The organism is Lentimonas sp. CC4, assembly GCF_902728235.1.
GTDB lineage: Bacteria > Verrucomicrobiota > Verrucomicrobiia > Opitutales > Coraliomargaritaceae > Lentimonas.
Genome location: NZ_CACVBO010000001.1, coordinates 2,525,301 through 2,754,219 on the forward strand (window position 1 = coordinate 2,525,301; position 228,919 = coordinate 2,754,219).

Annotated in this window: 211 protein-coding genes and 2 tRNA genes (2 of these 213 only partly in view); 117 read left to right on the top strand and 96 right to left on the bottom strand. The window is 51.5% G+C overall.

Annotated features, from left to right (window positions below; genetic code table 11):
• Positions 1–899, bottom strand: partial view of a DUF1080 domain-containing protein gene (locus tag GZZ87_RS10815; RefSeq protein ID WP_162026745.1) — the 5' portion only. Its footprint begins 340 nt before the window's first position; the window shows 899 of its 1,239 coding nt (coding positions 1–899); its start codon is at positions 897–899; its stop codon lies off the left edge, out of view.
• A gap of 65 nt (positions 900–964) precedes the next feature.
• Complete coding sequence (locus GZZ87_RS10820) at positions 965–2,419, bottom strand: Gfo/Idh/MocA family oxidoreductase (RefSeq protein ID WP_162026746.1); 1,455 nt, start codon at positions 2,417–2,419, stop codon at positions 965–967.
• A gap of 122 nt (positions 2,420–2,541) precedes the next feature.
• Here GZZ87_RS10820 and GZZ87_RS10825 point away from each other — a divergent pair, with 122 nt between their 5' ends.
• The 12 genes from GZZ87_RS10825 (at position 2,542) to GZZ87_RS10880 (ending at position 15,275) form a co-directional block, all read left to right on the top strand.
• Complete coding sequence (locus GZZ87_RS10825; protein WP_162026747.1) at positions 2,542–3,744, top strand: ROK family protein; 1,203 nt, start codon at positions 2,542–2,544, stop codon at positions 3,742–3,744.
• Positions 3,745–4,009: 265 nt separating this feature from the next.
• On the top strand, positions 4,010–4,831 hold the full coding sequence (locus GZZ87_RS10830; RefSeq protein WP_162026748.1) for an AraC family transcriptional regulator: 822 nt from the start codon (positions 4,010–4,012) through the stop codon (positions 4,829–4,831).
• Positions 4,832–4,865: 34 nt separating this feature from the next.
• Positions 4,866–6,419 (top strand): MFS transporter, encoded by a 1,554-nt coding sequence (locus tag GZZ87_RS10835; RefSeq protein ID WP_244648190.1) that lies wholly within the window; start codon positions 4,866–4,868, stop codon positions 6,417–6,419.
• 23 nt (positions 6,420–6,442) lie between these two features.
• Positions 6,443–7,630, top strand: coding sequence for a Gfo/Idh/MocA family oxidoreductase (locus GZZ87_RS10840; RefSeq protein ID WP_162026749.1), 1,188 nt, complete (start codon positions 6,443–6,445; stop codon positions 7,628–7,630).
• A 17-nt stretch (positions 7,631–7,647) separates the two neighbouring features.
• Positions 7,648–8,301 carry an ankyrin repeat domain-containing protein gene (locus tag GZZ87_RS10845; protein WP_162026750.1) on the top strand — a complete coding sequence of 218 codons (654 nt, stop codon included), beginning with the start codon at positions 7,648–7,650 and terminating at the stop codon, positions 8,299–8,301.
• 33 nt (positions 8,302–8,334) lie between these two features.
• Positions 8,335–9,369 carry a sugar phosphate isomerase/epimerase family protein gene (locus tag GZZ87_RS10850; RefSeq protein ID WP_162026751.1) on the top strand — a complete coding sequence of 345 codons (1,035 nt, stop codon included), beginning with the start codon at positions 8,335–8,337 and terminating at the stop codon, positions 9,367–9,369.
• A 20-nt stretch (positions 9,370–9,389) separates the two neighbouring features.
• Positions 9,390–9,632, top strand: a complete 243-nt coding sequence (locus GZZ87_RS10855; RefSeq protein WP_162026809.1) for a twin-arginine translocase TatA/TatE family subunit — start codon at positions 9,390–9,392, stop codon at positions 9,630–9,632.
• A 68-nt stretch (positions 9,633–9,700) separates the two neighbouring features.
• Positions 9,701–10,651, top strand: coding sequence for a ThuA domain-containing protein (locus GZZ87_RS10860; protein WP_162026752.1), 951 nt, complete (start codon positions 9,701–9,703; stop codon positions 10,649–10,651).
• 20 nt (positions 10,652–10,671) lie between these two features.
• Positions 10,672–10,833, top strand: coding sequence for a hypothetical protein (locus tag GZZ87_RS10865; RefSeq protein WP_178092123.1), 162 nt, complete (start codon positions 10,672–10,674; stop codon positions 10,831–10,833).
• Between the two features lie 22 nt (positions 10,834–10,855).
• The gene (locus GZZ87_RS10870) at positions 10,856–12,142 is read left to right on the top strand and encodes a Gfo/Idh/MocA family oxidoreductase (RefSeq protein WP_162026753.1); all 1,287 of its coding nucleotides are present in this window, start codon (positions 10,856–10,858) and stop codon (positions 12,140–12,142) included.
• Between the two features lie 50 nt (positions 12,143–12,192).
• Entirely contained in the window at positions 12,193–14,067 is a 1,875-nt protein-coding gene (locus GZZ87_RS10875) for a HEAT repeat domain-containing protein (RefSeq protein ID WP_162026754.1), read from the top strand.
• Between the two features lie 35 nt (positions 14,068–14,102).
• Positions 14,103–15,275 carry a DUF1080 domain-containing protein gene (locus tag GZZ87_RS10880; protein ID WP_162026755.1) on the top strand — a complete coding sequence of 391 codons (1,173 nt, stop codon included), beginning with the start codon at positions 14,103–14,105 and terminating at the stop codon, positions 15,273–15,275.
• Positions 15,276–15,416: 141 nt separating this feature from the next.
• On the opposite strand, the gene ligA is transcribed toward GZZ87_RS10880, so the two are convergent.
• From ligA to hemF, 7 genes are all read right to left on the bottom strand, one after another.
• Positions 15,417–17,411: an NAD-dependent DNA ligase LigA gene (gene ligA, locus GZZ87_RS10885; RefSeq protein WP_162026756.1), complete on the bottom strand. Its 1,995-nt coding sequence runs from the start codon at positions 17,409–17,411 to the stop codon at positions 15,417–15,419.
• 359 nt (positions 17,412–17,770) lie between these two features.
• Positions 17,771–18,154 (bottom strand): GxxExxY protein, encoded by a 384-nt coding sequence (locus GZZ87_RS10890; protein WP_162026757.1) that lies wholly within the window; start codon positions 18,152–18,154, stop codon positions 17,771–17,773.
• Positions 18,155–18,310: 156 nt separating this feature from the next.
• Entirely contained in the window at positions 18,311–18,751 is a 441-nt protein-coding gene (locus GZZ87_RS10895; protein WP_162026758.1) for an alpha/beta hydrolase, read from the bottom strand.
• A gap of 177 nt (positions 18,752–18,928) precedes the next feature.
• Positions 18,929–20,002, bottom strand: a complete 1,074-nt coding sequence (locus GZZ87_RS10900; RefSeq protein WP_162026759.1) for a virulence RhuM family protein — start codon at positions 20,000–20,002, stop codon at positions 18,929–18,931.
• 26 nt (positions 20,003–20,028) lie between these two features.
• A complete protein-coding gene (hemG, locus tag GZZ87_RS10905; protein ID WP_162026760.1) occupies positions 20,029–21,396 on the bottom strand; it encodes a protoporphyrinogen oxidase in 1,368 nt (455 codons plus the stop codon).
• A gap of 68 nt (positions 21,397–21,464) precedes the next feature.
• Positions 21,465–22,496 carry a uroporphyrinogen decarboxylase gene (gene hemE / locus GZZ87_RS10910; protein WP_178092122.1) on the bottom strand — a complete coding sequence of 344 codons (1,032 nt, stop codon included), beginning with the start codon at positions 22,494–22,496 and terminating at the stop codon, positions 21,465–21,467.
• Positions 22,497–22,639: 143 nt separating this feature from the next.
• Entirely contained in the window at positions 22,640–23,563 is a 924-nt protein-coding gene (hemF, locus tag GZZ87_RS10915; RefSeq protein ID WP_162026761.1) for an oxygen-dependent coproporphyrinogen oxidase, read from the bottom strand.
• Positions 23,564–23,615: 52 nt separating this feature from the next.
• Here hemF and GZZ87_RS10920 point away from each other — a divergent pair, with 52 nt between their 5' ends.
• From GZZ87_RS10920 to GZZ87_RS10945, 6 genes are all read left to right on the top strand, one after another.
• Positions 23,616–24,542 (top strand): NAD-dependent epimerase/dehydratase family protein, encoded by a 927-nt coding sequence (locus GZZ87_RS10920; protein WP_162026762.1) that lies wholly within the window; start codon positions 23,616–23,618, stop codon positions 24,540–24,542.
• Between the two features lie 217 nt (positions 24,543–24,759).
• Positions 24,760–25,212: a CBS domain-containing protein gene (locus tag GZZ87_RS10925; RefSeq protein WP_162026763.1), complete on the top strand. Its 453-nt coding sequence runs from the start codon at positions 24,760–24,762 to the stop codon at positions 25,210–25,212.
• A gap of 227 nt (positions 25,213–25,439) precedes the next feature.
• Positions 25,440–25,751, top strand: coding sequence for a YbaB/EbfC family nucleoid-associated protein (locus GZZ87_RS10930; RefSeq protein WP_162026764.1), 312 nt, complete (start codon positions 25,440–25,442; stop codon positions 25,749–25,751).
• A 12-nt stretch (positions 25,752–25,763) separates the two neighbouring features.
• Complete coding sequence (recR, locus tag GZZ87_RS10935) at positions 25,764–26,360, top strand: recombination mediator RecR (RefSeq protein ID WP_162026765.1); 597 nt, start codon at positions 25,764–25,766, stop codon at positions 26,358–26,360.
• A 293-nt stretch (positions 26,361–26,653) separates the two neighbouring features.
• On the top strand, positions 26,654–27,088 hold the full coding sequence (locus tag GZZ87_RS10940) for a hypothetical protein (RefSeq protein ID WP_162051271.1): 435 nt from the start codon (positions 26,654–26,656) through the stop codon (positions 27,086–27,088).
• Positions 27,089–27,150: 62 nt separating this feature from the next.
• Complete coding sequence (locus GZZ87_RS10945; protein ID WP_162026767.1) at positions 27,151–28,398, top strand: hypothetical protein; 1,248 nt, start codon at positions 27,151–27,153, stop codon at positions 28,396–28,398.
• Between the two features lie 262 nt (positions 28,399–28,660).
• Here GZZ87_RS10945 and GZZ87_RS10950 read toward each other — a convergent pair whose 3' ends face one another.
• Both GZZ87_RS10950 and GZZ87_RS10955 read right to left on the bottom strand, forming a co-directional pair.
• Positions 28,661–29,254 (bottom strand): DUF4136 domain-containing protein, encoded by a 594-nt coding sequence (locus tag GZZ87_RS10950; RefSeq protein ID WP_162026768.1) that lies wholly within the window; start codon positions 29,252–29,254, stop codon positions 28,661–28,663.
• Entirely contained in the window at positions 29,251–29,772 is a 522-nt protein-coding gene (locus GZZ87_RS10955) for a DUF3568 family protein (RefSeq protein WP_162051237.1), read from the bottom strand. The genes GZZ87_RS10950 and GZZ87_RS10955 overlap by 4 nt, the downstream gene beginning before the upstream one ends.
• Positions 29,773–30,054: 282 nt before the next feature.
• Between GZZ87_RS10955 and GZZ87_RS10960 the strand changes: the two genes are divergently transcribed.
• Positions 30,055–31,131 (top strand): amidohydrolase family protein, encoded by a 1,077-nt coding sequence (locus GZZ87_RS10960; RefSeq protein ID WP_244648191.1) that lies wholly within the window; start codon positions 30,055–30,057, stop codon positions 31,129–31,131.
• Positions 31,132–31,580: 449 nt separating this feature from the next.
• On the opposite strand, the gene rbsC is transcribed toward GZZ87_RS10960, so the two are convergent.
• From rbsC to rbsK, 4 genes are read right to left on the bottom strand one after another with little or no spacing between them, the layout of a single operon-like run.
• Entirely contained in the window at positions 31,581–33,416 is a 1,836-nt protein-coding gene (rbsC, locus tag GZZ87_RS10965) for a ribose ABC transporter permease (RefSeq protein WP_162026770.1), read from the bottom strand.
• Entirely contained in the window at positions 33,409–34,908 is a 1,500-nt protein-coding gene (gene rbsA / locus GZZ87_RS10970) for a ribose ABC transporter ATP-binding protein RbsA (RefSeq protein ID WP_162026771.1), read from the bottom strand. Before rbsA ends, rbsC begins: the two co-directional genes overlap by 8 nt.
• Before the next feature lie 11 nt (positions 34,909–34,919).
• Entirely contained in the window at positions 34,920–35,327 is a 408-nt protein-coding gene (rbsD, locus tag GZZ87_RS10975; RefSeq protein ID WP_162026772.1) for a D-ribose pyranase, read from the bottom strand.
• Complete coding sequence (gene rbsK, locus GZZ87_RS10980) at positions 35,324–36,241, bottom strand: ribokinase (protein ID WP_162026773.1); 918 nt, start codon at positions 36,239–36,241, stop codon at positions 35,324–35,326. Before rbsK ends, rbsD begins: the two co-directional genes overlap by 4 nt.
• 621 nt (positions 36,242–36,862) lie before the next feature.
• Between rbsK and GZZ87_RS10985 the strand changes: the two genes are divergently transcribed.
• Positions 36,863–37,345: a DNA starvation/stationary phase protection protein gene (locus GZZ87_RS10985; RefSeq protein WP_162026774.1), complete on the top strand. Its 483-nt coding sequence runs from the start codon at positions 36,863–36,865 to the stop codon at positions 37,343–37,345.
• Positions 37,346–37,490: 145 nt separating this feature from the next.
• Here the strand turns inward: GZZ87_RS10985 and GZZ87_RS10990 are convergent, their stop codons facing one another.
• From GZZ87_RS10990 to GZZ87_RS11015, 6 genes are all read right to left on the bottom strand, one after another.
• A complete protein-coding gene (locus GZZ87_RS10990) occupies positions 37,491–38,357 on the bottom strand; it encodes a glycerophosphodiester phosphodiesterase (RefSeq protein ID WP_162026775.1) in 867 nt (288 codons plus the stop codon).
• Between the two features lie 40 nt (positions 38,358–38,397).
• On the bottom strand, positions 38,398–40,449 hold the full coding sequence (ispG, locus tag GZZ87_RS10995) for a (E)-4-hydroxy-3-methylbut-2-enyl-diphosphate synthase (RefSeq protein WP_162026776.1): 2,052 nt from the start codon (positions 40,447–40,449) through the stop codon (positions 38,398–38,400).
• 218 nt (positions 40,450–40,667) lie between these two features.
• On the bottom strand, positions 40,668–42,161 hold the full coding sequence (gene rseP / locus GZZ87_RS11000; protein WP_162071447.1) for an RIP metalloprotease RseP: 1,494 nt from the start codon (positions 42,159–42,161) through the stop codon (positions 40,668–40,670).
• A 115-nt stretch (positions 42,162–42,276) separates the two neighbouring features.
• Positions 42,277–43,458 carry a 1-deoxy-D-xylulose-5-phosphate reductoisomerase gene (locus GZZ87_RS11005; protein ID WP_162026778.1) on the bottom strand — a complete coding sequence of 394 codons (1,182 nt, stop codon included), beginning with the start codon at positions 43,456–43,458 and terminating at the stop codon, positions 42,277–42,279.
• On the bottom strand, positions 43,459–44,289 hold the full coding sequence (locus GZZ87_RS11010; RefSeq protein ID WP_162026779.1) for a phosphatidate cytidylyltransferase: 831 nt from the start codon (positions 44,287–44,289) through the stop codon (positions 43,459–43,461).
• A 117-nt stretch (positions 44,290–44,406) separates the two neighbouring features.
• The gene (locus tag GZZ87_RS11015) at positions 44,407–45,150 is read right to left on the bottom strand and encodes an isoprenyl transferase (protein WP_244648187.1); all 744 of its coding nucleotides are present in this window, start codon (positions 45,148–45,150) and stop codon (positions 44,407–44,409) included.
• 263 nt (positions 45,151–45,413) lie between these two features.
• Between GZZ87_RS11015 and GZZ87_RS11020 the strand changes: the two genes are divergently transcribed.
• On the top strand, positions 45,414–45,626 hold the full coding sequence (locus tag GZZ87_RS11020; RefSeq protein ID WP_162026813.1) for a zinc ribbon domain-containing protein: 213 nt from the start codon (positions 45,414–45,416) through the stop codon (positions 45,624–45,626).
• Here GZZ87_RS11020 and GZZ87_RS11025 read toward each other — a convergent pair.
• From GZZ87_RS11025 to galE, 4 genes are all read right to left on the bottom strand, one after another.
• Entirely contained in the window at positions 45,623–46,348 is a 726-nt protein-coding gene (locus GZZ87_RS11025; RefSeq protein WP_162026780.1) for a phosphoadenylyl-sulfate reductase, read from the bottom strand. The two genes, GZZ87_RS11020 and GZZ87_RS11025, sit on opposite strands and share 4 nt — an antisense overlap.
• A 149-nt stretch (positions 46,349–46,497) precedes the next feature.
• On the bottom strand, positions 46,498–47,922 hold the full coding sequence (pyk, locus tag GZZ87_RS11030; protein ID WP_162026781.1) for a pyruvate kinase: 1,425 nt from the start codon (positions 47,920–47,922) through the stop codon (positions 46,498–46,500).
• A gap of 128 nt (positions 47,923–48,050) precedes the next feature.
• Positions 48,051–49,271: a hypothetical protein gene (locus GZZ87_RS11035; protein ID WP_162026782.1), complete on the bottom strand. Its 1,221-nt coding sequence runs from the start codon at positions 49,269–49,271 to the stop codon at positions 48,051–48,053.
• Positions 49,272–49,303: 32 nt separating this feature from the next.
• Complete coding sequence (gene galE, locus GZZ87_RS11040; RefSeq protein ID WP_162026783.1) at positions 49,304–50,284, bottom strand: UDP-glucose 4-epimerase GalE; 981 nt, start codon at positions 50,282–50,284, stop codon at positions 49,304–49,306.
• Between the two features lie 160 nt (positions 50,285–50,444).
• Here galE and GZZ87_RS11045 point away from each other — a divergent pair, with 160 nt between their 5' ends.
• The 6 genes from GZZ87_RS11045 (at position 50,445) to GZZ87_RS11070 (ending at position 57,053) form a co-directional block, all read left to right on the top strand.
• Positions 50,445–51,581 (top strand): XylR family transcriptional regulator, encoded by a 1,137-nt coding sequence (locus GZZ87_RS11045; protein WP_162026784.1) that lies wholly within the window; start codon positions 50,445–50,447, stop codon positions 51,579–51,581.
• Positions 51,582–51,684: 103 nt separating this feature from the next.
• Complete coding sequence (locus GZZ87_RS11050; RefSeq protein WP_162026785.1) at positions 51,685–52,284, top strand: SET domain-containing protein; 600 nt, start codon at positions 51,685–51,687, stop codon at positions 52,282–52,284.
• A 42-nt stretch (positions 52,285–52,326) separates the two neighbouring features.
• On the top strand, positions 52,327–53,130 hold the full coding sequence (locus GZZ87_RS11055) for a class I SAM-dependent methyltransferase (protein ID WP_162026786.1): 804 nt from the start codon (positions 52,327–52,329) through the stop codon (positions 53,128–53,130).
• Positions 53,131–53,220: 90 nt separating this feature from the next.
• On the top strand, positions 53,221–54,468 hold the full coding sequence (locus tag GZZ87_RS11060) for a sugar-transfer associated ATP-grasp domain-containing protein (RefSeq protein WP_162026787.1): 1,248 nt from the start codon (positions 53,221–53,223) through the stop codon (positions 54,466–54,468).
• A 162-nt stretch (positions 54,469–54,630) separates the two neighbouring features.
• Positions 54,631–55,767: an ATP-grasp domain-containing protein gene (locus tag GZZ87_RS11065; RefSeq protein ID WP_162026788.1), complete on the top strand. Its 1,137-nt coding sequence runs from the start codon at positions 54,631–54,633 to the stop codon at positions 55,765–55,767.
• A 101-nt stretch (positions 55,768–55,868) separates the two neighbouring features.
• Positions 55,869–57,053, top strand: coding sequence for an ATP-grasp domain-containing protein (locus tag GZZ87_RS11070; protein WP_162026789.1), 1,185 nt, complete (start codon positions 55,869–55,871; stop codon positions 57,051–57,053).
• A 213-nt stretch (positions 57,054–57,266) separates the two neighbouring features.
• On the opposite strand, the gene GZZ87_RS11075 is transcribed toward GZZ87_RS11070, so the two are convergent.
• Entirely contained in the window at positions 57,267–59,267 is a 2,001-nt protein-coding gene (locus GZZ87_RS11075) for a hypothetical protein (RefSeq protein ID WP_162026790.1), read from the bottom strand.
• Positions 59,268–59,461: 194 nt separating this feature from the next.
• Between GZZ87_RS11075 and GZZ87_RS11080 the strand changes: the two genes are divergently transcribed.
• Both GZZ87_RS11080 and GZZ87_RS11085 read left to right on the top strand, forming a co-directional pair.
• The gene (locus tag GZZ87_RS11080) at positions 59,462–60,379 is read left to right on the top strand and encodes a hypothetical protein (RefSeq protein ID WP_162026791.1); all 918 of its coding nucleotides are present in this window, start codon (positions 59,462–59,464) and stop codon (positions 60,377–60,379) included.
• A gap of 40 nt (positions 60,380–60,419) precedes the next feature.
• Positions 60,420–61,721 (top strand): hypothetical protein, encoded by a 1,302-nt coding sequence (locus tag GZZ87_RS11085; RefSeq protein ID WP_162026792.1) that lies wholly within the window; start codon positions 60,420–60,422, stop codon positions 61,719–61,721.
• Positions 61,722–61,726: 5 nt separating this feature from the next.
• On the opposite strand, the gene GZZ87_RS11090 is transcribed toward GZZ87_RS11085, so the two are convergent.
• The 9 genes from GZZ87_RS11090 to GZZ87_RS11130 form a co-directional block, all read right to left on the bottom strand.
• Positions 61,727–62,521 (bottom strand): hypothetical protein, encoded by a 795-nt coding sequence (locus GZZ87_RS11090; protein ID WP_162051235.1) that lies wholly within the window; start codon positions 62,519–62,521, stop codon positions 61,727–61,729.
• 221 nt (positions 62,522–62,742) lie between these two features.
• Positions 62,743–63,096, bottom strand: a complete 354-nt coding sequence (locus GZZ87_RS11095; protein ID WP_162026794.1) for a putative colanic acid biosynthesis acetyltransferase — start codon at positions 63,094–63,096, stop codon at positions 62,743–62,745.
• A gap of 199 nt (positions 63,097–63,295) precedes the next feature.
• Positions 63,296–64,459, bottom strand: coding sequence for a glycosyltransferase (locus GZZ87_RS11100; protein WP_162026795.1), 1,164 nt, complete (start codon positions 64,457–64,459; stop codon positions 63,296–63,298).
• A complete protein-coding gene (locus tag GZZ87_RS11105; protein ID WP_162026796.1) occupies positions 64,456–65,649 on the bottom strand; it encodes a glycosyltransferase family 1 protein in 1,194 nt (397 codons plus the stop codon). The genes GZZ87_RS11100 and GZZ87_RS11105 overlap by 4 nt, the downstream gene beginning before the upstream one ends.
• Entirely contained in the window at positions 65,639–67,012 is a 1,374-nt protein-coding gene (locus GZZ87_RS11110) for a hypothetical protein (protein WP_162026797.1), read from the bottom strand. The genes GZZ87_RS11105 and GZZ87_RS11110 overlap by 11 nt, the downstream gene beginning before the upstream one ends.
• Before the next feature lie 13 nt (positions 67,013–67,025).
• Complete coding sequence (locus tag GZZ87_RS11115; protein WP_162026798.1) at positions 67,026–68,138, bottom strand: glycosyltransferase family 4 protein; 1,113 nt, start codon at positions 68,136–68,138, stop codon at positions 67,026–67,028.
• Positions 68,135–69,379, bottom strand: coding sequence for a glycosyltransferase family 4 protein (locus tag GZZ87_RS11120; RefSeq protein ID WP_162026799.1), 1,245 nt, complete (start codon positions 69,377–69,379; stop codon positions 68,135–68,137). Before GZZ87_RS11120 ends, GZZ87_RS11115 begins: the two co-directional genes overlap by 4 nt.
• Positions 69,376–70,131, bottom strand: a complete 756-nt coding sequence (locus GZZ87_RS11125) for a WecB/TagA/CpsF family glycosyltransferase (RefSeq protein ID WP_162026800.1) — start codon at positions 70,129–70,131, stop codon at positions 69,376–69,378. Before GZZ87_RS11125 ends, GZZ87_RS11120 begins: the two co-directional genes overlap by 4 nt.
• 23 nt (positions 70,132–70,154) lie before the next feature.
• Entirely contained in the window at positions 70,155–70,697 is a 543-nt protein-coding gene (locus GZZ87_RS11130) for a transcription termination/antitermination NusG family protein (protein WP_162026801.1), read from the bottom strand.
• 149 nt (positions 70,698–70,846) lie between these two features.
• Between GZZ87_RS11130 and GZZ87_RS11135 the strand changes: the two genes are divergently transcribed.
• A complete protein-coding gene (locus tag GZZ87_RS11135) occupies positions 70,847–72,259 on the top strand; it encodes an exopolysaccharide biosynthesis polyprenyl glycosylphosphotransferase (protein WP_162051089.1) in 1,413 nt (470 codons plus the stop codon).
• A 141-nt stretch (positions 72,260–72,400) separates the two neighbouring features.
• Here the strand turns inward: GZZ87_RS11135 and GZZ87_RS11140 are convergent, their stop codons facing one another.
• Positions 72,401–73,699, bottom strand: coding sequence for a hypothetical protein (locus GZZ87_RS11140; protein ID WP_162026803.1), 1,299 nt, complete (start codon positions 73,697–73,699; stop codon positions 72,401–72,403).
• 98 nt (positions 73,700–73,797) lie between these two features.
• On the bottom strand, positions 73,798–74,289 hold the full coding sequence (locus tag GZZ87_RS11145; RefSeq protein ID WP_244654001.1) for a L,D-transpeptidase: 492 nt from the start codon (positions 74,287–74,289) through the stop codon (positions 73,798–73,800).
• 47 nt (positions 74,290–74,336) lie between these two features.
• Here GZZ87_RS11145 and GZZ87_RS11150 point away from each other — a divergent pair, with 47 nt between their 5' ends.
• Complete coding sequence (locus GZZ87_RS11150) at positions 74,337–75,350, top strand: aspartate-semialdehyde dehydrogenase (RefSeq protein ID WP_162026805.1); 1,014 nt, start codon at positions 74,337–74,339, stop codon at positions 75,348–75,350.
• 110 nt (positions 75,351–75,460) lie between these two features.
• Entirely contained in the window at positions 75,461–75,589 is a 129-nt protein-coding gene (locus GZZ87_RS19905; RefSeq protein WP_280516048.1) for a hypothetical protein, read from the top strand.
• A 64-nt stretch (positions 75,590–75,653) separates the two neighbouring features.
• Here the strand turns inward: GZZ87_RS19905 and GZZ87_RS11155 are convergent, their stop codons facing one another.
• Positions 75,654–75,974 carry a hypothetical protein gene (locus GZZ87_RS11155; protein WP_162028338.1) on the bottom strand — a complete coding sequence of 107 codons (321 nt, stop codon included), beginning with the start codon at positions 75,972–75,974 and terminating at the stop codon, positions 75,654–75,656.
• A 318-nt stretch (positions 75,975–76,292) separates the two neighbouring features.
• Positions 76,293–77,264 (bottom strand): transposase, encoded by a 972-nt coding sequence (locus tag GZZ87_RS11160; RefSeq protein WP_162071448.1) that lies wholly within the window; start codon positions 77,262–77,264, stop codon positions 76,293–76,295.
• Positions 77,265–77,568: 304 nt separating this feature from the next.
• On the opposite strand from GZZ87_RS11160, the gene GZZ87_RS19910 reads away from it, so the two are divergent.
• Positions 77,569–77,697 (top strand): hypothetical protein, encoded by a 129-nt coding sequence (locus GZZ87_RS19910; protein ID WP_280516048.1) that lies wholly within the window; start codon positions 77,569–77,571, stop codon positions 77,695–77,697.
• Positions 77,698–77,809: 112 nt separating this feature from the next.
• On the opposite strand, the gene GZZ87_RS11170 is transcribed toward GZZ87_RS19910, so the two are convergent.
• From GZZ87_RS11170 to GZZ87_RS11220, 10 genes are all read right to left on the bottom strand, one after another.
• Entirely contained in the window at positions 77,810–78,472 is a 663-nt protein-coding gene (locus GZZ87_RS11170) for a hypothetical protein (protein WP_162028337.1), read from the bottom strand.
• 36 nt (positions 78,473–78,508) lie between these two features.
• Positions 78,509–79,480 carry a transposase gene (locus tag GZZ87_RS11175; RefSeq protein WP_162071449.1) on the bottom strand — a complete coding sequence of 324 codons (972 nt, stop codon included), beginning with the start codon at positions 79,478–79,480 and terminating at the stop codon, positions 78,509–78,511.
• 480 nt (positions 79,481–79,960) lie between these two features.
• Positions 79,961–80,467, bottom strand: coding sequence for a hypothetical protein (locus GZZ87_RS11185; RefSeq protein ID WP_162028291.1), 507 nt, complete (start codon positions 80,465–80,467; stop codon positions 79,961–79,963).
• 59 nt (positions 80,468–80,526) lie between these two features.
• Positions 80,527–80,922 (bottom strand): hypothetical protein, encoded by a 396-nt coding sequence (locus GZZ87_RS11190; protein ID WP_162028290.1) that lies wholly within the window; start codon positions 80,920–80,922, stop codon positions 80,527–80,529.
• 67 nt (positions 80,923–80,989) lie between these two features.
• Positions 80,990–81,619, bottom strand: a complete 630-nt coding sequence (locus tag GZZ87_RS11195; RefSeq protein WP_162028289.1) for a hypothetical protein — start codon at positions 81,617–81,619, stop codon at positions 80,990–80,992.
• A gap of 44 nt (positions 81,620–81,663) precedes the next feature.
• On the bottom strand, positions 81,664–82,119 hold the full coding sequence (locus tag GZZ87_RS11200) for a hypothetical protein (protein WP_162028288.1): 456 nt from the start codon (positions 82,117–82,119) through the stop codon (positions 81,664–81,666).
• A 44-nt stretch (positions 82,120–82,163) separates the two neighbouring features.
• Entirely contained in the window at positions 82,164–82,562 is a 399-nt protein-coding gene (locus GZZ87_RS11205) for a hypothetical protein (RefSeq protein WP_162028287.1), read from the bottom strand.
• A gap of 48 nt (positions 82,563–82,610) precedes the next feature.
• Positions 82,611–83,381: a hypothetical protein gene (locus GZZ87_RS11210; RefSeq protein WP_162028286.1), complete on the bottom strand. Its 771-nt coding sequence runs from the start codon at positions 83,379–83,381 to the stop codon at positions 82,611–82,613.
• A gap of 64 nt (positions 83,382–83,445) precedes the next feature.
• Positions 83,446–83,913, bottom strand: coding sequence for a hypothetical protein (locus tag GZZ87_RS11215; protein ID WP_162028285.1), 468 nt, complete (start codon positions 83,911–83,913; stop codon positions 83,446–83,448).
• Between the two features lie 58 nt (positions 83,914–83,971).
• Positions 83,972–84,322, bottom strand: a complete 351-nt coding sequence (locus GZZ87_RS11220; RefSeq protein WP_162028284.1) for a hypothetical protein — start codon at positions 84,320–84,322, stop codon at positions 83,972–83,974.
• Positions 84,323–84,460: 138 nt separating this feature from the next.
• Between GZZ87_RS11220 and GZZ87_RS11225 the strand changes: the two genes are divergently transcribed.
• On the top strand, positions 84,461–85,846 hold the full coding sequence (locus GZZ87_RS11225) for an integron integrase (RefSeq protein WP_162028283.1): 1,386 nt from the start codon (positions 84,461–84,463) through the stop codon (positions 85,844–85,846).
• 467 nt (positions 85,847–86,313) lie between these two features.
• On the opposite strand, the gene GZZ87_RS11230 is transcribed toward GZZ87_RS11225, so the two are convergent.
• The 3 genes from GZZ87_RS11230 to GZZ87_RS11240 all read right to left on the bottom strand — a co-directional run bounded on the left by GZZ87_RS11230 (position 86,314) and on the right by GZZ87_RS11240 (position 89,121).
• Positions 86,314–86,826, bottom strand: a complete 513-nt coding sequence (locus GZZ87_RS11230) for a DUF1643 domain-containing protein (protein ID WP_162028282.1) — start codon at positions 86,824–86,826, stop codon at positions 86,314–86,316.
• A gap of 5 nt (positions 86,827–86,831) precedes the next feature.
• Positions 86,832–88,373: a sialate O-acetylesterase gene (locus GZZ87_RS11235; protein ID WP_162028281.1), complete on the bottom strand. Its 1,542-nt coding sequence runs from the start codon at positions 88,371–88,373 to the stop codon at positions 86,832–86,834.
• 85 nt (positions 88,374–88,458) lie between these two features.
• Positions 88,459–89,121 carry a hypothetical protein gene (locus GZZ87_RS11240; RefSeq protein WP_162028280.1) on the bottom strand — a complete coding sequence of 221 codons (663 nt, stop codon included), beginning with the start codon at positions 89,119–89,121 and terminating at the stop codon, positions 88,459–88,461.
• A gap of 84 nt (positions 89,122–89,205) precedes the next feature.
• On the opposite strand from GZZ87_RS11240, the gene GZZ87_RS11245 reads away from it, so the two are divergent.
• On the top strand, positions 89,206–92,214 hold the full coding sequence (locus GZZ87_RS11245) for a DEAD/DEAH box helicase (RefSeq protein WP_162028279.1): 3,009 nt from the start codon (positions 89,206–89,208) through the stop codon (positions 92,212–92,214).
• Between the two features lie 1,270 nt (positions 92,215–93,484).
• On the opposite strand, the gene GZZ87_RS11250 is transcribed toward GZZ87_RS11245, so the two are convergent.
• Positions 93,485–95,050, bottom strand: coding sequence for a sulfatase (locus GZZ87_RS11250; RefSeq protein WP_162028302.1), 1,566 nt, complete (start codon positions 95,048–95,050; stop codon positions 93,485–93,487).
• A 327-nt stretch (positions 95,051–95,377) separates the two neighbouring features.
• Here GZZ87_RS11250 and GZZ87_RS19750 point away from each other — a divergent pair, with 327 nt between their 5' ends.
• A complete protein-coding gene (locus GZZ87_RS19750) occupies positions 95,378–97,354 on the top strand; it encodes a sodium/solute symporter (RefSeq protein ID WP_244648208.1) in 1,977 nt (658 codons plus the stop codon).
• 803 nt (positions 97,355–98,157) lie between these two features.
• Here the strand turns inward: GZZ87_RS19750 and GZZ87_RS11265 are convergent.
• Positions 98,158–98,910 (bottom strand): hypothetical protein, encoded by a 753-nt coding sequence (locus tag GZZ87_RS11265; RefSeq protein WP_162025248.1) that lies wholly within the window; start codon positions 98,908–98,910, stop codon positions 98,158–98,160.
• Between the two features lie 213 nt (positions 98,911–99,123).
• On the opposite strand from GZZ87_RS11265, the gene GZZ87_RS11270 reads away from it, so the two are divergent.
• The 4 genes from GZZ87_RS11270 (at position 99,124) to GZZ87_RS11285 (ending at position 106,715) form a co-directional block, all read left to right on the top strand.
• Entirely contained in the window at positions 99,124–100,188 is a 1,065-nt protein-coding gene (locus GZZ87_RS11270) for a quinone-dependent dihydroorotate dehydrogenase (RefSeq protein ID WP_162025247.1), read from the top strand.
• A 79-nt stretch (positions 100,189–100,267) separates the two neighbouring features.
• The gene (locus GZZ87_RS11275) at positions 100,268–101,239 is read left to right on the top strand and encodes an MBL fold metallo-hydrolase (protein ID WP_162025246.1); all 972 of its coding nucleotides are present in this window, start codon (positions 100,268–100,270) and stop codon (positions 101,237–101,239) included.
• 48 nt (positions 101,240–101,287) lie between these two features.
• Entirely contained in the window at positions 101,288–102,238 is a 951-nt protein-coding gene (gene pfkB, locus GZZ87_RS11280) for a 1-phosphofructokinase (protein WP_162025245.1), read from the top strand.
• Between the two features lie 556 nt (positions 102,239–102,794).
• Positions 102,795–106,715, top strand: a complete 3,921-nt coding sequence (locus GZZ87_RS11285) for a LamG domain-containing protein (RefSeq protein WP_162025244.1) — start codon at positions 102,795–102,797, stop codon at positions 106,713–106,715.
• Between the two features lie 102 nt (positions 106,716–106,817).
• On the opposite strand, the gene rho is transcribed toward GZZ87_RS11285, so the two are convergent.
• The 3 genes from rho to GZZ87_RS11300 form a co-directional block, all read right to left on the bottom strand.
• The gene (gene rho, locus GZZ87_RS11290; protein ID WP_162025243.1) at positions 106,818–107,963 is read right to left on the bottom strand and encodes a transcription termination factor Rho; all 1,146 of its coding nucleotides are present in this window, start codon (positions 107,961–107,963) and stop codon (positions 106,818–106,820) included.
• Between the two features lie 855 nt (positions 107,964–108,818).
• On the bottom strand, positions 108,819–110,144 hold the full coding sequence (locus GZZ87_RS11295) for a Glu/Leu/Phe/Val dehydrogenase (protein WP_162025242.1): 1,326 nt from the start codon (positions 110,142–110,144) through the stop codon (positions 108,819–108,821).
• A 72-nt stretch (positions 110,145–110,216) separates the two neighbouring features.
• Positions 110,217–111,530 (bottom strand): ATP-binding protein, encoded by a 1,314-nt coding sequence (locus tag GZZ87_RS11300; RefSeq protein ID WP_162071450.1) that lies wholly within the window; start codon positions 111,528–111,530, stop codon positions 110,217–110,219.
• 321 nt (positions 111,531–111,851) lie between these two features.
• Between GZZ87_RS11300 and nuoB the strand changes: the two genes are divergently transcribed.
• The 17 genes from nuoB to GZZ87_RS11385 all read left to right on the top strand — a co-directional run bounded on the left by nuoB (position 111,852) and on the right by GZZ87_RS11385 (position 128,934).
• Positions 111,852–112,397, top strand: coding sequence for an NADH-quinone oxidoreductase subunit NuoB (gene nuoB, locus GZZ87_RS11305; protein WP_162025240.1), 546 nt, complete (start codon positions 111,852–111,854; stop codon positions 112,395–112,397).
• 3 nt (positions 112,398–112,400) lie between these two features.
• Positions 112,401–113,018, top strand: a complete 618-nt coding sequence (locus tag GZZ87_RS11310; protein ID WP_162025239.1) for an NADH-quinone oxidoreductase subunit C — start codon at positions 112,401–112,403, stop codon at positions 113,016–113,018.
• A gap of 13 nt (positions 113,019–113,031) precedes the next feature.
• Entirely contained in the window at positions 113,032–114,270 is a 1,239-nt protein-coding gene (gene nuoD / locus GZZ87_RS11315) for an NADH dehydrogenase (quinone) subunit D (RefSeq protein WP_162025238.1), read from the top strand.
• A gap of 122 nt (positions 114,271–114,392) precedes the next feature.
• Positions 114,393–114,872: an NAD(P)H-dependent oxidoreductase subunit E gene (locus GZZ87_RS11320; protein WP_162025237.1), complete on the top strand. Its 480-nt coding sequence runs from the start codon at positions 114,393–114,395 to the stop codon at positions 114,870–114,872.
• A 57-nt stretch (positions 114,873–114,929) separates the two neighbouring features.
• On the top strand, positions 114,930–116,294 hold the full coding sequence (gene nuoF, locus GZZ87_RS11325; RefSeq protein ID WP_162025236.1) for an NADH-quinone oxidoreductase subunit NuoF: 1,365 nt from the start codon (positions 114,930–114,932) through the stop codon (positions 116,292–116,294).
• A gap of 4 nt (positions 116,295–116,298) precedes the next feature.
• A complete protein-coding gene (locus GZZ87_RS11330; protein ID WP_162025235.1) occupies positions 116,299–118,020 on the top strand; it encodes a 2Fe-2S iron-sulfur cluster-binding protein in 1,722 nt (573 codons plus the stop codon).
• A 15-nt stretch (positions 118,021–118,035) separates the two neighbouring features.
• A complete protein-coding gene (locus GZZ87_RS11335; RefSeq protein ID WP_162025234.1) occupies positions 118,036–119,148 on the top strand; it encodes a complex I subunit 1 family protein in 1,113 nt (370 codons plus the stop codon).
• Between the two features lie 12 nt (positions 119,149–119,160).
• Entirely contained in the window at positions 119,161–119,709 is a 549-nt protein-coding gene (locus tag GZZ87_RS11340) for an NADH-quinone oxidoreductase subunit I (protein ID WP_162025233.1), read from the top strand.
• 93 nt (positions 119,710–119,802) lie between these two features.
• Positions 119,803–120,357 (top strand): NADH-quinone oxidoreductase subunit J, encoded by a 555-nt coding sequence (locus tag GZZ87_RS11345; RefSeq protein WP_244648128.1) that lies wholly within the window; start codon positions 119,803–119,805, stop codon positions 120,355–120,357.
• Positions 120,358–120,377: 20 nt separating this feature from the next.
• Positions 120,378–120,746, top strand: a complete 369-nt coding sequence (locus tag GZZ87_RS11350; RefSeq protein ID WP_162025232.1) for a four helix bundle protein — start codon at positions 120,378–120,380, stop codon at positions 120,744–120,746.
• Between the two features lie 40 nt (positions 120,747–120,786).
• Positions 120,787–121,092 (top strand): NADH-quinone oxidoreductase subunit NuoK, encoded by a 306-nt coding sequence (gene nuoK / locus GZZ87_RS11355; RefSeq protein WP_162025231.1) that lies wholly within the window; start codon positions 120,787–120,789, stop codon positions 121,090–121,092.
• Between the two features lie 4 nt (positions 121,093–121,096).
• On the top strand, positions 121,097–122,950 hold the full coding sequence (gene nuoL, locus GZZ87_RS11360; protein ID WP_162025230.1) for an NADH-quinone oxidoreductase subunit L: 1,854 nt from the start codon (positions 121,097–121,099) through the stop codon (positions 122,948–122,950).
• A 30-nt stretch (positions 122,951–122,980) separates the two neighbouring features.
• Complete coding sequence (locus tag GZZ87_RS11365) at positions 122,981–124,570, top strand: NADH-quinone oxidoreductase subunit M (RefSeq protein ID WP_162025229.1); 1,590 nt, start codon at positions 122,981–122,983, stop codon at positions 124,568–124,570.
• Positions 124,570–126,072 (top strand): NADH-quinone oxidoreductase subunit N, encoded by a 1,503-nt coding sequence (locus GZZ87_RS11370; RefSeq protein ID WP_162025228.1) that lies wholly within the window; start codon positions 124,570–124,572, stop codon positions 126,070–126,072. Before GZZ87_RS11365 ends, GZZ87_RS11370 begins: the two co-directional genes overlap by 1 nt.
• 211 nt (positions 126,073–126,283) lie before the next feature.
• Positions 126,284–126,454: a hypothetical protein gene (locus GZZ87_RS11375; protein WP_162025227.1), complete on the top strand. Its 171-nt coding sequence runs from the start codon at positions 126,284–126,286 to the stop codon at positions 126,452–126,454.
• 453 nt (positions 126,455–126,907) lie between these two features.
• Complete coding sequence (locus tag GZZ87_RS11380; RefSeq protein ID WP_162025226.1) at positions 126,908–128,359, top strand: DEAD/DEAH box helicase; 1,452 nt, start codon at positions 126,908–126,910, stop codon at positions 128,357–128,359.
• Between the two features lie 206 nt (positions 128,360–128,565).
• On the top strand, positions 128,566–128,934 hold the full coding sequence (locus GZZ87_RS11385) for a DoxX family protein (RefSeq protein ID WP_162025225.1): 369 nt from the start codon (positions 128,566–128,568) through the stop codon (positions 128,932–128,934).
• Here the strand turns inward: GZZ87_RS11385 and GZZ87_RS11390 are convergent.
• A complete protein-coding gene (locus tag GZZ87_RS11390; protein ID WP_162025224.1) occupies positions 128,931–129,266 on the bottom strand; it encodes a DoxX family protein in 336 nt (111 codons plus the stop codon). The two genes, GZZ87_RS11385 and GZZ87_RS11390, sit on opposite strands and share 4 nt — an antisense overlap.
• Positions 129,263–129,475 (bottom strand): hypothetical protein, encoded by a 213-nt coding sequence (locus tag GZZ87_RS11395; RefSeq protein ID WP_162025223.1) that lies wholly within the window; start codon positions 129,473–129,475, stop codon positions 129,263–129,265. Before GZZ87_RS11395 ends, GZZ87_RS11390 begins: the two co-directional genes overlap by 4 nt.
• Positions 129,476–129,844: 369 nt before the next feature.
• Between GZZ87_RS11395 and GZZ87_RS11400 the strand changes: the two genes are divergently transcribed.
• From GZZ87_RS11400 to GZZ87_RS11415, 4 genes are all read left to right on the top strand, one after another.
• Positions 129,845–130,267, top strand: coding sequence for a thioesterase family protein (locus GZZ87_RS11400; protein WP_162025222.1), 423 nt, complete (start codon positions 129,845–129,847; stop codon positions 130,265–130,267).
• The gene (locus tag GZZ87_RS11405; RefSeq protein ID WP_162025221.1) at positions 130,260–131,258 is read left to right on the top strand and encodes an ADP-ribosylglycohydrolase family protein; all 999 of its coding nucleotides are present in this window, start codon (positions 130,260–130,262) and stop codon (positions 131,256–131,258) included. Before GZZ87_RS11400 ends, GZZ87_RS11405 begins: the two co-directional genes overlap by 8 nt.
• A gap of 9 nt (positions 131,259–131,267) precedes the next feature.
• Positions 131,268–131,708: a DUF4174 domain-containing protein gene (locus tag GZZ87_RS11410; RefSeq protein ID WP_162025220.1), complete on the top strand. Its 441-nt coding sequence runs from the start codon at positions 131,268–131,270 to the stop codon at positions 131,706–131,708.
• A 62-nt stretch (positions 131,709–131,770) separates the two neighbouring features.
• Positions 131,771–132,583 carry a TIM barrel protein gene (locus GZZ87_RS11415; RefSeq protein ID WP_162025219.1) on the top strand — a complete coding sequence of 271 codons (813 nt, stop codon included), beginning with the start codon at positions 131,771–131,773 and terminating at the stop codon, positions 132,581–132,583.
• Here GZZ87_RS11415 and GZZ87_RS11420 read toward each other — a convergent pair.
• Positions 132,580–133,500, bottom strand: a complete 921-nt coding sequence (locus tag GZZ87_RS11420; RefSeq protein ID WP_162025218.1) for a DUF6268 family outer membrane beta-barrel protein — start codon at positions 133,498–133,500, stop codon at positions 132,580–132,582. The genes GZZ87_RS11415 and GZZ87_RS11420 overlap by 4 nt on opposite strands.
• A 184-nt stretch (positions 133,501–133,684) precedes the next feature.
• Positions 133,685–134,152, bottom strand: a complete 468-nt coding sequence (locus GZZ87_RS11425) for an ATP-binding protein (protein WP_162025217.1) — start codon at positions 134,150–134,152, stop codon at positions 133,685–133,687.
• A 161-nt stretch (positions 134,153–134,313) separates the two neighbouring features.
• On the opposite strand from GZZ87_RS11425, the gene GZZ87_RS11430 reads away from it, so the two are divergent.
• Complete coding sequence (locus GZZ87_RS11430; protein ID WP_162025216.1) at positions 134,314–134,979, top strand: MazG family protein; 666 nt, start codon at positions 134,314–134,316, stop codon at positions 134,977–134,979.
• Between the two features lie 133 nt (positions 134,980–135,112).
• Positions 135,113–135,844 (top strand): YgjP-like metallopeptidase domain-containing protein, encoded by a 732-nt coding sequence (locus GZZ87_RS11435; protein WP_162025215.1) that lies wholly within the window; start codon positions 135,113–135,115, stop codon positions 135,842–135,844.
• 82 nt (positions 135,845–135,926) lie between these two features.
• Here the strand turns inward: GZZ87_RS11435 and GZZ87_RS11440 are convergent, their stop codons facing one another.
• Positions 135,927–136,409, bottom strand: a complete 483-nt coding sequence (locus tag GZZ87_RS11440; protein WP_162025214.1) for a hypothetical protein — start codon at positions 136,407–136,409, stop codon at positions 135,927–135,929.
• A gap of 705 nt (positions 136,410–137,114) precedes the next feature.
• Here GZZ87_RS11440 and GZZ87_RS11445 point away from each other — a divergent pair.
• From GZZ87_RS11445 to GZZ87_RS11490, 10 genes are all read left to right on the top strand, one after another.
• A complete protein-coding gene (locus GZZ87_RS11445; RefSeq protein WP_162025213.1) occupies positions 137,115–137,768 on the top strand; it encodes a cytochrome c3 family protein in 654 nt (217 codons plus the stop codon).
• Positions 137,769–137,786: 18 nt separating this feature from the next.
• Positions 137,787–141,263 carry a TAT-variant-translocated molybdopterin oxidoreductase gene (locus GZZ87_RS11450; protein WP_162051284.1) on the top strand — a complete coding sequence of 1,159 codons (3,477 nt, stop codon included), beginning with the start codon at positions 137,787–137,789 and terminating at the stop codon, positions 141,261–141,263.
• A 24-nt stretch (positions 141,264–141,287) separates the two neighbouring features.
• Positions 141,288–142,799, top strand: a complete 1,512-nt coding sequence (nrfD, locus tag GZZ87_RS11455) for an NrfD/PsrC family molybdoenzyme membrane anchor subunit (protein ID WP_162025212.1) — start codon at positions 141,288–141,290, stop codon at positions 142,797–142,799.
• Positions 142,799–143,335, top strand: a complete 537-nt coding sequence (locus GZZ87_RS11460) for a DUF3341 domain-containing protein (RefSeq protein WP_162025211.1) — start codon at positions 142,799–142,801, stop codon at positions 143,333–143,335. Before nrfD ends, GZZ87_RS11460 begins: the two co-directional genes overlap by 1 nt.
• A 9-nt stretch (positions 143,336–143,344) precedes the next feature.
• Positions 143,345–144,001 carry a cytochrome c gene (locus GZZ87_RS11465; protein WP_162025210.1) on the top strand — a complete coding sequence of 219 codons (657 nt, stop codon included), beginning with the start codon at positions 143,345–143,347 and terminating at the stop codon, positions 143,999–144,001.
• A gap of 1 nt (position 144,002) precedes the next feature.
• Positions 144,003–145,277: a hypothetical protein gene (locus tag GZZ87_RS11470; RefSeq protein ID WP_162025209.1), complete on the top strand. Its 1,275-nt coding sequence runs from the start codon at positions 144,003–144,005 to the stop codon at positions 145,275–145,277.
• 6 nt (positions 145,278–145,283) lie between these two features.
• Positions 145,284–145,571, top strand: coding sequence for a hypothetical protein (locus GZZ87_RS11475; protein ID WP_162025208.1), 288 nt, complete (start codon positions 145,284–145,286; stop codon positions 145,569–145,571).
• 99 nt (positions 145,572–145,670) lie between these two features.
• Positions 145,671–147,140, top strand: coding sequence for a cbb3-type cytochrome c oxidase subunit I (locus tag GZZ87_RS11480; protein ID WP_244648184.1), 1,470 nt, complete (start codon positions 145,671–145,673; stop codon positions 147,138–147,140).
• Positions 147,140–147,796: a cbb3-type cytochrome c oxidase subunit II gene (locus GZZ87_RS11485; RefSeq protein ID WP_162025207.1), complete on the top strand. Its 657-nt coding sequence runs from the start codon at positions 147,140–147,142 to the stop codon at positions 147,794–147,796. The genes GZZ87_RS11480 and GZZ87_RS11485 overlap by 1 nt, the downstream gene beginning before the upstream one ends.
• Positions 147,793–148,506: a cytochrome c gene (locus GZZ87_RS11490; protein WP_162025206.1), complete on the top strand. Its 714-nt coding sequence runs from the start codon at positions 147,793–147,795 to the stop codon at positions 148,504–148,506. Before GZZ87_RS11485 ends, GZZ87_RS11490 begins: the two co-directional genes overlap by 4 nt.
• Positions 148,507–148,825: 319 nt before the next feature.
• On the opposite strand, the gene GZZ87_RS11495 is transcribed toward GZZ87_RS11490, so the two are convergent.
• Positions 148,826–155,005 (bottom strand): tetratricopeptide repeat protein, encoded by a 6,180-nt coding sequence (locus GZZ87_RS11495; RefSeq protein ID WP_162025205.1) that lies wholly within the window; start codon positions 155,003–155,005, stop codon positions 148,826–148,828.
• Between the two features lie 231 nt (positions 155,006–155,236).
• Here GZZ87_RS11495 and GZZ87_RS11500 point away from each other — a divergent pair, with 231 nt between their 5' ends.
• The 14 genes from GZZ87_RS11500 to GZZ87_RS11565 all read left to right on the top strand — a co-directional run bounded on the left by GZZ87_RS11500 (position 155,237) and on the right by GZZ87_RS11565 (position 164,880).
• Positions 155,237–155,596, top strand: coding sequence for a hypothetical protein (locus tag GZZ87_RS11500; protein ID WP_162025204.1), 360 nt, complete (start codon positions 155,237–155,239; stop codon positions 155,594–155,596).
• Between the two features lie 47 nt (positions 155,597–155,643).
• A complete protein-coding gene (locus tag GZZ87_RS11505) occupies positions 155,644–156,741 on the top strand; it encodes a hypothetical protein (RefSeq protein WP_162025203.1) in 1,098 nt (365 codons plus the stop codon).
• Positions 156,742–157,157: 416 nt separating this feature from the next.
• Entirely contained in the window at positions 157,158–157,646 is a 489-nt protein-coding gene (locus GZZ87_RS11510; protein ID WP_162025202.1) for a hypothetical protein, read from the top strand.
• Between the two features lie 24 nt (positions 157,647–157,670).
• Complete coding sequence (locus tag GZZ87_RS11515) at positions 157,671–157,988, top strand: hypothetical protein (RefSeq protein ID WP_162025201.1); 318 nt, start codon at positions 157,671–157,673, stop codon at positions 157,986–157,988.
• A gap of 8 nt (positions 157,989–157,996) precedes the next feature.
• Positions 157,997–158,707: a L,D-transpeptidase family protein gene (locus GZZ87_RS11520; RefSeq protein ID WP_162025200.1), complete on the top strand. Its 711-nt coding sequence runs from the start codon at positions 157,997–157,999 to the stop codon at positions 158,705–158,707.
• 241 nt (positions 158,708–158,948) lie between these two features.
• Positions 158,949–159,410, top strand: a complete 462-nt coding sequence (locus tag GZZ87_RS11525; protein ID WP_244648185.1) for a hypothetical protein — start codon at positions 158,949–158,951, stop codon at positions 159,408–159,410.
• Between the two features lie 176 nt (positions 159,411–159,586).
• On the top strand, positions 159,587–160,525 hold the full coding sequence (locus GZZ87_RS11530; protein WP_162025199.1) for a hypothetical protein: 939 nt from the start codon (positions 159,587–159,589) through the stop codon (positions 160,523–160,525).
• Between the two features lie 75 nt (positions 160,526–160,600).
• Positions 160,601–160,954, top strand: a complete 354-nt coding sequence (locus tag GZZ87_RS11535) for a hypothetical protein (RefSeq protein ID WP_162025198.1) — start codon at positions 160,601–160,603, stop codon at positions 160,952–160,954.
• Positions 160,951–161,319 (top strand): hypothetical protein, encoded by a 369-nt coding sequence (locus GZZ87_RS11540; protein WP_162025197.1) that lies wholly within the window; start codon positions 160,951–160,953, stop codon positions 161,317–161,319. Before GZZ87_RS11535 ends, GZZ87_RS11540 begins: the two co-directional genes overlap by 4 nt.
• 160 nt (positions 161,320–161,479) lie before the next feature.
• Positions 161,480–162,895, top strand: a complete 1,416-nt coding sequence (leuC, locus tag GZZ87_RS11545) for a 3-isopropylmalate dehydratase large subunit (protein WP_162025196.1) — start codon at positions 161,480–161,482, stop codon at positions 162,893–162,895.
• A 48-nt stretch (positions 162,896–162,943) separates the two neighbouring features.
• Complete coding sequence (gene leuD / locus GZZ87_RS11550) at positions 162,944–163,549, top strand: 3-isopropylmalate dehydratase small subunit (protein WP_162025195.1); 606 nt, start codon at positions 162,944–162,946, stop codon at positions 163,547–163,549.
• A gap of 78 nt (positions 163,550–163,627) precedes the next feature.
• The gene (locus GZZ87_RS11555) at positions 163,628–163,786 is read left to right on the top strand and encodes a YqaE/Pmp3 family membrane protein (protein WP_162025194.1); all 159 of its coding nucleotides are present in this window, start codon (positions 163,628–163,630) and stop codon (positions 163,784–163,786) included.
• Between the two features lie 87 nt (positions 163,787–163,873).
• On the top strand, positions 163,874–164,449 hold the full coding sequence (locus GZZ87_RS11560) for a MotA/TolQ/ExbB proton channel family protein (RefSeq protein ID WP_162025193.1): 576 nt from the start codon (positions 163,874–163,876) through the stop codon (positions 164,447–164,449).
• 35 nt (positions 164,450–164,484) lie between these two features.
• Positions 164,485–164,880, top strand: coding sequence for a biopolymer transporter ExbD (locus GZZ87_RS11565; protein WP_162025192.1), 396 nt, complete (start codon positions 164,485–164,487; stop codon positions 164,878–164,880).
• A 569-nt stretch (positions 164,881–165,449) separates the two neighbouring features.
• On the opposite strand, the gene GZZ87_RS11570 is transcribed toward GZZ87_RS11565, so the two are convergent.
• From GZZ87_RS11570 to GZZ87_RS11580, 3 genes are all read right to left on the bottom strand, one after another.
• A complete protein-coding gene (locus GZZ87_RS11570; RefSeq protein WP_162025191.1) occupies positions 165,450–166,400 on the bottom strand; it encodes an AEC family transporter in 951 nt (316 codons plus the stop codon).
• A 17-nt stretch (positions 166,401–166,417) separates the two neighbouring features.
• Positions 166,418–167,941 (bottom strand): threonine ammonia-lyase, biosynthetic, encoded by a 1,524-nt coding sequence (ilvA, locus tag GZZ87_RS11575; RefSeq protein ID WP_162025190.1) that lies wholly within the window; start codon positions 167,939–167,941, stop codon positions 166,418–166,420.
• A 96-nt stretch (positions 167,942–168,037) separates the two neighbouring features.
• Positions 168,038–168,730, bottom strand: a complete 693-nt coding sequence (locus GZZ87_RS11580) for a YoaK family protein (RefSeq protein ID WP_162025189.1) — start codon at positions 168,728–168,730, stop codon at positions 168,038–168,040.
• A gap of 306 nt (positions 168,731–169,036) precedes the next feature.
• On the opposite strand from GZZ87_RS11580, the gene GZZ87_RS11585 reads away from it, so the two are divergent.
• Positions 169,037–169,621 carry a methyltransferase domain-containing protein gene (locus GZZ87_RS11585; RefSeq protein ID WP_162025188.1) on the top strand — a complete coding sequence of 195 codons (585 nt, stop codon included), beginning with the start codon at positions 169,037–169,039 and terminating at the stop codon, positions 169,619–169,621.
• 335 nt (positions 169,622–169,956) lie between these two features.
• On the opposite strand, the gene GZZ87_RS11590 is transcribed toward GZZ87_RS11585, so the two are convergent.
• The 10 genes from GZZ87_RS11590 to ppdK all read right to left on the bottom strand — a co-directional run bounded on the left by GZZ87_RS11590 (position 169,957) and on the right by ppdK (position 180,691).
• The gene (locus GZZ87_RS11590) at positions 169,957–170,616 is read right to left on the bottom strand and encodes an SOS response-associated peptidase (RefSeq protein WP_162025187.1); all 660 of its coding nucleotides are present in this window, start codon (positions 170,614–170,616) and stop codon (positions 169,957–169,959) included.
• A 104-nt stretch (positions 170,617–170,720) separates the two neighbouring features.
• Positions 170,721–171,071, bottom strand: a complete 351-nt coding sequence (locus GZZ87_RS11595) for a four helix bundle protein (RefSeq protein ID WP_162025186.1) — start codon at positions 171,069–171,071, stop codon at positions 170,721–170,723.
• Between the two features lie 120 nt (positions 171,072–171,191).
• Complete coding sequence (locus tag GZZ87_RS11600) at positions 171,192–172,178, bottom strand: DNA polymerase III subunit gamma/tau (protein ID WP_162025185.1); 987 nt, start codon at positions 172,176–172,178, stop codon at positions 171,192–171,194.
• Between the two features lie 44 nt (positions 172,179–172,222).
• On the bottom strand, positions 172,223–173,602 hold the full coding sequence (locus tag GZZ87_RS11605) for an NAD(P)/FAD-dependent oxidoreductase (protein WP_162025184.1): 1,380 nt from the start codon (positions 173,600–173,602) through the stop codon (positions 172,223–172,225).
• Positions 173,603–173,615: 13 nt separating this feature from the next.
• Positions 173,616–175,073 (bottom strand): hypothetical protein, encoded by a 1,458-nt coding sequence (locus GZZ87_RS11610; protein WP_162025183.1) that lies wholly within the window; start codon positions 175,071–175,073, stop codon positions 173,616–173,618.
• Positions 175,074–175,104: 31 nt separating this feature from the next.
• Positions 175,105–175,650, bottom strand: a complete 546-nt coding sequence (locus GZZ87_RS11615; protein ID WP_162025182.1) for a DJ-1 family glyoxalase III — start codon at positions 175,648–175,650, stop codon at positions 175,105–175,107.
• Positions 175,647–176,477 carry an alpha/beta fold hydrolase gene (locus GZZ87_RS11620; RefSeq protein ID WP_162051203.1) on the bottom strand — a complete coding sequence of 277 codons (831 nt, stop codon included), beginning with the start codon at positions 176,475–176,477 and terminating at the stop codon, positions 175,647–175,649. Before GZZ87_RS11620 ends, GZZ87_RS11615 begins: the two co-directional genes overlap by 4 nt.
• Before the next feature lie 55 nt (positions 176,478–176,532).
• A complete protein-coding gene (locus GZZ87_RS11625) occupies positions 176,533–177,204 on the bottom strand; it encodes a DUF2293 domain-containing protein (RefSeq protein WP_162025180.1) in 672 nt (223 codons plus the stop codon).
• 10 nt (positions 177,205–177,214) lie between these two features.
• Entirely contained in the window at positions 177,215–177,739 is a 525-nt protein-coding gene (locus GZZ87_RS11630; protein ID WP_162025179.1) for a cob(I)yrinic acid a,c-diamide adenosyltransferase, read from the bottom strand.
• 207 nt (positions 177,740–177,946) lie between these two features.
• Positions 177,947–180,691, bottom strand: a complete 2,745-nt coding sequence (ppdK, locus tag GZZ87_RS11635; RefSeq protein WP_162025178.1) for a pyruvate, phosphate dikinase — start codon at positions 180,689–180,691, stop codon at positions 177,947–177,949.
• Between the two features lie 208 nt (positions 180,692–180,899).
• Between ppdK and tatC the strand changes: the two genes are divergently transcribed.
• Positions 180,900–181,760 (top strand): twin-arginine translocase subunit TatC, encoded by an 861-nt coding sequence (gene tatC / locus GZZ87_RS11640; RefSeq protein WP_162025177.1) that lies wholly within the window; start codon positions 180,900–180,902, stop codon positions 181,758–181,760.
• Between the two features lie 786 nt (positions 181,761–182,546).
• On the opposite strand, the gene GZZ87_RS11645 is transcribed toward tatC, so the two are convergent.
• Positions 182,547–182,789, bottom strand: coding sequence for a hypothetical protein (locus GZZ87_RS11645; protein WP_162025176.1), 243 nt, complete (start codon positions 182,787–182,789; stop codon positions 182,547–182,549).
• Between the two features lie 189 nt (positions 182,790–182,978).
• Here GZZ87_RS11645 and secG point away from each other — a divergent pair, with 189 nt between their 5' ends.
• The 3 genes from secG (at position 182,979) to GZZ87_RS11660 (ending at position 185,960) form a co-directional block, all read left to right on the top strand.
• Positions 182,979–183,482 (top strand): preprotein translocase subunit SecG, encoded by a 504-nt coding sequence (gene secG, locus GZZ87_RS11650; RefSeq protein WP_162025175.1) that lies wholly within the window; start codon positions 182,979–182,981, stop codon positions 183,480–183,482.
• A gap of 143 nt (positions 183,483–183,625) precedes the next feature.
• Positions 183,626–184,405 carry a hypothetical protein gene (locus GZZ87_RS11655; protein ID WP_162025174.1) on the top strand — a complete coding sequence of 260 codons (780 nt, stop codon included), beginning with the start codon at positions 183,626–183,628 and terminating at the stop codon, positions 184,403–184,405.
• Between the two features lie 184 nt (positions 184,406–184,589).
• Positions 184,590–185,960: a YiiX/YebB-like N1pC/P60 family cysteine hydrolase gene (locus GZZ87_RS11660; protein ID WP_162025173.1), complete on the top strand. Its 1,371-nt coding sequence runs from the start codon at positions 184,590–184,592 to the stop codon at positions 185,958–185,960.
• A 192-nt stretch (positions 185,961–186,152) separates the two neighbouring features.
• On the opposite strand, the gene GZZ87_RS11665 is transcribed toward GZZ87_RS11660, so the two are convergent.
• Complete coding sequence (locus GZZ87_RS11665; protein WP_162025265.1) at positions 186,153–187,181, bottom strand: glutamine synthetase beta-grasp domain-containing protein; 1,029 nt, start codon at positions 187,179–187,181, stop codon at positions 186,153–186,155.
• 219 nt (positions 187,182–187,400) lie between these two features.
• Here GZZ87_RS11665 and GZZ87_RS11670 point away from each other — a divergent pair, with 219 nt between their 5' ends.
• The 4 genes from GZZ87_RS11670 (at position 187,401) to GZZ87_RS11685 (ending at position 189,746) form a co-directional block, all read left to right on the top strand.
• Positions 187,401–187,835, top strand: coding sequence for a serine/threonine protein phosphatase (locus GZZ87_RS11670; protein WP_162025172.1), 435 nt, complete (start codon positions 187,401–187,403; stop codon positions 187,833–187,835).
• 1 nt (position 187,836) lies between these two features.
• Positions 187,837–188,670 (top strand): protein phosphatase 2C domain-containing protein, encoded by an 834-nt coding sequence (locus tag GZZ87_RS11675; RefSeq protein ID WP_162025171.1) that lies wholly within the window; start codon positions 187,837–187,839, stop codon positions 188,668–188,670.
• A gap of 437 nt (positions 188,671–189,107) precedes the next feature.
• Positions 189,108–189,389, top strand: a complete 282-nt coding sequence (locus GZZ87_RS11680; RefSeq protein ID WP_162025170.1) for a type II toxin-antitoxin system RelE/ParE family toxin — start codon at positions 189,108–189,110, stop codon at positions 189,387–189,389.
• Between the two features lie 15 nt (positions 189,390–189,404).
• Positions 189,405–189,746 carry a HigA family addiction module antitoxin gene (locus tag GZZ87_RS11685; protein WP_162025169.1) on the top strand — a complete coding sequence of 114 codons (342 nt, stop codon included), beginning with the start codon at positions 189,405–189,407 and terminating at the stop codon, positions 189,744–189,746.
• A 23-nt stretch (positions 189,747–189,769) separates the two neighbouring features.
• Here GZZ87_RS11685 and GZZ87_RS11690 read toward each other — a convergent pair whose 3' ends face one another.
• Together GZZ87_RS11690 and GZZ87_RS11695 are read right to left on the bottom strand one after the other, a co-directional pair.
• The gene (locus GZZ87_RS11690) at positions 189,770–192,856 is read right to left on the bottom strand and encodes an efflux RND transporter permease subunit (protein WP_162025168.1); all 3,087 of its coding nucleotides are present in this window, start codon (positions 192,854–192,856) and stop codon (positions 189,770–189,772) included.
• A gap of 40 nt (positions 192,857–192,896) precedes the next feature.
• The gene (locus GZZ87_RS11695; RefSeq protein ID WP_162025167.1) at positions 192,897–194,036 is read right to left on the bottom strand and encodes an efflux RND transporter periplasmic adaptor subunit; all 1,140 of its coding nucleotides are present in this window, start codon (positions 194,034–194,036) and stop codon (positions 192,897–192,899) included.
• A 201-nt stretch (positions 194,037–194,237) separates the two neighbouring features.
• On the opposite strand from GZZ87_RS11695, the gene GZZ87_RS11700 reads away from it, so the two are divergent.
• A tRNA-Phe gene (locus GZZ87_RS11700) sits at positions 194,238–194,313 on the top strand.
• A gap of 297 nt (positions 194,314–194,610) precedes the next feature.
• Here GZZ87_RS11700 and GZZ87_RS11705 read toward each other — a convergent pair.
• Entirely contained in the window at positions 194,611–195,903 is a 1,293-nt protein-coding gene (locus GZZ87_RS11705; RefSeq protein WP_162025166.1) for a Gfo/Idh/MocA family oxidoreductase, read from the bottom strand.
• Between the two features lie 350 nt (positions 195,904–196,253).
• On the opposite strand from GZZ87_RS11705, the gene GZZ87_RS11710 reads away from it, so the two are divergent.
• Positions 196,254–197,615 carry a DEAD/DEAH box helicase gene (locus GZZ87_RS11710; RefSeq protein ID WP_162025165.1) on the top strand — a complete coding sequence of 454 codons (1,362 nt, stop codon included), beginning with the start codon at positions 196,254–196,256 and terminating at the stop codon, positions 197,613–197,615.
• An 8-nt stretch (positions 197,616–197,623) separates the two neighbouring features.
• On the opposite strand, the gene GZZ87_RS11715 is transcribed toward GZZ87_RS11710, so the two are convergent.
• Positions 197,624–199,252 (bottom strand): sulfatase-like hydrolase/transferase, encoded by a 1,629-nt coding sequence (locus GZZ87_RS11715; protein ID WP_162025164.1) that lies wholly within the window; start codon positions 199,250–199,252, stop codon positions 197,624–197,626.
• A gap of 150 nt (positions 199,253–199,402) precedes the next feature.
• Between GZZ87_RS11715 and GZZ87_RS11720 the strand changes: the two genes are divergently transcribed.
• The gene (locus GZZ87_RS11720) at positions 199,403–199,588 is read left to right on the top strand and encodes a DEAD/DEAH box helicase (RefSeq protein ID WP_244648110.1); all 186 of its coding nucleotides are present in this window, start codon (positions 199,403–199,405) and stop codon (positions 199,586–199,588) included.
• A gap of 39 nt (positions 199,589–199,627) precedes the next feature.
• Here the strand turns inward: GZZ87_RS11720 and GZZ87_RS11725 are convergent, their stop codons facing one another.
• The 3 genes from GZZ87_RS11725 to GZZ87_RS11735 form a co-directional block, all read right to left on the bottom strand.
• Positions 199,628–199,954, bottom strand: a complete 327-nt coding sequence (locus GZZ87_RS11725) for a hypothetical protein (RefSeq protein ID WP_162025162.1) — start codon at positions 199,952–199,954, stop codon at positions 199,628–199,630.
• A 33-nt stretch (positions 199,955–199,987) separates the two neighbouring features.
• Positions 199,988–200,914: a DUF3859 domain-containing protein gene (locus GZZ87_RS11730; protein WP_162025161.1), complete on the bottom strand. Its 927-nt coding sequence runs from the start codon at positions 200,912–200,914 to the stop codon at positions 199,988–199,990.
• 93 nt (positions 200,915–201,007) lie between these two features.
• A complete protein-coding gene (locus tag GZZ87_RS11735) occupies positions 201,008–201,229 on the bottom strand; it encodes a hypothetical protein (RefSeq protein ID WP_162025160.1) in 222 nt (73 codons plus the stop codon).
• Between the two features lie 170 nt (positions 201,230–201,399).
• Here GZZ87_RS11735 and GZZ87_RS19915 point away from each other — a divergent pair, with 170 nt between their 5' ends.
• The 4 genes from GZZ87_RS19915 to GZZ87_RS11750 all read left to right on the top strand — a co-directional run bounded on the left by GZZ87_RS19915 (position 201,400) and on the right by GZZ87_RS11750 (position 203,754).
• Entirely contained in the window at positions 201,400–201,936 is a 537-nt protein-coding gene (locus tag GZZ87_RS19915; RefSeq protein WP_280178251.1) for a C-terminal helicase domain-containing protein, read from the top strand.
• Positions 201,937–202,105: 169 nt separating this feature from the next.
• Positions 202,106–202,630 (top strand): hypothetical protein, encoded by a 525-nt coding sequence (locus tag GZZ87_RS11745; protein ID WP_162025159.1) that lies wholly within the window; start codon positions 202,106–202,108, stop codon positions 202,628–202,630.
• A 102-nt stretch (positions 202,631–202,732) separates the two neighbouring features.
• Positions 202,733–202,864: a hypothetical protein gene (locus GZZ87_RS19920; protein WP_280178250.1), complete on the top strand. Its 132-nt coding sequence runs from the start codon at positions 202,733–202,735 to the stop codon at positions 202,862–202,864.
• 56 nt (positions 202,865–202,920) lie between these two features.
• Positions 202,921–203,754, top strand: a complete 834-nt coding sequence (locus tag GZZ87_RS11750; protein ID WP_162051204.1) for an inositol monophosphatase — start codon at positions 202,921–202,923, stop codon at positions 203,752–203,754.
• Positions 203,755–203,888: 134 nt separating this feature from the next.
• On the opposite strand, the gene GZZ87_RS11755 is transcribed toward GZZ87_RS11750, so the two are convergent.
• From GZZ87_RS11755 to GZZ87_RS11765, 3 genes are read right to left on the bottom strand one after another with little or no spacing between them, the layout of a single operon-like run.
• Positions 203,889–204,602: a DUF2071 domain-containing protein gene (locus GZZ87_RS11755; RefSeq protein WP_162025157.1), complete on the bottom strand. Its 714-nt coding sequence runs from the start codon at positions 204,600–204,602 to the stop codon at positions 203,889–203,891.
• A 7-nt stretch (positions 204,603–204,609) separates the two neighbouring features.
• Positions 204,610–206,118, bottom strand: a complete 1,509-nt coding sequence (locus GZZ87_RS11760) for an FAD-binding domain-containing protein (RefSeq protein WP_162025156.1) — start codon at positions 206,116–206,118, stop codon at positions 204,610–204,612.
• Positions 206,119–206,125: 7 nt separating this feature from the next.
• Positions 206,126–207,661, bottom strand: a complete 1,536-nt coding sequence (locus GZZ87_RS11765) for a cryptochrome/photolyase family protein (protein ID WP_162025155.1) — start codon at positions 207,659–207,661, stop codon at positions 206,126–206,128.
• A 139-nt stretch (positions 207,662–207,800) separates the two neighbouring features.
• On the opposite strand from GZZ87_RS11765, the gene GZZ87_RS11770 reads away from it, so the two are divergent.
• A complete protein-coding gene (locus GZZ87_RS11770; RefSeq protein ID WP_162025154.1) occupies positions 207,801–207,998 on the top strand; it encodes a hypothetical protein in 198 nt (65 codons plus the stop codon).
• 48 nt (positions 207,999–208,046) lie between these two features.
• Here the strand turns inward: GZZ87_RS11770 and GZZ87_RS11775 are convergent, their stop codons facing one another.
• Both GZZ87_RS11775 and GZZ87_RS11780 read right to left on the bottom strand, forming a co-directional pair.
• Entirely contained in the window at positions 208,047–208,679 is a 633-nt protein-coding gene (locus tag GZZ87_RS11775; protein WP_162025153.1) for a hypothetical protein, read from the bottom strand.
• Positions 208,680–208,802: 123 nt separating this feature from the next.
• Entirely contained in the window at positions 208,803–209,231 is a 429-nt protein-coding gene (locus GZZ87_RS11780) for a thioesterase family protein (protein ID WP_162025152.1), read from the bottom strand.
• A gap of 153 nt (positions 209,232–209,384) precedes the next feature.
• Between GZZ87_RS11780 and GZZ87_RS11785 the strand changes: the two genes are divergently transcribed.
• The 4 genes from GZZ87_RS11785 (at position 209,385) to clpX (ending at position 213,589) form a co-directional block, all read left to right on the top strand.
• The gene (locus GZZ87_RS11785; RefSeq protein ID WP_162025151.1) at positions 209,385–209,942 is read left to right on the top strand and encodes a hypothetical protein; all 558 of its coding nucleotides are present in this window, start codon (positions 209,385–209,387) and stop codon (positions 209,940–209,942) included.
• Positions 209,943–210,136: 194 nt separating this feature from the next.
• Positions 210,137–211,474 (top strand): trigger factor, encoded by a 1,338-nt coding sequence (tig, locus tag GZZ87_RS11790; RefSeq protein WP_162025150.1) that lies wholly within the window; start codon positions 210,137–210,139, stop codon positions 211,472–211,474.
• Positions 211,475–211,566: 92 nt separating this feature from the next.
• On the top strand, positions 211,567–212,163 hold the full coding sequence (locus GZZ87_RS11795; RefSeq protein WP_162025149.1) for an ATP-dependent Clp protease proteolytic subunit: 597 nt from the start codon (positions 211,567–211,569) through the stop codon (positions 212,161–212,163).
• Between the two features lie 28 nt (positions 212,164–212,191).
• Positions 212,192–213,589, top strand: a complete 1,398-nt coding sequence (gene clpX / locus GZZ87_RS11800) for an ATP-dependent Clp protease ATP-binding subunit ClpX (protein ID WP_162025148.1) — start codon at positions 212,192–212,194, stop codon at positions 213,587–213,589.
• 830 nt (positions 213,590–214,419) lie between these two features.
• Here the strand turns inward: clpX and GZZ87_RS11805 are convergent.
• From GZZ87_RS11805 to GZZ87_RS11815, 3 genes are all read right to left on the bottom strand, one after another.
• Positions 214,420–214,608 (bottom strand): hypothetical protein, encoded by a 189-nt coding sequence (locus GZZ87_RS11805; RefSeq protein ID WP_162025147.1) that lies wholly within the window; start codon positions 214,606–214,608, stop codon positions 214,420–214,422.
• Positions 214,609–214,650: 42 nt separating this feature from the next.
• Positions 214,651–216,795, bottom strand: coding sequence for a HEAT repeat domain-containing protein (locus tag GZZ87_RS11810; protein WP_162025146.1), 2,145 nt, complete (start codon positions 216,793–216,795; stop codon positions 214,651–214,653).
• A gap of 299 nt (positions 216,796–217,094) precedes the next feature.
• A tRNA-Leu gene (locus GZZ87_RS11815) sits at positions 217,095–217,176 on the bottom strand.
• Positions 217,177–217,316: 140 nt separating this feature from the next.
• On the opposite strand from GZZ87_RS11815, the gene GZZ87_RS11820 reads away from it, so the two are divergent.
• Positions 217,317–217,817, top strand: coding sequence for a response regulator (locus GZZ87_RS11820; RefSeq protein WP_162025145.1), 501 nt, complete (start codon positions 217,317–217,319; stop codon positions 217,815–217,817).
• Between the two features lie 94 nt (positions 217,818–217,911).
• Positions 217,912–218,748 carry an MBL fold metallo-hydrolase gene (locus tag GZZ87_RS11825; RefSeq protein ID WP_162025144.1) on the top strand — a complete coding sequence of 279 codons (837 nt, stop codon included), beginning with the start codon at positions 217,912–217,914 and terminating at the stop codon, positions 218,746–218,748.
• Between the two features lie 234 nt (positions 218,749–218,982).
• Here the strand turns inward: GZZ87_RS11825 and GZZ87_RS11830 are convergent, their stop codons facing one another.
• On the bottom strand, positions 218,983–219,882 hold the full coding sequence (locus GZZ87_RS11830) for an IPT/TIG domain-containing protein (protein ID WP_162025143.1): 900 nt from the start codon (positions 219,880–219,882) through the stop codon (positions 218,983–218,985).
• A 30-nt stretch (positions 219,883–219,912) separates the two neighbouring features.
• Between GZZ87_RS11830 and hemW the strand changes: the two genes are divergently transcribed.
• The 5 genes from hemW to GZZ87_RS11855 all read left to right on the top strand — a co-directional run bounded on the left by hemW (position 219,913) and on the right by GZZ87_RS11855 (position 225,541).
• On the top strand, positions 219,913–221,088 hold the full coding sequence (gene hemW, locus GZZ87_RS11835) for a radical SAM family heme chaperone HemW (protein ID WP_162025142.1): 1,176 nt from the start codon (positions 219,913–219,915) through the stop codon (positions 221,086–221,088).
• Between the two features lie 204 nt (positions 221,089–221,292).
• Positions 221,293–221,673 carry a hypothetical protein gene (locus GZZ87_RS11840; RefSeq protein WP_162025141.1) on the top strand — a complete coding sequence of 127 codons (381 nt, stop codon included), beginning with the start codon at positions 221,293–221,295 and terminating at the stop codon, positions 221,671–221,673.
• A gap of 419 nt (positions 221,674–222,092) precedes the next feature.
• Positions 222,093–223,184 carry an AI-2E family transporter gene (locus tag GZZ87_RS11845; RefSeq protein ID WP_162025140.1) on the top strand — a complete coding sequence of 364 codons (1,092 nt, stop codon included), beginning with the start codon at positions 222,093–222,095 and terminating at the stop codon, positions 223,182–223,184.
• A 27-nt stretch (positions 223,185–223,211) separates the two neighbouring features.
• Positions 223,212–223,913, top strand: coding sequence for an oxidoreductase (locus GZZ87_RS11850; RefSeq protein WP_162025139.1), 702 nt, complete (start codon positions 223,212–223,214; stop codon positions 223,911–223,913).
• Between the two features lie 188 nt (positions 223,914–224,101).
• Positions 224,102–225,541 (top strand): nitronate monooxygenase, encoded by a 1,440-nt coding sequence (locus tag GZZ87_RS11855; RefSeq protein ID WP_162025138.1) that lies wholly within the window; start codon positions 224,102–224,104, stop codon positions 225,539–225,541.
• Between the two features lie 321 nt (positions 225,542–225,862).
• Here GZZ87_RS11855 and deoC read toward each other — a convergent pair whose 3' ends face one another.
• Entirely contained in the window at positions 225,863–226,561 is a 699-nt protein-coding gene (gene deoC, locus GZZ87_RS11860; RefSeq protein WP_162025137.1) for a deoxyribose-phosphate aldolase, read from the bottom strand.
• A gap of 95 nt (positions 226,562–226,656) precedes the next feature.
• Between deoC and GZZ87_RS11865 the strand changes: the two genes are divergently transcribed.
• The gene (locus GZZ87_RS11865) at positions 226,657–227,994 is read left to right on the top strand and encodes a thymidine phosphorylase (protein WP_244652054.1); all 1,338 of its coding nucleotides are present in this window, start codon (positions 226,657–226,659) and stop codon (positions 227,992–227,994) included.
• A 12-nt stretch (positions 227,995–228,006) separates the two neighbouring features.
• Positions 228,007–228,843 carry a purine-nucleoside phosphorylase gene (locus tag GZZ87_RS11870; protein WP_162025136.1) on the top strand — a complete coding sequence of 279 codons (837 nt, stop codon included), beginning with the start codon at positions 228,007–228,009 and terminating at the stop codon, positions 228,841–228,843.
• 13 nt (positions 228,844–228,856) lie between these two features.
• Here GZZ87_RS11870 and GZZ87_RS11875 read toward each other — a convergent pair whose 3' ends face one another.
• Positions 228,857–228,919, bottom strand: partial view of an amidase gene (locus tag GZZ87_RS11875; RefSeq protein WP_162025135.1) — the 3' end only. It continues 1,236 nt past the right edge of the window; the window shows 63 of its 1,299 coding nt (coding positions 1,237–1,299); its start codon lies beyond the right edge, outside the window; its stop codon occupies positions 228,857–228,859.

Here is a 228,919-nt window from a genome sequence, read left to right on the forward strand (position 1 = left end):
TTTTCAATGGTGCGATACTTCACGCCAGAGTTGCCGCCTGTGCTGATCTTCCAGTCGAACGTTAGGTCGAAGTCCTTGTAATGTTGCTTTGTAATAATGCTACCAGGGCGCTTCTGTCCTTCTTTGAGTGCCGGGCGTTCGATCACACCATCTTTAATCGTCCAGCCTTCGACGGGGGCACCATTAACGCTTGTCCATTCCGAAAAGTCGCCTGTGGCAAAGAGGTCTTGGTATTCATCAGTGAGCTCCATTATCTTTATGTTACGAAAGCGGTAGATCTGGCCGTCTTCGCCATGGTGCTGAAGGGCGATGTATCCTTTGGCGTCTTCTGTGTCATGGATGTCTGTGGTCATGACGCCATTGACAAAGATCTGAATGTGGTCGCCGCGGCATTCGATGCGGAAATGGTTCCAGTCATGGCGCTTGAAGCTGTCGCCGATACGGCCAACAAATTCATTGATAGACTGTTTCTTTGCCTCTTCGGATGCTGCGTGATCGCGGTTCGGAGAGATGAACCAGCGGCGGCGTCCCTCATCGTAGAGGCCGCCAGACCAGTTTCTGGGAGAGGGGTCTACTTCTGCCTGATAGCCGAACATCTTGTTTTTTGATTTGTGGCTTCGGAATAGGAACCCCGAATTGGAGGGACCCTCGGGCATTTTCACTTCCGCTTCGAAGATGAAATCAGAATATTCGTTTACGGTTGAAAGGAACCACTTTGACTTCTCCGTGGTGAGGTGGAGCTCTCCATCTACGACCGCCGCCTTTCCCCAGTCGTAAGGATTTTCCCAGTTTGTGAGGTCTTTGCCGTTAAAGAGCTCAATCCATTCGCCTGCGATGGATGTGGTGCATGTCACTAGTGCTGCCGTTAGTAGACTGATCCAGTATTTTGTATTTCTCATTGTGTGATGTGGTGTTTAAGTTTGTCGGCCTTAGCTCACAGGAATAAAATTATTCTTGCTGGGGTTTACAGTGCGTAGAATTCTTCCCATCCTTTGCGTGGTGCGGGATCGAGGAGGGCTTGGGCGGTTGGGTTGTTGGTTACCTGCTTGCTTGAGCGATCAAAGGTGAGCTCGCCGCCGAGTCGTTGTGCTAGAATGCCGAGGTTGAAGACTTGAGTGAGTTCGCCGCTGATGTTGAAGGGGGAGCGAGATACTTCTTCGCCCTTACAGGCTAGGAGGAAATTTGTTTGGTGATCGGAGTTCTTCTGTGAGAAGGTCGGTAAGTCGCGACGCATATCCATGTATTTTTGTCTCGGGACGATTTGTAGCGCTGCGGAGTGGCTTCCGCCTTGGAAGACGAGGTCTTTGCTGTAAATGACTTTGCCGGGTTTGTTGAGCTCTAGCGGTTGACCATCATCGGTATATTCGCCTTCGAGGAAGGGTTTGTTATTCACGCCGTCATACCAAGTGACTTCGCAGGCCGGCATCCCTTGGCGCTCTGGGAAATCGAATCGAATGGTGCTGGAATCTGGGTAGATTAGGTCACTCTGATTGATACCGTCGCGGTGAACGGCGGTGACTGTTTCGGGGAGGCCGAGTTTTAAAAAACGGTGGCTGGTGTCGAGGATGTGCGGCCCCCAATCGCCAAAGCAACCGCAGCCATAGTCATACCAACTGCGCCATTCTTGAGGGTGTAGTTTGGTGCTGTAAGGGTGTTTGTGCGCTGAATCGATCCATTGATCCCAGTTGATGCCTTCGGGGAGTGGTTCGCTTGGGTATGCGGTCATTGATTTGCCCCAACCGTGCCAGCGCCGTGGTCTGTTCATATGGGCGGTGATGCGAGTGACGTCTTTGATTAGTCCCGCTTCGCTCCATGCTTTGAATTGAAAGTAGTTGGCTCCAGAGTGCCCTTGGTTGCCCATTTGAGTGACAACGCCGCTGCGTGCGGCCAGATCCATCATGCGCTCGCATTGGCCGAATGTGTGGGCGAGTGGTTTTTCGACATAGACGTGCTTGCCGAGTGACATCGCTAGCATCGTGACGGCGAAGTGGGAGTGGTCGGGTGTGGTGATGACCACTGCGTCGATGTCGTCGCCCATTGCGTCGAACATTTTTCGGAAGTCGGTGAAAAAGCGCGCTTTGATCGGGAAGACTTTGGGTGCGGCTTGGCCTTTTTTGAGCGACGGCGGGGTGGTGATGACGCCGTGCTGGTAGAGCGCTTCTTGTGTGTGTGCGCCATCTGGGTCGATGTCGCAGAGGGCGACGACGTTACACAGGCCTGAGTTGTAAAGAGATTTGCGGTTGCCATTGGCTCGATTGCCGATGCCTACGAGCGCAACGTTTACTTTCTCGCTGGGAGCGAGGCCTGTGGAGGATTTTGCTCCAAGGGCGACATAAGAGGGGAGGATTGTTAGAGCGCCGAGTGCTGCGGATGATTTGAGGAAGTGCCGGCGAGACGTATGGTTTTTGTTATGGTGCATGCTTTAGTGTGTCGGAAGTTGGGCGTGGTTGTTCCTTGGGAGATTTTTTATGTTTATTAAATAAACAAACAAAATTTAAGTTCATGCTTTAGCAATACAAAAAAAGCTATTACTTAAAAAACATGGCAACCAAACAGCGATATGATAGAGGCGATATTCGTCGGATGAATGCAGTGAGCGTATTGAATCAGCTGCGTCTCAAGGGGATGCTGTCGCGTGCGAATATTGCGGGCGAATTGGGTCTGACGCGTGCTACGGTATCTAGCATTGTGGCGGATTTAATTGAGGTGTCGTTGGTTCGTGAGGTTGAATATTTAGAGGGGCGTGCGGGGCGGCCAGGGTTGTTGTTGGATTTGAATCCAGATTATGGGTGTATGATCGCGGTCGAGGTTGACTTGGATCGGATTTCGCTGGTTTTGGCGAATTTGGGGCGTGAAACGCTATGGCGTGTGGATGTGCCGGTCGAATTGGCTGCTGGGTCGCAGGCGGTGTTGGCTCAGGCTGCTGATTTGGTGGAGCAGGCCTTAGTGCGTGGGCGTGATCTCGGGTTGGAATGTTTTGGTATCTGCGTGGCCATGGCTGGATTAGTGGATCATGTCGGCGGTGTGTTAGCTTATGGTCCCACTTCGGGCTGGGAGAATGTGTCGCTGTGTGCGGATTGGGGGGCGCGTTTTGGTGTGCCGGTGGCGGTTGAGAATGAGGCGCATGCGGGAGCGATTGGGGTGCATCACTTTGGTGACCGTCCAGGAGTGAGGAACTTGATCTATCTTAGTCTCGGTGTGGGATTAGCTGCAGGGGTGTTTATGGATGGAGTGTTGGTGCGTGGGAAGCGGGGGTTTGCTGGGCAGGTGGGCCATACACTATTTGCGCACGATGGTGTGGATTGTGGCTGTGGGAAGCGTGGTTGCTGGGTGACGGAGATCGGCGCATCGGCCGTGGTGCGTAAGCTGGCAGACGCAGGTGTTGAGATCTCTAAAAGTTCTGGCGAGGGGGTTGACTGGTTAGAGCTTGTGGCTGCGAAGGCGCAGGCGGGGGATCCTTGTGTGTTGGCGGTCTTGGATGGTGTCGGTCGTCAGGTGGGCTGTGGCTTGGCGCGTTTGGTGCAGACTTTTAATCCTTCGCAGGTCGTCGTTGGTGGTCGTCTTGGTGGGCTGATGAGCTTGGTTGAGCCAGCGATTCGTGAGGCGATGCTTGCTGAGACGCTACCTTATATGGCGAGCTCGCTGCAGTTTGCGGTGCATGCATCTGGTGAAGACCAGTTGCAGGGCTGTCTTGCGACTGTTTTTGATGGGTTGATGAAGAACCCTGCGATTGGTGATCTTTAGTGTGGTGCTTTGCGTATTCATTGAGGGCGTTCTAAGAATTGTCTCAATTCACAAATTTTAGTTTGTTTGGTGCTGCCTGTTGGTTCTTTTAGTTGATGGTATATGTCAATTTCTTAAGGTCATCGTGTTTCGTAAGGTGCTATTGATAAGTGGATAACGTTTTATATTTTATTATTAAACGTTAATACTTTTGATGGTAAGTTGTTATTTTATGAATTAAGTTATTGTCAATTTACGTCAATTCATACTCTAATTCTCATACTTTATGGAATCTTTGCCCCTAGATCATACTGCATCAGATACGATGCAGCGTCGCTTTTTGAGTTCGTTACGACCTGGCCAGTTGTTAGAGTCGCTGTTTGATAATGTCCCGGGGGCGTTCTTTTTTGTTAAAGATATAGAGAGCCGTTTCATGGGCGGAAGCCTTAGCTTTGCGCAGACGCTGGGAGAAGTATCGATCGATGTGATGATCGGTCGGACTGACTATGACTACAGCCCAGACTTCTTGGCGGATGGTTTTTATGCCGATGACCAGCGTGTGATTCGCACGGGGCAGGCGATTACTAATCAAATCGAGTTGGTTCCCTCTGCGGATGGTTCTTTGGATTGGTTATGCACGAGTAAAATTCCGCTCTTTGGTGAGGATGGTTCTGTGGTTGGTTTAGCGGGGGTGACTCGCATCATTCGCGACTCGGATTCGGTGTATGCGGATCATCCGGAAATGCGTAAAATTGTCGATTTTGTGCGTGAGCATTACCGTGAAAAGCTGTCGGTCGCGGATCTTGCAAAGGTGGGCGGTATCTCTGTTAGTTCTCAGGAGCGTTTGTTTAAGAAGACCTTCGAGCTAACCCCATTGATGTATTTGCGCCGGACGCGGTTGAATGCCGCATGTAAAATGCTCCGAGACTCGACCTTAGGCCTCGCTGAGATCGCGGTGCAATGCGGTTTTAATGACCAAACCAATATGACGCGCGCGTTCAGCCAAGAGCTAAAGATCACACCGCTCAAATACCGTCGCAGCTTTAGTGATGCACGATCCTCGCGCAGTGGTCGTTCGGGTCCGATCGTCTTACGCTCTCAAATTTAATTCTGATATACCTCCACCTAACCCACGTTAAATTGTGAAACATAGTAAAAACGATAAAACCGTATTTTGGGGCTCTTTTATTGCCCTGATTACCACTTCAATGGCCTTCATTATCCGAGCCATCTTGATTAATAGTGGCATTTGGCCCGAGCAATTCGGCTTAGATAAAGTGCAGGGCGGAGTTTTGTTCGGCGCCGGCATCTGGCCGTTCGCTATTAGTATTATTCTATTCAGCCTGATCATTGATAGGGTCGGATATAAGTTCGCGATGTTTTTCAGCTTTGTTTGCTATGCGATCTTTGGCGCACTTGCGTTTGCTGCTTATGGTATCGTCAACGGTGAGGTAGCAGATCTTGCGATGGCTCAAGCGAAGGCTTGGAACTATCTGTATTGGGGCTCTGTCATTCTTGGTCTCGGTAATGGCACTGTTGAGGCCTTCATTAACCCTGTTGTAGCAACACTGTTTAAGGACGAGAAATCAAAATGGCTGAACATGCTACACGCAGCGTGGCCCGGTGGTTTGGTGCTTGGCGGTGTATTAGCAATTGGCCTCAGTGGTGCAGTTGCAAATGATTGGCGTATTCTGATCGTCCTTATGTTTATTCCTGCCGTGATCTATTTGATCATGCTCGCGAAGGTTAAATTTCCAGTGAACGAGCGTGTCGCTGCGGGGTCTAGTTATAAAGACATGCTTGCAGAGTTCGGCACGCCAGCTGCCTTTGTTGCATTCTCACTTATTTTTGTCCAACTCGGCGACGTCTTCACATGGAGCACTGTTCTTACTTGGGCGCTGATTGGCCTGACGACTCTCGGGTATGCGGCATATAGCCGCTCCTTTGGTAATCCGTTGTTGTTGGTGCTCATCGTGATCATGATGCCTATGGCAACTACGGAGCTGGGCACCGATGGTTGGATTTCCGCACTGATGGAGAAGCCCATGCATGCTGCTGGCTGGGATCCAACTTGGGTGCTTGTTTACACCTCAGCAATTATGATGGTGCTACGTTTCAATGCGGGCCCTGTGATTCAAAAATTCGGACCTTTGGGACTACTTGCACTTTGCTCGGGTCTAGCGATTGTCGGATTAAACCTGCTATCGTTTGCTAGCAGTGTTGCATTCATCTTCTTTGCGGCGACCATTTATGGTGTCGCTAAGACATACTTCTGGCCAACTGTTTTAGGTGTGGTCGCAGAGCAAACGCCAAAAGGTGGTGCACTCACGCTGAATGCGATTGCAGGTATTGGGATGCTAAGCGTTGGTATTTTGGGCGGGCCTTTCATTGGAGACTTACAGGAAAGCTCGGTCACCTCTGCACTTGAAGAAGCCGTTGAGGCACCCGTTTTTGAAAGTATCACCGAAGAGCGCCACTACGTGCTAGGTAATTACACCGCCTTAGATGTGACTGCGGTTGAGGCGCTACCCGAAGCGCTGCAAGGCGAGATCGGTGAAGTCAAAGAGCGTGAGACACAAGGCGCCTTGGCGAAAATGTCGATGTTCCCTGCATTTATGTTGGTCTGCTTCGTGGGACTCATTCTCTACTTCAAGAGCCAGGGCGGTTATAAGCCAAAAGTCATTGGTTCTCACTAATTCAATTTTAAATATCTAATATTATGGCATCAAAACAACCACTCAAAGTCGGTATGGTTGGCGGCGGAGGCGGCGCTTTCATCGCGAACCCACACCAAAAAGCAATTCACTTCGACGGCACGCGTAAGGTGCACTCGGTCGCACTACATCCTGATCCTAAGATCGCGATGGAAGAGGCAGACGCTTGGGCGTATCCAGTGAAAGGATACGAGAGCTATGATGAAATGATCACTGTGCAGAAGGATCTTCCTGAAGAGGAACGTCTGGATTACATCTTGATTGTTACGCCGAACTTCGTGCACTTCGATCCTGCCATGAAGGCGCTCGAAGCGGGCATCCCTGTCATGTGCGAGAAGCCAATGACGATTGACCTGGCGCAGTCCGATGCATTGGTCGCGAAGGCGAAGGAAAAGAATGTTCCGTTTGCAGTGGCACATACTTATGTCGGCCATTGGAGCAGTTGGTTCAGTCGTTTTATCGTGCAGAGTGGTTTGCTCGGTGAGATCCGCTGGGTGGATAGCTATTACATTCAAGGCTGGTTGGCTGATAAGCTCGAAGACACTGGTCAAACGCAAGCAGCATGGCGCACAGACCCAAAGCGCGCAGGGGCTTCGGGTGCGGGCGGCGATATCGGTATTCACGCCTTGGAGCAACTTCGCTTTGTGACTGGTTTGGATGTGACGGATGTGTCCGCGCACTGTGAGTGTATGGTTCCTGGTCGTCCGATTGACGATCACTTCACTGTTTACGGTAAACTCTCCAATGGTGGGAAGTGCCTCGTGCGTGCGTCACAAATTTGCCATGGTCATCAGAATGATCTCGGCATCGTGATTGCCGGCACAAAGGGCTTGCTCAAGTGGCGTCAAGAGGATGCTGAGGCGGTCACTATTTGTCTGCCAGGTCAACCCGATCGCACTTACTGGCGCGGCGCGGTCTCGGCCAACGACGGCTTCCTCGGAGATGTGCCGCAGGAGCTGCTCGACGAGCCAACGATTCCATCGGGGCATGTTGAAGGTTTGCATGATGCATTTGCGCGTCTTCACCGTGAATTCGAAAAAGACATTCGTGCCTTCCAGAAGGGTGAAGCATGGAACTGCGATGGTAGCAAATATGCCAACGTGCATGACGGTCGTATGGGCCTCGCTTTCATTGACGCAGCTGTTGCCTCGCAGGCGAATGACAATGCGTGGACTCCAGTCGATCTGGGCTAATTCTAGATTCACATCTCATGATCGCCTCACGTATTTATCGCTTCTTGATTTTAGTGTGCTTTGGTATGCTCACGCTCTGCGCGTGTGCTGCTGATGCGAAATATACTACGATTGATGAAGCGATTGCGCGGGGCGATTTGGCAGATGTGACACTACAAATTACCGCGTATCCCGAGCGCTTGAATCAGGGCAAGAACCCGAAGCTCTCCCCGTTGAATCAAGCGATTCTCCGAAAGAAAGAAACGATCGCATTGTTTTTGATTGAGTCGGGTGCAGATGTGAATGCACCGGATGGTAGCAAGCGCACGCCGCTACATCTCTGCGTCGATCGCGATCTGCCCAAAGTTGCGACTGCTTTACTCAAAGCCAAGGCCAAGCCCAATGAATGGGATAAGGCGGGGTGGACACCGTTGCATAATGCGGCGGCGAAAGATCGCGTAGTCATGGCCACAGTTCTTATCAAAGGCGGTGCCGATCCTAAGGCCTTGAGTGAGCGCGGCGGCACGCCACTACACGAAGCCGCCGCAAGTGGTAGTGCCGAAATGGTGCAACTTTTTCTAGATAATGGTGTCGATCCTACCATCGCTTCAACGAGTGGAGATACGGCCCTTTCGGTGGCTCAAGCTAGTAAAAATGAGGCGGCGATCAAGCTGCTCGAAACAACTAAATAACAATTTTCAATTAACACCTAATAACTCCCCATTATGTCACGTCCTGTTACACTTTTCACCGGCCAATGGGCCGATCTTTCACTCGCGGAACTCGCACCTAAAGTAAAAGAAATGGGCTTCGACGGCGTCGAGCTCGCCTGTTGGGGCGATCACTTTGATGTGCAAGCTGCGCTCAACGAGCCAGACTATATCGCCAAAAAGTGGGAGCTGCTTGAAGCCAATGGTCTAACTTGCTACGCGATCAGTAGCCACCTCGTCGGCCAAGCGGTCTGCGACCTCATTGACGAGCGCCATGCGGCGATTCTTTCACCTGAGATCTACGGCGATGGCGAGCCTGAGGGTGTGCGCCAACGTGCTGCTAAGGAAATGGAAGATACTGCCCGTGCGGCGCGTAAGTTCTTCGACGCGAAGCCAGGTGGTGCGCCAGAGCGCGTCGTCGTCAATGGCTTTACTGGTTCTTCGATCTGGCACTTACTGTATTCGTTTCCGCCAATCGTGCCGGGTCAAATTGAAGCAGGGTTCCAGGATTTCGCCGACCGTTGGACGCCGATCCTTGATGTCTTCGAGGAGGAGGATGTTGATTTCGCACTCGAAGTGCACCCGACTGAAATTGCATTTGATATCGCGAGTGCTGCACAAGCGCTTGAAGCGATTAACCATCACCCGCGTTTTGGGTTTAACTATGACCCGAGCCACCTCGGCTACCAAGGTGTGGATTATGTAAAATTCATTCGCGACTTCGGGGCCTACATTTTCCACGCACACGTCAAGGACGCATGGTGGGGACACGGCAATGGCGACGTCGGCGTATTTGGCGGTCACACTGAATTCGGTGATGCCCGTCGCTACTGGGATTTCCGATCTCCAGGTCGTGGTGACGTGAATTTCGAAGAAGTGATCGTCGCGTTGAATGACGTCAATTACCAAGGGCCACTTTCCATCGAGTGGGAAGATAGCCGCATGGATCGTTTCCATGGAGGTGCTGAGGCGTGTGCGTTCACTCGTGCGCTCGACTTCGCGCCGAGCAATGTCGCCTTCGACGCAGCTTTCGACAAAGACAAACAATAATAAGGAGCAGTCCTATGAACATGACACCACTCGCTTTTCTCCAGAATCTGAACACGCCTGAGATCATTATGATCGGTGCGGTCGTGCTACTTTTTTTTGGTGCGAAACGTATGCCGGAACTCTTTAAGTCCTTTGGTAAGTCGGTGCGCGAGTTCAAAAAAGCCACGTCCGGAATCGAGGATGACATTCGCACTGCGATGGATGTCGACGTCGAGTCGAAGCCTGTAAAGCGCAAACCGTTGGGTTCCGATACTGAAGTTTAAGTTAACAATTGAGTCTGCTCGCCTGAACATACGGGCAGACTCGCTTTTCTCTGTTCACCCCACCAAATATGAATAAAATCCTTACAGCTTCCTGCCTAGTGTTGGCGGGCTCACTCAGTGCGGCGTCTAGTTGGGTGCCGACTTTTAAAGATAAGCCAGTCTCTCCGCAGCAGACCAAAGCAATTGAAGCCGCGTTGCCGCAGGAGGCGATTGCGACTCCGAAAGAAGAACGCCGTATTTTGGTTTACAGCGCGACACAAGGCTTTCGCCACAAGTCGATTCCTGTTGGTAAATTTGCGCTTGAAGCCATGGGCACATCCTCCGGCGCCTATACGGCAGTGGTGAGCGACGATCCTGCAAACTTCGAGCCCGAAGCTTTAAAGACATTTGACGCGGTGGTGCTTCTCAGCCCGACGCAGGATTTCTTTATGCCAAATCGGAAGCAGAAAAAGAAGTTTTCGAAGGAAGAGTGGGCGTTCCTACAAGCGCGTCACGAACGACTCGTTGGTAATCTAATTAAATACGTCAATCAGGGCGGAGGCCTCGTTGGAATTCACGCTGCGACTGACTCTTGCTATCATAATGAAGCCTATGGCGACGCAATGGGCGCTTACTTCGAAGGTCACCCGTGGCGTCATACTAATAATGTGACGATTGTGGTCGAAGATCCTGAGCATGGCACCATGAAGCCAGTGTTTGATGGTATGGACGATTTCGCGTTGGTCGAAGAAATCTACCAATTTCGCTCTGAGCCATACTCGCGCGAGAACTTGCGCATTTTACTGCATCTTGATCCCGAGCGCAGTGATAAGGTCAAAGGTATGAGCCGTGAGGACAATGACTATCCCGTTGCTTGGGTGAAGGGCGTAGGCGAGGGACGTATGTTCTATACCAGTATCGGACATAACGATCATATCTTCGCAAATCCACTGATGCTAAAACATTATCTCGCTGGCATTCAGTTTGCATGCGGTGATATCGAAGCGGATACCACACCCAGCGGTAAGCTTACGAAGTAAACTTCGGTTATGCTGCGCCGATGTCTGAAGTCGCTTTACTCGGTGTGCTTGCACAGCGCTTTGGTGGCCGCATTGAGTGGAACTCTAAAAACATGCGCATCACCAACCGCCCAGAATTGAACGTCTTTGTTAAGGAACCAGCCCGCGCGGGTTGGGCAGCTTGCGAGGATCTTTGGACTTAATTGTAACTTAAAATTTATTATAATGAATTATTCATCTAAAAAATCACGTCGCTCATTTCTAAAGCAAAGCGCGGCACTCGGAGCCTCTTTATTTGCGGCACCGATGATTCTTCGCTCGGAAACGCTAGGCATCAATGGGAAGGGCGGTGCCAATAGCCGTATCAACATAGCTTACATCGGTATGGGCTTACAGGTTCGCGCTCTACTTGGTATTACGGGGAGATCTGATGTGCAGCCGACCTATGTCTGTGATGTGAAGCCTGACAGGTTGAAGTTTGGGCAGAATGAAATGGCAAAGCGCGGCTACGCCGACGTGGCTGCCACGCCTGACTACGAAGACATCATCAATGATCCTTCGGTCGATGCAGTCGTTATCGTGACGCCGGATCACTGGCATGCTGCCATCGCCATAGCCGCGATGCGTGCGGGTAAGGATGTGTATGTTGAGAAGCCTATGACGCTCACGATCGACGAAGGCAAAGCCATGGTCGAGGCTGAGGCACGTTACGGCACGGTGCTACAGGTCGGCTCGATGCAACGCTCCGACAATGCGTTTCGCAAAGCAGCTGAGATCGTGCGTAACGGATGGATCGGTGAGATTAAGGAAGCCTATGCACAGCTTGGCGGATTTCCTCCTGCTAAACTGGGAGCCGAACAGCCAATTCCAGAGGGCTTTAATTATGATAAGTGGTTAGGGCCTGCCCCGTATGAACCTTATACCGCAGAGCGTGTAAAAGGCTCCTTCGGTGGTGGTTGGCGCTCCTATTGGGAATACGGTTCCCGCAAAAACGGTGATTGGGGTGCGCACCATTTTGACATCATTCAATGGGCACTGGGTATGGATGATTCAGGGCCAACACTCTATATGCCGAAGGGCTACGAGGGGGAAAGGTATCAGTATCATCAATACGCTGACGGTGTTAAAGTCATTCGCGATCATCCGGATATGAAGGGGCACCAGATTCGTTTCATCGGAACGGAAGGGGAGGTTATGGTCAGTCGAGGTGGTAAGTTGACGACGTCCGTGCCAAGTATGGCTAAACGACCGCTGTCGCCAACTGATACCCGACTCTATGTTTCTCCTGAGCATCGCGGTGCGTGGGTGGATTGCATCAAGACGAGGCGCACGCCAATTTGCCCGGCAACTGTAGGGCACCGAACTGGCACGATCTGCCAGCTTTCAGGTATTGCCGAGCGTATGAAACGTCCCATCCGTTGGGATCCAGCTGCGGAAATGATCCTCGGTGATGCCGATGCCCTCCGCTGGATGGATCGTCCACGTCGTGCTGGTTATGAACTGCCCGCTTAAGGCAATTTTGTGAGCCATCATCCATATTCAAATTTCAATCCTTATATTAAATGATTAAGAGAATTACCTCTTTCACTTCGCTACTTGCGATCGCCTCCGCATCATTTGCGGCCGATCTCAGTGGTTTAATTACGAACCTCAACTCCGATAACTATAAAGAGCGCCAGTCGGCTCGCCTCGAATTGCGACAGGTGCTACTTGATACGCCTGCTACAGAGCGTGCCGCATCGGAGGCGCAGTTGCTGGAAAATATCGGGCCAGGCAAGCCGTTTGCGACTCGTGACTGGTCGATCCGTGTCTTGGCACTAATTGGCGACGAAGCATCGGTGGCGCCCTTGGCGGCATTGCTAAACGATCCGGATGCTCATATCGCGGATTGTGCACGCCGTGCGTTGGCTGCGAATTCCTCGCCCAAAGCAACCGAAGCTCTGGTAGCTGCCCTTAAGCAAGACGCTCAAATCGCTTACCTCGATGCGCTAGCATATCGTGGCGATCCTGCGGCCGTTCCGGCAATCGGTGTCGTATTATCCAACGGTTCCCCCGAGATGGCGGCACCGGCTGCTCTGGCTTTGGGGAAAATCGGCGGGGCAGATGCATCAGCTGCGTTGCTATCTAAATATTCTAAAGCGGATGCTGCGCTGAAAACTTCGATCGAATTGGCCTTGCTGGATCATGGCAATATCAGCTCCGATGCCGCACGCGTCCTAGCGACTACGGCATCAAGTAGCGTCGTGCGTGTCGCAGCCTACGAACAGCAAACGGTGTTGGATGCCAGTGGAGCCATGGATACACTCCAGATCGTTTTGAAGGATGAATCCTTCCCTGAAGGCGAGTCAATGGTTCGCGTTGCAATTGGTTCTCCAATCGCAGGAGATGCGATTGCGCTACTGCCTAGCATGTCCGAGGTGGATCAAACAGTCGTGCTTGCTGCGATCGCAGATCTTAATCTGACACAGTATGAAGACGCGGTATTAGCGTTGTTGCAGTCGCCTTCAGCATCGGTGAAACAAAGTGCAATTCGCACGCTGGGTGTGATCGGCACGATTAAAAGTTATGAGCCGTTGTATGCACTGTATTTAAAGAATAGCAGCGATGCTGTCGTCTCGGAAGCATTGTCGCGCTTGAATGTGCCTTCTGCCGATGCGGCGCTGCTGAGCGCTGCCAAGGATAAGAGCAATCCAGCCGCTCAAGTGGCTGGATTTCAGCTTCTCGAATTGCGTAATACCGACGGCGTGACCGCTGTGGCCAACGAGTTGGCACAACCCGGCAATGACGAGGATGTGCGTAAGGCTGCATTCAAAGCGATGGAATCAATCGGAGACGGAGAGAGCATTCGCACTCTGCTGAACATTATTGTAACTCAGGATAGTATGATGCGTGCTGCACAAGGGAGCCTGAAGAAGCTTTCCGATAATGTCGGCGGAGCTCAGTATCAGTGGACCGAGTATTATTTGCCTGCTCTGCAATCTGCTCCAAGCGATGACGCTCGCAAAGGGGTGCTGGCGATTTTGGATGGTATCTCTTGCGAGCCAGTTGCTCAGTATTTGCAACAGTTGATTGCCACAGATAGCCCACTCCGTGGGGACGCGATCAAATCGCTCTCACGCTGGTCGGATCTTCCCGCTGCTCAGGTGTGGAGCTCACTCTACAACTCGGACGGCGTGTCGGATGCGGATCAGACGGCTGCACTGCGTGGCCTGAAGCGTGTCTTTAGTAAGGATGATATCACTGGTGATAGTCGCGCTAAGGTGGAATTTGCCGTTGAATTGATCCAAGGCGCTTCAACGGTTGAGTTGAAAGATGCGATCGTTAGCGGCTATGAAGGTCGCAAAATCGATCGGACCACAGCTCGCGAAGTTAAAAGGCTCTTCAAGCCCTTGGCTACCGATCCAGATGTCGGGCCGAGGGTCAAAAAGCTTCTTTAATTCGCGTGCGTCCCTTCTGATCCTTTAATTACATTATGAAAATCGCCCTCGATTCTCGTTTCATTGCGGCATTTTTGTGCCTGCCTCTATCTGTCATCGCCGACAATGCTTTCTTCGGCGATGCCCCAGATGCGAATCATCCGTGGGCAGTGCACGATCAAAACCGTCCGCAACCACCACGTGTCGAGCCTGGGGTGAAGATCGGCGATGCGCCTTCCGATGCGCTGGTATTGTTTGATGGCACGACCGAATCGTTTCAGCGTAACTGGCAACACGTGAAGCCGAAGGGCAAACGTAAGTCAGATTGGACTTCACAGGCGGGCTATATGCTTGGTGTCGGTGGTGCAGGTTACATCGAAACACAGGCTGAGTTTGGCGATTGTCAGCTGCACATTGAATGGTCACACGAAAAGCAACTTCCCGGAGATAGTCAGAAACGAGGCAATAGCGGCGTGTTCCTCCCTGGTGGCATCGAAGTGCAGGTGCTTGATAATTACAACAACCCGTCGTATGCCGATGGCATGGCAGGCGCTGTGTATGGTGTCATGCCTCCAGCGGCCAACGCATTACGCGCGCCAGGGCAGTGGCAGAGTTATGATATTATCTTTCGTCGCCCAATCGTTAAAGACGGCGTCGTGTTGGATGAAGGATCGATGACTGTTTTAGTCAATGGAGTCGTCGTGCAAGACAGCACACCGCTCGATGGCGGAGGTGGATTCAAAAAACGTAAACCATTAACCAAGGCCTATCCAGAGCAGGGACGTATACAGCTGCAAGATCACGGCAATCCGGTGCGTTATCGTAATGTTTGGGTGCGCCCACTACGTCCTCGTCCTGCGGATGGTGGCACAGATGGTCGGCTCTCAGCCGAAGCAACAGTGGCAAAGCGTGCCGAAATCGCAGCTGAGGTGCGCGCGAGTGCGGCCGATTTAGATGGATATGATCGCATGATGCGCCTCCTTGAGGCTTACATGTATGATAACGATCCAGCGGCATGGAGCGAATGCGATGCGCTGGTCACCGCTTATGTCTCAGGTTTGCAGAGTTTGTCGTCTGATGATCTAAAGAAGCAACGCAACCCCGTGACAGGGCTGCGCAATGCGCTGACATTTTTGCAACGTTTTTCAATGATCCCAAAGGCGTATGCACCTGAGCAGGAACTCAAAAGCATCGCAGGTAAGCAAGGCTGGTTGAAGAAGAAACGCTAGCGGCGTGCGTCTGAATCGTAGGGGCTCTGCTTGTCGGAGCCCGCGAATGTGGTTGGTGTTTGGAAGGTTCGAGTCGGTTTCGTGGTATCGCGGTCTTCGCGAGCAAAGCCCCTACAGGTGAATTGCAACAGCCTAGACCGTTTAGCCAGCAACAAGACTTTTGAACGCGGCTTCGTCGAGGATCGTGAGTTCCAACTTCACTGCCTTCGCATATTTCGAACCGCTGGCTTCGCCGGCGATCACATAGTCGGTCTTCTTGCTGACGCTGGAGCTGGTGCGTCCGCCGACTTGTTCGATCAACGCGGTGGCCTCGCTGCGGGTGAGGGTAGGCAACGAACCCGTGAGCACGAAGATCTTGCCTGCTAAGGCGCTATCCGAAGTGTCGGTGCGCGCGGATTGAAAGTTCAGCCCGTATTCGCGTAAGCGGTCAATCAGTTCAATGTGGCTTGGTTCGGCGAACCATGCGTGCAAGCTTTGTGCCATGATCGAGCCGATGCCGTCCACTTCTTCGAGTTGTTCTTCGCTGGCTGCGGCGATCGCATCGAGTGACTCAAAGTTGGCTTCGAGATCTTTGGCGGATTGCTTGCCAACGTGCGGAATGCCGAGGCCGTGAATCAATTGCCAGAGTGCGCGCGTCTTACTCGTTTCGAGTGCTGCGATTAAATTGGTTGCCGATTTCTCTGCGAATTTATCGAGCTCGAGTAGTTGATCGGCGTCGAGTGTGTAGAGATCGGCCTGTGTTTTCGCCAGACCACGTGAGACGAGTTGCTCCACCACGGCGGTGCCGAGGTTTTCAATGTCCATGCAGGCGCGGCTGGCGAAGTGTTGCAGCGCGCGTTGTTGACGGATAGGGTCGTCTTGACTCGTGATGCGCCAAACCGCTTCGTTGGGATCGCGCTCGGCAATGATACCGAGTGATTCCAAATGTGTGCCAAAGTCGAATGGTTGGCTGTCAGCAGGGCGCTTGTCTTTGTTGACGCTTAGAATCTGCGGGATGATCTCGCCGGCTTTTTGCACCAGCACGGTGTCGCCGGGGCGAATGTCTTTACGGCGGATCTCATCTTCATTGTGCAGTGTGGCACGTGAGACGGTGGTGCCTGCGAGTTGCACTGGCTCAAGAATTGCGACCGGAGTGACTGCTCCCGTGCGGCCGATCTGCAGGCTGATCTCTTTAAGCAAAGTTTCCGCGCGTTCAGCTTCAAACTTGTAGGAAATCGCCCAGCGCGGCGCTTTGGACGTGAAGCCTGCTTCGTCTTGCAGGCGGAAGTCGTCGAGTTTGACGACTGCACCATCGGTGGGGTAGGTGAATTTCTGGCGCAGTGTATCCAACTCTTCAATACTGCTCCAAGCTTGTTCAATGGTGTCGGTTAGCCAGATCTTTTCCAATACTGAGAAACCCCAGCCTTTGAGCTTTTCGTGGATTTCGGCTTGATGGCTGAAGAAGCGGGCAGGCTCACAAGCACCGACGCCGTAGAGCACGATGTCGAGTGTGCGTGTGCGGGCTTCCGAGGGGTCGAGCAGTTTTATGGTGCCTGCCGCGAGGTTGCGGGGGTTGGCATAGAGCTGTTGGCCTTCAGCTTCACGAAGTGTGTTGATGCGCTCGAATTCGTCGTGGCGCATATAGATTTCGCCGCGCACTTCGAGGATGTCAGGTGCGTTGTCGATGGACATGGGTAGGCCTGCAATCGGACGGACGTTCTGAGTGATGTCGTCACCCTCGGTGCCGTTGCCACGCGAGACGGCACGCACGAATTTGCCGTGTTCGTAGGTGAGGCTCACGGCCACGCCGTCGATCTTTGGCTCAACGAGGTAGTTGAGTGTTTGCTCGGGGAAGCGCTTTTCGAGGCGGTTGCCAAATTCGATCAGCTCCTCCATACTGTAAGTGTTGTCGAGGCTGAGCATTGGCACGCGGTGCGTGTAGCTCTCGAACGCTTCAAGGCGGTCATCGCCGACCGTTTTCGTGGGAGAGTCGCCAAAGTCAAATTCAGGGCTGGTAGCTTCGAGCTCGGCGAGTTGCGCCTTCAGTCGATCGTAGGCCTGGTCGTCGATACTCGGGAGCGCGTCCTTGTAATAGCGTTCGTCGTGCTTCGCGATTTCAGCGCGAAGTTTAGCGATTTCGTTTTGTGTGTCGGGCATGGATGGAAAATCTTAGGAAAACTGGAAATTGAAACTACTGTATTATTTTGGCCACGAAAAGGCACAAAAAAGCACAAAAACTATTACGATGGATCTAATATAGCGTGTGATAAAAAAGTGCTGGTGTCACCCAAGCGAGCATTCTCGAACCGCGTCACATAATGGATGCATTGCCTCTATCTCTATAGTATCCATCCTCCTAGTTTTTGTGACTTTTGTGCCTCTTCGTGGCTAAAGTGATTCCTGCTGTGGGTGGTTTTCGGTTTTAGAACGCTAGTTGAGAATTAGATAGACGTAAAATGAAATGAGGACGATGGATGCTTTTGGCCACGAAAAGGCACAAAAAAGCACGAAAACTATCATGCGGGATCCAAAACATAGCGTTTGATAAAAAGTTTTGGGCTACCGAAATTGATTAACAAGCCGTAGCGTTTTCCGCTGCCTCGCAGATAGCCCAACAATTGAGCGACATGGTCATCGTTTGCCGCTCGAACGGCTTTGAGCTCTACGATCAGCTCATTGGAGACGAGTAGATCAGCATTCAAATCCCCCAAAATCGTTCCGTCCTCATCGTAAACAGGGACGGGTGCTTGCTGTAGAACAGCGACATCTCGTTTTCTCAAACGATGTGCTAACCCGTTCTCATAAATCTTCTCAAGGTGGCCATGCTTTAAATGTTTATGTAACCCAAATGAGCACTCTCGAACCGCGTCGCATAATGTATTAATCTCCTCTATATTCATAATAGCTATCCTCCTAGTTTTTTGTGACTTTTTGTGCCTCTTCGTGGCTAAATCATTACTGTGGGTGAGCAACTGATTTCCAAGTTCCAATTAAGCTCGGCGCCGCGATGGCTTGAATCGCGAGTAGTGTGCATATGCTTAGAGTGTATCGTATTTTCATTTTCTAGTTTTTGCCGATAGGTCTCTATTGATCAGTCTGATACATTCAAGTGCATGAGTCATCACGATGAGGTGCCCTCCGTCAACCGTATGATTAACACCCTTCGGTGGATGTGGAATTACGAGGTCTTTTTGTCCGTGGATTCGTAACACAGGGACATCACTTTTTAGTCCAGCCCAACTAAAGATCGCTTTAGACATGTTTCTGATAAATTCAGGATCACTGTGGCTAAACATATCTGTTAAGTCACTTGGGAGTTTTCCTGAGGACATTTGGATGAATGCAATTGGCGCTAGATCAATCAGTGGGTGGAGTGCAGATAGAACGCTATTGATTTCTTCTTTCCTTTGAGCTGATCCGATCAGAACGATGCGCTCCAAATCAATTTGGTTCGCGATCTCGCAGGCGATGATGCCGCCCAGTGAAGTGCCAATCACTGTATCGCCTGATTCAATTTTGTGTTCTTGGATGATTCGCTTCGCGATATCCTGAAGAGTGCGTTCGCCTTGCCATCGTGGCCAGTTATGAAAGCGGCCTGCGAATTCATTTCTCCATAACTACCCATACATTGCTGACGTTGCGCCCATGCCTGGATAGAAGTGATTCATTTATGACTATTCAGCGGAACCGCCATCGGTGCCCAAATCGGATTCCGAATTGTTTAAAGACCGGTCAAAATCACTCTCAAACAGACGGTCTTGCACGATGCGGTATTGTTCGAATTCGCTTTCCGCATGTGCTCTGGCAATTTCAGCAGTGACCTTGCCCGCATCTTGCAGCACTTCACGGTCAGTCGCTTCAATAAACCGATTCAGTCGTGTCTCCCAGTCTTGCATCGTCATCGGGATTTCACGTAATGCCATATCTTCAGCCACGTCCAAATAGGCGGATACTAAGCGCTGTAGCTGTGCCATTTCAGCGGAATCTAGGTAATTCTTGGCGACACTGACATCAAATTTTTGAATTTTTCCGCTTGGGGCATCTTTCCAGGTGGTCAGTCCCATGTGCGCTTGCTTGTGGTCGGCTCGATCTACGATCACTTCTGCCGCCGTCTGCCCATGGATTGCCCAGTGCAGTTTGTTTTGCACCGTGGCATAGAAACGCTGCGTCGCGTGAGCACGGGCATCGTAATCAATGGCAGTCGCATAAATGTCGGTGATCTTTTGGTAGAACTTACGCTTGCTTAGGCGGATTTCTCGAATTCGCTGCAATTGTTCTTCGAAATACTTTTTACCGAGAATGGAGCCGTCATTTTTCAGGCGCTCATCATCCATTGCGAAACCCTTGATGGTGAATTCTTGAATGATTGAGGTTGCCCATTTACGAAACTGCACAGCACGCTCCGAGTTGACCTTATAGCCCACGGCGATGATCCCGGAGAGTAGGTAGTGCTTGGTGTTGTAGTTTTTGCCATCGTCGGCAGTTATCCGAAAATTTCGGATAACTGAATCTTCTTCCAACTCACTGTCGCTGAAGATCTTCTTTAGGTGGTAGTTGATGGTGCGGACATCTACATTATACAGAACGGCCATCATCTTTTGTGTCAGCCAGACATTTTTATCGGCATATATAGCCTCAACGCCGCCTTGGCCGCTTGCTGCGATAAAGGTCAAGTATTCCGCCGTCGATGATCGCTGAATCGACACTTTCTTTGTGTTCAGTTTACTTGTTTTCTTTTTGGCAGTCATGGTATTCCGAATCACTAGGGGGTGGTCTATTGGCTAAGTGCCGCTTCGAGGCAGTAGGTCACGGAGATGCCGGTGCGATAGTTTCCAGCGAGGTGGAGTCCTGAGTTCAGCTGTTCGATACGTTCCATCTCGGCTAGGTGGCTGCCGTAGCCGAGTTTGTATTGTGGAATGGCTTTGTCCCAGTGCTTGTGATGCACAAAGGTGGGTTGGCCGGTGACGCCTAGTAGTTGTTCTAACTCCGGGAGCACGGTGCGCATGAGTGCTTCGGTGTCGGCAGTCGCGCACTCGGGTTGGCGTTCGCCGCCGATGAAGACGGTGAGCAGCACTTCGCCATCCGGCGCGCGTTGTGGAAAGAGGCTGGAGGGGAAGAGCACGCCGAGAATCTTGCGGCCTTCACACTCTGGCACGAGCGCGCCAAAGCCGTCGATTGGATGTGCGACATCGGCTCGCTTAAAGCCGAGGCTCAGCACTGAGACGGGCGGGTAATCGATGGCGTCTAAGGCTGAGAGTTGGCCTTGAAGCTCAGAGTCAAAGGGCAGGTGTGCGGCGCGATGCGCGGGAACTGTCAGAATGAGTTTGTCAAAGCTGTCCTCAGTCACTGTGCCATCAGGGTGCTTCCACGTAACAGTCCATTGTGAGTCGGATTTACGTATGGATTGGATGGTGACTGCCGTGTGCAGGCTATCGCCTAGTGCGGCGGCGAGTTTTTCGGGCAACTCGGCCATGCCGTTTTTAAACGAAATAATACGTTTGCGTGGCTTGGGGCCTTTGTTGGCACGTGCGGCGCGCATTTTGGCAATGGCTCCGCGTATGAGGCCGCCGTGATTTTGATCTAGCGCGTGTAGCTTTGGGAAGGCATATGGGAGCGAAAGCTTTTCGGGGTCGCCTGCATAGATGCCGCCAACCAGTGGGTTGATCGCGTAGCGGTAAAGTTGGTCGCCGAGGCGGCGGCGCACGAAGTTGGCCACGCTTTCTTCGCCGTCTGCGGGCGCGGCTTTGACGAAGGGCTCTTTGAGCACGCGCAGCTTGCCCGCAAACGACCAGAGCGGGGTGGTGATCGCTGAGATCGGCCCCATGGGCACTGCGTGTGGTTTGCCGTCGCGCACGATGAAGCGCTTGTTCGCTTCGGGCAGAGCTTCGATAATTGAGTCGTTGAGGCCGGGGATGCTGTCGAGGAAGGCTTCGATTTCGAGGCTGTTGAGTAGAATCGAGTTGGGGCCTTCTTCGGCAAGGTGTTCGCCGTCTCGGACGCTGCGCATCGCACCACCAGGGAGGGCAGATTGTTCCAGCACGGTGCAGTCTTGGCCGGCGCGCTTAAGTTGCCAGGCGCGGGCGAGTCCACTAATGCCCGCTCCGATGATACAGGTTTTGGGGGAATGAGCTGGAGCGTTCATGTGCGCGGATGGGTATGTGGTGTGGCTCAGTGAAAAGCGACAAGAGTGTCGCTTCTACGTAGAGGAAATTACGCGTTTTTCTGCCCTGTCACGACTTCCATCAAGGCTTCGACGCATTCGACCTTGGCGCTTGGGATCATGCCGTGGCCGAGGTTGAAAATGAAGCCAGGTTGGTTGCCTGCTTGCTCCAGCACACGCTTTGCTTCGATGCGTGTGATCTCGGGAGTGGTTGTCAATACGACAGGGTCGAGGTTGCCTTGAATCGCGGTGCCGTGGTTAAGTGTGCTGCGCACGCGGCGTAGGTTCATCGTCCAATCGAGACTGAGGACGGATGCACCGGTTTGGATCTGTTCCGGAGTCTTGTGCCCCATGCCTTTGGCGTAGAGAATGACTGGCACGCGCTTTTTGAGTTCGGTGATGATGTGGCGAATCCAGCGCAGTGACCATGCCTCGTAGTGCGTGGCTGGGCAAATGGCGCCCCAAGAATCAAAGATTTGAATGGCGTCGGCACCGGCATCGATCTGCATGTGCAAATATTCGACGATCGAGTTGGTGAGCTTCTGCATGAGCGCCTCAAATTGCTCAGGCTGATCCCATGCGAGTTTTTTGATCGCAACGAAGTCCTTGGCTGAGCCGCCTTCGACCATGTAGCAAGCCAGTGTCCACGGCGAACCGCAGAAGCCGAGTAGTGCTTTGTCTTCGCCCATCTGCTTGCGCGTCAGTTCCAGGGCGCCAGCGACGTAGTTGAGCTTTTCAGTGACCTTGGACGGATCGAGTGCTGCGATTTTTTCGGGCGTATCGAGCAGGTAGTCCATGCCGATGCCACCTTGATCGCGGAAGTGATAGCCTTGGCCGAGTGCTTCGGGGATGACGAGGATGTCGGAAAAAATGACTGCGGCGTCCAGAGGGAAGCGCTTCAGCGGTTGCAGGGTGACTTCGGCGGCCAGCTCAGGGGTGCGCACCATCGTGACGAAATCGTGCTCGGCCTTGAGGGCGCGGTATTCGGGTAGGTAGCGGCCAGCTTGGCGCATGAGCCAGATCGGCGGGCGATCGACAGGTTGGCAATTGGCGGCGGCGAGGAAACGTTCACGTGAGGTCATTATGAGAATTAGGAATTAGGAATTAGGAATTAGAAATGTGGATTTGGAGCGGGGCACTAGTCGCGTGGTGATTCTAGAGTTAGGTGATGGATACGGGTGGAATCAAGAACGGTGTCATTCTCGTAAATCCTAATTCGTAATTCCTAATTCTTAATTGATTTTAGCCAATCCTTTGGTTTGAGGAAGTCGGTGTAAAGCTCGGCTTCGGGAGAGTCGGGCTCGGGGTGCCAGTCGTAGTCCCAGCGGACGAGCGGTGGCAGTGACATGAGGATGGATTCGGTGCGGCCTTTGGATTGCAGGCCGAAGTGGGTGCCGCGGTCGTGCACTAGGTTGAACTCGACGTAGCGGCCGCGGCGGTAGAGCTGGAAGTTGCGCTCGCGTTCGGTGTAGGGCAGCGCTTTGCGCTTGGCGACGATGGGTTGGTAGGCGGGCACGAAGTGGTCGCCTACGCATTGCATGAAGGCGAAGGCTTGTTCAAATCCGCCAGCGTTGAAGTCGTCAAAGAAGATGCCACCGATCCCGCGGGCTTCGTCGCGATGTGGGAGGAAGAAATACTGGTCGCAGACGTCTTTAAATTTTGGATACAGCTCACTGCCAAAGGGCTCGCAGGCGTCGCGTGCGGTTTGGTGCCAGTGCACGGCGTCTTCCTGGTGGCCGTAGTAGGGCGTCAGGTCGAAACCGCCGCCAAACCACCAGATCGGTTCGCCATCGACTGGCTCTGCATAGAAGAAGCGCACATTCATATGCGTGGTGGGCACATGCGGATTGAGCGGGTGGCAGACGAGTGAGACGCCCATGGCGCGAAACGGTGCGCCAGCGAGCTGCGGGCGAGTCGCGGTAGCGGACGGCGGGAGGCTGGCGCCTTGCACGTCGGAAAAATTGATGCCTGCTTTCTCAAAGACTGTGCCACCTTCCATCACGCGCGAGCGACCGCCACCGCCTTCGGGGCGTTGCCAATTGTCTTCGCGGAATGGGCCGCTGCCGTCCTCTTGTTCGAGGGCGTGACAGATGCGATCTTGCAGGTCGAGTAGGTAGCTGCGGACGAGTTCTGGATCTATTGTTGGCATGAAAGGGGAGGAACTTGTTGCAGAATCTACCGGGGCACAAATACTTTTGAAGATGTGTGATCAACTTTTACCTAGTGCTGTGACTTCGAACTTGCCCAAATCGGTGATGATTTTCGGTTGCGGCTATGTTGGCACGGCTTTGGCCAAGGTGCTCTTGTCGAACGGTGTGCGTGTCGGTGCGTTGACGCGTAATGCTGAGAAGGCTTTGGCTTTGCGGGATTTGGGCCTGAGTGAGGTGGTCGTGGCTGATCTGAGCGATGAGGCCTGGCATGCGCAGTTGTCCGCTTCGTATGAATCGGTGGTCAATTGCGTGAGCTCGGCGGGTGGCGGCATCGCGGGCTATCGGAAGTCGTATTTAGAGGGGCAGCTTTCGATTTTGAAATGGGCGCAGGGGCGCGCAATACAGTCGTATCTCTATACCAGCAGCACATCGGTGTATCCACAGGATGGCGGTGTCAGTGTGGATGAGACGGCGGATACTTCCGAGGCTCCAGCAACAGGGCAGGTGCTGCGTGAGTCGGAACAGTTGTTGGCCGACGCGGGCGATGCATTTGGTGCGTGGTATGTGCTGCGCTTAGCTGGGATTTATGGGCCGAAGCGGCATTACTTGCTCGATATGCTGCGCTCTGGCGAGTCGGTGATTCCCGGAGTCGGTGATTATTTTCTAAATTTAATCCATCGCGACGATATTGTGGGGGCGATCTGCACCGCGATCGCGCAGCCGCAGTCGGCGAATTCAGGCATTTACAATGTGGCGGACAATCATCCGTCTACGAAGGCGGAATTGGTAGGCTGGTTGGCGGAGCAATTGCAGCAAGCGCCGCCGCGCTTTGACCCTGATCATGTGTCGCCTCGTTTACAGCGTCGTGGAGGGCGGATGCCGAGTCGGGCTATCTCGAATCTGAAGCTGCGTCAGTCGTTGGGATGGAGTCCGCACTATGAGGATTTTCGTGCGGGGTATGCGGGGCTGTTGAAGTAGTGGAAGGAGACCGTCTCAAACATAGAAATATAACGATTTCCGACGTCATAATCGTAATCTTACTCCTCTAGGCGGAGTCGAAAGGTCTTCTTGTCGAGCGCTTTGATTATGATGAAGGTTAAGAGTAGGATTAAGAACCTGGCAGAGGCGCAGATTGTTTGTATCAAATTTTAAACATGGGTTGCTTGTCGGCAGAATATTGCCATCATTATTTCTTATGCCCTTAAATAAAGTTACTGTTTCGATTCTACTTAAAGAGAAGAGTGCTTCTGTCTATTGTATTGCACCAGATTCAACCGTAGATGCGGCGGTCTCTGAGATGAATCGACAGCGTATTGGTTCGATCATTGTCCAAGAGGCAGATCGTGTGGTCGGTATCTTTACTGAACGTGATGTGTTGACGCGTGTCGTGGCCGCAGGTCGCGACCCCAAGGCGACGACTGTGCGCGAAGTGATGACCTCTGATTTTCTATTCATTTGCGAGAAGACTTCGGTGGAGGACGCCATGCAAATGATGACCGATAAGCGTGTGCGCCACTTGCCTGTATTGGCTGGGGATCAGTTGCTCGGCATGGTGTCGATCGGCGACGTGACGCGTTGGTTGTTGAAGGTCAATGAGATGGAAGCCGAGAATCTGCGCAATTACGTGTTTGGGGAGTATCCGGGTTGATTTATTTCGGTTAAACCTAAAACACGTAGTTTCTAAAACTGAACCTAAGCCTACCGACGTATTTTGGTTCATCCTGGCAGTGCCCGAGGCGGATTCGTGCGAGTTCGCCGCTGGTGGGTGTAAATTCGAAGACTTTGGCAGCTCAATCAGCTTGACTCAGCCTCTGCGATTCGTGGACACTCCCGCCCTTAAATTTACGATTTTAACCCCGAAAGAGAATATATATTATGGCAGGAGTAGGTAAACTATTGAAGCAGGCGCAGAAGATGCAAAAGCAGATGGAGAGCGTTCAAGCAAAGCTCGCAGAGCAAATCATCGAAGTCTCTAGCGGCGGCGGTGCGATCAACATTAAGATCAATGGTCAAGGTGAGTTTCAGGACTTCAAGATTGATCCAGAATTTTTGAAAGAAGACGCAGAATTTATCGAAGAGACCCTGCTTGGTGCGGTTCAAGAAGCTGCTGCTAAAGCGAAGGAAACCAGTGAAGAAGCGATGGGCGCCGTAACGGGTGGCATGGGCGGCGGCTTCCCTGGATTTTAATCCACCATTTTTGTGACTCCCGCCTTTGAGACGCTCTTGCAGGAGCTGAAGCGCCTGCCAGGTCTGGGCTTTCGATCCGCCGAGCGCATTGCGATGCACTTGTTGGTCGAACAGCCCGAGGCGTTGGAGGATCTCATGGAGTCGATGGGCAAGGCGCGTGCTGCGGTGCGTCGTTGTGAAACTTGCGGCAACATTGCCGAGAGTGCCCAGTGCGCGATCTGTGTCGATGATCGGCGTAACCGTGGCTCGATCTGTGTGGTCGAGCACGTGCCGGATTTGATCGCGCTTGAGCGTTCGTCGGCATGGAAGGGGCAGTATCATGTCTTGCATGGTAAGCTCTCGCCGATTCACGGCGTCGGCCCCGATGATCTCAATTTGAATAGCCTGAGCGCTCGCCTCGAGTCAGGTGAGATTACCGAGTTCGTGCTCGCACTCTCGAACGATATCGAAGGGCAAGCGACGTGTCATTACATCCAGGAGGAAGTGGTCGGAGAGCGCCCGATCAAAGTGACTCGTATCGGATTTGGTTTACCGAGCGGTGGGGGCGTGACTTACGCCGATTCAGTGACCTTGCGCAGTGCGCTCGAAGGTCGCAGGGATTATCAGTAGCGCGCCTTTTGGCGAGTGGTAGTGATACAGGCATTCCTGCCTGTTCGTAGTTTAGCACAGCCCCGATACCTTCATGGTGCGTCGAGCGTCGAGCGATACACGGCGCAGTCCAAATTTAGTTTTGGGGACTTGCCACAGCTCGAGTGTGGATGCGCACATCGTCGATCAGTGCGCGTGATGCGAATAGACCTTCTATTCGCGACGAAAAGGGATGACTCACTTGGGTTGACCTCTGCGTTTTTTGAAATAGATCATGACGCATGCGAAACTTTATTCTATACCCTCTACTTTTGTTGATCACGACGTTAGCAGTTTCGGCGGAAACGATTTTTGAGTCCTTGCGTGATGCCCCGACTGATTTTGAGTTTACGGTGAATGATTCGCCTCTCGCTGTGTCGGAGCAGGGGATTACGCAGCGTGCGGTGACAAAGGAGGTTAACTATAAAAATTCCGAGGGAGTGGTATTCGTAAATCATCTCGCTTATCGTTCGTATCACTTGGCAGTGGCCTACGAGTGGAAGTTTATGGGGCAGCAAGACTTCGCAGCGATTGAGTTCTATCAAGATGATGAACTCATTCATGAAATGACATTAACGGATGAGAGTCGCCAAATGACATCCAGTGAGACACGTCGTTATAAGCAAAATTTCCTCGCGATTAATTTACAAGGTGTGCCCTTGGCGATGCTGGATTCGGTCGATCGGATTAACTTTATCAAGGCAAAGTAGAAACACTTCCGAGAGGATTTTCGCACGTCATTTTAATTTTCTAATTCCTTCTCTATCAATTTATGTGGTCACTCTCTTCTTTCTCTGCTTCCGGTGCGACTCAAGCGTATGCCTGTGATGGTTTGCCTCTCTGTAACGCCGCTCGTTCCACCGGTCTCTTACGCATCGTGGTCGCTCCGATTGGCTATCTCGATATTGTCGCAACGAATCACCATGAGGGGGGCTTGATCTATACGCAGTTAGAGATCGCTGGTGAAAGTATGATCTTCGGCGTGAATGATAGCTTTGCTCTATCAATCACAGAAGCAGGGGAGTTTACACTCATTTCTGCACATGGGAATACGCTTGCTGGTAATGTGAGCGCACTGCCCGCGTTGGAGGGCGCGACGATTAATGCGTTCCGCTCCATGATGGAGCCGTTAAAGATCATTCCATACGAGAACCCGCCAGGGGTGCATACGAAAACGACTGCAGAAATTACTGCGCTCGGTAATACATACTTTCCCGGGAGTCCGTATGCCTTCGACCTTGCGATGGCCATCTATGATTGGACGTCTTCCAACTTTATTCGTCAGGATCTCTTTCACCAGCTGCAATATACTGGAGTGGCTGGGACTCCGCTCGATTTGGACACGATGGCCGGTGTGATCTTTGGGTGCAACTATCCCGGCTACACACACACCGATGCAAATTTCATGCACCAGTTTCTAATGCAGCCTGCGACCTCGGAGACAGATGTATATAATCAATTGCTCGATGTGTATGAACAGATCAAGCCACTCGCGATTGCTGAGATGAAGGTCTATAGCGCTGGCGTATTATCGCTAGCGCCACCAACGGTCGCTGACTATCCCTTGCTGTATCGTGGTGCTATGTCGATGTCTGGGGGCTATGACACTGGCGACTTCGCACCTTCAATGTTTGAATTTCCTGGCAATGCCGGGCCGACAACAGATCCACTTTATCAAGCATTTAGCGAAGCACTCGAAGGCTGCCTGAAGCCCGGGTCTATCGTCACCACGAAAGGGCCATGGAGCTTTTCAAACAACAAGGCCGGCGCAGAGGTCTGGCAGAATGGTATCCTTATTACACTCAGCCCACCCGAAGGTGCGACGGTCTGGCCAGGCTGTGCTAATATTACAGAGTTCTCAATTAATCCAGGCACCTTTGAGATCGATATGCCACCACCGACCCGTTATCGCATCGAAGGTTTTGATTGGATAAAGCTTCCAAACAAGGACGGCGTGATGATGGATGTCTGTCACTTTCAGATGACGCTCTTGGGCTATTGTGTGGAGCCGATGGTCTAACTGGTTGTCGCTGTTAAAACAGTAATCGCGAAGCCTGTGTGGTCGTCTTTTGTCAGCACTGTTGCTGATCGTGCGACATCATCGACGATCGCCCATTCGCTCCTGTTTCGGTTACTCGTGTCCAAGCGACCTCTGAATCATCGCCCTATGAAAAGAGAGGCAAAGGTGTGACTGGCGAGCGTGTCAGCAAATCTAGTTAAAGCCTTTTAAAGCTCCTGACTATTCCGACATCTGCCCACCTGTTGTGCCGTGGCTTAACTTGCTACAGTTTTGCGTTGGGGAAATGTTCCAGCAGGACGCGCACAATGTGCTGAACCCGACGGTCCTTGTCCGCTTCGCTGATATCCATGTCGAGCTTCACCATGATCGAGCCGCGCCATAGCAGTATCCGTGATTTGGCATCAACGACATCGACAATCAACGTTCCCTGATGGTAGTTCAATTCCTGTCCAGGTTCTGGCTCAGGGACTGATATGGGAAATTCGGTTGCATAGGCTGCGTTGAATTCTGCACCCGTTAATCCAGCATCAAACGCGACCGCGTAACTGACGAACAGATCCGGTTTTTTCGAATCATATTTTAAGCCTTTACGATTAAAGCCAGTCTCCAGTGCTCCGACGATTCGCTGATCGACGACGTGAAGGTCAAACTCTTTCTTGTAGTCAATTTTGAACAGCTTGGTATCGAAGTCAAAAGTGCCAGTTGAGGGGATTTTTTGCTCGTGGTTGACAAGGATATGGAAGGACGGGTTTTTCACCAATTCGTCCGTGGAGGGTTGGGACTGTGCGCTCCCCATCATCGTTCCCAGAAGCAAACCAGGCACTAAGATCTTCAGTATATATATCCAATTTTTCATGATTCATCTCCTAGTAGAGTGAGCATCTGGTCGTAGAGATACTCAGATTGCTTTAGGTTGCCGTCGCCGATCCGTATCTGCACTGCAGTCACTCCTTTTTCCAGCATTTCCAAGGTTACCAGAACGTTTTCGTTCGAGCTGGTTTTTGCATGAACTTGCCCAGACAAAGCATCTTTTTGACCCGTTATCGAATTAAATTCGGCATTCTGACACGCCTTGCTTGCCGCGTGATAGAGGAGTGTCACGGAATATTTGCTTTTCATCTTCAATGTCCCTCTGGACACGACCACTGAGTCATGTGTGCCTCCGACCGCATCTCCTACGGCCGACCCAGCATCTCCTACGGTCGACACTACAGCTTCGCCACCCTTATAAACGCCGTAACCTGCGAGGCCAACGACTCCGACTCCTACCACCGCCGTATTCACGAGGAGACGGCAACTCGTCATTATAGTGATGGCAAAAAGCGCGAGAAGCCATTTTGAGCCTGTTAAAAGTCGATTGGTTTTTACAGTCATTGTTAGTGATTCGAGCCAGTTAGTTCTACTATGCACCGGCCCAATTATAATATCGGCTCACCGTAGGCTGGGTATTATCGAGGTCAACCTCATTGTCGGGGGGAGAGGGCTTTGTCGAGTTGCTTCGCGCCTGATCTTATCGAATGTAGGTGTTTAACCGGCACGGCTATTTATACTAACGCTATCAAGTGGCGTTAGTAGTCAGGTCTTTATATCTTTCGTTCGACTCCCGAGTGTCATGTTTTGATCGCGTAATCGTGCGGATGCCTTGAGACTCCTCGCATGGTCCCCGTCTTCTGTATCCTTGGAATCATCTGTGCACTACTGATTGTGCGTCTTCTCTGCTTTAAGGGGCCGATGCAGGCACCGGTGACGCTGCCACCGACTGGGATACTTGATATGCATTGCCATACCGCTGGCTTCGGAGCGGGCGAGAGTGGGGCGTGGGTGTCTCCAGCGCTGCGCAATAGTTGGAAGTTTAATCTCTATTTGATGATCTTCGGCACGAATGAGAAGACAGTCAGTGCGGAGGGCGATCAGGTCGTCATGGATATCATTGCGCGCTCATTGCGTGAGTCCGTGCATGTCGACGCGGCAGTGATCCTCGCGCTCGATGCACCATACACCATTGATGGTGATCTGAACTGTGCCGCGGGCGAAGCCTGTGTGCCCAATCGTTTTGTAGGTGAGGCCGTGAAAGCCCATTCCGAACTATACTTTGGGGCGAGTGTGCATCCAAACCGAACAGACGCCCTCAGAGAGCTAGAGTGGTCCAAGGCAAACGGGGCGGTCTTTGTTAAATGGTTACCGAATATTCAGGACATCGATCCCGCGGATGAACGCTATGTGGCGTATTACAATAAATTGGTGGAGTTGGATCTGCCATTACTGACCCACGTTGGCGATGAGGATTCCTTCTCAAAAACAAACAACGCACTGGGGGATCCACAGCTACTGCACCTTGCGCTGAAGTGTGGTGTGCGTGTCATCGCAGCGCATGTTGCGAGTTCTGGCACGTCCGGCGGTCAGGATAATGTTGAACGCTTGCTGGAGATGATGCCGCAGTATCCGAATCTGATGGCTGACCTCTCGACGCTGACCCAGTTCAATCGCAGAAAACATTTCCCAAAAGTGCTTCAGGATTCGCGACTAAAAGGGCGACTGATGTATGGCACTGACTATCCACTCACCAATACGCCGCTCGTGTCACCTGCGCAGTATTTTCTACATCTAGAAGTGAAGCAGCTCTGGCAGTTGATGCGGACACGCAACTCCTGGGATCGTGACGTTCGCCTTAAAGCAGCCCTCGGCGTGCCTCCTGAGGTCTTTCGACTCAGTCGCGAGTTTCTGGATCTATAACTTTTTTGAGCTTTGTTTGCGGTAGTCGAAATAGCTCACGTCTTCATTGCGTGACACGTCGCTAGAGAGAAGGGTGCTGCGGGATCTTTATATTTTGCGTTTAACCTAAATAAATGAGTTGAACCACGACGTAGGTCTGCCGGAGATGGCGTAGCAATGGACACGAATCAACACGAATATAAATCTATAAACACTTCATATTCAAAGCATCTACCCTCGAATATCTCAGAGCATCATTAAATTGTGACTTCGCCATATTGGCGACTTATCAGATTGCTTCGCCATCTGCGGAAGACCTCCGTCGTGGTTTCTAAAATGCACCTAAGCCTACTGCCGTATTTAGGTTTAACCTCTTTGGTCTGCTCTGAAACGCATACCACATCTCCCTAGATGTTATCTTCGACGAGTGATGGCAGCCTGATACTTTGCATGCCTATAGGTAATCTACACTAACGTTTTATGATCTGTAGTTCCACTGGGGATGAAGTCGGGATGTCCTTTTCCTCATTGATTATTTTGAGAGCGGTAATGACTCCGGTTTCACCGATGAGTTCTGGTTGTTGCGCAATCGTGGCACCCATGGCACCGGACTCCACCATATGGACGGCATCTTCATTGGCATCAAATCCAACCACCAGAATGTCTTTGCCACTTTCCTCAATCGCTTTGAGAGCGCCGAGTGCCATTTCGTCATTATGGGCGAACACACCCTGGAGGTCGGGTTGTGCCTGCATGATATCGGTCATGGTATTGTAACCTTTAGAACGGTCAAAGTCGGCTGCCAGCGAGATTTTGATATCCAACTGGCTGTCGGCAATCGCATGGAATCCATTGCCACGATCACGAGCCGCATCGGTGCCAGCCAGACCCTGTAATTCTGCCACCTTGGCTCCTCTGCCAAGTTCTGCCACCATGTATTCTGCTGCCATTGTCCCCCCAGCGGCATTGTCCGAGGCGATGTGGGAGGTCACTTCACCTGAACCTGCCGCGCGATCGAGAGTGACCACCGCTACCTGGCGTGCATTGGCTAGTTTGATGGATTGTCCTACGGCATCGGAGTTGACTGGGTTGATGAGGATCACCTTGACTCCACGCACCAGCAGGTCTTCCACGTTGGCACGTTCCTTCACTGGGTCATCCTGTGAGTTGAGGACGACAATGCCCACACCTGCACGCTCGGCTTCTGCAATGGCGCCTTCTTTAAGGCTAACAAAAAACGGATTATTCTGAGTTGAGATAACCAACCCGATTTGGGCGTCACTGCCACCTCGGAAGAATACCACGACCAGGATCAGTAACAGCCCGACAGTAGCGCCTAGCATGGCTTTTACTTTGCCAGAAATAAGCAGGATTCCTCCCTGACGATCGGCAAGCACGGCGGCCAGAATGACTATCGCTTTGATCATCATCTGATAGTTTGAGGACACCCCCATCAGGTTGAGCGCATTAGCCAGCACACCGATGATCAGTGCGCCAATCAGGGTGCCGGATATTCGGCCACTACCGCCCACCAGTGAGGTGCCTCCTAGAACCACCGCAGCGATGGCATCCAATTCATAGGCCATGCCGGCAGTTGGAGATGCCGTCCCGAGCCGTGCGGTCAGAATAATACCAGCGAGTGCAGCCAGCATGCCACTGACCGCATAGACCATGACCTTGACACGGTTGGTATTGATGCCCGAGAGACGGGTGGCTTCCTCGTTGCCCCCGACGGCGTAGACATGACGTCCGAAGCGCGTATGGTTGAGAGAAAAATATGCTGCGATCATCGCGAGCAACATGATCAACACGGTCACTGGGATGCCGAGCAGGGAGCCCGAACCAATGAAGTTCATTAGCGCCACATTGTCACCTGCAATGGAAATCGGCTTACCATCGGTAAATACCAAAGTCGCTCCGCGTAGAAAGGTCATTGCCACCAGAGTGGTGATGAATGGTTGTAGTTTGCCATATCCAACCAGAGCCCCACTGACTGCGCCGAGCAGTGCGCCCAGTAATAAAGGGAGAATGATGACCAAGGGCAATGGCACACCTGCTGCCAGCAGCGCAGCGGCTACAGCTCCTGTGAATGCCAGCACGGACCCGACTGAAAGGTCGATGCCCGCAGAAAGGATGACATAGGTCATGCCAATGGCGATGATGGCATTGATCGATGTTTGTCGCAGGACATTCAACAGGTTGTCCGTGGTTAGAAACCCCGGGTTGAGCAAGGCGACCACGATTGAAAAAACTACCAGCCCAATCAGTGGCTTGCTTGCCAGGAATCCCTTTAGAACTTTATTCATTATTTTCTCCTTCTGTTGTGCCAATTGCGCATTTCATAATTTTTTCCTGAGTCGCTTCCGCAATCGGGAATTCGCCGCTGATACGTTGGTTTTGCATTACAATCACACGGTCACTCATGCCGAGGACCTCCGGCATATCCGAAGAAATCATCAGAATGCTCAAGCCTTTGAGTTTGAGGCTATTGATTAAATCGTAAATTTCCTTTTTTGCGCCGACATCGACCCCTCGAGTGGGTTCATCCAGTATCAGGAGCTTCGGTCCGGTCATCAGTGCCTTGGCAATGGCGACTTTCTGTTGGTTGCCGCCGGACAGGTTCTTTATGATCTGGGCAATGGATGGGGTTTTGATGTTGAATGCCGCCACGTAGGAGTCGACTTCGGAGCGCTCAGCTTGTCTGTCCAGCATGAGGCCTTTTTCAAATTTTCCAAGCGATGACAGACTCATATTTTTACTAACCGAGAGTCCAAGCACCAGGCCATCACGTTTGCGATCTTCCGAGACGTAGGCAATACCATGTTCGATTGCTTGTTTGGGAGAACGGATGTCTACTTTGTTACCCGCCACCGTGATGCTCCCTGAGTGATAGGGGTAGGCGCCATAAATCGTGCGGGCAAATTCCGTGCGACCTGCTCCCATTAGCCCGGCTACGCCAACAATTTCGCCTTCAGCGATGGAAAAACTCACATCCTTGACTTGATCGCCGACTAGGTTCTGCACTTCCAGAGTGACCGCGCCGGGGCGAGTTTCCGCTCGTGGATACAAGTCGGTCAACTTGCGTCCCACCATTTTTTCAATAATCCATTCCTCGGAGATATCGCTGACCGCTCCCTCTGCAATGAATTTGCCATCACGTAGCACGGTGACGTCATCACAGATCTCAAACACTTCCTTCAGGCGGTGGGTGATGTAAACGAGGCTTTTATCCTGTGCGGTGAGTTCGCGGATCACCGCAAACAGACTCTCCGTCTCGGTGTCTGTCAGTGCATCGGTTGGCTCATCCATGACAATGATCGATGCATCCTGAGATAATGCCTTGGCGATTTCGACCATCTGTTGTTTGCCGACGCTCAACTCACCAACCAACTCGTGAGAGCGGTGATCGAGGTTCAGTTTTTTGAGCAGGAGGTCGGCATCATGATAAAGCTTTTTCCAGTCGATCAGTCCGCCTCGTAGCGGTTCATTTCCCAGAAAGATATTCTCCGCAATGCTTAAGTGTGGGATCAGGTTGAGCTCCTGGTGAATGATTGCAATACCTTCAGACTGAGATTCCTTTGGGTTCTGGAATGTCCGGGGCTCGCCTCGAAGTGTGATGGTGCCGGCATTGGGTGAATGGATTCCGGTCATCACCTTCATGAGTGTGGATTTGCCCGCACCATTTTCGCCGAGCAGTGCCATCACTCGGCCTTTATGAATCGACAAGTTGGCACCGTCTAGAGCACGAACTCCGGGAAACTCTTTAACAATTCCGTTCAGTTCCAATACCTTTTCCATAAGCGTGTAATTTAAAATGCGACTCCTGATTGCAGGATAAGGTTGGCATACGGGGTGCATTCCCCAGTGCGAATGACCGCTTTTGATTGGCTTGTCTTCCGTTTAAATGCCTCGTGTGACAGAGTTTCAATTTTAACCTCTGGGTAAGTCTCGCGGAGTAACTTGAGGATCGCTTGATGGGCGTCTGGGCTGACCGATGCGAATTCTTCTGCCATAATCACTGCTTCGACTTTTAGTTCAGTGAGAACAGCCGAGAGAACCGGCAGTAATTGTGGAAGCCCACGTGCTACCGCTAGGTCGATGCGTTGCACGCCATCTGGGATTGGTAATCCTGCATCGGCCAGAGTGAGCTGGTCGGTATGCCCCATGCGTGCGATGGTCGCGGAGATTTCGCTGTTTATTAATGGTCCTGTTTTCATGTCACCGTTTTTAAAAATTCCTCAACTTTATCCCGATGTGGCAATGAGGTCTGTGCGCCGGTCGCTGAAACTGTCAGCGCTGAGACTGCCTTCGAAAATTCCAGCGCTTCATTCATGCTCTTGCCCTCACTCAGGGCCACCACCAGTCCGCCGATAAAAGAATCTCCAGCAGCTGTGGTATCGACGACCGTCACTGGATGAGTTCCCACTTTGTTGACTGACTCAGCGGTCACATGCATTGCACCGCGTGATCCGAGTGTCACGATCAGTTCGCGCGCACCTTGGTGAATGAGGGATCTTGCGGCGGCAATCACTGCTTCATCGGTGTCGACTGGCATACCCGATAGATCGGCGAGTTCGGTTTCATTCGGCACCAGCAGATCACTGTTTTCAATAATAGCAGGGGAGAGCTGTTGGGCTGGCGCCGGATTTAGCACCGTGGTCTTGCCCAATGAACGAGCCAGTTGCAGTGAGGCTGTAATCGTATCTATCGGGGTTTCCAGTTGGTGAACCACAATATCTGCCTGTTCATAGAGTGTTTGATTGGCGGCAATATCCTCCGGCGTCACGGCAAAGTTGGCACCGGGAGCGACGATGATCGAATTATTGCCATCACAGACTGTAATCGCAGCAATGCCGGATGGCGTGTCACTCACTTTTTTTACGCCTTCACAGCCGATTCCTTCGGCCCTCAGTCCGGCCAGCATGGATTCACCGAAAGCATCCTGCCCCACAGCGCCCAACATATCGACCTGGCCTCCCAGCCTAGCAATCGCAACTGCCTGATTGGCGCCTTTACCGCCGGCAACTTGCTTGAAGGACTTGCCGATAACGGTCTCACCCACGACCGGCACGCGGTCGGTGGTCACTACAAGATCCATATTGATACTGCCGACGACTAGGATTCTGGTCATGATTGATGGGAGTTTTCAACGCAATACCCCAAGTATTCAATACGAGACGGGTGGGGTTTGTAGCGAAACGGGGTGGTTTGATCGGGGAGATGTCTCACGTGCTTTTCATGATGAACTCATACACTTGGTAGTCAAATATTATCCGCTCGCTTGTGCTAGAGGGCGCGGGGGGAACTGACTCCAAGCACGACTGATCACAACTTGATACCTGTGTGACCTGATCGCTAGGTTAATTCGTAGCCTCGGAACTTTTTTCGGGGGTTGTTCGTTCGAATCGGCATGTTGCGATTTGTGCTAATTTTCTAAACGTGAGCTTCAAGCTTAAACGTTGAAAATTATATAAGCCAAGGGGCTTTTTATTTTCGACGTGTCAGGGTGTAGCCTTAGCGCAGCAAGAAGTCTAAGAGGGTAGTGTTCTTCAGCAGAGTTAATAGCATCCTTCTTGAAGTGAGCCTTATTAATGCATTTCTATATTATGTTAGCTTAAGGCAGTGATCGTTGTGTTGGGGCTGATGTGAAACTCATCATAGAAACCTCGGCGAGCGCATTGGCGTAGAAAAAATCAATGGCTTAAGGCACTGTCGCATTTGATTTTTTATCCGTTTCAACTAGGGTCTTTGCATGGCTAAAAAGAAATCAAAATCACCCTCCGTTAAAATTGCTGAAGCATCACCCTGCGTGGTTGAGGCCTTGCGTCTAGTGGTTGCTGATAGTTATGCATTATTAGCTCAAACGCACATTTGCCATTGGAACGTTCGTGGCCCTTCTTTCTTTGCGTTGCATGCTGCTTTTGAAGAGCAATATACCGAACTGTTTGGCGCGATCGATGAAGTGGCCGAACGCATTCGTGCTCTAGGTGCCTTGGCACCTGGTGGCCTAGGTAACTTGGCTAAGATTGCAGGCACTAAAGAAATTGCCGAAGATTCATCTGCGGACGATATGGTAAAGCACTTGTTAGCATTAAACAACAAGCTGGTGACCGACTTGAAAAGTGCTCGTGATGCCGCTGGAGATGCTGGGGATGATCAGACTGAAGACCTCATGATTGCTCGTGTCCAAGTGCACGAAAAAACGATTTGGATGCTAAACAGTTATCTTGGCTAACTGTTTTTTCAGCCACTTCTGGTCAAACGAAGTCAACGCGCACAAGTCCCTGATGGCCATTGTTGCTGTCAGTTGCCTTGTTCGAGCACACCTCAGGCAGCACTTGCCTGAGGTGTTCTCTTTTTTCCTCAACCCTGAAGGTAGTTTAAAGTATGCCAGCGTTAGACTGAGGTTCCTGGTTTGCGCCTGACTCCGATGACAGTTGCTCAACGGTGAGTGCGACATCGTCCACGATCAGACCCGTGACGCCGTAACTGATCGCGTGATTCCATGCTGGTGGAGCGTTGTTCCCGTAGGACCATACCGTGAGTCCTTCTTCTTTGGCGCTTTTGATCAGTGATTGTTTTAAGAAAATAGGAGGCAGCACAAGCGTGTCGGCGCCGAGCGTTATGCAGCGTTTTAGTAGGAAGTCATGGCCGAGCCAAAATCGATAGCGATTACTGCCTTCAGAATAAAGAGCAGTGTAGCCTAGTGGGTAGGGACTATCGATGTATTCTTTGAGTATGCTGTATTTTCCAAAGAGCATTACATTTTGTTTGTCTATGTGTTGTGCTAGGAGCGGTTCAAGTTGCTGACGAATACCATGGACTTTGATGTCAATTACGAAACGGACGTTCCGTGCTTCGAATTTTCGAAGCACGGATTTCAATGTCGGGATATGCTCGATCGGCGCGACGTTGAGCTCGAAGGCCTGAAGCTGTGCCTTGGTGAATGAGTCGAATGCTCCAGTGCCATTGGTGACTCGGTCGACGGTTTCGTCGTGAAAGACCATCAAGGTGCCGTCTTTGGATTGGCGTATATCAATCTCGATCCAATTCGCTCCGTGATCGACCCCTTGTTGAATGGCGTTGAACGTATTGCCGATCAGTTTCGTGCCCGAGGTTGGAGTCAAACCACTGCCGCGATGAGCAATGATGGTGACGCTTGTGTCGGATGCTTCAATATCTACGGCTGTTGCGTGCCCTAGTGACCAGAAATACAGAAGCCCTATCAGTAATAGAAGCTTCTGCATCAGGTTCATCATTTAATGTTCGACGTTGAGTGTTCGACGTTCAACTCGCATCCACCCATTTGCCGTGCTCTTTGATCAAGTCGATCAGGCGGTCGAGGGCTTCTTCGGAAGGGACGTTGTATTTCACGCACTCTTTGCCGACGTAGAGGTTGATCTTGTCGGGGGCGCCGCCGACGTAGCCGAAGTCGGCGTCGGCCATTTCGCCGGGGCCGTTGACGATGCACCCCATGATCGCAATCGTTACGCCTTTGAGGTGATCGGTGCGACTGCGGATTTTTTGAGTCACGCTCTGCAAATCAAATAGGGTGCGACCACAACTTGGGCAGGCGACGAATTCGGTCTTAGTGATGCGGGCGCGGGCGCCTTGTAAAATATTATAGGCCAGTGTGGTGGCTTTGTTGAGCAGGGGCTCAGTCTCGATACTGATCGCGTCGCCGATGCCGTCGCAGAGGAGCGCTCCGCTCAGGATACTGCTTTCGAGCAGGCGGTCGGAGAAATAGGCGTTGGGCGCGAGTGTGTTGGTCAGCGTGTTGCGTATCCAAATCGGTGCGTCGGGCACGAAGTCCTGTGCGGCTTCGGCGAGGGCGCGGTAGCTGCCGACGGGGTGGCGTGTATCGGCTGCGGAACTACGTGTGAGGATGAGGCGTTCGCTGCCCATCGGGGCGAGTTGTGCGCCGATCTCTTCGCGGAGGGCGTCGGCTTGGCAATCCATGGCAAAGTTAAAGCCCTTGTTGCGGCAGAACTGTAAGAGGTTGCTGGCGTAGAAGGCGTCCTCTTGCTCGATGTGTTGCAGAATTGTGATGCCTGCGAGGCCGCCTTTGGGCCATTCGTAGTCTTCGAGGTCGGTAATGTCGACGTTCTCTGTGAGCTCTAGCACGAAGAATTGCACGACGCTGTGGAGTGCTTCGTGTAGTCCGGTAAATGCGGCGAGGTCGTCGCTACTGTTGATGCCGATTTGTAGGCCTTCGAGCTTACTTTCTTTGAGTGATGTCTGCGTGCTGCAAACGTCTTGAATGATTTCGGCAGTGGCAGTGATCGGGTGTGCGGTCTTGACGATGACTGCGGGGACGACTTCGCCACCGATGCTGCACTTCGGCCCGAGCTCGATTACGCGGGTTTTGCGACGACGGAAGTCGAACGGGTCAATGCTGTCTTTGACTGGTTTTAAGATCGGTGCATCCGCTTGTTGCTCCCAGAGTGCCATGGCTTTGTTGGCAAGGTCGCGGGCGACGGGCACCTCGTAGATTGGGTCTTCGGTGAGTGACACGCGAATGGTGTCGCCAAGTCCATCGTTGAGTAGGGCGCCGATACCAATGGCGCTCTTGACGCGGGCGTCTTCGCCGTCGCCCGCCTCGGTCACGCCGAGGTGGAGCGGATAGTTCATGCCTTCTTCATCCATGCGCGCCGCGGCGAGGCGGTAGGCCTCGATCATCACCTTTGGATTACTGGACTTCATTGAGAGGCAAATGTCGTAATAGTTATGACTCTCAGCGATGCGGATAAATTCGAGGGCGCTTTCGACCATGCCAAGGGGCGAGTCGCCGTAGCGATTCATCAGGCGGTCGGCGAGTGAGCCGTGATTGGTGCCGATACGCATGGCGCGGCCGAGTTCTTTGCAGCGCAAAACAATCGGGGTAAAGGCTTCGTGCAGACGCTCAAGTTCTTCGGCGTAGGCCGCGTCGGTATATTCGGTGACGGCGAATTTCTTTTTGTCGGCGTAGTTGCCGGGATTGATACGCACCTTCTCGACGTGGAGGGCGGCTTCCATGGCAGCAGAGGGCAGGAAGTGAATGTCGGCGACGAGCGGCACATCGCATTTAGCGGCACGCAGTTTCTTGGAAATATCGCCGAGCGCGGCGGCCGCGGCTTTGTTGGGCGCGGTAATGCGCACGATCTCGCAACCTGCTTCAGCGAGGGCGAGCGATTGTGCGACGGTGGCATCGACGTCCTGCGTGTTGGTCGTCGTCATCGATTGGATGCGGATCGGGTTGTTGCCGCCGATAGCGACGTTGCCGACGTTGATGACGCGTGAGTCGCGACGCTTAGCGAGGAAGCGCGATGCGCAGTAATCGAGATGAGATGACGTTGTCATTTTGAACTTCGAACATTGAACGTCGAACGTTCAACTGTGAATGATTTTGAAAGTGGGAGTTATTGTAGGGGTGCTGCTTGCCGTTTCGACAGGCTCAAGGCCCAGAGCTCGTCGAAGGGCGGCACCCGCGAGCGTTTTGGTGCGTTACGAAAGTTCGTGTGCGTGTGGCCTTTGCGCGGTCTTCGCAAGCAAAGCCCCTACGTTGGATGACTATTCAATTATTCTGGATCCTTTGTGGAGGGTGCTTCAGTGGATTCGACGTTCGATGTTGGAAGTTCGACGTTCAACGTTCCCTCGGGTTCGACGTTCGACGTTCCCTCGGGTTCGACGTTCGACGTTTCGTCGCCTTGGCCGATGCCCATGTCTTGGCCGACGCGTTTGACGTCGAAGAAGGAGACGTAGATCACAAAGGAGAAGAGTATGACGACGCATGCGGTGTAGGCGCCTTCCATGAATTTGCGTGGGAGCGGTCGACCGATGATTTTTGAGATCGTGGCAAACAGCATGTGACCGCCATCTAGCACAGGGATCGGGAGGACGTTGAAGATCGCGAGGTTGACGTTGATCAATGCGAGGAACCAGACGAGGTCGATCCAGCCGTAACGTGCCATCGCTGTGAGGCCGTGGACGATGCCGACAGGGCCGCTCATATTACGCACTTTGACGTCGGACTTGGGGCTTACGAGTGCAACCAGCGTCGACTTCATGGTGCGTGCCATTGCGCTGATTTGCTCTATGGGGTTGAGGTGCACGCGTTCGGTTTGTGCTTCGTAGTAATACGCAAATCCGAAGCGTGGAGAGTCTTCACCAGCAGCGATGCGTGGTTCAATCGGCAGGACGACTTCTTCGCCTTCGCGAAGCACGGTGACGTCGATTAGGCCGCCTTTGTGGTTTTTCAAATAGACGCTGAGGAAGGCTGAGGATGTGATTGGCTCGTCGTTGAGCTCAATGGGTTGGTCGCCTGGGAGCATGCCAGCTTCGAAGGCGGGCATGTTTTCCTGCACCATGCTGACGACTAGCTCGGTGCCGGGTTGCAGGGCAAGGGTGCGGATATCTTCGGAGGTGATGAGCACGGGATAGGCGGTGACGGTGAGTGGCTCTTTACCACGTAGCACTGTGACTTCGACACTTGGGCGTCCGTCGTCCTCGCGCCCGGTGCTGGTCATGACCGCGTTTTGCAGGTGCATCCAGTCGTTGATGTGCTCGCCGTTAATTTCCAGCACAGTGTCGCCGGATTGTAGGCCAGCTTCGAATCCAGGGCCTGCAACGACTTCGCCTTCAGAGTTAACGATTTGCTCAGGGACGACGTCGATCGTAGTGGTTTTAACGATGTCACGACCGACGCCCCAGAGAACTAGCGAGAGGCAGAAGGCGAGAATGATGTTAAAGACCGCGCCCATCACGGCGACGATCATTTTGTCGGCGTAGGAAATTGGAGGGAGGTCGTCGGCTTCGTCCTCTTCGCCGCCTTCGAGTCGGCCCATGTCGGCGAGTTGAGGGAGGGAGACGTAGCCACCGAGTGGTAGGAGTGAGATGCGGAAGTCGGTGCCGCGCCATTTCCATCCGAAGAGGCGAGGGCCGAAGCCGATCGAGAAACGGTCGGCGATGAGTCCACGCTTTTTAGCCGCGATGAAGTGGCCGAGTTCGTGGATGAAAATACAGAAGCTCAACGCGAGCAGCGCGATGGCGATATAGAAGATGTTGAGGAGCATTTTTTGAAAAGCTGAAAGCTGAAATTTTGAAAAACTGAAACGGTAAAGCGGAAAACTGGAAAGACTGGGAGCGGCTGCTTTATCTGCCGACGGTGGCTAAGGTGGATGTAGGCAGCTAAAGCAGCCTGTCCTTGGTTGCAAAGTCGCGTGCGACTTTCCTCGCTTCGGCGTCGATGGCTAGGAGTGCTTCGAGATCGGCGGCGTGGGCGGCGTTGACCTTGCTGAGCGTGTGTTCGATGACGCGCGGGATGTCGAGGTAGGGCAGTTCGTGGGCGAGGAAGCGTTCGACGGCGATCTCGTTGGCTGCGTTAAAGATGGCGGGTGCGCTGCCGCCAGTGCGCATGGCATCATAGGCGAGCTGCAGGCAGGGGAAGCGCTCCATGTCGGGCGCTTTGAAGTCGAGTGAAAAGGCTTTGCTGAAATCCGTGGTGGCATCCACTCCCGGCGCGCGGTCGGGGTAGAGGAGGCAGTGTTGGATGGCGAAGGTCATGGAGGGCGGGCTGAGCTGAGCGAGAATGGAGCCGTCGATGAATTGTGCGAAGGAGTGGACGATGCTCTGCGGGTGAATGACCACTTCGAGACGATCAGGTTCCAAGCCAAAAAGCCAGTGGGCTTCGATGAGCTCTAGGCCTTTGTTGGCCATGGTCGCGGAATCGACTGTGATTTTCGGGCCCATCGACCAGTTCGGGTGCTGAGTGGCATCGGCTGGGGTGACTTTGGCGAGTTGCTCGACGGGCGTGTCGCGAAATTGTCCGCCGGATGCGGTGAGGATCAGTTTCTCGAGGTGCTGCTGCGGGTGGCCTTCGATGCACTGAAAAATGGCATTGTGCTCGCTGTCGGTGGGGAGCAGGCGCACGCCTTTACGCTTTGCGGCTTCGATGACGAAGGCTCCGCCGAGGACGAGGAGCTCTTTGTTGGCCAGTGCGATGTCTTTACCCGCTTCGATCGCGGCGAGTGTCGGCTTGAGGCCGCAGGCGCCGACGACGGCGACCAGCACGATGTCAGCTTCGGGGAGCGTGGAGACTTCGAGGAGTCCTTGCTCCCCGCAGCCGAGTTGAGTGCCGCTGGGAAATGAGTCGGCTGCCTTGGCTTCGGCGTAGGCGGTTTCGCTAGAGAGCGTGGCGTGTGGCACGTCAAACTCGGCGCAGATGGCTGCGAGTTCGCTATGGCTGGAGTGTGCGGCGACGCCGACGAGCTGCATACGGTCGCTGTGTGCACGCAACACACGTAGGGTGCTGCCGCCGATGGAGCCCGTCGCACCCAGGAGCACGACTCTTTTTTTCGCAGTCTCTGCCATCTAGAAGATGAAGTATTTGAACATCAAATACCCGAGGGGTGCGGTGAGCAGTAGGCTATCGGTGAGATCAAAAATGCCGCCAATGCCGGGGATGATATTGCCCGAGTCTTTCACTTCGGCTTGTCGCTTGAAGGCGGACTCGACGAGATCAGATGCGATCGATGCGATACCGATCGGGATCGCCATAAGTGCAGAGCGCCACCATGTGAAGCCTTCGGGAGCATAGGAATTAAAGATGCCGAGTAGAATGAGGCCGATGAGCATGGCAAAGACGATGCCGCCGGCGCCACCTTCGACTGTTTTCTTGGGGCTGATCACGGAGAGGGGAGTCTTGCCGATCTGCATGCCGACGAGCAGGCCGCCGACGTCGGTGCATTTCGCCACTGCGACGATCCAGATGGTGAGAAAGATGCTGGTGCCGTCGCTGTATCCGTTGGCCTCGGCGAGTTTCACGACTTTGACGAAGAAGTGTAGCAGGAACGGCACGTAGATCAGTCCGAACAGGGTGGGCATGAAGCTACGGAGACGGCCAGCCTGTAGGTCTTTAATGATGATCGTCAGAGCCGCGGCTAAAAAGCAGAAGATAAAGATGTCGGTGCCCCCATCGACTCCGCCCAAATAATAGGAGCCGAGAATGATGATGGGTGCGCAGGCGACGCCGAGTGCTTTGAAGGGCTTGAGCCCCATCTTATCGAAGAGCTGATAGAGCTCCAACTGCGTGAACAGGGCGAGTGCTGCGATGAGCCAGACGCCTGCGTCGATGCCGAAGATGAGTAGAGAGACGGTGACGATCAACCAAAGGACCGTGAAGCTGAAGATACGTTGCTTCATAAAAATAGTGATAGTGAAAGTGAGGGAGTGAGTGAGGGAGTGAGTTAGGGAGTGAGTGAGGGTGTTTGTGTGGCCGCGTAAAGAGCTTCGCTCCACGTGGTGGAGTTAGATTGAAAATTAGCTGTCTTGCAACTGTTCGGCGGTTTTACCGTAGCGACGTTCGCGGGCAGCGTAGTCAGTGAGTGCGGCTTTGAAATGTGATTCGTCGAAGTCGGGCCAGAGCACGGGTGTAAAGTAGATTTCGGCGTAGGCGGCTTGGAGCAGCAGGAAATTACTCAGGCGTGCTTCACCGGAGGTGCGGATGACTAGATCGGGATCGGGCATATCTCCAGTGTAGAGATACTGGCGAAAGTCGGCGTATTCGAGTGTCTCGGGGTCGAGATTGCCAGCTTGTGCGGCTTGTGCGATGGCCTTGACGGCATCCATGACCTCGGTGCGTGCGCCATAGTTGAGCGCGAGTGCGAGCGTGTTCTCGGTGAAGTGTGCAGTGGCTTTTTCGGCGTTGACGAGGCGTTTTTGGACGTTTGCAGGGAGTTCCTGATAGCGTCCGACGACGCGTAGGCGAATTTTGCGCTTGATGAGCTCCGGAAGTTGCTCGGCGACGAAGCGATCCAGCAGCTTCATGAGTGCATTGACTTCGTCTTTTGGGCGGTTCCAGTTTTCCACACTGAAGGCATACAGTGTGATGATTTCGACGCCATTGTCCTTCGCTGCTTTGAGAGTGCGTTTGACGGCTTCTGCACCGCGGCGATGGCCTTCGATGCGAGGGAGTCCACGCTCTTGAGCCCAACGGCCATTGCCGTCCATGATGATGGCGACGTGTCTAGGGGAACGATCCTGATGGGATGGAGAGAAATTCACTGTGATGACTAGGAGAAATACGTAAGGGCGGCTTGACGGGGTTTGCCTGTGAGCCTGAATCAAAAAGCCATGATAAAAAGCCCTGCACGCTCGGGTGCAAGGGTAGAGCGTCGCGAGTTGTTGGGAAATTCAGAGGTTAGAGGTTAGAGGTGGGAGACCTGAGACCTGAGGTGGGAGACCTGAGGTGGAGACTTGAGGTTGAGAACGGCAGATGGTTGATTTCTCGGCTCGCAACTTTTATGCAGAAGCGCTCAACTTCCGGTATGCCTACTTATGTTTACGAAACGATCCCCTCAGAGCCCAAAGAAAGGGCTGTGCAATTTGAAGTGCAGCAATCGATGAAGGACGCACCGCTGACGGTGCATCCAGAAACTGGGCAAGCGGTGAAGCGAGTGATCTCCGGTGGTTACGGCTACGCGTCGAAGTCCAGCTCAGGTGGCGGACATTCCTGCGGGCACGGCTGCGGTTGCGGCTAGATCTGGTAGTCTGAACCCGCGTTGGACTCGTGGAGTCCGCATTCGCGCTTGAGGCCGCCGAAGCGAGTGTCTTCAGCGCTCATGCCTTCGCCCATCTTTGTGGTGCTGTGCCAGTCGCCGACGGAGACATAGCCTTCGTTCCAGAGTGGATGGTAAGGCAGGTTGTTTTCAGTCAGGTAGTTGTAAATGTCACGGTCGGTCCAATCAATGATCGGATACACCTTCATGATTTTGTTCTGCTGCTCGGCAACAGTGCGCTTCTCGCGAGAGGAGGACTGATGTCTGCGCAGGCCAGAGAGCCATGCGGTGGCGCCGAGTTCTTGAACGGCGCGGTTCATCGGCTCAACCTTATTGATACGATTGTATTCAGTGATGCCTTTGATGCCATCTTCCCAACGCTTGCCATAGACTGCTTCTTGGTGAGCGGCGGACTGGAGGGGCAGGTAGGTCTTGATGTTTAAATTCAGACGTTCGGTCAATGCGTCCGCAAAGCGGTAGGTCTCAGGAAACAGGTAGCCTGTATCAATGAAAATAACAGGAATCTCAGGTATTTGAGTAGTAACTAAGTGCAGCATGACAGCGCTTTGAATACCGAAGCTGGTGGTCAATACCAACTTGTCGCCATATTGCTCGTGCGCCCAACGCACGCGATCCACAGCGGAGGCATTTTCTAAATCCGACTGGGTGATGCTTTGAGTATTTACTGTCTGTGCGTCTTTCATTGGTTCTTATCTTTGGTTCTTGACTGAGAAAGTCAAGATATAGGCTGTTTTTATTTTGAGAGGTATCAGATACAAAAAAACGTGCCCCGCCAAGTGATATATGGCGGAGGCACGTTGTAAATAAAGTCAGTTGCAGTTAGAACTGTAAGCTACTCAATGACACGTAGTTGCGTTGTGTCGAGTTTGTGTTCGCCAGCGCGCATTTTGGTGATGACGACGACGGAGTCATCTTTTTTCAGCCATTCACCTTTTTTTAGTTCGGCGAATGCATCCTGAATCGTGCGTTCGAAGTCTATTTTCATGAATTTCATGAAAAACGGTTCGATGCCGCGCATTAGTAGTAATTGCTTAAACAATACTGGGTTGTCGGTGAACGCGTAAACTGGAACGGACGGGCGGAGTGACGAAAGTTTTTGCGCATAAAAGCCACGGCGGGTAAATACCACGATCGCCGAATTCATCTCTGCTGCCAAATAGGCAGCGGAGCGCAACATCTTCGAGCGCGGCCGAGCGAGGGGCAGGTCGGCTCGTAGCCCATTGTCACTCTCGGGCTCTGCTCGACTTGCGATACGTTTCAGCACCTCGACGCACTCCAGTGGATATTTGCCAACGGTGGTTTCTCCAGAGAGCATGACGCAGTCGGCTTGTTCACGAATCGCGTTGGCCACGTCGGTCACTTCGGCACGAGTCGGGATCGGGGAGTCGATCATGGATTCCAGCATGTGTGTCGCCACGATGACGGGCTTGCTTTGTTGGATGCATGAATTAATGGCGCGCGACTGAATCAACGGTAAATCCTCGAACGGACATTCTACGCCGAGATCGCCGCGTGCGACCATCAGACCATCCGAAGCAATAATAATGGCATCGAGATTCTCGATCGCCTGTTGGTCTTCGATCTTCGCAATGATTTTGGCTTCAGAATTCTGCTCGACTAAATACTTCCTGAATGTGTGCAGGTCGTCGGCTTCACGCACGAAAGAGAGGGCAAAAAAGTCAATGCCAGCCTCGATGCCAACGTCGATATCGCCTTGGTCTTTTGCAGTAAGCGCTGGGAGTCTGACACGCACACCAGGTAAGTTGATATGGCGGCGGTTGCCCATCGGTCCTGGGATTAGCACCTCGCAACGCACGTGCGTGCCTTCGATTTTGATGACTTTAAAGCGTATCAAGCCGCTATCCACCAGCACGGTATCACCCACGTTGATGTCTTCGGCGAACCCTTCGTAATTTACGTCGACGCGGCGGATGCCATCTTCAGAGAGGCCGCCGATACCTTCACCATAGGTGAACTCAAAGATCTCGCCCTGTTCGAGCTCGAAGGTTTCGGGGACATCGCCAGTGCGAATTTCCGGGCCTTTGACGTCCATTAAGGTTGCGATCTGTCGCCCTACGCGTTCGCCCGCTAGATTTACATTCGCGACGATTTCGCGTGTCCACGCATGGTCGGCATGCGCCATATTGATGCGGCAGATGTCGGCGCCTGCGCGGATCAATTGCTCCAGCATGGCTACGTCTGCGGTCGCTGGGCCGACTGTGAATATAATTTTAGTCTTCGTTTTTTTTCCTACCATAGGGAATGATTGATTGGTGCTGTATTCGCATGTGACTCAAGGGCTATGTAGGGTATGGGGCTTGAGATGCTGCAGAGTGCGCCCTCCTCGGTTTTGAGGGGGAGGGCGCAAGGTTCGCTTTGATCGGATTATACCGACAATGGAGCAATTGTGATGCCATCTACCGTGCGGCAGGAATGTATCGCAAATTTATCTGCAAATTTCGGCTGGCAGAGTGGGTAGGCCGCTTCAACGGTGGCCTTCAATTGCTCGAATGCATCGGCTTGGATCAATGCGCCACTGGCACCCTTGTCGCCACCGCCGAGCATGCGCTCACCGAGGACACCAGGCACGGTGCGAGCGATGTCGCACATGGTTTCTAGTTCAACGCCACTGATGACGTAATCATCGCGCAGGCCAATGCCGTCGGCACGGAAGTTTTTGCCTACCTTGGTGATGTCGCCACTGCGCCATGCTTCGAGTGTTTCGGCGAAGCGTGTTTGCGCTTCATATAAATACTTCAAGCGACCCACACTGGCTGGTGCGACTGTCTCAATATATGCGGCAGCTTCGGCAAATTTCTCTGGAGTCGAAACGTCTGCGAGCGATGCGTAGCCGAACTTTTCGTGGAGCAGTGCTTTCATCTTATCGCACTCATCACGACGGATCTTGTAGGTGGATTTTTCCAAGCCTGGACGCACTGTTCCGGTGTCCAAGCTGACGATGCGGAAGTCGTCAGCATTGCCGCCAAATGGGATATGGTCGATGGTGCCCTTGCCTGGGTTGAAGTAGGTGCCCATGCCTGCCTTGGCAAAGTAGATCATGATTTGATCGAGCTTGCCGCATGGCGAGCCGATGTAGTCGGTCTCTACCATCTGCGCGAGGTCGACGATGTGCATGCCATCTTCGACTTCGACCGCGTTGACCTGAAAGAATGTGAGGATCAAATTCAGTGCCAGCGATGCGGAGCGTGACATGCCACCACCTGGGATGTTGCCGCTGAGCACTGCATCGAACCCCGTTGCCAACGCGTAGCCTTCGCGACGTAGAATGGTTTCCACGCCACGTGGGAAGCGTGCCCAGCTGTCTTTCAATGTTTCCGGTGCGCAGTCTTCGCCCAATGCGAAATCAATGATGCCATCTTCGGGGAAGTTTTCACTGAAGATACGAACGCGGCCGGATGTGTTCGGTTTGAATGCCAACCAGATGAAGCGGTCGGTGCCTACGCCGAAGAGTTCCATGCCGTTGTAGTCACCATGCTCGACGCCGAAGCAGAAGCGAGAGGAGCTACGGCGCACGTGGCCGCCAGAGATATCTAGGCCGCACTTCTCAGCAGCCGCAGCGAGTCTTTTATGAATGTCTTGTTCCATCTTATGAGGTGTTTGTTAGGGTGGGTAGGGCGTTAGTCTTCGTAGCCGTTTGGATTGGCTTGGTGCCATGCCCAAGCACTCGCGATAATTGATTTAAGATCTGGGAATTTTGGATCCCAGTTGAGCTCGCTGGTGATCTTGCCACTCGCTGCAATCAATGTTGCTGGGTCGCCTGCGCGGCGTGGTTTCACGTCGGCTGGGATTGCGTGGCCAGTCACTTCGCGTGCAGTCTCGATCACTTGCTTAACGGAGTAGCCTAGGCCGTTGCCAAGGTTGTAGATCTTGTCTTCTTTCTCGATCGCACCCAGTGCGAGGATGTGTGCCTGTGCGAGGTCGATGACATGAATGTAATCGCGCACGCATGTGCCGTCTGGTGTGTCGTAGTCGTCACCGAACATGTAGATCTTTTCACGCTGCCCGAGTGCGACTTGCAGCACGAGTGGGATGAGGTGAAGCTCTGGAGTGTGGTCTTCGCCACGTTCCACACTGGCACCAGCTGCATTGAAGTAGCGCAGTGCCGCGTAGTTGAAGAACGGATAGATACGGGACATCCAGTGCAGGTAGCGTTCGATGATGTATTTCGACTCGCCGTAAGGGCTGCCTGGGATGATGCGCTCATCTTCTGCGATGGGCATGCGCTCTGGATCGTCAAACAAGTTGGCGGTTGAAGAGAGGATGAATCGAGGCACTTCGAACTCGACGACACACTTTAATAGGTTGAGCGCATTTGAGACGTTGTCTCCTAGATAGATGAATGGATCTTCCATCGACTCGCCGACGAGCGACTTCGCTGCGAAGTGCATGATCGCGTCTGGCTTGAAGCGGCCCATTGCTTCGCGAATGGATTCAATGTTGGCAAGATCGCCAACGACAAGCTCTGCGCTTGGGTGGACTGCTGCGCGATGGCCGAGGGATAAATTGTCGAAGACCATGACGTCATGTCCGGCCAAGACGAGTTGTTCTACTGCGACACTGCCGATATAACCGGCACCTCCTGTTACGAATACTTTCATAGTGTTATATTTAATTTTTGGGTGTAAGAATAATAATGTTAATGATTAGGGTCTTCTATTATCGAGCCTTAATTGCTGTTTTACTAGATAGTAACAGAGAACCTAGTCTTGATTTAAGACACAATCGGCTCTAAATGTTAAGAAATCGGGTCACACTGTTATGAAACGCATCGCCATCCTCGCTGAAACTTCGCTTGCCTCTGGTCGTCAAATTGTGACGGGTATTTCCCGCTTCCTTGACGAGCGCAACGATTGGTCGGTCTTCCAGCACTCGGGCCCGCTTGGCGCAATGGATCCCACGGCAATCAGTCAGTGGCAGGGCGACGGCATTATTGCGCGTATTGCGAACCCTGAATTACTTGAGCTGATTCAGGCCAAAGGCCTCCCGACGGTTGATGTGCTCGGAAACGTGCGTCCGCGGCCGTTTCCTCTGGTCAAATGCAATGACCGATCAATTGGCGCCTCCGTGGCAGAGCACTTTATGCAAAATGCTCATACGAATTTCGCATTTATTGGGCTGGGCGATGAGCGGTGGTCGCTTGAGCGAGAAGAGGGTTTTCAGGGGGCGTTGAAGGATTTTAAAAGTTCCGTTCACATTTATCATATCAACCAGCAGCGCACCGAAGGCTATCCGGTGCAGGATAACCTCGACTCGGTTAAGGCGTGGCTCGCTGAGCTGCGGCCACCCATAGGTCTGATGGTGGCGAGTGATCAGCTCGCCCCCATTGTATTTGAAGCCTGTCACCAGCTAGGGTTGGCGATTCCGGAGCATGTCAGTGTGGTGGGCGTTGATAACGACCGACCGTTTTGTAACTTGTGCCGACCTCGGCTGAGTAGTGTTGAGCCGAACCACGAACTCGTCGGTTACCGCGCGGCTCAAACGTTGGAACGATTGATTAATGGTGAAACGCTCGACGAGCCGATGATCGAAATCGATCTGCATACCTTGCACCCGCGGCTATCGAGTGAACTCATTGCGATCGATGATCCCGCGCTGTTAAAGGCGCTCAACTATATTCGCGAGCATGCCTGCGTGGGGACGAGTCTCGACGCGATTGCCAGAGCCTCCGGGCTGTCGCGCAGTGTGCTGCAACGCCGTTTCAGGGATAAATTGAACCGCACGGTAGGCGATGTCATACTCAACGAAAAATTACGTAGCGCTCGCGAAATGCTGAAAGAGACGGAGCTGCCGATCGCGCTCATCGCTGAGCGCAGTGGCTTTAATTGCCAGGAGTATATGAATCACATCTTCAAGAAGCACCTAGAGACGACACCGCGAAAATATCGGTTACGATGAGGATGAATTCGTCTGCGGTGAATGCCGCTGTATCGGGGTAAGGACGATATGGATTATTATAGGTTCGGTTTGAGCCGTTCTATAATCTAATATCGTTGTCTCTGTGGACTGCTCCATCAAGTGTCTGGGAGTGCTGACACATAAGGTAAAAGTTTCCGAAGATGAAGTGATTGCCGGCAAGGGTTCGATTGCAATCGAACCGATTGCTACAGGTGAGATTGTTTGGCAGCCGAACGACGGATTTCCTATCGTTAGCAATGCAGAGCGTAAGTTGCGTGATGATAAGCATGAGTTTAGCCAAGTGGGATTGGATCTGTTTGCGAAGGTTGAGCCTGATGGATGGTGTTATAACCATTCGTGTGTCCCGAATAGTGCATTAATCGGCGGCAATATTGTCGCGATGCGCAATGTCGCATTGGGCGAAGAGGTGACCTATGACTATGGTCTTACGGAAACCTCTAATCGGTGGAGTTTTTGGTGTCAATGTGGCCACCCTGAGTGTCGACTCCATATCAGTAATCAGGATTACCTGAATACTGAGCTGCGAAATCGCCAGAAAGACTATGTTTCTGCTCACGCCGAATACGCGGCAGCACAGGCCGATCGAATTTCAGTTTTGAAGTATTATGTCAGACGCTGGCTCTATTTGCTAAAGCTAAAGCTTCGGGGAGACGGATCTTCTGCAATGTCACTTCTGAAATAATGAGCATTGCAAATGGGGAGGTGACGCTTTTTTTATTGGAGTATGAAGGATGATCGCACTGTCGGGTTGAAAGGCTTTTACGATAGACTCGTTCGCAAGGGGGTTCTAGGGATTCTCGCCTATGTGGCTCCATCTAACCTTGCTGCTACAGGGCGACGCTTAGGTTACTACATCAGTCTAGCTTCCTCTACGGCAATCAGTCGTCTGTGGGATTGGCGCCACGGGGTCGAAACCTGTCGTGGTGTCGCAACGAATGAGTTGTCTGGCTCTGATGAGGCTCTTAAATTCGCGGTTTTTTATGCACCTTGCGCTCCAAGCGCATTGAGGTTTATGCTGGGATGCATACGCGTTCCGCACGAGAGATTCGAGTTCGTTGATTACGGCTCAGGTAAGGGAAAAGTCTTACTAATTGCCAGCGAGTATCCGTTTAAAAAAATTACTGGAGTTGAATTTGATAGAGCCTTGCATGAGCGAGCGGTTCAAAATTTGAAGGACTACAAATGGCGATCTTGCCGACCTCGTAAATGCCCGGTGATTGAACCTGTGCATTTAGATGCGAAAAAATACCGTTTGCCTGCAGATCCCTGTTTCCTTATTTTTTACTCTCCTTTTTGTTCGGACCTTTTGTGCGAAGTGCTTGAGGGGATCCGTTTGGACTTAGAGGCGAATCCTCGTGATGCGGTGATTTGTTTCTTTGACGATGCTGTCGAAAACTCCCAGGTGCCCAAGGTGAATGGGATACTATCGTTATGGGAGGGTTGGGAAGTTGTTCAAATTCCTGACATCCCCAAACGTATGGATATGTTTTACTCGGCTGAGGCTGTCGTTTACAGGTTTGTTGTTTAAGGTGTAGTATTACCTGTTTATAATGAATTCGGTAAACGTTTTTCTACTTTGCTTTATGAGTGTTGCCTTTATTCTGACGTGTCACACCCAATGAAAATTCGAGGACTACTACAACGGCTGGCTGGATGTAATAATACGCTGATTGTCTGTTGGTTCCCTTGGTATTGGTGTGGGAGCGAAACGGCACGGTTGAGGAAACTGGTGTCTCACCTTGAGTGGACGTCCTGTGGTCGATTCTCCACAAAAGTTTATTTTATATGTAAAGCGCTGCTTTGGCCTGCGATCGCTGCTTGTGCACTTGTTCTGGTTTGGAGGCGCTATGCCAAAGAAGCTGTGCCGATCAACGATCGATCAATGATTCGTCAATTGATTGAATTATGCCAGTTCACCTTTTGGTATGGCGCGAGTCCGAATGAATATTATGAGCGCAGGATGTATGAGCAGCATTTGCCATCAGTCATGCGCGATTTTATATCGCAGCATGAATGTCAGATATTGGCCTCTGCACTGAATGGCATCGGCGTCGAAGGTATTAAGAATAAACAGCAGTTTGAGTCGATTTGTGTCGCTGCAGGGCTGCCGGTTGTTCCGGTTTTGTATTATCTTGATTCGACGCGAGGGACTGAGCTCCCGAACCATTTGGAGCTTCCACACGCTAACTTATTTCTGAAACCCGTATATGGTAAGAAGGGTATCGGTATCCAACGGTGGGATTTCGATGCCTATAGTCACAGTTGGTCGTTCAATGGTAGGGTTCTGCCAGAAGACAGTTTGCGAGCGTATATGATCCAACTTGCTAAGACAGATGCTTACATTCTCCAACAGGCAGTATCTAACCATTCAAGCGTTGCTTGTTTTTCGTTGAGTGGGGTGGTCACCTTTCGTGTGGTTACGGTGTGTGATGGCCTCTCTGATGCGGAAGTGGTCGCCGCCTACCTTGCGGCCCCGCGTGGTCATACAGTGACAAACCACGAAAATTACGGAGGGATGATGGCTGAGCTAGATATTTCGACACAGCGCTTTGATGCGGCTTATAGTGAGACTCCATATATGGAGAGGCATCGAAACCATCCGGATACTGGTGCGCAGATCGAGGGTGCGAAACTTCCAAGTTGGCCAGGGATGGCTGCACTTGCTGTCAGCGCGCATGCCTTATTTCCAGACGTAGTCTCGGTTGGTTGGGATATTGTTTATACTCCGGAGGGATTTCGTTTATTAGAGGGCAATACATTTTGGGGGATGAGCCCGGGATTGTTTTTAGGACGCACCGAGTATGTGCGTGTTTGCTTTGAATTGTGGGAACGCAAGCAATCTAGTTCTACTGCATCGCCTTTATGAGACAGAGTTGTAAATTTCAGCTTACCTAGTGTTCACAACAAGTCTGCTGGATCTATAAGACGGAGGTTGGCTTCCACCTGTTTGCACACTGGTTCAATTTTCTTGATACCAGTATTATATGAAATAACGTCAGTTTTGATGGGGACGGATGCTCATAAACTTTTGCTTATCTATAATAAAGCTTACGGGAGCCTGACTGCGTATCCGTGGATGTTTGCCCATAACGCACACTTTGTTGTCGATGTGTTGGCGCCGAGAGGCCACATCATACAATCCAGCAGATGGGTGCGCCGTGTGTTTGATTTTAATGAGGAAGAAGACTTATTCGCTAGCTTAGTCGATCTCTTGGCGAGTGGTGAATATGCCGCAATACACTGTATTGACGAGTCTTCGAGGAATCTGATCTTAGAACATAATGAAGATGTGCGCTTACGATCATATCTGCCTTTTCCTTTCGATTCTTCGCTAAATACAGTGTGCTGCGATAAAGTTTCGTTTCATCAATGGTGTCAGACCGAGGGAGTGCCTGTGCCCAAGAGTGTGATCGCTCAGACGATAGAAGGTTTAAAGCGCTCTGCTGCGGATCTGGGGTATCCGTTCATCCTAAAAGGCGCGTTTGGTTCGCGGGGGACAACTGTATGGCTGATTGAGTCTGAGCTGCAGTTAGTGTGTGCATCGGAGTCGTTTCCTGAGATGCCAGCTTGGCTCGTTCAGGAGTATTTGCCGGGTAAAGCTGGGACGAGCTCTATCGTGTGTCGAGAGGGGGTGCTGTATACTGCGTGTCACTCCTATAAAACCGTGACTCTAGATGGAGGTTTTGGGACGTCTGCGGTGAAGACTTTTGTATCTTCTGAGGAATTAGATCAACTGGCTCACTTAGTCGCAGAAAGGACACGAGTGAATGGTGCCACTGGTTACGACTGGATCTTAGACTCGGCTGGTCGACCACTTTTGATTGATCCACATTTTGGGCGCGGGCCGTCCTCTATGATGATTTCGCATCTAGATGGAGTGATGATTGATGCAGCGTTGGCAGCGTCCTTGTCGGGGGCAGATCCGATTGAATCGCATTGTTCAAAAATAAAGCACGTTTGGATTTTTCCTCAGTGCTTGAGCCTCATTTTTGAAGGCCGAGTTCGAGAGGCGTGGCAAGCGGCCAATTTATTTAAAAAAGATGTCGCGATCTTTCTATGCGGTCACGGTGAGTGGCGTTTATTCTTCAAACAAGTCGTGCCTCTGGCCTTTGGTAAATTTAGGGTATTACTCGGAGGGCTTCGGCGTCGTTGCTTTGGTGATTAATCTGAGGAGAGTTTTTCCGTATTTATATTATGACTTCTTCTGATATGATAGAAAGAATGTCCTTGATGTATTGCGACTCAAAGAGCCAAATTATTAATTGAATGAACACTGAGAGCGAGAAGCAGTGTGTCCTGCTAATATACCGACGTTATTCGAGTAGTTTTACTGCGTATCCTTGGTTGTTCGCGCGGTCAGGGCGCTTGTGTGTTGATGTGCTTGCTCCAAAGTCGCATATGGTTCGTCACTCGAAGTGGATCAATGAGCATATTGCGATTGAGCGGGATGATGAGTTGATTCCTCGTTTGTTGGAGAGTCTTGCCGCTCGGAATTATACGTCGGTGCTTTGTGTGGATGAACCTTCGAGGACACTGTTGCTACAGCATCGCGAGTTACCTGAGTTACGTAAGTTTCTTCCTTTTGATAAGGATTCGAATCTAAATGAGGTGGCAGTGAATAAGGCGGATTTTCAAGAATGGTGTAAGGCTCTTGGAATTGATTGTCCTCGGAGTGTTTACCTCATCAATGCGAGTGAAGTGCAGGTCGCTGCGAAACAGTTCACGTATCCTTATATCATTAAAGGAGCTCTGGGTGCGGGGGGCCAGGCAGTGGATCGCATCGAGAGTGAACAAGATTTAGCACAAGTTCTCAAGGCGTATGCTGATCGTAAGGGTTGGATCCTGCAGGATTTTATTGAAGGTGATGTGGGGACGACCGGTTTTGTAGCGGGCGACCAAGGGCTTTATGCGGTATGTTCTGTTATCAATCATGTTTGCATGAAAGGTGGTTTGGGGCCATCGCAGATTGGGCAATTCTGGAAGGATGATCGGCTCTGTGAGATTACCCAAAAAATGACAGCTGTTGGTGGAATACGTGGACTGACAGGTTTTGATTGGATCATGACGCCGTGCGGTGATTACAAGGTGATCGATCCACACTTTGGCCGAGCAGTTCCAAATATGGTCATGGCTCACTTGGATGGCATTGATTTCGGAGAGGCATACGCAGATTTCATTACTGATCAGCCTGTCGATCTTCGTGAAGGCGATGGATCGGGGATATACTATTGGTTGTTTCCGCAATCTTTACTTATGATTTTTGAGGGGAAGTTCTGGCGGACGCTTCGGAAATATCCGCCATGGCGGAAGCAGGTTCGCCTATTCCTAGCAGGTAAAAATGAATGGCGATTATTTGTCGCGCAGTCTCTAGAGTTCCTTTGTGGCCATACTCGTGTCGTTCTGGGTGGGATTCGGAATCGATTCAGGCATTCGCCTAGATGCGGGAGTTAGGCCGAGGTCTGCGACACGACTGAGCTTGCCGAAGTCCGTAGTTGGCGAAGCAGGTTCGCATTTCTGTGTCAGACCCTTACGGAATGCTGAGGACTCGCCAATTTGGCGAAACTCTATTATATTGTAAGTCACTAATTATCTGAGGCTGACTCCTGACTCCTGCCTTCTAACTACTCTTTGTAGGATTAGCGATTGTCACGGGAAATTGTTCGCTTAGTTGCTGCGATATTTCGACCGAACTCTTCCTAATAGTAACCAGATTTGCTCTCTGGTGGTTACCTGGTTGGTGATGCCTTTCAGTATGATGCGAAAGTCTAGCGCGAGAACTATTTTCGGTGCTATTGAGCTCCGAACTCTGGTGCCTTCAATCCATTGCGTCATCTGGTTACGTTGCGAACTGCTGCTGAATATGTATTGCAATGCCTCTAGCAGGGAAAATTCCGGCGCCATCGGGCTCTTCGCGTTATCAAAAGCCCCCGAGGCAAACGCGAGGTCTCCTAGGTGCTTAGCCACGAATTTATTACCCTTTATTAGTTCCTGAAGTAGGCAGTTGTCCACGGCCATGAAGTCAGCTTGGATGTTGGGATACTCTACTAGGAAATTTGTCATACGCCTCGTAAAGTCTTCTATGCCTTTAAAGTAGGCTTCTTTCTCGTTCACGGTGACACTGGCTGCTTCTAATATTGGTGTGTAAGAGCCTTGTTGCGATTGCTCATAGCCTAGTGTTCGTCCATGGTCAGACATCGTTAGAAGTTCAATGACCTTTAGAATCTTCTGCTTGTTCTGTGGCTTTATCATGTAAGCGTGCTTCGCATTCTGTCGAACGGTCTGCTCACTTATTTCGCTCGATCCGTAGTAGTAGCCGACGATTTCTACGTCTGGTTTTTCATGGAGCATGACGCTGAAGATAGCGTCTTGTATCGAGGCGCGCCAACCAGTGTCCACCAACGCGAATTTCTTATGAGTGAAGGCACCTTCACTGCGTAGGTAAGCAGTCAGCTCCTCTCTTGCTTTACTAGCGGAGCGATTGATCGTGTCGCACGCAGTTTGTGATTCTATGATCTTTTGTTTGAGTTCGTTGATTTCTGTCTGTGTTAGATGCTTTTTCCGGTCGATATTCTCGGGGAGAATCTCCTGTAGCACCTGTGCTTCTATTTTTAGAGAATCCGAGATTGTCTGGACTGTGGCAGCACCGTCGGTGGCGGCTAATATCTGACTGAGGTTTACGGAATTAATTCGATGGACGGAAGCTAGATAGACTGACTCGCGTGATACGTAGAGATATTTTAGCTCCTTCTTAAGGCCAAGCTGTTTGCATATGAGTTGTGCCATTTTGAGGAGAATGTATCCGTCTCTGGCTAAAAAATAGTAAGCTTCGGCGCCATCCTCTGTGGTGTCATGCACTAGGTCGTGGACGAATCCATAAAAGAACGGCGCAGTGAAACCTCCGCCGAGTTCATAGGCCTGTGATGGGTTCCGTTGAGAGAGGCGGAGTCGTTTGCAAATGCCAGCCGTGACATTCGGCAAGAGTCCAAAGTATTTATCGGAATAACATGCTTCGTAATCCGTAAGCTTACTTTCTGAGTAGTGAGAGACTTGAGCGCCTAGCGCTTTAGGGACAGAGACATCCGAGACTTGATTGTCGCCACAGTGATGGATCTGCGAAGGGCGCACTTTCTCCTCGTTGCAAATGATGTCAAACAGGGCGCCATTTGTTTTACCTGCCTTGCGCTCGGATGATAAGTAGATCTTCAGTTCTGCGAGTTTGGGATCAGCCTTTCGCAGTAAGTTGCGAATTGTATCTATTGGCAGATACATGTCAGAGGCTAGAATCACTCGTTCGCCACGCGAAAGATGTTCGAGGACGGTCGCAATGTTCTCAGAGATTCCATAGATATGCTTCAGTTCTAACTCGATCTCGATCTGTTTGACTTGTTCGAGTTGAGTGGGTTGTAACTCTGGATAGGCTCGTCCAATCTCAGTGTAAATTCCATCTAGAGTCACTTCGTGTCCCTCTGTGTTTTCTGTGCAGCGTTTCTCCGCTTGTTGCCGAATGGATTTGAAGTCGACTTTTAGGTCAATCGGGAGATCCGAGAACTCTGTATCTAATAGTCGGTTACTTAATAATACCCAAATGAATTGCGGATCCGCAACATCCCTAGAAAGCAAGGTGTCGAATATATCAAATGAGTAGATGCGAGGTGATTCTTCCATCGAGTAGCAATCGGTTTGGTGTCTAATTAAAGGATGGTTGACGCGGGCAGAAAGAGGAGAGGGGCTCGATTTGATACGGAAGTCTTATCTCATGTGCGACATGCCCTAAAGCCAATGAAAAAAACGCCGTAAATAAGGGCTTGGCTCTAAGTGTTTTGAAACTAACAATGCGAAGCGACGAGTTATAGTTATTCATGATGCAAGCGATACTCACATTGTATGAAGGGAATTACCACCTAGGTGTGGGTGCATTGATTAACTCGGCGATCGGTTCAGGCTTCAAAGGTAAGTTTTTTGTCGGATATCGAGATTCGTTACCACCTTGGGTTGCTGGCCTTGAGTGCTCTGGTGAAGAGAACTACACGGTGCATGGATGCGAACTCATCTTTTTCCGTTGTGACCCCGCACGACACCTGACTTATCATAAGCCATTTGCTGCGTTGAATATTTTAGAGGTCTATCCTGATGTAGATGCGATTTTCTATGCCGACCCAGACGTTTTGTTTCTTGAGCAATGGACGTATTTCGAGAAATGGATTCGTTGTGGAGTCGCGCTCTGTCTGGATGCAAACTTCCCTTTTGTTGGCACTTCTCACCCCTGGAGGTCGGAGTGGTGTGAAATGATTGATCAATCTGATCTCCAAGTCGTTAATGATTCTACAGACTATTATAATGCTGGTTTCATTGGGTTGGCACGTGAGGATGCTGAGATATTGAGAAATTGGGTAACGTTGATAGAACATTTTGAGCAACAAGGCGGAGATACCAAAGAAATGGACACCGGGAATTTCTTGATATCTGTTCGTAGCGATCAAGAACTCTTAGCTGCCGCTGCGATGACTTTTCGACGCGTGAGCGTGGTCGGTCTTGAGGCGATGGGCTTTAATGGTCATTATTGTATTCTTTCACATGCAATCGAATCTCCTAAGCCATGGGATTGTAATTTTATGCGTCAGGCCTGTTCCGCAATTGGAGTGAGTCGTTCGGCTAAATACTATATGCAGCATAGCCAGTATCCGATCCCATTGTATCACAAGTATGAATATCGTTTGAAGATGGCGAGTGTCCGCATCAACCAACTGATCACCCGATTTTATTCGAAGGCGCGTTGAGTCCGTCATATGCGGATTAATCATGTCATCCTTTATTTAAGTGAGCACGGATAGCCATATTCTCGGTCAGTATCGCGAGAAAGTGCTTCGTTGGCGCGGTCTGCTGATCACTTTCTTTCTTGGGCAAGGTGTCTCACAAGTGCTACAGCTTGTCTCGGGCTTCGCTATCATTCATTGGCTTAGCAAGGACCAATATGCGACATTCGCGTTGTTATTAGCGATACGTGGCACTTCTTCGGTATTAATGGATCTCGGTTTTTCAGGGGGGCTATCGGCTCTCATTGGAGATCGTTGCCATCAGCCTATTGTTGTCGGTCGATATATTGCTGCAGCACGCTATTATAGAAATCGCTTACTGACTTTTGGCGGTATCATACTTCTCGGTGTGTTATTGTTTGCCTCGTATCGTTACGAGTGGGGGATCGGTCTTGGCGTCCTCTTTTGGTGTGTGTTGATCGTCTCGATTTTCTACGATGCGATTGCGTCGTTCTACACGCCCATCTTTTACCTGCAGCAACGCATCCGGGATCTTTACCTCGTGCATATCTCTACGTCATGTGTGCGTTTGTCACTGCTGTGTCTTGCATATCTTACGGGTGTGTTGTCTGCACCAGTTGCGATTATAATTGGGGGCATTCAATCGATCCTGTCGGCGATGATTTATCAGCGAAAAACGGCTGCCGATGTTAAATTGCCTGAAGATGGAGACTTAATTGAGCCTGAAAAGAAGGAAGCGTTGCAGCTCACTTTACCGAAAGTCCCAGGTGCTATTTTTTATGCATTCCAAGGTCAGGTGACTATATTTATTGTGAGTGTTGTTGGGCAGTATAGTCAGATTGCGGATTTGGGTGCGCTTAGCCGTATTGGGATGCTCTTCATGATGCCGAGTGCTTTAATTTCAGTCTTAATTGCGCCTTGGTTTGCGAAGCTTGCGCCAAACCGATTAGCTATCGGGTATTTGGTTTCGGGCTTACTGTTCTCTGTGTTTGCAGTATCTCTAATCGTGGCCAATGCACTTTTCCCACAGGTGTTTCTGTTCATCTTGGGCTCTGAATACAGTGAGCTGAAAACTGAGGTATTCCTGTTCTCCATATTCGCTTCGCTCAACGTCCTTTCAGGGCTGGTGTTTGCTCTAAACGCATCTAGGAAATGGGTCTATTATTGGACGGGCCCCACTACGATATTAGCCTACATGCTGACGCTCGTCTTTTTTGTAGTATCGGTAGACCTGACGTTGATTAGTAACATCATTACCATGTCGATCATTACGGCCACTTTGACTCTTTGCGTGAACCTCGTGGTTTCACTCGTTGGTTTCAGGCGTATGAGACTGACGAAATAAGAACCTCAAGAGACTCGTCGGTAAAATCTCCCGATAAAGTTACACAGCCCGATTTTTAGTTTTATGATCTTGAGTTTAAATGGAGGGATTAAGGCAATCGGGGCACTGACATGTTTCCAATACTCTTTCTCTGCGAAGCTGGGAGGGTGGGCGCTGAGCGTCGTTCGAATGTATGCTTTGCTCCAAGGTTTGTATCTGCCTTGGGCATGAGCCATTAGTTTGTAGCCTTGGCCGAACCCCATCGCTTCCTTGCCGATCGTGCTGCAGTCTTTTGAATAGGCTTCAGTGGTCGCGTTGAGTGCATCTTGGTCTGTTTTATAGAAGGCCTCGATCGCATCCTTTGCCACTGGTCTTGGCGTGCCAGACTTTCCGATAGAGGATTTACTTAAGCCTCCTATGGCGGGAGCCATTGCTTCTTGAATGGACTTCCATAGCTCTAGAAAGTCGATCTGCTCACGTCTCAACCCTACAAACCCGCCGTTCACATAAATACTATCTTTGTAGGTCAGCGTGATGTTATACGCGGCAAAATACGTTCGCCACGACAAGCGCTGTGGGTGGTTTTTAGCCAAGGGGGAATTGATGTCTTCGCAGAGGGCGATACCCATGTTGACCCATTCTTGATAGTATTTCCAACTTTCCGTTAGGACGATGTCTGGGTCAAAATAGAAAAGATTCTTTGCTTCGGGGAAGTTCTTTGCCGCGATGAGCATGAAGTCTGGCTTATAGTTCGTTAGGTGGTAATCCGTATCGACTTTTACAAAGTGTATCGTGAGTGAGTGCGCTTTCAATATTTGCACTGACAACTCTCCTACACGCTCGTCCGTAAGTGGATGACACCATCTCGGTAGATCACCTCGATATCCGACTAGTAGTGTCCCTCGGAATCCGACTGCGTGGAGTGAATTGGCCAACCCGGCAACTCCCATATGGAAGTCTCCTTCGTATAGGGTGCATATGATATCATCTGAGTGGTTCATTGATTCTTTCAATTTGCTTTCGGAGTAACGCGTGTTGATTCTTAGCTAGGCTGATTGATGATTCGCTCTTTAATTCGTATGCACGGGTTGCCTGCGCAGATTGACCATGACGGTTGGTCTTTGGTGACCACTGAATTCGCTCCGATCACACATCCGCGACCAATTGTAACCCCAGGAGCGATGAATGAACGGCTCGCGATCCAGCATTCCGGTTCTATTTGGATTGGCTTGAAGATGAGTTGAAAGTGTGGGTCTGAGGTGTCGTGGCTACCTGTGCATAGATGAGTGTGCTGGGAGATGACGGTCATCGAACCCACAGTTATTTTAGCAAAGTTAAGTAGCACGGTGTCGTGTGCTAATGCGACATAGTCGCCCAATTCTAAGTTCCAGGGCATTAGGATATCCACTCGCTGTTGGACGTTACAGTGTCGGCCAATTTGCGCTCCAAAGAGTCGTAATATCGCAATGCGTAGGCCGCTAAGGCGGAAGGGGATCAACTTATATAATGGTTGGCACAAACATTGCCATATTCCGCGCCTGATTTTGGTGCGCCGATCCCAATTCGTGCGGCACTCAGACAGATTAATCTTAAAGCTATCTTGAGGTGAGTCTTTCATCTGCGTCTATTGTTTCTTGGATGTAAGTGATCAGGCTTTCGGTGGCTTTACGAATTTCAAAATGTGTTTTAAATAGTTTCTCTGCTGCATTCGCCATCGTGTCCTTTTCTGCTGGGGAGAGCGAACACCATTTTTCTATCAGCATGGAAGTGCCGTCGAGGTCATCATTCTCTACGAGGCCTGCCTGATGTTGTTCAATCTCATTATAAATATTCACCTTATTTGAGATCAGAGTGGGCGTGCCAACGGCGAGCGCTTCGGCCACCACGATCCCGAAGTTTTCTTGATGAGAGGGTAGAATCAGTGCTTCCGCACATGCCAGTAAACGCCATTTCTGCGCGCCTTCGACTGAGCCGATCCAGTGAATGTTTGCTTGCGGGAAATTGCTTTTCAACCGTTGTGCGTAGTCTGGTTGTTGTTCAGGGCCGGCGATTAATAGATCTGGAATGTCTTTGAGCTTAATGTCCATTGAGGCATAGGCTTCGATCAACAGGTCGAGGCCTTTCTTCTCTTGGATTCGTCCTAAAAAGAGGAAGTAGGGCGTTGGGTGGGGGGATGATTCCGTCAAGGCATCGATGCTCTCTTGCGATGCATTCGTCCCGTAGCCAATTACTTTTTCATTTACCGAATAGGGAGAGAAGCAGCGCTGGGCACGGTTGCATTCCTCTGCGCAGGTAAACAGCACCGCCTTGGCATGATGAAGGATGGGGTGCTCTCCCCAGTTCCAGTATAAGCGTTTTTTGAGTTTCTTGAGAGGGTAGGTCTCGTTGAACCAGGGGTCTAGCATTCCGTGCGGATAAATGAAATATGGGATGCTATGGCGTCGGCAGGCCTTTGATGTGGCTAAGCCATGATACTGCCAGTTGCCGTGTATGATGACTGCGTCGTATTGATCTACATAGGTATCGAGCCAATCTTTGAGGGCGGAGGAGTAGCTATAATTCCCCAGTTTTCCAGGGCCTAATGCGTGGATACGCCACGGAAACTGTTCGATTTCATCATGAATCGCCTCAGGTGTATCTAGGCATGCTATTTCGACTTCGACTCCGAGCTCACTCATAATTCGAGAGGCCTGCTTGAGCCCTTCGATTGGGCCGCCAGAATGTGCCTGGACGGTATGTATGACGCGGAGGAGTTTCATGCTAGAGGTGCTTCTTTGAGTAATTGCTTGTAGAGTGTGATGTAAGCTTTGGCTGATGCTTGATTCGTAAACGCGGCTGCGAATTCTTTTATCGCTTGCTGTTGTTTTTCCTTGTCGCTGTCGGAGAGTTCTAGCTGATGTTTGCATGCGTTCGAGAGAGCCGCAGTGTATCCATGCTTCAACGGGTCTACTTTGATCGCGAGCTTAGTCAATGCATTGAGTGAGCGCATGGGTTCGATATCGAGTGTAACGACCGGGCACCCGCATGCTTGTGCTTCCAGTATCGGCCAGCCGAATCCTTCCATAAATGAAGGGAATAGAAGCATCTCCGCGTGCTTGTATAGGTCACGTAATTCATCATCGCTGATGCCGCTCAAGTAATGGATATGGTTTTGTATTTCCCAGCATTCTGATATCTTTAAAGTGTCTTCGGGGAACCTCGGGCCAACGATGATTAGGTGTAATGAAACGTTCTGCTTATGCAGCGCCGCGAATATTTCGAGGGCAGCAGTTCGGTTCTTATACCATTTCTCTCCGCCAATGTGCATTAGGTATCGTATGCCTGGTGGCAGTTGTGGGAGTTGCAGGCAAGCCCTTGGATTCCTCGGGCGATTTGCTTCCAGTATAAAGCTGTCGTCTAGCGAATTTGGAATGTAGTGTCCCCATTTTTTGTCGGTTCCGATTAAGCGCGATACGTCTGTTCGCGTCGCTTCCGAAACGCTGGCGATCATCCTACTTTTCCTTAATCCCTTAAGGATCATCGCTTGTTGCTGTTTGCCTGTCCACTTTGGACAGTTTTGCGGAATTTCACCGAGTGCACTACGAATTGCGAGTAGGTCATGGCAGGTGACCAGGTGCGGTGTCGCCTTTAAAACTTTTGTGTAAATCGCATTCGAATGATCGCAGATATGAACGATCGAATTTTTAGGTAATGTCCGGATTTTTCTTTTAAGTAGAATTGGACAGAGCAGATACTTATCGATATAGCCTAACCATTTTCCGAATCCAGATGGCTGTGCGCCTAGTTTTCCAAATATAACGGGTGGCAGGAAAATCTCCACAGACACTTTTTCTGCCCGTAAGCCCTGCATTAATTGCTGAGTGAATCGGCGCATGCTGAACTGCTTGTCTGGCGCGTAGTTCGACAAGAGCAATACGTGTGTAATCGTATTTTTGGTGTCAACTTCCATGTGAATTTGCGGTTGCAGCTTTCTGAGTCGTGCTTGTTGACGAACCGTCATCCGTATTGATCGTAATAATCTCACGTGGACGCATACAGGCGATCGTTAACCCGATGCCTATAACGGTGAACCCATTAATTGTGGATTGGCCAAATTGGCCGATTAATAAGTTGTAGGCAGTTGCCGATAGGAAAATGAGCCCCATGCCGTTTCCTTTTCGAAAGGCGGTGAAAGCGATATGTCCTAGTGCAACTGTTAGCCAGACTCGCCATGCGATATACATGGTGCCTAGGAGCAGGCCTCCTTCCGCAGTGATGCGTAGCCATTCTTGTTCCCCGAGTTTGAATCCTCGACTTCCGGTGAGTAGCTTAACGCCGACTTGTGTCCCCGCGCCAATGCCTTCTCCTAGGAACGGCATTTCCTCATCTCTAATAAAAGGGCTGCTAAACTCCTCCATGGTTCGTCCTATAATTGACCCCGTGACTCCACCGTATTGTTCTGCTGTGGATTGATCCCATCTCTTTAAGAAGGCATCTTTTGATTCGTCGAAGACAGAAAATTGACCAGCGATCAATAGAGCGACGCAAGCAGCCAAGCAAATGCGTAGATAGCGCAGGATTGCACCTTTCTGGAAGATCGATGTGAGCATGCCTGTCAATAGTGTGAGCGTGACTGCGAGCATCAAGGAGCGACTGATCGAGACTGGTATCGCTAGGATGAGTGCGATCGATCCTGCTCCCAATAGTAATTTCCCATATCGCTTATGCTGTGTAATGCCAGAAATGAGAAAGGCTGCGGTGAACGTGTAGAACCAAACGATTCCTACAATGAAACTGAAAGTTCCGGGGGGGCGGAAACGGCCCAACGCGCCTGAGAATCCACCACCTTCAAGCCCTCCTGGTGCGCGATTAATCCAGGTAGTTTGGGGTGAATAAAACTGCAGGACGATCAGCGCGGTCATCGCGACACTGCCCCAGATCCAGTAGCGGCCGATTGTAATGACATCAGATCGGAAGAAGACCTTTCCTAGGATGAACGCGAAGGGTATGTGGAAGAAATTTGCTCTGAACCCGAACCCCAAGACGATGAGGTTACCATGTCCGGTTAGTAGGGAAGAGAGTATCCATACAAACATTAAGGCGAAGCCACTGATGACATATTTATTAGAAGGGAAGCGCTTTGTCGAAAGGGCGATTAGGTAGGCCACTAGCACGATTGGATCACGCGCGAGTAGCAGCACGTCAGACAGGCCTGGGAGAAACCACTTCCGCAGGGCCCCCTCGAAGATCAGCATGAGGATATATAAATAGCCCAAATACCGCAGCTGTTTGGTCTGACGGTCAAGTGGTGCGTATTTCTGTTTTTGGCTCATGTAGGGTTACAAGTTACTTGCCTGTGAGGGATTTGATCCAACCATCGGCGATCATGGGTAGCCTTGCTTGAGGTGTGCGCTTTGATGGTTGCTTGAATAAATTGGTGAGCGTCTCGTGCGTATCGAAAAAACTGAATAGCCCTTCGCTAGGGCACGCTGCCTCCTTGAATTGTTTGGATACGGGGTCGGTAATCGTGCAGATGACGGGCAGTCCATGCTCGTGCATGGCAACGGCAGCACCACTCTTATCGGCTAAGTGGATATGGGCGGAGCTAATGCCGATGTCCGCGGCCTGCATCCATTGTGAGAGGGTTTCTTCGCTTTGCGCCCCGAGACATTGGCACTGCCACCCATGATTGTCGGCGTAGGCATTGATCGTATCCCAATGCTGTAACCCTGATCGAAGGCTACCGATTTGGATTAATTTAAGCACTGTTGCGCTCGCGGTTGCCATCTCGTTGAGTCGAGTAAGCGTTTCGTTCACATTCCAATCATGTCGCTGGCTAAAAGGGAAGAGGACGATGCGTTCGTTTTCGGCCCGGGTAAAATCGGCAGCCGTCGGAGCGTGCGCAATGGCGATGTTGCCAAAAATGGGAAGTCGCTCTGCTTTGTATCCGTGACGCTCTAGGATATATTGATAGAGTCGGTTACTAGTATGTAGGCTGTCGGGTGACCATTTACTAAGTGCGTGCAGTATCAGCCATTGCTGGATACGGCCCATGATCTTGTGCTTGAAGGGGATCGACGGTTGCTCGCCGACCCACAGTTCATGGAACATGATCTCCAGTTTTCGATCCGTTCGGAGTGCTTGAATGATGGGGGTTAAGTGATGGATGAAGCCCTTCGGGTGGAATGCAAAACAGACGAACTGCAGGCTGATCCATTGTGGATCCCAGCGCGCGATGGCTTCGGCGATTGCCTCAGAGTGGGCACCTGTGAGTGCGTTCTGAAAGCGAACGATTTCAATGCCATCCTCGATGCGAGCGGGCGCGGTCTCGTGATCGTTGATCGAAATAAGCTGGCATTTGTGGCCGTCAGCGGACAACTGCGTAGCGAGGCGACGTGTGTAGTCGCCAACACCATCCCTTCCGGGATTTAGGGATCCGCAGATAAAGCTGATTTTCATAGTTTCAGTATGTCTTTAGCCGCGTGGACGAGGCCGTCTTTGTAGAGCTCCCAACTCATGGTGGCTGCTCGTTGTAGGGCGGCTTCTTTCATCTGCTGCAGATGATCTCGGTCTTCATGCAGTCGTGTTAGTTTTTCTGAAATGGCTGCTGCGTCGCGTATGGGCACAATATAACCTTCTCGTCCGTCTTCGATAATGTCTGGTGCGCAGGTATGGTTCGTTGAAATAATTGGTATGCCTTGGGATAGGGCTTCAGTAATAACAAGTCCGAAACCTTCGAAGAGTGAGGGGAAGACTAACACGTCGTGCTCGCGCATCGTGTTGAGTATCTCGGAGTGCGGGAGGCTGTCGATCCAGTGAAACTTTTTTAGAGCCGCATCTAGAGGCGCACACTCGCTGACACGTTTGCCTATCAGAGTCAGCTCGACTGCGCTGCCGAGTGCTTCGACTGCGTCTAGCAGGTAGGCCACACCTTTGCGCTGACTGAGTCCGCCGACGTAGAGCACTCTGAGTGGTTTCGATGCATCACTCTTCGGTGAGACGTCCTTTCTCGGAGGGGGGCACCCATAGGGGATGATGTAGGGTGTGGGTAGATCGAACGGTGCTTCCTTCAGTGTCTCTGCGGTGAAGCGGCTCGCGACGATGATTTGCTCGCAAAGTTTGAGTTCTTCATCCTTACGCTCCAGCTTCGACTCGCTATCAATGAGCGCAGGCATGGTGCTCGCCCAGTCAGGTAAACGCAGCGCTTCTTCAGATTGTATCAGGCGGGCGGCTCGCCAGTAGCCGATGGGGAGGTCGTAGATGCGCGGTATCCCGCAGTTGCGGGCTGCGATGAAACTTGCGAGTGCACCGTCTTCGTAGGCATAGATTGCTGCGGGCTTCTTGGCTTGCTGCTCCAGCGATTTAGCGACGTGTTGATCGAGGTCGTGATATATACTATCCACGCAAAAGGCACCGGTTTCATGCTTACGCAAATTGGGGAGCCAGTCTTTTTTCTGCAAAATGAGCCGAGTCAACTCGCGCGCAGGGCGCGTTTTGAGATAGGCCTGTGGGATTTCGCAGCGTCGTTGTGCGTAGAGTCGCTTTGATAGTGGGTTTCCACTGTCGTTGCCTATGGCGATACATGTGTGAAACGTATCCAATAAGTCATTACGCTGAAAAGCTTCAGCGGCTGCACGCGAGAATGTGTTACCGGTGGGATGTGCGATGGCGATACGCCCCGATGTCTTATGTGTCGTCATCCTTGTTTGGGTGCTTGCTCGCCGAAGGTATGGAGGATTTGTTTGAGCTTACGCGCCTTCCAGTAGCGGGGGATGAATCTCTTTGGATCAGTGATGACGCGCAGTAACCAGCCGATATAGATACGGTCTGCCCACGCGGGGATATTTGCCTGCTTCCCTGTCAAAAACGCGATGGCGGCTCCGATGCAGATGATCGTGGGTGTGTAGTCGAGGCGATCTCGCAGCCAATGGCCGAGCACTTCCTGTTTGCCGCCTGCGATGGTAAGGATGACGTAGTCGGGGCGTTGCTCGCGGATGGTATCGAGTAGCGCCTGATCCTCGATGGGAAACTCAGTGTAGTGGGGGGCGAGATAGCACTGCTGATTCTCGAGCTGTATGTTTTGCGTCGCTAGATACTGTTGAGTGGCATCGCTGTGGGATTGATCCGGCATGACCCATAGCTGGCGTGGGTTGCCTTTGAAGCGAGGCGCAGCAATAAGTGATTGGATGAATTTCAGGCCAGAGTGGCGTTGCAGCGATTCCCCGCAGCGCTTTTTCCAGAGTAGGGCGAGGTAGCCGCTGTCGATTAAGTTGATGTCGGCCGCTTGCAGGGCTTGGTCGTAATACGGGTTCTTGCCCAGTTCGGCGAGACCAGGGCCGGAGGGCGCGAGGAATAGGCCGCCGTCATTATGTGCAATCTCCAACGCAGCTTCGAGATTGTCATTGTAGAAGCGGATGCCTAAAATCTGAACGGTTTTGAGTGCAGTCTCCATTTGGGTAGTAACGGGACGTTGCCTTAATTAGATTCGGGTGCGAGTAGTATATCGTCGGCACTGACTGCTACGGTGATCTCGTTACCGAGGAATTCGAGCAAGACTTGGATTCGATTCTGAGCGGGGAGCTGTGCGAGCACTGTGCCGTTTAGCCCTTTCAGGCTGCCTGAGATGAACTCGATCGCGGCGCCGGGTTCGATACTAAGGTCGGGCGCCTCAATGATGCCTTCGGGTAAGCTATCGCGAAGGTTAATGACGATGTGCTCTGGCACTGCTCGACGGTTGCCTTGGCCGATGATGCTGGTGACGCCTTGTGTGTGGATGATGCGGCGGTAGTTGTTGCGATAGGAAAACTTCGCGAAGATGTAGCCCGGGAACATCGCTTCCGTGAAGCGCTTTTTGCCCGTGCGTGTTTTCTTGATCTGGCTAACTCGAGGGCAGAATACTTCAACGGATTCGATTTTGGATAGAATTGCAGCTGCGATATGTTCACGCTTGGTTTGAGTGCGTAGGCAAAACCATTCGAGTGGTTCGGTTGTAGATGAGTTATCCGGCTGAGACGTCATAGTAAAAAGAGTGTAATTAAGTTAGTCTTCGGATGTGTTCTTACAATGGTAAATATTCTGGAGATGAAGTGTGACTCATTCTTCTTTTTGTTTACAATACAAAGCTAAGTCTTTCTTCTACGCGTGTTGAATAACACATTGATACGCTGATGATTGGAAATCGCACACAAGGCCTTCGCATATTGAGTCACGCATTTGTTGTGCTCTATACGCTGGTTTTGTTTGGCTTGATGCTTTTCGTCGGAGCGGATGTGATGGAGCGCATTGATTTGAATCAGATCAATGCGCTACTTTACTTCTTAGGCGTGTTTTTGGCCGGGCTCGTCTCGTTTCGTAGCAATCATGATGGCATGCCTAAAAGCGATCTCACCTCATTTCGGTGGGTGCATGCGGTTCGCTATACAAATTATCAGACACTCGTGCTGGCGTTGGTGCTGTTTGCTATTATTTTCAGCACTAAAGATCGTGCGATCAGCCGTCTGTTTGTCGGTTCTTTCCTTCTGACTTTCTGGCTGACTGTGACTCCGCTGAATCGTTATGTTCCTGATTGGATGGCACGGTTGTTTTTTCGTGGCGACCATTCGGTGCGCACGGTATTTTTGGGCAGTGAGAAATCGGCTCGTAGGCTAGAGGGCTGGGCCGCGCGGCAGCCGTTCTTCGGTGTGGAGATTATCGGATTGATCACCTACGAACTTGTAGAGAAGAGTCAGCTGAAAATGCCAATTATCGGCGATTTTATGGAGCTCGCGGAGTTGATTGAACAGCATAAGATCGATCAAGTGGTGCTGCTTGAGACGCGAAATTCAGATTGGTGGGTTGATTCTGTGGTCGAGGTTTGCGGTAAGGCGGGTTGCCGTATTTTGATTTTCAACCCTTGGGAGGAATATTTTGAGCAAGAGCTGATCCCTGTAAATCAAGGCGGACATACCTTCTTCTCGCTGCAGCAGGAACCGCTAGAGAATCCGATTAACCGCGCAATTAAGAGGACGCTCGATATTTGTATCTCACTGCCTGTGGTGCTCTTTGTGCTCCCTTGGATGTGCTTGTATGCTAAAATTATGATTCGGCGGGAATCTCCGGGGCCAATGTTTTTTAAGCAAGAGCGATCAGGGCAACGCGGCCGCTTGTTTAATATCTATAAGTTTCGATCAATGCATCATTCCGACCCGTCTCGTGAGGGGGAGCAGGCGAAGGCGGAGGATGATCGCGTGTTTAAATTCGGTCAGTTCATGCGCCGCACCAGTATCGATGAGTTCCCTCAGTTTATTAATGTGCTGCGAGGCCAGATGAGTGTCGTGGGGCCACGCCCGCATTTGATCCAGCATGACAGCCAGTTTAGTGAACAGGTGAATATTTACCGCACACGGCATTTCGTGAAGCCTGGGATTACGGGCCTAGCTCAGTGCAAGGGCTTTCGTGGTGAAGTGACTGAATTGACGCTCATCGAGGAACGCGTGCGATACGATTTAGAGTATATTCGCAGTTGGTCGTTTTGGCTCGATGTCTGGATCTTGGTGAAGACCGCGCTGCAGGTGATTTTTCCGCCGAAGTCGGCGTATTGATTTAACCTAAATTCGGCAGTAGGCTTCGGTTCAGTTTTAGAAACCACGAATGCACACGAATTTACACGACGTAGCTCAGTCGTGCCGCAGACCTACGTCGTGGTTCAACTCATTTTTTTAGGTTTAAGCGAGGTTCTAGGATTAGCGCCCACGCCCGCCGCCGCCGCCACCGCCACCAGGGCCGCCACGACCGCCACCGTCACGTCCACCGCGATCCCATGACTTCGCGTTTTCCAGTTCTGCACGCTCTTCAGTGCTCAGGTCACTGTCATCTAAGTAGGTGGTGAAGGCGTCTGGATCATCGTTTTTCCAATTCGCGGCGACTTGTTGCATCATTCTGCTACGCATGTTGTCGCTGGTGATTGATTCTGCCCAGCTCATTGCTGTGGAGGGGTCTTCTTGTGCGGCTCTCATTGTGTAGGTCGCCACGGCGCGATCGAGCTCGGGTGACGCAGGCAGGGAGTTGAGCCACTCAGAAGAGGCAGTTAGGTCGTATCGTGTCCATTCACGGGTGATTTGAGAGCTGGCTTGGGCATAGGCCGGGTCGTCGGTGGCTAGAGTGCCGAGCCATGCTGCCGCTGCTGCGGGATCGTTTTCGGCCCATTCTTCGACGAGAGTGGTCTTCATTCGAGTGGTCGCTTCGCTACCGAGGGAGTCGACGTAGTCTGCGGCACTGGCAGGGTCGAATCGTGCCCATTCGTTAACGAGTTCGCGCTGCAGGTTGTCTTTGGCCGAGCCATCGGGCATCAGTGCGATCGTCGCTTGCGCGTCGGCGACGCCACCGGCACGGATTTGTGTCTCGATCACTTCGCTCAATAGCCGGTTTTTCAGACGCGAATCCGCTGTGGTGTCTTCGCTCAGTGCATTCGCATAGTCGAAGGCGCCTTTGGGGTTGGTCTCAGCAAAGCCGCGCATGATGGCTTGCATCTGTGAATCGCGCAGATTGGCAGGCACGTCCGCGAGCTCTGTATTTGCCCAAGCCAGTGCGGCCATTGGCTCGTTGCTAGCCCAGACTTCAAGGATGTCGTTACGCGCACGCTCGGCGTCGCGCAGTGAGGATAGGCCGTTGACCATGTCGAGCGCTGACAGTGGGTCGGTCGCGGCAAGTTGCTTGAGCAGATCGTTGATCGTGTTGGAGCGGCCTGGGTCTGACATCGGCAAGGCAAGCGCGGCATTGAGCAGGTCGCGGGTCATTGCGGCGCTCGTATCTTGCAGCTGCTCTAGCGCTACTAGGGCGTCATCACCTTCGCTGGTGGTGAAGGTTCTCGGCTCTGTTTGAGCGGCGGTGACCTTTGCTTTTAATTGAGCGGAACCCAGTGATTTCACTGCACTCTGCTCGGTGTTGGCGCTGCTCGACGAGAGTGAGCGACCGATAAAAAAGGAGAGTGCGATACTGGCGCACCAGACTCCGCAATAGAGTAAGAATGACGAGCGTTTCATGGTAATGAGATCAATGATGATTGGGGTGGCGGAGAGCCGGACTCAATGGGATCGATTCATTACGGACAAAGTTTCAGCACTGTGCGATTTTTTTTTATCTAGCGAACCCACACTAGATCACCTTCGTGAACCGCATTGAATAACTCGATGACTTCGGCATTGAGCATTTCAACGCACCCGCCGCTAAAGGGCTCGCCGATTCGATCCTCGTGGTTGGTGCCGTGAATGTAGACATAGCGGTCGTAGCTATCGCAGCCCTGACCACTATTTTTACCTGTTTCGAGGCCGCGTAGGCGAATGATTCGGGTGGTGATCAGGTTACGCGCCTGCTCCTCCTCTGAGTATTCCGAGGATTTCTGACCGGTTGGCACGCGTCCTTTAAACACCATGCCGAGCGGCGCACCGTCGCCTATCTTATCGGCCAACGCGTGGAGGCCGAGCGGCGTGCCGTAGGAATCCGCGAGGCAGGAGGGTGGATTCTTCGATGTGGAAATCGAGAAAACACGCTGGATTACACCATCGGAAATGAGTGCAAGTTCCTGTCTTTCAATCGAAACGATTATCTGGCGATGTGTCGGCGTGATTGACAAGGCCTCACAGCTTTGTTTTACACGCCCGCTTTCCTTTATAAAATCAAATGGCATACAAAGTAGGCATCCTCGGAGCGACCGGCGCAGTCGGTCAAGAAATCATTCGTCTTCTCCACGAGCGTGAGTTCCCAATTTCGGAACTTCACTTGCTCGCATCTGCACGTTCTGCAGGGAAGACTCAGTCCTATGGTGACAAGACCTGGACGATCGAGGAAGCGACTCCTGAGAGTTTCGACGGCCTTGATATCGCGATCTTTAGCGCGGGCGGTGATCAAACCCTTAAATTTGCAGACGAAGCGGTGAAGCGCGGCTGCATCGTTGTGGATAACAGCTCGGCCTTTCGCCAAGACCCGAATGTGCCGCTCGTCATCCCAGAAATTAACCCAGACGCGGTGGATAACCACAAGGGCATCCTTGCGAATCCGAACTGCTCGACTGCGATTTCCCTCATGGGACTGTATCCGCTGCATAAGGCATTCGGCCTGAAGTCGTTCATCGCATCCACTTACCAAGCCGTTTCCGGCAGTGGTGCGGGTGGACTCATCGAGCTCGATCAACAAGCGCGCGCATGGGCGAAGGGCGAGGAGCTCGTCAAGAATGTGTATCCACACCAGATCGCATTCAATCTACTGCCGCATGTGGACGCTTTCCTCGAAGATGGCTACACCAAGGAAGAGATGAAGATGCTCAATGAGGGCAAAAAGATTCTCGGTCTCGACAATCTACGTGTCACTTGCACCTGTGTGCGCGTGCCGGTCTTCCGTGCGCACTCGATCTCGATCAGCGCTGAATTTGAAAAGCCAGTGAGCGTCGAAGCCGCGAAGGCTGCGATTGAAGCCTTTGAAGGTTCCGAGCTCGTCGATAATTCTGAGAAACTGGAATACCCGATGCCAATCGATTACTCCGAGGTGGTGCCTTGTGGCGTCGGCCGTATCCGTAAGGACAATGTGTTCGAAAACGGACTCGCACTCTGGGTGACCGGTGATCAGCTCTGGAAGGGCGCTGCGCTCAACGCGATTCAAATCGCTGAGTTGTTGCATCAAAAGGGCAAGATCGGCTAGAGCGCGCGTCGCGAACTTTTTTAATCAACGGGTGAATCGGATCGGTTCACCCGTTTTTTTTTGTGCCTGTTTGGTTGTCTCCACTGTGCACATCCTGATTTTTGAGAGGTGTGAGCGTGATACTGGCATTGCTGCGCCATCTCCGGACTTCGGCGAGCTCAGTCGTGCCGCAGACCTACGTCACAGAGAACACGGATGGCTTCTGGTTGGAGATTCACCGCGCCTTCTTTGATCTGTGACAATCGGTGCGATCTGTGGTCAAACCTTCACTTCTTTTGGATATCGATGAGATGTGGCACGGCTTTAGCCGTTGTCCACAATCGGCTGGTTGGACTTTGTTTTTGCTCTTACGCTTTGAGACATAAAGAAACCTGCAATGAGCCAAATCGTGATCACAAGCACAGTTGAGCCAATAATTACTGTTTCATTACTTAAGACATCCTCGCTGACTTTGAGTATTCCGAGCAAAAGATTCACTCCCAGATTTATTATAGCAAAGACGCATATGTAAATCAGAGGACTAGCGAAGATACCAGTTAGGATAGATCCAACCCAACCATAATTGCTTCTTTTCATGAAAACTACGGTAGCAATCGCTGTGATTAAAAAAGGGATATTATTCATTCTTAAATTTGTCCAACGTGAGTCTGTGTTAAAATTCAAAACGAGTTCGGGTATATTCGTTCGAACTCACTTACCTGTGATTTTATGTTTTATCAGGTTATAAGGCTTTCTGAAGCTTAATATTGAGGCGATATGGAAGTTGTCATCACATTGGCGCCTATTTGATCAAAAAAGACCTCCCTACATGGCCTCTAGGAGCGTTTTGACGCCCAACAACTTGATTACTCGCTTAATGTTGTAACAGGTGCACAGCAGTGACCACTCGCCTCGACAAGTGGGACAAAAGGGTCAGTGGGACAAAAGAGTGGGACAAAAGGGTCAGTCCAATTTTTCATGTTTTTGTAGTAATATCCATTCTTTTGAGGGATCCTGCTTTCGGCGGCGACTGACTAAACTCTGGACATAAGAGGGAGCACCCATGTGCAAATTTTCGGCAATCCAACGATAGGGAGCCAGATGCACTTCCCTTAAATATCGAGCGAGGTCGACTTTCCATCCTTGCCCCTTTCGTCCAGACAAAAGATCCTCCGCTTCGTAGTTAATCGTATCGAGTCCCTCGCACAGCGTTCGTTCCCAACGTGGCTCGCGCATTTCCGAAGCCTCCGCTTCCACGACTCTTTGTATCTGCTCGTCCTTGAGGTCATCCAGGATCGCTCGCTTGAAATCCTTCGTGCCTTTCACCCAACCTCGCGACATCTTTTCAAAGCCCATCTGCTTCTGATCGCCTTCGCTCTGTGAAAGCCAGTCTAAATACTCTCGATATTTTTTGCGACCGGCACGACTGTCTACCAGTCCGCCCGCAAACTCTAAAGCAACCTCAGGCGATTCGAAAGCGGATCGCCGACTGGGATACCATAGCTGGGCAAAACTACTGTTTTTATATTGCTCCAACTCCGCCGCTTCAACCAATCCAGCACGCACAGGATTCAAATGTATGTAGTGGCAGACAGCACCCAAGGCATCTCCATCGAGTAAGATAGCTTTATACCGCCCCTGAAACACATGGCCGTTGGCGTGATGAAAGCGATTGAAACGATTCGCAAAAGTAGATTGCAGCCAACGCATCCCCTCTACCAGATTTGGTTCAGGAGTCTCGATGCATAGGTGGTAGTGATTACTCATTAGGCACCAAGCATACAGACGCCAACCCATTGCAATGCACACCTCGTCCAAGCATTTCAGGAAGCTTTTTCGGGCACCAGCACTCTCGAATATCCATGAGCGATAGTTACCACGATTAATCACATGGTAACGCGCTCCTGCATATTCGATCCGAGTCTTACGCGCCATAATGACCAAGATGCAGTCCAGTCATAGCAGAGGCCATCTAAAAAAAACATGGAAAATTGGACTGACCCTTTTTGTTGCGCCATGTGTTCGAAAACGGACTCGCGCTTTGGGTGACCGGCGATCAGCTCTGGAAGGGCGCCGCGCTCAATGCGATTCAAATCGCTGAGTTGTTGCATCAAAAGGGCAAGATCGGCTAGAGCGCGCGTCGCGAACTTTTTTAATCAACGGGTGAATCGGATCGGTTCACCCGTTTTTTGTGCCTGTTTGGTTGTCTCCACTGTGCACATCCTGATTTTTGAGAGGTGTGAGCGTGATACTGGCATTGCTGCGCCATCTCCGGACTTCGGCGAGCTCAGTCGTGCCGCAGACCTACGTCACAGAGAACACGGATGGCTTCTGGTTGGAGATTCACCGCGCCTTCTTTGATCTGTGACAATCGGTGCGATCTGTGGTCAAACCTTCACTTCTTTTGGATATCGTAGAGGACTATGACGACTGTAGCGAGGGACGAGCGAAAGGAGTTAATAGCTCCGACTGGTTCTCATTCAGTCGAGGTGAGAGAATGTTAGAGGTTTTCCTGTGGATAAATACTGTTCAGGCATGTCGAAGTTGAACCCCATTTTCTCTTCTCCTGATTCATATGTCGTAACTAAAAAGTGATAATCCGACATTTCGACGTCATTTAGTTCTAGTTCAAAGGATAAGCCGCTGAGATCTAAAATTTCACCTCTTGCAATATCTCTATTAATATTAATGCGCTTTGACTTGATCCTAGTTCCCCAGCTCTTGCTGTGCTCATTGTTTCCGAGCCATAAATATACGTTCTTTAGCTCACGCCCAGCTTGGTCGTGGCAACGGAATCTGACCTTCCAGTCAAGCGCGTATATTCGAAGTTTGCTCCCTTCTTGCTTCCACAGGCATTTGACCTTTCCCGCAAATGCTCCTCCAGCCATATTTCCAATGGCATAGGTCTCATACCCGAGCTTTTTGAATATGTAGGACTGATCATCTTCAATTAAATTCTTAACTGGAATGCTGTGTTCAGTGCCATCTTTACGTATTCTGACGTCATCTAGGTCAGAAGAAACAAAGGTTCCAGTGAAGCTTCGACCATCGATATTTGTCCATAGTTTACTCTCAATGAAATCTGCTAAGAGTAATTGGTTTAATGTCAGAAAGAATAGAATTTTTAGATGTAACAGTTTCATTTTTTGCGAACAAGTAAAGAGAGTGGGACAAAAGGGTCAGTCCAATTTTCCATGTTTTTGTAGTAATATCCATTCTTTTGAGGGATCCTGCTTTCGGCGGCGACTGACTAAACTCTGGACATAAGAGGGAGCACCCATGTGCAAATTTTCGGCAATCCAACGATAGGGAGCCAGATGCACTTCCCTTAAATATCGAGCGAGGTCGACTTTCCATCCTTGCCCCTTTCGTCCAGACAAAAGATCCTCCGCTTCGTAGTTAATCGTATCGAGTCCCTCGCACAGCGTTCGTTCCCAACGTGGCTCGCGCATTTCCGAAGCCTCCGCTTCCACGACTCTTTGTATCTGCTCGTCCTTGAGGTCATCCAGGATCGCTCGCTTGAAATCCTTCGTGCCTTTCACCCAACCTCGCGACATCTTTTCAAAGCCCATCTGCTTCTGATCGCCTTCGCTCTGTGAAAGCCAGTCTAAATACTCTCGATATTTTTTGCGACCGGCACGACTGTCTACCAGTCCGCCCGCAAACTCTAAAGCAACCTCAGGCGATTCGAAAGCGGATCGCCGACTGGGATACCATAGCTGGGCAAAACTACTGTTTTTATATTGCTCCAACTCCGCCGCTTCAACCAATCCAGCACGCACAGGATTCAAATGTATGTAGTGGCAGACAGCACCCAAGGCATCTCCATCGAGTAAGATAGCTTTATACCGCCCCTGAAACACATGGCCGTTGGCGTGATGAAAGCGATTGAAACGATTCGCAAAAGTAGATTGCAGCCAACGCATCCCCTCTACCAGATTTGGTTCAGGAGTCTCGATGCATAGGTGGTAGTGATTACTCATTAGGCACCAAGCATACAGACGCCAACCCATTGCAATGCACACCTCGTCCAAGCATTTCAGGAAGCTTTTTCGGGCACCAGCACTCTCGAATATCCATGAGCGATAGTTACCACGATTAATCACATGGTAACGCGCTCCTGCATATTCGATCCGAGTCTTACGCGCCATAATGACCAAGATGCAGTCCAGTCATAGCTGAGGCCATCTAAAAAAAAACATGGAAAATTGGACTGACCCTTTTTGTTGCGCCTTTTCATTTTAATTTTCAGAACGTAGAGGCTACTCAGCCCTGTAGCGCGGAGCGCGAAAGGGATTGAGTATGCTGACTTGATAGCTGTTTCATTTCTAACGGCGACCTTCGTTGAATGCCTTTTTCAATTCCTGTTCTGATAGGTATTCGTCAGTCTGTTCAATTTTTATTTTTAAATCTACTGGGCCAAATATCATGTATAGGAGTAGCCCCAGTCCATTCAGGGTGCACAAGACGACTGTCCAGCAGACCTTGTCGGTCGAGTCTATTCTATTGTTTCTTAGGAGGGCAATTAAGGCCCATAGCCATACGATTTCGATAAGCGCTACAATAATTATAATCCAAGTCATGTCTTTCTCTTTCTTTAGTAGCTATCGTGAAGCTCTGGCGATGGCGCGTTAGCGACATTGCCCAGTAGCGTCTGGTTCTGATTTATTTTTTATTCGATTGTAGGATCGGAGAAGCCATATTCCGATGCCTCTGCCAGAGAAAGCATATGTGAAATGGAATACTACGGCAATGAGGATAATCAATGATCCATCATTGCTTATCATTCTGTCCAATAGGCTTTGCGGTAAAAATGACGAGTGGAAGTCTTGCCACAGCTTTGCTCCGTAAACCCACATCCCCAAGAGGGTAAATCCAATGGTTCCAAAGGCAAAACGAGGGAACCTATTCACTTTTTCATCTTTTCCATTTGAGCCAAATATGAGCGCCAAGGCAGCAGCAAGGATGGAGATAAATATCAGTATTCCTTCAAATGTCCCTGGCCACATGGATGGGTCTCCTTGTGGGTCGAAAAACTGATACTCGATCTGATTATAGACTTTCGGACCGACTATTGCCAGTAGTCCAAGTGTGGAAATCGCTACGACAGCATACCAAGCGTATTTGATGATTTTCATTTTTCTTTCTCAGAACGTTAAAGAGGACTCATGAGTGAGCGGGAGCGAAACTCATTGAGTCACTCGACTGGTTGGCTGTTTGGTTGCTGGTATCGCTCGTTGGTTTGTGGGTCGTAAAGAGCACATCCAAAATGGCTTCCAACGTCGATAATTCTGTTCATCGTATCAGGGCTATCGAGCAGCTTGTAGCCACAGGTGACTATGATGCAATTCACTGACATTTTATCAGCATGCGTAAAGCTGACCTGAAAATAGCTCCCTTCGCCTTCCCAGTCCAGAGAGATGTCGCCATCCACTATGCCTGGGAAATCGAGTTTAAATTTCTCTCTTATTTTGTCTCGACTGAATGTTGCAATGCCTGCGATCGGCTTGTCGGCAGATAGGGTCTCAATAACGTCTTGAGGATCGTTCTTCAGGTTTCGTTCTTCTCTCCAAAAGTATAGGTCGTAGCTCATTTGATTTTTCTTAGCCAACGTGGAGCATGAGCGATGGCGCGATAGCGACATTGCTCACTGCGATTGGTTAGAGTTGTTGCCATATCGCATAAATAGGCAGTCCTTGGTAGAATTTTAGGCGACAGATGTTTAATGTCTTATCTGGGGATGTCTTCCAATCATACTGGAAAATCTCACCATTCTTCCTGTCGGGCGTGTCTCCAAAATGCCGCTCTGTATATTCCAGTTTCTCTAGATATGGCATTCTTCCAGAGTTTGCATCTCCGAGGGGCGCCCAAGCAACTCGAACTTCTGAGCTGAGTTTTATCCCATTATCTTTGAAGTATAATGCTTTAACGACCATTCCAATAATTCTAAAAAACCTATCTCTATCGACGGAGAAGGAAGAAGTCGCTTCGCCCATAAATGTGGCATCTTGGAGGTTGGGCATAAATTGCCCGACTAGATGTGGGCGGTATTGGAATGATCTCATTACACTGTTTAAGTGTTCTCCAGTGTCGAATTTGCTTTTTGGTGCAGAGAGCAGCATAAATTTCAGATACTCATCATCTTTAGTTTTATTTTTAGATGTATTGTGAGTCTCGCAACTTGGAACCGAATCAAGTTGATGCCTATGCCCTTTCGGGAAGACAGATCTAGGTGGGCAATGCTCGTTACTCGTGGCAAGAGTATCACACATGTAGCATGTTTTTTTCATTTCTCTAACGTGGAGCATGAGCGATGGCGCGATAGCGACATTGCTCACTGCGATTGGTTCTCGTTTACTTTTACCCAATAGGCATCGTTATATTTCTGCCCAATCAAATTTATGCAGACCTGTATGAGTTCCTCTTGGCTGACAGTCTTCGGTTGTATATTATACTTTTGGTTTAGGTCACTGTCTGGGAACCATTCTTCGGGAGATAGGGTGTGATTCGCCGAGATGTAAACTAGGCCGACCTCCATTTCCTCAATACTTGATTTTTTATTTTTTCCAAAAGGGAAGCTCCATACTAGTCTTTCCTTCCATGGCGAAGTCCATTCAAGCATGAGTTCTTTAAAGCTATCTGTGTCTTTGAAGGCTTCCTTTGAGGTGGCGTTGAAAAAGCGTGTGACGTCTTTTCTTGCTTCTTTTTCAGCATGACTGGAAAAGAGGAATGCTCCGCCTAGCCATCCAGCAAGGGCAATGACTATGGTATAGGTAAGTTTGCTTTTCATTTCTGAGAACGTAGAGGGGATGCATAGATGAGCGCCAGCGAAATCTATTGTCCATCTCCCGACTGGATATGCTCTTTTTTAGTGAGGATCTCAATAACTTGAGTAAGGCGATCCATTAGGGCCTCTAGCGGCAATGAGACGTGAAATATGCTGTCATCAAATTCGAAGGATATGGATGCTTCAGAAGCTTCAATTTTTATTCTAGAAACGAATGAATCTGTAGTTGGTCCATGGTCAAAAAACGCAAAGTCATCATCGATATCTCTTGTTTCAATTCTTTGTTTTTCCCAGTTCAGGCTGTAGATGAAGGCAGAGACATATGTCATGTTATCGCAATCAGTCAGAAGTTTGTTCCCAGCCCAAATGTCAACTTGTAGTAGCCCTTCACTGTATGAATCAGCGATTTCGAAGCAGATCGTGTTTCTGTCTCCTATGATTTTCATTTTGTCTGCATATCGTAGAGGTGTGATATAGATGAGCGCCAGCGAAATCTATTGATCACCACCGACTGGTTGGGGTTCTATTTTTATTATGTTACCGTCTACTATTGATCTCGCATCGATATTTTGAAGTGCAAAATTCAGGCACCTATACCTATCCAAGCCTTTCAATGACAGATTGAGTTTCAAGTTATCAAGGGACGGATCGACTTCAACCTTAAGGCCAGATCCCTCGACTATTAGTTCAATGCCATCATGAACCTTTCGATGGCTTAATAAGAGACGTTCCAGTCGATTCCGCTTCAGGTATTCAATCCTACGAATCGCCTCAGTAGATCCAGGCATCACTCGGATCAGTTCGTCTCTATATCTTTTTCTTCCTCTTTCGGCCTCATCTTGTGGATCAAGCTCATCTCCGAGGATGACGCCTAGATCTGCTTGGTAGTAAAAACTGCCATTTCCATAGACTCCTGAGATCAAGGTATCATCTATGGCGTCCCTACGGATTCTAAACCTTACCATTGCTGTTTCATCGCTGGAGGCATTCTTGTTCAGTTGAATAGAAGTCTCGTGCCTGAATGCTTGATCTTCAATTTCAACCTCGCTCAGAGTATAGGTTCTTTCGCCCCAATTTATCGACGTTGGAAAAGTAGCGAAAATATAAACAAGTTCCGGATTTCTGTCATTCTCTTGAACTACTCGACCCACCTTGAAGCTGAATCCGCTATCACTCAGGTCTTTTTTCTTGAGCTCAAATATTCCCGATGGAGATGCGTGAAGTCCAAGGCCAATGAAGGCTAATACTAGAATGGTCACTTTCATTTTATATTTCCCCAACGTGGAGCTCTGGCGCGGCGCGTTAGCGACGTTGTCCAGAAGCGTCTGGTTAGGTCGGTGTTTCGATTAAGTTCAATTCTTCAAAAAAATGTTCTTTTTGGAATCTGTCTCGTAATGCTCGAATAGATTCTTCGGGGATAGAATCTAACCCTTCGATCGTGAAAGTTCCAGTGAAGACTGGTGGATTAAGCACTTCCATGAATCTAGCCCATATTCCTTGCTTCTTTTTCGTTTCGAGAGCTTTGAACGTGTAAAACCTGATGACTGCTTCGGTGCCTTCAATGTCGAACTCGCTGGGGCTGAAAGGGTTTATTTCTCTGTATTCGTTTCCGTCGTTCGGAAAATCTTCGTTCGGTCTCGTCGATCCAACAGCAAGAACCAGCCACTTCGATTTTTCATTCTTTCTAGCAAGCACAAGTGTTGCGGGTTCTTCGATGTGATACGATAGAACTTTCGATTCAATAAGCCACTTCCCTGAATGGTTAATGAGGCTGAAATCTATTTTTCTTTTATTCACCTAACGTCAAAGGTAGGCATGGAGTGAGGCACGAACGGAATTGTCCTATCCTGCCTGGTTATGTATTTAATTTTAGTGTGAAGTTCATATCTTTACCATACCATTCATCACTGCCGTAAGTGAAGAATTCGAGCATTTCTGGCTTTCCATCAGTGCAGAATAAGACTGATCCCATTCCGTTTGGGACTGAAGGTATCATAATAATATAGTCATTCAAACCTAAGGTTTCGTTTCCCAGTCCAATATCGTTTTCAATAGGTTCAAAGTCAGTAAATCCGCCAACTCCTGAATACGTTCTTTTGCTGACTTTAAGATCTTCGATGATGCCTTCAAGTTCAGGGTTGTGAACTGCCAGTTTACGGAGGACTGACGTTTCGAGTTCGTTTAACTGGTCTTCATTTTCTGACATAACAAGTTATTATGTCATTTCTACAGAGTATCCCTGCTTAAGATATGTCAAACGTATTTTAACGTATTTTAGCCCAAACAGGCTTGCGTTTATGCTAAGATATCATTCTATTACTCATGATATGTCATTCTCTATATTATGATTAAGTTACCGCTAGAGACCTTTAAATTGTATCAGGCTCGTTTGACTGTCTTGGGTGTTTCGAGTCCAGAACAGCCTCATTATGTGAAGTGGGTTCGGTATTTCTTGGATTTTGAAGCTAAGTATGGCAACGGGCAGCCCAGCCCTGTGGTGGTCGCTTTATTTATGGCGAAGCTTGCCAGTAAGGGGCAGTCGCAGAGCTTACGCGATCAGGCGCGCAGAGCCGTCCGTATCTACCATGGGCTGGGCGAGCCTGTGACTTCCCCCTCGGAGTCGCCTTTGGCTTCTTTGGTGTCGGAGCCTTCAGCCAAGCCGAAGATGACGCCGAAAATGACGCCGAAGGGCGATGCTGTGGCCTCGGCGGCACCAGAGCCGGATGGGAGTGAGAGGGCTACGGAAGGAGCACAGGGGCGTGGCGGTTGGGAGCAGTTAGAGCGCGAGCTCGCGGGTGAGATTAAGCGCCGCAATTATTCGCCCAATACTTCGAGAACTTACGTCAACTGGGTGCAGCGCTTTGGCAACTACACCGGGCATATGCCGGTCGACGAGATCTCGGACGAGACGGCGAGGGACTTTTTGACGGATCTGGCAGTGAAGGACGAGGTGGTGGCATCGACGCAGAATCAGGCGTTTAATGCGCTGTTGTTTTTGTTTCGGCATATCCTCAAGCGTGATTACGAGCTGGGTGACAGTGTGGTTCGAGCTAAAGTGAGTAAATACATCCCTACAGTGTTAACGCGGCCGGAGGTCGATGCGGCACTCAAAGAGCTGGCATTCCCTTTTGATCTGATCGTCTCGATGCTGTATGGCTGTGGTTTGCGGCTTTCAGAATGTCTGAATCTACGTGTGAGTGATCTAGATTTCGACGAGAATTTGGTGATCGTGCATGACGGTAAGGGGCAGAAGGATCGCTCTGTGCCGTTGCCGAAGAAGCTTCGGTTGGCGCTGAAGCAGCAAGTTCGGCGTGTGGCGAAGCAACTAGAGCGGGATCTGGAGTCTTCGGACTTCGGGGGAGTGTTTATGCCTGAGTCCTTGGGCAAGCGACGTGCACAGCGAGAGGCTAAGGAATTGCAGTGGCAGTGGCTTTTTCCAGCCAAGGCGTTGACCATGGTGCCTAAAGAGGGTCGCTATCGCCGCTATCACAGTTACAAGCAGCAGGTGAGCCAGTCGATCAAGATGGCCGCGAGAAAAGCAAAAATTGCCAAGCGAGTGACGGCGCACACCTTTCGGCACAGCTTTGCCAGCCACTTGCTGGCGGCGAATGTCGATCTGCGCACGATCCAGGAATTGCTAGGGCATGCGGATATTAAGACGACGATGATCTATACGCACACGGTGAAGAGCCGAACCAAGAAGGAAATGATCAGCCCATTGGATCTGTAGTGGAGGACGATGGCTTGCCGGTGGGGTGTCAGGGTTGATTTCAGTTCACGATGCTCAACTTGAAGACTACGGCCTAAATCTCTTGGTCTGTGTTTCATGTTTTTAGAATCATCCTAGATTCTGCCTCCTGACTCCTCTTTTAAGGTTAAGGGCGGCTGGTTTGATATGCTTTGCGTCTTTGTGCCTTGAGCGAAGCGGGCGAGAGATACTGTTGATGGGCGGGTCGGAACTGGTTTGGGCATCGAAAAAGCGACTCTCTGACAAGTTCCGAGGCTGCTCGCTTGGGTTCTGCGGCTTGAGTTCTGTGCGGTCTTCCCGAGGAAAGCCCCTACGCTTGGGGTCTGTGGCTTCGCGTATACTTGGCGTGACTTAGCGGGCAGACTCTCACTTTGCCTGCGGTCTTTTTGTCCAGAACAGACAGGACGTAGGTCTTCCGGAGATGGCGTAGCAATGTCTGTATCACTTTGTTACAGCACTTCAAACTCGCGATTCGCTGCAATGTAGAGCGGGTGCTTCGGCGTCTGATTGGCGTTCTTTCCGAGGCAGGAAATATTTAGATTCGGGAGCTTTCGAAACGGTTCCAGTAATGCCAAACAGGCGTTTTGCCTATCCATATGTAGGCCGTGGTTGCCCCAGCCGCCGACGATGTCTAGCTGTCCGCCATTGAGCTCGTAGGCTTCGGTGATAGCGGCTTTGATCTGGGCGTCGTTCTCGGGGCCGACGGGGTCTCCGATTGCCATCATGTCCTTCGGATCGGTGGCGCGGTAGGCGAAGATGTTGAGCATACAAAACTCGTTGGCACCGAGCCGTCCACAGAATGCTTTGATGCGTGTGAGGGTCGGGTCGAGCTGGTTCTCGTCCGCAGTGGATGGGTTGAGGCACATAAAGATGGCTCTGCGGCGTTCGAAGAGTTCATCCCATTTGTGGAGGAGCGTGTAGCGATAGCGGCGACACTCGGAGAAGGTGCAATCGTTTTGCATGGTTGTTATTTGACCGCGTCGACTGTGATGCCAGGCCAATCATCGGTGCGGAATGGGGAGACGGGTAGGCCGTTGCGGTCTTGTAGGTTTGCCACTGGATTGTTCGCCCATGCGTAACGCACTGCGACCGGATTTGACACGTTTGCGCTGGAGACGAGCACTTTATTTTTACCGATGATCTTGGCATCGGCCTTGACGAATACCTGGTCTGCGCCAGCGATGGTGAATCCTATCGGGTGTTTTACGTCGAAGCTGTATAGGCCTTGGCTGCTGACGTGATCAAAGGTTAGAGCGATTGCGCTGCCTGTGATTTTCATGGATGCGTAGCGTGGGCTTTCAGCGTCTATTTTGTAGCCGTAATCGTGGGCCAGTGCGAGGCGCACAAGGCGGTTGGCAACGGTGGTCTTGTCGCGGGGGTGGATGTCGCGCCCTTCGCCTGCATCGATAATGACGGCTTCGCCAGTGTTGGGTAGACTGAGTGTCATGCTTTGTGCTTCACGTAGCTCGGCCCATGCGCTCTCGTGCGGTTCTGGCACTTCTTCCATGTAGTCTGCGAGTTGCACCCAGTAGAAGGGGAAGTCACCTTGCTGCCAGAGGTCACGCCAAGTGGTGATCATGAGCGGGAAGAGGCTGCGGTATTGGTAAGCGCGGCCTGAGTTGCTCTCGCCCTGATACCAGATGACGCCGCGCATGCCGTATCCGATGGTTGGATTCAGCACACCGTTAAAGATATTGGCTGGTCGGCGTTGACCCGTTCGGAAATCTCTGGGCGAGCGTTTGTTGGGCTTTGGTTTGCCAGCAGCTTGCCATGCTTCGAACTCTGCTAACTTGGCGGCATGCGCTTCATCGGTGTAGGCTGCGACTTTTTCGTCCCATGAGCTGAGCAGTTCGGTATAGTTGCTGTCGGCTTCGAGCACATCGCGCGGCACCCATGCTTCGGCTGCTGAGCCTCCCCATGCATTGTCGATCAATCCCACGGGCACGCCGAGTGCGCTATGGATACGACTGCCAAATAAATAGCCAACAGCGGAAAAGTTTTTTGCGGTCTCCGGAGAACAGACCTCCCATGCGCCGTTAAAGTTGTCTTGTGCCTCTTGTGTGCCGACTTGTGGCACGGAGATGAGACGGATTCCTTGGTGGTTGGCTGCGGCAATTTCGACCGCTCCGTTGTATGTGTTGTTGAGTGACCACTGCATGTTGGATTGGCCAGAGCAGATCCAGACTTCGCCTACGAGCACATCGGAAATGGAAACCTGATTGTTTGAGCCTGAGATCTCGAGCACCTTAGGTTCAGCGCTCGCTGCCATCGCATCCAATTGAATGCGCCATGTGCCATCGGCGGTGGCGGTAGTCGTGTGCGATTGCCCGTCGATACGGACGGTCACTGTCTCGCCAGCGTCAGCCTTGCCCCATACGGGGTTAGCTTGTTCGCGTTGGAGCACCATATGGTCTCCGAAAATATTAGGTAGGGTAACATCGGCCTGAAGCGCGACGCTGCCGAGGCTCAGGATGGATGTAACGAGTAGGGGTAGGGTAGGTAACTGCATCGAAGCAGATAAAAGGCTTTGTCTTGGCTTTGGAAGGGCAAAGGCTGAGTTTGCTCCATTTTGGACGGATAGTATGTCCTTTAGATTAGAGGGGGGCGCGTTGGAGAATGCGCTTATAGCTCGTCTGAGGTGATTCGATTTGCGCCTGCTCTTGGTCCATTCGCTGCATGAGTGCCTCATAGAATCCCTTCTGGACATCATGCTCACGGAGTAATTTTCCAAGAATACCATTTTCGCTAGCCTCGCGGGCATTGGCGATTTCGGTCTCAAGCGCTTCAACGCGATGCTTCTGTTGATCGGCTCGCATGCGCAAGTCTTCGACTGCCTTGATCGAGGCATCCAGGTTGAGGTTTCTAGTGTAATCGATATACGCTTCCGCGAAGGTATTTGCGATCCACGCCGCAAGCATGGGATCGGGGTCTGTGTAGTGAATCTGAATTTTCAGACTGTCGTCCATGTGTGTGACTTGCAGGTGCCGTTCTAGCTCTAGAGGGCGTATGCTTAGGTCATTTTCAATCACAAGTCTTTGACTGACCATCTCGCGGACACTGTCTGATCGAACTGTGTTGATCGCGGGCGCAATCGGATCTGAAAAACAGCAACCATGGCTATGTAATTCCGTGTCGGTGGTCGTCTTCGCCTTCCATTTGTCGTGATCCAAGTCGATCGTCGCGGTCGCAGTGTATTGCTTGGAGCAGCCGACTGTAATGAGGAGCGTTGCAAGAATGAGGTAGGCGATCGGACGCATGGATTAATTTGTTGGAGAGTATGATTGGAAGTGCGATTGGCACTCTTGACATCCGCGAGCGAAGCGCAAGCGTGCTCGGCTCCTATGGCAACACCATCTAAAGCACCTCCGACCTTCGACCGTAGCTTCCTTCTAGAACTTTCGGGAGGGCTCGTGTTTAAGCAGGCCGAGCGCTTGTTTGAGACGGGCGCAGTGACGTCGGTCGCCTGGCAGAGCCCCATTCTGACTGGCACAGTGAAGGGGGTAGACGATACCTATGAGCCGAAGCTGAACCTTCGCTCCACCGTATTTGCGGTGAACAATTGCAACTGCATCGATGGGCGCCGTCGCAAAGTTTGTGCGCATGCGATCGCGATCGCCCTGCACTACGAAGCGCTTAAGCACGAAGCGGCCAATGCCGAACAGCCGCATCCCGATTTCGTGCCTGTGCCCGAGCCGGAGCCAGAAGCGCGGAAGCCGCGGGGGGTGCGCTCCATCAAGTTGTCTCCAGATGGTGATACGCTGCGAATGCTGGTCTTTCTTCCACCCAATCTCGAAGCAGCGGGTGAGCGCGATGGCATCGTTGTGAAGCTCGACGCGGCGGCTGGTCGTCAAATTGTTCCGCTGAATCAGCTCAGCCCGACACGGACTTACAATGCCTCGGAGGCGCAACAAGCTGCGTTGGTATTGGTCGAGTCTTGGTGCGGCGGTAAGTTGGCGAGTTTGTTGCAACTGACGGGAGGGCGTTTGCGCCGTTTGTTGGCTGCGCTCGAAGGCGAGCCGACAGTGTATTGGGTGAAGAAGCCGAATGCCCCGATTGAGTGGCAGGGCCACACACTGCCCGGAGTGCATGAATTTTTGAAAGAGGCCGATCCGAACGAAGACGCTGAGGACGACGAGACGGAAGCGGTTGTTGCGGTTGAGGAGCCGAAGCGACCAAGCTTTAGTCGTAACATCAGCTTACGCGAAAAATCCAAGCCCAACCCACGCCGTATTGCGGAAGCACGGATGCAAGGCACCTTTAAGGCGAAGCCTGGGGATTATCCAGTCGCCAAGGCGGTGGCCGATTCGATGGAGAAATACTCGACCAACCGGGTGGTGGTCGATGGCTCGCCGAACTTTTTGGCGATTCGGCTGCCGGCTGGGCGTGATGATGATTCAATTAAGCCGTTACGTAATATTTTAAAGTTAGAAGGGTTTATGCTCGAACCTTCAAACCGTAAATGGTGGCTACGCGATCGGCATAAGACGCTGAATTTCCTCGCTGCGCACTGGAAGGCCTTGCGGGAGCAATGGCGTGCGGTGTTTACGGATGGTTTCGAGGAGAAGCTCGCGCATGTGGAGCTTTCTGAGCTAAATATCGAGACGAAGGAAACGGATGGACGTTTTGCGCTGGATGTGACGCTGAACAAAGAAGGCGATGAAACGGATCTACGCCGTGCGATTGCGACGGGGCGTAGTTATGTGGAGGACGAGGGCAGTGGTGTGAAAATCACGCTTTTGGATAAAGCCTCAGTCGAGCGCTTGCATGCGATCGAGCGTTCAGTCAGTGGGCAGGCGGATCGTCCCTTTACGCCGACTTTTTCGAAAAACTTGGACACACAGGAGCTCGTCGATGTTGAGGATCTGCTCGATGAGTTGGTCGAGGGCTGGCAGCCGCCGCAGGCATGGCAGTCGCGCAGTCGTGCGCTCAAGCAAATCGCGGCGCTCGAAGCGGCGCCGATTCGTCCTGCCTTTGATACGATTCTACGCACTTATCAGCGCATTGGTGTGGCGTGGTTGTGGCATCTGTATCGTCACGATCTCGGTGGTATTCTTGCCGATGAGATGGGTCTGGGTAAGACGCTGCAAGCGCTTGCGCTGATTGAGTGTATCCGCACGACGAATACAGAGGCAATGCCAGCGCTCGTGGTGTGTCCTGCGAGTTTGGTGGAGAACTGGATCCGAGAAGCGGGGCGCTTTGTGCCAGGGCTCAAGGTGGCGAAGCATCATGGCACGAAGCGTGCGAAGGAGCCTGCGCTGTTGGAGGAGTTCGACATCGTGATCACTTCGTATGGCACGTTGCGACAGGACTCCGATATGCTTTCGACGATGGATTGGTCAGTGGTGGTGGGCGATGAGGCGCAGCACATTAAGAATCGTCGTTCGCAGAATGCTAAGTCGCTCATGCGCTTGCATTGTAAGGGGCGCTTCTTGCTCACCGGCACGCCGGTGGAGAATTCATTGGATGATTTGCTCTCCTTGTTCTCCTTTCTAATGCCTGGCTATTTGACGAAAGCCGCGGGTAAGCTTTCGCAGGAAGATCGCGCGTGGCACACGAATCGGCAGACGCAACGTGCGGCAGCCTATATCTTGCGACGCACCAAGAAAGAAGTGGCTCCGGAGCTGCCAGATAAGATCGAAAAGACCTTTTTCTGTGAGCTCGGTTCGAAGCAAATGGGCTTCTACAACGACACGCTCGAAAAGACGCGTCGCGAAATTTTCAACATGGAGATGGCAGGGGCGAATGCGGGGCGTGTGCAGTTTGCCGCGTTCACGGAGCTGTTGCGCCTACGCCAGGCCTGTGTGGATCCGCGTATTATTGACGAGGAATATCCTGCGGCGCATTCGGCGAAACTCGCGGCCTTCGATGAAGTGCTGGACGAGTGTATCGATGCCGGCAGCCGTATCTTGGTGTTCTCCTCATTTGTGACTGCGCTTAAGTTGCTCGCGCAGCATTTGAGCGAGAAGGGGCACAAGTTCTGTTATCTCGATGGTAAGACGAAGAACCGCCTCGCGATGTGTGACACCTTTAACGAGGATGAGAGCATTCCAGTGTTCTTGATCTCGCTCAAAGCCGGTGGCACAGGTCTGAATCTCACTGGCGCGGATACCGTGGTTCATTACGACCCGTGGTGGAATCCGGCGGCCGAGGCACAGGCAACTGACCGTGCGCACCGTATCGGGCAGAAGAAGGTGGTCACCAGTATCAAGCTCATCGCCGCGAACACGGTGGAAGAGAAGGTGCTCGAGTTACAGGCGAAGAAGGCTGAAATTCTTAAAGAGTTGTTTGAGGAAAGCGAGGCCGCCAATGCCAAAGTCAGTCTAGATGATATTAAGGATCTGCTGAAGTAGGAGAGCGTAGGGGCTTTGCTTGCGAGGCCCGCGCTTGGAGTCGTTCGTTTGGAAGTTCCGAAGGCGGCGGTGTTGTCGCGGGTGTCGCAAGCAACACCCCTACGAATCGATGACTCGTCAAAGTCAGCCTAGACGATATTAAGAATCTGTTGAAGTCGGCTTGTGTAGGGGCTTTGCTTGCGAAGCCCGCGCTTGGAGTCGTTCGTTTGGAAGTTCCGGAGGCGGCGGTGTTGTCGCGGGTGTCGCAAGCAACACCCCTACGAATCGATGACTCGTCAAAGTCAGCCTAGATGATATTAAGAATCTGCTGAAGTAGGCTTGCGTAGGGGCTTTGCTTGCGAAGCCCGCGCTTGGAGATCTTCGTTTGGAAGTCCCGGAGGCGGCGGTGTTGTCGCGGGTGTCGCAAGCAACACCCCTACGAATCGATGACTCGTCAAAGTCAGCCTAGATGATATTAAGAATCTGTTGAAGTCGGCTTGTGTAGGGGCTTTGCTTGCGAAGCCCGCGCTTGGAGTCGTTCGTTTGGAGGTCCCGGAGGCGGCGGTGTTGTCGCTTGTGTCGCAAGCAACACCCCTACGAATCGATGACTCGTCAAAGTCAGCCTAGACGATATTAAGGATCTGCTGAAGTAGGAGAGCGTAGGGGCTTTGCTTGCGAGGCCCGCGCTTGGAGTCGTTCGTTTGGAAGTTCCGAAGGCGGCGGTGTTGTCGCGGGTGTCGCAAGCAACACCCCTACGAATCGATGACTCGTCAAAGTCAGCTTAGACGATTTAAGAATCTGTTGAAGTCGGCTTGCGTAGGGGCTTTGCTTGCGAGGCCCGCGCTTGGAGTCGCTCGTTTGGAAGTCCGAAGGCGGCGGTGTTGTCGCGGGTGTCGCAAGCAACACCCCTACGAATCGATGACTCGTCAAAGTCAGCCTAGACGATATTAAGAATCTGTTGAAATCGGCTTGCGTAGGGGCTTTGCTTGCGAAGCCCGCGCTTGGAGTCGCTCGTTTGGAAGTCCCGAAGGCGGCGGTGTTGTCGCGGGTGTCGCAAGCAACACCCCTACGAATCGATGACTCGTCAAAGTCAGCCTAGACGATATTAAGAATCTGTTGAAATCGGCTTGCGTAGGGGCTTTGCTTGCGAAGCCCGCGCACGTGCAGGTGGTATCACTTGTTATTGACGCTTGGTCCTGTCGTTGGGGGCAGCAGGTCGCCCGCCTTTTTGTTCTGAAAAACAGACAGACGTAGGTCTGCCGGAGATGGCGTAGCAAATGTCTGTGTCACTTTATTTAAAGAAGCCTTCGAGTTGCTCCATCAAGCGATCGAGCACTGGCTTGTATTCAGGGTTGTTGGCCTGACTGACGGTTTCGTCGGGGTCGGTTTCGTAATCGTAGAGCTCGATGGCATCGATTTGTTTCGGGTGAAATTCGCCGGTTTGTGCAACACTGTCGTCGATCCACACGACCATACGGTAGCGCTCAGTGCGAAGTGCGTAGCCCATGAGGCCTTTGTGGGTGCGCGGGTATTGGCTAATGGCGAAGTCTTTGATCGAGGCATCGGCATCTTGCAACATCGGGACTAAGCTGGTGCCGTCGATCTGCGCTGGAATCGGCAGGGCGGCCAGTTGGCAGAGTGTTGGGAAGATATCAACCGATTCGACGGGTGCGCCTGCGCGTTGGTTTTTCTCAAATCCAGGAGCGGAGATAATGAGTGGGGAGTGGGTGGCTTGCTCGAAGTTTGAGTGCTTGCACCAGAGCCCGTGATCACCGAGGTGCCAACCATGGTCGCCCCAGAGGAGAACGATGGTGTTTTCGTCGAGCCCTGTGCGTTTGAGTTCGGCGAGCACTTTGCCGATCTGTGCATCGACATACGAGACGCTGGCGTAGTAGCCGTGGATGAGTTGACGTTGTTGCTCGTCATCGAGGTCACCCTTTCTGGCGACGTCGGTGTAGTTGCGTAGCTCGCCCCAGCTATGTCGTGCATATTCGGGAGCACCTTTCGGGGCGTCTCTGAAGGCGGCTAGGTTGATGTCGCTGCGCTGATACAGATCCCAGTATTTTTTGGGTGCGACGAACGGGAGGTGCGGCTTGTTAAAGCCGAGGGTGAGGAAAAATTGTTTCTTGGACTGGGAGAGCTGTTCGAGCATTTGGTTGCCCCAGTCTGCGAGTGCGCCGTCGGCGTAGGCCGCGTCGTCGACGTCGAGGCACTCGGTCGCGGGCATGAATCCACGGCTCTTTACGAAGTCGATACGCTTTTTCCAGTGGGTGATCTTCTGTTTGTCGAGTTCGGCCACAGCTTGGTGGATCGCTGGAGCTTGGTATTTATCTAAGGCAGGCACCTTGCCACCGAAGTAGGGCAGATCTTTGTTGGATACGTAGGGAATCGACCATGACAGGGGGTCATGGTTCTTGAAGCCGTGCATGATTTTGCCAGCCCCGGCAGTTTCGTAGCCGCGTTCTTTGAAGTATTGCTGCACGGTGAAGACTTCTGGGTTTTCTTCACGTGCGGTGTGGGCGAGATCCCAGACCTTGGTGCGGTCGGGGCGCAGGCCACTGAGCATGCTGGCGCGTGATGGGCCGCAAACGGCTTGTTGCACGTAGTGATGCTCGAAGAGCAGGCCATCTGCTGCAAGCTGATCCATGTTGGGGGTCTGGATGATATCCGACCCGTAGCAACCGAGCTCGGGCTTAAGATCGTCGACCAAGATTAATAGCACATTTTGAGTCGGTGTGCTGTCTGCATGAACGGATGTGAGGGCGCCGCAGGCTAATAGGACGGCGGTCGTGCTTAGTGATAGCAGGTGCACCTTCGATTTGAAATGCTGTAGCAGAGAGTGGCTTAGGCGGCACATAGGGATATGTAATCTTTGATTGTCTGAGGTCGGGACGGATCCAGCAGTATGTGAGTGAGCATCACTGGATCCAGTTAATTGCTCAATGATTATGCGGAGGGAATCACTGCTTATGCGCACTGTTAGCGTCTCTGATTTATCCTAACGGAGAATCTTGACTTGCAAAACCGGATGAGCGCCATTGCATGATCCGAGTCTCAACGCGCTGGATCCCCTTGTCCGTAAACCTCGCCCACGGGTTAATTTTTAATTCGTGTGATGCACGTAGAGACTTACTCAATAGGTATTTTGCCTATAATTTAACTCAATACACATAAATATAACCCTATGGACATACTAGAAGTTTCATTATTCATCATCGCTGTTGTTGGCGTTATCGGACTCGGGATCTGGAAAAGCCGAGACGAAGATACCTCGGGAGATAAAGGGGCATCCGACTATTTCCTAGCGGGGCGCGGCCTCACTTGGTGGCTGGTTGGTTTCTCGCTGATCGCTGCCAATATTTCGACGGAGCAATTCGTTGGTATGTCGGGCTCTTCTGCCAATTGGCTGGGTATGGCGATCGCCTCTTACGAATGGATGGCAGCCGTGACGTTGATCTTTGTGGCGTTCTGGTTCTTGCCGAAATTCCTCAAAGCGGGTCTCTATACGATTCCTGAGTTCTTGCAGTATCGGTTCGATGGTGTGGCTCGTCTCGCAATGGCGATTCCTGCGATTGTCACACTTGTGTTCGTTACAACTTCATCGGTTATTTTCTCCGGTGGTAAGTTCGTTTCTGAGTATTACAACGAAGTGCCAATCCTGAACAATCTGACCTATGTCTGCTGGATGATCGCGATTTTCGCGGCTGTCTACGTGTTCGTGGGTGGTTTGAAGGCCTGTGCGTGGACTGACTTGATCTGGGGCGCTGCTCTGATCGTCGGTGGTGCCATTGTTATGTTCCTTGCGTTTAATGTGTTGGCTGAGAAGCCAGCTGAAGAGCTCTTCCTCACAAAGGTGGCGAATTCAGACGCGACGGTTGAGCAACTCGAAGCGGCAGGCACATGGGAGCGCTTTATGTTATTGAATGATGGTGTCGACGGTGAAGCCGTTGCCGTGAACGGGCCGAATGGTTCTGGCGGTAAGGTGCACATGGTGCGCCCGAAGGAAGACACTGACATCCCTTGGACAGCATTGCTCATCGGTCTTTGGATTCCTAATTTCTTCTACTGGGGCTTGAATCAATACATCGTGCAGCGCACTTTGGGTTCGAAGTCACTTGCCGAAGGTCAGAAAGGTATTGTATTCGCGGCGACTTTGAAACTGTTGATCCCGTTCTTAGTGGTGATTCCCGGTATTCTGGCGTTTAATCTCTTTAGTGGTGATCTGCATACGAATGCTGCCCATAAGAACATCGCGATGGTTGAAGCAGCTGAAGTGGCGAATTCAAATACGGTTGTGTCTGTTGAGGCCGCGGTTGTTGGCCTTCAGCCTGAACTCGCCGCTCGTGTCTTGGCGCAAAATCTCTCGGTTGTCGGTGCTGAAGCGACGCTCCCAGTGGGTGCTGGCAACGATGAGCTTGCGAATCGTATCAATGAACTCGCACAATCAGGTGTGGATGGGGGCATGACGCTCTCGACGCTGAAGGCATACGACTATGACTCGGCGTTCCCAGTCTTGGTGCGTAACTTGATTAAGCCAATGCCGTTGATCTCTTGGTTCGTGCTTGCCGCGCTTTGCGGTGCGGTGATCAGCTCGCTGGCATCGATGCTTAACTCTGCTTCGACGATTGCGACGATGGATTTGTATTCCAAGTTCACCGGTCAAAAAGATCCAGCTACCTTGGTTAAGGTCGGTCGTGGGTTCGTGGTGCTGTTCGTGTTGATGGCTGCGTTTGTGGCTCCAAAGCTCGATAACTTCGAGAGTATCTTCGCTTACATCCAAGAGTTCCAAGGCTTTATCTCGCCTGGTATCTTGGCGGTCTTCATCTTCGGCTTCTTCTCGCCACGCACACCTCGCTACTTCGGCGCGGTTGGCATCGGCCTGAACGTCATTTCGTATGGCTCCTTCAAGATGTTCCTCGGTGACTGGGTCGTTTCCAAGGGGTGGTGGTATGCGGATCAAATCGCATTCCTCGACCGTATGGCGATCTGCTTCTTCATCGTGCTCTTGGCTGGTATTATCCTGACCTTGGTGAAGCCAATGAAGAATCCAGTGGTATTGCCTGTGAACGACCAGATCGAGCTCGAGTCATCGAAGGGTGCAAAGATCGTCGGTATCGGTGTCGTGCTTGCTACGATCGCGCTCTACGCGGTCTTCTGGTAAGCTGATTCATAGCTCTTAATTCTACTAGCGGTCGTCTCTTCAGTGAGGCGGCCGCTTTTTTTTGTTCATGGTTAAAGGTCGTGCAATCAGGCAGAAACATCGTAGCGAACTCGCGCTAGCGAGGTCGATCACTGTAAGGTTCTACGCTCCGAAGTAGACGCGACTAGCGTCGCATCGCTACCGCTGATTGTGTGTCGGAAGATCGTAGCGAACTCGCGCTAGCGAGGTCGATTACTGTAAGGCGTCTCGCTGCGAAATAGACGCGACTAGCGTCGCATCGCTACCGCTTGTGTGTCGAAACATCGTAGCGAACTCGCGCTAGCGAGGTCGATTACTGTAAGGCGTCTCGCTGCGAAATAGACGCGACTGGCGTCGCATCGCTACCGCTTGTATGTCGGAAGATCGTAGCGAACTCGCGCTAGCGAGGTCGATTACTATAAGGTGCCTCGCTCTGAAATAGACGCGACTGGCGTCGCATCGCTACCTCTTGTATGTCGGAAGATCGTAGCGAACTCGCGCTAGCGAGGTCGATCACTGTAAGGCGTCTCGCTGCGAAATAGACGCGACTGGCGTCGCATCGCTACCGCTTGTATGTCGGAAGATCGTAGCGAACTCGCGCTAGCGAGGTCGATTACTGTAAGGCGTCTCGCTGCGAAATAGACGCGAGTGGCGTCGCATCGCTACGGCCTTCTGGAAGAGGAATCGCCGAGCTCTCTTCTTGCGCTGCCATGTATCGGCCTACTGCCTTACCCAAAAAAAGCCCCGGAGTGATCCGAGGCTTTTTGAAAATGCTTTGAGAGGAGCTACTTTTTAGTCTCTTCTTCTGCTGCTGGCACTTCGTCTGGTGGAGTCGTGTGCTCTTCGTATTCGGTCTCTTCTTCGTCCTCTTCCTCGTCCCACTTCATTGTTTCGTCGGCAACGAGTGTTTCTTCGGTGTCAGTGCCAGCGTCGACATCTGCGAGGTCTTTTTCGAGTGCTTCGTCTTCAGACTTCGGAGTGCTTTCCTCGTCATCGTCGAGTTCGAAGCCCTCGGGCACGTATTCAAGAATTGTGGTGAGTTCGGTGAAGTAGTGGGTTGCGCGACCTTCGAGGTAGTCACCGTTTTGTGATTCACGGATTTCTTCTTCGAGTTCTTCGACTGTCAGTTTTTGCGCGAAGTCGATCAAGTCGTTGAGCATTTTAATGCGCAGTTTGGTGATGTGGTCGAGTAGATCCGCGTAGGGGCCTTTTTCCTCATCGAGCACGTCTGGCAGCGCAAAGAGGGGGTCTTCACAGTCGAGAATGTTATCAGGCACGAGTTTCAGGAGGACTGACTTGTCGTCCTGAATCTCGTCGATTCCGAATGCGTAGAAGGCTTCTTCGACGAGATCAGTCTGCAGACCGTATTCGTTCAGCGGCTCTAATAGATCGAGTAGGTGTTGGAACTGGCGAGGGTCAATGATTCCAAGACCATCGATTTCCCAATGGATGGGATCGCTGATCTCGTTGATCCACCAGTTCATGTCTTCTCCGATGCGTGCTTTGCACCAGGTGAGTTTTGCAGTTGTATTCGGCATGCTTAAGGGGAGGGCGTGTTCCTAGGTTTTGTTTGTTTGTCGCGTTATGCTATTACTAGGTTTTTATGAGAAAAGATATAACGGGTAAAAGCTTCCAAATCCGAATTGTAAAGTGCTTTGTCAGAAAATCTTCAAGTGAGTGATTTTCATTGTTTAGTCGCGAAGCCTTGTTAACTTGCCCATTTCTCAATTTAGGCTAACAGACTTACCGCTATGGGATGTATCTACGAAAACATTATCCGCCCAATTCTTTTTAAAATGGAGCCGGAACAGGCGCATGACCGCGGACGCACCGCGCTCATGGCGCTCAGCAGTGTGCCCGCGCTCTGTGCTTTGGTGCGCGCATGCAATCAAGTTCGCGAGGATAAGCCTGTAAAGCTGTTCGGTTTGGAATTTGCGAATCGCGTCGGTTTGGCTGCAGGTATGGATAAAGACGGCGAATTTCCGCGTGCGATTGAAGCGCTGGGCTTTGGCCACAGTGAAGTCGGCACCGTCACGCCTCAAGGGCAACCGGGCAATCCACGTCCTCGCTTGTTTCGCTATCCAGAGCAAAAGGCGCTGATTAACCGTATGGGCTTTAATAATAAGGGCTCCGAAGCGATGCTCCAATGCCTCTCGAAGCACTATCCTAAGGGCAAACGTAAGATGCCTGTGGGCGTGAATATCGGTAAAGCCAAGGCGACACCACTCGATCAGGCGGTGGATGACTACTTGTCATCGTTCCGCACCTTGGCGGATCAGGCAGACTATTTTACGATTAATATCAGTAGTCCCAATACTCCAGGGCTGCGAGAGTTGCAGACAGAGAGCTACTTGCGCGATCTGTTGACGACACTGCGCGATGAAAATCGCAGTTATGCGAAGAAGCTCGGGCATGAACCGCATCCGATGCTGCTTAAGATCGCTCCAGATCTTACCTACGCTGAGATCGATCAAATCGTCGGCGTGTTGCTTGATTTGGAGTATGACGGCATTATTGCCACCAATACGACGATTACACGCCCACGTGGTTTCACTTCGACGGAGACTGGCGGCATGAGTGGCGGTTCGGATATCCGCAAGCGCTCGAATGACGTGATTAACTACATTCACCGTTCGACGGAGGGTAAATTGCCGATCATCGGTGTCGGCGGGATTGATTCAGCTGAAGCTGCGGGTGAAAAGCTCGATGCGGGTGCGTCCATGGTGCAGGTCTATACCGGCTGGATCTATCGTGGGCCATTCTTCGCTAAGGTTTTGGCTGAGGCGATGAAGATGCACGGCGAAGACTGGATCTAGCACGACTGCATTCACTTTTAATAGCAACGACCTCACTCGGCACTAGCCGATGAGGTCGTTTTTGTGTAGAGCTTTCTATATGTTAACTGCGGTGGAGCGAGGTGGCCTGTATTTGCCGAATTGTGGGCTGTGGATGGATGCGCGTCGGCCCAAGCCGTTTGCAGTCGTCTCGCATGCGCATGGCGACCACGTGGCGCGGCATCAGTCCTTTTTGGCTACGGCACCGACGATTGATTGTATTCGAGTGCGTCTTGGCGATGCGGCGGCGCAGCGTGGGGTCGCGCTGGCGTATGGTGAGGTGTATCAGCACGGTTCGTTGCGCATACAGCTGTATCCTGCAGGGCATGTGTTGGGCTCTGCGATGGTGCGGGTAGAGACGCCCAATGGAGAATCATTGCTCTATACCGGGGATTTTAAGACGCGGCCCGGCTTAGCGGCTGAGCCGATCGAAATTCCGCAAGCAGATACATTGATCATGGAGTCGACGTTCGGACGGCCTGAGTTTGTGTTTCCGCCTACGGAGGCGGTTCAGGCGCAGATTCGGCAATTTTGCACAGATGCACTGGAGGCGGGTGAGGTGCCGATTCTACTGGCTTACTCCTTGGGCAAGGCGCAGGAGGTCTTAAAGATACTAGAGCCTTGTGGATTTAGGTTCATGGCGCATAAGACGATTCGTGCGATCAATTTAGTGTATGCGAACCACGGTGTGACGATGCCAGAGACGCGACCTCTGGATTTTCTAAATCTCGCGGGTTGCGTGGTGGTGATGCCGCCGACGGTGCGCAAGCAGTTACCTGCGGGGCGGCATCGACTTGCGATGATCAGCGGCTGGGGCTTGCAGACCTCTAGCCGTTATCGCTACCGCACGGATGCGGTCTTGCCGCTTTCGGATCACGCCGATTATGCCGAGCTATTAGAGTTTGTCGAAGAGGTGAACCCAACGACGGTGTATACCATGCACGGATCGACCGCTGAGCTCGCCGCCGAGCTGCGCCGTCGTGGTCGCAGTGCGTGGAGCCTTAGCGGCAACGATCAGCTGGAGTTGTTGTAGGCGGTCTATGTGTTTGCAAATCGCAACGTTGTTTGTATTTCTTTACGTATGATAACGAAGCCTACTATCGTCACAGTCACGTTGAATCCCGCAATCGACCAAACGGTGTTTGTGGATCATCTGGAATTAGGTTCGGTGCATCGGGTGCGTGAGTCACAGCGACAAGCAGCTGGCAAGGGCGTGAATGTGGCGACCATGCTTGCGCTTGACGGTGTTGACGGAGTAGTCGCCACAGGGTTTTTAGGAGAAGACAATGCGGCGCTTTATGAGCAGCATTTTGCTGCGCATGGGATCGAAGATGCCTTTGTGCGTGTTTCGGGTGAAACGCGCACTGGTATTAAGATCGTGGATACTTCAGCCAATACCAACACCGATTTAAATATGTCGGGGCCGACCCCGACTGCTCAGCAACGTGAGGCCTTAATGGCGCGTTTGTTAGAGATGGCTGAGCCAGAACGTTGGTTTGTGATTGCAGGTAGTTTACCCGCGGGGGTTGAGCCTTCGTATGTCGCAGATGTGATTCGTGCGCTCAGGGCGAAGGGCGCGAAGATCGCAGTGGATTCGAGTGGTCCAGCCATGGTTGCTGCGGTCGAGGCGGGTATCCACCTCGCTAAGCCGAATGAGCACGAACTGGCAGAACTATTGGGCGTCGAGCTGAAAGATGCCGCGGCTATTTTGCCTGCGGCACGGAAGTTGCGGGACGAACAGATTCCAAACTTGATCGTCTCAATGGGAGGCGAGGGCGCGTTGTTTTTAAAGGAAGGCTCAGAGCTATTGGCGCAGTCGCCAAAGCTGGAAATTGTCAGCACGGTCGGTGCTGGGGATTCCTTGCTAGCAGGCTATTTGTATGGGCTGTTGCACGATGAGTCGCCAGAAGATTGTGCGCGTCGAGCTACGGTGTATGCGTGGAGCCGGTTGGAGTCGCTGAAGCCACAGTTGCCGCAAGGCGAAGATCTGTGCGCACGATTAAAGCGAGTCCAAGTGACTGCGGTGACTTAGTTGTGATGATCGCATAGGGATGGTCTCTGCACCTGCCGCGTTCTACGCTGCCTGCCGCGTTCTACGCTGCCTGTCACTGATCCTCAGCACTCAACTAAAGCACCAGCACACTGTAGGACGAGGCGGAGCTCATCCCTCCCGAAGTGTTGAGTGAAAATTACCATTTGTCATACGCGAGCGTATACAAGCCCCATGCCTCTATGAATTCTTTGTAAAATTGACTCGGCGATATTCAGCCACATCCCACGTCATTTTACCAAATGACGATACGCAAACACCCTAATGATCGCCAACATAGTCATGCCACTCAAGGTAGTTAACTCCCTTTGAGGCGCATGTAGTTCAAGGCGGAGTGGGTATTAGGACTGTGCCGCGCTTTCGCGGCACACGTATTATTTAGAATACGATGAATCCGTCAGTGGTTCGATTGAGAGGATGCACTCCTAGCATCGCCGGAATTATTTTCTTTTTTATTGTCTAAAACTACATTAGTCACTCTACCACAGTGACCTACCCCCTTCCCCCCCTCCTTCTTTTGGTCTTTAGTGGTTCCTTAATGCTTTCTGCGCATGCAGAGACGCTTTATCAGGACACTTTTGATAATGATACTTTATCCACCAATGCCAGTATTGGCGGTGGATTATTGGTGAACGAAATCAGTGAGGCCAGTTGGTCAGATACTGGCGACGCTACTTTTACCACAGAAAATACAACCTTTCGAAGAAGGGCGCTCATGTATTCTGAAAATACGTTTCAGGCGGATGAGGGGCTTCGACTGACAGCAGTCTATAAAACCGGTTCAATTAGCGATGAGGGAGCGCACGACCTTTCCTTCGGCCTCATAAGCTCTGAAACGGATCTATCGACCTTCTCTGAATATAACCCGTTCCGTCGGGATCCGACGGTTTACAGTATAGGGATCAATGTCACCGCTGAATATGATCCAAATATGCAGGGCTTGACCTTCACGAATGGCGCAACGACGAAGGCACTCGATAAGTCGGGAACCAACGTCCAGTTCGATATCGACCAATCGACTGAAGTCTCTTTCGCAATTGGTGGGGACGGCACCTGGAGCTACCGTATCGACGGTGTGCTGGAAGCCACAGGCACGGTTGCTGAGGGCTTTGATTTGAGTAAGCGCTACCACGTCGTGGTTTATGGGCAGGACGATGATGGTGGGGGAAAGACGATCGAGTCTTTGCATCTCGATGTCGCTCTGCCGGATGATCCAGACCCTTATCCTGAATTTCTGTATCACGATGGGTTTGATGGTGATGGCTTAGAGGTCAACGCCATCAAGGGGGGTGGTCTACTCAGCGCTGGGCCGGCTGCCGCGAATTGGACGGATGACGGTGATGCCGTTTACGACAATGGCGACGCGGAGCCTGATCAGCGGGCGATTATGTATTCTGCCAATCACTTTCAGTCCGCAACTGGATTTAGGCTGCATGTGACTTATGAGACAGAGTCGATTGATACCAACGGGGCGCACAACCTTTCCTTTGGGCTGGTCAGTTCAGAGTCGGACTTAGCCAATTATAGTGGCCTCAACCCCTTTCAGGCTGAGGCCGGTATTTACAGTATCGGTGCAAATCTCACGAGTCAGGGCGGCGAATCCTTTCGCGGCCTGAATTTCTCAGATGGCTCGTCGGTCGTCTCACTTGATACCTCCGGCACACGTCACCAGTTTGTCGCGGGCGAACCTACGAAGGTGACGATTGAGGTCAGTTATGCGGGATATTGGTGCTACCGAATCAACGATGAATATGAGGCGTCCGGTGCGCTGCCAGTCGACTTTGATTTAACGAAGGACTACCATATCGTCGTTTACGGGCAGGATGCGACTGCTGCGAAATCGATCCAATCCATAACGCTGGAGAAAGGCTATGGGCAGGGCGAACGCGCAGCTGGTCTTCGCGGGAGTTGGAATTGTGGGCAAGGCGATGTCGATTTTCTTCAGAATTTAAAGACTGTAGACTCCACCTTGGCTAGGTTGAACGAAGGATCAGTGGTATCTGCAGTGCATAATGTGCCCCATCGATTGTTGGAGATGATTGCGCAGGGGCTTTCGAGTGTCGGTGGCGATGCGATCACGTCTCCTGTGCCGGAAACGTGGGGCGACTTTGACGATGACGAGCCAGACAGTGATCCATTCCTAGATGAAGTCAGTGGAATTAGGAATGTGCAATTAGGGGCAAAGTTCTATTCCAATTCAGATACTTTCACCGGCGATAATACCGATGACTATCAGCCCTTCGCTGAGCGTTGGTTCGAGTATTGTGATACAGATCCAGAAGTGCAGGCATTTATCGACAGTCAACCCTACCATACCGGGATCTGGAATAGTGAGACCCAACAGTATGAAGATGCTTCGGACGAATATCCCAACCGTAAATATATGTTCTGCTATGCAGAATTCGTGCTTAAGGATTTCTCGCTCAGATATGGAAAATACGCGACTTCATGGACTTTTGACTCCGCAAAGCATATGGTCGCAAACGGCGACAAGGATGAAAGCGGAATCATTGAGGAGCAACGTATCTACCAAGCATTTGCCAATGCGGTATGGGCCGGGAGTCCAGATTGCCCAGTCGCTTTCAATAACGGACGGCTAGATAATGACTACTTTGGTATAGATGATGAGTTCCCGTATGCTCGCTCGACACGCTTTGATGATTATACCTTCGGTCATGCGCACAATGGTAATGATGATCACGCTTCATTAGCTGTGAATCCGATCCGCAACGAAACGGTTTTTGCGAGTAACTACCGGCACGTCACTCGGATGACGGATACGAATGGGTATGTTAAAGTCGGCGGTGAATGGGATTGGGATGATCAGGTGGTGGGGAACTACCACTCGAAGCTTGGACCCGCATCATGGCGTTACAGCACACCGTCAGCCTGGAGCCAGGACGAATTTAACCAATGGAATCTTGAGGCAATTCAAGCCGGTGGGCACATGACATGGGAAGGCTCGATCCCGAGGACGGATCCACAGCTACTCAGAGATTGGGCGCAAGAGCTACTCGCCGCGACCGATGCGTATCTCGCGGTTAATGCATTCCCAGGGCCTCCTGCTTGGTCTCGTAAATATACAGACCTCCCTGAAGCGCGCGTCGGGGAGTCTTACTACCACGTTCTCGTGGAAGGAGTCGATTTCTGGGATCCCGAGGGAGATGAAATCGCAAGTATTTTAGCCATTAAAGACGGCTTTTTCTCCAACGTGCCGGATTGGCTCACAATTGCTGAAGATCCCGATGTAGCAGGGAACTGGATACTCAGCGGTGTGCCTACGGAATCGTCTACAACCTCCTATGACTTTGTTTTAGAAGCGACGGATGTTAATAATGAGTATGGAAGCCGCGGTGTGTCGCTTCCAGTGTCGCATGCCGCGCAAAGTTTAATAGCAGAATGGAAGTTTGATGAAGGGCAGGGGACGGTTGTCGCCGACAGCGTCTCCGGTGCTTATGAAGCGACCAGAGCGACTGGCGATTGGATCGATGGCGCCTATGGTCATGCGATGGACTTTGATGGTAGCCAAGCAGGTTTAATGCTTCCCGCTGGCGCTTTTACCGAGGTCAGTGAAGCGAATGAGATTACGATTTCCATGTGGGTGTATGGCGATCCTTCACAGCCAGTGGCAGATACCATTTTGAATGCCGTAGACAGTTCTGGAAATCGCATGCTCAATATCCACCTGCCATGGAGTAGTGGAGAAATTATTTGGGATGCAGGCGGAAATGCCAGTGGCTATGATCGTGTCAGACAGGATGCGATTTCAGAAGACTACGCAGGGAGCTGGAATCATTGGATATTCACGAAGAACGCAGCTACTGGAGAGATGTCTATATATCTCAATGGAGCCCTTTGGCACTCTGTAATAGGGGAAACGACAGAAATTGGCGTGATCCAAGATGCCCTTCTAGCTAACAATGTAGATGAAGATAGTGCCTATCAGGGCGCAATGGATGAAGTCAGGATTTACGCGAGTGCTTTGAGTAGCTATGAAGCCACCAGTCTCTACGAATCCTACACCGTGGTTGACGCTTACAATGCGTGGTTTGATAGCTATGCTGGCACCACTGCTCCCGGAGCGTTAAATACGAACTGGGACGAGGATTTTGACAGCGATGGGATCTTAAACCTGATGGAGTATGTGCTGATCGGTGATCCTACAGCAATGGATCCAACGATTCTGCCTCAAGTCGTGTCCGATGACTTCGCGGATGAAATTGTTTTCCGCTTCCTGAGACGAACCGCATCGATTGATGACATTGCTCAAACCTTTTACTATTCTTCTGATTTGAAAAATTGGGAGGGCATTGAGCTGACCGCTGATTCAATCAGTCCGACCGTTGAGGTGTTGAACATAGATGCACAGACACAACAACTGGATATCACATTAGATTCTGCAGGCTTAGCAGAGGATGGGAAATTATTCGGAACGCTTGAAGTCTATTTCAAGGACTAGTCGAAAGCGATTTCGCGATCCTGACGTAGGGGCTTCAGTGATACAGGCATTCTTGCCTGTTGCTGTGTGTTGGAACAGACAAGAATGTCTGTGTCACTAAATCTATCGATCCAGCAGTTTGAGGAATTCTTCGTTGTTCTTGGTCAGGCTGAAGCGTTCGATCATGATCTCGGCGGCGTCTTCGATCTTTTGACCGGCGAGGGCGCGGCGCAGGAATTGTGCGCCTTCGAGATACTTACCGGAGAGGATCAGTTCTTCCTTACGTGTGCCGGAGGCGTTGAGGTTGATCGCAGGCCAGAGGCGGAGCTCGGCGGCCTTGCGGTCGAGCACCATTTCCATGTTACCGGTGCCTTTGAATTCTTGGAAGATCAGGTCATCCATCTTACTGCCGGTTTGCACGAGGGCAGTGGCAATGATGGTGAGGCTGCCGCCTTCTTCGCAATTACGCGCGGCAGAGAAAAATTGACGTGGCTTTTCGAGGGCGCGGCTATCCAGACCACCAGTCATTGTGCGGCCACCTTTGCCAGATGCGGCGTTGTAGGCGCGAGCGAGGCGGGTGATGGAGTCGAGTAGTAGGACGACGTCCTTGCCTGCTTCGACGAGGTGCTTTGCGCGTTCGATTGCGATTTCAGCGAGGCGTGTGTGATTCGTGATCTCTTCGTCGTTGGAAGAGGCGTAGATCTCGGCATCGACGCTGCGCTTGAAGTCGGTGACTTCTTCGGGGCGCTCATCGACGAGGAGCACGACGAGGTGGCATTCGGGGTGATTTTCTTTAACGCCGTGAGCGATGTCGTGCAAAATCGTGGTTTTACCAGTGCGCGGTGGGGCAACGATCAGTCCGCGGGTGCCTTTGCCGATCGGGCAAAACATATCCATGATGCGGGTGGTGAGTCGGCCGTCTTTGGCAGCGAGCTTGATTTGCTCGTCCGGCGCGATGGAGACCATCTGTTGGAAAGTGTAGCGGCCTTTGCGCTCTTCCATGGTCGCGCCGTCGACGGTTTCGATAAAGCGAACCTTGGGGTTCGGGAAGCGTGGGTTGCTGATGGCGTTGCCTACGATGAAGTGACCCTTCTTCAGGCGGAAGCGCTTGATGAGCTCTGTCGGAACAAAGGGGTCAGTCGGACGCGTCTTGCCGTTGCGGGCAGGGTCGAGGAGTTGGCCAGTCTTATTCGGCAGGATTTCCAGAATGCCGGATACTGCGATTTGATTGTCCTTAGGTGCTTCCTTGGTTGTTTCTTCGTTACTCATGTCGAGCGGCCACGAATGGCTAGTATTAGTCTTTGAAAGTGGCGAACACGTGGTGTTCTACTTCGCGTAAATCTACAGATATATATCCGAAGATTAAGAGGGTGTATCGTTGTTTAAGCTTTCAGGTGGACGCCGGGTCCGCTTCGTTGCGAGCTCTGGGCTGCGCATGCTGTGTAAACGATATGTAAGGATTTGAAGGACAAGTGAGGCGCTGTCAAGCGCAGCTTCGCTGGCGCAGTGAGGGCGACCTTCGGTCGAGTGGTGCCTTCGGCAGTGAGGAGTGAGGCGGCTGCGCCGAGTGATGCGACCTTCGGTCGAGTGAGAGTGAGAGTGAGGACGACCTTCGGTCAGTGAGAGTGAGTAGTGAGGACGACCTTCGGTCGAGTGAGAGTGAGTAGTGGGGTAGCGCAGGTTTCGTGGTCTAAGTATCTGAAAACAAAAAAGCGTGTCGCTTCTACGCAGGCCGTTTCTCTGGTGAGCACTGTTACTATACTCACGCGCATCATGATTTGTGAAAAGTGCATTCAAGCTACATCTCTGCTTAAGGTCGGGGCTTTGCTTTGCGACGTGTCAGTCCGTAGCCTTGGCGAAGGCTGAAGACCGCGTAAAGGCCTTAAGGCCATGGAGTTTTACAGCGTCTCCTGCCTTCGCGGTTCGCGCAAGCACGACCCCTACGCATATGTCTGAACCATCAAGAATCATAATTCTTGATGCGCGGCAGTATACTAACTCGCCACTCTCACTCGCCGAAGGCGTTACTCCCACTCCTCTGCGAAGCCGAGTCACTCTCACTGACCGCAGGTCACCTCACTTCAACCGCAGGTTGAGTCACTCCCTTAATTCGGCTACGCCGAATTAAGGGAAGACGCCACGCATGTCGTAGACGTTATTGATGTGCTCAATGGCAGAGGCGTAGGACGCGATGCGCATGTTGCAGTCGAGTTGCTCTGCCATGGCAAGCACGCGCTCGGCGGAGCGGGTCATGGTCTTTTTGAGGCGTTCATCGACGAGCTCTTCGTCCCATGTCTCGGATTGGCGGTTTTGTTTCCACTCAAAATAACTGACGGTTACGCCACCGGCGTTGCAAAGGATCGCTGGGAGCACTTCGACGCCTTTGTCGAGTAGGTAGCGCTCGGCGTGTGGTGTGGTCGGGGCATTGGCGCCTTCGACTAGCACTTTGCATTGGATGTGCTTGGCGTGTTCAAGATCGACCATTTGCTCTAGCGCAGCGGGAATGAAGAGGTCAACGGGTGTCGCATAGAAGGTCTCGTTGCTGACGGCTTGCGCGTCGGCGAAGTCTTTGACGCCGCCTGTAGCCTTTACGTGCTGGGCGAGCGCTTCGGCGTCGATGCCGGTCTCGTTGAGAATCGCGCCGGTGTGATCCATTACGGCTTTGAGTGTAGTGCCACGCTTTTGGAGGAGGCGAGCCGTCCAAGAGCCGACGTTGCCATAACCGATCAGGCTGCAGGTGGATTCGTTGAGTTTGATGCCCATGCCTGGGAGTAGGGCGTCGAGCACATAGACGAGACCTTGGCCAGTGGCTTTGTCACGTCCGGCTGAGCCACCGAATTCCAGTGGCTTGCCGGTGACGACACCTCGAGCGGTGACTTTGTGGGCAGAGCTGGAGAAATTGATATAGGTGTCGGCCATCCAAGCCATGACTTGAGAGTTGGTGCCGACGTCAGGTGCGGGGATGTCGTTGTCGGGGCCAATGTTGTCACCGAGTGCGGCGGTGAAGCGGCGGGTGGCGCGCATGAGCTCGTGTTGGCTGACACCGCGTGGGTCGATCTTGAGTGCGCCTTTGGCGCCGCCGAAGGGCAGGCGGGCGAGGGCGCATTTCATGGTCATAAGGAGAGACAGTGTCTTGACCTCGTCGAGTTTGACCTCGGGGTGATAGCGGATGCCGCCTTTGTAGGGGCCGAGCACATTGTTGTGCTGCACGCGGTAGCCTTTGAAGAGTTGCCAGGTGCCGTCGTCCATTTGGACAGGAAAGTGCACCATGATTTCGTTCTTTGGCTGAGTGAGGATGAGCTTTAGCCGATGGGCCACGTTCAGTGCATTGGCAGCTTCGAGCACGGAGCCGATGGTCTGAAAGTAGAGATTGTGGTCGTCGTAGTATTCTTCGAGTTCGTGGAAGATTTCACGGGCGGATTGGCAGGCAGAGGTATCACAGGTTTTCATATTTTTATCGTGTCAGAGCTTTCAAGTCTGACAAGCTTAGGCGTGAGTTTATAGTTGTTGTTTCGTAATTGATTAAACGTCGATAAGCTCCCAATGGCCACCTTTGTCGGGGCCTTGTCTGCGTAGTGCACCTGTCTCTTGTAAGTTCTTGATGTTGCGTTCGATCGTTCGCGTGCTGACGCCGATTTGCTCGGATAATTCGGCAATCGTGACTTGATTGTTGGTTCCAATGATTCGTCGGATTTTCTCCGACGTTTTCTCCGACGTTTTCTCCGACGTTTTCTCCGACGTTTTCTCCGACGTTTTCTCCGACGCTTCGGCTGTGCGCAGTAGTGTGGTCACAAACCATCCTCCTGTGATTTCAAACCGAGTCGTAGGTTCTTTTTCTAATATAAGTGGAATGCCGCGGCCCCATGATTCAACGAGTTTAATCCGTCGCAGTAACTCGGCGATGAGTGGGTTGCGACGGCGCGACACCGTTCCATCGCGGAGGTCATCTAGTGTGATGCCATCAATCAATGTCCCTGGATTGCGAATTTCTACGCGATTTTTATAGATGGCGACCTGCACTGGGTCTGGATCGCGATAGTTGCGATGGCAGAAGGCGTTGATCACTGCTTCACGGATTGCTTCGGGGTGGATTTCAGGCACATCGATCCGTTCCAGCCCTTGCACCTTCATGCCGATGTGGATGTTCTTGAGAATGTAGTTCTGCGCCTCTTCGATCAATTCGAGTAGCCCCCCTTTGGTATTGTGCTGATCCAGTATCGTGGAGCTCGTGGTGCTCGCAAATACGGCCGTGCGTAGCTCATAGGGCGGATGCGACTGAAAAAAGACCGTCGCCGCGTTGAGTAGTTGGCCGCCTTCCAGCAATGAGAGATTTTTTAGAGCGGTTTCAGCTTTGCTCCAGATGAGTCCTGCTTTTTCAACAAAGATGCGGATGCCGTCCACGTGTAGACTCTTGAGTAGTAGAGTGCTGGGTTCTGTATCCCACCCACGATGAGTTCGATTCTTTTCGAGAATTAGCCGCTCCAACTCTTCCGCCGAGAGTTTGCGATCTGCATCGCTGACTCGCATGTAGGCACGGCCAAAAGCAAAGTAGGGGCGAGCTCCTCCTTGAAAAACGACTTTGAGGCAGGGCTTTCCTGTGAGCGTCTCTTTGACTATCTGAGGGTAGATGCGCGGTTCAATATGTGTTGCGATTGCTTGCGAGAGGTCGCGCAGTGTCTTTTCGCTGATTTGTAGCCCTACGGGTGTGCCGTCATTTTTGATCCCAAACCAGAGCTCGCCTTTTCCGTGTTTGTTTAAAATCGCAGCCAAAGAAATTAAGCCCTCTTTCTGTTCAGAGAGGCTTTTCTTGAACTCGATGTGTTCGCTTTCATTCATTGTGCTCTGTTTATTGTAGGGCGATCGCCGAGTTTGTTTTTAGCTCACGTGGAAGATTTCACGGGCGGATTGGCAGGCAGAGGTATCACAGGTTTTCATTGGGATCATGGTAGCTCGTTGGGAAGCGCTGACAAGGTTACTTGGTGGATATATTCCCCTTGGGGGTGAGAATGCATGCTAACCCTTTAGCGACTGTGTGGTATTTTAAGGCGAAGTCGCGCTTCTTGTGACGATTAAGTCAAATTGTAGCTTGCATGAGATAGGCTTAAAATTAGGGTCTCACCGTTTTGAGGGAGTCCACTTAAAGGCCTCACAATTAGCATGCAAAATACAACCATAGCTTATGACAGTAAGGTCGAGGGTGAAGTCATTGTCACTCAGGCGGATGCTGTAATTAACTGGATCCGCAAGCACTCGGTATGGCCGATGCCCATGGGCCTCGCTTGCTGCGCGATCGAACTAATGGGTGCCGGTGGCGCGCGTTTCGATATTTCCCGATTCGGGATGGAAGTTATGCGATTTTCGCCTCGTCAGGCGGATTGTATGATCGTTGCGGGCACGGTGACTTACAAAATGGCAGAGGTGGTGCGTCGTATTTACGACCAGATGGCCGAGCCAAAATGGGTGGTTGCTATGGGCGCTTGTGCGAGCACAGGCGGCATGTATCGCTCGTATGCGACGCTGCAAGGCGTGGATAATATTATCCCAGTTGATGTTTATATCAGTGGTTGTCCTCCGCGTCCGGAGGCATTGCTGGATGCGATGATTAAATTGCAGGACAAGATCGGCACCGAGCGTTCGGTGAAGAACTTGATTCCTAAAAAGGCGGATTCTGCGGAATTGGCCGGAGCTGCGAAGGAAAGTTAAGCTATGACTACCAGTGATTTGGCTCTACTCAAGGAGCGCTTCGAAACTCTCACAGAGCGCGAGTCTTCGGACCATACCGCGTTGAATTGCCCAGCGGATCAGCTGATTGAGCTGTGCACTGCGCTACGCGATGACTTCGGCTACGATATGTTGGTCGATGTGACTGCGGTCGATTGGGACGCGCAGAGTCCACGGTTTACCGGGATCTACCACTTTCTTTCGACGACGAAGCACGAGTATCTTCGTGTGGCTGCCGATTGTGCGGATGATATCAATCCAGCGCTACCGAGCCTGTCGGCTGTCTTTGCTTCGGCCAATTGGCACGAGCGCGAGACCTACGATTTGATGGGCATTCGCTACGAAGGGCACCCTGATTTGACACGTATTTTGATGTGGGATGCGTATCCGTATCATCCACTGCGTAAAGATTTCCCATTGGCGGGGATCGAAGTGCCGCTGCCAGCTGCCGATGTGGCGGAAACGACTGGTGCCTCTGTCTTGCCTGCGCCGATGATGGGCGGTCCGTTCGTCTCGTCCGCTGATGGGCCAATGAGCCAGACCGAGCCGCGTGCGAAGGATCAGAGCTGGAACGAGAAAAAGGTAAAACCCTGCGGGAAATAAGAGGATTTTTTAAATGGCCACTACCAAAGAAATTTCAATCGGAGATGCCGGGGCACGCGCAAGCGATGCCGAGGGTGAACTCTCTGGCGAGACCATGATGCTCAACGTCGGGCCTTCGCACCCGACCACTCACGGCGTGTTGCGCTTGAAGATGGAGCTCGACGGCGATGTCGTGAAGAAGTGTGAGCCAGTGATCGGCTATCTGCACCGTGGCACTGAAAAGATTGCCGAGAACATGACGTATAACCAGTTCGTGCCTTATACAGACCGACTGGACTACATTGCACCGCTTTCCAATAACGTCGCATATGCGATGACAGTTGAGAAGTTGGCGAACCTCGAAGTGCCTGAGCGTTGCCAAGCGATTCGTATGCTTTGCTGCGAGTTGGCGCGTATTTCGTCACACTTACTGGGTGTTGGGGTTTACGGGATGGATGCCGGCGCATGGACGGTGTTCATGTATACGTTCACTGAACGTGAAAAGCTCTACACTCTGTTTGAAGAACTGACTGGTGCGCGTTTCACCACTAGCTATACACGTATCGGCGGTGTCGCTCGCGATATTCCAGACGGCTGGCTGGGGCGTGTGCTTGATTTCTGTAAGGGCGTGCTGCCAGTGCTGGATCAGGTGGATAAGCTTCTGACTCGTAATCGTATCTTCATGGATCGCACCGTTGGTATTGGCGCGATCTCGAAAGAGGATGCGTTGTCTTACGGTCTGACTGGGCCAAATCTCCGCGCTTGTGGTATTGATTTAGACCTTCGTAAAGATAAGCCGTATCTCGGCTATGAAAATTACGATTTTGAAGTGCCGATCGGCACCAATGGTGACTGCTACGACCGCTATCTAATGCGTGCTGAAGAGATCCGCCAGAGTGTTGGAATCATTCGTCAGTGCATCGGTAAATTCCCAGAAGGTTCTTACTATGCTGAGGACGCGAAGAAGATCTTCGCTCCGCAAAAGTCGAAAGTGCTGACCAGCATGGAGGAATTGATCCAGAACTTCATGATCACGACTGAAGGCCCGCAGATTCCTGCAGGTGAAGTGTATTTCGAAGCCGAAAACCCGAAGGGTGCGCTTGGCTTCTTTATCGCCTCGAAGGGTGGAGGTGTTCCATACCGCTTGAAGGTGCGCGGTCCGTCTTTCTGTAACCTCAGTATCCTCGATAAATTGATTCCTGGCCACTATTTGACCGACATCACCGTGATCCTTGGGTCGCTCGACTTCGTGATGGGCGAATGCGATAGGTAGAATTTGGAATTACGAATTAGGAATTACGAAAACTGGAAACATTGAAATTTGGAAAACACTGAAACTGGAAACACTGAAACACTCTCCACTTTTCACTCCTCACTTTCCACTCCCTTTAAACGATGAACTTAAAACCCGAAACAATCGAAAAAATTGATAAGCTGGTGCCGCGTTATCCGACGATGAAGAGCGCCGCGCTGCCGCTGTGCCACTTGGTGCAAGAGGATCAGGGCTATCTTTCGAACGAAGCGATGGAGTGGATTGCCGCTCGTCTAGAGCTGCAGCCGATCAACATCCTAGAGATTGTCACATTCTACCCGATGCTCCGCACGGAGCCGACCGGTAAGCACCACGTGCGTGTTTGCCGCACACTACCGTGTGCACTCGCTGGAGCGTATCAGACCTGTGAGCGCCTAGAGAAAGAGTTCAACTGTAAGGTCGGCCACACCAGTGAAGATGGTTCGGTGACACTTGAGTTTGTCGAATGCCACGCAGACTGCGGTAAAGGCCCAGTCGTCATGGTCGGCGAAGACGAATATACTGATATCGATCCGGACAAGGCGTCTGAGCTCGCTGCAAAAATCAAAAATGGCACCCTGTAAGCTCCTCTCGGTCCGCAATTCTTAATTCCTAATTCTTAATTCCTAATTCTCCCTCCCATGGCGCTAGAGCAAAAAAGGCTGATTTTTAAGCACGTTGATGAGCCCGGCTACACCAACGATATCGATTGCTACATTAAGCACGGTGGCTACGACCAACTCAAGAAGGCGGTCACGCTGAAGCCCGAAGATATCTGCGCGGACGTGCTGACATCGGGTGTGCGTGGACGTGGCGGCGCGGGTTTTCCTGCCGGCATGAAGTGGAAGTTCCTCGACCGTAAGTCTGGTAAGCCGATCTACCTCGTCTGTAATGCGGACGAATCCGAACCTGGCACTTTCAAGGACCGTGAAATCATCCACCAAGATCCGCATCAGTTGATCGAAGGTATGATGTGCACCGCATTTGCGATTCAAGCAAAGCTCGCATTCATTTATATCCGCGGCGAATTCTTCCAAGGATACAAGATTCTCGAACGTGCGATCGAAGAAGCGCGTGAGAAAAATCTCCTCGGCGACAACATTCTCGGTTCCGGCTATTCGTGCGACATTATCGTCCACCGTGGTGCGGGCGCTTACATTTGTGGCGAAGAGACTGGCCTGATCGAATCGATCGAAGGCAATCGTGCAAATCCACGGATTAAGCCTCCATATTTCCCTGCAGCGCTCGGTCTGTATCAGTGCCCGACGATTGTAAACAACGTCGAGACATTGTGTGATGTGAAGCACATCGTCGAGATGGGTGGCGAAGAGTTCGCTAAGATCGGCACTCCAGGCAATACTGGCACACGTATTTGGTGTGTGTCGGGCCACGTGCAAAAGCCTGGTTACTATGAATTTCCTTGTTCCGCGCTGACGCTCGGGCAGTTGATCAACGATGTTTGCGGCGGCCTCAAGCCCGGACGCAAACTGAAGGCGGTCATCCCTGGTGGATCCTCCTCGAAGATTCTACGCGCGGATGAGCGTTTTACCGGAAAACTCAAAGATGGCACCGAATACGACTGGGGCATTGAAGATATCCCAATGGATTTCGACAGCCTCGCTGCGGTCGGTTCGATGTCTGGCTCCGGTGGTGTGATCGTAATGGATGATTCGACTGATATGGTCGAAGCCCTTGCGAATTTGAACTATTTCTACGCCCACGAAAGTTGTGGTCAGTGCACACCATGCCGCGAAGGTGTGCCATGGATGCGCAAGGTCACACAGCGCATGTGTGACGGCGAAGCCCGCGAGGAAGATGCAGATTTATTGAAATCAATTGCCGATCAAATCGCAGGTCGCACGATTTGTGCTTTCGGTGAAGCAGCTGCTTGGCCGGTTCAAAGTTTCATCGCTAAATTCAAAGACGAGTTCGTGGAGAAAGCCCGCGAACAAGCCGCCCGCCGCAAGGAAGGGCAAGAGCCAGCTAAGGAGACCACGCTGATCTAAGACCATGAATATTCAAAACATAGTCGAAAATATCACCATCAACATTGATGGGCAGGACATTTCTGTGCCGAAAGGCATCAACATCATCGAAGCGGTGAAGCTTGCAGGCAAGGGCGCGGAAGTGCCGCACTACTGCTACCACCCGAAGCTATCGATCTCCGGTAACTGCCGCATGTGCATGGTTGAAATGGGCATGCCGATGCGTGACCGTGGCACCGGCGAGCCCGTGCTCGACGAGAATGGTGTGCAGAAGATCGGTTGGATGCCAAAGCCGACCATCGGTTGCGCGACCAATGCGGCGCCTGGGATGCACATCCGCACCAACACCGAGATGGTGAAAGAGTCGCGCAATGGTGTGACCGAATTTTTATTGATCAATCACCCGTTGGATTGCCCGATTTGCGACCAAGCTGGTGAATGTAAGCTACAGGAGTTCTCTGCGGAACACGGTCGTGGCTACAGCCGCTTCATTGAGCAGAAGAACGTAAAGCCGAAGCGCACGAAGCTTGGCTCACGTGTGACGCTTGACGACGAACGCTGCATTCTTTGCGCACGTTGCATACGTTTCAGTAAGGAAATCGCTAAGGACGACGTGCTAGGCTTTGTTGATCGTGGCACTTACTCCACATTGACTTGCTATCCCGGCAAAGAGCTAGAGCACAACTACTCGCTCAACACCGTTGATATTTGCCCAGTTGGCGCACTGACGAGCACAGACTTCCGCTTTAAGATGCGTGTTTGGTTCCTCAAGCGCACCAATAGCATTTGCACGGAAAGTAGTGTCGGCGCGAATACCGAAATTTGGAGCCGTGAAGGTAAGATCTACCGCATCACACCGCGTCGTAATGATGCCGTGAATGATACATGGATGACCGACTCCGCTCGCGAACTCTTCAAGGCGTCCGAATCGGATGACCGTCTTACACACTACACCATCGAAGGTGTGCACAAGAGTGATGTTGAGACCGCGGCCGCAGCCGCTGAGTTGCTCAAAGCTGGCGATGTCGCACTCGTCGGTTCCGCTGGAAGTTCGATTGAAGAACAGTTTTTCTATCGTTTGATCGCAGATCGCTCCAAGGCATCTGTCTCACTGGTCAGTCATACTGGGGAAGGGGATGGCATCTTGCTTTCTGAGGACCGCACTCCGAATCTTCGTGGTGCCTTGCTGAATGGTTTGATTTCGAAACTACCCGAAGCGGATCTGACTGCAGTTGCAGATAAGATTAAGTCTGGCGCGATCAAGACGCTCGTGGTCGTCAACGAAGACGTCACGCAGCTCGGCATTCCATCGGAGCTATTGGCGAAGGTGAAAGTCATTTATTTCGGCACACATGCGAATGCTGTGAGCCAAGTCGCCAACGTCGTATGCCCATCTTTGATGGTGTATGAGAAAGACGGCTCGTTCGTGAATCAAAGCTTTATTCTTCAGAAGTTCAAAGCAGCGGTGCCTGGTCCACGTGGTATCCAATCGGATGTTACAGTGCTCGAAAAGATCGTCGCTGGCTTAGGTGAAGAAAAGCCAACCGCGTTGACGATGGACGTCGCTTGGGAGCGTATCGCAGACACGATGAGCGCCTTTGAAGGTCTTAGCTGGCGCGGTATTTCCGATGAGGGCGTCGCGCTTGATCCGGCTGCATTCATCGATTTGCCTTTCGTTGAAACTAAGAATCTAAAATTCGATCCAGTCGCGTTCAAGGAGGCGCAAGCCGCTTCCACTGAAGCTTAAAGCAAATTGCCGGCCATGGAATTACTAACAAACTCGCTTCCGTTCGTCTTACCGATTGTTTTCTCAATCGCGATGATCTCCGTCTTTATGGGACTTTGCAGCTACTCCGTTCTCGCGGAGCGCAAGGTGTCCAGTTGGATTCAAGGCCGCACTGGCCCGAATCGCACACGCCTGCCATTACTCGGACACATTCCGATCCTTGGTAACATCATGACGCGCCTCGGGCTCTTTCAGCCCGTAGCCGATGGTCTGAAGTTCCTCTTCAAGGAGGAGATCACACCCGGTCACGTGAAGCACTTTTACTACTATTTGGCACCCGTGTTGGCATTGACGCCCGCATTGGCGACCATGGTGGTGCTTCCGTTCGGTCGCTACGTGGATCCTTCGGGAGTCGTGCAGCCGCTCGTGCTCGCGAATATCGACGTCGGCATGCTCTTCATCTTGGGCGTTTCTTCGCTCGGTGTGTATGGCATCGTTCTGGCTGGTTGGTCTTCGAACAGTAAATATCCATTCCTCGGTGCGATTCGTGCATCCGCGCAGATGGTTTCTTACGAGTTGGCAATGGGACTTTCCATTCTGCCAGTCTTTATGTGGGCATCCGCTCCGGGCTCTGACTACGGTCTGTCGCTCTTCGGTGTGGTTGAATCGCAGTCCGGTCTATGGCTCGTCATCTGGCAGCCGTTGTCTGCATTGATTTTCCTCGTTTCGGTTTTTGCTGAAACGAACCGTCTGCCATTCGATATGGCGGAATCCGAAACCGACCTCGTTGGTGGTTTCCATACTGAGTATGGTTGCTTCAAATTCGGTCTGTTCTTCGTGGCCGAGTATGCGCACGTCATCATGGGCTCGGCCTTGTTCGTCTGCCTGTTCCTCGGTGGTTGGAACTTCCTTCCTGGGATGGCAGATCCTTGGGGCACGAGTGAATTCGGCGCGGTGCTTTCCGTGCTCTGGTTCATGGCGAAGGTCTTCTTTATGATCTTCTTCTTCATCTGGGTGCGCTGGACACTGCCGCGCTTCCGTTATGACCAAGTGATGGCACTCGGCTGGAAGATTCTGCTTCCGCTCGCTATCGGTAATCTCATTTTCAATACGCTGCTCATCGCTCTACGCGATACAGCTGGCTTCTAAACCGCACTTACTATGGCTAAGACTAAAGTTATGGAGCGCAAGCCGCTCTCTTTCGCGGAGAAAACATTCATTCCGCAAATCGTTACCGGGTTGAAGACCACTCTGGGGCAGATGTTTGATAAGACCATCACTCTGGAATATCCGGAGCATCGCCCTGTGATTTCTGAAAACTATCGCGGAGTGCCGACACTGGTGCGTGACCCGAATGGTCGCGAGAAGTGTGTCTCTTGTCAGTTGTGCGAGTTTGTTTGCCCACCTAAGGCGATTCGTATCACTCCAGGTGAGATCGATGCCGAGGCAGATCCAGAACGTGCACACATCGAGAAGGCGCCTAAGGAATTCGATATCAACATGCTGCGCTGCATTTACTGTGGCCTGTGTCAGGAGGTTTGCCCCGAAGAGGCGATCGTCTTGCAGGATATTTTCTCTATGTCGGGCTACAGCCGCGAAGAGATGATTAACAAGAAGGACAAGCTCTACGAATTGGGCGGCACCTTACCGGACAAGCACCACAAGTGGGACAAGAAGAAGGCCGCTGAAGAAGCCGGCAACGCGCACTGAGGAAATTAAAAATCAGAATTAAGAAATTAGAAATCCTCCCGATACGATATTAAAGCCATTTCTTCTTTCTTCTCTCTAAAATCTAAAATTTAAATGATTGATCTACTCTTTTATATTTTCTCAGCGGTTACGCTCATTGCGGCCGTGTTGATGGTGCTGATGCCGAATGCGGTGAATAGCGCTTTCTGCATGATCGTTGCGTTCCTTGGCACTGCGGCACTCTTCGTGTTGTTGGAGGCCTACTTCCTCGCGATCATTCAAGTCGTGGTGTATGCAGGTGCGGTCATGGTGCTGTTCCTGTTTATTATCATGCTTCTGGATGTCGAGAAAGAGCAGGGCGCCGAGTTTAAGCACAAGCTCACAGTTGCTGCTTCGGCGATTGGTTTCTTATTGTTTGTAGTGCTTCTCTTCACGACTTTCACTGGCGGACATCTGCCAGAGCCTACACTGACCGCAGTGACCGAGAACCCCGAAGTCTTCGATGCGGGTGTGCCGTTTACCACATCCTCCAAGTCTTTTGGTTACAGCCTCTTTACTAAATACATGCTGCCGTTTCAAGTGGCTGGCTTCCTTCTCCTTGCCGCTATGATCGGCGTGATTGTCGTGTCTAAAGGAAATAAGAGAGAAGAAAGTATAGAGACGAAATAGGAGTGTAGAAATACGATACGATGACTAAATCTAATCCAGCTGCAGAAAAGTCTTATGCTTTTGCTTTGCGCATCGTTAAGTTGCGTCGCTATCTGCGCGAAGAGAAGTCAGAGTATGATATTTCGAAGCAAATATTACGCAGTGGGACTTCAATTGGTGCGAACGTTGAAGAAGCCCTAGGCGGGCATTCTCGGAAAGATTTTAAACACAAATTGTCGATCTCTTATAAAGAAGCGCGCGAGACCCACTATTGGTTACGCCTGCTTCGTGACTCAGATTTTATCAATGAAGACTCTGCTGAGTCTCTGCTCAATGATTGCGATGAACTTCTAAAAATCATCGGTTCAACTTTAATTACGCTTAATAAGGATAATGATGAAGGAAACTAGTATTTCTTCTTTCCTCTTTCTTAAATTTAAATTCTAAAACATGACTGTCGGACTTAATGCTTTTATTCTCGTAGCCGGACTGCTGTTTGCAGTGGGGCTGCTCGGGGTGATCCTTCGCCAAAACACGCTCGTCATTTATATGTCGCTTGAGCTGATGCTCAATGCGGTGAATTTGGCGCTCGTGGCATTCTCTCGTTATAACGGGACAATGGACGGCAACCTCTTCGTCTTTTTCATCATCACCGTAGCGGCTGCCGAAGTCGCCGTCGGCCTGGCAATCATCGTCGCACTATTCCGACGTCGTCAGTCTGTCATGGTGGACCAACTTAACGCTCTGAGTCGCTAATTCCATGGACGCCACTCAAATTCTTCTCGCCGCCTTACTCACGCCACTGCTTTCCGCAGTGCTCATCGCCTGCTTCTTGCGCAGACGTGGAGTGATCGCTTCGTATCTATCCGTCGCTGCCGCTGCTGCGATCTGTGCTTTTTCTTTCATGGCGATCAACGCGATGGGGGAGGAACCGATCCGTGCCGCTGTTGACTGGTTGCACTTTGGTAACTTTACCGCATCGATGGGCTTCCTGTTCGATGGCACTGCTGCCACGATGTTGGCGATGGTCGCCTTCGTCGGCTTTCTGATTCATGTATTCAGTCTTGGATACATGGCAGACGATAAAGCTAAGGGGCGCTTCTTCGGTGGTCTGTCGATCTTCATGTTCTCGATGCTCGGCATCATCCTAGCGGATAACTTGATCATGATCTTCGTATTCTGGGAGCTGGTGGGTTTCAGCTCTTATATGCTGATCGGTCACTATCTCAACACAGACGAGGCTGCGGCTGCGTCTAAGAAGGCATTCATCGTCAATCGTATCGGTGACCTCGGTTTCCTCGTCGGTATCGTTTATGCCTACTGGCACTTCGGCACTACGAACCTCGAAGCGATGTCTGCAGCAGTTGCTGTGGATCCTGGTATGATCAATGCCGCAATCGCAGCATTGTTGATGTGTGGCTTCATTGGTAAGTCGGCTCAGTTCCCGTTGCACGTCTGGTTGCCAGACGCGATGGCAGGTCCGACTCCAGTATCGGCTCTGATCCACGCGGCGACAATGGTCGCGGCTGGTGTTTATTTCCTGATCCGTATCGCATTTCTCTTTCCAGAATCCGTGCTCGGCGGCATCGCAATTCTCGGCACATCGGTTGCCGTGTATGCAGGCTTCTGTGCGTATGGTCAGAATGATATTAAGAAGATCCTCGCTTATTCGACGCTCTCGCAGCTCGGTTATATGTCGGCGGCCTTTGGTCTGGGCTTCCCAGGGATCGCATTATTCCACCTGATTACACACGCGTTCTTCAAGGCGCTGCTGTTCCTCGGTGCCGGTTCCATCATTCATGGCTGCCACCACGAGCAGGACATTTTCAAGATGGGCGGTATCTTTAAGAAGATGCCAATCACTTCGATCACTTTCGTGATTGGTGTGCTCGCACTGTGCGGTGTGTATGGTTTCGCTGGTTTCTATTCCAAAGACGCGATTCTCATTGCAGCAGGACTTGATGGTAAGTGCCTCTTTATCCTGCTGACACTGGGTGCGTTTTTGACTGCCGGTTATATGGGACGTCTCGTCTGGATCGTATTCTTCGGTGAGCCTAAGTCTGAATCCGCATCCCATGCGCACGAAAGTGGCGCGACAATGTTGTTGCCGTTAATCATCCTAGCAGTGCTTTCTGTAGTCGGTGGTTGGTTACACATGTGGCCTGAGCAACTCGGTCAGATTATCGTTAGCAGCAAAGAGACGCTTCACCATGTTGCAGGTTACGATGCGATGCACCACACCGTCTTGATCTGGGGCTCTGCTGCATGGATCGTCGGTCTCTTGGGTTCGTTGGTCTTCTACGGAAAAGGTGCGACGGAAGATCGTTTGGCGAAGGTTTGTAAGCCAGCCTACGACTTTCTCAAAGCGCGTCTGTGGTTTGACGAGATCTACGGTTTCTACGTCGCGAAGATTCAACAGCGTCTCGCGGTGCTGCTTAGCTTCCTTGATATCTTCCTAATCAAGGGCGTATTCGTCCGTGGTAGTGCCGGTCTGGTCGGCCTGGTGGGCGCATGCTCACGCTCACTGCATGTCGGTAATATTCATGCGTATGTTTACTGGTTCCTCGGCGGAATCATCCTCCTCTGGGCGTTCGCTTCCGGCGTAGCTCTGTAAAATAGGCGAACGATACAAATTTAGATAGCAATGACATCCGTCGATACAACTTCACTTTGCCTCTTGGCTGCAATTCTGACTCCGCTGTCTGCGGGGTTGTTCTTGCTGTTTGGAGCCCGTTATAACACCAACAGTATTCGCGCGGTCAGCGTGATCGGCTTTGCCACTCCGCTGCTCGCCGCGCTGTTCCTCTACAGTCAATTTGAGCCATCGCTGGTTGGTGGATATAATTTCGAGGTGCGCCTTGCCACTGGATTGCAAGCGGTTGGTATTTACCTCCACCTTGGCCTGAACGGTATTTCGATGCCGCTCTTCATGCTCGCAGGTGTCGTCGGCTTTGCCGCTGGCATGTATGCGATGTTCTCTAAAGCAGAGCGTCCGCATCTGTATCTCGCACTGCTGCTGTTCATGCTTGGCGGTTTGATGGGCACCTTCGCTTCGGTTGATATTTTCTTCTTCTACTTCTTCCACGAATTCGCACTGATCCCGACCTTCATCATGATTGGTGTCTGGGGCGGTGCGGGTAAGCGTGGTGCTGCGATTGAAATGACGATCTACCTGACACTGGGTGCGCTGCTCTCGTTGCTCGGATTGATCGCGCTGTATGTGCAGAGTGGGGCGGATTCGTTCTCCTTGATTGCGCTGCGTGAATATCTCGTTGCCCAACCACTCGCAGACACGGTGCAAAATAACATCTTTGCTCTGATGCTGTTCGGCTTCGGTATTTTGGTTTCGCTGTTTCCTTTCCACTCTTGGGCTCCCAAGGGCTATGCCACTGCACCCACAGGTGCGGCCATGCTCCACGCAGGTGTGCTGAAGAAATTCGGCCTTTACGGTCTGTTGCAAATCGCTGCGCCTTTGCTGCCAGCAGGTGCGGCACATTGGTTCCCTTGGATCGTATGGTTGGCGCTGGGTAATATCATTATCATTGGTCTGATCACGATGGCTCAGAAGGATCTGAAGATGATGCTGGGTTATAGTTCGGTCATGCACATGGGCTATGCCTTCCTTGGTATCGCAACGTTCTCCGTCGTCGGTGTCGGTGGTGCCTTGCTGATGATGGTTGCGCACGGTCTATCCGTCGCGTTGCTCTTCATGCTCTCAACTTGCATCTACCACCGCAGTCAGACCTTTGATATGTCGGCCATGGGTGGCTTAGCAACGAAGACTCCGGTCTTGGCCGCATTCTTCGTCGCTGGTTCGATGGCGAGTATTGGTCTTCCAGGGTTCGGTAATTTCTGGGGTGAGTTCACCATCTTTACTGCACTGGCTGAAACACCGATGACCAAGTGGATCGTGGCACCCGCCGCGCTCGGTATCATCATTTCTGCCATCTACGGTCTGCGTGCGGTCGCTAACATTTTCTTTGGCAAGCCAACAGAGGCATTTGCTGATCGTTTGGAAGGCGACGAAATGGAGGATCTTAAGCTCTTCGAGCGCGTGCCTGCTTTAGTCCTGATCGTTGCATTGATCGTGATCGGACTTTTCCCACGCATGTTCTCTGATGCAGCGGACACCGAATTGCAGGAACTTTATACAAATAAGAGCACTTTGCCGGTGATTGAAATCAACGCGGCGCTTCCTCAAGCAGTAAACGCACACAAGGAGGTTACACACTAATGAACGAGCTTCTCGCAGAATTCCTTCGCAGTTTCACTGCGACCAACGATTGGGCTGCCATACTGCCCGAGATCCTAATGGCCGTGCTGGCTCTCGCTCTCTTGGGCGCTGAGATGGTATTGCCGCGTGCCAAGCAGGGGCTAATCGCACGCCTCGCTATTTGGGGGCAAGTGGTGATCCTCGCGTTGGCAATGTCATGCGTCGGCACATGCTCAGCAGGTGCGACTACTTACTTCAGTGGTATGATCCAGCAGACCGATGTGACGCAGATCATGCGTGGCTTCTTTTTGGTGTGCTCCATTCTCGTTTGCTACCTTGGCAAAATTTATCTCTCGAAGCAGCAGCTGCCACGCACCGAGTTCTTCCACCTCGTGATTATCATTGCTGCGTCGATGATGCTGCTGGTGCAGAGTGTGAATTTCGTGATGCTATTTGTCGCACTCGAAGCGGTGACCATCGCATTCTATGTCTTGGTTGCATATTGCCGCACGAGTCCGCTATCACTTGAAGCAGGCCTGAAGTATTTGATTCTTGGAGCGTTGAGCTCGTCGATTCTGTTGTTTGGTATCGTGCTGCTTTACGGCATCGCAGGGAATCCAGAGATGGCACTTTCCAGTGGTAATTCGTTGGGATTCACTGAGCTAGGTGCGTTCATTGCCGCACATCCCGATAATTTGCTGGTGCGTGTTGGCGCGATTTTAGTGGTCGCAGGTCTTTGCTTTAAGATCGGTGCGGTTCCCTTCCAAATATGGGTGCCTGACGTCTATCAAGGTGCACCGACACCAGTGACTGCCTATCTGGCGGTCGCATCGAAGGCAGCTGGTTTCATCGTCTTGATCCAATTGTTGACTGGGCCGTTCATCGGTTTGCGTGACTTTATGATTCCTGTGCTGTCATTCATTGCAGCCGCGACAATATTGTTTGGTAATTTCACGGCAGTCGGACAGCGCAATGTGAAGCGCCTGATGGGTCTTTCTGGTATCGCACACGCGGGTTACTTGCTCGTCGGTGTGGTTGCTGCGCTCACCGTTGAATGGGCAGTCTATGCGGTGATCTTTTACCTCGTGACGTATCTACTGGCCTCATTTGCGGTCTTCGGCGTCATGGCGCATGTCGCTGATTCTGAAGATGCGAACCAAGAGCTGGAGGACTATGAAAACCTAGCTCGCACGCGTCCGTTCCTCGGTGGCGTGTTGACTGCTGGTCTCGGTTCGCTCGCTGGTATCCCGCCACTAGGTGGCTTTATCGGTAAGCTCTTTCTCTTCATCGCGGCCTATCAAGCAGGGCTCTACGGGCTACTTGGTATTTCTGTTCTCGGTGTGGTGATTTCGATCTACTACTATTTTGGTTGGATACGTGTTGCATACTTTTCGAACCCAACAGAGGGCGACGTTGAAGCTGCTCAGCCGCTTTGCCTATGTAATCGTCTCGTGCTCGGTGGTTTGGTCGTCGCAACGGTGTTGGTGGGTCTTTTCCCAGCTGTGCTACCAATTATCCCGTAGTAGGGGCTTTGCTCGCGAAGCCCGCGCAACGGCCGCAAGCATAACACTTGTAGAGCCTCCGCTGCCTTCGCGGGTGCTGCCCTTCTACAAGCTCTGGGCCTTGAGCCTGTCGAAACGGCAAGCAGCATCTCAGCCATTCTTTTGATTCAAAAAGCCGAACGCGTGATGCGTTCGGCTTTTTTGTATCGTCAGTGTCAGAAGACGTAGAGGCATGACGCGAGTCACGTCCGCGCATGCCATGGGGCAGTCGTTGAGAGTCGACCTCGTTGGCACGAGTTTTCTACGGAGTGTCGTGAGTTGTAGAGATGTGACGCGAGTCACGTCCGCGTATGCCATGGGGCAGTCGTTGAGAGTCAACCTCGTTGGCACTCGTCAGTCGTAATACAAAAGACTTTCAAGATCTGGGAATCGAACTGATTAATCCGTGGTAATCATCGCGGAGCGTAAGGGGTGGGATTGCGTAAGTTGTTATACTATCTGCGAAATCAGAGCCGTAGCTACGTTCTTTAGACGCAGTTTTCAGTCGGATTGCTGTGGTGTTGATCAGAACGCGGGCTGAAGCACCGCGCTACTTTGACAGCACACACAATTACTCCGGGCGTAAATGTGGCGAAAGTTTATGCTAGGCGAACGGCGATCTTTCCGATACACCTCCGGCTCAATTCTAGTCGCACTGTGAAAGGGCGACCGCGTGCTTCGGGAGATTTCCGACTTTTTGAGCAGGCACCTACTATCCAAGCTGAGGTCAAACAGACCCTGCTATACATCAGTCGCATGATCGGAGATTCGCCACATTATGGCGGCCAGCGCGACTGACGCATCAAAACGCATCGTTATGTTATTTTCTGAACTGGGACTCCGTCCCGAACTTGTTGCAGCCGTTGAAGCCAAAGGCTACACGACTCCTTCGCCTATTCAGGCACGCGCCATCCCTGCTATTCTCGAAGGACGTGACGTCCTCGGCGGCGCTCAAACCGGCACGGGTAAAACTGCAGCCTTCAGCTTGCCTGTCCTGCAACGCCTCGCTTCTGGCGAATTTAAGGGTCAAAACAAGCGCGCTCGCGTGCTGGTTCTGGCTCCTACGCGTGAGCTCGCCGCTCAGGTGCACCAGAGCATCGTCGATTACGGCCAAGGCTTAAATATGCGCTCCTTTGTGATCTTTGGTGGCGTCGGCTTTCAGCCACAGATCAATGCGATTCGCCGCGGCTTGGACATCATTGTCGCGACACCTGGTCGTTTGCTCGATCTGTGCCAGCGTGGTGATTTGCAGCTTTCTGGTATTGAAGTGCTCATTCTCGACGAGGCCGACCGTATGTTGGACATGGGCTTCATCAACGATATCAAAAAGATTCTTCAGTTGATGCCGTCGCAGCGTCAGAACCTGTTTTTCTCTGCGACCTACACGAAGGAAGTGAAGAAGTTGGCGGACTCGATGCTGAATAACCCCGTCGAAGTCGAAGTCGCAGCGCGTAATGCCACTGCTGACCGTGTCGATCAAGAGGCCTATGTCGTTGGCCAAAAGGCGAAATCAAAATTCCTCGCCGAGATGATTAAAGACGGCGATTGGAATCAGGTGCTTGTATTTACTCGCACGAAGCATGGCGCGAATCGTCTTGCGACTGATTTGGACAAGCAGGGCATTGGTGCGATGGCCATTCATGGCAACAAGAGTCAGTCCGCTCGCGAACGTGCGTTGGCTGCTTTCAAGTCGAATAAGATTCGTGTCCTCGTAGCAACTGATATCGCTGCACGTGGCATTGATATCGCGGACTTGCCGCATGTGGTGAATTTCGAATTGCCGAACATCCCCGAAGACTATGTGCACCGCATTGGTCGCACCGCTCGTGCGGGTAAGGCTGGTAATGCCGTGTCTCTCGTCAGCGATGTGGAAGAGGGCTACCTCTGGGATATCGAGAAAACGATGAAGAAGAATATTCCGCTCTTCAAAATCGATGACCGTGGCGAAAAGATTGCAATGCCACGTCCGGCTACACGTTCGAAGCTTTCACGCCCTGCACCAGGACAACAAAAGCGCGGCGGCGGTGGCGGCGGTCGTGGTCGCCAAGGTGGCGGCGGTGGACGCTCCGGCGGCGGCAAAGGTCGCCCACAAGGCGGCGGTCGTTCGGGCGGAGGTCGTCCACAGGGTGGTGGCCGCTCAGGCGGAGGTCGCCCACAAGGTGGTGGCGGAGGTGGTCGTCCGCAGGGCGGTTCCAGCGGTGGCGGTTCGCCACGTTCGGCAGCTCCGAGCGGTGCGGCGCCAACACGCTCACGCGGACGTAATCGCTAGTTCAGTTTTCAAAAACGCTCTCCTGATCTCGGGAGGGCGTTTTTTTGTGAAGTGATACAGACATTCCTGTCTGTCTGTCTGTCTGTCTGTCTGTCTCGCGTCAGTAACAGACAGGAATGTCTGTTTCACGCCTCATACGCTGGTTCCATTCTTAGGCCTGCATCACTTTCACTGTAAGTGTGACGCGTCTATGCCGTTTACTTAGCATGAATATACATGAAATCCTTAGCAGCCTTGTCCAAATTATCATTCCACTTGGGATTCTGAACGTGTGGTTTATCCGCCAAGGACGTGCGACGGCATATCGCGGTGGTAATGCCTCGAGTCTTAAAGACGAGTTCACTGCCTATGGCTTACCAGTTGCTGCTTTCTACGTAATCGGCGCGCTCAAACTATCCGCTGCTGCGATGTTATTACTCGGGTTTGTGTTGCCTGCGCTCATCCTACCTGGCGCAGCTCTGATGTCTGCACTGATGTTGGGCGCTCTATTGATGCATGCGAAGGTCGGTGATGCGCCGAAACGCTATGTCCCGGCAGCCCTTATGTTGTGCATGTCTGTGTTCTTACTTATTTAGAGCAAGTGCACGGCTAACCCGCCGCATACGAACATAAAGAACGCAGCCGCGAAGCATTGATGCCATGCATCGCCGATGCGTATGCGCACCCCGAGTCCGCAAGCCATTTGCAGCGCGACCCCTCCGGCAGCCATGCCGCCTATCAACGGATGCACGATTCCCAGTGCGAGACCGACCGCAGCGAGCACCTGTAGCACACCTGTCATCACACGAAACTGTGACAGCCCATAGCGCATAAATTCTACCTTCATGTGTGGACTGAAGAGACAGCTCACGCCATAGACAAAGAATGCGAGGGCGCAGACCCCCAGAGTGACATTGACTAAGGTCATTGCTGCTGACCTTTCAAATAGGCTTCATAGCGTTCCAGCAGTGCGCGATGCTGATCTGGGTTGTGATACGAGCCTGCGCCGTGGGGTGGGTATTCCTTCGTTTCCGGCTGTTGATATTGGTGCACTTTGCGACTGTTTTCAGTCTCATAGGTTACCATGTAGCCCAAGCCATCGGGGCGTAGGCTGGCGTGTATTTTCTTATCAGGCATATAGAGTCATCGTAGCAGGACGGGTTTCCCTACTGAAAAAGTAAGAATGGCCGAAGAAAAGATAGCTGCATGGTATACTCACGCGCATCATGATTTGTGAAAAGTGCATTCATGCTATTTCGCTATCTTGCTGTAGGGGCTTTGCTTGCGAAGCCCGCGCAAAGGCGACACGCATAGGAAGTTGTAAAACTTTAGCTGCCTTCGCGGGTGCCGCCCTTCGACAAGCTCTGGGCCTTGAGCCTGTCGAAACGGCAAGCAGCACCCCTACGCCAGATGCTTCGATTTTACAAATCACAATACTTGATGCGCGTGAGTATAGTAAATCTCGCAGTTCTGGTAAGGTGACGACGTCCACTGCGATCAAGTAACATGGCTAAATGTTTTAATTATGACTCCGATGTCTACTTTGATGAATTAGACGCACTTGGTGTGCTACATCACACTCGTTATTTGCTGCACCTTGAACGCGCACAGCAGAATTTTTTTGAGCACTTACTCGGAGTGGATGATTTCGATGCGGATCGCGATGAAGATATCTACGTCGTCGTGCATAGTCTGGAGACGCGCTTTCGTGAGCCGCTACGCAAGCCTGGGCCGATCGTTGTGGAGTATCGCATCGATCGTATCCGCAGTGGGGGTGTCACGATGGACTTTGTGATTCGCGATGCCAACAGTGAGCGGGTCTATTGCGATGGTAAGCGCACGGTGTGCAAGCTATCTGCCGAAACACATCGCCCAGCTCCATGGTCAGAGCCTTTCCGCAACGCGATGGAGGCGTTTCACGATGAATGAGCATCTACAAAATGCGATGCTCGGTGCGCTCGTCGCCGATGCGGTTTCGATGCCTGTGCATTGGTATTATGATACGGCGGCTCTGGATCGGGATTATCCTCTAATCGAGGGCTACCTCGCACCCAAGAACCCACACCCAGATAGTATTCTGTGGCGCTCGAAGTATTCCCCGCGCAACAAAGAGGCCGACATTCTGCACGATCAAGCAGCGTATTGGGGGCAGCGTGGGGTGCATTATCATCAGTTTTTGCCAGCGGGCGATAATACGCTGAACTTCCTGCTCGGGGTGCAACTTTACCGCTCCACAATCAGAGCGGGTGGATACGACGCAGACGCATGGTTGGCGCTCTATGTGCAACTCATGCGCACGCCGGGGTGGCATCGCGATACGTATGTTGAGGAGTATCATCGCGCGTTTTTCGATAACCTTGCCAAGGGCTTGCCTGCCCGGGAATGTGGCATTGAGGACATTCATATCGGTGGGCTGACTCCTGTGCCATTTCTGTTGGCTGCGCTCGATGCACTCAAAGAGCCTGATCTAGAAGCAGACACTGCCTGTGTCGAAGCGCACCTAGCCCTGACGCACAAGGGCACAGCGATTGCCGACGCAGGCCGATCACTGACGCATATCTTGTATTCCGTCGCTTCGGGGCAAAGCCTACGCGATGCGATCTCAGAGCATGTTCCAGTTGGACAATTCGATACCTGGAGTCGCTTCGAAGATCGTGTGGTCGTGGGGCGTCATCTTACGGCTGCTTGCTATTTGCCTGACTCGTTGACCGCGTCGCTTTACTTAGCATGGAAGTATCATGACGATTTCAGCGCAGGTGTGATCGCAAATGCACGCTGTGGCGGTGACAATGCGCATCGCGGTGTTGTGGTCGGTGCCTTGCTCGCTGCTGCCAATGATATTCCGGAGCACTGGCTCAAGTCACTTAAATCGATCAAACGCTTGCGCTGTGATACCCTCGACCCGATTTTTCACTCCTGAATGACCGTGATGAAGCATCGCTCATTCATCATATCCCTAATGCTTGGTTTGTTGACCACGATGCAACTCTCAGCGACTGAAGTCGAATGGCTGAAGCAATTTCGCTGGGAGCAACGGATTATTTTGGTCAAGGTCGCGAAAGGGAACAGCCGTCCGGTGGTGGACACGCTCAAGGCCGCGCAAGAGGATATTAAGGAGCGGGCGATTCTTTGGTTTGTCATCGATGGTCCATCAGTCGTGACGAATTATCAGGGTGAGCCCCAACTGGATTTATCAATCCAGTTATCCAATGTATATTACGCTGAGGAGCACCGCTACGGTGTTTGTTTGATCGGCAAAGATGGTGGCTTAAAGCATCGGCAAAAGCGCTTAGACCTCGATGAATTGTTTCGCCGCATCGACGCGATGCCAATGCGGCGAGCTGAAATGAGGTCGATGAGTCGTGACTAGAATTTAGGTGGTCGCACCGTTTCCTCGTTGGACTTTGTGAGTGGTTTGATTTGCATAGCGCGATGAATAAGATCGGCGTATGTTGTTGGAGTCTGCCTCAAGGGACTGCTCGTGAGCGTATAGAGTTAGCGGCTCGCAGTGGCTTGTCTGGCGTGCAATTGGAACTTGGCACTGAGGTGGAGCAGTATCCGCTCTCAAACCAAAGCCTGCGTGATGAGTATCGTGCACTGCGCGATGCCTTGGGTATGGCATATCCTTCGCTAGGAATGAACGTGTTCTGTGAGCATGCTGCGACTCGGAGGGAGTCAGCTGAGCTACTGCGTAACGCCATCGACCTGGGTATTGACACGGCGCTCGATCTCGGAATTCCGCTGTTACAAGTTCCTAGTTTCAAAGCTAGCTCAATCCGTAATGTCGCTGGTCTTGAGCAGACGATCGAGCTGTTTCGCTATGCCTGTGAGCAAGCTGCGAACACATCGCTTTTAATTGGCAGTGAGAATGTGTTGAACCCTGTCGAACTGGAGCAACTCGTGGAGGGCGTCGCAGCGCCGAATTTTCGAATCTATTTTGATACTGCTAACCCTGCTGCGATGACAGGTGTATCGGCGGTGACGATGTTGGATGCGAGTTTACCGCATCTTGTGGAAACACACTTAAAGGATTCACGGGCGGACCGAACGCCGGTCTTGTTAGGCGAGGGTGAGTCAGGCTTCTTCGAGGTGGCGGCACATTTGGCCGCGTCGGACTATGCAGGCTGGCTGGTGCTTGAAAACCCCTATGAGCGCTTGATGGCCGCACGTGGCCTTTCGGCTGAAGCCTTGCTGCGCAAAGATGTGACGACGATTCGCGAATGCTTCGGGCTATCGGCAGACTAGAACTTGAGACTATAGGCAATCGCTACCATGAGTGAAGGGTCGTAGTCCTCGCTTTGGACTTTGCGCCCTTTGCGATCATCCAGTGTCAGTTCACCAGCGACTGTGGTGCCTAAATAGAGATCCAGTGTGTTGGCTCGGTTAAAGCTATAGGTCGCACGTGTAAAGAGGATCGCTGATTCATTTTGGCCATAGCCTTCCGGTGCGGCGCCATCATCGTCGAGCGCGAAGCGGCTACTGCGATAGCCGCCGCCGAGGCCGAATTCCCAATTCTCTGCGCCAGTATAAACGACTTCAAGGCCAGCTGGGCCACTAGGGCCGGGGCGAAAGGGATTCGAGACGCGCCAGTCGTCGCTCATCTGCCAGTAAACATAGAGGAATGGAAAGACCGTGGTTTCTTCGAGTCCTGTAAACACACCACCACCGATTCCTAGAGCAAGGTTGCGGTTGAATTGTTTGACGTAGCCCATCACACCGCCCCATTCGAGGCCGTCATTGAAATCGACATCCGTCTCACCCGCAAAGCGAATGCTCGGCATCACGAACAGGGATTGAGTGCGATCGATTTGGTAATTAAACGACAAGCCTAGGTCAATGAAGTCGATGTCTTCCCACGGATCGGTGCCACCAAACGAAGTCGCACCACTAAAGTCATACGCACTGCGCTCATAGCCGATATTCAATCCCACGGAATGACCGTCGCTCAGGCCATATTTGATTGAACCTTTGATTCCACCGCGGTCGAGTGATACCTCGCCGCCGTCATCGAGGTCTGCATCTGCTTGTCCGACGTAGAGCACCTCAACTTTGCTTGAGATCTCACCCTCTGCCAGTGGTGGTCCCATTTGAGCGAAGGCCGAATGGCTGGCGCAAGCGCACAGAGTGAAAGTGGTGACTGTGGATTGGATGTGTTTGAGCATAGGAGCAGATCGGATGGATGTAATACGTAAATGAATGACTGCTAGTGTATCGGTCGCGTGAGCGATACATTACAGATGATTGTCATTAATCTTACATTCAGGAGTTAGAAGTTAGTCTTTGGTCATAAAACACTGATGTTCAGCTCCTAACTACTGCCTTCTAACTTCTAACTTCTCTATCAATTCATGGCGCCCCACGATCTGCGAGCATCTGTTCGACCGCTTCGCGCTCTATATGGTAATCGCCGGATTCGTGGCGAATGTAGCTGCCGGTGTAGGGATCGTTGCCGATATAAATCGGTTTTAGGTGTTTGGGAGCCTGTGGCACGACGATGATCAGGATGTTTTCACCATGAGGGAGTGTATGCGCACGCACCTGGGGCGTATCCAAAATGTTGTGACTGACTTTCGTCCGGTCGTTGAGCCCTGCCCAGAGTGCCGCCTCGACCTGCTCTGAACAGGGGATGCCGTCTGCGAAAAACTGGCCGTGGCGTTCGCCGACCCCTAGAAAGATTGTGCCGCCGCTTGTGTTGGCAAAGGCCGAGTAGGTCTCCCAAATGCTTTCTGGCAGCGCACCTTGTCCATCTCGCCCGTGCGCGAGCTTGGCTTCGACGTTCTCGGTGAATTCGGAGAGATGGATTGGGGTATGCATTGTTTTAAATCGTGTCGGGCATTGTTGATTTTGGCGAACTGTTTTCATGTCGTCTCGATTGATCCAGAAAAATGATCTGTTGCTCAGGGACAGACAAGAATGTCTGTGTCACTTCGCTTTTCGTTCGCCATGGCTGCGACTGCCATCTAGCGAATTAGAGCATGAGTTCTATTGATGATTTGATTGCGACCGTGGCTGCCTTGCGTGAGCCAGAGACAGGGTGCCCTTGGGATATTGAACAGACGCACCAGTCGATTACGGATTGCCTGATCGATGAATGCTGCGAGTTGCTACAGACCATTGATCGCCTGGATATGCACCACATGGAGGAGGAACTGGGCGATGTGCTGTTGCAGGTCGTGATGCATGCGCAGATGGCGCACGAGGCCGGGCATTTTGATTTTCAAGATGTCTGCAAAGTGGTGAACGATAAGTTGGTCCATCGCCATCCACATGTGTTTGGCGACGGCGCGTTGGGCGACTCCGAGGCGGTGCTCCAGCAATGGGACGCGATCAAGGCGGAAGAAAAGAAGCGCGGGCCTGAGCAGGCGGGGCGCTTTAAGGATCTGCCAAATCAATTGCCGGCGCTGATGTTTGCACAGGATGTCTATAAGCAGATTCAGAAGCAGAAGATGGATGCCGCAGGTGTGATCGACGAGGGTGGCATTGCGATGACCGCTCAAGCATTGGCTGAGGATGAGTTGGCGCTGGGTAAGCAGTTGTTCGAAATCGCCGCGGCCTGCCGTATTAAAAAACTTGAGCCCGAGACGGCGCTACGCCGCTATGCGCAAAGTGTGGTGGATCAGTTGGAGACAGAAACCGACTAAGATTGGGAAGGGAGGGACGGCCTCTGCGCCTGCTGCGTTCTACGCTGCCGTCAGCAGAGCCTGAGCACCCAACGATCGCACTAGCGCACCGCAAGACGGCGCTGAGGCCATCCCTCCCGAGTTCTGAACGCTAATGAATTTTAATCTAACCAACGGCCAATCCGTCGCAGTGCATATCAAGCGGCGCAAGGGTGCGCGGCACCTGCGGTTGAGCCTGAATCACAGCAACGAGGCGGTGGTCTCGGTGCCGTGGCGTTGCTCAGACCGGGAGGCGTTGAAGTTTGTTGAGAAGCAGCAGGATTGGTTGGAAGCGCAGTTAGGTCGTGTGCCGCGAGCGCGCACCTTGCGGGATTGGTTCACTGAACACCCACAACTCTCAGGGAGTGGGGATCGATTTTCGGTGCGCGTTGAGGCGACTGATCGTCTACGAGCGGATTATGTTTTTGATAATGGCGGAGCCGATATAGTCCTACGCGTGCCTGAGACGAGTGAGGATTCGGATACGGCGTTGCTACAATTGGTGAAGCGCTTCGCGAAAGATGCAATGGTCTGTCGTGTCGCATTACATGCGAAACGCCTCGATTTGAAATTCACTAAGCTGAGCGTGCGCGATCAGGCGAGTCGCTGGGGGTCGTGCTCCAGCAGTGGGGGCATTTCGCTGAATTGGCGGCTGGTGTTAGTGGCGCCAGAATTACAGGACTATGTGATTCTACATGAGTTAGCGCATTTGACGGAGATGAATCATTCGAGTCGCTTCTGGGCATTGTTAGATACCTATGATCCGCATCGCGTGGCGCATGAAGCCGCGCTCGATGCGACTACAGCCGAGATCATGCGGGTGGGGCGTATGAACGTCGAACATTGAACGTCGAACGCTCAATGCCGAACAATACTGAACGTTCAATGCTTTCTCTGGAATTCAATATTCAGCGTTCGACGTTGGATGTTCAACGTTCTGCAGCTCGCGGCTCAAAGCGCACGCCGATCATATTATAGTCGGCGTGGGTGCCATGCGGGAATTCGGCATCTTTGGGTGGATTGAGCATGCGGCCTTCGGCGATCATCGTCAGCTCAACGGTTTCGAAGTCGTCGGAGCTGAGGCGCACGGTGTAGGTGCCATCGCTTAAGTTGCTAATCGGCACGAGATTACGTCCCATGGCGAGGCGCTCGACAGAGTGGGGGATACTACCATCTGCCGCAATGAACTCGATACGCGCACCTGGTCCCGTTTTACTATATTGTGTGAATTCAATGGTGTGTTCGTTGGCGTAGCGGATACCGACGTGTAGGATACCTGGCGTTTTCTCGGTCGCCTTGGGGCCGAGGTAAATAAACAGGCTACCGACGATTGCGGTAAATAGGATGAGACCGATCACGATATATTTGCCCGAGATGCTTTGTTTGTTATTCGTTGTTTCTGCGTCAGTCATATCGGTTGTTATGTGCTACTTTTTCACTGTGAGAAGCCTGAACTCGTTTTTTTGCGATCAATCAGTTCGCTTCGCTCTGTTTTAAGGGAGGGATTTTTGTTTTTGAAGCGATTGGAGGTCGTATGAAAAACAGCTACCAGTGGATTAGTTCTGCTGATTGACCCTATAAGTAGGAATTCTTTTTGGTTGCTCGTCTATTAGCCGGATGAATGGAATAAATTCTCTGTATGTAATTTACTAATTGATTCATTGAAAATGGAACTAGTCGTTGCTTTGGAAATTTAATCTCCCTAATCCTCGACGCTTATTTTTAGTATTACCTTGTAGAGGCCGTGTTACGCGGTTTTTGCGTTAATTTAACAACCCTCAATTTAACAACTGTTCGTTTGTTCATTCGTATGAATCGAATTTGCGCATAAAAAACGGTTGCCATCTTGATTAGCGGCACTTTTAACAGGCCGCTTTAACTCTGATGAACAGCGAAAAAACTACTACTCGCAAAGGATTTTTGAAACGAGCGGGCTTGGCATTTGCCGGAGCGTTTGCATTGACGCGCGCAGCCAGCTCAGAATCAAAGTCTGAATCCACTCATGTTGCCTCTTCCGGGGAGCCGCGTGCGATGTCTCGCATTCGACCTGCTAAGGGAGCGGTTGAGCGCAAAATCGTCTAATTATAGACGTTCATAACTTTATTTATATATAAGCGATGGCGAATGTATTTCCGAGGTGGGTCAACACGATCCCAATTAAAGTAATCGTAGCACTTGTGCTCACTGTGACTGCAGTCACTTTAGGGATTACTTACTATTTCACTCCCAATTATACGCGGGTAGGCTATGCGCCGACACAGCCAGTGGTATTTAGCCATGCGTTGCACGCGGGGCAATTGGAATTGGACTGCCGCTACTGTCACACATTCGTGGACCGTTCCGAGCACTCCAACGTGCCAGCCACCAATGTCTGTATGACCTGCCACAGTATGGTGCGTAAGGACGATCCGATGCTTGCGCCTGTGCGTGAGAGCTATGAGTCGGGCGAGCCGATCCCTTGGGTGCGTGTTCACAAGACGCCAGACTACGTTTACTTTAATCACTCTGTGCACGTAAATCGCGGTATCAGCTGCGTTGAGTGTCATGGTCGTGTGGACGAGATGGAAGTCGTCGAGCATGCGAAGTCATTTAGCATGACGTTCTGCTTGGACTGTCACCGTAATCCTGAGGATAGCATTCGTCCACTGGATGAGGTGTATAATCTCGGTTGGGAACGTCCTGATACTGAAGAATATAAGAAGGAAGCTGTCGGCTTCGTTCATGACTGGAAGGTCAATCCACCACAAAGCTGCTCTGGCTGCCACCGTTAATCGACACCTTTTTAGATAATGAAGAACTCTGAATTCTCAGGCCCACGTTACTGGAAGAGCCTCGACGATCTAGCGGAAACTCCCGCTTTTACTGATTGGGTCGAGCGCGAATTTCCTGCCGGCGCTTCCGAAATGGAAGGCGTAAATCGTCGCCAATTCATGAAAGTGATGGCTGCTTCCTTTGGTCTTGCTGGCCTAGGTATGGCTGGTTGCCGCCGTCCGGAACAAACAATTCTCCCTTACTCGAAACAACCTGAGAACGTGATTCCAGGTGTGGCGATTTATTATACGTCCTCGATGCCGGGTGCGCGTGATAATGTGCCATTGATCGTCGAGACCCAAACAGGTCGTCCGACTAAGATTGAGGGTAACCCAAGCTTTACGCCTTACGGTGGTTCGACGACTGTTTACACACAGGCGAGCATTTTGGACCTGTATGATCCAGACCGTGCAACCAAGAGCAAAGAGGGCAGTGCGACATTGTCTCCAGCTGCAGTTCGTGATCGTCTCGAAGCGATTCGTCAGGCGCATGGGGCTGATAAGGGCGCAGGTCTCGTATTCCTCGCTGAGCCAAGCACGTCTCCAAGTCGTGCAGCTTTAGTGAAGCAGATTAAGAAGGCTTTTCCGAAAGCGACTTGGACTGAAAACACTGCGATTGATCAAAGCACTTCCGAGCAAGCCGCACAGGCTGTCTTCGGCAAGTCGCTCCGCGCACTTCCAGAATTTACTAAAGCGAAACGTGTGCTCGCACTCGACGCTGAGTTCCTCATCAATGCAGATGGCTCTCTGAGCCAAGCGCGCGACTTCACCAAGACTCGTAAGGTCAAGGACTCGAAGGATGCGACAAAGATGAGCCGCCTCTACTCGGTAGAGAGCACGTTGACAACGACTGGCTCCATGGCCGATCACCGTCTCCGTCTGAGCACTAGCCAAATGGGCGCATTCATCGCTCAAGTCGGTGCGGCAGTGCTTAATAAAAAGCATGTTGGCGGCCCGTTGGCAGCTGAACTCGCTAAGATTGGTGCATCACTGAAGGTGGACGCTCAATGGGTCGATGCATGTGCGACTGACCTTGTTGAGAATGCAGGCCATTCGATCATCGTTGCTGGTGAGCATTTGCCGAAGTCGGTGCATGCCATCGTCATCGCGATCAACGAAGCACTTTCTGCTCCGATCAACTACGTTGAAGTGCCAACTGCTGAGCAGGGCATCGCAACGGCCGCTGCTCGTTTGAACCAAGGCGATGTGGAAACACTCGTGATTCTTGGTGGTAACCCAGTTTACGATGCGCCGATCGATCTTGATTGGTCCGCTGCTCAAGCTAAGGCGACGCAGAGCATCTACATCGGTGGTGCGGTTAACGAAACCTCTCAAGCAGTCAACCTCTTCATAGCACGCTCGCATTACTTGGAGTCTTGGGGCGATGGGCGCACATTTGACGGCACACTGGTTCCAGTGCAGCCAATGATTGAGCCGCTGTTCGATACATTCAATGATCTCGAAGTGCTTGCACGCCTCGCTGGTGCGTCTGCGACCGATGGTTACTCGATCGCGCAAGCGACATTTGCTGCTGAAGGTGGTAAGGATTACAATAAATTCCTCAGTGACGGTGTCCTTGAAGGGTCTGCTTTCAAGAGCGCCTCTAAGAAGCTGGATTATGCGAAGGTCGTCAAAGCCCTGAAAGCTGACGAACTAACTGCGCTTGAGTTGAATGCGAATGCCCTCGAAGTGCGTTTCGCGCCGAGCTCGCACGCTTACGACGGTCGTTACGCCAACAATGGTTGGATGATGGAGTGTCCAGACCCGATCACGAAGTTGACTTGGGATAATGCGATCCAGATCAGCCCATCACTTGCGAAGGAACTTGAAAGCGCACAAGGCATTCAGATCTTCCCGACCAAGAAGCCGATGAATGAGCACAGCGAGTTCTTTAAGGCTGCAAAGGGCACACTTCAGACCAACAAAGCGACTTTCAATCGTGGCAAGGAAGAAGCAGTTGTCGTCGAATTGACTGTTAACGGTGTCACCATCGAAGCTCCGATTCACGTGGTTCCAGGTCTTGCAAACTACACAGTGGTCTTGCCACTGGGTATGGGGCGTAAGGTGGTTGGCCGCGTTGGTCACGGTGTTGGTTTCGATGCCTATGCAGTTCGCACCTCCGGTAGCCTTGGTTGCGCACTCGGTGCCGCCATCAAGCTCACCGAAAAAACTTATCACCTCGCGAATACTCAAGAGCACTGGTCGATGGAAGGCCGCGCACTCGTTCGCGAAGGCACAGCTGATTACTACGCGAAGAAGCCTGACTTTGTTAACAAGGTCGGCGTCGAGTCACATGCTCCTGCGAATTACGCGAAGGATGCGGACAAATCACTTCAAGAGAAGTCGGTTAACCAGTATCGCGGTAACTCTGCTTACGATCACGTCGCCTTCTCCAAGCCAGCACCCAACGTTAAGGTTTGGCATGACGACAAAGGTCAACCGCTTGATTCATTCCCAGTGCCACAGCAGTGGGGGATGGCGATTGATTTGAATAGCTGCATCGGCTGCACGGCTTGTGTCGTTGCCTGCCAAAGCGAAAATAATGTGCCGATCGTTGGTAAAGATCAGGTCCTTCGTGGACGTGAGATGCACTGGATGCGTATTGACCGTTATTTCTCTGCTGAGAAATACGATCAGACTGAGGTGCCAGACGATGTGCAAGTGTCCTTCATGGGCATGATGTGTCAGCACTGTGAGAATGCACCGTGTGAGCAGGTTTGCCCTGTCAATGCGACCGTGCACGACACACAAGGCCTCAACACCATGGCTTATAATCGTTGCGTCGGCACTCGCTACTGCGCGAATAATTGCCCTTACAAGGTGCGTCGCTTCAACTTCCTGGATTGGAACAAGCGTAAGATCGGTGAATTCTACAAGGGCCCACTTGGTCCAGTCGAAGAGCCAGAACTTCAGAAGATGCAAAAGAATCCCAATGTCACGGTGCGTATGCGCGGTGTCATGGAGAAGTGCACTTTCTGCACGCAGCGTATCGAAGCTGCTAAGATCGAGCAAAAGCGCCTCGCTGGTGCGTCCGATGATATTCGTATCGCGGATGGTAACATCAAGGTCGCTTGCCAACAGGCTTGCCCAACCGATGCCATCACTTTCGGTGATATCTCGGATGCCGAGTCTGAAGTCTCGCAGATGAAGGCTAGCGACCGTAACTATTCGGTTCTAGGTTATCTGAATGCTCGTCCTCGCACCACGTATCTCGCTCGTTTGCGTAATCCGAATCCGGAAATGCCAGACGCTTATGAAAAACCATATGCCTATGCTCAATACGACGAGCGTTACGGATATGGTAGCCATGGCGATCACGGCGCGGACCACGGCGCAGGGCATGATGCTCACGGCGACGACCACGGCGCGACACACGATACTCATGCAGCGCCTGCTCATGATGATCATGGTCACGACCATTCCTCTCACTCTGAAGAAGCGCACTCCGCTCACTAATTTCTAACTTGCGAACCTATTAAAATGGCTACGACTACTCAAGAGTGTTCAATGGATGCGACACAGGCCGCTTTGTTGGCCAAAGTGCAACCGGCTGAGCTTCACGAACCAGCCCTCGTCACGAATGATCGTGATTTCAACTGGGTCACCGATAAGATCTGCCGCATCGTCGAGACGAAAACACCGATGTGGTGGTGGGTCTGTATGGCGATTGCGCTGATGACTGCATCCTTCACCGGCATGGGGCTACTCTGGCTCGTCAGCACTGGTGTGGGTGTGTGGGGCCTGGCAAATCCGATTAACTGGGGCTGGGCGATTGTTAACTTCGTTTTCTGGATTGGTATTGGCCACGCCGGAACCCTGATTTCCGCGGTCCTCTGCTTGTTGAAGCAGGGCTGGCGAACTTCGATTAACCGCGCGGCTGAGGCCATGACGATTTTCGCGGTGGTCTGCGCGGGTATCTTCCCGCTCTTCCACGTCGGTCGTGTCTGGTTTGGTTGGTGGCTCTTCCCGATTCCAAATGCCAATGGCATCTGGCCACAGTTCCGCTCTCCATTGGAATGGGACGTGTTCGCGGTTTCCACATACGGAACAGTTTCAGTGCTCTTCTGGTATATGGGTATGATTCCTGACCTTGGTGTGCTTCGCGACCGTGCGATCCAACGCCTCAAGGCGGGGGCCTATGAAGGCACTTCTGAGGTTCAAAAGAAAATGGCTGAAGGCATGGATGTCTTCCGCAAGTTCTTCTACGCAATTTTCGCAATGGGCTGGCGCAATGCTGGTAACCACTGGCGCAACTACGAAATGGCTTACCTGATTCTTGCAGGTATCTCCACTCCGCTCGTTCTTTCCGTTCATACCATCGTCTCCTTTGACTTCGCCCTCGCGGTGTTGCCAGGTTGGCACACCACGATCTTCCCGCCATACTTCGTGGCCGGTGCGATTTTCTCCGGTTTTGGTATGGTGCTCACTTTGATGCTACCACTGCGTGCGCTCTATGGTCTGCATGACTTGATCACACAGCGCCACATCGACAATATGTGCCGCATCTGCTTGGGCACTGGCTCGATCGTGGGTTATGCCTACATCATGGAGTTCTTCATCGCATGGTATGGTGCGAATCCCTACGAGAGCTTCGCGTTCATCAATCGTGCGTTCGGCCAATACTGGTGGGCTTATTTGATGATGTTCAGCTGCAACGTTTTCACTCCTCAACTCTTCTGGTTTCAGAAGGTGCGTAACAACACTGCCTTGGTTTGGGTCATGTCGATTCTGATTAACGTCGGTATGTGGTTCGAACGTTTCGTTATTACAGTTACCTCGCTGGCCAATGACTTCATGCCATCGAGCTGGGGTTACTACTCTCCAACAATGGTCGATATCCTGACCTTCTTCGGCACCTTTGGTTTGTTCAGCGTATTGTTCCTCTTGTTCCTGCGCTTCCTACCGATCATGCCGATTGCAGAAGTTAAATTTGTGATGCCGGCTGCAGATCCGCACGGCCACCACGACGATGAAAAAGGAGGACAACACTAATGTCTGAATCTGAAACACACGGAATTATCGCGACCTTCGCAGATACACCTTCGTTCTTCCATGCGGCGGAAAAGGTGAGGGATGCAGGTTACAAAAAGTGGGACACATATTCGTCGTTCCCCGTTCACGGAATGCCTGCTGCCCAAGGTCAACCGCGCTCTAAAGTGCCGGTCTTTACCTTCTGCGGTGGTATCACAGGGTTCTGCCTCGGGATGTTGATCGTCTGGTTCATGAATTCGTATAACTATCCACTGATCATCGGTGGACAGCCATACTTCAGCCCAGTCTTCCCATTCCCGATTATGTATGAGTTGACCATCCTGTTGTCCGCATTCGGCACACTCGGTGGTATGTTCATCACCAATTTGCTCCCTCAGCACTATAACCCACTTTTCAATAACGAAAAATTTCTAGAGGTCTCCGGAGATCGTCTGGTCATCGCAATCGAAGCACGCGATGCACAGTTTGATTCGGTCGCCACGCGTCAATTCCTAGCGGACATTGGCGGAACTGACATCGAGGAGGTCTCAGCGTAGGACATCATCATGCGTATCTTTCTAGCCATATATGTTTTTGCTATTGTAGCAGCGGTGTCGATTCTCGGCTTCCGCGGCTCAAAAAGCACAAAGCCACCACTCGAAGTCTTTCCAGACATGGATCGCCAAGCGCGTTACAAGCCGCAGGCAGCCAATGCGTTCTTCACCGACGCTCGCGATGATCGTCCGATTCCTGGTAACACAGTTGCTCGCGGTAATTTCTTCAACCAAGCAGAGGTCTTCTCCGCTGAGTTTGATGATACGACCCTCGGTGACACTGTCCTGAACCAAGGTAAGAATGCCGACGGATCTTTCGTTCAGAAAGTGCCACTCGAAGTGAACCACGCGCTCATGGCCGAAGGCCAAGAGAAGTTCGATATCTTCTGTGCTGTCTGCCACGGTGCAGCTGGTGACGGTAACGGTGTGACCAAGCCATACGGCGTGCTCGCGGCGAATTACCACGACGCTCGTCTTCGCGATGTTGAGGATGGTTACATCTTCGACGTGATTACCAACGGTAAGGGATTGATGCTCCCATTTAATGGTCGCATTTCACCTGACGAACGCTGGGCGATTGTCGCTTACCTTCGCGCCTTACAGCTTTCCCAAAACGCAAATGCTAAGGATCTTTCCGACGCACAACGCACAGAGTTAGGAATTAAATAATATGAGTTCGGACGCACATCACGCTCAAGCTAACAAAGTAGGGGGCATCGCTCTCGTTGTTGGTATCATCGGCATCTTAGCCGCAGCCTTTGGTTTGTTCCAAGGTTGGAACGCAGCCGACGCACGCCCATTTATGGGGTGGCTCATCGGTCTTGGTTTCTGGATGTCCATCGCCATTGGCATGACCTTCCTGACTTTGATCTGGTATGTCTTTTACGCACGCTGGCCAGTCATCATTCGCCGTCAATGTGAGCACGGCATGGCAGCCTTCCCATGGTTGCTGCTGCTCTTCCTGCCACTCTTAGCGATCCCATTCTGCCACGAAAATCCGGGTCTGCTCTGGAAGTGGATGGACGGCACCAATGCATTGCCAGGACATGGCACTGTTGGTGAGGACGCGATCTATACTTGGAAGCAGCCTTACTTGAACATCAGCTTCTTTGCGATCCGTGCAGTTGGTATCTTCGGTGTCTTTATCGTCATCACAGGCCTGCTCCGCAAGTGGTCCTTTGATACAGACAAGACAGGCGATATTAAGAACACGAAGAAGGCACATGCGCTTTCTGCAGTTGGGCTTTTCCTCTGTGCAGTTGCTATGACACTCGGTGCGATTGACTGGTTCAAATCGCTCGAATACCACTGGTTCTCGACGATGTATGGCGTATGGTTCTTCGCGGCTTGTATCCGTGCTGCACTCGCTACACTGATCATCGTGACAGTCATCCTCGCAGCCAAGGGCTACCTCAAGGGGATCCTCAACCAAGCGCACCGTTACGACATCAGCTGCATGATGCTGGCATTCACCATCTTCTGGGCATACATTAGTTTCTCTCAGTATTTCCTGATCTACAGCGCCAATATTCCGGAAGAAACCTTCTGGTATAACCTGCGTGAAATGAATTTCGACGGCACTACTAACTCTTGGTGGTTCGTGAGCATGGGCTTGATCTTCGGTCACTTCCTGACGCCGTTCCTCTGCCTACTTTGGTATAAGACGAAGGTTGTTGTATGGCGCACCGTCGGCATCTCGATCTGGATCCTTAGCTTCCACCTGCTCGACCTCTACTGGAACATCGTTCCTGGTAAGTTGGTGAACCCAGACTCACACGCAGCGGGTTACCTCGTGCGTCAGTTCTCTGTGAACTGGGTCGATATCGCATCCATCATCGGTATCGGTGGTGTCTGCATCTGGGCATTCTGCCGCAGCACTAAAAAGGCTGAGCCGATCCCAATTCGTGACCCGAATATCAAAATGTCCATTAACTACGCGGAGTAATCTAAGATGTCTCAAACTGAATTATCTACAGGCAGTCGTCTGCTATCTCTTGTCGGTATCATCGGCGCACTTCTCGTGTTTGCCGTGATCTTCTTCGTTGCTTATTTGCCTAGCCGTCCGACTCCGGTCGATCAAGCAGTCAACGAAGCACGCCAAGCTAAGGCTGACGAAGCACGTGCAGCAGGTGTGGCTAAGCTCACTAGCTTCGAAGTCATCGACGCAGAAGCCGGCACCGTTCGCATCCCGATCGAGGATGCAATGGAATTGACCGTAGCGGCCTACCAAAACAATTAGGAATTTTAAATTACGAATTAGGAATGATTTTTCTTAAAGCGTCCTCATTCCAGATTTCTAAATTTCTAAATCCCATTTCTTAATTCCTAATTCCTAATTTTGAATTCTAATCTACAGTCCAACTCTCAGTCCACTCCCGCGAGTGCATCCGTGCGCACCGTGTTGAGTGAGATCGATGCATCCATACGGTTCCCGGCATTGTTCTTTGTCGTCTCGGCGCTCGTCTGGCTCATCATCGGCTCGGCTTTCACGCTGATTACGGCCTACCAATCGCATGAGCCTATGTTTATGGCTGGTTACGAGTTCGTCACTTACGGGCGCCTCTATCCAGTTGCGACCAACGCGATGCTGTTTGGCTGGGGCTGCAATAGCATCTTTGCGATCGGTCTCTGGATCATTGCTCGTTTGTCGCAAGCACCGTTCCGTAATGGAGGCTTACTCATCGTCGCAGGCATCTTCTGGAACCTTGGTTTAAAGGTCGGCCTATTTGGTATTCTTGCCGGTGATCTCAATGCGGCTGAGTTCCTTGAACTGCCTGGTTATGCCACTCCGCTTTTGCTGGTTGCATATGCACTCATCGGAGCATGGGGCATCATGGCATTTCGTGCTCGTCAAGGGGACAGTGTTTACGTTTCGCAGTGGTATATCCTCGGCGCACTTTTCTGGTTCCCTTGGATCTATATGATCTCTGAGTTCTTGGTTGTTTGGTTTCCTGCGCGTGGCGTGGTTCAAGCAGTCACCGCAAATTGGTTTAACGCAAGTATTCAAAACCTCTGGCTCACCCCGATGGCATTGGCAGTGGCGTATTATGTGATTCCTAAGGTGCTCGGTCGCCCGATTCACTCTTACACATTGGCACTGCTCGGTTTTGTCTCTTTAGCACTGCTTGGCAGTTGGACAGGGATGGTCAATTTGATCGGTGGTCCAGTTCCGATCTGGATGAGCTCGGTGAGTATCGTCGCTGCGGTAATGATGGTGATTCCAGTGCTCGCAGTGGGTATCAACCTTTTCATGACAGTGAAAGGCCGCAAGGCTGACGTCTGGCGCAGTCCCGCGCTTCGCTTCGTGATGTTCGGTATACTGTCTTACTTTTTTGCCAGCCTTGTTGGTTCGGCAATGGCATTTCGCTCAGTCAGTGAGATTACACACTTTACGACTTTCGCCACTGGGCAAACACAACACTTGGTTTATGGCTTCTTCACGATGGTGATGTTTGGTGGTCTTTACTACATGCTACCTCGCCTTACGAAGCGCGAGTGGCCGTCCGCAACCTTGATCTTCTTCCACTTCTGGGGCAGTGCGATCGGTATCACTACAATCGTGGTGTCACTACTTGTCGGTGGCTGGTTAGCTGGTGTTCAAATGAACAACGCAGAGGTGCCATTCCTTGAGATTGTTCGATTGATGGAGCCTTGGCTAGAGATCCGTTCGATTGGAGTCATTTGCCTCGCAATTGGACATATTGCTTTTGCTATTAATTTTATTTGGATGCTCTGTGCGACTGGTTCGTTCCGTGCGAAGCAAGGGCCGACATTGCTTGAGTCTGCTAACCAGGAGGGTGCAGCGTAATGAAAAATCTACCGATTCTTTTTTGTGGGATCTTAACCGCCTTAGCGTTTTCGCTAGTGGGCTTAGTTCTCAGCAGTTACATTCAACTCGGCAGTTTGACTCAAACCACCGAGACCTTAGATGAGCTAGGCAATCCGATTGCGGGTGAAACATTGTATCCTGCGAAGATGACAGGCGTCGCAGAGCAGGGGCGTGCTGTTTACGCTGAGCTCGGTTGCGTCTATTGCCACACGCAGCAAGTGCGTCGAGCTGGTTACGGTTCTGATGTTGAGCGTGAGTGGGGCAAACGCGGCACTGTCGCTCGTGACTACGTCATGCAAGACAATGTATTACTTGGTAGCCACCGTATTGGTCCCGATTTGATGGCCGTAGGTGAGCGTCGTGAGAATGCCAACTGGCATCACCTACACCTCTACAACCCTAGGATTACATCTAAGGGGCAGTCGATCATGCCACAGTATTCGTTCCTTTACGAAACTCGCGAGATCGAGGGGGCTGTATCAGCCAACGCGCTACAGTTTGAGGCGGATTCTATTTATGCACCCGCTGCCGGATACGAAGTCGTGCCTACTCAGCGCGCCGAAGCATTGGTTGGGTATCTCCTCAGCCTAAAACTTAATTATAGCCTTCCAGAGGCTCAAATTCCCGAAGAATGAGCGACGAGCAACACAACAACGATACGGGCGAGCAGGAACTGCATGACTCGCTCATGCGCGAGCAGGAAGAGCCGCGTGATGGCTCCTCGCCGATTCCGATTTTCATACTCTTTCTTTTTGCTGCGCTTTGCTTTTGGGGTGGGGTGTATTTGATCGAGTTCGGTGGACACTTTAATAAGGACGCTTATACCTTGGATTTCGATCCGAATGCAGAAGTCGTCGTCGTGCAAGTCTCACTCTACGACCGTGGCGCTAAGGTATTTAAGGCACAGTGTGTGGCCTGTCACCAAGACTCAGGTCTCGGTGTGCCAGGTGTTTATCCACCGCTTGCAGGTTCAGAATGGGTGACTGGTCACCAAGAAAGCCTCGCACGTATCTTGATCAATGGTCTCAATGGCCCCATCGAAGTCGCAGGCAATACATATAATGGTAACATGCCAGCCTTCGGCCCAAGTGGCCTGAACCTCAAGCCTTTGGAGATTGCAGGTGTCTTAACCTACATTCGCCAAGAGTGGGGTAACGAAGCCTCTGAAGTCACTGAAGCGACCATGAACGGCTACATGGACCAATACGGTTCACGCAGCACACCATGGACCGCAGAAGAAGTCGTCATCGATCTAGGTGAAGAGCCCGTTTCCGAAGCACCTGCAGCTGAAGAAGCACCTGCGGAAGCGGGCGAAGAAGCGCCAGCCGAAGTCGCAGCTCACTAAGCAGTTCATTCTTTAACCACTAAGCCTCGCATGGATTGATTCCTGCGAGGCTTTTTTGTAGAGTAGCGCCGTGATACAGACATTCTTGTCTGTCACCGAGCCTCAGTTGTCAGTCTTACGTGTAGCGGATCAGCGAAGCCGTTTCGACCGCTGAACCAACGCATTCTCTAAGCGTGACATGAATCACGAGTCACCAATGTAGCGCGGATCTTTAGACCGCGTCACCGTGCCTTAGGATCTGTTTACATCTTCGTTAGTGATCAGGTTCGGCTGAACCCATTGATATATGCGGTGCTATTGGCCTTTTCCAAAAAAATGATTACAGTGTGTCGCTGTTAAGGTAAGCGCTATCATTTTTGATTTGTTTACGAACATGAAAAAGGCTCCATCGTATCCCGTGCTTTATGTCGTCAAATCTTGTGAAAAGCTTAAATAGGTGTTGTCGCCATTGTTTCCGTGCCAGTTTTATATCTGATTCGTTGCCATCTAAGCCATTGGCTAATACGCGTATTTTTGCGAATTTTAGATATTGCTGCTGAGCCGGACCCATCGTGCTGTTATCTATACGTTGTAACTGTGACGCATACCGTTGAACGATTTCTGTGCGTATCTCAAATAGACAGATATAGACGATTTGTCGTTCGTAAGTGTGGTCTGGAATGACGTTATACGAATGATCTAGCAGTTGTTTTAGCTGGATGGATTGACGCTTTGCGATCATTGCAAGCGCGATGTTCATGAGGAACCATAGCTCTACATTATTACGCTCGCGCCAGTCACTTGCCCAGCGCAAGGTTGCGCCGTATTGCCTCAGTTTGCCAAAGGAGTAGGTGACCATGCCATACAATGTAGTATGGTTGCGATAGTAAGCGCGGTTACGCCGCACTACCCAACGGGTGAGGGTTGATAAATTTTGATCTCCGAGGTGCTCTAGTAGCTCTGAATGCGCGGCTGCGCAGGCTTCATTTTCTTTTGGGATTTTCCGAATTCGAAAGAGAGTGCGCAGGGCACCTGTTGCCTTGAATGAGGCTTTTGCCCAGTGTTCTCCGAATTCTTTTATATCAGAGTCATTTTCTTTAAGGAATAGGCGCATCTGTTTCTCAAACCATTTACCATTCTTATGTTTACGTAAGTGTTCACATGAGTCTTTGATTCGTCGATTCAAAGGATCTTGGGTTTGCTCGATTAAGCTTCTCCATGCGGCATCGTAATTATTCTCATTCGTGTATTTCAGTATGGCATAATAGGCATAGTCGGTTGAGTTTCCGGATGATTTTAGACGTTCTATGACTTTTTCGGCTTCGGTTGAATTACCTGCATTGAGACAATTATCAAAGTAGTGAGATACGGCGTAATGATAGTCGGGGTCGAGTAAGTAGGCTGTTTTAAATGCCTCGTTAGCATCCCCCTTTTTTTGTGTATCCAGGCACGCTGCTGCTAGATGTCCAAATGCAATTGCATTGTTTGGCTCGATACGGCTCCAGTGTTTGGCAGCTTCATAGTAGGCCTGCGAGTTGTCGTTGGCTTTATCGATGCTCTCAGTTAAGTTTGCTGCGGCTCTGATGTTGAGTTCGTCCTGTTCTAGGATTTCTTTAAATGTCTTGATCGCGAGTTGGATTTTACCTGATTCACGATGGATCAACCCAATACGCATTTGTAGCTGATTGTGTTCTTCAAAGTTGGCAGCCTCATATTCGCAACAGGCGATGGCTTCGTCATAGCGGGCGAGTTGGCTTAAGTAGTAACCCTTCAGGTCACGTGCAGTAATATAAGATGGTTTTAGCGCAATCGCCCTGTCGATGCTGCTCACTGCCTCTAGCCATAGCTGTGAGCAGCTGTAAATATAAGCAAGGTTTAGGGCTCTTTCAGGGCAGTTTGGGTGTTTCTTTGTGTCATCAATAAAGTGTTTTATTAATTCATGCTGTTGTTGTTTTCTCGCGTAATGCTGGACTAGTTCATTGCGTGCCCAATGATATTCTGGGTCGATCTTGATTGCATTAAATAAGGACTCTAGTCCCAATGAGTGGTTATTACATTTGAAGTGAACGATCGCTAGGTAACCATGGTTTGGTGCTTGGTTGGGAGCTTCATCTACGAGCTTCTGTGCATGTTCTAAGGCTTCTTCGGACTGTTGCTTTTTTAGTAAATTGTTGATGAGTTGTCGACGAGCATACTCATATTTAGGTGAGAGCTTAATGGCTTGGCGAAGGGCATTTATTGTATCATCGATACGGTCATGCGCGTCGTAGACTTCCGCTGCTAATTGATGCAACCTAGGTCTGTGAGGGTGCAAGGTTAAGGCCTGTTTCATTGACGTTAGTTGCTGCTCTAACAGGTTTTGTCGTTGTTGCTCTTGGATAAGTGCGGCCCAGCTTTGCCATAGGTCCGGGCGCTTAGCTTGAATCATTTCTAGCTTCGACAGGAGTGCCTCACCGCTGATCAGGCGTGGTGCACGCTCAGCAAATACAAGAATTGCTTCGCCGCGATTGACTTGACGAATGATCTCTTTTTCTAGGAAATGTAGGCTGTCTTCGTAGTGTGCTTGATTCTCGCAACTTTCGATAAGCAGGTCGATGTTATCCTCGCTATCGATGGCGTGTTTGAGGTTTGTGCGCAGATACGTGCGTGCAGATTCGAATTCTCCAGTATGCCGTTTACTGTAGGCTAAGTGCCAAAAACCAGAGGCGTTTAGTGGGTTGATTCGGATCAACTCCTCAGCTGCCTGTGCTGCGTCGTGATAGTTTCCATCTTTTTCGTATAAACTAGCAAGCGCAGACCATGCCCGGTAATCGTTATGGTCTTGTTTACAGTGAGCGCGGTAAAGATGAATCGCTTCCTTGGTATTGCCCCGCTCTTTCTCGATGTGAGCCCGGCGAATGCTTAACGTCCTCTCTTGACTGTAAGTTAATCCGCTGACTTGGGTGGATGCAATGGCTTCATCGAAACGTTTTAATTGGGTGAGGAGGTATGCTTCCCAGTCAATTAAATCGTAATGAGACGTTGATTGATTCGCTTGTTGGCAAGCTTCGAGCGCGTCTTCTGAGCCCTTGATTACATGCAAGAATTCGATCAGGCATATCTGTGCATTGTAATCGTTGGGCTTCTTCTTAACGAGATCTCTCGCCCAGTCAATGATGTGCTCGGGGGTTGCGCTACGTTGTGCAATTCGGAGTAGTTCATTACGCGCCCAGCCATACGCTGGGCATAGTTGCACGGCATGTTTGAGGTTTGTTTCAGCACTGGTGAGGTCCCCATCACCAGAGTAGAAACTTGCCATCATTCCATAGTTTGTGTCCTCTAGGGGATGTTTGCGGATCTCTTTCTGTAGGATTGCATACGCCTCAGGCTTTCGCTGTTGTTGCCATAGCTTATCGGCGTATGTGCGAATGGCATAGCTATAGTGAGGGTTACGTTCGACCGTCGTTTTGAGTGCACTGAGTGCTTCGACCGGTTGATGTAGTTGCTCATAGCATAGATGACGTTGATAATAGATTGCACCGACATACGGGAAGCGCTCTACGGCTTTTGATGATAGATCGAGCGCTTTTTGTGGTTGGTTTATCTGTAGATAGAGTTCAATGCTTACATGCCAGACTTGCCATAAATCTGGGCGATTTTTTAGAAGCTCCTCTATCGTATCGAGTGTTTCGTTCAGTGGAAGTAGTCGGTGTAGCTCTTTGCTGAAACTGCGGATGCCATCGCCGAAGTTGACTTGCTTACGGATTTGCTCCGCTATAAATTGGCTAATTTGTATACGTTCGCTTAGCGAATGACAGCAGTCGAGGAGACCTTCGATAGAACTACTTCGGTCGATATCGATCATCAACGCTTTACGATAGTTGTCGCTGGCCTCAGTTAAGTTGCCCTCTTCTTTGGCTATATCAGCGTGTAGCTCGAAGTTGACGGCTAAGTGTGGCTCGATTTTCTGCGCTCTTTTTATGAAATGAGTGGCAGCACGGAAGTTGCTTATTTTTTTCGCACAGATCGCGGATTCTCGAAGTAGCCACGTTCGATCTGGGTAGTGTTCGAGAGCGACTTCTAATGCCGGTGATTGCTCTTGGGGGGAATCTCTGAGAGAGGCGAGATAGTCGACATGGATCGCGTAGTTGAGTGGATGTTCTTGTCTCTGTTGCTTGAGGAACGCGCGCGTTGCCGTGTTACCATGTAGGCACTCAGTGAGGTGTCCTATGCGTTCGATTGCTTTACGGCTGGCGCGGTTGATTTTGAGAATGCGTTGCCAGTCTTTGAGTGCGATTTCAAGATTTCCTTCAGATGCGTCAATTTTTGCTTTTTGCTCTAACCAAGTTGTTTCCCTTAATATCGAGCGGCTCTCATCTAGCCATTCATGAGCTTTCTCACCGAGGCCATTGTTGTAAAAGGTTTCGATAGCTTTTGTAATTAAGTCTTCGTCTTTAGGGTTATCTCGAAGGCCATGTTCGATGACTTCAAATGCCTTGTGATGTAGACTGAGGTCTTCAAGGGCTTGGGCATAAGTGCCCCAGCTTTTTCCTGATTTGTGTCCGAGTTTCTCGGTGCGAAGTCGTAGATAATTTAAGCAATCTGCGTGTTGTCCATTGCGTCGTGCTTTTTGAAAGTGAAATTCGGCATAGAATTCATCGTAATAACTGAGCGTAGAAGCAAACCGCGCTGCTTCTTGGGCAGCAGGATGATCCTCTAGGTTTGTATAGAGCTGTGCCCAAATCCAATAGACATGTGAGTTGTAGCTGGATACGTTTTGCACGTGGCGCAGTAGTCGGCGAATTTCACCTCGATGACGGAAATCAGCGATGATCTGTTCTGCAAGTAAGAGATATAGCTGATAGGGAGCCGGGCGGTTTTTAGGAGCCTCTTGAATAGTCGAGCGTAACAGTGCGCGGCATTCTTCATCTTGTCCTAGATTGCGTAAGCAATTCGCCTTCTGATGTATATAATAGGGATCCTCTGGATAGAGTGTTAGAATTGTATTGATGCTACTTAGGCGGGCTTCTGTATCGTCATTATAAGCGGCGAGTTGTAGTTCGGCTAGGTGCTGTAGACGAGGAGACTGAGCAGCATTGCGTATCTGATCTATATGTTTTTGTGCGCTTGATATGTCATGCTCTAGTAAGGATTGGTGAAATTTGAACAGATGATTGTAGCTGTCCTCCTCTGGTAGCTCAATATTGTTTGCGGAATCAGCCTTGCCTGGAGGAATCAATAGCATGCCGCGCAGTCCATTGGTTTGATAGCGCTTGTGAGATTCTTTAGCTAGCCATTCAATTTTTTCTGGGGAACCTGGCTCACGGATATAGTATATACCTTGCACTGCGTCGTAACCCATGACGGCTTGCATGTGAGACGCATACAGGTCGCGTGTGGTTAAGGTGAAGGGGAGATTCCTGTCGATTAATTGACAAGCGATGTCCCAGGTTAGGCTGAACTCGCGGACTGTCCATCCGCGCTGTTCAAGCCAGGCTCGTTCAGTTGAGTCACGGGTGCCGTCATAAGTGAGTTCCCGTGCGATTTCAGTTTGGTCGATAGGAACTCCTAAATACTCAGTAACTGCGGCGATGCTTGCTGGCACGCAAGTGAGATGCTCTTGCTTAATAAAGGGCACGTCCAATATACGACCCACTGCGTCTGGTGCTGCATTTTCGACGTTATTGCTCCAAATCTTATGGTAGGGCTGATCGCTTTGTTTAGCACTAGAAACCGCTTTTACCTGTTTGCCCTGATGAAAGTAGATTTCAGATGCTAAGGCTGCAAAGTTTGATTGCACTCGTTTTTCAGCCAAGGGGCTAAGTGTGCGTAAACGCGGGAGTAGCTCTTCTGCTGTTGAATAGTCATCATTCTCTATGAGTAGACGAATGTGACGGTAGCAAATTGTGCGGTCTTCGCACTGTGCGTTTATTTTCGCATACAACTCGATTGCATCACTAAGCTTACGTTCTAGGTAGCATATCTCTGCGAGGCGAATGGTTGCCGAAGGGGACGTTGGATCGATTGTGAGTGCCTTTTCTAGGCATTCACGAGCCTGTTTCGGATCATCGTTTGCTTGAGCGATTTCAGCTTCGAATAGCAGTTTGTGTTTTTCGTTCAGACCGTTTGCTTCGGCGTTGGATAGTTCTGCCCTGGCTTGTTCGTAGTCGCGTAATTTGATTAACAAACGGGCACGTTGTGAGTGGTATTTGAGCGTGACTGCTGTATCTTCGACAGTGTCGATGTTGATTGACTGTAGTAGCTTCCATCCTGCCCAAAAACCTCGTCGATTGATGTGCGTTTGTGTGGCAGCGAGGGTTAACTCAGCTGTTCTTTCATTAGACCGATGGTTCCGTAGGATGATTGAGTCGCCGTAGCGTGGGGCACCCAGTGCACGGAGCGTTTTTGCTGCTTCGATTGTGATTAAGGGGTCTTTCCAATCCTTTAGATTTCCTTGGCCCTTGAATAGGGCATAAGCCTCGAGGTATTTGCATGCGAGGTTGCAATCGAGTATGGTCTTCTTGTCCAGCAGTGTAGGCATATACTAAATATATTGATGTCTGTTACACGACTGTCAAAGCCGTTTGACAGTAGCTGATTTTCTCTGCCATTTTATCCCTTGTTGAGTCACTTGATAAAGGAAATGAATATTATTATACAAAATGGAGTGGTGTGGCTATTCGAGTTCAGGCTTGTTCCTATTCATAACGTTTATCAGAGTCTGCTTCTGTTGTGCTGACTAAATCTGCCAGAATCACTGAACTGACAAAACATGAAAAAAGAATTCGAGAGCTTCCTTGTTTGGTATATCCCAGTATCAATTTTATCGACAGTGATTGCATCCATGTGTCTACCCATCTGGACGAAAGGAATCGCACAGGATGTCGCCACCGGTGGAGACGTCGAGTTTGGTATCCTATACACTCTGATCGTCACCTTTTCGGGGAGTGTTCATAAACTGGTCGCTGCGGTCTGGTTGTGGCACCAACAGAAGAAAGCAAATGGTAGGTTTGTTCTATGGGCACTCTTTGGGTTCTTCTCCGGGATTTGGGCAGTCGCGTTTCATATCGGGTTCAGTATTTATAAGGATACTCAGCCTAGAACAATACCGCCAGTAGAACGCTCTGCGTGAGCCATGTTGAATGAGATAAGGTGAAGTCATCACTTGTTAGCTAAGAAATGAAGCACTCGAGCTACATACTTCTGATCCTTGCATTGGTATTATTTCCTTCTACGGCATCAGCGAACGCGGGAACGCCACTGATGTGGGCATCGATGCTCCACCTTGTATTCGGAAACGCAGTCATCGGCCTCACTGAAGGGGTTCTTCTTTCATGGATGCTTAAATGCTCGAAGAGGAAGTCGGTCTTGATTCTGATCGCAGCCAATTACGCTTCTGCTTGGGCTGGTGGATTCTTTGTAGCCGGATACCTCCCGTCGTTAGTAGACATTACAATTCTGAATGTGGAGTCTTGGTTTCTGGCTTTCGTCTGCGTCGCTTTTGTCGTCACAATCTTTATTGAGCTACCATTCTTCTGGTTTGCTCTGGGGTTCAGAGAGAATGGGTTGCGCCGGATTGTTAAAGCGACTTTAGCGGTCAATGTGATCAGTTACGTCTTTCTCTTCGGGTGGTATTGGATGGCAAGCGGAACTTCAATGATGTCAAAGCTTGAAGTCGTGCCAGTTGACGAAATTGAGCTCTCTGAGCCCTATACGCTCTATTTTATATCGTGTAAGGGAGACCAAGTTCTCCGTCTTGAGCTTAGTGAACTCGTTTCTCCACGGTTAGTATCAGAGGTGTCAGCAGATCGGGACGACCGGCTTTTTGCTCGAGCTAGAGATAACTCAGGGTTTGATCTTCTTGTTTGCCTTGGCGGGTCTGAGAGTGAAGTGCTGATTCTGGAGGATTTTTCAGAGCAAGCACCGATCGAGTGGCGTATATCGGAGGGGCATTCCGAAAAGGCTGCAGGGACGTGGTTCAATTTTGGTTTTGTTCCCAGCATTGGCGCGGCATCCGACTGGGAGTTTAGCACTGGTTTCTGGCCTATCGGTGGGCTCCGTTGTGATAATTATGAGACTAGAGAGGCGCTTCATTTCTCCTTGGAGTTGCCGTTTGCGGCATGGGCAGTTCGTAACGCAACCCATATCACTGGTGACTACATCGTAGCTCAAATCGGGGACGATCAGATTTGCATCATTGACCCGATGTCTAGGCGGATTGCGTTGATCGCCCGTGGCATGGGTCCCCTCGTCGCGAAACCAAAATCGTCGAACTAGGATACGAAGACAATGACTGCCGCCGTGCCTCATGTTTCATTATCGGCCCTCAAGTTGAACTGAACTATGAAGCCTCAAGCTTGCATTCTGCTGAGCTAAGGGCAGGGGCGCTGGCACTGACCACGGTTGAGCTACTATATCGCAATTGCCAGATCATGCCAAATGTCGGGATCTGGGATTACCAGTTAAGGCTTGTTTATATTCATAACGTTTAATAGAGTGAGGGTGTGGCGTGCTGTCGTAAAAGACATGATAACTCGTTCTACAGAAAAATGAAAATACCCTATACCCTATACCCTATACCCTATACCCTATACCCTATACCCTATACCCTATACCCTATACCCTATACCCTTCTCTGCCTCTGTTTGATATGTTTATGTGGGTGCCAACCACGCAATGCCCAAGAGTCTAAAATGTATCAAGATTTCGGATTGCGTGCTCTGGAAGGCATTCAAACCATTTCAGGAGATGCCACCATTCCGGCGGATGCGACCTCTTATGAAATAACCTACCTGAAATTTGAAAGCGGCGCGTTTATTGGCACTGGCGGTATCTATAGAGGGCCAGTTGACTCCACGGGGATTGATAGCGTCAAATTAGAACTTCTGTGGCGAAAAAGTGAAGATGGAGGAGCGCAAGCAGTCCTTCATAGCATTGGAAGTTCGACCCGCATCTCCGACGAAATATTTACACATGACTATATCTCTACCCATTCGGGCACCATCGCTCATTTCGAAGACTATCAAATTGTTGGATATGCTCGCTCACTCTTAGAGAACGAGAGCCCTGAGGATAAACTTAACTCTGCCAACGTATCACCCGAGCTTTCCCATGCGATCAGCCACCATCAGTATGTCGTGGCTATTGGAGTCGAATTTTCAAATAACAACAATGCCCATTAGATTCTTAGATCGACATTAAAAAAAATGAATACAATTAAAACTCTAATCATATCTGCATTGGCTTTTGGGCTGTTGCTCGTAGTCTCTGGTTTCGCGGGATTGCGTCTCGTTCCAGTCATGACGCATCTATTGCTACCAGGACTCATAGTTGCGATACACGTGGTATCAGCAATTGCACTCTTCAAGGAATCCAAACGAAGGAAAGAGGCTGGGGGAGCGCTTTTCGCCGACTTGGACGCCCCGTTCTGGGGCATGATCGGACTAGCGTTTGGAGTCTTAGGGCTGTTAGCTTTTAGACTGCTGAATGATTGCTTTAAAGGAGAGTCTGGCCAGTCGCGTTAGGTCATTGAATGAGAACGCGATTCTACATCCTACTCATCGCCGCGATTGTTTGTGGGCTGTTTTATTCGTATGGAAGGAGCGTGTGGCATCCGTTTTATATCCAGCTGAAGGGAGGGCAGACCGTTCCGGGTGTGGTTGAGAGGATCAATCAAGCGGGCACTTTTGATTATGACTTCAATGAGTGGAATTCGCTGCATCTCCTCTGTTTCAAAGAAGAACAGAAGATCGAAGTCTGGGCGTCGAAAAGTTCGGGTCTGCAGAAGATCAAAGAGTTTAAATTTACCGGTTTTAGTGGAGGGCTTGGGCCTAAGCTCAAGGAAGGTGATGGGCAGATTCCAGAGGGGATTTATGAGATTGAATATTTGAACCCAAATAGCAGCTATCACCTATCAATGAAGATTAATTATCCGAATGCATTTGATAGAGAGAAAGGGAAGCAAGATGGGCGAGAACACTTGGGATATGACATTTTTATCCATGGGAAATCAGCAACCATCGGATGCATTCCAATCGGCGATGCCGGTATCGAAGAATTGTTTCTGATGGTCTCGGAAGTGGGGCCGGATCAGGTTCAAGTTGTCATCGCTCCATACGATATGCGTTCGGGGCAGAAAATTATAAATATCCCAGAGATTGCTTGGGAGAGTGAACTCTACGATATTGTCGATACAGCTCTACGAGCATTTAAGACCAATCAGCCAGAGGTTGTAACGCCCTAGACGCGCGACGTTCAGGGAAATATACCTGCACGCATCATGATTTGTGAAAAGCGTAGTCGAGTTCCTTGCCTGACATGAGCCAGCCGAATGTAGGTGCTCGACCGACATGGCTAATGGCACCCATGCTTGTAGGCGGGTGGCCATCTAAAGGAAGCAACCTACGACTGAATGGCTCTTGTTTGGTTTGATGTCGCATTCAAAATTACAATACTTGATGTCCGTGAGTATAAATAAGCTACACATGAAACACTTAATCACATTCACACTATTCGTCCTCTTGCCACTCGTGGTCACTGCTGAGCTAAAAGAAGTCAGCGTCGCATTGGGGCCGCAGCTTTTTCGGACAGGGGATCGCATCACAATCGAAGACGTTCAGGCAACGTCCTCTCAGTTTAAGATTGGAGATGTGGTGACGGTCAAGGGCAGTTACACGTTGGCGAGCCATCCCGAGGCGAATCTTAGTCTTTATCTCACACAGACCAAGAGTGGCGGGAAGAAGCGTGTGGATCCGTTGCAGATCGTTAAAGTGGATTCCGGGAGTGGTGATTTTGAAGCCACTATTACGATTCGGCACGAGGGCACCTTGCACCTTACCTTCTATCCCGTTTCAGGTGGAAGCGGATTTGGTGGTGTTTATTTCGGTAGCCCAGAACAAATGAACAAGATCAAGCATTGGTCGCTGGATCGGTATCTCGGCGAGTGATGTGAAATAGTTTAAAAACCTCGTATATGATTCTAGTCACTTTGGGGCGTTAAATGTGGATTTTTACTGCAGCATCCGAAATTGCCCCGCACCGCTCTAGTGGTATTTCCTGAAAAAGGTCATTTTGAGCACGAAGTGGATGGACGCCGTATACTTGGATTCATACAAATTTGAAAATGACATCAATTCGATTCTTTCTAGTGATGCTAAACATCATAGGCTTACTGACTTTCTATACTGCTGTTGAAGGGGGCAAGCTTGACGCTATGCAAGGCGCTTACCTTGGGCAAGTGATGAATGGCGATGATCTAGATCCAGTTCACACAGAGATCGGTGTCAATGATGTGGGGAGTTTGATTGGATCATATAAAATAAATGATGAGACCGGCGATTCGAGTGGTGTTTTATTCAACTTTATTGATGAAGGCTGTAATGTGACGGTTTGCACCTGGAAAGATCAGCATGGGACTGGGGCACTGCGGATGCACTTTTCGGATGACTTATCTAGGTTTCGTGGTTACTGGGGCGTGGACAGGAAATCCACTGTTTATCCATGGACGGGCGTTCGTGGTGAAACAGATTTAAATAAAGCAATATCTCAGTTTGAAATTACAAACAGCACCATATTCTCTCAACTAGATGAGCCGCTGGATGAAATTTCCCTGAAACAGCTAGCACAGGAATTAGGGCGTAGGCAAGCCGACTCAGCGATTGGTGCTAAGGTTGAAGTGGTAAGCGCATTTCCTTACTTAGGGAAGACTTGGGTTGAGCCCGTTGAAGGCGCACGTTTGATCGCTGTTGAACTCGTTGTGTATGATCACGGTGATGCACTCGATTTTGACGATTTTGAAATTATAAATGGAATGACGAAAGTGAGCTATGGAAGCGACCCAGACATTAAGTTTCTAAATATGAAAAAACAGGAAGTTGAATGGTCTCCTACTTCTTCGGGAGAGCCAGGAAGAGCGCATGTTCTTTTGATATATGCCTTTCCAGAAGAACAGGATAATTTTGGACTGAGGTATTGGGGGCTGGACTTTGAAAGTGAGAAGTTGGTCATCCAACGAAATCAATCGCATTTACTCAATGTCGGGATGCACTTTTCTGCAGAATGATGGAGTCGCACTATTGAGTGGAATTTGTTGAACTCTGTCTTTGGCGGACGTTTTTCGTTATATTGAGCACACATTATGAATCAAAGTATTGAACGTTTTCTTCTCTGGGCATGTTTGGCTCAAGTGTTCGCATGGGTGGTGGCGCGTTTCCTTCCCGGCATACTGACGTATGTCTTATTGCGTAGCGGCGCCGAAAGTGCCTATTCGTCGATTTATCTGACTTCGATTCTAGGCGTATTGGTGTCGCTCCCGCTGCAAGTTGTCTGTGGGGTGTGGTTGAAGGAAGAGTCTGATAGGCTGGGCGTGAATAGCAGGATTTGGTTTTGGACGGGGTTCTTCTTCAAATTCATCGGAGTGATAGTCTTCTACGTGTATTTGACTTTTTGTAGGACTCAGAAAAATCAATCGATAGAGGGTGGAGCATCATGAAAGAAGTGATCAAAGCATTCGTCCCCGATTTTTATGAGTGGCCAACTCGGTGGATGGGAGTGGCTGAAGATGAAGTGTATGGGCAGCGGTTGCTGGAATATTTTGAGCCGTTTGTGTTTGAGATCGTTACAGGTAAGTTGACGCCAAAAACAAAGAAGAAGCACATCGATCATCTTTGGCTCGCTGGTGGAGAGCTCATTCGTGCGGTGTCGATTTATGAGGAGTATGAGATCGATCCGAAAGCGCTGATCCTTGAGTCCTTCGGCCCCGATGGTGGGCCATACTGCCGGCACCTTCACACCGAGGCGGAGTTCAACTCCTATGATTCCAGTTGTCGTAAGTTCTACAAGTTTATGACGAAGTAATTTAAGGATATCTATTGCAGCTGTGTCATAGTGTCACTGCTGCGTAGAAAACAGCTGAATTCGTCATCAAAAATCAAAATGTGTCTTTGCGGTTGCCAGACCGCTCAAAGGACTGCTTATTGAGACGCTTTTGAGATTAACCCTCCTTGAGGACACTATTATGAGCAAAAGCTTATTTGAAAAAGTATGGGATGCGCACGCCGTTCGCCAATTGGCAAACGGACAGACGCAATTATTGATTGGCACACACCTTATTCATGAGGTGACGAGTCCGCAGGCCTTTGGCATGCTGCGTGATAAGGGCCTAGAGGTGCAATACCCGCAACGCACATTTGCAACGGTGGATCACATCGTTCCAACCAATGAGTCGGTTGAGCCTTACAGCGATCCATTGGCGCAAGGCATGATTGAAGAGCTGCGCAAGAACTGTGCAGACAACAACGTCACTTTCTTTGACACCAACACTGGTAAACAGGGTGTGGTGCACATCGTCGGGCCAGAGCAGGGTATCACTCAGCCAGGCACGACGATCGCTTGTGGTGACTCGCACACTGCGACGCACGGTGCGTTCGGTGCGATTGCATTCGGTATCGGCACGAGTCAGGTGCGTGACGTGCTCGCGACACAGACCATCGCTCTGAACGAGTTGAAGGTGCGCCGTATCAATGTGAACGGTGAACTTAGCCCAGGCGTGTATGCGAAGGACGTGATCCTCCACATCATCCGCTTGCTCGGCACACAGGGTGGCACTGGTTATGCATATGAATATGCAGGCACCACTTTTGAGAACTTCACCATGGAAGAGCGTATGACCGTCTGCAACATGTCCATCGAGGGCGGTGCGCGTGTCGGTTATGTCAATCCAGACGAAGTGACTTTCGAATACTTGAAGGGCCGTCCATACTCTCCGAAGGGTGCGGAATGGGATGCTGCGGTTGCAGAGTGGAAGTCGTTCGCATCGGACGAAGGTTGCTCGTTTGACGATGTCGTTGATATCAACGCGGCAGACATTCAGCCAACAGTGACATGGGGCATTACTCCAGCACAGGGTGTTGGTATTAATGAAAACATCCCAGCAGTTGCTGAAGGTGAGACTGAGTCGGATCGTGTGTCCATCGCTGAAGCGCTTGAATACATGAAGTTCGAAGGTGGCAGCCCAATGAAGGGCAAGAAGATCGACGTGGCATTCATCGGTTCTTGCACCAACGGTCGTCTCTCTGACTTCCAAGAGGTTGCTAAATACGTCAAGGGCCACAAGGTCGCTGAAGGCGTGCAGGCAATCATCGTTCCTGGTTCGCAGGTGGTCGCAAAGATCGCTGAAGGCTTGGGCTTGGATAAGATCTTCATCGAAGCAGGCTTCGAATGGCGCGCAGCGGGTTGCTCGATGTGCTTGGCGATGAACCCAGACAAGTTGGTCGGTGATCAGCTTTGCGCGAGTTCCTCGAATCGTAACTTCAAGGGCCGCCAAGGTAGCCCAACAGGTCGCACAATGTTGATGAGCCCGTTGATGGTCGCTGCTGCAGCGATCAAGGGTGAAGTGGTCGACGCACGTGAAGTTTTCACAGTCGCTTCGTAACGCCACATTCTTAATTCCTAATTCTTAATTCTTAATTTTTATAGTATCATGGCATCCAACCCGATTAAACAAGTATCCGGTAAAGGCGTATTCGTCCCCGGTGACGATATCGATACCGACCGCATCATTCCGGCTCGTTTCATGAAGTGCATCACTTTTGATGGACTTGGTGAGTATCTCTTCTACGACGTTCGCAAGACTGAGTCTGGCGAAGATAAGAAGCATAATCTGAATGATCCTCGTTTTGCGAATGCATCCATCATCGTGAGCGGCAACAACTTCGGTTGCGGCAGTTCACGTGAGCACGCACCACAATCGATCCTGCGTGCAGGTTACAATGCAGTGGTCGCTGGTAGCTTTGCTGAGATCTTCTTCGGCAACTCCACCAACCTCGGTGTCGTTTGCGTGATCGCAACCGATGCGGATCGTGAGACGCTTGCAGCTGCAATCGAGGCAAATCCTGAAGTCGAAGTGACTGTTGATGTCGAAAACCACAAGGTGGTCTTCGGTGATCAATCCATCCCATGTGAGATCAAGGCCGGCGCACGCGAAAGCTTGCTTAATGGCACCTATGATCCACTCGATGAGTTGCTCGAAGGCGCAGCTAATGTCAAAGCGGTGACCGACGCGTTGCCGTATATGCAGCATTCTTAGAAAATTGGCCGAGGAGTTGCTGTTATCGTTTTTGTCAGTAAGTATTCTCTGACGACTAACCTATAACACCGAAATACTATGGATAACAAAATTCTTCTAATCATTCTTTCTATCTTACTGCCACCTCTTGCGGTTTACCTCAAGTCTGGTGCTGGCAAGTCGCTGGTGATTAATATCATTCTTTGTATCTTCTTCTGGGTTCCCGCGATCATTCACGCATTGATCGTGGTGCTTTAGGAGCGACAGATTGACGTTTTTAAAATAACAAAAGGCGCAACCTAAACGGTTGCGCCTTTTTTATCGAAGACTACATTTCCTCGAATTATGGATTTACTAACTAACTCCGGCATCTTTCTTTACCCTCTGGCGGTGTGCTCCTTTATCGCTGTTTTCGTGACGGTCGAGCGGCTCATTGCGCTGCGTAGCTCTAGCGTTATTCCACAGCGTATGGTGGATGCGTTCGTCGAGGGCAACTTGGACGAGATCGAGTCTGACCTAGGTTCAGTGACTGGGCGTATCATTAGCTTCTACCGTGAGCGTCATCCCGATGCTGAGGCGCTCAATGCATTTGCCCGTCTAGAAGTCAGCCGTATGGAGCGCGGACTCTTTCTACTCGAAGTGGTGATCGGCGCCGCACCCTTGCTTGGTTTGCTCGGCACGGTGACAGGTTTGACTCAGGTCTTCGGGAATTTCTTTGCGGATAGCGGGTTGGCAAATCCGACTGCATTCGTTTCCGGTATCGCTTTGGCGCTCAATACCACGATCCTCGGGCTCGCGGTTGCAATTCCCGCACTAGCAGCGCACGCCTATCTCTTGCGTCGAGTCGAGCTGCAAGCGGCACGTATTAGCGTCGGAGTGGAGTGTTTGACAGAGCTCGCTCGCAAACGTGCGCAAGACTAAGCCTACCTGTTTCGCCGCAAATCGTTTTTAACATCATGAGCCTTACTTCCCATCGTCGTCGGATGCCGAGCATCAACATCGTGCCATTGGTCGATGTGCTCACGGTATTGCTTTTCTTCTTTATGGTGACGATGCAGTTCAAGCAGATCAGCTCATTGAATATCACTGTGCCGGAGATCAAAACCGCAGGTAAGAATGAAGTGAAGGAACAGATCACCATTGCGCTGAGCCCCGAAGGTGAAATTTATCTGAACAACCAATTGATTGAGATGCCTGAGTTTGAGGCGGCAATTAACCTGGCTGGAAAGCTGACTCCTGACCTGCCGATTCTGTTGGTTGCTGACCAAGATGTGCCGCTCAAACACGTCACTGAAGTGATGGATGTCTGCCGAAGTAACAAGCTCAACAAGATCCGCTTGCAGTCGCGGTAGCCGCGCTGCGCGCGGAGTGAGTCGCCTTCGGCGAGTGAAGAGTGGCAGTGAAGAGTGATGTAGCTGCGCGCTTTAGCCGCAGTGCGATTGCATATTAAAAATAATATAACCGTTAAGCAGAAAACTAGATTGTCATATTTGTAATTTGCATGATTTCTCGCCCCAAAGGGGCAACCTATATCAGCCCGGGGCAACGCCCCGGGAATTCATGCCCCAAACGCTAGCCCTGAAAGGGCATTCTATTCGATTGGCCAAGCATTGACGCGATTAAGTCGCCCTTTCAGGGCTCAGGAGGTGTTGATTCAAATCCTAGGGCGTTGCCCTAGGCTGACATAGGACGCACCTTTGGTGCTACAATTCATATGCAATGGCATTGCGCTTTAGCCGCAGTGCGATTGAGAGGGACAGTGTGCTCAGTCTCGGCAAAGGCGTCTAAAGAGCGCCGCTACGGGTTTTATTAACCGCTCTGCCAATTTTCAGAGGGTGCTGCTTGCGGCACCCGCGAACGTATCGTGTGTTACGAAACCTCGTTGCTTGTCGCCTTTACGCGGGCTTCGCAAGCAAAGCCCCTACAGGTTCAGCAGCTTCATACCGAATCCGATCCAAAGTGGGATGGTGATCAGACTGAGTAAAGTGGTGCCGAGCACGACCTTGAGTGCGACTTCGGGGGATCCGTCGAAGTGACGCGCCAGCACGATGGGGAAAACGCCGCAGGGCATGGCCGCTTGCACTAGGATGACGCTCTTTAACTCGATGGAGAGTGGCAGAACAAAGGCTGTCAATAGAAAGGCTGCTGGAAGGATACCTAAGCGTAGCACAGATGCCGTGATTGGGATTCGTAAGCGGTTCGTGATTTTTTCGCCTTTGGATAGATCAGCAAAGGTGGCACCAATCAGAATTAGTCCGAGTGGGATTGCGCATTGGCCAAGTAGGTTGATTGCTTCGAGCGCGAAGTTCGGCAGGAGCTGGTCGACCTTGAAATAGTTCATTGGCACCGCAATCAGGATCGCAATCACTGGTCCGCTGAAGACCCGCTTCCATATGGATTTAGGGTCGTTACGTGAGAGGATGAAGCCGACGCCGAGCACCCACATCGCCACTTCTACACCGAGGTTATGCACCAGTAAAACGCCCGTCGTTTCGCGGTCGAAGAGGAGCGCGATGATCGGGATGGGGAAGTAGCCGTAGTTGTAGATGCCTGTGGTAAACGCAAAGGTGCGGCATTCTTTTTGATCCCCAATTTTTAATTTGCGCGCCACTAGCATCGCGAGGCCAAATCCACCGACGACAGTTGTTAGTCCAACCAAGGGCGGGAGAATTAAGTTGGACGGTTGGCGTAGGGCGTCGTTGCCGAGGATGATACTGAAGATGAGCGCGGGGTAGAGCAGGTTCACCACGACGGTCATGAGACTGCGGTCCGCTTCGGTGTCCAGCCAGCCGACTCGACGTGCGATCGCGCCAGAGGCGATGACGAAGAAGATTGGCAGGACTGCCGAGAAGACGAGTTGTGTGGTTCCCATTCTAGTGTGGTCTCATTTTATCCTAGAATGCGTTGTATCACAGTTTCGGATACACGCTCGTAAGCACGGTAGGCATGTTTCGCCGATTCGAGCACTTGTGTGAAGTGGTCGTGTTGATCGGGTGTGTCGAATTCGAAGCCGAGCAGCGCACGGCCGACACGTTCACCTGAATAAACGTAATTGAAATAGCAGAGGTTCGAGTGCGGGCTGACGGCGCGTAGGAAATCAGCCAATGCGCCTGAGCGTTCGTGGAATTCCAATGTGATGAAGTAGGGCGTGCGTAGTAGCTTCGACTCATAGTGTATGAGGCGAAAAGCGACATCGGTTTCTGAGGTGACTTCGGTAAAGCGATAGCCACCGTCGTTGAGTGATTTCTTTAATACATCGAACTGCATGGCATCGACATCGAAGCCGATGACGGGGGTTGCATTCGCGTTGTCGGTCTTGCCGTATTGAAAGTCGACGATGTTGACCGTGTCCGGGAGTGCTTCGAGTAAGCCATACATTGCGCCTGACTTTTCGGGGATCTGAATCTGTAGGAAGCGTCGACGCGCTGCGCCGACTGCGGCGCGGCGTGAGATATTGGCGAGTTGCTCAAAGTCCATATTCGCGCCGCACAAGATGCTGAGCACGCGTTTTCCTTTGAGTGAAGCGCGGCGTTTTAGAACGCCCGCCATGCCCATGGCGCCGGAGGGCTCAGGGATGCACCGCAGGCTTTCCCATAGGAATTGGACGGCAGCGGAGACTTCGTCGTTACTGACAGTCATCCATTCATCGACGACTTCGGCGCAGACTTGATGCGTGAGTGTGCCGACTTTGCGCACGGCGGTGCCATCACAGAAGATGTCGACTTTATCCAGAGCGACAGGGTGTCCCGCTTTAATCGCAGCTGCCATGGATGCCTGTTCCACTCCTTCGACGCCGATGATGTGGATGTCGGGGAAATTCATTTTTAGCCAAGTCGCAGTGGCTGCGGCCATCCCGCCGCCGCCGACTTGTAGAAAGGCGACATCGAAGGGGCCTTTGCCAGACATGACGATCTCGTCGGCGAGTGTGCCTTGGCCTGCCATGACTGCGATGTCGTCGTAGGCGTGGATATAAGTGATGTCGTGCTCCTTCGCGTAGGCGTGCGCGGCTGCGCTGGCTGCGTCGTAGGTATCGCCGGTTAGACGGATTTCGACGTTGGAGCCACCGTGTTGTTTGACGGCGACTTGTTTCATACGTGGCGTGGCCAGCGGCATGAAGATGGTGGCTTGCGTGCCGAGCTTCTTGGCTGCGAGCGCCACGCCTTGCGCGTGATTACCTGCGGATGCCGTCACCACGCCGTTGGCGAGTTGCTCCGCAGAGAGTTGTGCCATGCAATTGTAAGCGCCGCGCCATTTGTAGGCGTGGATGGGTGACAAGTCTTCGCGCTTAACGAAAATGGAGAGATCCTCTAGCTCTATCGACTCGAGTGGTGTGGCTTGGCCGACTTCGTAGATACGACGTCGAGCAAACAATATTTCCTGACGCAAGGAGCGTGTGAGCGATTCCGATTCCATACGGAGAGTTGAAGGCCTTTTAGCTAAGGGTGCAAGCGAGGTTTCAAGCGACTTTCAGTGAGCGGGTTGCTCATTTATTTATCTATTACAGTGAGGCTACCCTTGTTGCGCGCCGTTGTGTTGGATGCTTCTGGTTCGCTTGTAGGCACTCCAAGATGCTCCACTCACTAAGTATCCGATACCTGCGACAAACAGCCAATTGTCTTTCTCTGCTTGGATGAAAGCACTGCTGGCAATCGCGCCGAGTAAGAAAGAGACAGTAATGAAAATGGGGATCGACAACTTCCAGGACTCGATCCTGTGTCCGCGAAGCTTCATTCCTAGATGAATGCCGAAGTCGGTAAATAGTCCCGTCAAATGAGTCGTCCGCAATACCATGCCTCGGTAGCGACTGGCTAGCGCATTTTGAACTCCGCAAGCCGCACTTGCGATCGCAATTGAGAGAATGGAGTAATGGATATGTGAATAATGTGCTGCGACTAAAGAAATTCCTAATACAGATAGAATGCGTCCATAGGGCTTACTGATTTCAACTGTAGGGTGGTGGAGTAAGAAACCAGAAATGATCGCTCCTAGGATAAAACCAGCAGTTGCTGTTGCGACGTTGAGAATGTGAAAGCCTTCCGCATTTCCGAAGGCAGAGAGGCCTGAGCCAATTCTGGCAATATCACCAGTGAGGTGACTGACCGATGTGCCCATTGAAAGGAGAAATCCGGTATTCAAGAACGATGCACCAAAGGCCAACAGGCACCCACCAATGACGATCTGACTCGGGGTAAATGGACGCATTTTTGTTTCTGCTAGACGTCGAAGTGTCTCAAGACTGTAGCGCAGAGCGCGACAGGGCTGGAGCTTCCTGACTTGATATACTAGAGGGCTTGGCCAAGTGGTTCGGCTCGTCGTTGAGCTTAATGTCTACTCGCATTGGGTTCATTTGAACTGCTTAGAGTGGTTAGAATATGAATCCCTTCAATCTTCTTTTTCCCAAGACCCTGAGGGGGGAGGGCATGAGCCCGCTTCATGTATTTTGGTTGCTTGTTCATTTGTTGTCCGGAGACGCTTGCACGCGCTACCAATTGAGTTACTGATGTGGCTATGGCTAAAGATTGGAATGCAGCATATGAGAAGGGCGATATGCCTTGGGATAAAGGTGAAGCGGCTCCGCCGTTGCGCTCGTTTTTAAGGCGCACTCCGATTGAGGGGCGTGTGTTGGTGCCCGGTTGTGGCTTGGGGCATGATGTGCGTCTGCTTGCCAAGCAGGGCGCGGTGACCGTCGGACTGGAGATCGCTGCGGATGCGGTGCGCCGTGCGCAGGCAATTCCAGCAAACAAGGACGCGTCTTTCGAGTTGGGAGATTTTTTGGATCTACCGGATCGCTATCATGGGCAGTTCGATTACGTGTTCGAGCACACGTGTTTGTGTGCACTGGATCGAGCGCAACGAGCGAATTATGTGAAATCAGTCAGCCTGGCGCTGAAGCCCGGTGGTCACTATCTCGCGATTTTTTATCGAGAAGTCAGGGGCTACGATGGCTATGGTCCGCCGCATCCGATTTCAGCAGGGGAAATTGAGGCCTTGTTTCGGGCTGATTTCGAGATGCTTGATCGTAAGGTGCCTGGTGAAACGTATTCGAGCCGCCCCTATGGCTGCGAAGAGGTGTGCCTGATGCGTAAGCGGTAGTGGGGAAGTGGGAAAGTTGGAAGGTTGGAAGTGGGAAGTGGGAAGTGGGGAAGTGGGAGCGTGATGCTTATGACCTTCTTACTTTAATACCAACATGCGACTAAAACTGGTAAAAAGGTTTAACCGCAGAGATCGCAGAGTGCGCCGAGGAGATGGGGAGGGCTGCGTGAAATGCTCTGCGTTAGCTCTCTGCGTGCTCTGCGATCTCTAGCGTAGCGGGCGGTTAACAAATACAGCTGAAAAGTATTCACAGTGGTCTTCCCTTCGATGGCTACATACTACCAGAAAATGTCAAAGGATAGTATAATACGTTCCCACTTTAGAACGCGTAGCCTTTAGAACAACTGCATTTGATCGTCGTTTTGTGGGGTGGTCGCGACGATGAGGCGGCTGTCTTTATTTTGCACGCTGTTGACGCGGCTGGAGACCATGTGCTTTTCGAAGCTGATCTTTTGTGAAAATGCTAAGACCTCGTCTTTGGGAAGTTCATTGCTCAACCAGTCGGCATGCACGCTTTGGGGCAGTGTGGCTGGCATACGGTGGTGCACGTCTTTGATGGAACTGTGGGCTTCAGTGGTTAGGATCACGCAATGGGCGGGTTCGCCGGGGCGTGCCGAAGGGAACCAGAGCCCTGCGAAGAAGAGGAGTTCGTCGCTGAGCGGATAAATATAGTAGGGCTGCTTGGTGATGCCGTCTTCATACCACTCATAAAATCCGTTGGCTGGAATTAGGCAGCGTTGCTCAGCCCAGCTATCTCGAAAGCGCGGTGTCGTGTCGGCAGTTTCGAGGCGTGCGTTGATGTGGAAGTTCTGCGGGGTGCGCAGGCCCCAATGCATCATGCCAGTGCTCGTGGGGCGCTCTGAGCCTTTGGCAATGGCGAGCACGTCACTGCCTGGTCCGATATTATAGCTCGGCTCGAACTGTTCGGGCATCGCTTGAGCGACTGCTTCGGCGAGTTTCTTCTTATTGGTATGGAGTGAATATCGGCCGCACATTATATAGTGAGAGTGATTGCGCTGCGCGCGGAGTGACGCCTTCGGCGAGTGAGAGTGAGAGTGAGAGTGAGAGTGAGAGTGACGTCTACGACGAGTGAAAGTGGTTATTTCGCTCTGAGTGTTTTGATGGTGGCGCTGAGGATTTTTATGATTTCGTCGCAGAGTGCTTGTCTTGCGAGAATATCTTTTTCGGGAAGCCAATGTTTCATTCGACCGTAACGGCCTCGGGTTTCTTGCGCGGAACCGCGTGAGTAAACAAGAAACTGGGCGTATTCTTTACTGCTACTTCGGCCAAAGCCTTCTTCGATGTTGGCTGCAATTGAATCTGCTGAAGCGATTTGTTGATCGATCAATCGCCGACAGCCTATCTGATCATGCAGTTTCTGCATGTCTGAGGCAACATGGTCGAAGAGAGAATTCGCCTTAATCAGTGCTCCAAAATCTTCGAGTTTCATGATTTTAATTCAGTTTTTCGTTAGTTCACTACCACTACCACTACCACTACCACTACCACTACCACTCTCACTTGCCGCAGGCTCACTCGCCGAAGGCGCCACTCGCCGCAGGCGTCCTCACTATTTAGCGCTGCTGGCCCAGATGCGCATGGATTTGAGAAAGAACATTTCGAGGGCGGCGCTTTGGTTGAAGTTCACTTCGAGGAGTCCGGCGCTGTGTTCGAGGGATTGTGTGGCTCGGTTGAGAGCAGCGACGGGGAGTCGTCCGGGGTTGTTGGCTTCGATGCTACGGGCAAAGCGGATCGTGGCTTTTTCGATTTCGCCAAAGAGTTGCTTGCGGTAGCCGCGGCTCATACCTGCTTCCATTGCGTCTTTTTCTTCGGAGGTAACATGCTCAGGGAGCTCTTCTTTTTGAGCTTTCCACGCGGTTTTGGTCATCTCTGTCAATATCGCCTGGAAGCGCACATTCAGTCCGTAACTGCCGAGCATGATGTGCGGAATGGTTTGTTTGTTCGCTCCTGCAATGAGGCTGTTGAGCCATGTGTGGTAGTCTTTCGTCCACTCTGGCCAATCAGGATGTGCGATTGTTTCGATGCCTGCGGGAATGCGGAAGTTGAGGCAACGGCTACGGATCGTATCGAGCAGATCGTAGGGACGACTGGTGAGCAGAAAGAGCGTGGTGCCGGATGGCGGCTCTTCGAGCGTTTTTAGGAAGGCGTTGGCCGATTGCACATTCATGCGGTCGGCTTCGAATACGATGCCGACTTTGCGGCCGCCTTGATTTGAACTCTTCTGAATGTCGATCACGAGGCGGCGCATCGAATTCTTTGGCCAATCGCCACCGACACGATCGCTATCGGAGCCGATCTTAATCATGCGGGCTTTGCCTTGTGGACGAAGCATGAAGCAGTCGGGATGTTCGAAGGGATCGCGGTCGGTTTCGAGCAGCGTCGATGCGATGGCACGGACGATCTCTTCAAGATAGTCGGGGCTTTCTCCATGCAGCAAAATGCCATGGCCTAGGCGATTTTGGGCGAGGGAACGCTCCAACACTTCGACGGCGCGGCTATCGCGAAGTGCTTCGGGGAGGGCTTGGCTGAGTTGCATTATGAGAGAGCTGAGAGCTGAGGTGGGAGAGCTGAGAGCTGAGACTACAGTTCATCCACGATGTCTTCGATCGGATAGCTCCAGATCTCGGCGAGTGTGGGGTGATACCAGTGCACTTTCATCAGGTCACGCACGTTGGCCTTGAGCGTGACGGCAACGGCCATCGCATGGATGAGTTCGCCTGCATCTTTGCTGACGCATTCGGCGCCGAGCACGACGCCGGACTTATCGGCAAGGACTTTGACGTAGCCATATTTGGCTTCCATGAGGATGGATTTACCATGGTCGTCGAAGGGATAGTCAGCGCTCAAATAATCAATGCCGCGCTCTTTGAGTTGCTTCTCGCTGAGGCCGACGACGCCGATTTGTGGGTCGGTAAAGACGACTCCGCAGAGGCTGTCATAATCGACACGCTCCGCGGGGCGGCCAGTGGCATGCTTGGCTGCGGTTTCGCCCTGCATGATTGCAACGTGCACGATTTCGTGTGGGCCAGCGACATCGCCGCACGCATAGACGCGTGGGTTGCTGGTCAGCTGCATGGCGTTGCAATTGATGTGACCGGAGGGCAGGGTCTTGATGCCAGCCGCGGTGAGTCCGAGTCCATCCGTCGCAGGGCGACGGCCGAGCGCGTTGAGCAGGTGCGGTGCATTGACGGAGACTTGCTTGCCTTCATGCTCGAAGGTCACCGTGAAGCTGCCGTTACTGTGTTGCACGGATTTGAGTGCGGTGCCGGTGTAGAGCTGGATGCCTTCGTCACGGAATGCCTGCTCGATTACAGTGGCTGCCTCGGACGAGACTTCTTTTAAAATGTGTGGGCTGCGTTGGATTTGAATCACTTCTGTGCCAATGCGGCGCATGAATTGCGCGAGTTCGCAAGCGACGATTCCACCGCCGAGGACGATGACTTTCTCTGGTTTGAAATCTAGGTCGAGCACGTCGTCACTGGTCCAGCAAGGGGCTTCGGCGAGTCCACGAACTGGTGGGACGGATACGACGGAGCCAGTGGCGACCATGAAATGATCGGCGGTGAGACGTGTGCCGTCTGTGAGTTGAATGGTGCGCGAGTTGATGAATTTCGCTCGACTGCGGAAGAGGGTGAAGCGGTCGCTTTGTAGTTGGCCTTCGCGATACTCGGAGAACTCTTTAATGGTCTCCAGTTTGCGCTGATGGAGGCCGGGCATGTCGACGGTGGCTTCGGGGATGTTGAGGCCAAATGCCTTACCCTTTTGTGCGAGGTGTAGCACCTCGGCTGAGTAAATGAGGGTCTTCGAGGGCATGCAGCCGCGTAGGATGCAGAGTCCACCGAGTTCCGGTGCGTTGTCGATGATCGCGACGTTATTGAGTGTTTCACGGGCAGTGCGCGCTGCAGCGTAGCCTCCGCTGCCGCCGCCGATTACGATGTAGTCAAAGTGTTGTGTCTTCATGATAAAAAATGGGTTATTTGAATGTCTCGTGATACTTTTTGTTATGGAATGGTAGGCTACGCTTATTTTCGTGCACGATTAAGTCTGGTTTTGCATCGACCTCATCGACTCGATTTCGACTGAGGTCGGCCCAGCGTAGCGCGGAGAAGAAGATTATGAAAAAGCTGAGGCTGACTGCTGGCGACATAAATGGCGAATCGAAACCTGCGAAGATTATATATCCGATACATCCGATCAATAGATGGTTGGTGAGGTGGATGTCGTGTTGACCTCGTAGGTAGCGCACTACCAGATAGAGGATTAAAATACATATGGGTAAGCAACCTACGATCCCGATTTCTGCTAAAATCTGCAGTATATCAGAGGTCGCTCTGTTGTGTCGTGTGCCCAGTAAGGTGTCGTCGCCATAGAAGGCGAGCAGCTGTGGGTAGCTATCCATGCCCCATCCGAATAATGGGCTGTCGCTAAACATCTCTAGGGCAGCGCGCCGTAGTGCGCTGGCTGATTGCGCATAGTCATCGACTTGAAATGCACGGAAGATGCCGCCGGAGAAGGTAATAATGCCCATGAATGCACTGCAGAGTGCGATACTCATTCGATTGGGGTCTTTTGAGCGTGCCAAGAAGTTGACGGAAACGGCTAGCAACATGACCGAGAAGGTGAGCAGTAAGATCGCGGCAGGCCAGCGCGCTTGCACGAGAAATCCGGAGACTCCTAGAAGGGTGCCGCCTGTCAGATACCACGGGCCAATGGATTGGATGAAGATTTTGCCATCATCATAGCGGGAAGTGAGCAGCGCCATGCCGATGCAGGCGGAGCTCCAGAGGAGTGCAAAGGCCGCCCAGTGGCCGTCATAAGGAAAGAATGCAAAGAAGTCGGATTGGCCAGTGCCCGAAGTAAAAAGTGGGCTGTCGAGTTTGAGTGCAATTTGCAGGTATCCGACGATTGCAATGAGCACTGCATTTAGGCAAAGCCACGGCAAGAGGCGCTCGAAGAATGAACGCGATTTGGGCACAATGAATAGGTTCATCGCTACGATATAGATGGCGCCGATGCCGAGCACTGCGATCCATGTCGTGCTGGTGGAAACTGAAATGGGCAGCAGGTGGTTGACTTCCTTAATCGTCAAATACACATGCCCCTCGACTTCTATTGGATCGATCGGGTTTTGTAAGATACCTGCAGTGAATTGTAATACAATGAGCCAAACGGGCGCGGATAGTAGCCAGAAACGCGTCCATAGCACATCGATGAAGAACGGGTGCGAGTGCTCGTGTGTTTTGAGGATGATCGGGCAGAAACCACCGACGATGAGGAAGAACCCGAGCACCCAGAATGAGCGGGGGTCGGATACCCAAAAGGCGACTGCTGCGGTGATCAGCACCGTCCAGAATAGCAACCTTTCGGCGGGGGTGAACGTGTCGCGCAATAGTTGGTCACGCGGCCTGATTTGTATTTCTTCGTCTTCCACTAATGAATTAAAGTGTGTGATTAAATAGCAGCTAGTCGGTCCAGCAGACCGAATCTGCGATGGTGTCCGCTGTCGATTGATCGGTTAATTGGCTGACGAGTTGCAGTGCAAATTCGGTCGCTGTGCCCGCACCGCGCGAGGTAATGATTGTGCCGTCTTGCACGACTGTCGCTGTCAGCGCGTCGGAGAGTTCGTGCTCGGCGGCAGGGTGGCAAGTGTAACGCAGGTCTGTGTGTAGCTCAGCGTCGAGTAAGAGCAGTGGGGCGGCGCAGATGCAGCCGATGAGTCGGTCTGCGGCGAATTGCTGTTGGAGCAGTTTGCAGATCTGGGGATGTTTGCGAATCTGCATGATACCTGGACCGCCAGGAAGAATGATCGCGTCGAATGTTTCGTCGGCAACATCGGCCAGACTGTGTGTGGCTTGCAGGGTGATGCCGCTGCGTCCTAGCACGAGCAGTGTATCGTCGAGTGCAGCTTGCACGACTTCGACACCTGCTCTGGAGAGTAGGTCGATCGGTGTGACTGCTTCGATTTCTTCAAAGCCTGGGTGGAGGAGTATCAGCGCGCGTTTGCTCATGGCTCGATGGAGTTCGAATCTTTGATGAAAGGCAAAACAGTATCCCAATAAACTGCGCCTGCGACTTGTTTTAAGTTGTTGTGCCCCGCACCGTTGACCCAGAGCTTTTGCTTTTCACCCTTCAACGCGTCCCAGTTCTGTTTGGCATGTTTAAACGGCACGGTTTGGTCCTCTACGCCGTGGATGATCAACGTCGGGCATGTGATGGATGAGCGGAGGCGCTTGAGGTTGTCGAATTTATCCCAAGGCAGCACTTTGATGCGTGTCATGACACGGAAGGTGGAGCTGAACGCGCCATCTAGGATCAGCCTGTCAATTGGGTAGCGCTCTGCCAGCCAACACGACGGGCCGCTGCCGAGTGACCGGCCGTAGAGTGTGATCTGCTCGGGTGTGACGTTCAGCGTCTGGGTGGCGTAGTGATAGGCGGCATCGGCCGCAGCATAGACACCTTTCTCGCTGGCTTTGCCTGTGCTGGTGCCGTAGCCGGGGTAATCGTAGGCCAGCACCGAAATACCTGCGGCTTGAAAATGTTTAAGGTTTTGGCGAATCATGCCGATATCGACACCATTGCCATGGCTGTAGAGTAGTAGTCGCTGTGACCCCGGTGCTTCAATCAAGGTTGCGGTGATGTCTTCGCCGTCGCTGGCCTTGAGTTTGAAAGTTTCTGGGCCATCCACATAGCTGGCCGGCACGTGCGGAAAGATCATTTTATCTGCAATACTCGCTGCATAAATGACGCCAGTCAGGTAAGTGAGCCCGAGTGCGATGAGTAGAAGAAATGAGATGTTTGAGAGCATTTGCTTAAAGTGACTGCGAAAGTGCGGCATTTCAGCACTCTTAAAAACACTGTTCTGTGACGGGAGCAAATGCAATTCGTGTGGGTTAACGGATCGCTTTTTGCAAGGGGCAGTGTTCGACGTCGATACGTGTGCCTTGGCGATAGTTTTGCAGGAGTCGCTTGGACTCCTTGGCGAGCATGCGGCGCACTTCGCGGCGGGCGCCTTTCTCGCGAGGGATGTGCATGTTGTCGTAAGCTGTAGTTTGGTGACGCAGCCATGCGATGGTGGCCGCTTCGGCGCGTTGCTCGATCGGGATGCGTTTGGTGCGTGCGACAGTGCCGCTGCCGACGGGGGTTGCGTGGTCGCTGATCAACTGCGCCATGCGATCTGCAAGCAGGCGGTAGCGTGGGTGGAAGTCGAGATAGTCACGCAGTGCCGCAGTGAAGTCTTCGGTGTAGGCGACTTCTTGTTTGGCACGCCGGGCGCGGCCTGCTTCGAGTTTTTTAGTGTAGGCGGGATCGGCGCGTTCACATTCTAGAATCATGCGCAGCGCCTCAATGCGATCCGACGGCGCCCAGATGCCGCGCGAGAATTCTTTGCGGCCTTTCTTTTCTTTCACCGTCCAGGTCGGGCCGTCTTGCTTGATGCGTCGACTTAGCGCCGCATCGCCAGGCGGCAACAGCGCCCAGCCATCAGGCACGGCTTGGAGTTCACCTTGCGTGGTAAATACATGGCGTTGTTTCGGAGCAGGACGGACGATGAGTGCTTCGTGCATGATGCGAATACTACTCGTGTTCACGGCCGATAAGCCAGAGTAGGTCAGCTAGACGATTCAAATATTGGTGGAGTTCGGGCCGCACCGCGGCGCCGCTTTCTTTCAGCTCAATGAGTGAGCGTTCGGTGCGGCGGCAGGTGGTGCGGGCCTGGTCGAAGAACGCTTGGGCGACGGTTTCGCCTGCATAGGTCCATCCGCTGAAACTGCCAGTCGTGGTTTCTTTGACTTGGATCTCGGTGGTGAGGCGGTCGACTGCCTCTTGCGTGATTGCTTGCTCAGCGTATTTTTCTTTGAAGCGTGATTGGTCAGTATCGTCGGTGGCGATCTCGGACATGAGGTAGACGAGTTCGCCTTGCACCTCACGGATGATTGCCTTGGCGGCGTGGTCTTGTGTGTGGGCGCGGCAGAGGCCGAGTGCGGAGCCGAGTTCGTCGACTTGGCCGTAGGTCGCGACGCGAATGTGAGTCTTTGGCACGCGTTTGCCAAAGAGAAGTGCTGTGGTGCCGGTGTCACCGGTCTTGGTTGCGATGGACATGAGGGGAACATCGAACATTGAACATCGAACGTCCAACTTTGAATGACTGTGTGATGTAAAAACTGTGAGGCAATGGCGGATTCACTGAAGGACAGACAGGACGGAGGTCTGCCGGAGATGGCGTAGCAATGTCTGTGTCACTTTCATAAAAAAAGCCCTTCGGCGAACCGAAGGGCTTTTGATTAGAATTTGACTGAGTGACTCAGACTACTTCTTTGCCTTAAGCGCTGATTGTGCCGCAGCGAGGCGAGCAACTGGAACGCGTGGAGGCGAGCAAGATACATAGCTCAATCCAACATTGTGGAAGAACTCGATGGAAGCTGGATCGCCACCGTGCTCACCGCAAACGCCGAGCTTGATCTTCTTGTTAGTCTTGCGACCCTTTTCTACGCCGATTTCAACAAGCTGTCCAACACCCGCTGCATCGATCGATGCGAATGGATTTTGTGGAAGGATGTCGAGTTCCTTGTATTGACCAAGGAAGGAGCCAGCGTCGTCACGGCTCATGCCGAGACCAGTCTGAGTGAGGTCATTGGTGCCGAAGCTGAAGAATTCTGCAGTTTCTGCAATCTCATCAGCTGTCAAAGCGCCACGAGGGACTTCGATCATTGTGCCGACGAGGTATTCGAACTCTACGCCCTTCTTCTCCATGACTTCAGCAGCCACGCGACGAACGATCGCAGTCTGATTCTTGAGCTCATCAGCGAAGCCGACGAGAGGAATCATGACTTCAGGAATCACCTTGATTGGGTTCTTCAGCTTGTAGCATGCTGCTGCAGCTTCGAAGATCGCACGTGCCTGCATTTCGGTGATTTCCGGGTAGGAAATACCGAGACGGCAACCACGGTGTCCAAGCATTGGGTTGGATTCGTGGAGTGCGTGCACACGGTTGGAGATCACATCGACATCAACGCCGAGGGAGTTTGCAAGCTCGCGCTTGGAAGACTCGTCGTGAGGAAGGAACTCATGCAAAGGTGGGTCAAGCAGACGCACTGTTACAGGAAGACCGCCCATTGCCTTGAAGAGACCGTTGAAGTCCTTGCGTTGGAATGGAAGAAGCTTCTTGAGTGCTGCGCGGCGTTCCTTCTCGTCTGTTGCGAGAATCATCTGACGCATGAAAGTGATGCGATCACCTTCGAAGAACATGTGCTCTGTGCGGCAAAGTCCGATACCCTGAGCGCCGTATGCGATTGCAGACTTAGCTTGGTCAGGAGAGTCAGCATTGGTGCGAACACCAAGCTTACGGTGCTTGTCAGCCCACTTCATGACTTGGTCATACATGCGGAATGTGTAGCTATCCTTTGCGTCGAGCTTGCCGTTGAGGACTTGGTCAACTTCGGAAGGAGCAGTTGCAACTGCACCAGCGAAGATTTCACCAGTGGTGCCATCGATGGAGATGTCTTCGCCGCTCTGGAATACTTGGTCGCCGATTGTGAGTGTTTCTGCACCGTAGTCGATTACGACTTCGGACGCACCACAGACACAGACCTTATTCATCTGACGAGCAACGAGTGCTGCGTGCGAAGAAACACCACCACGAGATGTGAGGATACCTTCCGCAGCGATCATACCACGAAGATCTTCTGGTGTTGTTTCAACACGGCAGAGGATTGCGCGGCCGCCCTTGGCATTGACTGCTTCAGCGTCTGGAGCTGTGAAGCAGATCTTACCGGAAGCAGCACCAGGGCCAGCTGGAAGACCAGTTGTGAGCACCTTAGCTTTTGCAACAGCAGCTGGGTCGAAGACCGCAACAAGAAGTGAGGAGATGGAGTCTGCCGGGATCTTAAGAAGTGCTGTCTTTTGATCGATCAGCTTTTCCTTAACGAGCTCAACAGCGATACGAACTGCCGCGAGGCCAGTGCGCTTACCGTTACGTGTTTGCAGCATCCAGAGCTTGCCGTCTTCAACGGTGAACTCGAAGTCCTGCATGTCCTTGAAGTGTGCTTCAAGCTTCTTGCGAACTGCTTCGAGGTCGGCGTGCGCGTGTGGCATTTCTTCCTTAAGCTGTGCAATCGCGTTGGGTGTGCGGATACCCGCAACAACGTCTTCACCTTGAGCATTGATGAGGTATTCGCCGTAGAAGACTTTCTCACCGTTTGCAGGGTCACGTGTGAAAGCAACACCCGTTGCGCAAGTGTCACCCATGTTGCCGAAGACCATCGCCTGAACGTTAACAGCGGTGCCCCATGCTGCTGGGATGCCGTATTTCTGACGGTAAAGCGTTGCACGCTCATTCTGCCATGAGTTGAACACGGCGCTAACAGAACCCCAGAGTTGCTCGTAAGCATCTTGTGGGAAAGCTGTGCCTGTGCGCTTTTTGATGACTGCCTTGTAGCGCTTGATCAGCTCCTTAAGGTTGTCAGCTGTGAGCTCGTTATCGAGTTCAACACCAACTTCTGCGCGGAGTGTTTCAAGGATGCCTTCGAATGGGCAGTGGTCGTTTTCGTTGACCGCTTGCACGCCCATGACGACATCACCATACATTTGGATGAAGCGGCGGTAGCAATCGTATGCGAATGCTTCGTTGCCGGATTCAGCAGCGAGTGCCTTAACTGTCTTGTCGTTGAGTCCAAGGTTAAGGATCGTGTCCATCATACCTGGCATGGACTCACGAGCGCCGGAGCGAACGGAGAGAAGAAGCGGGTTCTTATCTGCGCCGAGCTTCTTGCCAACTTCCTTCTCGATCTGTGCAACAGAAGCCTTAACTTCCTTTTCAAGAGTTTTAGGATACTGACGACCGTTGTCGTAGAAGTATGTGCAAACTTCAGTAGTAATTGTGAAGCCTGGAGGCACTGGAAGACCAATGCGTGCCATTTCGGCGAGGTTGGCACCTTTACCACCGAGAAGTTCGCGGAGTTTGGAGCTACCGTCAGTCTTTTGACCGAAGTCGTAGCTATATTTAACCGCCTTTGCGGCTTTTTTTGTGACTTTTTTTGCTTTTTTAGCTGGCATAATAAACGATCATTTTGTGGATCGAGTTAAGTGCCGGAGCGTTTCGATGTGAGCCGCTTCGGCGTGAGAAAGCATGTAGCAAATGTATTTCGCTATGCCTGTCAATGGATTAGCGACCTGCAGGTAAACTATTTAAAATGTATTTGTTGAAGGGGGGCTTTTCAGTGTTGCGATTGCACCTAGGTCTTATTCAAAAGAGAGCTATTATATGACAGAACATCCAGGCAGTGAGGAAGAAGAATACGATTGGGATCATGAGGAGAATGACCTTGGTTGGGATAGTGACTTGGCGCTCGATGACGCGGAAGAGGGGATGTCTTTCTTGGGGCACCTCGAGGAATTCCGTTGGACGGTCGGTCGTAGTGTTTTGGCGTTTTTGGTGGGAGTGATTATAGTTGCTTGTTTGATGCCGCACGTCGGTGCGTTTTTACAGATGCCACTAGTCAAGGCTTATGGCTCGGCTGAGTTGGTTCAGAATAATCTGATTACGTATAAGCCGATGGGGGTCTTTTCGGTGTTCATTCAAATCGCGCTGTTAGGTGGCTTGGTGTTGTCGATGCCTTTCGTTCTGTATTTCATGGCGTGCTTTATTGCGCCAGGGCTCACCGAGCAAGAGCGCAAGGTGGTGCGACCTGCTTGTTTCGCTGCGTTCCTTCTTTTTGTTTCGGGGGTGGCAGTTGCGTTTTATGCGATCCTTCCGCTGACGCTGGCGTTTTCTGTGCGCTTCAATGAGTTGATGGGCTTTCAGGTGCTATTGGCTGCTTCGGAATATTATAATATGGTCGTCTGGTTCTCTTTGGCGACTGGGGCGATTTTTCAGTTCCCTCTGATTATCGTGATCTTGGTTTTTATTCAGGTGATCTCGGTCGAGAAGTTGAAGGCAATACGACGGGCTGTGTTTGTTGGCTCGATGATCTTTGCGGCACTCTTAACGCCGGGCGGTGATTTCCTCTCGCTGCCATTAACGACGGGGATTCTTTATGGTCTGTATGAGTTAGCGATTCTTGTCGGCGCGCGTATCGAGAAGAAGCGTCTCGCGGCAGAACTCGCTGAGCAGGATTCCGAGTAGGCTGAAGGGGAGGCGCGTCGGTTGGCGCAGTATGCTTTGTCGCTGTGTAATCTTTCCAGGTGTAGGACGTGCCTCTCGCAGAGGGCACGTTTGAGAGAGGCGCCTGGGGAAACGCGGCCTGTGCTGCGCAAAGAACCGCGTTCTACATTACGATCTATATGCTCTTCAGGGGCAGCGATGTATTTTCAGCCGAGTCATGCTTTATCCTAGATTCAGGAGTTAGAAGTTATACCATCCTTTGACATTATCTGGTAGTATGTAGTCATCGAAGGGAAGACCACTGTGAATACTTTTCAGCTGTATTTGTTAACCGCCCGCTACGCTAGAGATCGCAGAGCACGCTGAGAGCTGACGCAGAGCATTTCACACAGCCCTCCCCATCTCCTCGGCGCGCTCAGCGATCTCTGCGGTTAAACCTTTTTACCAGTTTTAGTCGCATGTTGGTATTAGGAGTCAGGCGGAGGTCTGCCGTAGATGGCGTAGCAAGTTAATCCCTGGTGATGAAACGCTTACAAACGTATTCGCTGCTGCCTGCCGAGTGCAGCGACACTTATTATGTCCTTGGGTGCAACCGAAGGGCGAAGCCATTTGGCGAATCGAAGATTCTTCATAAAACACTGATATTCAGCTCCTAACCTCTACCTTCTAACTACTCTTTTTAGGTTTATTTTATTAGACGAAATGAGACCCCTATAGTGTATCTGAGTCTATGCCTGAATGCGCACGAAAAAAGCCGCCTCTTATAATAGAGGCGGCTTTTTGAAAATAAAGATCCGTTGGGTTCGGTTACTTCTGGTTCCGTTTGCGCTGATCAATCAGCACGATCATGAACATGTTGCATGCAAACCAGAAAGTCGCGCTGATCGGAATTGCAGTGAAGCACGCTTGTAGTTGTGCGACGACAGGATCAGTGGAGAAGGTGAAAGGACGCAGCAAAATCGACATCATGACGAAGACTCCTATTGTGAGGATGGCTCCGAGGGCGATGTGGCCTTTGGTGAGTAGTTTTTGGTAGGGTGCGTTTTCCATTTGTGTGCATCAGAAAATGCAGTCCGCGGAGGCTGTCAAAGCGAAATTACTTAATTTTATAAGGATGTATTCTTGCCTGAATTCAATTTTCTGTTAACGCGAAGGCATATCAGTTGAATTTATCGCTTGAACTTGCGGGCGCACTGCGCATTTTACCACGTTTTCCTAAAATCCATATCGCGATATTTTATGAGCGCACTATTCATCAGCCTTCTCACTCTAGTTCTTATTCTTATTTCTGCATTCGTCGTCTTGCTTGTCTTGATGCAACGCACTAGCCAGAGCGGAGGTATGGGAGCGGCGCTCGGCGGCGGTGCTGCTGAATCTGCATTCGGCTCCGATACGAATAACATCCTTACCAAGGGCACCATTTATGGTATCATTGCATTCTTCGTCGTCGCGTTGGGCTTGTTCCTTCTCTATCAATCTGAAGCTGCAGATAGCTTGAAAGTTGTGAATGCTGCTGAATTGATCAGCGCTGAAGAAGTTGAGCAAACTGCTGAAACGACAACAACTGTTGTTGCTGATGAGGCTACTGTGGTTGAGGGGGTAGATGGTTCCGAAGCAGTTGTTGAAGATGTAGTCGAAGCAGTCGATGGAACAATTGAAGAGGTTGTCGAGTCTGTTGAAGTGGAAACACCAGAGGTTGACGTGGAAGCGCCAGCTGTTGAGAGTGTGCCTGCTTCAAATTAATGCATAAGATAAAAACACCCACATTTCTTTTTAGACTAAGGTCAGCTGTTTTCGGTTTTGCCGCAGCTGGCCTTTTCTGTATCTACTTACCTAGCGCGTGCCTGGCTCAACGGACGACTTCGAATGGGCCGCGTGGCCCAATCATGGAGAAGATTGATGCTGAAGAAGGTGCGAAACGTATGGCCTCCTTTCGTGCGCAGCGTTTGGAAGGGGATTTTTGTTTTAAATTCCAGTTGGAGCAGAAGCCGCGTCGCGGCAAGACGGTTCGTTATGATGGAGTGATGTATGGCTCGTGGAATGAGCGCGGTCCGGTGAGTCGCTTTCAATTGTTCCCAGAGCAAATCGGCAAGGAGGCTCCTGTTGGTCTTTCGGCGATTGAGTTGATCGTTCAAAACGGTGTGGAACCGGAGGTGTGGATTCGCCGTCAGTCGTCTGAACCATTTACTTTGATCGAGGACGGGGCGTTGTTTGAGCCGATTTTCGAAGGGGTGCTTTACACGCCGTTTGACCTGCAGATGCCCTTTATATTTTGGGAGGACTATACGTATGAGGGGCCATCGCGTGTCTTGAGTCGTATCGGGCAGCGTTTTTTGATGCAGCCGCCAGAAGATTCGCTTGCAGCTCAAGATGGGGTGTCTGCGGTGCGTATTGCATTGGATGATGCGTATTATGCCTTGCTGCGTGTTGAAGTGTTGGGAGCTGGCAATGTCACGCGGTCGCGTTTTACGGTGATTAGTTTAAAGGAAGTGCAAGGCCAGTATATCGTCAAAGAAATCGAGTTGAAAAACTTAGAGACTAAAGATGCCACCGATTTCAACGTGAAGGCCGCGAGTGTTGGTTTGATTTTTGATCCTGCGGTGTTTGATCCTCAGGGTGATGTCGAGGCTCCGGCGATTTCAGCCGCATTGTTTGATGCCTTGTGAGTCGGTGATGGCTGAGAGTGCCTTGTTTTTTTGATGCTGAAGCATTGCCTGGTTTAGTCTTGTTCGACTGTATAACTGGGCGTGGAAGCGTAGTTTCCGGGCCTGTCGGGAGTCTCTTCTGCATCGGTTGATGTGTTGCTTGAGATTGACCGTTATGCTGGTGGCTGTCTATGAATAGGCCGATATGCAGAATCAGTCTCAGGGGGCCGCGTTGAAAGAAGTGGATGTGTCGTCGCACATACCGATGTTATTGGCGGCGGCTGGTGCGTTGCCAAGTCGTGAGTCGATTGAGCAATACTTGGACAAGTTGACGGCGGCTGAGGCACGTGGTTATTTTCTTCCAGATGAGGATGAGGGCTTGCGCGAGTTATATAGTCATTATTTGGCACTGCGCTTGAGTCTGCTTGAGTGTGTGTGTGAGGTGAGCGGCGGTAAGCTGTCGGTCAAAGGCACTCAGAGTTTACCTCGATTTATCCTAGCATATGCGGCCGCTTGTTTATTAATGCGGGCGGGGAGCTTTATTGTAGAGATGGCGCAAGCGCATCCGATCGTAATGAAAAAACTGGACGAGCCTGAGCCGCGTTTTGGTCACGAGTCGAAAATCTTCACCCGTATTTATAGGAGCCTGACCTCACCGAAGCGGCGCTGGGCATTCTTTGAAGCGACTCGGTATTATGAGGCGCATCGCTCTGAGATCGTTGAGCTGGAAGATGACGTGGATTTGGGGGCAGTGGTGGAGTTGTTAGTTGCCGAAGAAGCGACGGTGTCGGCTCGGCGGCGGGATTTCTTGAAGACTCGTTTGGCGTATCGTATGCATTCGTTTATGCGGCGTAACCATTCGGGACTGCGTAAGACGATGTTTCAGATGCTGAAGCTCAGTGGCAGCGCGGTGGCTGAGCTCAAGCAGCCCTTTGTAAAGCCATTGGGTGCGGGGAAGCGTGTGACGCCGGAGGTGCGTGAGCGGTTATTGGCATTTTTACAGCCAGGCGATGTGTTGGTCATGCGGCACGACGATGCGATGAGTAATTTGTTTTTGCCTGGGTTCTGGCCGCATGCGGCATTTTATATTGGCACGAATGGGCAACGTTCGGAGTTGGGAGTGCTGTCGGATATAGAGATCGATGAATCGATCTGTTTCTTGGAGGCGAAGAAGGATGGGGTGAAGCTACGTCCGCCTGGGGATACGCTGCAGGTGGACTCATTCACGGTGCTACGCCCGAGGGTTTCGGATGCGGAGCGGGCAGAAGCGGTGTCGCGTGGGCTGACGCATGCCGGTAAGCTCTACGATTTTATTTTCGATTTTGCGGCTGCGGATCGTTTGGCCTGCACCGAGTTGGTGTATCGCTCGTATCACAGTGTCGGATCGATTGCGTTTGAACTGCAGGCGCATGCCGGGCGTCCGTGTTTGTCAGCGGAGGATCTTTTAAATCAAGCGGTCGGTGGCGGCTGGTTTGAGCCGGTGCTTATTTACGGCGTGGCGAAGCAGGGTTGGGTTGAAGGCGCGGAGGCGCGTGTGATTTTGGAGCAGAGCTTTGCGTCGAAGTGGCTTCGCTAGTCCGCTGTGGGATGAGTTTTTTTTGTGTAGCGGATCCGCGAAGCGGTTTCGGTCAGAGACTTAATCTTGCAACTAGTCTTGCTCTTAATCTGCTTCCGATCGATTAGGATTAGGATGTTGTTGAGGAATGCGTGCGCACAAAAAAACGCCACTCCGTGAGGAGTGGCGTTGATTGGAAAAAAGCGTTTTGGCTTATTTGAATGCCGCTTCGGCTTCCGCAACTGTCTTGGACACGCGGGAAACGATTTGGTAAGGGTCGCCCTGTGAGTTTGGACGACGGTCTTCGAGGTAGCCCTTGTATGCGTCGTCCTTGACGAAGCCGTGTGGGACGCGGATCGAAGCACCACGGTCAGCAACACCCCAAGAGAACTTGTCGATGGACTGTGTTTCGTGGAGACCTGTGAGGCGCATGTGGTTGTCTGGGCCGTAAGCAGCAACGTGCTCGTCCTTGTATTCTTCGAACTTGTCCATGAGCTTGAGGAAGTAGTCCTTACCACCTGTGTCGCGCATGTAGTCTGTGGAGAAGTTGCAGTGCATGCCGGAACCGTTCCAGTCACCAGTGAATGGCTTGCAGTGGTATTCTACATCCACGCCATACTTTTCGCAGAGGCGCTGGAGGATGTAACGAGCAACCCAGATCTGGTCGCAAGCTTTGTGTGCGCCCTTGCCGAATACCTGGAATTCCCACTGACCCTTTGCCACTTCAGCATTGATGCCTTCGTGGTTGATGCCTGCGTCGAGGCAGATGTCGAGGTGCTCTTCAACGATTTGGCGAGCAACGTCACCAACAGAAGAGTAGCCTGCGCCACAGTAGTAGTCGCCTTGAGGAGCTGGGTAGCCACCGTCTGTAGGCCAGCCGAGTGCACGACCGTCTTGCATGAGGAAGTATTCTTGCTCAAGGCCGACCCATAGGCCTGGATCTTCAGCAATTGTTGCGCGAGCGTTGGATGGGTGTGGAGTGCCATCCGGGTTCATCACTTCGCACATTACGAGGAAAGCGTTCTTACGTGTGCTGTCTGGGTAGCAAGCGACTGGCTTTAGGATACAGTCAGAGCTGCTGCCTTCGGCTTGTTGAGTCGAGCTGCCGTCGAAGCCCCAAAGCGGGCAGTCGTCGAGCGACCATGTGCTAACATCGCCATCTTTGACGCATGTCTTGCCACGAAGATTAGGCACCGGTGTGTAACCATCGAGCCAGAGGTATTCTAATTTGATTTTAGCCATAAGTGTTATTAATCGTTTGTCGTTGAATTGACTGATTTTGTAGATCTGAAAGTGAGTGAATGGATCGATCTCACCTTTAGAAGCAAACAGATTTAGCAAGATGCGTGCCAGCGAAGTCATCGCAAGTTTTTTTGCCATGAATTAATAAATCTGTCCGTATTTTTGACGAGTTCTTGCCAAAAGTGGTAGGCGCCTTTGAAGTGAACCAAATTATATTGTATGAAAGAGGCTAAAAATACAGCGAGGGCAGTCGTCCATATTGGTTACGACGGTCGAGTTCATAAGACGTTTAAGGGGCCGCAGGCTCGTGAGCGCTATGCAAATGAAGTGCGCGTATTGGACTTTTTACAGAAGCATGGTTGCACATTTGTGCCGCAGATCTTGGAAAAAGATGACGAGACGCTTTATTTAGTGACGAGCAACTGCGGCAAGGTGGTCGATCATGTGAGTGAAGAGAAGAAGACGCGTATCTTTACGGAGCTGGAGCAGTATGGCGTGCGGCACGATGATGCAGAGGTGCGCAATATCACGTATGATACGCGCCAGGGGCGGTTTTGTGTGATTGATTTTGAATTTGCGACCATTCTAGAGCCAGGCTATCCGCCGTCGCCGAAACTTCAGGCAAATCCAGATCGTAGTGCTTGGGAGAAATAATATGGAAGAGCAACCATCATTTTCAGGTCAGTCTGTGCGCTGGTTCGGTCAGACCGACGTCGGCCGTTTTCGTAAGAATAATCAAGATTCGTTTCTGCTGCTTGCCGTGGATGGTGAGGGTGTAAAGCGCCTAGGCAAATACGGTGAGGCCGACTTGACCGCCAATGATTTTGTATTTGCAGTGAGTGATGGTATGGGCGGCGCGAATGCCGGTGATTTTGCGAGCCGAATTGCGATTGATAAGATCACACGACTCTTTCCGAAGAGCTTTCGTAGCGCAGCATCGGGGATCGAGATCGGCTTTCAAGACGTGTTGAGTGAGCTGTTTGATCAGATTCACGGGGAGCTCACGCATATGGGGTTTTGCTACGAGGAGCTACGCGGAATGGGCGCGACGCTCAGCTTGTGCTGGGTGCGGCCTGGGTGGCTCTATTTTGCACATGTGGGCGATAGTCGTATTTACCACCTGCCGAAAGACGGCGGGATCAATCAAGTCAGCCACGATCATACGCATGTGGGCTGGATGTATCGAGATGGCCAGCTGAATGAGACCGCGGCGCGAAGCCATGCGGGGCGTAATGCGCTGCAGCAGGTGCTCGGTGGAAAGAACCAGAATCTAAGTCCACAGTTTGGAGCGATCGGTTATGAGCCGGGCGACCGTTTCTTGATTTGCTCTGATGGTTTGGTTGAAGGGCTGTTTAATCGTGGCATGGAGCGAATTATTCGTAATCCCGCGCCGCATTTAAAAGGCACACCCGCCGAGATGCTCGTCACCGAAGCTGTGCAGACCGACGGTAAGGACAACACGACCGCCGTGGTGTTTGAAATGGTTTAACCGGGTAGCGCGTGTGCGTCCCGCACCGCATGGTAGGTGAGCCGATTCTTCTCAAATCCGCGATTCCTTCTAGGTGCGAGTATTAACCGCCCGCTTCGCTTGAGATCGCAGAGCACACGGAGGCTCTGATGTAGCGGAGTCCGCGAAGCGGTTCCGATATCTGTTCTGTGCTTGAGTTGTCGGTTTAGTTTACCTTCGTAGGGGCGTTGCTTTGCGACGACCGCGCATCTGCAAGTGGCTAATTGGTTCTTGTGGTATGGATGACTGAATTTGCCCGCTAAGTTTCGCGAAGCATACGCGAAGATGAGGGCTCGTTAGGATGGAGGTCTATTGAGGCTGTTGTTCAGTTTCGAGGTCTTTTGCTATGAGCTCCTTACTGTTTCTATAAATTAGAAATAGTGCTTTACATGCGCCGAGACTGACTCAATATAAATTTTATGATAAAGAGCTTTCGAAACAAAGAAGTCGAAAAGCTCTGGAACCGTCAGCGCAGTGCTAAGCTCCCGCTTAGCATTCAGTCCAAAAGTCGCGATAAGCTCGCACAAATCGATTCTGCCATTCAAGTCGAAGATTTGAGCTTTCCTCCGGGGAATCGACTCGAATCGCTAGGTGGAGATCGAGTCGGACAACACAGTATTCGTATCAACCAACAATGGCGTATCTGCTTCCGCTGGGAGGCCGGGAATGCCTTTGATGTGGAAATTGTCGATTATCACTAAACCGAAATAAATAACATGAGCCATTCCAAACAGTTACCGCCCGTTCAGCATCCCGGACTTCTCCTTAAAGAAGGGATCGATGATTCTGGCATCAGTCAGTATCGGCTAGGGAAAGACCTGCACATCGCTCACAGCACGATCAGTGGTATTTGCCAAGGGCGTCAAAGCATCACGGTTGCCATTGCCTTAAAGCTTGGAAAATACTTGGGCACCAGTGCGGAATATTGGATCAACCTTCAACGCCGTCACGACATCGAGACGCAGCGAGATCGCATGGCAAGCGAACTTGACGGGATTCATCCAGCGCAAGTCCTCGAGTGTGCGGAGGAAGCGGGTGAGTATAACGAAAGGCGATGAGCCGAGGGTTGTTGTCTTCTACTCTACGCAATTTCAATCCCCGTCGCTCCGCCTTTGCGATCCTTTGCGATGAGCATATAGATCGATGGTAGGAAGAGTAGGGTGAAGAGGGTGCCGATTGCCATGCCGCCGACTAGGACGAGGCCAATCGAGTTGCGGGCTTCGGCGCCGGCTCCGGTGACCATCGTGAGTGGGAAGTGGCCAGCCACGGTGGCGACGGTCGTCATCAAAATCGGGCGCAGGCGCACCTCGCTGGCTTCCTGAATCGCATCGAGCTTTGCCTTACCTTCGCGCTGTAGTTCGTTGGCAAATTCCACGATCAAAATACCGTTCTTCGCGACGAGGCCTACGAGTGTGACGAGCCCGACTTGTGAGTAAATGTTGAGCGTTGTCGTCCAACCATCCGTGAAGAAGGGCACGTTGGGGCTCATCATCTTTAGGAAGGTAAAGATCAATGCGCCAAACATCGCGAGCGGCACGGAACCGAGCAAAATGATGAACGGGTCGCGGAAACTATTAAACTGTGCGGCAAGTGCCATGAAGATCAGCACGAGTGCGAGGCAGAAGGCGGGCAGGAATTTATTACCTTCGTTGCGCAGTTGGCGCGATTCGCCGTCGTAGTCGATCCGGTAGCCGTCGGGTAGAATTTCTGCGGCGGTGTCTTCGAGGAACTTGAGGCCTTCGTCGAGAGGGCCCATATAAACGCCGCTCATTTTAACGGCGTTGAATTGCTGGAAGCGATTGAGTGAACGTGGCTGCACACTGTCTTCGAGTGTGGCGACGGTGCTCAACTGAATAAGCTTATCTTCGGGGCCTTTGATGTAGATATCTTGTAGCTGGTCTGCATTGAGGCGGCCGGCGCGTCGGATTTGCGGGATCACTTTATAGCTGCGCCCATCGATATTGAAGCGGTTGACGTAACCGCCACCGACGAGTGAGCCGAGGTCGGCGCCGATGGCGCGTTGATCGAGGCCGAGTGAGCTGACCATGTCATGATCAATCACGAATTTAGTCTGTGGCTGATCGATCTTGGTATCGATGATGGGAGGGAAGGCGAAGCGTCCGCTTGCGATCGCTTTGGCATGGATCTGCTCAACGAATTTGAGGATCTCTGAAGGCTCGGCTGTTGAGGCAATGATGAAGTCGATCGGGAAGTCGCTGCCGCCTGGTAGCGCTGCAGGTGTGACGGGGAAGAGGCGCACGCCAGGGATTGCGCCGAGCCCTATTTGTGCTTCAGGGAGGATGTCAAAGACGGTGCGTTCACGTTCGCTCCATGGGCTGAGAATCATACCGCTGAATCCGCCGTTGGGGAAGGTGAGCTGGAAGCTATAAGCGGTTTCTGGAAAACTGAAAAACACTTCGTTGGCTTCTTCGGTGAAGCGTGAGGTTTCTTCGATCGCATAGTTGGCAGGCGCATCGACGATGCCGAAAATGACGCCTTGGTCTTCAGTCGGAGCGAGCTCTTTAGGAGAGAGCACAAACATGGGCAGACACATCAGAGTGATAATGATCCAGCAGGTGTAGATGACCCAACGAGTCTGCAGTGCAGTGCGGAGGATGCCGCCGTAGGTTTTTCTGAGTCGGTCGAAGCCGTTGTTGATGATCAGTGCGAGTCCCTTGTGTTCGCCGCTACTGAGCAGCTTCGACGAAATCATCGGACTGAGCGTGAGTGCGACGATGGTCGATACGACCACGGCGCCACAGAGTGTGAGGGCGAACTCGCGGAAGAGTGAGCCAGTCAAGCCGCCTTGGAAGGCGATGGGTAGATAGACGGCGATTAGCACGAGAGTCGTTGCGATGACGGGGCCAATCAATTCACGCACGCCGAGCAGGGCAGATTCGATTGGTTTCATGCCCGCTTCGAGGTGACGCTCGATATTTTCGACCACGATGATGGCGTCGTCCACCACGATTCCGACCGAAAGCACGATAGCGAGTAGCGTGAGCAAGTTGATCGAGAAGCCGAACATCTGCATCAGGAAGACTGCGCCGATGAGTGAGATCGGGATCGTAATAATCGGCACGAGCACGGTGCGGATGCGCCCCATGAATAGGAAGATGACCACCATCACAATGATCAGAGTCTCCGAGAGTGTCTTTACTACCTCGATGATCGATTCTTCGATGTAAACGGTGGAGTCATAACCGATGGCTGCCTCGATACCTTCGGGGAGTTCGCCTTTAATTACCTCGAGCTCTGCGCGCACTGCTTTGATGACGTCGACTGTATTGGCGTTGGGCAGCACGTGCATGCCCATGAAGACGGCCTTCTTGCCGGAGAAGCGCACTTCGGAGCTGTAGTCATCACCGCCGAGTTCGACTGTGGCGATGTCTTTGATGCGCACGATGGTGTTGCCCTGATTAAGGATGGCAAGTTGCTCAAATTCTTCGACCGAATTGAGGTCGGTATTGGTGGTGAGATTGACCGTGACTAAGTTACCCTTGGTCTGGCCGACAGCGGAGAGGTAGTTGTTGGAGGCGAGCGCTTCACGGACTTGCGCCGGATAAATTCCCAGTGCGGCCATGCGTGCGGGCTCTAGCCAGATGCGCATGGCAAAGGTGCGACCACCTAGGATTTCGGCTTCTTGCACACCTTTGATCGAAGTGAGGCGTGGCTGAATGACGCGGACGAGGTAGTCGGTGATTTCGTTGGCCTCCAGTATGTCGGAGGAAAAGGATAGATAGGCTGACGCGCGTTCGCTCTCGGCAGACTCCACTGTAATAATCGGGACTTCGGCCTCGGGGGGAAGGTCGCCGCGGACTTGGTCGACCTTTGAGCTGATTTCGGCGAGCGCTTTGGTGGAGTCGTAGTTGAGCTCAAGTCGCACAGTGATGGTGGACATGCCCAATGCACTTTGCGAAGCGATGTAATTAATGCCATCCGCCGAGGCGACTGCACGCTCAATCGGTGTGGTGATGAAGCCGCGCACGAGGTCGGCATCGGCACCTGTGTAGATCGTGGTGATTGTGACTTTGGCGTTTTCGTTGCGCGGGTATTGGCGCACGGTGAGCGAGGAGATCGCCTGCAAGCCTGCGATCACAATCACCATGCTGACGACGATCGCCAGCACAGGGCGCTTGATGAAAATATCGGTAAAGGCTGTCTTCATTCTAGAGTGGTCTTTGTTTGAGCCGAATCAACGCAGCCGATTAGGAATTCTTCGGATTGGGGGCGAGCTCCGGTTTAGGAGCCATCTCATTGTGGATTGTCACGGGCATGCCGTTGCGCAATTTGAATGCACCAGCGGAGACGACTTCGTCGCCTTCCTCGATGCCTTCGATAATGCTCACGAAGTCACCCATGTGCTTGCCGGTTCGAATAAAGGACTGCTTCACTATTGTGGTGGTAACACCAGTTTCTTCGTCGGTCTCAGTGACGACTTTGAAAATGGAGTTGCCGTAAGGTGCAAAGACTATGGAGGTGGCTGGCACGACGAGCACTTCATTCTTATTCGGCAGTGTGACGGTGGCTTTCACAAACAGCCCTGGACGTAGGAGTTCGTCGGGGTTGTCGAGTGTGCCTTGGAGTTTCACTGTGCGCGTGGTCGGGTCGATCTGTGGACTGATTGCAGTCAGGGTGCCTTCGAATTGCTGGTCGGGGTAGACGTCACTTTGTAAGGTGATCTGCATACCAGTCTTAATACGTGCGATCGCTTGTTGTGGCAGGGTGAAGTTGACGAATACCTGGTCGCACGATTGTAGGCTGACGATGGGAGCGCCTTGAGAGAGATATTGGCCGAGATTGATTTGGCGAATGCCGACGCGACCGGTAAAAGGCGCACGGATGGTTTTGCGATCAATAATCGCTTCCAAGTTATTCATCTGTGCAATGGCGGTGTCGAAATCCGCTTGCGCCTGGTCGAGTTGCGATTGGGCGATGGAATCTGTGCCGCGTAATCGTTTTGCTCGGTCGAGTTTAGTTTTGGCCAAGTCCGCGGTCGCTTTATTTGAGTTGAGCAGGGCTGCTTCGACGCTCACGTCGAGTTGGACGAGGATGTCGCCCACTTCGACGTTTTGACCATTTTTGAAATTGATGGCGTTCACCACGCCCGCGACTTCTGCATCGAGGCGCACACCTTGAACGGGCTCGATCGAGCCAATAGCTTGCACGCTATCAATCCATGATTGGCGCTCTGCAGTAAAGGTTGCGACACTCTCTGGCGGTGGCACCATGAGCTTACCAGCCTCTGCCATTGCGTCGAAGGAGGCTTTCTTCGTGCCGATAATCAGGACTAGGGCGAGTGCGAGGCCTCCAAAGATGCAAAGTGCGAAGATTAATTTTTTGACCATGATGCGGTATGTTTGTATTGTGGTGCCGTGATTTTCGGCACTGTGGATGTATTAGGTGAGCAATTTTGAGAAAGACAAACACTTGTTTGAATTTTCCTGAAAACAGCGGTTTTTAGGGCTTAAAAAACTTTTTTTAGAAAATGTAAAAAACCAGTTGACGAGTGGCTCAGAGGTTCACTTAATCCCGACTTTCTCAAGTAAGGCCAGATAGCTCAGTCGGTAGAGCAGAGGACTGAAAATCCTTGTGTCCCCAGTTCGATTCTGGGTCTGGCCACCACTTGAAAAAGCCCTGTCTCTTATGAGTCAGGGCTTTTTTGTGGATGGTTTTATCGCCCTTGTGGATTCGACATTGGGCTCTATGCGTGGCTCGCGCTTTCTATTGAGCTTACTGCGACGGGCCTCTTATCGGAAACTGTGTGCCACAACTTCGAATGAGGCATGCATCACCACTGCGATCCCGCTAATTGTTGTTGAGGCGGGGTTTTGTGTGTCTTTGTTGGGTAATGATACTGGCCCAAAAAAAATCCCCACCTGTTCGAGGTGGGGATTGGTCGGGAATACTTACTTGAAGTGACTATACGGTCGGTAGTTCGTAGCCTGGGCGACGAGGGCGATCTTGCATTGACTTCGCTTCTGCATCGCCGACGACCTGCTGTGCGACAGGATCCCACTTGAATGCGCGGCCTAAGCGTTCAGCAACGGCTGAGAGTTGGCAGATTGTGCCGGTCCTGTGTCCTACGGATGCTGGGCAGATGGTCGGTTTGCGTGACTTCACGCAGTCGATGAAGTTGCCGCGGTGGTTGTTTGAATCATAGACTTGAATGTCGTCTTCGGTGAAACGATGGCGCTTTAGGTCAACTGGCAAGGTCGCTAGTTGTCCGCGACCGACGTGCACTTCACCTTCGGTGCCAATGAAGCGAATCATGTGCCCGTGGTCAGGCTTCTTGTCGCGCCAGACTGTGATGCCGTCAGCGTAGCGGTAGTGGTGGTATTCTGCGCCGTTGTATCCTTTTGGGATGAATTCTGTAGGGCCAGTGTCGTCGCGGCCGAGTGCCCATTGCACAATGTCGAAGTGGTGTGCGCCCCAATCGCCGAATTTACGGCTACCATAATCCCAATAGCAGCGCCAGCCGCCGGTATACTTTTGTTTTACGCGATCTTCGGTATAGTCGTAGAATGGAGTCGGGCCGAGCCAACGATCATAATCGAAGCCTTCTGGAACGGGGACAACGGGTTCGTTCAACTTTGGCTGTGGGAAATTTCCGAGACGGCAGTAGACTTCTTTGACTTCACCGATCATGCCGTTGCGCACGAGGTTTGCTGCGATGCGGAAGTGAGCGGAGGAGCGTTGCTGCGAGCCAACTTGTAGGATACGGCCGTATTTCTGTTCCGCTGCGAGGACGGCTTTGCCTTCTTCGACGGTGAGCGTCATTGGCTTCTCAACATATACATCTTTGCCTGCCTTCATTGCTTCGATTGCAAGCGCAGCATGCCAATGGTCGGGTGTTGCGATGCAGACGATGTCGACTGCCGGGTTTTGAATGAGTTCTTCTGCATACGCAGTGGCTGCCACATCCTTAGCGCCTTTTTTTGCTAGCACGCCAACGGCTTTGTTTAGGTTGGACTTGCGCACGTCGCAGGCTGCGACTGCTTGCAGGTCACGCATGCCGGCGAATGATTTTAGGTGACCTTGGGCAATGAGGCCCGTGCCGATAAAGCCAATGCCGATTCGAGAATTGGCGCCTGCTTTGTTCGCGTTGCCGAGTGTTTCGGCTCTGATGATGGAGGGGGCTCCGAGTAGGAACCCAGCTGCAACAGCGGATTGCTTTAGAAAGTGGCGTCGGGGTGTGTGGGATGAACTCTTCATTTATTTTTGTATTTCAATGGTTTTCGATAGGTTGACGATATATGTCAAAAAGTCGGAAGTTATAAGAGGTGGTTTGAGTTGTTTTTGCAAATAAAATGAATGTTCATTCGGTGGTTTCTACTGATTATTTGCTTCTTTTTATCTATTTTTAATAGGATTTTTCATTTTTGAGGTCTCATTTTATGATATTTCCACGTGTGTTTCATTGTGATGGTAAATGACAATGTTGGGCGCAGCGGTTTTTTGTCTGTAATGCGATTTCTGGTCTGTAATGTTTGGAGCTGTTCTTATCTTGTCGATAAATGGCCTTTTATGCATACGGTGCGGGCTTGATCGAAACTATGAGTGATATGGAATTTAAAGATTTGCCCTTAATTGAACCGCTGCAGCGTGCATTGGAGGAGCGGAAGTATACTGAGCCGTCGCCCATACAGGCGCAGGCGATACCCTTATTACTTGAGGGGCGTGATCTTTTGGCCTGTGCGCAAACGGGCACGGGAAAGACGGCGGCGTTTGCGCTGCCTATATTAAACCGTGTCGTAACGCAGGGGCGTAAGCCGTTTCGTCGTGGTGTGCGTAATTTGGTATTGGTGCCGACGCGTGAGTTGGCCGTGCAGGTGACGGAGAGTTTTCGCACCTATGGCAAGCATTTGGATCTTAAGATCGCGATGATCTATGGTGGTGTGTCGCAAACGCCACAGACGAGGGATCTGTATTTCGGCTTAGATATCTTAGTCGCGACGACAGGTCGCTTGCTCGATTTGTTGCAACAGGGTCACGCGAATCTGACGGGAGTCGAGTGTTTGGTGCTGGATGAGGCGGATCGTATGTTGGCGATGGGCTTTATTGATGACCTTCGCGAAATCGTGCGTGATATTCCCAAGGAGCGGCAGACGATGTTGTTCTCCGCGACAATGGCAAAAGGTGTCGGCAAGTTGGCCGAGGGCTTATTGAATGATCCCGAGCGCATTCGTATCGACCCTGAGGGCACGACGGCCGAGAAGATTGATCAGTCGGTGCTCTTTGTGCGCCTTCGTGATAAGCCTGCATTGTTGCTCGACCTGCTGCACAGTCAGTATTTTGAAAAACAGAACGAGCTTTGCATGATTTTTACCCGCACCAAGCGTGATGCCCGATTGATTGCGACGCATTTGAATCGCGACGGGATTCGCTCGGATACGATTCATGGTGATCGCACACAGGCGGCGCGTGAAGATGCACTGCGACGCTTTAAGCTCGGTGAAACGCCAGTGTTAGTTGCGACCGATGTGGCGGCGCGTGGGATTGATGTGAAAAATATTGGTTTGGTGATTAATTATGACCTGCCTATGGACTCCGAGAATTATGTGCACCGCATCGGTCGCACGGCGCGTGCGGGCGAGAGCGGCAAGGCGATGAGTCTATGCACTGAGATTGATCAAGACGTGTCTCGTTTTAAGGCAATTGAGAAGCTGACGAAGCAGACGCTCCCAACGATTCGTGAGCATGACTTCCATGACGAAGCCATTGAAGCGCTGCACCGCGAAGGCACGCCGCTGCCCGATGAGCCAGATCGTCGTCCTGCACGAGGTGTGCGTTCGGCGGCTAAGCGTTCGCCTAAGAAAGGCGAAGGTCGCTCCGAGAAAAAGTCAAAGGGCGTCTCGGGCGCTAAAGCTGCCAAAGAGAAGCGCTCCGGTCGTCCGTTCAGAGGCTTTGGTCGCGGTCGTCCGTAGTGACGTAACTAGAGCTCGAAGGTGCCCGGCAGTGTATCGAGGTATTTCTGCAATTCTAGTTCCATCTCTTTCGCCTTTTGCTGGAACTCGGGGTTGTTCGCGAGGTTGTTCAGCTCGCCCGGATCTTTAGCGATATTATAGAGCTGATCGGGGTCGGCATAGCCAGGGTATTTACCCGTCGAAATGGATTCGGCGTGGCCGCCGCCAGGGATCGCGGTCAGGTGGCTGAAGGGCGCGGTTGGATCTTCGGTGACGATTTCTAGATGCTTGCGGTGACGTTCGGCATTCCACTCGTTTAGTAGGCGTGTGCGCTCTTCGAGTGACATCTCAGCGAGGCCATGTGGGTAGCGGATGCTCATGAATTTCCAGTTGTCTTTCAGCACGCCGCGACCATAGCCCAATTCGAAGTAGAGCACGCGTCCGGGCTCTTGTGTTTGACCGTCGAGGTAAGGTAGGAAGCTTTCACCATCAAAGGTGTTGGAGTCGTAGGGGATCTTGGCCATGTCCAAAATGGTGGGTGCAAAATCAACGCTGCTGACCATTGCAGAGCTGGTGGATCCCGCAGTGAAGCCGCCTTTCTTCCACACAATGCTGGGTGTGTGCACGCCGCCTTCGTAGACGGTGCCTTTGGCTTCCATCCATTGGTCGTTGAAGAAGTAGATGACGGTGTTGTCGAGTTCGCCACAGTCTTCTAGCTTATTGATCAGGGCTCCGAGTGCGTCATCCAGCCAGAGTAGGTTGCAGGTGTCGTCGTTGACGGTTATGCCTGCGGCTTTGATGCGCTCTGGGATGGTGTGGCGCGCGGGTTGGACATTAGGTGCTTCATCGAGGTAACCCACTGCTGAAATCAAGGGATTCGCATCCCATGCGCGATGCCCTTCGGACGGGCCGTGTGGTAGGGTGGTCGCGAAGTAGAGGAACATCGGTTTTTCGGAGGTATGACCTTTATCGATGAAATTGATGCCTGCTTCGGTGATCCAATCCGTGTTGTGCACTGCAACCTCGTGTAAGCCGAGGAAATCGGGGTTGTTGTGGTAAATGCTGTCCGCAAAATCGAAGCCTACTTCACGGATTGCTTGGCAAACATGGTCGTGGTTGGCTTTGAGCTTTGATTGGTTCTCGGGTAATTTGGCATCGGCGTCGAAGTTCTCAAATTTCTTGAGAGTCTTGGCCTCGATGACGTGGTTTTTGCCAGCCATCCCAGTAATGTAACCGCCTGCTTGCAGCATTCTCGGTAGGGTTTGATTATCTTTTTCGATGTGAGTGTTAAACTCTACATAGCTTTGCACATTCTTTTCTGTGGTTTGTAGGAACCATGGATTGGTCGCTCGACTGGGGTAGCGCCCCATTAGGCAACTGTAGCGGCTCGGAGTGCACAGTGGGGATACCGTGTATTGATTGAGCATGACCGTGCCTTCGCGGGCGAGCCGATCGATGTTGGGCGTGAGCACTCGCTTCTCGCCTTCATTTAAAAAGTTGAAGTGATGCGGGAACATGTCGTCGACGATGAAGAAGACGATGTTCGGTGCTTCGCTGGAAGCTTGCGTGGATTGAGCCGCTGCAGTTGAGGTGCCGATGACGAGCATCATGGTGGCGATGGCCAGGTTGCGGCTTTGGGCAAAGAGCGATGTAATCATATAAATTTGATTCGGGGGTATTATTAGAGGGAGAACCTCGAGGATATATTAATTGATAGGGATGGATAACGATCTGTCTACTAGTGTTTGGACTGTATTTAATCGTGATTTCACTGAGTTTTCGAACTCTGTTGTCGGTTTGCGCTTGTGGTGTCGCAGCCGCCGCAGCCGCGGGATTTATATTTCGGCTTGGATGTCCTAGTGGCAACGACAGGGCGCTTGCTGGTATTGATGCGCCAAGGGTATGCGAATTTGACGGGTGTGGAGTGTCTGGTGCTGGATGAGGCGACCGCATATTGGCGATGGATCGTGCGCACGATTTTCATGATGATTTAATCGAAGGCTTGCACGCGAAGGAATTCCGTTGCCCGAAGGTTATAAAGTGATGCGCAAGCCGAAGGGCGCGCGACCGGCCAAGAACCCCGAATCGAAGGACGCAGGCAAGCCACGCGAAAAAGGTGCGAAGCACAAACCATCAGGCCAGCGTTTTCGCGGTTTTGGACGCGGGCGTCCGTAGTTGTGGGTGAGCTGCTTCGGCTCGGTCATGGACCAGAGTGTCCATGCTCCTTTTTTGATGCTGATCGGTCGTTGGAATTTACAGAGCAGGTGAACCTGCAGGAGTTGGGACACTTCTGTCCCATTCTTTTGCAGGCGTGTGGCGGGGGGTGAGTTGCTTCGGCTCGGTAATGGACAAGAGTCCATGCTCCTTTTTCGCCTTCGGAGTGACACGCCAGACTATTGGTCTCGATCTATATAAGTTGAAAGAGTGATGAGTTCGGAGTCACTTAGTTGTAAAGTCCCAGTAAAGACTGAGGTTCGAAAGATCTGTTCTAGATAGAGGACTGTTCCGTCGCTTCGGGTGAAGATTTGGTGGCTGTTTTTGAAATGTAGATAGACGCGGGTTGAGATTTCTAGTGGCGTTCTACTATGGTAGCGTTCGATGATTTCGTTGACTGTGCGGTTTGCTTCATCCTCTGAAAGCGTCTGAGTTGGAGCTGTCTTGTCTATTTTGAAGTAGTCGCAGAGTGGCTCGTCAAATGCAGTCGGGTATTGTCTGAAGAGCAAGGCGACGCCGATGCATTGATCGAGTGGGCTGTATTCGATTTGTTTGCCGATCCAAGATAAGTCGTCGGGGCTTAAGCTTTCAGCCTCCGCGAGTTGATTGTAGCGAGGGTTTAAGAGTGGTTGGATGTTCGTGATGTGTGCTTCTGCGGTTTCGATCTCGACTGAGTCTAATAACGTTTCTCCATCAAAAATCTGCACCTTCCATTTGCCGGATACCAGTTCCCATGGCTCCTCGAACAGGTAAGCGCAAATGACCATGCGTTTACCATCGATGAGTCTGGTTGCTTCTTGTCGGTCCACCATACTGTAGCGGGTTCCGTTTGGCTCTTTCATCTCTGGGTGCTGCACGCGTAGTTGCACACTTTGGAGGTCTTGGTATTGCCCTGACAGGGTGAATTTTACGGTGAATCCGTGATCAATGATCAACGGGACTTTATCAGCCTTACCGATTGACGTGAATGTTTTCTGTTCGGGAGTCGTGCTGCGATCGAGACTCATCAGTAATAGCGAAGACCTGACACCTTCAGCAAAGCTTGCGTATGAGAGGATTAAAGACGTGCAAATGAATGCGATGAGTCGTGTTGAAGAATGAAGCATAGGTGGATGGGGCCGAAGTGGGAAGGGGGCTATCGTTGATTAATTCTATGTGGATGCAGCTGTTCGTTAAGCTGAGTGTGTCGCCGTTGTATGTTATTGGCTAGCTTGATCTGCCAATTGCAATAGTTCGTAGTCACCTAGTGTTTTGCGAATCGGGAAACGCCCGACGAAATGATCCATGCTAAAGTAAATGTATCCATCGGGTGCGGCCACGATGGAATGTATCTGACTGTGCCAGTGCGTATCAGAGACTAAAATAGTATATTTACCGTCACCTGAAATTCGAATTATTTGCGGGCCAATCGCTATGATCACATCTGAATTCGGCAACTGGCAGTGAGCCGCGATGACTGCAGTGGATTGGTAGATTTCGATCGCTTCCTAACCATCTGATCCGTTGATGAATTCGACGATGTAACCTAGGTTGGAGTCTATATTGTTCTGCCCTCCAATTCCATAGAATCGGCCGTTTAATTGCCAATGCATTGAACCGCGACGGCATCCGTGCGGACACGATTCATGGCGACCGCACACAGGCGGCCCGCGAAGATGCACTGCGTCGCTTTAAGTTGGGGGAGACGCCCGTGCTGGTGGCGACAGATGTCGCGGCGCGCGGGATCGATGTGAAAAAAATTGGGCTGGTGATCAATTACGACTTGCCGATGGACTCGGAAAATTACGTGCACCGCATCGGCCGCACGGCGCGAGCGGGCGAGAGTGGGCATGCGATCAGTTTGTGCACCGAGTGGGATGAAGATGTGGTGCGCTTGTGTTCGATTCAGCGGCTGATCAAGCAGGCGCTGCCGACCGATCGCGCGCATGATTTTCATGATGATTTAATCGAAGGCTTGCACTGCGAAGGGATTCCGTTGCCCGAAGGTTATAAAGTGGTGCGCAAGCCGAAGGGCGCGCGACCGGCCAAGAAACCCGAATCGAAGGACGCAGGCAAACCACGCGAGAAAGGAGCGAAGCATAAACCATCAGGTCAGCGTTTTCGCGGTTTTGGACGCGGGCGTCCGTAGTTGTGGGTGAGCTGCTTCGGCTCGGTCATGGACCAGAGTGTCCATGCTCCTATTTTGATTTCCTGTCTCGCTGCTACTCTAGCTTGAGTTAGTGCTTTTCGATTTTGATGTCTTGACGGTTCGGGCAGGGCTGCAACGCTTGGGGTGCATCTCAGTTCTAATAAATAAAATGAAAACCATTATTATCTTAAGTTTCATGGCGATGGCAGGCCTGCTTTCGGCATCCGAATACGTTGTCGAAAAGTTTAATCCCCCGATTCATTTCAATGGTGATGGGTTTAAAGAAGAGTGTGTGCATGACTGGGCGACTGCCTTTCTTGGTCGGAAAGCACCGGGCGCAATCACCTTTACTGAGTTCAACCAGACCATCAGCGAAGCGGTCAAAAAGAAGTTCGGATTAGACGAAACAGCTTATGGCGAGATGGTTCAGCGAAAGCCTAAAAGTGAAGCGTATGGGTCAATCTTAGCTGCAGTGACATTTAATGATGAAAATGAAGCATTCATGATGTTAATTCTCTATCCCACTGAACTCAGTCAATACCCTCAATCAAAGGATGAGGTCAGTGGTTTTATCTCGAAGCTCTTCTTCAAGAAACAGGGTGATCGCTGGATCTCTTGGATGATGCCGCACGACATGGAGTATGATGATCCGATTACCAATATCGATCCGAAGCAAGCACTCGGCTTGGAGTGAATCTTCGGGTGAGGCTAGGCTGACGGCTGTTGAGCCTTACTTCAAATTCTGGAAATCCATTGGACGCTTGAGCCTGACGCTTGGTTGTCATAGCTTTGCAGTATGAAAAAAGCACTGGTCGTTCTTCTGGTTGTTTTTGCACTGGGGCTTGGAGTGCTGAGTGTGGAGGAGTTCAACGCGTTCGACTTCTCGGGGTATACTTACTTACATGAGACGAATCCTTTGTTTCATTAGGGTGAAAAGTCGGTTTTCGCTTGTATCTAAGGCGCATCGGTTGATTGGTATCAGCCATGAAGAAACCACTGAGTCGACAGGCGAAAGCACAGTTTGATCTGCAGTTGCGGCACCGTATCAATGCGGGACGTGTGGCTGTTAAGGAGCAGACCGCATTTTTCGGACGACAGTTCGCGCAGGTGGTGAGTGAGTGGAAGGAGGATGATACGCGGGTAACTTTTGCGGATTTTGCGATTTCCGAAAATCTATTTGCAGCGCTGCGCCGTGATTTTGCGCACGATAATTATTGCAGCGAAGAGGCGAGCCCGCAGGACGAAGTGCTGGAGTTGGAAGCGCCGTTTACCTGGGTGGTTGATCCGATCGACGGCACCAACAACTATGCGCTGGGCTTTCCGGTTTGTGCCATCTCGCTGGCGCTGCTGCATGATGGGGTGCCGGTCTATGGGTTTGTCTATGATTACAGCACTCAGTCGCTGTTGGAGGGCGGTGCGGGCTTTGGTGTGTTGCGCAATCAGAAGAAGGTGAATCGCGACCGAATGGCGGCGGATGCGCAGACGATGTTGGGGCTGCACTTTCCGATGGATGGCGACATTCTGGTGCGTTTACAGCCGCTATTGGAAAAATACCGTGTGCGCTGTTTGGGCAGTGGAGCGCTGACGGCGTGCTATGTGGCGACGGGGTATTTGACCGGCGTGGTGGACTTTCGCGTGAAGGTGTGGGACATCGCCGCGGCCTACGCACTGTGTGAAGGCGCGGGTGTCAGTTTCGAATTTCTAGGCGAGCGCCCGTTTCCGATGAAGACCTTTCATCCGCAGGTGGACTTTTGTCCGTATCTGGCCGGGACGGAAACGTTTTGCGCAGAGCTGAATGCCGCGCTGCGCGCTGAGTGATGTCGTGCTGCGCACGAAGTGATGTCGTGCTGCGCACGAAGTGATGTCGTGCTGCGCACGAAGTGATGCCGCGCTGCGCACGAAGTGAGAGTGAGAGTGAGGGTGAGGGTGTGAGTGGGATTCTCAGGGGCGAGCTAGGCATTCTTCATCGGATAAATTGCCACGTCTGCGCGTGGACTATAGGTGATGTGACACGGTGGCGCTGTGGGAGTTGAGAATCCGTTCAGAGCGAAAAGGTCGGTATCGTATGCGTCGACTTCGACTTGGTGGAGTGCGTAGGGTTGGTGGCTGAGTTCGCCAACACGAAGGCCGTTTTTCTTTGAGTTGGCAAAGAGTCGATAGCGTTCGACTAGAAAGTAAGTCAGTGAGTCTGTGGGTGCTTTGCTGAGGGGGCGCCCTGCGCGATAGCGAAAGTTTTGCGGTTTGCTCTTTGCGCGCGTGGATTGAAATTCAATCGATTGATCGTGGTGCACGGTATAGCGCATTTTCGAATAGTGGTAAGGCAGGTTGAAGCACTTGCGGGCGATGGCTACAGAAATGCGGCTCTGGGCATCTAGGGAGAAGAACCACACGCCTGCACGTCCGTGTGAATCGCGCACGTAGGTGCGCAGGTTGAGTTCGGGGAAGTAGGAAATACTAGGGACGGGGGGAGCAAACTTCGGGCGTAAGCCGTGCATGTAAAAAGGCACGATTCCGATGTAGGCCTGCCCGTGATAGGTATCCACTTGTAGCCCCAGCGGAAGCCGAGATTGAATCTCGGCCACGGGAAACTGCCAGTGTAAAAACAGCAATGAACGCCACTGCTGATACAGGATGGGGGTGCGTGACTTGTCAGGTGCTGGGTGCATAGTCGGCTTAGAGGATTAGTTCGGTTTGTGTGGGGCGCGGCTTTCTGTGCCGTTCGGTGGTTTTGCGGCTTCCGTGTTTCTGGACAATGGCTTGTGCTTCGGTGCGATGGTCTTTCTGGCGTCGCATCGCGTAGATCCTTGCCGCGGCTGCCTTGCGAGCGATGTCTTCATCTACAATGGGTGTTGGGTAGCCGTTGAGTTTGTCTGGGAATGCCCATGGTTGGTGAATGCCGTGAGTCGGCATGTCCTGTAGTTCAGGGATCCATTGGCGGATGAAAATGCCATCAGGGTCATGGTCCAGTCCTTGTTTTATTGGATTGTAAATGCGTATGGAGTTGATCCCAGTGGTGCCTGACTGCATTTGGCACTGACTGTAATGAATGCCGGGTTCGTAGTCGGTGAATTGGCGAGCGAGGTGCAGGGATGTTGGCCGCCAATGCAGCCATAGGTGGTAGCTGGCGAAGCTCATGAGCATGGCACGCATACGAAAGTTGATCCAGCCAGTGGCAATGAGTGCGCGCATGCAGGCATCGACCATCGGGTAGCCGGTGTGACCTGTTGCCCATGCTTGGTAGTGCGTTTCGTTGTGTTCAGGCTCGCGGAGGCCATCATAAGCGTGGTGGAAATTTTCGAATTCGATGCGTGGCTCGTCTTCGAGCTTTTGCATAAAATGACAATGCCAGCGTAAACGTCCTGCGAAGGAGCGCAGAGCCGAGGGCCACTTGCCTTTCTGTCCGCGAGGGAGCGCTTTGATGGTGTCTGATTGACGCTTCATCGCCTGGTAGATTTCACGCAGTGAGAGTGTGCCGAACGCAATATGTGGTGATAGCCGTGAACAGGCATCGAAGGCGAAGAGGGGCGAGGACATCGCTTTGGTATATGGCTCGCCGCGTTGGTGCAGGAATGAGTCGAGCAATTCGAGGCCTTGGCTACGTCCTCCTTTTTGTGTGGTGAGTGCTCCGTCGTGTTGCAGGCCTAGTTGCTCGTGAGTGGGTAGTGTCTCCGTTTGAATGGAGAGCTGTGCCTGTGCCTTGGGTGCAGGTAGCACTGGTTGTGACATGAATTGATTCCATTGACGGCTCCATCCATCACGGTCCTTGAGTGCACGCACGATGCCGAACTGGCGGGGCTGCTGCCATGGAATCTGCTTCGCTCGCAAGTATGTTTGCACCTTGCGGTCACGATCGTAGGTCCATCCATTCCATGTTTCTTGGTGTGACCATACTGCGTCGTAGTGGTATTGTTGATACAGCTGATCTAGGATTTCTGGTGCGTTGCCGATACGTATGATGAGCGGCTGGCCGAGTGTGTCGAGGAGTGCTTGATTGAGTTCTCCGAGTGATTGCGCCAGGAAGCTGTAATGGCGATGGCTCAGGTCGGGTTGTTGCCATAGCTCTGGCTCCAAGATGTAGAGCGGCAGCACGGGGCCGTGTGCGGCGGCGGTGTGTAATGCGCAGTGATCATGCACGCGTAGGTCGCGCTTGAACCACACAATCTGTAGAGTGCTTTTAGACATGTCGGGCTTAAACGATTTCTGATGCTGCTAGCTTGTTGAAGAAGCGCTGACTGTCATCTTGGGTCGCAGATATTTTCTCCGAGGACATTTTAGCGAGTGTTCGATAGCTCATGCCCATGCGCGGGTTGCTGCTGAAGCGTTGCTGGTGGCGCAGCATGAAATCCCAATAAAGGTAATTGAAAGGACAGGCATCTGGGCCGTTCTTTTTAGACACTTTGTAGCTGCATCCCTTACAGTAGTCCGACATGCGATTGATATAAGCACCGCTGGCGGCGTATGGTTTGGAGGCCAGTTGGCCGCCGTCGGCAAATAAAACCATTCCGCTGACATTGGGTAGTTCGACCCATTGGTAGGCGTCAGCGTAGACGATCCAAAACCATTCGTTCACTTCGTCTGGTGCGAGCCCGGCGATGAGTGCGAAATTTCCGATCACCATTAATCGCTGGATATGGTGTGCATGGGCGTTTTCTTTTGTCTCAAGTATGCATTGCCGCAAGCAGTTCATCTTTGTTTTTCCCGTCCAGAAGAAGTCGGGCAGTTTGCGGTCTGCTGCTAGATGGTTCGCGGCTGCGTAGTTTGGCATTTTCAGCCAATAGATGCCGCGCACGTATTCGCGCCAGCCGAGAATTTGCCGAATGAAGCCTTCGACTGCATTGAGCGGGGCGTGACCATTTCGGTAGGCGGATTCTGCTTGTTGGATGCATTTGAGTGGGTCGAGCAACCCACAGTTGATGTAAAAACTCAGGTGGCTGTGATACATCCACGGTTCACCTTGTAGCATGGCGTCTTGGTAGTCACCGAAATGGCAGAGGCGCTCGGCGATGAATTGATCGAGGGCTTGTTGTGCTTGCTCTGCGGTGACCGCGAAGTGAAACGGCTGTAAGTCGCCGAAATGATCGTTGAAATGTGTTTCGACCAGCTCCAGCACTGCTTGCGTGATGCTGTCGGGCTGGCTGATGTAAGTCTGGGGGACTTCGAGGCCTTGCTTCGGTGGTTTGCGATTGTCTGCGTCGTAGTTCCATTGGCCTCCAGTTGGCGCTTCGCCGTCCATTAGGATGTTATGCTCGCGGCGCATTTCACGGTAGAAATACTCCATGCGCAGTTGTTTGCGGCCGTCTGCCCATGTTGCAAAGCGCTCTTTGGTGCAGAGGAAACGATCGTCGGGACGTATCTCTACTGTGAGATCGAAGTCAGTTTGCCAGCGTTCGACTTCTTGGAGCACGTCGTATTCACTGGGTTCGGTGAGTATGACCTTTTCGGGGGATAGCTGGGCGATCGCACGTTTTAATTCGCCGGTAAAGCTGCCGCCATTATCGGGGGCGTCATAGTGTGTGTAATGCACACGGTAGCCTTTATCACGCAGCTCTTGAGCAAAGTGCCGCATGGCGGAGAAGATGAATGCGATCTTCTTTTTGTGATGCTTGACGCGATTGGCTTCGCTGCGGACTTCGCACAGCCAAATGCAGTCGGTCGTCGGGGAGACGTCAGTGAGGCTGGGTAAGTTGTGGCTGAGCTGGTCGCCAAATATGAATCTTAATCTCATGCTAGCCAATTAACGTATATAACGTCGATTAGCTTACAGGGTAAATGAGTTTGAGGCGTTTGTTTTAGTGACACTGAAGTGACTCGCTCCGCGCTGCGGACTGACGACATGCTATGTGGCGACGAGGTATTTGACAGGCGTGGTTGACTTTCGCGTGAAGGTTTGGGACATCGCTGCGGGCTATGCGCTGTGCGCTGGTTCAGGTGTGAACTTTAAATTCTTGGAAGAGATCCCGTTCCCGTTGAGAAACTCTCATCCACAGGCGGATTTTTGTCCGTATCTCGCAGGGACGACGGAGGCATTCTGCGAGGAGCTTAAGGCTGCGCTTTGCACGTAGCGAGAGAGGTGGTTTTTTAAGTAGGTGGAGCGGAGCTGTTGGTTGATTCTAGTTTTTCGCGGTATTCATTCTTTGTGCAATGATGACGAGTTCTGTTAGGGTGTTTTCTACATTACCGCGGTGTGGATCAAAGATTCGCTGTTGTTCGTCATAGGGGCCTTCTAAATATTTAATGCAACTTTCAGAAATTGAGATGCGACCAAATTTCTTTCTAATTGGTGGGTAGTTCTGATCGAAGTGTGTGATTCGATTAATTGTGCCATCTTCAATTAATGACAGTATGTGTTGCTGATCTTGCATTTTGACCCAGAAGCGAGAGTCGAAGTATGTGTTTCCTGTGAGTGTGTCACCTTTTTTGCCGATTCCGATTTTCCATAGGAATATTCTCATTTTATTGCGGCGGGTTATTTTTATGCTGTAAGGAGTTGGATTCTTTAGCGTGACGGTTAACGCATACCAAAAGCATGGGACAGCACTCCGGTTAATGTAAAAGCTGTCCCATACGACCTGAAATGAGCAGGGCATTTCAGATATTTTCATATTAAAGTTTCTGAGTTCTTTGAATCCTTTTTGTGAGAGTTCAATTTTTTCAGATCTAAATAGTAAACTGTAAATTGAGTAGCTAGAAATAATTATCAAGAACCCGCCGATCCCAGCTGCCCAGATTTCTGGGATGTCCATTCTTGGGGCGTTCTTTTGGGGGAGCGATGAGGTCGTGTAAATGTTCAGACCAATCAGTAGTATCATACCTGCAAGTATCAGGTGTGTGTAGAACTGACTATTCCGCTTAAGTGTTTTTTTCACCTACAGTTCAATTGGCTGTGCATCCTCTGGTTTCCACGCGGCGTCAATCTTTGCGAGGAATTCTTCCGGTGGGCGCAGGCCTTTGCCCTTGGTATCCATGAAGCCGTGGCTGGTGCTGCCGGTTGCTAGTAAGGTATCGCCACGGCGCACTTCGTAGTCGAAGCGGAAGCGGGCGCGCGGTTTTTCGCGCATGAAAAGGTGGACGTCCAAGCGGTCGTCGAAGCGGGCGGGGCGTTTATACTCGGCGCTGACGGTGAGGACGGGGAGTCGCAGGCCGCGTTCTTCGATTTCGAGATAGGGGATGCCGATTTGATCGAGCATCAGGATGCGTGCGGTTTCGAACCAGACCAGATAGTTGCTGTGGTAAACCACGTCCATGCGGTCGGTTTCGGCGTAGCGAACACGTATGTGCGAAATTGTGTGAATCATTGCGCGCCAGTGTGTGGACTGCCGTGGCAGGTGTGAAGAGTGAAATGAGTGGTGTGTGTGTTTAACCGTGGTTAAAAATCCGGCGGATTCGGCACACACGCAGACTTGCCTTGCTTGAATTTCCGTTTCACCGTGCGCGCATTCTTTAGGACTATGAAAAAATTTGATCGAATCTTTGTATATATAGTGGGCTTCATTCTGGGGTCGTTGCTGGTCTCGATGATTATGAAGCGGCGGGCGCTCAAAGAAGAGGCAAGCGTGGATCCGTGGGTGACGCATAATGCGGCAGCGGTCGAAGCGGGAGCGGAGGGCTTGCCAGTGGGATTGCCGGAGGTGATACAAATTGGTAAGATTCTAGACTTCGGCTACTTGCCGAACGAGGAAGAGGCGCACAGTCGGGTCTGGCATTTGAATTTTGCGGAGAGCTATCCGTATGTCCGGGTGGTGGAGGATATGTCCACGGGCGAGTTTTCTTACATGGCGGCGGATCAGATATTGATCGAGCTGGCGGACGGAGTGGATGTCACCGCGCTCAAGCCGATGCTCGACGAGTTGGGCTTGCGCTTACGGATGTTTAATCGAAAAGATCAGATCGCGGTGGTTGGAGTATTGAGCACGCAAATCGATGCGGTGCCGGTTACAATTGAGGCGTTGCAGCCGTATTCGGAGCTATTTCAGTCGGTTGGGCCGGATGTGATCGAGTTCAAATAGTCCGCTGCGAGGCGTCTAATGTCGCTTTTTTAGCGGCTGGACGTGAGATTTTGGCCTGAATTTCGTTAAAAAGATGCGAGAGAGAAGAATATGGCTTCTGAGGGCAACATAGGCATTGACCGAAAAAAACCTTTCCACTTTTATAGCCCGCTTTTTCCTACACCTGCCCATATTGGGCACTATCAATTATTTTTATGAGCACAGTTAAAACCGACGTCCAAGACATTACAGAAACACGCAAGACGATTACCGTGAGTGTCGCTGCCGCAGAAATCGCTGCAATCGATGCGCAACTGATTAAAGATTTCCAGCGTGATGCCAAGATTCCTGGCTTCCGTCCTGGTAAGGCTCCAGAGAACATGATCCGTATGCGCTATGCAAAGGATCTTAAGTCAGAGCTCTCTCAGCGTGTTGTCTCTAAGGCACACCAAGAGGGTGTCGCTAAGTCCGATTTCGAAGTCTTTGGTGTCGTTGATTTGAACGAAGGCGAAATTTCTGCTGATTCTGATGCAACTATCATTTTCACAGTGGATGTGCTTCAAGCTTTTGACCTGCCTACATACGAAGGCCTGAAGGTCACCAATGAGCCGACTGAAGCGTCTGCTGAAGACGTTGACAAAATGCTGGAGCAATTGCTTAGCCAGCGTGCCGAGTTCAACGTAGCTGAGAAGGCTGCTGAGAAGGGTGACTACGTTCGTTGCTCCTACGAAGGTAAGATCGGTGATGAGCTGGTGGCAGACCTCGTTCCTGAAACTCCAATGTTCGGCACTCAAAAAGTAACATGGGAAGAAGCCGGTGCAGAAGGCACTCCTGGTGTTCAAGCAATTGTTGACGGTGTTGTTGGCATGAAGGCTGGCGACGAGAAGGAAGTCACCATGGAATTTCCTGAAGACTTCAAGCCAGAGGCACTTGCTGGTAAGACAGCAGTTTACGTCATTAATGCAGAAGAAGTTCGCGAAAAAGTCATGCCAGCGATGGATGACGAATTCTTCAAGAGCGTGCAGGTTAAAGATGAAGCTGAGTTGCGTGAGCGCATCGGCGAAAACATCGAAAACCAAAAGAAGCAGCAGAACATGCAGGCTGAGCGTCAGCAAATTACTGAGCAGTTGCTCGGCAGTGTCGAGTTCGCGATCCCAGAAAGCGGTATCGAGAGCGAAACAGACGCCGTGCTTCGCGACTTCATGCAGCGCAATATGCAGCAAGGCGCTTCTGAAGCAGATTTCGAAAAGCATAAGGAAGAGCTTCACGAAGGTGCGACTAAGGCAGCATTTGATCGTCTCAAGTCCCGCCTGATTCTCAGCAAGATTGCTGAAAAGGAAAAGGTGCAGGCAGAGAACGATGACTTCAGCCGCATGATCATGATGGAAGCCCAGCAGTCTGGCGAAAAGCCAGAGAAGATTGTGAAGGAGATTCAGAAAGATCAAAGCCGCATCAACCGCATGCGTAGCGAAATCCTCCTCGGCAAGACTATGGACTTGATCCTAGAGAAGGCTGAGCGCGAAACAGTTGCAGCAGCAACTGTTGAGGCGTAGTCTTTTTTTCAAAAGCATTGGATAATCTGCGCCAAACTGTTACGGTTTGGCGCAGAATCTGCATATAAAACAATTTTCATTTATAAACTATCGTGAGTTACGTTCCACTACCTACAGTCTATGAGCGCGAGGGTCGCACCGAGCGCGCTTGGGATATTTACAGCCGTCTATTGCGCGATCGCATCATTTTCATCGGCACGCCGATCAATGACTTCGTCGCCAATGCAGTGGTTGCGCAGATGCTGTTCCTCCAGATGGAGGATCCAAAGAAAGACATCAGCCTGTATATTAATTCTCCAGGCGGTAGTGTCACGGATGGAATGGCGATCTATGATACGATGAATTTCCTCCAATGTGACATCGTCACCTACTGTGTCGGGCAGGCCGCCAGCATGGCGACTCTGCTACTCGCAGCGGGCACGCCAGGTAAACGCTATGCGCTGCCAAATAGCCGCGTGATGATGCACCAACCAACAGGTGGTGCGACGGGGCAGACCTCTGACATCTCGATTGCTGCGAAGGAGATTCTTCGCTGGCGCGCGCAGATGAACGAGTTGATGGCAGTTCACACCAAGAAGACTGCTGAAGAAATCGCCGCCGATACGGATCGTGATTTTTATCTGACAGCAAAAGACGCATTGGCTTACGGAATCGTCGATAAGGTGATCGAGAATAAGCCAGTCGCTTAAACATTTAGGAACAGAGAATACTACTGATATGGCAAAATCCACACGGATGACTTTTTGCTCGTTTTGCGGTAAAGCGCAGAATGAGGTTCGCAAGATGATCGCAGGCCCAGCTGGGGTTCACATTTGCGACTCTTGTGTCTCAGTGTGCAAGACCATCATTGATCGCGAACTCGCTACGGCTGCTGAGGAAAGTGGTGAGGTTGCCGCGCAGGGCGCTGCTGCAACTCCAGGGGAGGAAAGTCTCTTTAATGTGCTTAAGCCAGCGCAGATTACTGCTGGTTTGGATCAGCATATCATCAGCCAAGATTACGCGAAGCGTGCGTTGGCAGTTGCAGTGTATAATCACTACAAACGCTTACGTTCGGAAGATCGTATCGCAGGCGCGAATGAATTTTCTGATCTCGACGGTAAATTTGCTGATGTTCAGGTCGAGAAGAGTAATATCTTGCTACTCGGCCCGACCGGTAGTGGTAAGACGCTCCTCGCACGCACGCTTGCTAAGATGCTGGATGTGCCGTTTGCGATTGCCGATGCCACGACTTTGACCGAAGCCGGTTATGTGGGTGAGGACGTTGAGAACATCGTTCTTCGCCTTCTCCAATCCGCTGATTACGATGTGAAAAAAGCCGAGTGCGGCATCATTTACGTCGACGAAATTGATAAAATCGGTCGCAAGACTGATAACGTATCAATCACTCGCGATGTTTCTGGTGAAGGTGTGCAGCAAGCGCTACTTAAGATTCTTGAAGGCACGGTTTGTAATGTGCCGCCACAAGGTGGCCGCAAGCACCCGAATCAAGAATACATCCAGTTGGATACGTCGAATATTCTCTTTATTTGCGGCGGTGCGTTTGTAGGTCTGGATAAAATCGTTCAAGGCCGTATCGGCTCTAAGGCGATGGGCTTTGATACACAGCACAATCTGCGTCAGGACGAAGTGCCTCTCAGTGAATTGCTGCGTGATACGCAGCCAGAGGACTTGGTGCATTTCGGTATGATACCTGAATTTATAGGACGTTTGCCAATGGTCGCCGTGCTCGATGAATTGAGCCGTTCTGATCTAGAGCACATCTTGCAGAACACGAAGAACTCGTTGCTTAAGCAATACGGTAAGCTCTTCCAGATGGAAGGTGCAAATCTTCACTTTACACGCGATGCCGTTGCTGCGATTGCCGATAAGGCGATTGAGTTGAAGACGGGTGCCCGTGCGTTGCGCTCGATAATGGAGCGTATCATGCTGGATGTGATGTATGACCTTCCGCAGACTGAGAATGTCGATGAAGTGGTGATCAATCGCGCTGCCGTTGAAGGCCGTGGCAAGCCTAAGATCAAGCTCCACAAGGTGGTGGATGAGGTAAAGCCAAAGGCGAAGGAGTCCGAATCGACTGATTCGAAAGAAGACAGTAGCCCTGCTGACGCAGCGTAGTTTGTTGGATCGATTCGCTTGTGAGTCGGTTACTTTTGAGAGCGTAGGGTTGTTTTGCACTATGCTTTTCTATCCGTTTATTTCGACATGCGTGATGCTACTTGCTTTGTAGGGGTGCTGCTTGCGGCACCCGCGATGGCGGGAGGCGTTACGGAACCTTGTGTGCATGTGGCCTTTGCGCGGTCTTCGCAAGCAAAGCCCCTACATTGGTCTAGCTGTTGCACGGCAGTGTCCATCGCTTCTTATTTTGTAGGGGGCGTGCTTGCGCGAACCGCGAAGGCGGGAGACGTTGCAGAGCTTTTGTGAGTTGTGGTGTTGTCGCGGTCTTCGCGAGCAAAGCCCCTACGTGGTGTAGCTGTTGCACTGCAGTGTCCATCGCTTCTTATCTTGTAGGGGGCGTGCTTGCGCGAACCGCGAAGGCGGGAGACGTTGCAGAGCTTTTGTGAGTTGTGGTGTTGTCGCGGTCTTCGCGAGCAAAGCCCCTACGTGGTGTAGCTGTGATGTGCCTTGATTGCGCGACTGTTTGATCGCCAATTCTAACCTTGTAGGGGCGTGCTTGCGCGAACCGCGAAGGCGGGAGACGTTGCGGAGCTTTTGTGAGTTGTGGTGTTGTCGCGGTCTTCGCGAGCAAAGCCCCTACGTGGTGTAGCTGTTGCACGGTAGTGTCCATCGCTTCTTATCTTGTAGGGGGCGTGCTTGCGCGAACCGCGAAGGCGGGAGACGTTGCAGAGCTTTTGTGAGTTGTGGTGTTGTCGCGGTCTTCGCGAGCAAAGCCCCTACGTGGTGTAGCTGTGATGTGCCTTGATTGCGCGACTGTTTGATCGCCAATTCTAACCTTCTTCGACCAGAGTGGCGCCTTTAATCAGGCGACAGAATTCCTTTTTTGTCAGCTGCTTGTGCGTGCCGTCTTTGGTGAAGGCATCTTCCATTACCTTAAAGTCTACGGAGAGGCGTTCTAGTTCGACAATGCGAAGGTAGGCGGTTTCGTTTTTCCAGATTTGTCCCTGTTTTAGTTTCATTGCGATAGTGGGTCGTTGTATTTATTGGTAGCCGAGGCGTTGTTATTGCCCGGCTTGGGCGCGTTTCATTGCGCGGGCAGCGTCTTCGGGACGGTTGAGTTTTCCGTAAGCGAGGGAGAGGTTATACCATGCGCGACTGTAGCGTGGCTCGATGGCGACGGTTTCTTCGAGGAAGCCGACGGCACTTTCGAGATCCTGTTGTTCAGCGGCTAGTAAGCCGAGTGAGTAGGGGAAGCTTGGATTCTTTGGAGCTAATTCCCAGCCTTTGTAAAGTGAGCTCTTAGCCTCGTCATTCAGTCCAGCGCTGCTTAGGAGGATCGCTGACTGATGATACATCTCTGGGTTGAGTTGATCCAGTTTGATGGCGCGCTCGATGTATTGCGAAGTATCGGCTGGGCGTCCTTCCTTGCTGGCTTTGTTGGCTAGCATGAGGAGGCTCTGTGGACGGTCCATGTTGAACTCGATGTATTCATCCCACTCCTCGCTAGCGTTGGAGTCAGGGATCGGCAGATTGGCGGCGGCGAGACTACGGGCGGCGGCGATACGCACGCCGGCTATACTGTCGCTGAGTTTTTCGATGGTTTTGTTCTTCGGGTCGGTAGGATCCAGTGAGCCGAGTGCGCCAACTGCGCGGGCACGAACCATCGGACTTTCGTCATCGAGTAGTGGACGTAGCGCGTTGACGGCTGCCTCGTTGGGTAAGTAGTTTGCGAGCAGTCCAGCGTAAGTTGCGCGCCAGCCTGGAAGATCCTCGTCCTTTAATAGTTTGAGAAGCTCGGTCAGGCCTGCTGGTTCGTAGTTGTGGGCTGCAGCAACGGCACGGGCGCGGATGCGTTGGCGGTGTGTGCTCATCTTTTCGCCATACCACTTTTCAGCGTGCTCAACTGCCCAGTCGACACTTTCATCGGTATGGCACTTGTTGCAGGCATTCGGGATGCCGAGTTCTTTAGTTAGCAATGGATCGGGCGATAGGAAGGCATGGTCGGCACGTGGGTCGACTTGCATGTAAACGGTCTTTGACATGTGGCAGTTGACGCATTGGTTGCCAGTGCTGCCTTCCTTGTGGAAGCTGTGTGCGAGTGGTTCGATGACGGGTGCGTTTTCATCGCCCCCAGCGTGGCAACGTATGCAGAGCAGGTTGTTTTCGATCGGTAGGATTGTTTTGAGTGTGTGCGGATTGTGACAATCTTTGCAGCTTACACCAGCGTGCGCCATGCGGCTCATTTGGAATGAGCCATAGACGAAGTCTTCGTCGAGGATTTGTCCATCGTGATGGTAGAGGTTCGGCTGATCTGGGAATGAGAGCGCGAAGTGATCGTGATAATTGTCTCCAGGCAAGAAGGCGTCGTTTGTTAGCTGATCGCGTCGAGAGTGGCAAGTCGCGCAGTTGTGCTCGGTTTGAATGGCGGTCAGCTGGGTTAGGCCTGTTGTGTTGTCGCCTTCTTTTGCCGCAGCGACGTGCTCCTCTAGCCCAGTGTGGCACTCTGCGCAGGCGAGTCCTTGTTGTGTCCAGCTGGAGTGGTAGGTGTCAGCCTCGAAATCAAAGTTCTTTTTATATTCGGTGGTGTGGCAGTAAGCGCAGTTGGCATTCCAGTTCATGCCTTGACCGATCCAGTGTCCCCATTCGCCTGGAAGGCGGTCTTGGCCTGCGTAAACATCAACCCAGCGATCTTCGAGCACGTCGTAAGTGGCGCTGATGGTTTGAAACTTGTTACCAGGAATCAGTGCGAGATATTGGCGCAGGGGCGTATAGCCAATCACGCCGACTAGGTCGTAGGTGTCGATCTTGCCATCGTCGTGCAGGACGCGTAGCTCAAAATTTCCATCGGTTTCGGCCATTTCGTAGGTGACGCCAGATTCCTGTATGCGGCGGGCAGGCGTGAATGCTGGTCGGTCGAGTTCGACCGATACCGGGCGATTTGCCTTTGCGTGGTGGCTGGTCTTCCAATCGGCTACGGCGTCCGCGTGGCATTCGACGCAGGCCTCGGGCCCTATTTTGGCTTGGCGCTCTGGATTGTGGGAAATTGCGAATGTGCCGGGGGCGTAGCTCGTCGTCTCTGCACTTGCTGCCTTCTCGGTCGCGGGGTAGCTGGCGGCTTCCTTTTTGTCGCAGGCGGTAAATGAAAAGAGGGAGAGGCCTAGTAGTAAGTGGATTGGCCGGACGGTCTTAATGGAAAGATAACACATTGGGTTGAATCGTCTCAAATGCCTGCGCGGGGTCAAGGCTGATAGCCTCCTCGGTATATTTAGAAGCAGATTGTGGAGGGGGTGTTAGATATTCAAATATCAGATCGAGCGAAACAGGCACAAAAAAGCCCCGTCCGAAAACGAGGCTTTAAAGAATACCCAGACCGGGGGTCGTTCCGAGCGAAGCGACATGACCGGGCGCGAAGCGAACCGGACCACCGCAGGTGAGTCCCCTGGAAACCGAGAATCCAGCAACAGAGGCACAAAAAAGCCCCGTCCGAAAACGAGGCTTTAAAGAATACCCAGACCGGGGGTCGAACCCGGACGCCCGAAGGCACAAGATTTTGAGTCTAGCGCGTCTGCCAATTCCGCCATCTGGGCTTATTGAAGAATGGGGCTTTTATGGCGGTGATTTTTTGGAATGCAAGCCCTTGATTAGGAAATTAATCAAAGAGTTGCCATTGTCGGTAAAACGCCTAATTATATGATGTAATTAATCTGATGATCTGTGGAGATAGGCTATGAATATTTTATTTATTGAAGATGAAAATGAGTTGCGTGAGATTGGAGTGGCTCAGTTGCAGCATCGATATACTGTTTATCCAGTGTCTAATTTGAAAGAGGCTCGCGAAATCATGAATAACCCAGCGATGCCGGTGCACATGGTATTGGCTGATCATCGCCTTCCTGACGGGCAGGGCGTGGAGTTCGTGATCGAAATGAAGGAGCAATTTCCCCACTGCGAATATGCAATTGTCTCTGGTTGTTTGACGGCGGAAAATATGGAGGCGTTAGAAGAGAGCGAGATTCCGTATTTTCATAAGCCCTTGTTGTATGCGAAGGTGGTCGAAGCGTTTCGCCGAAAGCATTTGTCAAAGGCATTGAATAAAGAGGAAGTTGCAGAGGAATTGAGTGTCGACTCCAATGATATGGATACTGCGACTGATGTTGCTACGGATTCGGTTGAAGCACCTAGCTCAGAGCTGAAGAAGCCTAAGAAGAAGTGGTTCGGACTTTTTTAAAAAAATGGCGTTCTTCAGTTCGTTTCGGGATTTGTTTCAGCCTGTATGGCTCCGTGCTTGTGCTTGCGAGTATTTTGCGTCTGCTTAGCGAGTCATGAACATACGCATTGAAGACGATTTCGAAGATGTGCTGATGAAGGCTTCCACTGGGCTCGGCCTAGGGAAGTTGGCGCTAGCGGAGAAGGCCGGTTTGCCAGCGGCGGCTGTTGCAGCATTATTGGAGGGGGAGGTGGATGAGACGAGCTTACGCGCCGTCGCTCCGGTTCTGAATCTGGATGCTGATGCGCTGGTTTCGATGGCAAATCGCGCGTGGCAACCAGAGCCGATTGAGCTCGATGGGCTGCGTTGCTACAATACACCATTTCCACTCGCGGGTTATGAGGCGATGACGGTCAATAGTTATCTAGTGTGGAGCCCGCAGACAAAGGTCGCGGTGGCCTTTGATACCGGAGCGAATGTCGATGCGATGCTAGCTGATGTGCAAATACTCGGTTTAGAGCTACATGGGCTAGTGATCACGCATGCACATCGTGATCATATTGCTGCGTATGATGAGTTGGTCGCAGCGATTGATGGAGGCATTGCCTTTGCGCCGAAACTTGAGCCTTATGGTGATGCTGATCTACTGGAGCATGGCGATTGGCTGGAATTTGAAGGTTTCGAAGTGCAGGCACGTCAAACAAATGGGCATTCCCCAGGTGGTATGACGTATGTGATCGAAGGTCTCGGCCAGCCGATTGCGATCGTTGGCGATTCGCTCTTTTGCCTCTCGCAGGGTGGTGCGCCCGAGCACTACGCACAGGCGTTGGAAAATAATCGTGAGAAAATCCTGTCGCTACCGGGAAATACCATTCTGTGTCCAGGACATGGGCCGATGACGACTGTCGCCAACGAGCAGGCGCACAACCCCTTCTTCCCCGAGTTTAAATAACTCCGCCGCCGCGCATCAAGAAGTGTGATTTATCTCTCAACACATGGGGAGGGGCGAGCTTCGCCTTGTTTTGCGCGGTGCTGCTTCTTTGGTTGAGTGTATTGGTTCTGCGCTAGGCGCTTAGGCCGTCCCTGCCTAAGCAAACAGCACATTTTGTAGAGCCGTATGAGCCGCGGCACTTTCACAAATTATGATGCGCATGAGTATCACTCCGCCACCAGCGGTGTTGGCTGATTATCGGATTGTGACAGGAATTGTGAGTTCTGGCAGTCCCTTTGCATTGATGTAAAGATGGCCGCTGCCAACATTGTCGCCTTCGATCGTTGCACTTACAGTGCGTGCGCCTTCAGGAATGAGCACTTCCGGCATGATGATGCTATTGGGAATGTCGGTCGTAATGTTGATGTAAAGCCCGCCGTAAGGAGCAGGGGTGTCGAGTGCAAAGGCGAGTGCTTGGCGTTGGCCGGGCTCTAGCGTGAGCTTGGTTGGCAAGACGCTCAGTGGGCTAGCAGGATCGATGCGAAGGTAGCCCGCGGTTTGCGAACGTGTGGTGCTGCGCACCTCGACTTTGTAGCCGAATCCAGGTTTAAATTCTGGGACGACGAATTGAAGTTTACTAGATGATACAAAGATGGTCTCAGCCACTACGTTATCGATAAAGATCAGATCTGTGTTTGAAAAGTTTTGACCAGTGACTGTCACACGTGTGCCGACTGCCGCGCGTGTTTTATCAATTGAAAGGGTGATCGGGTTCGGCAGTTCAACATGATAAATGTCGGAGATGATTTGCATGGAGACGGGTGCTTCTTCTTTTTTCTGAGTGACGTAATGAAGCACGTAGTAGAAGCGGGTGAGGTCTTGCTCGCTCGGTGCTTGATAGTCGTATGTGAAGAAATTCGGCGTTCCTGTCAGATGCGTCATCGGGCGCTGCTCGCCATCGATGACGACGAACGCCTCCAAGCTATTTGGCAGGACGGTCTTTTTCTTAACCTCAGCTTGAGCACTCAATGTATAGGTGCCTGTCGGTGATGCTGGTGCGATGTCCGGTGTGGTGTTGACGATTTTGACACCACAACCAGTGAGGCAGAATGCGAGGACGAGGACGGAGGAGAGGAAAATGCGCTTGGCTTTCATATGAATGAAGTGAAGGTATGCCTCCTCACTATGGACCTGCAAGAAAAAGAGCTGAAAACTATACATCCTGCACAAACCGCATTGGGGCTTTATTGCCACGTTCCGTTTTGTGCTTCGACTTGCGATTTCTGTGCCTTTTATCAGGAGAAACCACGTCGAGGCGATTTAGATCGTTATTTGAACGCGATGGATGCCGAGTTTGCCTTGCTCCCGCAGGATCGGGTGGTGGATACAGTGTTCTGGGGTGGTGGCACGCCGGGTTTGCTGTCGGCCAAAGATTTGGAGCGTCTTGGCAGCTCGATGCTAGAACGTCTTGGCTCCGCGCCTGCGGAGTGGACGATTGAGATGGCACCTTCGACTGTGAAGGCCGATAAGCTCGCGGTGCTCCGTGATCTAGGGGTGACGCGTATCTCGATGGGCGTGCAGAGTTTTGATGCCGAACTCCTTGAATCGCTTGGGCGCTTGCATCGCCCCAACCAAATTTATACCGCGTGGGAACGTGTGCAGGCGGCAGGTTTTCCGCAGACGAATTTGGATCTGATGTTTGCGATCCCCAATCAATCCATTGAGCAATGGGAGGCTGCGATTCGTGAGGCGGCTCGACTCGGGCCGACGCATCTTTCGACTTATTGCCTGACGTTTGAAGAAGATACCGCGCTGTATGTGAAGCTGTCCGAAGGAAAAATTAAAATCGATGAGGAGCGTGAGCTGCGATTCTACGAGCGAGGCTGGGAGTTGCTCGCAGAGCTGGGCTATAATCAATATGAGATCTCAAATTTTTCGAAGGCGAATGCTGAGTGTATCCATAATGTAAATACTTGGCGTATGACGGAGTGGATCGGTTGTGGGCCTTCGGCTGCCAGCCAATATCAGGGCGAACGCTATCAACGCCCATCCAATCTTGATGAATGGGCGACTGCGATGGAGGACGGTGTGCCGCCGAAGACAGAAATAGTCACACTGGATGATGGTATACTCATGGCCGACGCCGTGATCTTTGGGCTGCGTATGAATGCAGGGATTGACTTGGCAGAGATCGCGCAGCGCTTTCCCGCGCCAGAGGTGATGACAGTGCTTGAGCCATTAATGGCACGCTTTGAGGGAGAGGGCTTGTTGCTCCGAGACGGTGCGCATGCGCGTCTGACGCATCAAGGACGCTTGGTGTGCGATGCAATTGGCAGTGCAGTGCTTGAAGCTCTGACGTGAGTTTTTTCTGAACTAGGGTGTCTCCTTTATTCGCTACTATGGGATAGAGTGTATGAGAAAAACCTTGTCTTGTTTTCTAGGTTTTATATCTAGTTAGTTTCTACTGATTAATCTTTGTTTGATTCGCACGTTATCCCCCCCGTTGTTGCTGAGCCAGTGTTCAGTGCACGTGTTTTTATTGAGCAAGGAGTCCCCTATTAATTAATGAGTTATAGTCTAGTTTTTGCCCGATTAGAAATACCAGCCGATGATGAATTAGCGCTTCGTTGGGTGAAAAATAAATTTCAAGCGCATTATGACGACGAGCGTCCGCCGCATTCGATCTTTCAGCGCTTACATGATGCGTTGGTCGATCGATTTCCGTGTTTATCGACTCTTCCTGAGCATGAGCGTGATGACGCTGTATGGGTCGATGGGCCTTTAATTAATAACTTCTCTCACGATCTAGCAATTGTCGCATTTCATTTTACCCGAGTGGAAGATGTGATGCCATTTGTGGTGGAAACCGCATTAAAGGTGGGTTGCACTGTGTTTGATCTGCAAGGCATGAATGTGTATCGCCCGAAGCATGATAGCCGTAATTGATCGGAGGGGAGAGCGAGAAACTTTAATTCCTCTTCGTCTCAGAGTTTTTACCACTTTGGGCTGTGTGCTTTGCGTTGCGATTGTCCAGTATTAGAGCCTTTTTCGGCTTCTTTTTGTTGGACATCCCTCTTGTCGCTCTTGTTGATTGGGCCTTTGATTTTGGCTGACTTGTCAGCCTCAGTGTCCTTTGGGGGCCGCGTCATCACCCGAGTGTTTTCTTTCTTCGGCTTTCCTACGTTCGTAGGCTTTGTGGTATTTAGGTTAAAGCTGAATATGATCAGACAGAGGGCGTTTGAGAGTCTGTATTTCAGGTCTCTCAGGTTATCTAGTTCCGGGAGAATGTTAAATCGAGCTTAAGAAGGCGTTTCGCCGTGCTCGGTGATGGACAATGAGGGAATGCGCCTTATACCTTGGTAGGTATGAAATTGCAGCGCGTAGCGATGACGATGTTGATCGTCTTTTTCACCTTTTATTTGCTCTACCTCGGGCAGACTTTGTTGTTGCCCCTCGTGATCGCTGGAGCGGTCGCTTATTTGATTAATATTTTGGCGCATACGATTTGTATGCTGCGTATTGGTGGTGTTTCCCTGCCGCGGCCTATTGCGATGGTTTTTGCGATCGCAGTGATTCTGGCGTCGTTGAGTTTGGTGGTTCAGTTGATTACGGTGAATATTACGAGTGTGATTAAAGTTGCGCCGCTGTATCAGCAGAATTTGGAGAGTCTAATTTATAAAGGTTATACATTATTTGGCGTCGAGGAGGCTCCGAATATAAAGGAGATTTTCGCTCAACTTGATTTTCGGAGTTATTTACAGAATTTGGGCGGCACGGTGCGGTCGTTGGTGAGTAGCACGGGTATTATCATTTTATATTTGATCTTCTTATTGCTGGAACAACGGACATTTGCGGCGAAGATACGCTGTTTGGTCACACATCCAGATCGCCTGAAAGATGTCACTGAGCTAATGGAAAAAATTCGTTCAGACATCCGCTCTTATATCGGGATTAAGGTGCTGACGAGTGCGGTGACAGGAATACTCAGCTATGTTGTTTTGTCGCTTGTCGGTGTGGACTTCGCGAGTTTTTGGGCAGTTCTCATTTTCTTTCTGAACTTCATTCCGACGATCGGGTCGATTATCGCGACTGCATTTCCGTCGGTATTGGCTTTGGTGCAATTTGATACGCTCGGCCCGTTTGTGGTGACTGCGTCGGTGCTGACGGGGCTACAATTTTGTATCGGTAGTTTGCTCGAACCGAAATTGATGGGCAACCGGTTGAATTTGAGCCCGATCGTGATTCTGCTGTCTTTGGGGCTTTGGGGCTCGATATGGGGAATCCCTGGAATGTTCCTGTGTGTGCCGATCACTGTGATTATGGTAATTATCTTTTCCTATTTCCCAGAGACAAGGCCAGCGGCTGTGTTACTCTCGGGCACCGGTGAGTTGAGTGTCGGTCCACGTCGTAGCGCGGTTGCCTCGAAGAAGAAGAAGAAGGACACCTCGGTCTCGTGATCTCGATTCGAAAGGGCGCTCGATCACATGGACTCAAACTTAGTTAGCGGTCGGTTGCGCACGGCGCTGCTAGTCGGAGGATCGGGTGCGATTGGTTCGGCACTGATACAGGCGCTGTCGGTTTCTGGTCGCTATGGTCGAATTCACTGTGTGGGGCGCCGGTTGCTGGAGCTGGATCATGAGCAAATCGTGGAGCACGTTGTCGATTTTGAATGTTTGGCAGACTGGTCACTGGAGGCGCCAGTGGATGATGTGTTTTGCGCCATCGGGACGACTCTTCAGGTGGCGGGGTCGGCTGAGGCATTTAGGCGAGTTGACTATGATCTGGTGTTGGCAGTCGGGACGCTGGCGAAGCGATTAAATGCGCAGACGCTATCGGTGGTTAGTTCGCTTGGTGCGGATGCGTCGGCGAAGTCGTTGTATTTACGAACGAAAGGGGAGATGGAAATGGCATTGATCGCGCTGGAACTGCCTGTGTTGCATATTTTTCGGCCTTCGTTGCTGGCAGGGAGCGTGCAACGTTCAGATTTTAGGCTGAAAGAAGTGTTGGCCAATGGATTGCTTGCCGTGCTCGGGCCACTGTTTTTACACGGTCGATTGAGGAAATATCGTCGTGTGGCGCCTACTGCGGTGGCTCATTCTATGGTCTGTGCGGGCCTAGAGAGTAAAAGAGGGCTAAGTCTTTATGAGAATGACGCGATTTTTGACCTGTGTGCTTCAGGGCTCTAAGCCGCGTGCTTAAGCGGATCGCTCGAGCTTAAGCCTTTGATTCCCGAGGTCCTCTAGCAGCAAACAGGGCTTTATTGGTTTTTTGCGTAATAATGTTCGCACGACGGGGTATGAACTGTCAGCTTGCCTGACTAGTTTTGATGTCTACGGTGATGTGGACTGATTAAAGATCTAAAAATTTAGTATATATGTTTCTTCCAAAAATCATTCAAGGTGGTATGGGCGCTGGCGTTTCCGACTGGAGACTCGCGAATTCAGTTTCCTCAGTCGGACAGCTCGGAGTGATCTCCGGCACGGCGTTGGATTCTGTGCTTATTCGACGTTTACAACATGGAGACATTGGTGGTCATATGCGCCGTGGTTTGGCCGCGTTTCCAGTGCCAGCAGTGGCAGAGCGTATTATTGCACGTTATTTCAAGTCCGAAGAGGAGCAAAATGATAAGCCCTCGAAACTGACTGCAGGCTTTCGTGTTGATCCGAGTGCAAACGTCGTTGACCTCACGATTGCAGCTAATTTTGTCGAAGTCTATCTTGCGAAGGAAGGGCATCAAGGCCACGTCGGTGTGAACTTCCTCGAGAAGATTCAAATGCCGAATTTGACATCGATGTTCGGCGCTATGCTTGCTGGTGTGGACAACGTCCTGATGGGGGCTGGTATCCCACGCACGATTCCTGGCATTTTGGATGCCTTGGCAGAGTGGAAGCCAGTCGAGTATCGTATCAATGTTGAAGATGCAGATAAGGAAGATGCTTATTTTAGCCGTTTTGATCCGCTTGAGTGGATTCGTTCGCACTTGCCGGATGTCGAATTGCCGAAGTTAAAGCGCCCTGACTTTTTCCCGATCATTTCTTCAAATGTCTTGGCGCTTACGCTTGCGAAGAAATCGACTGGTAAGGTCAATGGATTCATCGTCGAGCGTCACGTCGCTGGTGGTCACAATGCCCCACCACGTGGAGGGATGAAGTTAGATGAAAATGACGAACCTATTTACGGCGTCAAAGACGAAGCGAATTTGGCTCAGCTCGCCAAGCTGGGTATTCCTTTCTGGCTCGCTGGTGGCGGCTCCTCGGAGACCGGCCTCAAAGATGCGTTGGCTGCTGGTGCAGCTGGTGTTCAAGTCGGAACTGCATTTGCCTACAGTGATGAGTCAGGCTTCGCTCCATCCATTAAGAAGCGCGTCCTCGAGAAAGTGCAAACTGGCGACGCCAAGATCTTTACCGATTCCCGTGGCTCGCCGACTGGCTTCCCTTTCAAGGTCGTAAACCTCGAAGGCACGATCTATGAGGAGGCAGTGTATGAATCCCGCAAACGTATTTGCGACCTTTGTTACTTGCGTCACCCTTACAAGAAGGCGGACGCTACCATTGGCTATCGTTGCCCATCTGAGCCTGTTAAAGATTACCTGAAGAAGGGTGGCAAAGAAGAAGATACTGTTGGCCGTAAGTGTCTCTGCAATGGTTTGATGGCTGCGATTGGGATGCCACAGAAATTCAAAGATGGTGGTGTTGAGCCAGCGATCGTAACGAGCGGTGACGATGTCACTAAGCTGGGACGTTTCGTGAATTGGGACACCATGAGCTATTCATCACACGATGTGATCAACGATTTGCTCAGTCAGATTGACTGACGGATCAGTAAATTGTAGCACATCAACAATATTTTAAAGAGGGGGCAGTGATGCCTCCTCTTTTTTTTGTAGAGAGTCGTCAGTTCGCTGTAATCGTTATGTCTGCAGGGATGTGTCTGATTTCAAGTGTGGTGCGCGCGTCACCTGCTTGCAGGAGAGCATGCCCTGAATGACTCTCCTTTCTGCTGCGCCGAGACTCCCCGTGTTGCAGGGCACAGACGGCGAGCCTGTCGAGCACTCCGTAAACGACGAAATCAGGTTTCGTTACATCTCCCCGTAAATAACGACGCAGAGGTTGTCGCTCTCATCGTCCCAATAAAATTAGTAGCTGTCTTTCGACTGAGCCTCGAAGTTCTCACCTTTTAGCTCTGCGAGCAGTGCGCTTGCGGCGGAGACTCCGAGGCGTTCGGCTCCCGCTTCGATGAGTGCTAGCGCATCGTTGAGTGTGCGGATGCCACCACTGGCCTTGATCTTGATCGGGCCTTTGCGGTTCTGCGCGAAGAGCTCAATGTCAGCCACTGTGGCGCCTCCGGACCCGAAGCCAGTCGAGGTTTTGATGAAGTCGGCACCTGCCTTTTCGCAGATTGCCAGTGCGATCAATTTTTGAGCTTCGTTGAGATAGCAGGTCTCGACGATGATTTTGGTCAGAAGCTCGTTTTCACGTGCGACTTCGCAGAGGCGGACGATCTCTTCGGTGACGATGGTTTTTTCACCAGAGCGTAGTTCGGCGTAGTTCATCACGATATCCACTTCGTTGGCTCCATTCGCTTTGGCACGTAGGATCTCTTCGCGCTTGGACTCTAAGCTGGATCGTCCGTGGGGGAAGCCGATCACTGTGCAGACACCCGCCCTTGAGTTATATAAAATGTCTGAGCAAATCGAGACGCTGGTGGGATATATGCAGACCGATGCATAGCCAGCGTGTGCGGCTTCGTCGCAAAGCGCGCAGATTTCGCCATCGCTCGCATCGAGTTTTAAATTGGTAGCATCAAGTGTGGCGGCAAAATCTGAAGCATTCATAAGTCGTATGGTATCTCTGGAGGTTTTCTGTGAGCATTTGGATACATTGGTAAATTCCAAGTTATATCTGCGTTGAACTTGAGTCATTAGGATGTATGATCACTTCAGTTAGTATGGATATCCCACAAGAAATAATAGCAATTAAACGAGACGGCGGCTGTTTGAGCCGTTCGCAGATTGAGCAGTTTGTTGCGGGTGTGGTGTCTGGCGACTTTAAGGATTATCAGGCTAGCGCGCTATTGATGGCGATTGTGCTGAAGGGGATGACGCCTGAGGAGACTGCTTGGATGACGGAAGCGATGATGCGTTCGGGGCGTATCGTTGAACTTCCTGAGATCACACGGCCTAAAGTCGATAAGCATTCCACTGGTGGTGTCGGTGACAAGGTATCGTTAATTCTCGCGCCACTAGCTGCGTCGGTCGGTCTCTGTGTGCCAATGATGAGTGGGCGTGGGCTCGGTCATACCGGCGGCACGTTGGATAAGTTGGAGGCGATTCCAGGATTTACAGTTGATTTGAGCGATGCGGCATATCGTGCGCAGCTCGCTTCGATCCATCAGGCGATGATTGGCCAGTCCGCCGACATGGTGCCAGCGGATCGCAAATTATATGCCTTGCGTGATGTGACCGCGACGGTTGAAAGCATCCCTTTAATTTGTGCGAGTATTTTGAGTAAGAAACTGGCTGAGGGTATTGATGCGCTGGTCTTAGATGTGAAGTGCGGGCGCGGTGCCTTTATGAAAACCGAATCCGAGGCGCGCGAATTGGCCGAGTCGCTGGTTCGGATCAGTGCGGGTGTTGGTAAGCCGACGACTGCGGTGCTGACACGTATGGATCAACCGTTGGGTTGTGCTGTGGGTAATGCATTGGAGGTGATCGAATCGATTGACTGCTTAAAGGGGCAAGGGCCGGAGGATTTGATGGCGGTCACCTTTGAACTAGTGGCAGAAATGCTGCGGCTCGGTGGGTTATGTCACGATCGTGCAGAGGCGCAGCAACGTATGGATACTGCGATTGAGAGTGGTGCCGCTTTGGCTGCGTTCCGCGGGTTAGTGGCGGCTCAAGGTGGCGACGCACGAGTCGTAGATGATTTAAGTCTGTTTGCTGCTGCTGGCTGGGTGTTTGATCTCTGCTACACAGGTGACACTACTAGCTATATTGCTGCGATCGATGCGTTACTGGTTGGAGAAGCCGCTCGTTTATTGGGAGCGGGGCGCGCACATGCGGATGCGGTGATTGATTTAGCGGTAGGCATCGTCTTTCAGAAAAAGACGGGGGATCGTGTCGAGCCAGGCGATGTGCTTTGCCAGGTGCACTATAATACTGATGCATCGTTGAACGCCTCTCTCGAGCGTCTGCGTCAGGCGATGACTTATTCCTTCGAACCTGTAGAAACTTCCGATATTATTATCGATCATATTTCCGAATCCTAAATATCTATTGTTATGAAACACCCTGAACTACCTACTGAACTCGCAAATTTTAAGCCAGAGGTCGGATTGATCTTGGGCTCGGGGCTCGGCTTCTTTGCTGATGACCGTATCGAAGTGGTGGGGCGTCTCCCGTATGGTGAGATCGAGGGATTTCCGGTATCAACCGTGCCCGGGCATGCGGGCCAATTCGTTTTTGGAAATCTAGATGGCCGTCGTGTGATCTGTATGCAGGGACGCTTCCATTTCTATGAGGGTTACTCGATGGAGCAGTTGACGCTACCGATCCGTATGATGCACCAACTCGGTGTTAAGGACTTGTATCTGACGAATGCGGCAGGCGGCATTAACCCCTGTTACGTGCCGGGTGATTTCATGTTGATTCATGATCATATTAATTTTCTCGGCACGAACCCATTGATTGGTGCGGTCGTTGACGAGGGGATTCGTTTCCCTGATATGTCTGAGGTGTATAATAAAGCCTTGCGCCAACAAATTCGGGAATGGGCGCGCGACCAAGGCATCCCTTTGCAGGAAGGAGTCTATCTTGCTACGACGGGTCCGAGCTTTGAGACGCCAGCTGAGATTCGTGCGTTTGCGAATTTGGGCGCTGACGCGGTGGGTATGTCCACCGTTCCAGAAGCGATCGTTGCTCGTCAACTAGGGATGCGTGTGATCGGTATTTCTTGTATTACGAACGCAGCAGCTGGGATCTCTTGCGGTCCGCTCACGCATGAGGAGGTTGCTGAGACGGCGGATCGTGTGCGACTTGAATTCGCAGATTTGCTCGCTGGCGTGATCGCACTGACTAATGCTTTTGGGGCACATGTAACCGATGGCGATTGTCTCTAATCGCCATCGACTCCTAGTCTTCGTAATACCTTGTCAATTTTGCGAGTAGTTCTGGCACGATGTTTAGCTTGCGCGG

What these genes read in the sequence shown, in the direction of transcription:
- GZZ87_RS11410 (WP_162025220.1), top strand. Translation starts at nt 131,268, where the DNA reads ATGAAGCATCGCTCATTCATCATATCCCTAATGCTTGGTTTGTTGACC.
- GZZ87_RS10840 (WP_162026749.1), top strand. Translation starts at nt 6,443, where the DNA reads ATGGCATCAAAACAACCACTCAAAGTCGGTATGGTTGGCGGCGGAGGC.
- GZZ87_RS11695 (WP_162025167.1), bottom strand. Translation starts at nt 194,036, where the DNA reads ATGGTCAAAAAATTAATCTTCGCACTTTGCATCTTTGGAGGCCTCGCA.
- leuC (WP_162025196.1), top strand. Translation starts at nt 161,480, where the DNA reads ATGAGCAAAAGCTTATTTGAAAAAGTATGGGATGCGCACGCCGTTCGC.
- GZZ87_RS11585 (WP_162025188.1), top strand. Translation starts at nt 169,037, where the DNA reads ATGGCTAAAGATTGGAATGCAGCATATGAGAAGGGCGATATGCCTTGG.
- rseP (WP_162071447.1), bottom strand. Translation starts at nt 42,161, where the DNA reads ATGCTCCTCAACATCTTCTATATCGCCATCGCGCTGCTCGCGTTGAGC.
- GZZ87_RS11035 (WP_162026782.1), bottom strand. Translation starts at nt 49,271, where the DNA reads ATGGAACAAGACATTCATAAAAGACTCGCTGCGGCTGCTGAGAAGTGC.
- GZZ87_RS10930 (WP_162026764.1), top strand. Translation starts at nt 25,440, where the DNA reads ATGGCAGGAGTAGGTAAACTATTGAAGCAGGCGCAGAAGATGCAAAAG.
- GZZ87_RS11540 (WP_162025197.1), top strand. Translation starts at nt 160,951, where the DNA reads ATGAAAGAAGTGATCAAAGCATTCGTCCCCGATTTTTATGAGTGGCCA.
- GZZ87_RS19920 (WP_280178250.1), top strand. Translation starts at nt 202,733, where the DNA reads ATGAAAAAAGCACTGGTCGTTCTTCTGGTTGTTTTTGCACTGGGGCTT.
- GZZ87_RS11425 (WP_162025217.1), bottom strand. Translation starts at nt 134,152, where the DNA reads ATGCATACCCCAATCCATCTCTCCGAATTCACCGAGAACGTCGAAGCC.
- GZZ87_RS10825 (WP_162026747.1), top strand. Translation starts at nt 2,542, where the DNA reads ATGGCAACCAAACAGCGATATGATAGAGGCGATATTCGTCGGATGAAT.
- GZZ87_RS11170 (WP_162028337.1), bottom strand. Translation starts at nt 78,472, where the DNA reads ATGAAACTGTTACATCTAAAAATTCTATTCTTTCTGACATTAAACCAA.
- GZZ87_RS11285 (WP_162025244.1), top strand. Translation starts at nt 102,795, where the DNA reads ATGCTTTCTGCGCATGCAGAGACGCTTTATCAGGACACTTTTGATAAT.
- rho (WP_162025243.1), bottom strand. Translation starts at nt 107,963, where the DNA reads ATGAGTAACGAAGAAACAACCAAGGAAGCACCTAAGGACAATCAAATC.
- GZZ87_RS11160 (WP_162071448.1), bottom strand. Translation starts at nt 77,264, where the DNA reads ATGGCGCGTAAGACTCGGATCGAATATGCAGGAGCGCGTTACCATGTG.
- GZZ87_RS11595 (WP_162025186.1), bottom strand. Translation starts at nt 171,071, where the DNA reads ATGAAACTCGAAGATTTTGGAGCACTGATTAAGGCGAATTCTCTCTTC.
- GZZ87_RS19750 (WP_244648208.1), top strand. Translation starts at nt 95,378, where the DNA reads ATGGACATACTAGAAGTTTCATTATTCATCATCGCTGTTGTTGGCGTT.
- GZZ87_RS11140 (WP_162026803.1), bottom strand. Translation starts at nt 73,699, where the DNA reads ATGAAACGCTCGTCATTCTTACTCTATTGCGGAGTCTGGTGCGCCAGT.
- pyk (WP_162026781.1), bottom strand. Translation starts at nt 47,922, where the DNA reads ATGGTAGGAAAAAAAACGAAGACTAAAATTATATTCACAGTCGGCCCA.
- GZZ87_RS11605 (WP_162025184.1), bottom strand. Translation starts at nt 173,602, where the DNA reads ATGAAGACACAACACTTTGACTACATCGTAATCGGCGGCGGCAGCGGA.
- GZZ87_RS11195 (WP_162028289.1), bottom strand. Translation starts at nt 81,619, where the DNA reads ATGAAAAAAACATGCTACATGTGTGATACTCTTGCCACGAGTAACGAG.
- GZZ87_RS11105 (WP_162026796.1), bottom strand. Translation starts at nt 65,649, where the DNA reads ATGGAAGTTGACACCAAAAATACGATTACACACGTATTGCTCTTGTCG.
- GZZ87_RS11100 (WP_162026795.1), bottom strand. Translation starts at nt 64,459, where the DNA reads ATGAAACTCCTCCGCGTCATACATACCGTCCAGGCACATTCTGGCGGC.
- GZZ87_RS11350 (WP_162025232.1), top strand. Translation starts at nt 120,378, where the DNA reads ATGACTAAATCTAATCCAGCTGCAGAAAAGTCTTATGCTTTTGCTTTG.
- GZZ87_RS11805 (WP_162025147.1), bottom strand. Translation starts at nt 214,608, where the DNA reads ATGAAACTAAAACAGGGACAAATCTGGAAAAACGAAACCGCCTACCTT.
- GZZ87_RS11630 (WP_162025179.1), bottom strand. Translation starts at nt 177,739, where the DNA reads ATGTCCATCGCAACCAAGACCGGTGACACCGGCACCACAGCACTTCTC.
- GZZ87_RS10855 (WP_162026809.1), top strand. Translation starts at nt 9,390, where the DNA reads ATGACACCACTCGCTTTTCTCCAGAATCTGAACACGCCTGAGATCATT.
- GZZ87_RS11620 (WP_162051203.1), bottom strand. Translation starts at nt 176,477, where the DNA reads ATGCCGCACTTTCGCAGTCACTTTAAGCAAATGCTCTCAAACATCTCA.
- GZZ87_RS11150 (WP_162026805.1), top strand. Translation starts at nt 74,337, where the DNA reads ATGGCATACAAAGTAGGCATCCTCGGAGCGACCGGCGCAGTCGGTCAA.
- GZZ87_RS11430 (WP_162025216.1), top strand. Translation starts at nt 134,314, where the DNA reads ATGAGTTCTATTGATGATTTGATTGCGACCGTGGCTGCCTTGCGTGAG.
- GZZ87_RS11345 (WP_244648128.1), top strand. Translation starts at nt 119,803, where the DNA reads ATGATTGATCTACTCTTTTATATTTTCTCAGCGGTTACGCTCATTGCG.
- GZZ87_RS11870 (WP_162025136.1), top strand. Translation starts at nt 228,007, where the DNA reads ATGAAACACCCTGAACTACCTACTGAACTCGCAAATTTTAAGCCAGAG.
- GZZ87_RS11110 (WP_162026797.1), bottom strand. Translation starts at nt 67,012, where the DNA reads ATGAGCCAAAAACAGAAATACGCACCACTTGACCGTCAGACCAAACAG.
- GZZ87_RS11070 (WP_162026789.1), top strand. Translation starts at nt 55,869, where the DNA reads ATGAACACTGAGAGCGAGAAGCAGTGTGTCCTGCTAATATACCGACGT.
- GZZ87_RS11760 (WP_162025156.1), bottom strand. Translation starts at nt 206,118, where the DNA reads ATGTCTAAAAGCACTCTACAGATTGTGTGGTTCAAGCGCGACCTACGC.
- GZZ87_RS11190 (WP_162028290.1), bottom strand. Translation starts at nt 80,922, where the DNA reads ATGAGCTACGACCTATACTTTTGGAGAGAAGAACGAAACCTGAAGAAC.
- GZZ87_RS11615 (WP_162025182.1), bottom strand. Translation starts at nt 175,650, where the DNA reads ATGAGCAAACGCGCGCTGATACTCCTCCACCCAGGCTTTGAAGAAATC.
- GZZ87_RS11765 (WP_162025155.1), bottom strand. Translation starts at nt 207,661, where the DNA reads ATGAGATTAAGATTCATATTTGGCGACCAGCTCAGCCACAACTTACCC.
- GZZ87_RS11025 (WP_162026780.1), bottom strand. Translation starts at nt 46,348, where the DNA reads ATGAAAGACGCACAGACAGTAAATACTCAAAGCATCACCCAGTCGGAT.
- GZZ87_RS11250 (WP_162028302.1), bottom strand. Translation starts at nt 95,050, where the DNA reads ATGTGCCGCCTAAGCCACTCTCTGCTACAGCATTTCAAATCGAAGGTG.
- hemW (WP_162025142.1), top strand. Translation starts at nt 219,913, where the DNA reads ATGGACCTGCAAGAAAAAGAGCTGAAAACTATACATCCTGCACAAACC.
- GZZ87_RS11245 (WP_162028279.1), top strand. Translation starts at nt 89,206, where the DNA reads ATGGCAACACCATCTAAAGCACCTCCGACCTTCGACCGTAGCTTCCTT.
- ilvA (WP_162025190.1), bottom strand. Translation starts at nt 167,941, where the DNA reads ATGGAATCGGAATCGCTCACACGCTCCTTGCGTCAGGAAATATTGTTT.
- GZZ87_RS11660 (WP_162025173.1), top strand. Translation starts at nt 184,590, where the DNA reads ATGCAGAATCAGTCTCAGGGGGCCGCGTTGAAAGAAGTGGATGTGTCG.
- GZZ87_RS11295 (WP_162025242.1), bottom strand. Translation starts at nt 110,144, where the DNA reads ATGAAAACCTGTGATACCTCTGCCTGCCAATCCGCCCGTGAAATCTTC.
- GZZ87_RS11450 (WP_162051284.1), top strand. Translation starts at nt 137,787, where the DNA reads ATGAAGAACTCTGAATTCTCAGGCCCACGTTACTGGAAGAGCCTCGAC.
- GZZ87_RS11525 (WP_244648185.1), top strand. Translation starts at nt 158,949, where the DNA reads ATGAAACACTTAATCACATTCACACTATTCGTCCTCTTGCCACTCGTG.
- GZZ87_RS11590 (WP_162025187.1), bottom strand. Translation starts at nt 170,616, where the DNA reads ATGTGCGGCCGATATTCACTCCATACCAATAAGAAGAAACTCGCCGAA.
- GZZ87_RS11440 (WP_162025214.1), bottom strand. Translation starts at nt 136,409, where the DNA reads ATGACTGACGCAGAAACAACGAATAACAAACAAAGCATCTCGGGCAAA.
- secG (WP_162025175.1), top strand. Translation starts at nt 182,979, where the DNA reads ATGAGCGCACTATTCATCAGCCTTCTCACTCTAGTTCTTATTCTTATT.
- GZZ87_RS11665 (WP_162025265.1), bottom strand. Translation starts at nt 187,181, where the DNA reads ATGGCTAAAATCAAATTAGAATACCTCTGGCTCGATGGTTACACACCG.
- GZZ87_RS11095 (WP_162026794.1), bottom strand. Translation starts at nt 63,096, where the DNA reads ATGCCCTGGAACTTAGAATTGGGCGACTATGTCGCATTAGCACACGAC.
- GZZ87_RS11730 (WP_162025161.1), bottom strand. Translation starts at nt 200,914, where the DNA reads ATGCTTCATTCTTCAACACGACTCATCGCATTCATTTGCACGTCTTTA.
- GZZ87_RS11415 (WP_162025219.1), top strand. Translation starts at nt 131,771, where the DNA reads ATGAATAAGATCGGCGTATGTTGTTGGAGTCTGCCTCAAGGGACTGCT.
- GZZ87_RS11460 (WP_162025211.1), top strand. Translation starts at nt 142,799, where the DNA reads ATGTCTGAATCTGAAACACACGGAATTATCGCGACCTTCGCAGATACA.
- GZZ87_RS10920 (WP_162026762.1), top strand. Translation starts at nt 23,616, where the DNA reads ATGTGTGATCAACTTTTACCTAGTGCTGTGACTTCGAACTTGCCCAAA.
- GZZ87_RS11265 (WP_162025248.1), bottom strand. Translation starts at nt 98,910, where the DNA reads ATGCCGAATACAACTGCAAAACTCACCTGGTGCAAAGCACGCATCGGA.
- GZZ87_RS11075 (WP_162026790.1), bottom strand. Translation starts at nt 59,267, where the DNA reads ATGGAAGAATCACCTCGCATCTACTCATTTGATATATTCGACACCTTG.
- GZZ87_RS11495 (WP_162025205.1), bottom strand. Translation starts at nt 155,005, where the DNA reads ATGCCTACACTGCTGGACAAGAAGACCATACTCGATTGCAACCTCGCA.
- GZZ87_RS11655 (WP_162025174.1), top strand. Translation starts at nt 183,626, where the DNA reads ATGGAGAAGATTGATGCTGAAGAAGGTGCGAAACGTATGGCCTCCTTT.
- GZZ87_RS10875 (WP_162026754.1), top strand. Translation starts at nt 12,193, where the DNA reads ATGATTAAGAGAATTACCTCTTTCACTTCGCTACTTGCGATCGCCTCC.
- GZZ87_RS11175 (WP_162071449.1), bottom strand. Translation starts at nt 79,480, where the DNA reads ATGGCGCGTAAGACTCGGATCGAATATGCAGGAGCGCGTTACCATGTG.
- ligA (WP_162026756.1), bottom strand. Translation starts at nt 17,411, where the DNA reads ATGCCCGACACACAAAACGAAATCGCTAAACTTCGCGCTGAAATCGCG.
- GZZ87_RS11530 (WP_162025199.1), top strand. Translation starts at nt 159,587, where the DNA reads ATGACATCAATTCGATTCTTTCTAGTGATGCTAAACATCATAGGCTTA.
- leuD (WP_162025195.1), top strand. Translation starts at nt 162,944, where the DNA reads ATGGCATCCAACCCGATTAAACAAGTATCCGGTAAAGGCGTATTCGTC.
- GZZ87_RS11570 (WP_162025191.1), bottom strand. Translation starts at nt 166,400, where the DNA reads ATGGGAACCACACAACTCGTCTTCTCGGCAGTCCTGCCAATCTTCTTC.
- GZZ87_RS11465 (WP_162025210.1), top strand. Translation starts at nt 143,345, where the DNA reads ATGCGTATCTTTCTAGCCATATATGTTTTTGCTATTGTAGCAGCGGTG.
- GZZ87_RS10890 (WP_162026757.1), bottom strand. Translation starts at nt 18,154, where the DNA reads ATGAATATAGAGGAGATTAATACATTATGCGACGCGGTTCGAGAGTGC.
- nuoD (WP_162025238.1), top strand. Translation starts at nt 113,032, where the DNA reads ATGGCCACTACCAAAGAAATTTCAATCGGAGATGCCGGGGCACGCGCA.
- GZZ87_RS10960 (WP_244648191.1), top strand. Translation starts at nt 30,055, where the DNA reads ATGGTCCCCGTCTTCTGTATCCTTGGAATCATCTGTGCACTACTGATT.
- GZZ87_RS10820 (WP_162026746.1), bottom strand. Translation starts at nt 2,419, where the DNA reads ATGCACCATAACAAAAACCATACGTCTCGCCGGCACTTCCTCAAATCA.
- GZZ87_RS11825 (WP_162025144.1), top strand. Translation starts at nt 217,912, where the DNA reads ATGAACATACGCATTGAAGACGATTTCGAAGATGTGCTGATGAAGGCT.
- GZZ87_RS11320 (WP_162025237.1), top strand. Translation starts at nt 114,393, where the DNA reads ATGAACTTAAAACCCGAAACAATCGAAAAAATTGATAAGCTGGTGCCG.
- nuoK (WP_162025231.1), top strand. Translation starts at nt 120,787, where the DNA reads ATGACTGTCGGACTTAATGCTTTTATTCTCGTAGCCGGACTGCTGTTT.
- GZZ87_RS11210 (WP_162028286.1), bottom strand. Translation starts at nt 83,381, where the DNA reads ATGAAAGTGACCATTCTAGTATTAGCCTTCATTGGCCTTGGACTTCAC.
- GZZ87_RS11810 (WP_162025146.1), bottom strand. Translation starts at nt 216,795, where the DNA reads ATGTGTTATCTTTCCATTAAGACCGTCCGGCCAATCCACTTACTACTA.
- GZZ87_RS11670 (WP_162025172.1), top strand. Translation starts at nt 187,401, where the DNA reads ATGAAAGAGGCTAAAAATACAGCGAGGGCAGTCGTCCATATTGGTTAC.
- GZZ87_RS11520 (WP_162025200.1), top strand. Translation starts at nt 157,997, where the DNA reads ATGAGAACGCGATTCTACATCCTACTCATCGCCGCGATTGTTTGTGGG.
- GZZ87_RS11510 (WP_162025202.1), top strand. Translation starts at nt 157,158, where the DNA reads ATGTATCAAGATTTCGGATTGCGTGCTCTGGAAGGCATTCAAACCATT.
- GZZ87_RS11060 (WP_162026787.1), top strand. Translation starts at nt 53,221, where the DNA reads ATGAAAATTCGAGGACTACTACAACGGCTGGCTGGATGTAATAATACG.
- GZZ87_RS11310 (WP_162025239.1), top strand. Translation starts at nt 112,401, where the DNA reads ATGACTACCAGTGATTTGGCTCTACTCAAGGAGCGCTTCGAAACTCTC.
- GZZ87_RS11275 (WP_162025246.1), top strand. Translation starts at nt 100,268, where the DNA reads ATGTTAACTGCGGTGGAGCGAGGTGGCCTGTATTTGCCGAATTGTGGG.
- GZZ87_RS11055 (WP_162026786.1), top strand. Translation starts at nt 52,327, where the DNA reads ATGAAGGATGATCGCACTGTCGGGTTGAAAGGCTTTTACGATAGACTC.
- rbsA (WP_162026771.1), bottom strand. Translation starts at nt 34,908, where the DNA reads ATGGAAAAGGTATTGGAACTGAACGGAATTGTTAAAGAGTTTCCCGGA.
- rbsC (WP_162026770.1), bottom strand. Translation starts at nt 33,416, where the DNA reads ATGAATAAAGTTCTAAAGGGATTCCTGGCAAGCAAGCCACTGATTGGG.
- hemG (WP_162026760.1), bottom strand. Translation starts at nt 21,396, where the DNA reads ATGAACGCTCCAGCTCATTCCCCCAAAACCTGTATCATCGGAGCGGGC.
- GZZ87_RS10865 (WP_178092123.1), top strand. Translation starts at nt 10,672, where the DNA reads ATGTCTGAAGTCGCTTTACTCGGTGTGCTTGCACAGCGCTTTGGTGGC.
- GZZ87_RS11500 (WP_162025204.1), top strand. Translation starts at nt 155,237, where the DNA reads ATGAAAAAAGAATTCGAGAGCTTCCTTGTTTGGTATATCCCAGTATCA.
- GZZ87_RS11560 (WP_162025193.1), top strand. Translation starts at nt 163,874, where the DNA reads ATGGATTTACTAACTAACTCCGGCATCTTTCTTTACCCTCTGGCGGTG.
- GZZ87_RS11505 (WP_162025203.1), top strand. Translation starts at nt 155,644, where the DNA reads ATGAAGCACTCGAGCTACATACTTCTGATCCTTGCATTGGTATTATTT.
- GZZ87_RS11225 (WP_162028283.1), top strand. Translation starts at nt 84,461, where the DNA reads ATGATTAAGTTACCGCTAGAGACCTTTAAATTGTATCAGGCTCGTTTG.
- GZZ87_RS11230 (WP_162028282.1), bottom strand. Translation starts at nt 86,826, where the DNA reads ATGCAAAACGATTGCACCTTCTCCGAGTGTCGCCGCTATCGCTACACG.
- GZZ87_RS11490 (WP_162025206.1), top strand. Translation starts at nt 147,793, where the DNA reads ATGAGCGACGAGCAACACAACAACGATACGGGCGAGCAGGAACTGCAT.
- GZZ87_RS11115 (WP_162026798.1), bottom strand. Translation starts at nt 68,138, where the DNA reads ATGAAAATCAGCTTTATCTGCGGATCCCTAAATCCCGGAAGGGATGGT.
- GZZ87_RS11135 (WP_162051089.1), top strand. Translation starts at nt 70,847, where the DNA reads ATGATTGGAAATCGCACACAAGGCCTTCGCATATTGAGTCACGCATTT.
- GZZ87_RS11395 (WP_162025223.1), bottom strand. Translation starts at nt 129,475, where the DNA reads ATGCCTGATAAGAAAATACACGCCAGCCTACGCCCCGATGGCTTGGGC.
- GZZ87_RS11340 (WP_162025233.1), top strand. Translation starts at nt 119,161, where the DNA reads ATGGCTAAGACTAAAGTTATGGAGCGCAAGCCGCTCTCTTTCGCGGAG.
- GZZ87_RS11680 (WP_162025170.1), top strand. Translation starts at nt 189,108, where the DNA reads ATGATAAAGAGCTTTCGAAACAAAGAAGTCGAAAAGCTCTGGAACCGT.
- nuoB (WP_162025240.1), top strand. Translation starts at nt 111,852, where the DNA reads ATGCAAAATACAACCATAGCTTATGACAGTAAGGTCGAGGGTGAAGTC.
- GZZ87_RS11845 (WP_162025140.1), top strand. Translation starts at nt 222,093, where the DNA reads ATGAAATTGCAGCGCGTAGCGATGACGATGTTGATCGTCTTTTTCACC.
- GZZ87_RS10990 (WP_162026775.1), bottom strand. Translation starts at nt 38,357, where the DNA reads ATGCAGAAGCTTCTATTACTGATAGGGCTTCTGTATTTCTGGTCACTA.
- GZZ87_RS11710 (WP_162025165.1), top strand. Translation starts at nt 196,254, where the DNA reads ATGGAATTTAAAGATTTGCCCTTAATTGAACCGCTGCAGCGTGCATTG.
- deoC (WP_162025137.1), bottom strand. Translation starts at nt 226,561, where the DNA reads ATGAATGCTTCAGATTTTGCCGCCACACTTGATGCTACCAATTTAAAA.
- GZZ87_RS11855 (WP_162025138.1), top strand. Translation starts at nt 224,102, where the DNA reads ATGTTTCTTCCAAAAATCATTCAAGGTGGTATGGGCGCTGGCGTTTCC.
- GZZ87_RS11755 (WP_162025157.1), bottom strand. Translation starts at nt 204,602, where the DNA reads ATGCACCCAGCACCTGACAAGTCACGCACCCCCATCCTGTATCAGCAG.
- GZZ87_RS11125 (WP_162026800.1), bottom strand. Translation starts at nt 70,131, where the DNA reads ATGGAGACTGCACTCAAAACCGTTCAGATTTTAGGCATCCGCTTCTAC.
- GZZ87_RS10985 (WP_162026774.1), top strand. Translation starts at nt 36,863, where the DNA reads ATGGCTAAAAAGAAATCAAAATCACCCTCCGTTAAAATTGCTGAAGCA.
- GZZ87_RS11400 (WP_162025222.1), top strand. Translation starts at nt 129,845, where the DNA reads ATGGCTAAATGTTTTAATTATGACTCCGATGTCTACTTTGATGAATTA.
- GZZ87_RS11130 (WP_162026801.1), bottom strand. Translation starts at nt 70,697, where the DNA reads ATGACGTCTCAGCCGGATAACTCATCTACAACCGAACCACTCGAATGG.
- clpX (WP_162025148.1), top strand. Translation starts at nt 212,192, where the DNA reads ATGGCAAAATCCACACGGATGACTTTTTGCTCGTTTTGCGGTAAAGCG.
- GZZ87_RS11470 (WP_162025209.1), top strand. Translation starts at nt 144,003, where the DNA reads ATGAGTTCGGACGCACATCACGCTCAAGCTAACAAAGTAGGGGGCATC.
- GZZ87_RS11390 (WP_162025224.1), bottom strand. Translation starts at nt 129,266, where the DNA reads ATGACCTTAGTCAATGTCACTCTGGGGGTCTGCGCCCTCGCATTCTTT.
- GZZ87_RS10870 (WP_162026753.1), top strand. Translation starts at nt 10,856, where the DNA reads ATGAATTATTCATCTAAAAAATCACGTCGCTCATTTCTAAAGCAAAGC.
- GZZ87_RS10830 (WP_162026748.1), top strand. Translation starts at nt 4,010, where the DNA reads ATGGAATCTTTGCCCCTAGATCATACTGCATCAGATACGATGCAGCGT.
- GZZ87_RS11775 (WP_162025153.1), bottom strand. Translation starts at nt 208,679, where the DNA reads ATGGACATCCCAGAAATCTGGGCAGCTGGGATCGGCGGGTTCTTGATA.
- GZZ87_RS11435 (WP_162025215.1), top strand. Translation starts at nt 135,113, where the DNA reads ATGAATTTTAATCTAACCAACGGCCAATCCGTCGCAGTGCATATCAAG.
- GZZ87_RS10850 (WP_162026751.1), top strand. Translation starts at nt 8,335, where the DNA reads ATGTCACGTCCTGTTACACTTTTCACCGGCCAATGGGCCGATCTTTCA.
- GZZ87_RS11565 (WP_162025192.1), top strand. Translation starts at nt 164,485, where the DNA reads ATGAGCCTTACTTCCCATCGTCGTCGGATGCCGAGCATCAACATCGTG.
- GZZ87_RS11580 (WP_162025189.1), bottom strand. Translation starts at nt 168,730, where the DNA reads ATGCGTCCATTTACCCCGAGTCAGATCGTCATTGGTGGGTGCCTGTTG.
- hemE (WP_178092122.1), bottom strand. Translation starts at nt 22,496, where the DNA reads ATGACCTCACGTGAACGTTTCCTCGCCGCCGCCAATTGCCAACCTGTC.
- GZZ87_RS11200 (WP_162028288.1), bottom strand. Translation starts at nt 82,119, where the DNA reads ATGAAAAGCAAACTTACCTATACCATAGTCATTGCCCTTGCTGGATGG.
- GZZ87_RS10955 (WP_162051237.1), bottom strand. Translation starts at nt 29,772, where the DNA reads ATGACTGTAAAAACCAATCGACTTTTAACAGGCTCAAAATGGCTTCTC.
- pfkB (WP_162025245.1), top strand. Translation starts at nt 101,288, where the DNA reads ATGATAACGAAGCCTACTATCGTCACAGTCACGTTGAATCCCGCAATC.
- GZZ87_RS11820 (WP_162025145.1), top strand. Translation starts at nt 217,317, where the DNA reads ATGAATATTTTATTTATTGAAGATGAAAATGAGTTGCGTGAGATTGGA.
- GZZ87_RS11785 (WP_162025151.1), top strand. Translation starts at nt 209,385, where the DNA reads ATGAAAAAATTTGATCGAATCTTTGTATATATAGTGGGCTTCATTCTG.
- GZZ87_RS10950 (WP_162026768.1), bottom strand. Translation starts at nt 29,254, where the DNA reads ATGAAAAATTGGATATATATACTGAAGATCTTAGTGCCTGGTTTGCTT.
- GZZ87_RS11850 (WP_162025139.1), top strand. Translation starts at nt 223,212, where the DNA reads ATGGACTCAAACTTAGTTAGCGGTCGGTTGCGCACGGCGCTGCTAGTC.
- GZZ87_RS11220 (WP_162028284.1), bottom strand. Translation starts at nt 84,322, where the DNA reads ATGTCAGAAAATGAAGACCAGTTAAACGAACTCGAAACGTCAGTCCTC.
- GZZ87_RS11420 (WP_162025218.1), bottom strand. Translation starts at nt 133,500, where the DNA reads ATGCTCAAACACATCCAATCCACAGTCACCACTTTCACTCTGTGCGCT.
- nuoF (WP_162025236.1), top strand. Translation starts at nt 114,930, where the DNA reads ATGGCGCTAGAGCAAAAAAGGCTGATTTTTAAGCACGTTGATGAGCCC.
- GZZ87_RS11840 (WP_162025141.1), top strand. Translation starts at nt 221,293, where the DNA reads ATGAGTTATAGTCTAGTTTTTGCCCGATTAGAAATACCAGCCGATGAT.
- GZZ87_RS11485 (WP_162025207.1), top strand. Translation starts at nt 147,140, where the DNA reads ATGAAAAATCTACCGATTCTTTTTTGTGGGATCTTAACCGCCTTAGCG.
- GZZ87_RS11365 (WP_162025229.1), top strand. Translation starts at nt 122,981, where the DNA reads ATGACATCCGTCGATACAACTTCACTTTGCCTCTTGGCTGCAATTCTG.
- GZZ87_RS11045 (WP_162026784.1), top strand. Translation starts at nt 50,445, where the DNA reads ATGAAACGCATCGCCATCCTCGCTGAAACTTCGCTTGCCTCTGGTCGT.
- GZZ87_RS11380 (WP_162025226.1), top strand. Translation starts at nt 126,908, where the DNA reads ATGTTATTTTCTGAACTGGGACTCCGTCCCGAACTTGTTGCAGCCGTT.
- GZZ87_RS11005 (WP_162026778.1), bottom strand. Translation starts at nt 43,458, where the DNA reads ATGGCAGAGACTGCGAAAAAAAGAGTCGTGCTCCTGGGTGCGACGGGC.
- GZZ87_RS11240 (WP_162028280.1), bottom strand. Translation starts at nt 89,121, where the DNA reads ATGCGTCCGATCGCCTACCTCATTCTTGCAACGCTCCTCATTACAGTC.
- GZZ87_RS11745 (WP_162025159.1), top strand. Translation starts at nt 202,106, where the DNA reads ATGAAAACCATTATTATCTTAAGTTTCATGGCGATGGCAGGCCTGCTT.
- GZZ87_RS11270 (WP_162025247.1), top strand. Translation starts at nt 99,124, where the DNA reads ATGGGATGTATCTACGAAAACATTATCCGCCCAATTCTTTTTAAAATG.
- nrfD (WP_162025212.1), top strand. Translation starts at nt 141,288, where the DNA reads ATGGCTACGACTACTCAAGAGTGTTCAATGGATGCGACACAGGCCGCT.
- GZZ87_RS10880 (WP_162026755.1), top strand. Translation starts at nt 14,103, where the DNA reads ATGAAAATCGCCCTCGATTCTCGTTTCATTGCGGCATTTTTGTGCCTG.
- GZZ87_RS11010 (WP_162026779.1), bottom strand. Translation starts at nt 44,289, where the DNA reads ATGAAGCAACGTATCTTCAGCTTCACGGTCCTTTGGTTGATCGTCACC.
- nuoL (WP_162025230.1), top strand. Translation starts at nt 121,097, where the DNA reads ATGGACGCCACTCAAATTCTTCTCGCCGCCTTACTCACGCCACTGCTT.
- GZZ87_RS11830 (WP_162025143.1), bottom strand. Translation starts at nt 219,882, where the DNA reads ATGAAAGCCAAGCGCATTTTCCTCTCCTCCGTCCTCGTCCTCGCATTC.
- GZZ87_RS10845 (WP_162026750.1), top strand. Translation starts at nt 7,648, where the DNA reads ATGATCGCCTCACGTATTTATCGCTTCTTGATTTTAGTGTGCTTTGGT.
- GZZ87_RS11375 (WP_162025227.1), top strand. Translation starts at nt 126,284, where the DNA reads ATGACGCGAGTCACGTCCGCGCATGCCATGGGGCAGTCGTTGAGAGTC.
- GZZ87_RS11335 (WP_162025234.1), top strand. Translation starts at nt 118,036, where the DNA reads ATGGAATTACTAACAAACTCGCTTCCGTTCGTCTTACCGATTGTTTTC.
- GZZ87_RS11445 (WP_162025213.1), top strand. Translation starts at nt 137,115, where the DNA reads ATGGCGAATGTATTTCCGAGGTGGGTCAACACGATCCCAATTAAAGTA.
- GZZ87_RS11155 (WP_162028338.1), bottom strand. Translation starts at nt 75,974, where the DNA reads ATGAATAATATCCCTTTTTTAATCACAGCGATTGCTACCGTAGTTTTC.
- GZZ87_RS11405 (WP_162025221.1), top strand. Translation starts at nt 130,260, where the DNA reads ATGAATGAGCATCTACAAAATGCGATGCTCGGTGCGCTCGTCGCCGAT.
- GZZ87_RS11865 (WP_244652054.1), top strand. Translation starts at nt 226,657, where the DNA reads ATGATCACTTCAGTTAGTATGGATATCCCACAAGAAATAATAGCAATT.
- GZZ87_RS11370 (WP_162025228.1), top strand. Translation starts at nt 124,570, where the DNA reads ATGAACGAGCTTCTCGCAGAATTCCTTCGCAGTTTCACTGCGACCAAC.
- GZZ87_RS11515 (WP_162025201.1), top strand. Translation starts at nt 157,671, where the DNA reads ATGAATACAATTAAAACTCTAATCATATCTGCATTGGCTTTTGGGCTG.
- GZZ87_RS11625 (WP_162025180.1), bottom strand. Translation starts at nt 177,204, where the DNA reads ATGCACGAAGCACTCATCGTCCGTCCTGCTCCGAAACAACGCCATGTA.
- GZZ87_RS11750 (WP_162051204.1), top strand. Translation starts at nt 202,921, where the DNA reads ATGAAGAAACCACTGAGTCGACAGGCGAAAGCACAGTTTGATCTGCAG.
- GZZ87_RS11780 (WP_162025152.1), bottom strand. Translation starts at nt 209,231, where the DNA reads ATGATTCACACAATTTCGCACATACGTGTTCGCTACGCCGAAACCGAC.
- GZZ87_RS11705 (WP_162025166.1), bottom strand. Translation starts at nt 195,903, where the DNA reads ATGAAGAGTTCATCCCACACACCCCGACGCCACTTTCTAAAGCAATCC.
- GZZ87_RS10945 (WP_162026767.1), top strand. Translation starts at nt 27,151, where the DNA reads ATGTGGTCACTCTCTTCTTTCTCTGCTTCCGGTGCGACTCAAGCGTAT.
- galE (WP_162026783.1), bottom strand. Translation starts at nt 50,284, where the DNA reads ATGAAAGTATTCGTAACAGGAGGTGCCGGTTATATCGGCAGTGTCGCA.
- GZZ87_RS11475 (WP_162025208.1), top strand. Translation starts at nt 145,284, where the DNA reads ATGTCTCAAACTGAATTATCTACAGGCAGTCGTCTGCTATCTCTTGTC.
- GZZ87_RS11235 (WP_162028281.1), bottom strand. Translation starts at nt 88,373, where the DNA reads ATGCAGTTACCTACCCTACCCCTACTCGTTACATCCATCCTGAGCCTC.
- GZZ87_RS10925 (WP_162026763.1), top strand. Translation starts at nt 24,760, where the DNA reads ATGCCCTTAAATAAAGTTACTGTTTCGATTCTACTTAAAGAGAAGAGT.
- GZZ87_RS11600 (WP_162025185.1), bottom strand. Translation starts at nt 172,178, where the DNA reads ATGCAACTCAGCCAAGCCCTCCCCGAAGCACTTCGCGATAGCCGCGCC.
- GZZ87_RS11675 (WP_162025171.1), top strand. Translation starts at nt 187,837, where the DNA reads ATGGAAGAGCAACCATCATTTTCAGGTCAGTCTGTGCGCTGGTTCGGT.
- GZZ87_RS11555 (WP_162025194.1), top strand. Translation starts at nt 163,628, where the DNA reads ATGGATAACAAAATTCTTCTAATCATTCTTTCTATCTTACTGCCACCT.
- GZZ87_RS11690 (WP_162025168.1), bottom strand. Translation starts at nt 192,856, where the DNA reads ATGAAGACAGCCTTTACCGATATTTTCATCAAGCGCCCTGTGCTGGCG.
- GZZ87_RS11020 (WP_162026813.1), top strand. Translation starts at nt 45,414, where the DNA reads ATGCCTACTTATGTTTACGAAACGATCCCCTCAGAGCCCAAAGAAAGG.
- GZZ87_RS11725 (WP_162025162.1), bottom strand. Translation starts at nt 199,954, where the DNA reads ATGGACTCTTGTCCATTACCGAGCCGAAGCAACTCACCCCCCGCCACA.
- GZZ87_RS11185 (WP_162028291.1), bottom strand. Translation starts at nt 80,467, where the DNA reads ATGAAAATCATCAAATACGCTTGGTATGCTGTCGTAGCGATTTCCACA.
- tig (WP_162025150.1), top strand. Translation starts at nt 210,137, where the DNA reads ATGAGCACAGTTAAAACCGACGTCCAAGACATTACAGAAACACGCAAG.
- GZZ87_RS11385 (WP_162025225.1), top strand. Translation starts at nt 128,566, where the DNA reads ATGAATATACATGAAATCCTTAGCAGCCTTGTCCAAATTATCATTCCA.
- GZZ87_RS11120 (WP_162026799.1), bottom strand. Translation starts at nt 69,379, where the DNA reads ATGACGACACATAAGACATCGGGGCGTATCGCCATCGCACATCCCACC.
- GZZ87_RS11080 (WP_162026791.1), top strand. Translation starts at nt 59,462, where the DNA reads ATGATGCAAGCGATACTCACATTGTATGAAGGGAATTACCACCTAGGT.
- hemF (WP_162026761.1), bottom strand. Translation starts at nt 23,563, where the DNA reads ATGCCAACAATAGATCCAGAACTCGTCCGCAGCTACCTACTCGACCTG.
- GZZ87_RS11715 (WP_162025164.1), bottom strand. Translation starts at nt 199,252, where the DNA reads ATGATTACATCGCTCTTTGCCCAAAGCCGCAACCTGGCCATCGCCACC.
- GZZ87_RS11535 (WP_162025198.1), top strand. Translation starts at nt 160,601, where the DNA reads ATGAATCAAAGTATTGAACGTTTTCTTCTCTGGGCATGTTTGGCTCAA.
- ispG (WP_162026776.1), bottom strand. Translation starts at nt 40,449, where the DNA reads ATGACAACGTCATCTCATCTCGATTACTGCGCATCGCGCTTCCTCGCT.
- rbsD (WP_162026772.1), bottom strand. Translation starts at nt 35,327, where the DNA reads ATGAAAACAGGACCATTAATAAACAGCGAAATCTCCGCGACCATCGCA.
- GZZ87_RS11300 (WP_162071450.1), bottom strand. Translation starts at nt 111,530, where the DNA reads ATGAATGAAAGCGAACACATCGAGTTCAAGAAAAGCCTCTCTGAACAG.
- GZZ87_RS11645 (WP_162025176.1), bottom strand. Translation starts at nt 182,789, where the DNA reads ATGGAAAACGCACCCTACCAAAAACTACTCACCAAAGGCCACATCGCC.
- GZZ87_RS10860 (WP_162026752.1), top strand. Translation starts at nt 9,701, where the DNA reads ATGAATAAAATCCTTACAGCTTCCTGCCTAGTGTTGGCGGGCTCACTC.
- rbsK (WP_162026773.1), bottom strand. Translation starts at nt 36,241, where the DNA reads ATGACCAGAATCCTAGTCGTCGGCAGTATCAATATGGATCTTGTAGTG.
- GZZ87_RS10900 (WP_162026759.1), bottom strand. Translation starts at nt 20,002, where the DNA reads ATGACTGCCAAAAAGAAAACAAGTAAACTGAACACAAAGAAAGTGTCG.
- GZZ87_RS11330 (WP_162025235.1), top strand. Translation starts at nt 116,299, where the DNA reads ATGAATATTCAAAACATAGTCGAAAATATCACCATCAACATTGATGGG.
- GZZ87_RS11205 (WP_162028287.1), bottom strand. Translation starts at nt 82,562, where the DNA reads ATGAAAATCATAGGAGACAGAAACACGATCTGCTTCGAAATCGCTGAT.
- ppdK (WP_162025178.1), bottom strand. Translation starts at nt 180,691, where the DNA reads ATGCCAGCTAAAAAAGCAAAAAAAGTCACAAAAAAAGCCGCAAAGGCG.
- GZZ87_RS11685 (WP_162025169.1), top strand. Translation starts at nt 189,405, where the DNA reads ATGAGCCATTCCAAACAGTTACCGCCCGTTCAGCATCCCGGACTTCTC.
- tatC (WP_162025177.1), top strand. Translation starts at nt 180,900, where the DNA reads ATGACAGAACATCCAGGCAGTGAGGAAGAAGAATACGATTGGGATCAT.